We start from the raw sequence: 194,954 nt of genomic DNA, 5'->3' as shown, positions 1-194,954 counted from the left end.
TTGGGGCCGTCCCCGCACCGGGCGCCGCGGGCCCATTCCCGCCCGCGGCCCCCGCCTTTTTTGGCCCCCCTCCCCAATGTAATTGGCGGGGCCGCGGCTCGGGGGCGCCACGCTTTTCCAAAGGGTCAAAATTCCACGTGAATTTTGTTTCGGGCCGTGCCAGATTGGCCCGAAGCGGGAGGAAGACACTCCTGCCTGACGCCGAATGCCTGCCGGAGAACCGGGCCGGCATGCGGTGCATAATGGACAAATAACCGACAGGGGTGTGGATCACATGAAACGTATCGTACTCGGCCTCATGGCCGCAGCTGCAATGGTTCTTCCGGCCTTCGCCGCGGACATTCAACCCGCGCTTCTCTATGATCTCGGCGGCAAGTTCGACAAGTCGTTCAACGAGGCGTCCTTCCACGGCGCCGAAAAGTTCAAGACCGAGACCGGCATCCCCTATGTGGAATTCGAGGTCAGCAACGCCACCCAGCGCGAGCAGGCGCTGCGCCGTTTCGCCGAGGACGGCCGCAATCCGATCGTCATGGCGGGCTTCTCCTGGTCGGATGCGCTTGACAAGATTGCCACGGAATTCCCCGAGACCAAATTCGCCATCATCGACATGGTCGTCGACAAGCCCAATGTCCGCTCCCTCGTCTACAAAGAGCAGGAAGGCTCCTATCTCGTCGGCGTGATGGCGGCGATGGCTTCGAAGTCGAAGAAGGTCGGCTTTATCGGCGGCATGGATATTCCGCTGATCCGCAGATTCGGCTGCGGCTTTGTCGGCGGCGCCAAAGCGGCCGGCGCCACCGACGTCATCCAGAACATGACCGGCGATACGCCCGCAGCCTGGAACGATCCCGCCAAGGGCGGCGAGATCGCCAAGACGCAGATCGACCAGGGCGCCGACGTGATCTATGCTGCGGCTGGCGGCACCGGTGTCGGTGTGCTGCAGGCGGCGGCCGACGCGGGCAAGCTCGGCATCGGTGTCGATTCCAACCAGAACGGCTTGCAGCCCGGCAAGGTGCTGACCTCCATGGTCAAGCGTGTCGACGTTGCCGTCTACAACACCTTCATGGATGCCAAGGACGGCAAGTTCACGGCCGGCATCAACGATCTCGGCCTCAAGGAAGGCGGCGTCGACTACGCCATGGACGACAACAACAAGGCGCTTGTCGACGATGCGATGAAGGCAGCGGTCGAAAAGGCCAAGGCCGACATCATCGCCGGCACCATCAAGGTGCACGACTACATGTCGGACAATGCCTGCCCGTATTGATCGACAGACATTGCTGAGCTGACGAGCCGCCGGGTGAAAGCCCGGCGGTTTTGCATTGTCAGGCCGCTCACCAGTGCGGCGGCTTAGTCACCGGCACGTCGGGTGCGGCCTGTTCCTCCAGCGCCAGGAAGCGCTCGGCCAGCGCGTCGAGCTTGCGCTGCATGCGCTCGATCACCTTCCACTGCTCGGCGATCTGGCCGGACAGTTCCTCGATGGTCTTCTCCTGCTCGGCGGCGCGGATTTCCAGCGTCGTCAGCCGGTCGTCGGGCATGGTCATTTGAAATCCTCGATCAGGCGATTGTGCAGGGTGCGGCCACGTTGGAAATTGACAAGCATGACGGGATTTGTCGAGAGTGAACCGTGCTCCGGCCAATTGGCACAGACCCAATTGGCACAGACTGGGCGTCATGCTAGGCGTTTGACCAAGCGGTAAAAAAATAACAGTGGGAACAGGCTGCATGGCGCAAGCCGCAATCGAGCTGATCGGCATCGACAAGAGCTTTGGCGCCGTGCGCGCCAACCGCGACATCAATCTGGAAATTACGCGCGGCACCATCCATGGCATCGTCGGCGAAAACGGCGCCGGCAAGTCGACGCTGATGTCGATCCTTTACGGCTTCTACCAGGCCGACAGCGGCGAAATCCGTGTCGGCGGCCAGCCGGCATCGATCAAGACACCGAACGATGCGATCGCGCTCGGCATCGGCATGGTGCATCAGCACTTCATGCTGGTCGACAATTTCTCGGTGCTGGAAAATGTCATTCTCGGCGCCGAAAGCGATGCGCTGCTGAAGAAAAGCATCGCCAAGGCGCGTTCCGAGCTGGAGCGGCTCGAGCGCGAATACGGGCTCGAAGTCGATCCGGACGCGATCATCGAGGAGTTGCCGGTCGGCCTGCAGCAGCGCGTCGAAATCCTCAAGGCGCTCTATCGCGGCGCCGAGATCCTGATCCTCGACGAGCCGACCGGCGTGCTGACGCCGGCCGAAGCCGACCATCTGTTCCGCATCCTCAGGCAGTTGAAGGAGCAGGGCAAGACGATCGTGCTGATCACCCACAAGCTGCGCGAGATCATGGCGATCACCGACACGGTCTCGGTGATGCGCCAGGGCACCATGGTGGCGACACGCGAAACCAGGAAGACCACGGTCGAGGAGCTGGCCGAGCTGATGGTCGGCCGGCGCGTGCTGCTGCGCGTCGAGAAAGGCGAGGCGAAGGCCGGCGGCGTCAAGCTCGCGGTCAAGAACCTGACGGTCAAGGATTCCCGCGGCGTCACCATGGTCGACGACGTCTCCTTCGATATCCATGCCGGCGAGATCGTCGGCATTGCCGGCGTCGCCGGCAACGGACAATCCGAACTGCTCGAGGCGATTTCCGGCATCAGGCGCGCCGTTTCGGGTTCGGTCACGTTGGACGGCAAGCCGATCGACCTCACCGGCGCCGCCGATCCCGGTGAACTGCGCGAGCGCGGCCTTGCCCATGTGCCGGAGGACCGCCATCATGTCGGCCTGGTGCTGGCCTTCGAGGAGAACGAGAATTCGATTCTCGGCTACCAGGACGACGAGCGCTATCTGAAGGGGCCGTTTCTCGACATCGATGCCATCCGTAACGATGCCAGGGACAAGATCGTCAAATACGACATCCGACCGGCGGACTGCCGCCTCAAGACCGCCAATTTCTCCGGCGGCAACCAGCAGAAGATCGTGCTGGCGCGGGAAATGGAGCAGGATCCCGGCGTGCTGATCGTCGGCCAGCCGACGCGCGGCGTCGATGTCGGCGCCATCGAATTCATCCACAAGCGCCTAATCGCGATGCGCGACCAGGGCAAGGCGGTGCTGGTGGTTTCGGTCGAGCTCGACGAGATCCGCTCGCTTTCCGACCGCATTCTGGTGATGTTTGCCGGCCGCATCGTCGGCGAGCGCGGCCCCGACGCGACCGAGGGCGAACTCGGCCTGCTGATGGCCGGCGTCGAGCACCGGGAGGCCGCGGAATGAGCACTCCCTATGCCAAGCTGCCGGCCTGGGCCGATTATGTGCTGATCCCGCTGATCAATCTGTTCGTCGCCTTCGTCGTTGCCGGTTTCGTCGTCATATTGGTCGGCGAGAACCCGCTGCGTGCTGCGGTCATCCTGGTCGAGGGTGCCTTCGGTCGCGGCCAAGGCATCGCGTTCACGCTTTTCTATGCCACCACCTTCATCTTCAGCGGGCTGTCGGTGGCGGTTGCGGCGCATTGCGGCCTGTTCAACATCGGTGGCGAGGGCCAAGGCTATATCGCCGGTCTCGGCATCGGCATCGTTTGCCTGGCCTTCGACAGCGTGCTGCCTTGGTGGCTGACCTTCCCGATCGCCATTATCGCCGCCGCGGCGATGGGCGCGCTGTGGGCGCTGATCCCGGCCTATCTGCAGGCCAAGCGCGGCTCGCACATCGTCATCACCACCATCATGTTCAATTTCATCGCCGCCAGCGTCATGGTCTATGCGCTGGTGGGCATGCTGAAGCCGCCCGGCTCGATGGCGCCGCAGACGCGCACCTTCCTCGAAGGCGCACAATTGCCGAAGCTCAACTGGATCATCGAATTGTTCGGCGCCAAAATCCGTTCGGCGCCGTTCAACGTCAGCTCGCTGCTGGCGCTGGCCATGGCCTTTCTGGTGTGGGTCCTGATCTGGCGCACCAAGCTCGGCTACGAGATGCGTACCTACGGCCACAGCCCGAAAGCGGCGCGCTATGCCGGGATTTCGGAAATCCGCATCATCATCATTGCGATGATGATCTCGGGCGCGCTGGCCGGCATGATGGCGCTCAACCCGACGATGGGCGACCAGCACAATGTCGCGCTCGAATTCGTTTCGGGCGCCGGTTTCGTCGGCATCGCGGTGGCGCTGATGGGGCGACTGCACCCGGTCGGCATCGTGCTTGCCGCAATCCTGTTCGGCATGCTCTACCAGGGCGGCGCCGAGCTCGCCTTCGAGATGCCGGCGATCAGCCGCGACATGATCGTCATCATCCAGGGCCTGGTCATCCTGTTCGCCGGCGCGCTCGAGCATATGTTCCGGCCCTATGTCCAGGCGCTGTTCGCCTCGCTCAGCCCGAGATCGGTCGGCATGGAAGCGGTCAAGGGGAAGGGCGCCTGAGATGGATTTCTTCAACGCCATCGTACAGGTCCTGGACTCGACCATCCGTCTGTCGGTCCCCTTGCTGCTCGCCTGCCTCGCCGGCCTCTATTCAGAGCGGGCCGGCGTCTTCGACATCGGGCTCGAAGGCAAGATGCTGGTTGGCGCCTTCGCCGGTGCCGCCGCCGCCTCGGTCTTCCACTCGGCTTATGTCGGCCTCGGCATGGCCATACTCATCTCGGTCGCCTTCGCGCTGATCCATGGCTTTGCCTCGATCACCCATCGTGGCAACCAGATCGTTTCCGGCGTCGCGATCAATTTCATCGCCGCCGGATCGACGATCATGCTCGGCCAGGCCTGGTTCCAGCAAGGCGGGCGCACGCCGGCGCTGGCCGCCGGCGAGCGCTTCGAGACAATCATCTGGCCGGGCGCGGATGCGCTCAGGAGCGTGCCGATCCTCGGGCCGATCTATTCGGAACTCATCTCCGGCCACTCAGTGCTGGTCTATCTCGCCTTCCTGGCCGTGCCGTTCACCTGGTGGGTGCTGTTCCGCACCCGCTTCGGCTTGCGCCTGCGCGCCGTCGGCGAGAACCCGGCCGCGGTCGATACCGCCGGCATATCGGTCGCCTGGCTGCGCTATCGGGCGCTGATCTGCACCGGCGTGCTCACCGGCATTGCAGGTGCCTATCTGTCGATGGTGCAGAATGGCGGCTTCGTGAAGGACATGACCGCCGGCAAGGGCTACATCGCGCTGGCCGCGCTGATCTTCGCCAAATGGAAACCGGTCAACGCCATGTTCGCCTGCCTGCTGTTCGGCTTCCTCGACGCGGCGTCGATCCGCCTGCAAGGCACGCCGCTGCCGCTGATCGGCAAGGTGCCGGTGCAATTCATGCAGGCGCTGCCCTATGTGCTGACCGTCATCCTGCTTGCAGGCTTCATCGGCAAGGCAATCCCGCCGCGTGCCGGCGGCGTGCCTTATGTCAAGGAACGCTGATCTATCATGGCTCATGATCTGTTCGAAGCGGCGAAAGCCGCCATGGCCAACGCCTATGCGCCCTATTCGAAATTTCCGGTCGGCGCGGCGCTGCGCACCGAGGACGGCCGTGTCTTCACCGGCGCCAATGTCGAGATCGCGTCCTATCCGGAGGGCTGGTGCGCCGAAACCACCGCGCTCGGCCACTACATCATGGGTGGCGGCGGCAAGATCACGGAAATCGCCGTGATCGCCGAACGCGTGGCAAAATGCTCGCCCTGCGGTGGCTGCCGGCAGCGGCTGGCCGAATTCTGCCGGCCGGAAACGAAGTTCTATCTCTGCGATGATAGCGGCGTGGTCGAGACCGTGACCATGGGCGAGTTGCTGCCATACGGCTTCCAGGGCGATGTGTTGAAATGAAGGAAGCACTCGATCACCTCGTCGAAAGGCTGGACGGGCTGGCGCCGACCACTGCGCTGGTGCTGGGATCGGGGCTTGGCGGGCTTGTCGACAAGGTCGAGGATGCGGTGCGCATTTCCTATGCCGACTTGCAGGGCTTCCCCAGAAGCGGCGTCAGCGGCCATGCCGGCGAGGTGGTGGCGGGGCTCTTTGCCGGCACGCCGGTGCTGATGCTGTCCGGTCGCGCACACTATTACGAGCACGGCAACGCGGCGGCGATGCGGCCTGCACTCGAGGTGCTCGCCGGCCTCGGCATCTCCAGGCTGATCCTCACCAACGCCGCCGGTTCGGTCGATCCCGGGATGGGCCCGGGCTCGGTGATGCTGATCACCGACCACATCAATTTCTCAGGCTCCAACCCGCTGATCGGCGAGCCGAGCGACCGCCGCTTCGTCGGCCTGACCGAAGCATACGACGCCGGTCTCCGCTCCGCCATCGAGCAAGCCGCGAAGGCCACCGGTACCAGGCTGCACAAGGGCGTCTACATGTGGTTCTCCGGCCCATGCTTCGAGACGCCGGCCGAGATCCGCATGGCTCGCATCATGGGCGCCAACGCGGTCGGCATGTCGACGGTGCCGGAGGTCATTCTCGCCCGCTTCCTCGGGCTGCGCGTCGCAGCCTGTTCGGTCGTCACCAACCTTGCCGCCGGCATGACCGGAGCCGAGCTGTCGCACCAGGAGACCAAGGACATGGCGCCGGTCGGCGGCGCGCGGCTGGCGACCATTCTGCAGCGTGTTTTTCAGGACGGGCTTCCGGAGCACAGGGTAGACGCCTGATGCTTCCCCAGGAAATCATCCGCCGCAAGCGCGACGGTCAAAAACTCTCGGCTGAGGAGATATCGGCTTTCATCGAGGGCCTGACCGCCCGCACCGTTACCGACGCGCAGGTCGGCGCCTTCGCCATGGCGGTGTTCTTCAACGGCATGAGCCGCGACGAGGTGGTGGCGCTGACTATGGCGATGCGCGATTCCGGCGATGTGCTCGACTGGTCGGATCTGCCCGGCCCGGTCACCGACAAGCATTCGACGGGCGGCGTCGGCGACAATGTCTCCTTGATGCTGGCACCGATCGTCGCTGCCTGCGGCGCCTATGTGCCGATGATTTCCGGCAGGGGCCTCGGCCATACCGGCGGCACGCTGGACAAGATGGATGCCATCCCCGGCTACATCAGCCAGCCGGATGTTGCACGCTTCCGCAAGACCGTGCTCGAAACCGGCTGCGCCATCATCGGCCAGACCGCCGACCTCGCACCCGCCGACGCCAGGCTCTACGCCATCCGCGATGTGACGGGAACGGTGGAATCGGTGCCGCTGATCACCGCTTCGATCCTGTCGAAGAAGCTGGCGGCCGGCATCAATTCGCTGGTGCTCGACGTCAAGGTCGGCAACGGCGCTTTCATGGAGAAATCGCGCGATGCAACGGTGCTGGCCAACAGCCTGGTCGACGTCGCCAATGGCGCCGGCCTTAGGGCCTCGGCGCTGGTCACCGGCATGAACGAGCCGCTGGCGTCCGCTGCCGGCAATGCGGTCGAGGTGCGCAACGCCGTCGACTTCCTCACCGGCCGCTTCCGCGACCGGCGGCTGGAGGAAGTGACGCTGGCGCTGGCCGCCGAGATGCTGCAATCGGCAGGCCTGGTGCCGTCCAACCAGGACGGCCTGCGTCGCGCCGCCGAGACGCTGGCCGGCGGTCGCGCCGCTGCCATCTTCGCGCGCATGGTGGCGGCACTTGGCGGTCCCGCCGATTTCATCGAGAATCCGGAAAAATATCTGCCGAAAGCGGCAACGGAATTCGCCGTCAAGGCGAGCGCGAACGGCTTTGTCACCGGCATAGCAACCCGCGAGATCGGGCTTGCCGTGGTCGGGCTTGGCGGCGGGCGGACGCGGCCGGACGACAGGATCGATCACGCCGTCGGCGTCACCAGGCTGCTGCCGGTCGGCGCTGAAGTGCGGACCGGCGAGGCGCTGGCGCTGGTCCATGCCCGCAATGCCGGGGATGCCGAGGCGGCCGCGGCCGCCGTGCTTTCGGCCTATACGATCGGGACTTCCAAACCGGCCGCGGAGAAAACCGTCATCCGGCGGATCCTGCCGCGCTGATAGTCACTGAACCAGCAGCAGCGTGCCGTCTTCGACCTGATATTTTTCGAGCCGCTGCAGAAAGCTCATGCCGATCAGGTTGGTGTGCAGCGCCCTGTCGTCGAGTACGACGGCCTCGACGCCCTCGACGGTGATCCGGCCGATCTGCAGGCGGTCGATCGTCACCACGGCGGCCTTGATCGCACCGTTGGCGGTGTTGACCTGATGGCTGAAGTCGGTCGAATTGAGCGAGATGCCGATCCTGCGCGCGGTCGAGCTGTTGATGGCGACGAGCGTCGCACCGGTATCGATCATGCCTTCGATCTGGCGGCCGTTCAACTTGAAGACCGACATGAAATGCCCGCGCGCGTCCGCGGTGACGACGACCTTGCGGCCGAGCGGCTGCGGCGTCGCCGGCCTGTCCGGGACGGCGGCGAGGTTCAGGTCGGTTTGGGTGTCGGCCGGCTTGGCTCCGATGGCGGATTTCAACAGCCGCTCGATCGTCTGTGGATTCGACTGATAGACGATCGGCAGCGATGCCGACGTTCCGGCAAACACGCCAAGGATGAGAAGCTTGCGCAGCATGGACCGGCCTTTGTGGTTGCCGATCCTTAGTCCGACAAGGTGTTTGCCGCTTTAACGAATGCGGAAACCAGCCGTTTGCGTAAACAATCGGTAAACGGACCTATTTGGTGCCGTACATACGGTCGCCGGCATCGCCGAGGCCGGGCATGATGTAGCCCTTCTCGTTGAGTTGGCGGTCGATGGAAGCGGTGAAGACCGGAACATCGGGATGCGCCTGGGTAAAACGCTCGAGGCCCTCTGGTGCCGCCAACAGGCAGAGGAAGCGGATGTTGGTGGCGCCGCGGCCTTTCAGCTTGTCGATCGCCGCGATCGCCGAATTGGCGGTCGCCAGCATCGGATCGACGACGATCACCAGCCGGTCGGCGAGGTCGCCCGGCGCCTTGAAGAAATATTCGACCGCTTCCAGCGTCTCATGGTCGCGGTAGAGGCCGATATGGGCGACACGCGCCGCCGGCACCAGATCGAGCAGGCCTTCGAGCAAGCCGTTGCCGGCGCGCAGCACAGAGGCGAAGACGAGTTTCTTGCCCTCCAGCGTCGGCGCCTCCATCGTCTCGATCGGCGTCTCGATCGTCGTCGTGGTCAGTTCGAGGTTGCGGGTGACCTCATAGCCGAGCAGTAGCGAGATCTCGCGCAGCAGCCGCCGGAACCCGGCCGTCGAGGTTTCCTTCTTGCGCATGATGGTCAGCTTGTGCTGGACAAGCGGATGGTCGACGACGGTGACGCCCTTCATGGTGTTCTCCGAACTGCGCAGGTGAATAGTGAATGGTGTATGGTGAATAGTGAATAGTGAACTGGTTTGCGAGTCCTTGGTTGCGCGGAAAAACTCGCGGTTGACGGACCGAAGCGCCAGGCTCGCAATTCACCATTCACCTGCCCTTGGCGCCGAGCCTGCCCAGCAGCGCCGCCCTGGTCTTCCTGTCGACGAAAGCTGCCTCGATGGCCGTCCTGGTGACGGCGGTGAGCGCCTTGTCATCCATCGCAAAATGTTCGGCGGCGATGTCGTATTCGCGCTTCAGCGAGGTCCAGAAATAGGGTGGGTCGTCGGAGTTGAGCGTCACCTTGCAGCCCGCCGCCCTCAAAGCAGGAAAGGGATGGTTGGCGAAGCTGTCGAAGATTTTCAGGGCGATGTTGGAGCCGGGGCAGCATTCGAGCACGACGCCTTCGTCGGCGATGCGCCGCACGAGATCGGGGTTCTCGATGGCGCGCACGCCGTGGCCGATGCGAGAGGGGCGGATATGGTCGAGTGCCGCCTCGACGCTCTCCCAGCCCATCAATTCGCCTGCGTGCACGGTGATGCCGAGGCCGGCCTCGCGGGCGATCTCGAAGGCCCTGACATAATCTTCCAAATCGCCAATCCGCTCGTCGCCGGCGACGCCGAAGCCGGTGACCAGCGGATGCCCGCTGCGGGCGGCGAAACGCGCCGCCCGCTCGATCGATTCGACACCGAAATTGCGCACGCCGGTGACGATCATGCGGCCTTCGATGCCGGTCTTCGCCTTGGCGCGGGCCATGCCTTCGCCGAGCGCATCGGTATAGGCCTTCGGCGACAGCCCGGCCTTGCCGGCATGGTCGGGCGAGGTGAAAACCTCGGAATAGATGGCGCCGTCGCGGGCGAGGCTGGTCAGGTAGTGATCGGCCAGCCGCGCATAGTCTTCTTCGGTGCGGAACAGGTCGGAGGAGAAGTCGTAGGCGGCGAGGAAAGAGGTGAAATCGTGCCAGACGAAGGAGCCGTTCTGGATATAGGGCGAGGCATCCCTGCCGTATTTCTCGGCCTGGCGGAGGACGAGTTCAGGCGCCGCTGCCCCTTCGATGTGGCAGTGCAGTTCTGCTTTCAAAGGCATTCAATTATCCCGTCAGGCCTTTTTCTTATGACGCAGGTTCTGGTCGGAAAACCGTGCGACGCTTTTCCGGAACCTGCTTCGAAGCGCGGCCGAACACCGCGCCTTAAACAATAGCGTCCGCACCATCGATCGGCTATGGTCCCGCCGATTTTATGGCGGATCAAAACGATGTCGGTTGAAAGAACCACGGCTGCGGGCGGCATGGAAACCTCCTATGGTTTCAAGCGGGTAGGGCCAGGCGACAAGCAGCCCCTGGTCAATGATGTTTTCCACAAGGTGGCGAACCGGTACGACCTGATGAACGACCTGATGTCGGCCGGGTTGCATCGGTTGTGGAAGGACGCCATGGTCGCCTGGCTCAATCCACCGAAGCGGCCGGGCTGGCGCGTTCTCGACGTTGCCGGCGGCACCGGCGACGTCGCCTTCCGCATCGTCGAGGCGAGCGCCAGGCACGCCCATGCAACGGTTCTCGACATCAACGGCTCGATGCTCGCCGTCGGCCGCGACCGAGCCGAGAAAAAGGGCCTGTCGGCAAATACCGATTTCGTCGAGGCCAATGCCGAGGAACTGCCTTTTGCCGACGCTACTTTCGATGCCTACACCATTGCTTTCGGCATCCGCAACGTGCCGCGCATCGATGTGGCGCTTGCCGAAGCCTATCGCGCGCTGAAGCCTGGCGGGCGCTTTCTCTGCCTTGAATTTTCCGAGGTCGAGATGCCGCTGCTCGACAAGGTCTATGAGGCATGGTCGTTCAACGCCATCCCGCGGATCGGCAAGGCGGTGACCGGCGACGGCGAGCCCTACTCCTATCTGGTCGAATCGATCCGCAAATTTCCCAATCAGCAGAATTTCGCGGCGATGATCTCGCGCGCGGGCTTCGAGCGCGCCTCATTCCGCAACTATTCCGGCGGCATCGCCGCGCTTCATTCGGGCTGGAAGCTTTGAGGCTGGCCCGCATTTTCATAGCCCGACGTGCCTTTCGCCAGTTCAGGAAACCGGCAAGGCAAAGCCAGCCATGAGCAGCATAGGCGCTGGTTTCAGGCTCGTGCGGGCCGGCTGGGTGCTGGTCCGCGAGGGTGTCATCGCGGCGTTGCCCGGCGACGAACTCTTCGGCCTGCCGAAATTCGGCTGGCGCATGGCCCGGCTGTTCACCCGTCGCCGCGCGCTTGCCTACGAGCGCGGCGACCGGCTGGCCAAGGCGGTCGTGCGGCTCGGCCCATCCTACGTCAAGCTCGGCCAGTTCCTGGCGACGCGGCCGGACGTCGTCGGCAACGACATAGCGCTCGATCTCGCCATGCTGCAGGACAAGATGCAGACATTTCCGAAGGCCGAAGCCATAGCGGCAATAGAGGCCTCGCTCGGACGCAAGGTCGGCGAGCTCTATGCCAGTTTTGGCGAGGCCGTCGCCGCCGCCTCGATCGCCCAGGTCCATACCGCCGAAACCCTGCAGGACGGCGTCGTTACCCGGGTGGCGGTGAAGGTCATCCGGCCGGGCGTGCGCCGCCGCTTCTTTCGCGATCTCGAGAGCTATTTCCTCGCCGCCCGGCTGCAGGAAAAATATATCCCGTCGTCGCGCCGGCTGCGGCCGGTCGAGGTGACGGAGACGCTGGCCCAGACCACCAAGATCGAAATGGATTTGAGGCTGGAGGCGGCGGCTTTTTCGGAGCTCGCCGAAAACACCAAGGACGATCCCGGCTTTCGCGTGCCGTCGGTCGACTGGGAGCGCACCGGCCGCGATGTGCTGACCATGGAGTGGGTCGACGGCATCAAGATGAACGATATTGTCGGCCTGACCGCCGCCGGCCACGACCTGAAGGCGATCGCCGCCAATCTGGTCCAGTCGTTCCTGCGCCATACGCTGCGTGACGGTTTTTTCCACGCCGACATGCATCCGGGCAACCTGTTCGTCGAGGCCGACGGCACCATCGTCGCCGTCGACCTCGGCATTGCCGGCCGGCTCGGCAGGAAGGAGCGCCGGTTCCTCGCCGAAATCCTCTACGGCTTCATCACGCGCGATTATCAGCGCGTCGCCGAGGTCCATTTCGAGGCCGGCTACGTGCCGCGCCAGCACAATGTCGCAGCTTTCGCCCAGGCGATCCGGGCGATCGGCGAACCGATCCACGGCCAGCCGGCCGAGACCATCTCGATGGCCAAGCTGCTGACGCTGCTGTTCGAGGTGACCGAGCTCTTCGACATGGCGACGCGATCCGAGCTGGTGCTGCTGCAGAAGACCATGGTCGTTGTCGAGGGCGTCGCCCGCACCCTCGACCCGGCCTTCAACATGTGGAAGACGTCGGAACCTGTGGTCAGCGGCTGGATTGCCCGCAATCTCGGCCCGCGCGCTTTGCTGGCCGATGCGCGCGACGGCGCCAACGCGCTGCTGGCGCTGGCCCGCCAGGCGCCGGACCTCGCCGCCCGCACCGAGCGGCTGTCGCGCGAGATCGACCTGATGGCCGAACACGGCCTGCGCTTCGACGAAAGGACCGCGCACGCGATCGGCAAGGCCGAGGCGCGCTACACCCGCTCCGGCCGGCTGGCGCTGTGGGTAATCGCATTGACGCTGGTGTACATCGCCTGGAAGCTGCTTTAGCGGCTTGTTCCCGATTGATCGCATTGATATCATTGCTTGCAGCGATCTCGGGCAAAGTGCAATCACATGGCCAGCATCACCATCCGCAACCTTGATCACGAGGTCAAGGATATGCTGCGCCGATTGGCTGCGGAGAATGGCCGGTCGATGGAAGACCAGGCGCGGGTCATGATCCGCGCAGCGGTCGAAGGTCAACTCGGTTCGTCCGGCCGCATCGACCAGATCGAGAAAACGTTGCGCGAACTGACAAGCTTGCAGAATCCTGCAGCTCCGGTGGTCGCGGTCCCCAGCCAAGTCGCGCGAGGTGTCCTCTCCGGCAAGCGCATCCTGCTGATCATCGGCGGCGGTATCGCCGCCTACAAGGCGCTCGACCTGATCCGCCGGCTGCGCGAGCGCGGTGCTTCGGTGCGCGTGGTGATGACCGCCGCGGCGCAGCAATTCGTCACCACGCTGTCGGCCGGAGCGTTGTCCGCCCATCATGTCTTCACCGAGCTGTTCGACCGGCAGGACGAGCACGACATCGGCCACATCCGGCTTTCGCGCGAGGCCGACCTTGTGGTCGTGGCGCCGGCCACCGCCGACCTGATGGCAAAGCTCGCCAACGGCCACGCCAACGATCTTGCCTCGACGGTGCTCATCGCAACCGACAAGCAGGTTTTGATGGCGCCGGCTATGAACCCGAAAATGTGGACACACTCGGCGGTCCGGCGCAACCGCTCGACGCTGGGCAAGGACGGCGTCGCATTCGTCGGCCCGGCGAAAGGCGAGATGGCCGAAAGCAACGAAGCGGGCGAGGGCCGCATGGCCGAGCCGCTGGAGATCGTGACCGCGATCGAGGCGCTGCTCGACAGTCGGCCAAAGCCGCTGGCGGGCAGGAAGATCCTTGTCACTTCTGGGCCGACGCATGAACCGATCGACCCGGTCCGCTACATCGCCAACCGTTCGTCGGGCAAGCAGGGCCATGCCATCGCGGCGGCGCTGGCCAGGCTCGGCGCCGACGTGCGTCTCGTCTCCGGTCCGGTCGGCATTGCGGATCCGGCCGGCGTCGCCACGCTGCATGTCGAAACGGCCGTCGAGATGAAGGATGCGGTCGAACAGCTGCTGCCGGCCGACGCGGCAGTGTTCGTCGCGGCTGTCGCCGACTGGCGCACTCAAAGTTCGGCCGGGGAAAAGATCAAGAAGGTGGCGGGCGAGGGGCCGCCGGCGCTGCAGATGGTGGAAAATCCCGATATTCTTGCCGGTGTCGGGCATCACAAAAGGCGGCCGATGCTGGTGGTCGGTTTCGCCGCGGAGACGCAGGACCTGGTCAGGAATGCCGAGGCCAAGCTTGCGAAAAAGGGTGCCGATCTTATCGTCGCCAATGATGTCTCGCATGAAGATGGTTCCCCGGGCGTGATGGGCGGCGACCGCAACAAGGTGCGGATCGTCTCGAAGGCCGGCGTTGAGGAATGGCCGGAGATGAGCAAGGACGAGGTGGCGACGCGGCTCGCGGCACTGATCGCCGACCGGCTGAAGACGGTCGTGGTTTAGCGATCTCCCCTCGGGTGTTTAGCCGATCTCACCTCTCGTGGGGGAGATTGGCAGCTTCGCCGGCCGCGCGTCGTCGCGAGCCCCCGAAATCCGCAAGGCGGCAAGGCATCCCAGGATGCCGAGCGGTATGAAGGCGAGGAACAGCCAGGCGGCGACGTTTGCCGCGGCCTCGCGGTTCAGGCCTTCGGAAAAGCCGCTGGCGTTGGCGACGATGCCGGTCAGTGCCGCACCCACGGCATAGCCGATGCGCTGCATGGTCGGCACGGCGGCCGAGGCGATCGTCTGCTCGCCTTCCTTGGCCGATGCCACGATGACACGCGTGACAAACGGCCAGGCGATGCCGAAACCGCCGCCTTGCAGCAAGGCACAAAGCAGGATCAACGGGATCGAGCCCGCCGGCACCGTGTAGGCGAAACCCGCGACGCCCGTGGCGATCATCAGCGCCCCGCCGACGATGATCAGCCGCTCGCGCTCCGGCGGGGCATTGGCGACGAGGATCGACAGGATCGACCAGGCGATCGATTCGGCGGCGATGATATAGCCGGTGGTGAGGATCGGAATGTCGTGCAGGCTGGTCAGGAGCAGTGGCCCGTAGACCGCAAACGAGCAGGTCGCCACCGAAAACGCCGCGACCATGGTCATGCCCGCGCCGACCGGCGAGCGCCATGAAAACAGCCGCGACGGGAACAGCCGCGAGCGCGGCTTCAGCGCGTCGATATAGACGAACAGCGCCAGGCCGATCATGCCGAGGGTGAGCAGCAGCGACGAGCGCAGCAGGGCGATGTCGACGCCGGCGGTGGCGATCAGCACGACGCTGACGGCAAGACAGCCAAGTGCCGCAAACGGGAAGGGCGGCGCCGACCCGCCGGTCGCCTGCGGCCTTGTTGCTTTAGGTGTATCGAGCACGAGGAAGCTTGCCAGCGCCATGGCCGTGCCGCCGAGGGTGAAGACGCCGAAGGCCCAGCGCCAGGACAGCAATTCGGTCATGACCGCGCCGAGCACCGGCCCGCTGAAGGCGGCGACGCCCCAGATCGCCGACATAACGCCGAAAAGCTGCGGCCAGATCGCGCGGGCAAACAGCCGCTCGACCGAGACGAAGGCCAGCGACACCAGCGCGCCACCGCCAAGCCCTTCGATCAGGCGGCCGGAGAGGAACAGCGGCATCGACGGCGCGGTGGCGCAGACCAGCGCGCCGGCGGCATAGAGCAGGGCGGCGGCCGTCATGTTGGTGCGCAGCGCGACATAGCTCACCAGCCGTCCGGCGGCCGCACCGGCAACGATGGCGCCGAGCTCGTAGATCGCCAGCGACCAGCCGACCAGCTGCACGCCGGCGAGCTCGCCGACCATGGCCGGCATGACCGTTGCCACCATGGTTTCGTTGGTGGCGTGCAACAGGATGCCGAGGCTGATGAAGCAGAAGCGCGCCAGATCGCCGCTCGCCCACAGCGCGCGCCAATCGACCCTGTTTGTGCTTGTTTTGGTCACATCGATCTCCCCGCGCGCTGTCCAAAACGTCAAATTGTCGTCCCGCGTGTCCAAGGACGCGCGGCGCACTGCCTGAAAGGGCTTGTAAAACCTCAACCGCGGTTGAGCTCAAGGGTTCTTTTGAATGTGCTTGCGCGACGCGGGATCGCGGTCGAACGGCCACTCGCCCAATGCGCCAAAAGCGTGCGGCCTTTGCGCGGATTCACGCGATGCGCTTTAAAGTCTTAAGTCTTTGTTTTAGGAAATTATCTCTTGAGCCAAGTGTCGCAATTTAGCCAAGGATACGGCGCACTTGCTCACTCGCCACATGGAGAGTTCTTGTCGTGTCGCAGCGCATGTTTGGAATGGCCTTTCAGAATTGGCAGGTTGAACGCCCGCGCGAGAAGGGTCCCTCGATTTACGATGTTGTCAGCGCCGAGATTGGAAATCGTTTCCAGATGAAACCTTGGCCGCGACCGTGGGAAGACCAGTGTCAGGCGCTTATGCAATTGTGCGAAAAGCATATCGAGGCTAATCATTGGCCACCGGCAATCGAATGCCTCTGGGCAGCTATCAATATCTGCAATGATGCGGGTCGAAAAGGCTTGGTTCCCGGATGGGTTGAGCCGCCGCCTGCCTAAGGACGCCGGTCCCGTCTATCGCCCGACGATCGTTTATCGATTTGATCTCATGTGATGCGGGCCAACGTCTACCCACATGCGGCGGGTCGGCTTTTGTTCGCTGAAACCCCATTCATGCTGGATCAAGGACATCGCTTGCTCAAGCCGCTTTGCCGCCAACACCTCATTGCAGCACAAGCGAATGACGCTCAGCGTGTCGAAGCGATCGCCTTTCGGTGTAACGCCGTATCGCTTTGCGATCTGCTTCATGTCGCCGTCAATGGCGACCAATATTGCTTTATTCTCCAGCGCCGCTGCACATACAGCTTCGTCCGGCGTTCTCTCAGGCAATGCATTGCGATGATAGATGACTTTGCATCCGTGCTTAGCAAAGACTCCGCCAACTGAATCGGGTACTCCCGCATCGAGAAATACCCGAATTTTGGGGGGCGCCGGATTCAAGCGGCGGCGGCGGTGTGAGCTATCGCCGCGCGAATATCGTCTTCAGTGAGGGTCGGGTACTCCTTGGCGATTTTCTCGACGGAGTATCCAGCGTCGGCAAAGGCCTTGACGCTTCTCACCGGAATACGCGTGCCGGCTATAACAAGCTGATTATGTGCCACCCCGCGCCGACGGTCGAACTTCCCGATTGACGATGCATCGCGATGGCTGAGCTGCTTTACGGCCTCCTTCATATCCCCGGTGACCACCTTAAGTGGGATTTGAAGAACGCCCTGTCCCGACACAACTTCCTCTTTCGCCCGCGTCTTTGGGTTGTCAACAACCACGCGCTTCTTGAGAACATAGAGCGTCGTTTTTGCCCACATGTCGTCGCCAAGGTGAGACAGTTTTTCCTTCACCTCGCGGAGGTGATCAAGCGGCACCCTCGACTCATTTCGAAGTTCATTGAGAACCTTAAGCGAAACCACATCCCGGAAAGAGTAGAGGCGGCTGTAGGGGCGGCTGCGATCAGCATAGGCCAGGGTCGGAACGAAAAACTGATCGTTATCCCAATAGCGAAGTTGGCGCTTACTGACTCCAGTAAGACGTTCGACGTGATCTTCGGTGAACGCCGAAACCAGGGTTTTCGAATCAGCCTTGGCCATTGCCACTCCCTCACGTTGCATCGTATTCCTTGTGCTGTAACGCGCAAGGCGGCATTTTAAACCGATGGAATAGTCTCAATTCTCACTTACGGAAGCATTGAAAAGTGGGCGTTTGGAGGAATTTATTGTCCAGCAAGAAGCTAAGGGCGTCGGCCTGTTGACGAGGCCGCCTTCCTGTCTGCGGCCCCCAAAGTCAACAAACCCGAGCAACAATCAGATCAAACATCGCGTTATGCATCACGCGGCGGTTCGACTGGAAAGTGAACTCTGCAAGATAGCGGTCCCTGTACTTGGTCGACACGTGAGACCGTGCCAGCGGTCAGGTAACGTTGCCGCCCGCGCGCAAGCGAAAGCGCGACGGACTATCATGCCGTGGAACGTCGAAAGATTGAGGCACTTCCGGCAAGGTGCGTCATGCCGACGCGACGTCCATGACATGCTGAAGGCACGCATCGTATGTTGGCCGCTCGCTATTTGAACGAATGGATCAAGTCCAGCGAAGTGACGGCGACCGCCAGATTGACGCCGGTCTGCGCCTGGACACTGAGCGGCTGCAGCGAAAAGGCGCTGCCGAGGCCGCCGACCAAAAGGTTGGCGCCGCCACCGGTGACCACGCTCGCCTCGGCATTCACGCCATAGTAGCTGCCGGCAAGATCGCCTTCATCGTGGTTGCGGGTTGCCGCCAGAACCGCCCATGCCAGTTGGCCCTGATGCGTCCGGCCGACGTCGACGCCGAGCTTGGAAATTACCCCGGTATAGACTTCGGGTGGGCCGCCACGATGCGGACGAAAGACACAGGAAACACCCTTGTTGGAGGTGACCAGATAGGCCGTGCCACCGTCGATGGTGCAGTCGAGCACGCCGAGCTGGAGCTTGCCGGCGCTGGCGGGAGCGGCAACGACGGTCGTGGCGAGTGCGGCGGCACAGGCAAGTTGCTTGATCATGGGAGGGTCCTTTCCAAATGGCTTTGAACAACGGCTGACCACGCCGAGCGTTCCGCCGAAAACTTGGCGCCAGCAAGGCAAGGCTAAACGCAGGGTTGTCGGAGTGCGGAAACGGAGGCCCGATAAACCGGCCCGGTCAGCCGGCGCTGGTGCGGGCCAGACCGTCCTTGGCCGGTTGGTAGTTCGGATTGAGGTGCACTGCCTCGCGGTAGGACTTCGCGGCCCTGACCTTGTCGCCGCGCCGCTCGTAGATCAGCGCCTGGTTGGACCAGGCCTCGGCGTTCTTGCCGTCGAGCTTGATGGCCATGTTGAAGTCGGCGAAGGCATTGTCCTCGTCGTTCATGGCAAGGTAGGAGAGGCCGCGTCCGTTGTAAGGCTCGGAAGCATCCGGCGCCAGCGAAATGGCGGTCGAGAAATCCTCGATGGCAAAGGCGTGCTGGCCCTGGCTCTGGTAGATCAGGCCGCGATTGTGATAGGCGCGCGCGTCGGTCGTGTCGAGCTGGATCGCTTTCTGGAAATCGTTGAACGCCTCCTGGACCCGGCCTGCCTTGCGGTAGAGATTGCCGCGGCCGATATAGGCGGCGTCGTAGTTGGAATTGATCTGGATCGAGCGGTTGTAGTCGGCAAGCGCGCTTGCCTGATCACCGAGGAAGCGCTGGATGAGCGCCCGGTTGGAATAGGCCTGGTAGAAATTCGGATTGAGCTGGATGGCGGTGTTGAAGTCCTTCAGCGCCGCCTGGTACTGGCCGCCGCGGCCATAGGCCGAGCCGCGCACATTGTAGGCTTCCGGATCCTGGGGGTTGCGCTGGATCACCGCCGACAGCGAGGAGATGTTCTCGGTCGAGGCTTGCGCCTTGTCGATGTTGTTGAACTCGCCGGTCGGAACGCTCTGGCAGCCGGCAAGCGCCAACCCGGAGAGCAGGGCTGCCGTCAGGGCGAGGCCGCGCCACGCGGTTCTGCGCTTTACGGTGATTGCGTCCATGTCTGCCCTGTCCTTACTGCGCCGTCTGGTCCGTTCCCCCTCCGAACCGGCATCTCTCCCAACCGGTCCTCTCGGACCGGGTCGAAATCACAACAAAAAGGTGGCGGCGATTCCGCATCGCGCCACCTTGGATATCCTTGGAAAAGGACGAAAAATTGACGTCAGAACCGCGGCGGACGCGGAGCACCGGCACCGGCAGCACCGGCTGCGACCGGACGTGGCGTCATCGGCAGCAGGCCTTCGCGCTGGGCGCGCTTGCGGGCCAGCTTGCGGGCGCGGCGCACGGCTTCCGCCTTTTCACGGGCGCGCTTCTCGGAAGGCTTCTCGTAATGTCCGCGCATCTTCATTTCGCGGAAGATGCCTTCGCGCTGCATCTTTTTCTTGAGCGCGCGAAGCGCCTGATCAACATTGTTGTCGCGGACGAGTACCTGCACGTGCAATCCTGTCTTTCGGTTTGAAATCAACAGGCAAGCGGCCATAGCCACAAGCCTCCGCGGCGCGTTACACCACGAATTGGGGCGGCTGATAGCAGAATCAAGGGGCGCTGTCCACAGCCGATTGAGAGGCGGTGCCGATCACGAAACGAAAAACCCGCCTCGGCGGCGGGTCTCTGGTGTGAATCAGCACCATACGCAGTTTAGTAGCATAGCTGCCGGCACAAAGCAAGAACCAAATTCGCCTTGGGCCAGATAGACGCCGCTATGCCGTGGCCAGGGCCGTGGCCAGGTGGAGCTGCTCGAAACCCTCGAAGAACTCGCCGTAGTCGCAGGTTATCTCCTCGCCGGCGGCGATATCGCGGATCGCCGTGGCCCCGCCATATTGCGAAAAATCGGTGTTCGGCTTATCGGCATGGTTCATGAAGCGGCCATTGTCGACCTCATAGACCATGAAGCCCGGCCGGTCCTGGCTGGGATAGGCATATCTGTCGAGCAATTCCTTGAGGTGCGGCGGCGCCGTCTCGTATTTTTCCATCGGGATCAGCCGGTCGAAGTCCGGATCGAGACGCCAGATCTGCGCGCCTTTCCGGACCGGCTCGGCGGCGAACACGCCGACGCCTTCGATTGCGCTTGCAGCGATATAGGTCCTGATCAGCAACATGTTTCCAACCCGTTTTCGAGGAGAAGACGGAATCGTCAAATCGCCGAAAAAATCAAGGGCCGGTTCGCGACATTTCGGCTGGCGGGCATGCGTTGCGCCCTCCGAACCCTCACGTCCGGGTGATCGAGACGCCGCCGTCGGCGAACAGCGCCGCGCCGGTGGTGAAGCTCGATGCGTCGGACGCCAGGTAGAGCGCCGAGCGGGCGATCTCCTCAGGCTCGGCGACGCGCTTCAAGGCATGCAGGTTTTCGACGAAGGCTCGCGATTCAGGTGTCTTGAACGTCGCCGAAGGCGTGTCGGTGCCGCCCGGCAGCAACGCGTTGACTCGAATGCCCTTGGCGCCATATTCGGCGGCCAGCACCTGCGTCAACCCGATCAGTCCGGCCTTGCTTGCGGCATAGCTGGTCATGCCCGGCATGCCGACGGTGTGGCCGACGAAGGTGGAGGTGAAGATCAGCGAGCCGCCGCCGCGATCGATCATCGCCGGCACCTGGTATTTCGCGCCGAGAAAGGCGCTGGTCAGATTGGTATCGAGCGTCTCGCGCCAGCCCTCCAGCGACAGCTCCGAAACCGGCCCCATCCTACCGACCGAGCCGGCATTGTTGAAGGCGATGTCGAGCCCGCCGAATTTCCCGACCGCCAGGTCGACGAGGGCTTTTGCGTAGGCTTCGTCGCGGACATCGCCGGCAAGAGCGACGGCGGTGCCGTCGGGGTCTTCGATTTCGGCAACCAGCGCATCGAGCTCCGCCTGGCGGCGGGCTGCGACGACCACCTTGGCGCCTTCCTCCGCAAACACCTTGGCCGTGGCGCGGCCGATGCCGGAGCTGGCGCCGGTGACGATGGCGACTTTGTCGGTAAGTGCGAACATTTTCTGCATCCTTTTCTTCGCGCCAGCCCTTGCCGGCAATCGGGATGCTTGGTCGCAGATCGAGGCGGCGCGGGCCACCCGATACCCGCGAGGTGCTTCGGATTTGGTTTGATCGCCCGTCACGTCGCATACCTCTTTTTCGTCACGGCGCAAAACGGCAAGCGCCGTCGCAAACAGTGCAAGGCTGGCAGTGCGGTTTCGCTAGTGATACAGCTCGCGCGCCGGGGTTGGCTGATCTGCCCGGCCGCCATTTGCGAGGCCTGCAACGTTGAAGAAATACTCGGTATTCGCTATCGCCCGCGAGGCCATGCGCGGCCACAAGGGCTGGGAGGAACAGTGGTCCTCGCCGGAGCCGAAGAAGGAGTATGACGTCGTCATCGTCGGCGCCGGCGGCCACGGCCTGGCCACAGCCTATTACCTCGCCACCGTGCATGGCATCACCAACGTCGCGGTATTGGAAAAAGGCTGGCTCGGCGGCGGCAATACCGGCCGCAATACCACCATCATCCGCTCGAACTATCTCTATGACGAGAGCGCCGGCATCTACGACCATGCGCTGAAGCTGTGGGACGGGCTCAGCCAGGAGCTCAACTACAACGTCATGTATTCGCCGCGCGGCGTCATGATGCTCGCCCACAACATCCACGACATTCAGGTGCTGAAGCGCCACGTCCATGCTAACCGGCTGAACGGCATCGACAATGAATGGCTGACGCCGGAACAGGCCAAGGAATTCTGCCCGCCGCTCAACATTTCGCGCGATGCCCGTTATCCCGTGATGGGTGCCGCGCTGCAGCGCCGTGGCGGCACGGCGCGGCACGATGCTGTCGCCTGGGGCTATGCGCGCGGCGCCTCGGCGCGCGGCGTCCACATCATCCAGAATTGCGAGGTCACCGGCGTCAAACGGGCGCCGAACGGCGCGGTTACCGGTGTCGAGACGACGCGCGGCTTCATTGGCGCCAGGAAGGTCGGCGTGGTCGCCGCCGGCCACTCCTCGGTGATCATGAACATGGCCGGCGTGCGCATGCCGCTGGAAAGCTATCCGCTGCAGGCGCTGGTGTCGGAGCCGGTCAAGCCGGTGGTGCCTTGCGTGGTGATGTCGAACACGGTGCATGCCTATATCTCGCAATCCGACAAGGGCGAGCTGGTCATCGGCGCCGGCACCGACCAATATGTCTCCTATTCGCAGACCGGCGGGCTGCACATCCTGCAGCACACGCTCGACGCGATCTGCGAGATGTTCCCGATCTTCACCCGCATGAAGATGCTGCGCTCATGGGGCGGCATTGTCGACGTGACGCCGGACCGTTCGCCGATCCTGGCCAAGACGCCGGTGCCCGGCCTCTACGTCAATTGCGGCTGGGGCACGGGCGGCTTCAAGGCGACGCCGGGTTCGGGCCACGTCTTTGCCCATACGATCGCCAGGGACGATCCGCACCCGATCAACGCACCCTTCACCATCGAGCGCTTCCGCACCGGCCGCCTCATCGACGAGGCGGCGGCGGCGGCGGTGGCGCACTGATGATGACCGAGATGGCCGTCGCCATGCCGCTGATGCTCGCCGGCGAGCAAGGCCTGTTTCATTTTCCGTCACCGGACGAGGTGCGCACGCAGCCGATCAGTCGCGCCGGGAACGAGGCCGACTGGCCGTTTTCCATCGATGACGGCATGCTGACCTGCGTCTGGAGCGGCGGGCGAAAGATCGTCTTCTTCTTCGAGGCCCGTCCTTCCGATCTGGATCCGGACGAGCCTTTCCAACCGCGCGGCGTCATCGTCACCACCGATCCAATCCAACTGACCATCGGCAACATGGCCAATCGCGCTCTGTTTCGCCCTGCGGCAAGCATCGAGGAGCGCATCCGGCTCGTCGCGCCTTTCGTCACGATGGGTCAGAGGCTTTGCGACCAACCTGCCGGCGCTCGCGTCGGCCACGGCGAACTGTAGGACCAACCATGCTTCTCATCCGCTGCCCCTATTGCGAGGAAGAGCGTCCCGAGCTCGAATTCCGCAACGCCGGTGAGGCGCATATTGCGCGTTCCCCAAACATCGCCGGCGAGAGCGACGACGACTTCGAAAAGTTCTTCTTCATCCGCTCCAATCCCAAGGGGATCATCTATGAGCGGTGGCGGCACATGCATGGCTGCGCGCGCTTCTTCAACGCCGTGCGCGACACCGTCAGCGACAGGTTCCTGATGACCTACAAGGCCGGCGAGCCAAAGCCGGCGAAGCTGCCGGGAGCCGCCAAATGAGCGCGACGTTCCGCATTGCCGGCGCCGGGCGGCTCAAGCAGGCAAAGATAGCTGGCTTCAGCTTCGACGGCCGCCCCTATACCGGCATCGAGGGCGACACGCTGGCCTCGGCGCTGCTTGCCAATGGCGTCCATCTCGTCGGCCGCTCGTTCAAATACCACCGGCCGCGCGGCTTCCTGTCGGCCGGCGCCGAAGAGCCGAACGCGCTGGTCGAGATCAAGCGCGACGCGGCACGCAAGACGCCGAACGTCCGCGCCACGGTGCAGGAACTCTATGACGGGCTGACGGCACAGTCGCAGAACCGCTGGCCGTCGCTCGCCTTCGACATCGGTGCGGTCAGCAGCATCGCCTCGCCGATGCTTTCGGCCGGCTTCTACTACAAGACCTTCATGTGGCCGAAGGCTGCGTGGAAGAACCTCTACGAGCCTAAGATCCGGGCCGCGGCCGGTCTCGGCGTCGCCCCCGACCAGCCGGATCCCGACCATTATTCGGCGCGCTTCGCCCATTGCGAGGTGCTGGTGCTTGGCGGTGGTGCGGCGGGTATTGCCGCGGCATTGGCTGCCGCCGAAACCGGCGTGCGCGTCATCCTTGCCGACGAGCAGGCGGAATTCGGCGGCAGCCTTCGCTTCGAGAGCGGGGCGAAGATCGAAGGCCAGGACGGCTTTTCCTGGGCGCAATCCGCTCTCGCCAAGTTGAGCGCGATGGACAATGTCCGCGTACTGCCGCGCACCACGGCCTTCGGTTATTACGCGCAGAATTTCGTCGGACTGGTTGAGCGCGTCAGCGACCATCTGCAGAGCCCCGGCCGCGACCTGCCGCGCGAGCGGCAGTGGCAGGTTCGCGCCAAACGCGTGGTGTTGGCGACCGGCGCCATCGAGCGCCACATGGTGTTTGCCGACAACGACCGTCCCGGCGTCATGCTGGCGTCGGCGGCGCGCACCTATCTCAACCATTACGGCGTCGCAGTCGGCAGGAATATCGGCGTCTATACGGCGAACGATTCCGCCTATGCGGCGGCGATCGACCTGAAGAAGGCCGGCATCAACGTGGCGGCGATCGTCGATCTGCGCGACAATCCGACCGGGCCGGCGATCGACGAGGCGAGGGCGCTTGGCATCGAGGTTAATTTCGGTCGCGCGGTGATCCGCGCCGGCGGCAAGCTGCGGGTGTCGTCGATGACTGTGCAGCCGAAGAATGGCGGCGGCGAACGCACCATCCCGGTTGACGCGATTCTGATGTCGGCCGGCTGGACGCCATCGGTGCATCTGTTCTCGCAATCGCGCGGCAAGGTCGCCTTCAACGACGAGACCAAGCGCTTCGTGCCCGGAATTTATGCGCAGGACTGCGTATCGGTCGGCGCCTGCAACGGCACCGACGGGCTGTCGGCGACGATCGACGAGGCTTATGCAGCGGGCGCCAAGGACGCCGGCAGCAAGCCAGCCAAGGGAACCAAGCCGAAAGTCGATGCCAGCGAGAGCTGGTCGCGCGGCATGCTGGGTGCGGCGCCCGGCGCCGGGGCGGATGCGACGGTAAAGGCGTTCGTTGACTTCCAGAACGACGTCACCGCCAAGGACATCCGCCAGGCGGTGCATGAGGGCATGCGCTCGATCGAGCACGTCAAGCGCTTCACCACCAACGGCATGGCGACCGACCAGGGCAAGACCTCCAACATGCACGGCCTGGCGATTGCCGCCGAGACGTTGGGCAAGCCGATCCCGCAGGTAGGGCTGACGACGTTCCGTGCGCCCTATACGCCGGTGACGTTCGGCTCGATCGTCGGGCTCGCGCGGGGTCCCCTGTTCGACCCGACCCGCAAGACGGCGATCCATCCCTGGGCCGAGCGTCAAGGCGCGATGTTCGAGGATGTCGGCCAGTGGAAGCGCGCCTGGTATTTCCCGAAGCCGGGCGAGGACATACATGCGGCCGTCGACCGCGAATGCGTCACGGTGCGCAAGACGGCCGGCCTGTTCGACGCGTCAACGCTGGGCAAGATCGAGGTGGTCGGGCCGGATGCGGCCAAATTCATGGAACTGCTCTACACCAATCCATGGGAGAAGCTCGAGCCCGGCCGCTGCCGCTACGGCATCATGCTGCGCGAGGACGGTTTCATCTATGACGATGGCGTGGTGGGAAGACTCGCTGCGGACCGTTTCCACGTGACGACGACGACCGGCGGCGCGCCGCGCGTCATGAACCATATGGAGGACTATCTCCAAACCGAGTTCCCGCATCTCAACGTCTGGCTGACCTCGATCACCGAGCAGTGGGCGGTCATTGCCGTGCAGGGGCCGAAGTCTCGCGACATCATCGCACCGCTGGTCGAGGGCATCGACATGTCGGATGAGGCGCTGCCGCATATGTCGGTGCGCGAAGGCCGGATCTGCGGCGTACCGACCAGGCTGTTTCGCATGTCGTTCAGCGGCGAGCGCGGCTTCGAGGTCAATGTGCCGGCCGATTACGGCGAGGCGGTCTGGGAAGCGCTATGGGCCGAGGGCCAGAAGCATGGCGCCTGTGCCTACGGCACCGAGTCGATGCATGTGCTGCGCGCCGAAAAGGGCTACATCATCGTCGGCCAGGATACCGACGGCACAGTGACGCCGAACGACGCCGGGCTCGACTGGGCGGTCGGCAAGAAGAAGGCCGACTTCGTCGGCATTCGCGGCATGGCGCGGCCGGATCTGGTCGCCAAGGGCCGCAAGCAGCTTGTCGGCCTGAAGACCAGGGATCCCAAGGTGGTGCTGGAGGAGGGAGCGCAGATCGTCGCGGACCCGAAGCAGGCAATCCCGATGAAGATGATCGGCCATGTCACGTCGAGCTATTGGTCGCAAAATTGCGGCCGCTCGATCGCACTGGGGCTGGTCGCCGGCGGCCGCGATCGCATGGGCGAGACGCTCTATGTACCGATGCCGAACGGGGTGATTGAGGTGGAGGTCACCGGTATGGTGTTCTTCGACGAGAAGGGGGAGCGCCTCAATGGCTAAGGCCGCTGTGAAAACCGCCGTCGCCGGGCCGTCGGTCGAACGCCGTCCGGCTGTCGCCGGCCAGTCGCTTTCCGCCACCGGCGTCACACTTGTCGTGCTGCCGCCGGCCGAACGCATATCGCTGCGCGCGCCGGACGCCTCGATCGCGGCACTTTCGAAAGCACTTGGCATCGCCCTGCCGCTAAGGCCGAAAACCTCGGCGGCAAAGGCTGGACGGACCGCCTTGTGGCTCGGGCCGGACGAATGGCTGGTCATCGATGAAAGCGGCAAAGATCCACTCGCCGATTGCGCCAAGATTTCCGCGCTGCATTCGGCGGTCGGCATCTCGCACCGCAACGTCGCCGTATCGGTCACCGGACCGGCTGCCGCGACGACGATCAATGCCGGCTGCCCGCAGGATTTGTCGCTCGACGCCTTTCCGATCGGGGCGGCATCGCGCACCATTCTCGGCAAGGTCGAAATCGTGCTGTTGCGCACGGCGGCCGACGCGTTCCGCGTCGAATGCTGGCGTTCCTTCTCCGACTATGTCTTTACTTTTCTGTCGGAGGCAGCGCGCGACGCGGCAGCATAGCAATGTTCGCCGCGCCCAGCCGTTCTGCGACAGCGAGCCGAGGGAGAATGCAAATGCCGTCGAACTCCGCGCCGAAGTTGCCGGCCAAGACGCCGGCCGTGCGCTCTTTCGAACACGAGCAGCGCACTGAGGCGGATGTCGAAGAGGAACTCGAGGAAGGCCTCGAGGATACGTTTCCGGCCAGCGATCCGGTGTCGATCACCGGAACGGCCATTCCCGGCGCGCCGGCAAGACCCGGCAAGGCGAAGAGGGTGGCGGGACAGAAGCGTAAGAAGTGATCTGCACGGCGCGATAAAGCAGGGCTGAGGCCGGCAAGATAGGCGGCCGGAAATTGCTGCCGCCCTTTCGGTTCATCGCCGCATATTATCGCCGGTCGGCTCAGAAGCTGCTGGGCACGATCCACGGGTCGATGCCGATGCCGAGCCTCGGGCCCTTGCTGCCGGCCTTGTGGGTCTCGGTATCGGCATTTTCAAGCGATCCGGTCGGCGCGCAATCGAGCTTCACATCGGTCTTGGTGTCGATGCAGGCCGCTTCTTGCTTGCCTGTCTGATTGCTGCCGGCAATTGCGGCGCCAGAGAGCGCCAGCAGGGCGGCGAGCGTGAGAATTGCCTTCTCATGATCGGTCTCCGGTTCCAGCTAGTGAATTCGTACATGTACGGTATTGCGTACAGATACGCCCAAGCTGAGGGAGTTCAAGCAAAAATCGTACACGTACGGAGAAATTAGGCGCAGGAATTGCCGGACGCTCGGCACCGGAGCGCGGATCGTTCGGAGAAAGATTTTACAGATCGGGAGGAGCGCCGCTCCTCAGCAAGTTGACCGGCGGGCCGAGGGGCGCAATCTCGTGCGCGGCGATGGCTTCGAGCATGATGTCGCCGATCCGTGTGATGAACGTCGTCTGGTCGCCGAACGGGTAGAACGGGAAGGTGATCAGCAGCGAGATGGCGCCGTGGCCGACCGCCCACAGCATGGTGGCGATGGCGCGCGGATCGCCCTTGAGCCTGCCGGCGGCAACGCAGGCCTCGACCCTCTCGATCAGCACTTTCATCGCCGGGTTGCCGCTCTGCATTTCGGCGAACGTCTTGCCGGCCGGCGGCCTGACTTTTTCGGTCATGAAGACGGTGCGGTATTCGTTGGGATTCTCGAGCCCGAAGGCGGCATATTCGACCAGCACCGCCTTGAGCGCCTCGATCGGGTCGTCGGCCGTATGATTTTCGATGTGCCTGGCCAGGGTCTCGAAGGCGTTTTCGGCCAACGCGAACAGGATGTCCTGCTTGTCGGCGAAATAGGAATAGACCGACATCGGCGCATAGCCGACGCGCTTGGCGAGCTTGCGGATGGTGAGGCCGTCATAGCCTTCTTCCTGGACAAGCTTGTGCGCGGCGTCGACAAGTTCGGAACGCAGTTCGGCCTTTTGTTTTTCGCGGCGCTCCTGGACGCTTAGCTGCAATTGTTCGACTGCCTTTAATAACTGATGGCTGGATGCAGCATATATACGCTGTACGACGTCGGGCAAGGGTGGCACGAAGCAGAAGCTTGACGTCACAAAACGATGTAACCCGGCAATAAAGCCGGCAACATCGGACTGTTACAGACAAACGCTAATTCGCGGCTCTGCAAGAATTGTGATCTGGGAGGCCAACATGGCCCTGACTGAGCTTTCGTCCGGCGTGCCGGACGTGAACCCGCTTTCCCATCGCGCCAGGATGGCGCTCAGGCGCGTCGTCATGGTCGCATGGCTGGCGATCGCGCTCGGCTTCGCCATGGAGGCTCTCATTCTGACCGTCAGATTTGCGGCAGGTTCCTACCCGGCGACGACGCTGATCCTGATCGAACTGGCGCAAGGCGTGACCTGGTCGTTCTTCGTCTGCGCCGGCGTCAGCCTCGGCACGGCGCTCGCCAAAGTGCGAGCCTCGCTCGGCGGCCTGATCGCCGCGATCTCGGCACCGCTGGCCATGGGCATCGCCAAGGGGACGCAAAAGGTCATGGTCAGCGCGCTCGACGCGGCGGCAAAGCCGGCCATCCTGTCGCTCACGACGCTGGGCGTCCTGCGGGCGATCGAATACGGGCTGCTCGGCTGGATACTGGCGTCGCTGGCATCGAAGGAAGAACCCCGACCGCTTCATTTCGCGCTGGCAGGCGCCCTGATAGGCGCGGTATTCGGTGGCGGCATCACGGTGCTGACGATTGAGACGGCCGCGGCGAACGACGCTGCCCTGGCACTGCCACAGGCTATCGCAACCGGCCTCAACGAGATCGTGTTCCCAATCGGTTGCTCATTGGTCGTCTACATTGCGCTGCAGGTGAGCCGCCACATGAAGTACGTCGCGGCCGAAGCCAAATAGATTTAGGTTCCCAGGCCCGGATGCCAGTCAAACCGCTTCCGGCTGGCGTTCGATCAGCGTCAGCGTCAGCCAGCGCGCGGTCAGCGCCGGTTTTTTCGAGCCCTCGATCTCGATCGTCACGTCGTGCGCAGTCTGCACCCAGCCCGACGGCCTGACCTTGACATCGGCCAGCACGAAGCGGGTGCGGATGCGCGAGCCGGTTTTCACCGGCGCCAGGAAGCGCAGCGAATCGAAGCCGTGATTGACGCCCATCTTGCTGTTTTCCAGCGGCGGCATGGTTTCGAAGGTCATTGCCGACAACAGCGAAAGCGACAGGAAGCCGTGCGCGATGGTGCCGCCGAACGGCGTCTCGCGCCTGGCGCGCTCCGGATCGCAATGGATGAACTGATGGTCGTCGGTGGCATCGGCGAACTGGTCGATCATGCGCTGCGTGACCACCCGCCATGGCGACACGCCGACTTCCTTGCCGACGTTGGCCAGAAGCACATCGAGACTGATCGGTTCCACGCTGATGTCCTCCATCTTCACCCCCGGCATTTCACTCGCCGGATGGCGTGCGTCTCATTCCTTGAACAATGTCAGCCCGTGTTGCACCGACTGCCCGCCATCGATCAGCAGGATGGCGCCGGTGACATAGCTGCCGGCACGGCTGCACAAATAGAGCGTTGCGCCGGCAATGTCATCCGGCGCGCCGATGCGGCCGATCGGAACGTGGTTGCCGACATGTCTTGCCTGGTCTTCGGTGCCGGTGGCGAAGGCCGTCATCCGGCTCTGGAAAGGGCCGGGCGCAAAGGCGTTGACGGTGATGCGTCGGGCGGCCAACTCGATCGCCAGGATGCGTGTCAGGTGGTGAACCGCAGCCTTCGAGGCCGAGTAGGAGTAAGCGTCTTCGGCCAAAGGCTGCGTGCCCATCACCGATCCGAGATTGATCACCCGGGCCGGGTCGGCCTCGCTGGCAGCAGCCTCGAGCAGAGGCAGCAATTCGCGCGTCACATAGAAGACCGCAGTGACGTTGACGCCGAACACCTTGGCCCAGGCATGATAGGGAAAGCTTTCCAGCGGCGCGCCCCAGGAGATGCCGGCATTGTTGACCAGGATATGCAGCCGTTCGGTCCGCGCCCTGACCTCGGCGACAAGCGCTGCAATGCCGGCCTCGCTGGAGACGTCGCCGGCGAAACCCTCGGCCCGGCCGGATGCCCCAAGCCCGTTCAGCTCGTCCGCTACCTTGGCGCAATCCTCGCCCTTGCGCGAGGCAATCATCACCGAGGCGCCGGCCCTGACCAGAGCGGTCGCCGCCATGCGGCCGATGCCGGTGGCGGCGCCGGTGACCAGCGCCGTCTTGCCGGCGACTGAGAACAGCTCGTCCAGATAGCTCATCGAATTCCTCCGCGCAGTTCACCGCTGTTTGATGGTGGGTCAATGAGCGGCTTCGCGTCGCCAAGGCTAGCCGAACTTCGATCACCCTTGCCACGGGTAAAGTAGCTGGAGTGGGGCGATGGCACGCCTTGCGGCTGAAATGGTTAAGCCCCAGCAGCAAGGTGGTCATTCGGCCGTGACATGGGTCGGATGAATGATGCAGCCGTCCCCCTAAGCGAGCACCTTGGCCAGCGGTTCATTTCGCGCGTGAAGCAACTCGTCATTACTCCTCCGCCCAAGCCGCAGGCAGATCTTGAGGACTTGGGACGGTAGCCGAGCGATAGGCAGGACTGACGTTCGTGATCGTGGGGGAGCTATGCCTTCCCGAGGGAGCTGTGGGTAAGAAACAACGCATCGTCCTGTTGGCAGCGGTCTTTGCGTCTGTCTTTGGCGTCTTTTTGCTGATCCTGATCCTGCAGATGGTCAGCCTTTTGGTTGACTAGACCCCAACGAAGACCGTTCGCCCGAAGGGCCGCTCTACCGTAGGCTTTCCAACTCGCGGATGCGTTTGGTGCCGTCGGCCTCGAGCTGCCTTGTGACGGCGCCGATCAGCGTTTCGACGACGACGAAAAGTGCGGCGGATGAGTCCCAGGCCGAAGGCACGGCGGTGCGCCCGGCGATGACGTGGCGGGCGAAGCGGGCGATCGGCGACAGCCACTGGTCGGTAAACAGCACGATCTGCACGCCACGCTGGTTGGCCGTCTCGGCGAAGCGGACAAGGCTGTCCTGGTAGCGCCTGATGTCGAAGATCACCAGCACGTCGCGTTTACCCATGTCGATCAGCCGGTCGCGCCAGACGCTTTCCTGCCCGCCGAGGTGAAAAACGTTGGGCTGGATGATGGCGAGGTGGGCGGCCATGTAGCGCGCCAGCGGGTCGGTGAAGCGGCCACCGATCAGGAATGTCTTGCCGCGCCGGTCGGCCAGCTTGGCGACGATGTCGGCAAGCTGCTTATCCGAAAGGTGCCGGAAGGTCTCGCGCATATTGTCGAGCGTCGCTTCCAGCATCGGCGACACGGCGCTGCTGCCCGGCGATGGCGGATTGAGCGTGCGCGAGGCCGGCGACTGCAATTGCGCCGCCAGTTCGTCCTGCAGCGCCGACTGGAATTCCGGATAGTTCTGGAAGCCGAGCCGGGCGACGAAACGCAGGATCGTCGGCGACGATACGCCGGCGGCAGCCGAGAATTCGGCGACCGTCTTCAGCCCGATCAGCGGATAGCTGGCGATCAGCGTTTGCGCTGCGCGCCGCTCGCCGGCCGGCATGGTGCCGATGCGGTCGGAGATCAGTTCGGCAATGCTGGAAACCATGTTTTTCCCCACCCTGGCCGGGCCGTTACCGCATTATCGAAATCGCGTTTGACAAAGCCGGCCAAACTGTATGAAATCATCCGTAGGGACGCAATGAGGCAAAATACGTAACATACGGTACAGCGCTCCCCGGGGACGGCAGACAATGGAGACAGCACGGCCCGCCAGCCTTGCATCGCCTGAAACCGTAAGGGTGACGAACCCCGGCGGATTGAGCCCTTTCGTGCTAACCTGCGACCACGCCTCCAATTTCCTGCCGCCGGAATTCGGAACGCTCGGACTTGCCGCCGAGGAGCTTTCCCGCCACATCGCCTGGGATCCCGGCGCCTTGCCGGTGGCGCGCCGCATGGCCGAGGCACTCGATGCGACGCTGGTCGAGACCTGCATTTCGCGGCTCGTCATCGACTGCAACCGCCCGCTCGATGCACCGGACCTGATAGTGACGGTCAGCGCCAGCGAAAAAACCGTGGTCCCGGCCAATCAGGGGCTTTCGGCCGATCAGCGGGAGGCGCGCATCGCGCTCGCTTGGCGGCCGTTCCACGACCGGATCGCGACGATCATCGACGAGCGCCTGGCGGCCGGACGGGAGACGCGGCTGGTCTCGGTCCATTCTTTCACCCCGGTCTACAAGGGCAGCAGCCGGCCCTGGCATATCGGCGTTATCCACGACGAGGACCGCCGGCTGGCGGCGCCGCTGATCGCGGCGCTGCAGCGGGTCGCCGGCGTCACCGTCGGCGTCAACGAACCCTATTCGCCGGCCGACCGCGTCTATTTCACGCTGGAACGCCATGCCCGCTCGCGCGGGCTGCCCTGCGCAATGATCGAAATCCGCAACGACGAGATCTCCGGCGCAGCCGGGCAGCGGAAATGGGCGGATCTGCTCACGGGTATTTTTCTCAATCTGGAGCCCGAAGCGGCCAAGGCCTCCAGACCAAGCGCAGTCGGAAAGTCAGTTCAATCGGCCAGCTAAGAAACCAAAAGGGGACTTCAAAATGGTAGCACCGGGTTACAGCGAAGGTGACAAGAAGGAGGACCTGAAAGTTCTCCACGGAATGGGCTATGCTCAGGAACTGTCGCGAAGCATGAGCCGCTTCTCGAATTTCGCGATCTCGTTCTCGATCATCTGCATCCTCTCAGGCGGCATCAATTCCTTCGCGCAGGCGACATCGTCCATCGGTGGCGCCGGCGCTGGTATCGGCTGGATCGTCGGGTGCATGGTTTCGGGATTTTTCGCGCTCGCCATGGCCCAGATCGCCTCGGCATTTCCGACCGCCGGCGGCCTCTATCACTGGGCATCCATTCTGGGGAACCGTTTCACTGGCTGGCTTACCGCATGGCTCAATTTGCTCGGCCTGATCACCGTGCTCGGCGCGATCAACATCGGAACGTCTTTGTTTTTCTACGGGACCTTCGGCGCAGGGCTTACCACCGACGGTGTTGCGTCTCCGGCTCAAGTCGTTGGTTTTGTTGCCATTATCACGGTCCTTCAGGCGCTGTTCAACCATTTCGGCATCAAGCTGACCGCCATGCTGACGGATGCGTCCGGCTTCCTGATTCTCGGAGCGACGGCGGTGCTGATCGTCGCCTGCCTGGTGTTTGCTCCAGCGATCGACATCACCCGGTTGTGGACGTTCACGAACTATTCGGGCGATGCGGGCGGCGGTGTTTTCCCGCAGTCCGATTCCATGACGTATCTCTTCCTGCTCTGCCTGCTGCTGCCGGTTTACACCATTACTGGCTATGATGCGTCGGCGCATACCTCGGAAGAAACGTTGAGGGCGGCGCACTCGGTTCCGCGGGCAATCGTTTCATCCGTGCTCTGGTCGTCGCTGATCGGCTGGGTGATGCTGTGCGCGATCGTGCTGGCAATTCCGGATATGGCGGCAGGCGCCAAGCAAGGGTGGGCCGTGTTCTTCGAAACCATGAACGCGATCTTGCCAGGATGGTTAAAGACACTGCTCTATCTGGCCATCCTGATCTCGCAGTTCCTCTGCGGCCTCGCTACGGTGACCTCGGCCTCGCGCATGCTGTTTGCCTTCTCTCGCGACGGCGGCATGCCGGTCGGTTCGGCCGGGCTCGCCAAAGTCAGCCCAACCTGGCGCACGCCGGTCAATGCCATCTGGACAGCTGCGATCCTCGAGATCATCTATGTCTTTCTTGCCCAGTTCATTTCGATCGGCGGCACCAACATCTACACCATCGTCGTCAATTCGACGCTGGTGTTCCTGTTCCTGTCCTTCACCATTCCGATCGCGCTCGGCATGATGGCTTTCGGAACGGCGAAATGGCCGAATCCCGGCCCATGGAATCTCGGTGCCGGCCTGTTCAAGCTGTTTTGCATCCTGTCGGTCATCGGCATGGCGATCATCTTCTACATCGCCATCCAGCCGCCGAACGACAAAGTGCTCTATATCACCCTGGGCTTCATTGTACTGACTGCGGTGCTTTGGTTCGGTTTCGAGAACCGCCGCTTCCAGGGTCCGCCCATCGGCGACCAGATCGCGAAGCGCCAGGCGGCGATCAAGGCAGCCGAGATAGCTGTCGGCGAAGCCGGCGCCTGACGCTCTCTCATGACCATGGCCGGCATCGCGCCGGCCATGGTTTCATTCCCTTTTCAAAACGACAAGCGCTGGAGTGCCGTAAGAATGGCCGGAAATTTCTCGTTCGATCAGTTGAAGCAAGCGGTTTCCAGCGGTGAGGTCGACACCGTGCTGGCCTGCATCGTCGACATGCAGGGGCGGCTTGTGGGAAAGCGGTTCCTGGCCCGGTACTTCGTCGATTCCGCGCATGACGAGACGCATGGTTGCAACTACCTGCTGGCCGCCGATATCGATATGGAACCGGTGCCCGGCTACAAGGCGGCGAGCTGGTCGAAGGGTTATGGCGATTTCGTCATGAAGCCGGACCTTGCGACGCTGCGGCGCATTCCGTGGCTGGAGAAGACGGCGCTGGTGATCTGCGACGTGCTCGACCACCACACCCATGACGACCTGGCGCATTCGCCGCGCGCCATGCTGAAGAAGCAGGTCAAGCGGCTGCAGGAGCGCGGCTATATCGGCTATTTCGCGTCCGAGCTCGAATTCTACCTGTTCAGCGAGACCTACGATTCCGCCCGCAGGAAGCACTGGCAGGGCCTCGAGACGGCATCGCCCTACATCGGCGACTACCAGATCGGCATCACCACCAAGGAAGAAGGCGTCATGCGCCGGCTGCGCAACGAAATGGAGGCGGCTGGCATTCCGATCGAGAATTCCAAGGGCGAGTGGGGTCCCGGCCAGGAAGAGATCAATGTTCGCTATGCTGAAGCGCTCGACATGGCCGACCGCCACGTCATCCTGAAGAACGGCGCCAAGGAAATCGCCGAGTCCGAAGGCAAGGCGATCTCGTTCATGGCCAAGTACAATTACGGGCTCGCCGGCAATTCCAGCCACATCCACAATTCGCTGTGGAGCGCCGACGGCAAGACGCCGTTGTTCTACGACAAAAATGCCGAGTGGACGCTGTCGACGCTCGGCCAGCAATGGGCAGCCGGCCAGCTCAAATATGCCAAGGAATTCACCTGGTTCCTGGCGCCCTACATCAACTCCTACAAGCGCTTCCAGGCCGGCACCTTTGCGCCGACCAAGATCATGTGGAGCGAGGACAACCGCACCGCCGGTTTCCGTCTTTGCGGCGAGGGCACCAAGGGCATCCGCATGGAATGCCGCATCGGCGGTGCCGATTTGAACCCCTATCTGGCTTTCGCCGCGCTGATCGCGGCCGGGCTTGCCGGCATCGATGAAAAGCTTGAACTGCAGAAGCCCTTCGTCGGCGACGCCTACCAGGCCTCGCAGTTGCCTGAAATTCCAAAGACATTGCGCGACGCTACCGCGACGCTGGTGGAATCGAAGATGCTGAGGCAGGCACTCGGCGACGATGTGCTGGAACACTACGTCCACACGGCACACTGGGAACAGTTCGAATACGACCGCCGGATTACGGACTGGGAACTGCACAGGGGGTTCGAGCGGTATTAAATGACCTGGCAATGTCGGCGCCGCCCGTCCCTCACCTTTACCCGCTCGCTGTGAAGAACGGGGCCAACGCCGGTGTTTCGTCCCTTCCAGAGCGGCGTGACCAACGAGAATTATTGTAGAATGCGAGGACCCAAGGCATGACCGAAACGGTCAAGATAAAATCCCCCATCGACGGTTCGATCTATGCCGAACGGCCTCTGGCCACGGACCAGGCGATCGGTGCCGCGGTCGAGCGCGCCAAGGCGGCGCAGGAGAAGTGGGCGCAGACGCCGGTCGTCGAGCGCGGCAAGTACATGCTTGCCATGCTGGAAGCGCTGGTCGCCATGAGCGACGAGATCGTGCCGGAGATCGCCTGGCAGATGGGCCGGCCGGTGCGCTATGGCGGTGAGTTCGGCGGCGTCAGGGAACGCGTCAGCTACATGGTCGAGATCGCCGAGGCGGCACTGAAGCCGGTCATGGCCTCCAACCCGAAGGACGGCTTTCGCCGCTATGTGAAGAAGGTGCCGCTCGGCGTGGTCATGGTGATCGCGCCGTGGAACTATCCCTATCTCACTGCCGTCAACACGATCGTGCCGGCGCTGATGGCGGGCAGCGCCGTCATCCTCAAGCACGCGGCACAGACATTGTTGGTCGGCGAACGGTTTCAGCAGGCGTTCGACAGAGCCGGCCTGCCCAAGGGCCTGTTCCAGAACCTCGTTCTGAACCATGCGCAGACCGAAAGGCTGCTCGGCTCCGGCAAGATCGACCATGTCAACTTTACCGGCTCGGTCGCCGGCGGCCGCGCCATCGAAAAGGCGGCGGCGGGCACCTTCATGACGCTCGGCCTCGAGCTTGGCGGCAAGGATCCGGCCTATGTGCTGCCGGACGCCAAGATGGACCATGCCGTTGCCAATCTGGTCGACGGCGCCTTCTTCAATTCCGGCCAGTGCTGCTGCGGCATCGAGCGCGTCTATGTCCACGAGAAGGTCTACGACGAATTCGTCGAAGGCTTCATCGCCGAGACCAGGAACTACGTCGTCGGCAATCCACTCGACCAGGCGACCACCATGGGGCCGATGGCGCAGGCGCGCTTCGCCGACCTGATCCGCGAGCAAAAGGCGGAGGCGCTACGCAAGGGCGCCAAGGCGCACATCGACATGAAGGTGGCTAACGACAGGCAAGGCTCGCCCTATCTGGCGCCGGAAGTGCTTACCCAGGTCGACCACCAGATGAGCGTGATGCGCGAGGAAAGCTTTGGCCCGATCGTCGGTATCATGAAGGTGCGCAACGATGAGGAGGCGATCGCGCTGATGAACGACAGCCCCTATGGGCTGACGGCCTCGATCTGGACGCGCGACACGGACCATGCGGCGGCGATCGGCGACCGCGTCGAGACCGGCACCGTGTTCATGAACCGCTGCGACTATCTCGATCCGGCGCTGGTCTGGACCGGCGTCAAGGACACCGGCAAGGGTGCGGCACTGTCGGCCATCGGCTACGACAATCTGACCAGGCCGAAATCATACCATCTGCGCGAGGTGATCTAAGGTGGCGATCGGCAAGCCAACGATCGCTGTTGAGAGGGAGTAATGGCGGATACGCAACAATCGGCGCTGCCGGATCGTGAAGGTCCCGAGGGTATCGGCGGCTGGCTTGTCCTGCCGATGCTCGGGTTGATGCTCACCCCGATACTAGGGTTGGTACAATTGCACAATACCGACTATCTCGGCATGTTACAGAACTGGCAGGCCTTCAGTTTGTCCCAAGGTGTGCTGATTGTTGCCGAATTGGTGATATCCGGCATACTAAACCTTACAGCCCCGGCCCTATTATTGTTCTTCATGTTCAAGCGCTGGCAGATATTCCCCGGCTGGTACATGATTTGGGCATTCGCGATGCCGATATATTCCGTTCTCGATTCATGGGCCGGGTATCTGGCTTTTCCCGACAGCTTTCCATCGCTGGACGATGCGTTCGATAAAGAAACGATGCGCGACATTTACCGTTCGGTCTGGGCCGCAGCCATCTGGATTCCGTATATGATGCGGTCAGACCGTGTGGCCAATACCTTTGTGAATTAACGACATCCGAGAGCATGAAAGCAGTCAGAAGGTCGAAATGACAAAACTCGTTTCTAAATGGAATTACCCTACGACCGTCCGCTTCGGCGCCGGACGCATCAAGGAACTGCCGGAGGTGCTGGCGGCGACCGGCATCAAGCGGCCGCTGTTCGTCACCGACCCGGGACTGGCCAAGCTGCCGGTGGTGGCCTCGACGCTGAAGATCCTCGACGACGCCAAGGTGCCGTATGGCGTGTTTTCCGAGGTCAAGCCGAACCCGGTCGATTCCAACCTGACCGCCGGCATCGCCGTGTTCAAGAAGGGCAAGCATGACGGCGTCATCGCCTTTGGCGGCGGCTCGGCGCTCGACCTCGGCAAGCTGATCGCCTTCCAGGCAGGGCAGACGCGACCGGTCTGGGATTTCGAGGATGTCGGCGACTGGTGGACGCGCGCCGATGCCGATGCGATCGCGCCGATCATCGCCGTGCCGACCACGGCCGGCACCGGTTCGGAGGTCGGCCGCGCCGGCGTCATCACCAATGAAGCGACCCACACCAAGAAGGTCATCTTCCATCCGAAGCTTTTGCCGGCGATCGTCATCGCCGATCCGGAGCTGTCGGTCGGCATGCCGGGCTTCATCACCGCCGGCACCGGCATGGATGCGCTCGCCCACTGCCTCGAAGCCTATTGCGCGCCGGGCTATCACCCGATGGCCGACGGCATCGCCGTGGAAGGCATCAGGCTGGTCTTCGAAAACCTGCCGAAAGCCTATGCCAATGGTAAGGATCTGGTTGCCCGCGCCAATATGATGAGTGCCGCCGCCATGGGGGCCGCCGCCTTCCAGAAAGGGCTTGGCGCCATTCATTCGCTGTCGCATCCGATCGGCGCGCTTTACGACACCCACCACGGCATGACCAACGCCGTGTTCATGCCCTATGTGCTGGCCTTCAACCGCGAGGCGATCGAGCCGCGCATCGCCCGGCTCGCCGCCTATTGCGGCATCAAGGGCGGCTTCAACGGCTTTGCCAAGGCGATCGTCAAGCTGCGCAAGGAGCTCAAGGTGCCGCACGCGCTGCCCGGCCTGATCAAGGGGCTCGACATGGACAAGAAGCGCAAGGGCCTGATCGCCGACATGGCGGTGGTCGATCCGACCGCCGGCGGCAACCCGGTCAAGCTGACCAAGAAGGCGGCGCTGACGCTGCTGGAAAACGCCATCGCCGGCGCCGTCTGAGGCAACTTCAGCATTGCAAATCCAATTGGGAAAAACGAGGCGAAGAAAGGGGGAAAGGATGAAAGGCAAGGCCGAAACTAGTTAGCCGGAAAAATAACGGCGTAGCGATTGCTACAGCCGGTTAAAAAGAGTTTACTTTTTCGTACTGCAGGGCATCGCTTTCACAAAGCTTTCATCTGGCTGTCACACGAAAACGATACCGCATCGCAGGCGTCCAACGGCGTCAGTTCAACGGAGAGAACACATGTTCAAATTCACGGGAAAACTGCTTTCCCTTTCGGCCGTCGCCCTGATGGCGACCTCTGCCATCTCGTCGGCCCAGTCCATGGATGAACTGGTCGCCGCAGCCAAGGCGGAAGGCCAGCTCACCACGATCGCGCTGCCGCACAGCTGGTGCGGCTATGGCGACGTCATCGCCGGCTTCAAGGCAAAATATCCGGGGATCACCGTCAACGAACTCAATCCCGATGCCGGCTCCGGCGACGAGATCGAGGCGATCAAGGCCAACAAGGACAATAAAGGCCCGCAGGCGCCTGATGTCATCGACGTCGGCCTGTCTTTCGGCCCGTCCGCCAAGGCAGATAACCTGATCCAACCCTACAAGGTGTCGACCTGGGATACGATCCCTGACAGCGCCAAGGATGCCGATGGCTTCTGGACCGGCGACTACTACGGCGTGCTCGCCTTCGGCGTGAACAAAGCCGTCGTGCAGAACGCGCCACAGGACTGGGCTGACCTGCAGAAGCCGGAATATGCCAACTCGGTGGCGCTCGCCGGTGACCCGCGCACGTCGAACAACGCCGTCATGTCGGTCTACGCCTCGGGCCTCGCGGCTGGTGGTACCGGCGGCCAGGACGCCGCCGCCAAGGGTCTGCAATTCTTCAAGCAGCTCAACGATGCCGGCAACTTCGTGCCGGTCGACGCTGAAGCGGCAGCTGTCGCCCAGGGCACGACGCCGATCGTGATGAACTGGGACTACAACCTGCTTGCCATGCGCGACAAGATGGCCGGCAATCCGGAAATTGAAATCGTCGTGCCAAAGGGAGCGGTGGTCGCAGGCGTCTACGTTCAGGCGATCAGTGCCTATGCGCCGCACCCGAATGCCGCCAAGTTGTGGATGGAGTATCTCTATTCGGACGAAGGCCAGCTCGGTTGGCTGAAGGGCTACTGCCACCCGATCCGCTTCAACGATCTCGCCAAGAAGGGCGTGATCCCGAAGGAGATGCTGGACAAGCTGCCGGCCGCCGAGAACTATGAAAACGCGGTCTTCCCTACTTTGGACGAACAGAACGCTGCCAAGAAGGAAATCAGCACGAACTGGGATGCCATCGTTGGCGCCGTCGTGAAGTAATTCATAGGGCGCTGGGCGGTTCGCCGCCCGGCGCCCTATGCCAACTTCGGGAACTCCATGGCAGATTCCACAATGTCCCAGACAGCCAGCGTCAGTCCTGGCGCGCCGGAGATCAGCCGCCTTCGGCTGCCACTGCATTGGTTAGGCGTAACTCCGTTCTTCATTTTCGCGCTGCTCTTTCTGATCTTGCCCACGGTAGGGCTGGTCGCGGGCGCGTTCAAAAATGCAGCTGGCGACTATACGCTCGATAACATCATAGCGTTGTCGCAACCCAAGCTCGCGGCGGCCTATTGGGTATCCATTCAGATCAGCTTTGTTTCTGCGATCCTTGGCGCCTTGATCGGCCTGGCAATGGCCGTGGCAGTCGTTCGCGGAGGTTTGCCGTCGTGGTTACGCTCGGCGACCTTGACCTTCTCGGGCGTCGCCTCGAATTTCGCCGGCGTGCCGCTGGCATTCTCGTTCATCGCGACGCTAGGTCGGCTCGGAGTGGCGACAATCCTGTTGCGAGACATTTTCGGCATCAACATCTATTCGCTCGGCTTCAGTATCTTTTCGTTTTGGGGCCTAATCCTCACCTACCTTTATTTCCAGATTCCATTGATGATTGTCATCATCACGCCGGCGGTCGATGGGCTGAAGAAGGAATGGGGTGAAGCTGCCGCCACGCTCGGCGCAAGCAATTGGCAATATTGGCGCATGGTGGTCATCCCGGTCTTATGGCCGAGTTTTCTCGGTACGACGGTCCTCCTCTTTGCCAACGCGTTCGGGGCGGTCGCAACAGCCTATGCACTGACGGGGCCGTCACTCAACATCGTGCCCATCCAGCTGTTCGCGCAGATTCGCGGCGACGTGCTTTACAATCCGAATCTAGGCTACGCGCTTGCATTCGGCATGATAGTCATCACCGGCTTGGCCAACCTCTTCTATATCTTGTTCCAACGGCGAGCCGAGCGGTGGCTGAAATGAAGCAAGGCAGCCGCTTTTGGGCTTGGCTCGTTTTTGGCGTGGGAACCGCCTATTTTGTCCTGCCGCTTTTGGCGACCTTTGAATTCTCCTTGCGTAAGCGGCGCGGGGAATACTCCTTTGACGCCTACCGCTCAGTCTTCGAAGATCCGAATTTCCAGACGACATTTACCTACTCCGTCGTTGTGGCGGTTTTCACCATTCTTTTAGGCGTGCTCCTCGTTGTCCCGACGGCCTACTGGATTCGGCTGCGGCTACCGAATCTGCGGCCGCTCGTAGAGTTCATCACTCTGCTGCCGCTGGTTATTCCCGCTATCGTCATCGTCTTCGGCTACATCAGAATGTTCGGTTCGAATTCAACGCTGCCTTTCCTGGCGACAGCGCGCGGCACCGATGTTCTGCTGGTCATCGGCTATGCAGTGCTGGCGCTGCCTTATATGTACCGGGCGGTCGATACCGGTCTCAGGACCATCGACGTCAGAACGCTCACCGAAGCCGCACAAATCCTCGGCGCCGGCTGGACCACCATCATCGCCCGCATCATCCTGCCGAACGTACTGATCGCCGTCTTATCCGGCGCGTTCCTGAGTTTTGCCATCGTCATCGGCGAGTTCACCATGGCCTCGCTGTTGAATCGCCCAGCCTTCGGCCCCTATTTGCAGAACATCGGCGCCAACAGTGCCTATGAGCCGTCGGCACTGGCGATCATTTCGTTCGCCATCACCTGGGGCTGCATGTCGCTGATCCAGATCCTGTCGCGCTTCGCGCCGAAATCGGCAAACCGCCCGAACTGATCGAAAGAAAAAGTCATGGCCGAGCCATTCCTCTCAATACAGCAGGTGCAAAAATCCTTCGGCGCCACCACCGTGGTGCAGGATTTCAACCTCGACGTCGAGCCGGGCGAATTCGTCTCCTTCCTCGGGCCATCGGGCTGCGGCAAGACGACGGTGCTGCGCATGGTCGCCGGCTTCGAGGAGCCGAGCGCCGGCAAGATCGTGGTGGCCGGCAAGGACATCACAAGGCTCAAGCCCAACCAGCGCAATGTCGGCATGGTGTTCCAGGCTTACGCGCTGTTTCCGAATCTGACCGTGGCGCAGAACATCGGCTTCGGGCTGAAGGTCGCGGGCATGCCCAAGCCCGATGCCGACAGGCGCGTTGCCGAGATGCTCGACCTCATCAAGCTGCCGCAGATGGGCGATCGCTATCCCTATCAGCTCTCCGGTGGCCAGCAGCAGCGTATCGCGCTGGCGCGGGCCATCGCGCCGAAGCCGAAGCTCCTGCTGCTCGACGAGCCGTTGTCGGCGCTCGATGCCAAGGTGCGCGTGTCGCTGCGCGAGGAAATCCGCTCGATCCAGAAGAAGCTCGGCATCACCACCATCTTCGTCACCCACGACCAGGAAGAGGCGCTGTCGATTTCCGACCGCATCGCTGTGATGTATGGCGGCAAGGCCGAGCAAGTCGGCACGCCGTTCGAGATCTACAACCGGCCGGCAACCAAATTCGTCGCCAATTTCGTCGGCACGCTGAACGTGCTGGAAGGCACGGTCACCGACGCGGCTTCGGGCAAGGTGCGCGTCAACTCGCAAGAGGTCTCGCTCAAGGGCAAGCTCAACGGTTCGAAGTCGGGTGACACGCTGTCGTTGGCGCTGCGGCCCGAGGCGATTTCGCTAGGCCGCCATCCCGGCCGCGATTCCAGCCTTTCGGGCGAGATCGCGGAGGTGCATTTCCTCGGCTCGGTCATCCGGGTGCGCGTCGGCATCGGCGGCAGCACGGTCTCGCTCGACACGTTCAACAGCCCGGCCACGCCGCCGCCGGCCGTTGGCGAAAAGGCCGAGATTTCCTTCTCGTCGGGCGACATGCTGGTGCTGCATTAAGGACGGGCGCCTAGCGAGGTCAGCGCGGCCGATTTCCGGGCTGCGCCACAGACGCATAATAGGCGCTGAAAAGCTGTGGGACAGCCTCGATACGGCGCGACTTTGCCACTGCCAATAATCCTGCTTCACCGCTACGATAGGGCATGGCGCTTTTCGAACTGACCCTTGTTCTGCTGTTGATAGCCGTCGCGCTGACGGGGCTGTCGCGACGCTTGCAGGTTCCTTATCCCTCGCTGCTGGCACTGGTCGGGGCGGGGATTGCCTTCCTGCCTGGCGCGCCGACGATCGAGATCGACCCGGAACTGGCGCTTGCCCTGTTCATCGCGCCCGTGCTTCTGGATGCTGCCTATGACACATCGCTGCGCGACCTCAACCGATACAGGCTTCCGCTTGCGTTGCTGGCGCTCGGCGCCGTCGTCTTCACCACCGTGACTGTTGCGCTGGTCGGCTGGAAAATGGCGGGCCTGCCGATCGCTGCGGCCATCGCCCTTGGCGCCATCGTGGCGCCGCCGGACGCGGTCGCGGCGAGTGCCGTGCTCGGGCAGTTCAAGGTGCCGCACCGCATCACCGCCATCCTGGAAGGCGAGAGCCTGCTCAACGACGCCACGGCGCTGTTGATCTACAGGATGTCGGTTTCCGCAGCCGCCGGCTCCATCCTGTTCAGCAGTGCCGTACCAATGATCCTGCTGTCGACGGTTGGCAGCCTTGCCGCAGGCTATGTGCTCGGCCGGTTGTCTCTCGCGATACTCGGCCGCATCGACGACCCGGCGAGCGGCACCGTGGTGCAATTCGCCTCAACGTTCGGCGTCTGGATCCTGGCCGACAGGATAGGGCTTTCCGCCATCATCACGATCGTCGTCTATGCCATGACGATCGCACGTACGTCGCCGCGCCGCATGCCGGCAAGGAATCGTGTCAGTTCCTACTCGGTCTGGGAGACGGCGGTGTTCGTGCTCAATGTCTTGGCCTTCGTTCTGATGGGACTTCAGGCACGGTTGATCGTCGGCCGCCTTGCTGAGCAGGGGCAGGTCGAAGCATTCATCTTCGCCGCAGCCGTGCTGGCTGTCGTCATCGTCTCGCGGCTGGTCTGGGTGCTGGGCTGTGGCGCGATTCTCAGAAGGCTGGCACGTCTGGGCGATGAGGACAGGCGGAGAGACGCTCCGACATTTCGCGGCGGCGTGCTCATCGGCTGGTGCGGCATGCGCGGCCTGGTGACGCTTGCGGCAGCCTTCGCCTTGCCGGCCGATTTTCCCGGCCGCGACCCGATCGTGCTCGCCGCTTTCACTGTCGTGCTCGGCACGCTGGTGCTGCAAGGCGTCAGCCTGAAGCCGTTGCTGCTTCTGCTCAATTTCGACCCCGACCAGACCGTCGACCGGGAGGTCGCGCAGGCGCGCGTCGCCATCATGCAGGCGGCGCTGGACGTGCTGAGCGGCAAGACATCGAGTGCGGCAGGGGCGGTGCGAGAGCAATATGCGGCGCAGCGCGCCATCGCCGAAAACCCGGAGGATGCCCAGGCCGCGACCGAGTATGACAGATTGCGTCTTTATGCCATCAAGAGCCAGCGCGATGCGCTGGAGCGTTTGCGCATCGACGGAACGATCGGCGACGAAGCCTACCACCGCCTTGAGGAAGAAATCGACTGGTCGGAACTGGCAGCATCCCCGCCCGGTCGGTTCCAGCCGCTGACCACTTAAAGCGCGTCGCGTTTGGACAGCCTCTTGCGACGCGCTTTAAGTTTTTGTCTCTATGCATGTCGTTATCCCAAAACCGCTGCGCACTTTTGGGCGACAAGCATTAGCATCTGGCCCAAGCTCCCTCCGCCCGGCTGCACATTGCAAGGCCGTCAGCGAACGGCTACTGCCAGCAGGAAACTGAGCCGGATAAGCAATGAAGCTGGTCAGCTACAACATCCAGTACGGCTTCGGCAGCGATGGCCGCTACGATCTGGCGCGCTGCGCCAAGGTCGTTGCCGGCGCCGACATCATCGCCTTACAGGAAGTGGAGCGGCACTGGTTGCGCAGCAACGAGGACGACCAGCCGGAACTTCTTTCGCAATTGCTGCCCGACTACCATTGGGTCTATGGCCCGGCCTTCGACATGGATGCCAGCCGACGGCGTGAAGGCCGCATCGTCAACCGGCGGCGGCAATTCGGCACCATGCTTCTGTCGAAGCTGCCGATCGCCTGGTCGCGGCTGCACACGCTGCCGCTCAGGCGCACGCTGCGGCCGCTCAACACCCGCAATGCCGCACTCGAGTGCATGATCCGCACCCCTGCCGGCCCGGTGCGGGTGCTGTCGCTGCATCTGGCACATATTGCCGCCGAGGAGCGGCTGGAGCAGATCGAATACCTGCTCGCCGAGCATCACCGGGCGCCGTCCGAGGGCGGGCCATGGAGCGGTGCCGACGATGAGCCGGCGCGCAACTGGAGCAATGGCGAACAGGAGCCGGAAAGCCCGCTGGCGGCGATCTGGATGGGCGACTTCAACATGGAGCCGGGCAGCGCCGAGTACCGCCGCATCGCCGGCAGCGCGCCCTATCATCGCGGTGCCGCCTATCTCGACGGTTTTGTCGATGCCGCCGCCGTCGCCATGGAACCGACAACGGATTTCCATACCCATGTGAAGACCATCGACGGCAGAGTAGCAAAGCGCCGGCTCGACCATTGCTTCGTCGGCGGCATGTTTGCCGGGCGCGTGCGTTCGGTCAGTGCCGATGTCGGCCAAATCGCCTCCGATCATTTTCCGCTCTGGGTCGATATCGACATGGAAGCGCCGGTAGCCACCGGGATCGGCGGCGGATGAGCCGCCGATGAGCCTGTTTGTCTTTTTCGCGGTGCTTGCCGCTGCGGCCATGCATGCGATCTGGAACGCGCTGGTCAAGGTCCATCTCGACCGTTTCCTGTCGATTACGCTGATGACGGCCGGCATGGGTGCCGCCGCGCTGGTGACGTTGCCTTTCGTCGAGGTGCCGAAGCCGGAAGTGTGGCCATACATCCTCGCCTCGGTTGTCTTCCACATGGGCTACAGGACGTTCCTGATCGGTGCCTACAAGGCCGGCGATTTCGCCCAGACCTATCCGCTGGCGCGCGGCACCGCGCCGCTATTGGCTGCTTTGGGGGGCATTGTGGTTGTGGCCGAGATGCCGGCGCCGCTCGCTATCGTCGGCATCGTCTTGTTGTCGGCGGGCACGCTGGTGCTGTCGTTTCGCGGCGGCGCGCATCTGGAGAAGTTGAACCTGCGCGCCGTCGGCTTCGCGCTGGGCACATCGATCTTCATCGCCAGCTATACGCTGTCGGACGGCAGCGGCGCGCGGCTCGCCGCCACCGCGTCGAGTTATGCGGCCTGGCTGTTCGTCTGCGACGCGCTGTGGGCGCTGGTGCTGTGCGTCGTCTTTCGCGGCCCACGGGCGCTGCCGGTGCTGGCGCGCGACTGGAAGGCGGGAATCTATACCGGCGTGCTCAGCGGCGGCGCCTACTGGATCGTGATGTGGGCGATGACCAAGGCGCCGATCGCCTCGGTGGCGTCGCTGCGCGAAACATCGATCCTGTTCGCCATGATGATCTCGGTGTTCGCGCTCGGCGAGAAGATGACGGCATGGCGAGGTGCTGCGGTGCTTAGCATCGTCGCCGGCGTCGTTGCGCTGAGACTGGGATAGTCACGCGATCTCCAGGTCGCACACTATCAGCCCGTCCGTGCCACCTTCGAGCGCCGCGACCAGTCTCGCGCCGGCTCGCTGGTGCGCTTCATGCTCCAGATAGGCATCGCGTGCCGCCGCATCGCGAAAGTCGATGGTGAAGCCGTGCGTGAAGCCGCGGGCGAAGGGTTCTGGGCTGGTGTTGGCGCTGAACTCGACCTTGCCCATGCCGTCGATCACCGGCCGCAACGCTTCGAGATCGCCATGGATTGCCGCGCGCTCGGCGATGGCGACATCGTTGCGGAATCTGACGAAAACACAGTGCCTGATCATTCTTTGTCCCTCATGCCGCTCGGTTGGTGGAAAACACCGCCGGCGGCAGCGGCTCCCGGCCAAGGATCAGATCGGCGCCCTTTTCGCCTACCATGATCGTCGGCGCGTTGGTGTTGGAGGAGGGGATGCGCGGCATCACCGAGGCGTCGCAGACGCGCAGGCCCTCGATGCCGCGCAGCTTGAGATCGGGCGTTACCACGCTCATCGCATCGTGGCCCATGCGGCAGGTGCCGACCGGGTGGTGGTCGGTCTTGGAACTGCGGCAGGCGTAGTCGAACAGTTCGTCGCCGGTCTGCAGGTCGGGTCCCGGTAGTACCTCGCGCAGCACGTAGGGCTGCAGCGCCTTCTGCCGCATGATCTCGCGCGCCAGCCTCAGCCCCTTGATCGACATGTCGCGGTCATAGGGATCGGACCAATAGTTCGGATCGATCAGCGGGCGGTCGGCCGGGTCGGCACTGTTCAGCCGCACCGTGCCGCGCGAGCGCGGTGGCAGGAAGGCCGAGTTCAGTGTCACGCCCGGATTGTTCAGCTTCTCGACGCCGGCCTCGATGCCGGAGCCGAGGCCGAGATGCAGCTGGATATCGGGAGAGGCGGCGGTCGGATCGGCGTACCAGAACCCGCCGGTCTCGAACAGGCTGGAGGCCACGGGGCCCTTCTTCAGGAGAAGATACTGCAGGCCGGCCCACGCCGTCCAGTGCAGCTTGGCGTAGTTGTCATAGGTGTGGTTGCCGGTGCATTCGGCGATGACGAACAGGTCGAGATGATCCTGCAGATTGGAGCCGACGCCGGGCAAATCGTGCACCGGCGTCACGCCGACCGCCTTCAGATGGTCGGCCGGGCCGATGCCCGACTGCATCAGAAGCTTCGGCGAGCCGATGGCGCCGGACGAGACGATCACCTCGCGTTCGGCGTGCAGGATCGTTGGCTGGCCGCCCGGCTTGTCGACGATCTCGACGCCGACAGCGCGGCCTTTGTCGACGACGATGCGTGTCACCAGAACGCCGGTCCTGATGGTGAGATTCTTGCGCTCGCGGATCGGCCTGAGATAGGCGACCGAGGCGGAGGAGCGTTTTGCGTCCTTCTGCGTCAATTGGTAGTAGCCGACGCCCTCCTGGCTGGCGCCGTTGAAGTCGGGATTAAAGGGAATGCCCATCTCTTGTCCGGCACGGAAATAGGCCTCGCAGATCGGCAGCGGCGCGATCGGGTTCGATACGCCGAGCGGGCCCTGGTCGCCGTGAAAATCGTTGGCATAGCGCTGGTTGTTCTCGGCGCGCTTGAAATAGGGCAGCACGTCGCGATAGCCCCAACCGGCAAGGCCTTCTTCCTTCTCCCAGGCATCGTAGTCGCGTGCGTTGCCGCGCGTGTAGATCTGGGCGTTGATCGAAGAGCCGCCGCCGATCACCTTGGCCTGCGTGTACCGGAAGACGCGATCGTTCATGTACTTTTGCGGCACCGTCGACCAGCCCCAGGCGGCGATGCCCTTGGTCATCTTGGCAAAACCGGCCGGCATGTGGATCAAGGGATGCCAGTCCTTGCCGCCGGCTTCGAGCAGCAGCACCTGATGCGACGGATCTTCGCTCAGCCGATTGGCGAGTACGCAGCCGGCCGGGCCGGCGCCGACAATTATGTAGTCAGTCATGGGATGTAGTCGATCATGGCGTCACCTGTTCATAGCCTCGGCACGGACAGCGCGCCGTCGACATTGATGACCGAGCCGGTCGAAAAGCCGAGCTTGCCCCCGGCGAGCGCCGCCACGGCGGCACCGATATCCTTGCTCTCGCCCCAGCGCATTGCCGGCACCAGGCCGCCGTCGATCAATCCGTCATATTTGGCGGTGACACCCGCGGTCATGTCGGTGCGGATGATGCCCGGCCGCACTTCGAACACGGCGATGTTTTCGGCGGCAAGCCGCAGCGCCAGGTTCTTCACCCACATCGAAAGCCCGGCCTTGGAAATGCAGTAATCGGAGCGTTCCGGCGAGGCCATGGCGGCACTGACCGAAGTGATGGTGATGATCGACCTCGCACCATCGCTCGGCAGGTCGAGCATCGCTTTGGCAACGGCCTGGCTGAGGAATACGGTGCCGCGCAGATTGATGCTGAGCACCCGGTCGAAATTTTCCGGCTTGAGTTCAAGCAGGTCGCCGCGCAGGACGGTTCCGATGCCAGCATTGTTGACCAGGCAGTCGATGCGGCCGAAGGCGCTTGTCGCGGCATCGATCAGCGCTGCATGGTCGTCGAGGTCGGCGATGTCGCCGCTGACATAGGCGAACTTCGCGCCGCGCCCGGTGATGTCGGCGGCGAGCCCGTCGGCGGCTTCGTTGGCAAGGTCGGCGACGAGGATGTCGAAGCCGGCGCTGGCCAGCGCCTCGGCGCAGGCAAGGCCGATGCCGCGCGCGCCGCCGGTGACGATCGCTGCCGGGCGGCTCATGTTGCGAGCTCCGTCTTGCGGATGTGGTCGGCGACGCGCAGCGCCTGTGCGGCGATCGACAGCGCCGGATTGACGGCGGCCGAATTCGGCAGGAAGCCGGCATCGACGACGAACAAATTGCTGTGGTCGAAGGAGCGGCAGAATGGGTCGAGCGGCGAGGTCGCCGGGTCATTGCCCATCTTCACCGTGCCGCACTGGTGCGAGGGCGTGCGCTTGTCGAACGGCCGCGACAGGACGATCGGATAGCCGCAGGCGCGGAAATTCTCGCGCATCACCTTGGTCAGCCCGTCGAGCGACTCCATGTTGGAGCGCCGCCACTGCATGACGATGTCCTTGCCGTCGACCATGATGCGGCTCTCGGGATCGGGCAGGTCCTCGCACATCAGATACCAGTCGACGGCGCGGCCGGCCATGAAATCGAGCGCGAATTTGGGCGCGCGCCTGACATTGGCCTTGAGGATGTTGCCGTCGATCTTGCCGAGGAGTTGGACATTGCCGAGCGGCTTGCCGCCCTTGCCGTCGGACAGATAATAGTCGTTCAGCATCAGCGTCTTCTGGTAGACGGATTTGTTCCGGCGGCGCGGATCGATCGCCAGCATGGCGCTCGAATTGTGGTTCATGAAGTTGCGGCCGACCTGGTCGGAGCGGTTGGCCAGGCCTTTGCCGCCGCCTTTGCCGTTGGGGGAAGGCGAACGCAGCAGGATGGCGGCGGAATTGACCGCGCCGGCCGACAGGATGACCAGCTTCGGCGCGACGCTCTTCAGCGTACCGTTCTGTCGATAATGGACGGCGGCGATCGTCCTGGCGTCCGGCGATGCTTCGAGATGTTCGACATGCGCGCCGGTCTCGAGCTTGATGTTCTGGTCGGCAAGGGCCGACGCCAGCGGCCCCGTTTGCGCGTCGACCTTGCCGGCGCCGGTGTTGGGAAACGCATCCCACGGCGTGCTGCCGTCTTTCAGCCAGGCTTCGATGTCGACGCCGAGCGGCAGCGATGCCGGATGCAGGCCCAGGCTCTTCAACTCGGCGCGCGCACGCGCGATAGGCGGCTCGTCGGGTACCGGGCCGAAAGGGTAGGGCGTCGAGTGGAACGGCTCGGTCGGGTCTTCGCCGAGCGCACCACGCACGCGAAAAAGCTGCTCGGCCCTGGAATACCAGGGTTCGAATTCCTCATAGGAAAACGGCCAGGCCGGCGAGATGCCGCCATAGTGCTCCATCTCCGAAAAGTCTTGCCTGCGGTAGCGGATCAGCACCGCGCCGTAGAATTTCGAATTGCCGCCGACATAGTAGTAATTGCCAGGGTTGAACGCGGCACCCCCGGCCTCGAGCCACATCTCCTTCGGCCGGTAGTGGCCATCGACGAAGATGGCGCGGGTGTCGCGTGTATGCGGCGTCGCCGGCAGCGGTTCGCCGCGCTCCAGCATCAGGATCGAGGCGCCACCGCCGGCAAGGCCGGAAGCGATCGTGGCGCCGCCTATGCCGGAGCCGATGATGACGATATCTGGATTTGTCATGGCCGTCAGACGATGCGTCTCTCGGTCGCCGGATCGAAGAACACCGCCTTGGTCAGGTTGAAGGCGAGCGGCGTGACCGTGCCGGGCTGGATGTTGGCGTCGGCGCGCAGCCGCGCCACCACCGCCTTGCCGCCGAGATTGGTGACCGCGAACGTATCCGAGCCGGCCGGCTCGATGACCTCGATGTGACAGTCGGCGCGGGCGATGTTCGAGGCGTTGCGTTCGGCCCCTTCGGGATCGGTCAGTGCTTCCGGGCGGACGCCGAAGATGATCGGTTTTCCCTGGAACGCCGACAGGCCGGCCGGCGCATTGGCCAGCGGCAGCGAGATCGGCTGGCGCGCCTCGCGCTCCATGACGACGGAGAAGCCGCTGCCGTTGCTGCCGATCGTCGCCGGGATCAGGTTCATCGCCGGCGAGCCCATGAAGTCAGCAACAAACAGGTTGACCGGATTGTTATAGATTTCGGCCGGCGTACCGAACTGCTGCACCTCGCCGTCGCGCATCACCGCGATCTTGGTGGCCAGCGTCATCGCCTCGATCTGGTCGTGCGTGACGTAGACGATGGTGGTGCCGGTGGTGGCGTGCAGGCGCTTGATCTCGATGCGCATGTCGACGCGCAGCTTGGCGTCGAGGTTGGACAAAGGCTCGTCGAACAGGAACAGCTTTGGATCGCGCACCAGTGCCCGGCCCATGGCGACGCGCTGGCGCTGGCCGCCGGAAAGCTGGCTTGGCTTGCGCTTCAGCAAATGGCCGATCTGCAGGACCTTCGCCACCTTGTCGATGGCCTTCTGGCGCTCGTCGGCCGGCACGCCGCGCATCTCCATGCCGAAGGCGATATTGCCGGCGACCGTCATGTTCGGATAGAGCGCGTAGCTCTGGAAGACCATCGCGATGTCGCGCTTGGAGGGGTGGAGATCGTTGATCGTGCGTCCGTCGACGCGGATTTCGCCTTCGGTGATGGTCTCCAGGCCGGCAATGGTGTTGAGCAGCGTGGACTTGCCGCAACCGGAGGGCCCGACCAGCACGAGAAAGCCGCCCTTTTCGAGGTCGAGATCGATGCCTTTCAGGATCTCGACCGCTCCGAAACGCTTCTTCAACCCGTCAATTTCCAGAAAAGCCATGCGATTATCCTTTGACGGCGCCGGCCATCAGGCCGCGCACGAAATAGCGGCCGGCGAGCACATAGACGAGGAGCGTCGGCAGCGCGGCGATCATCGCCGCCGCCATGTTGACGTTGTATTCGACGACGCCGGTCGAGGTGTTGACGACGTTGTTCAGCGCCACGGTCATCGGCATCACGTCGCCGGAGCCGGCATAGGCGGAGGCAAAGAGGAAGTCGTTCCAGATATTGGTGAACTGGTAGATCACCGTCACCACGATGATCGGCAGCGAGTTGGGCAGCATGATGCGCCGGAAGATCTGGAAGAAGCTGGCGCCGTCGATCTGCGCCGCCTTCACCAATTCATTCGGAAACGCTTCGTAGTAATTGCGGAAGAACAGGGTGGTGAAGCCGATGCCGTAGACGACGTGGACGAACACCAGGTTCACCGTCGGATTGCCGAAGCCGAAGGTGAGGCCGGTCGCGTTCTGCAGTTTGACGCCGAACCGGCCGAAGCTGCCGAGGATCGTTGCCATCGGCAAGAGAACCGATTGGAACGGGATGAAGCAGGCAAACAGCATCAGCCCGAACACCAGCGTCGCCCCGCGAAAGCGCCACTTCGTCAGCACATAGCCGTTGAGCGCGCCGAGCAGGGTCGAGATGACGACCGCTGGAACCACCATCTTGATCGAGTTCCAGAAATAACCCTTCATGCCGACGCAGGTGAGACCCGAGCAGACCTCGCTCCACGCCCTTATCCAGGGTGCGAAAGTCGGCGCTTGCGGCAGCGCCAGCATGTTGCCGTTCTGGATTTCGTCCATGGTCTTGAACGAGGTCACCAGCATGACGAATAGCGGCATCAGGTAGAACAGCGCGAACAGCGCCAGCAGCCCGTAGATGACGATGCGGTTGACCGTCCTGGCGCGGATACCGCCAGTGTTCTGGCGAGCAGGAGTGGCCACGGCGCTCATCGCGGCTTCTCCCGGAGCTCGGAATAGAGATAGGGAACGATGATCGCGGTGATGGTCATCAGCATGATCACGGCGCTGGCCGAGCCGACGGCCATTTCGTTGCGCTTGAAGGTGTACTCATACATGAAGTTCGACGGCAGCCAAGCCGAGCCGCCCGGCCCGCCGCTGGTCAGCGCGACGACCAGATCGTAGGACTTGATGGCGAGATGCGCGAGCACGATCAACGCCGAAAGGAAGATCGGCCGCAGCAGCGGAATGACGATGCGGCGGTAGAGCTGGAAGGTGGTGGCGCCGTCGATCTGCGCCGCCTTCATGATCTCGCCGTCGATCCCGCGCAGGCCGGCCAGGAACATCGCCATGATAAAGCCCGAAGCCTGCCAGACGCCGGCGATGACCACCGTGTAGATGACGAAATCCTTGTTCTTGATCCAGTCGAAATGGAAGCTCGTCCAGCCCCACTGGTGCAACGTCTGCTCGAGGCCGAGGCCGGGGTCGAGAAACCATTTCCAGGCAACGCCGGTGACGATGAAGGACAGTGCCATGGGGTAGAGATAGATCGGCCGCAACATGCCTTCGCCGCGGATCTTCTGATCAAGCAGGATCGCCAGGAACAGGCCGAGTGCCAAGCAGATGGAAATATAGAGGAAGCCGAAAATCCCCATATTGGTGATCGACGTGTACCAGCTGGACGGCGGATCGCTTTCGAAGGTCCAGCGCCATAGCCGCTGATAGGCGCGTGGCCCGGTGATGGCGTAGGAGGGAAAGGTCTTGGAGTTGGTGAAGGACAGATAGATCGTCCACAGGATGAAGCCGTAGACGAAGACGACGGAGGCGGCAAAGCTTGGCGCTAGCACGAGCTTCGGCAGCGCGTCCTGAAGGCGCGAGCGCACAGAGGCGCCCGGACGGGCATCGTGCTCCGGCGTCAGCGTGATACTGGTTTCAGCAACTGTACTCATCTGTCCATTCCGTATGGCGGGTCCGGAATTCGGCTGTCGCGGGCTCTGCGGCACGAAAGCGTGCCGGTCGGCGCAACCGCAAAACCTCGCCGCAGGGAAATCTCCCCGGCTTGCGCCGGGGAGATCATTCACATCGGCGGTGCCTTACTTGGCGTCTTCGATCGCGCTGACCAGTTGGGTCACGGCCTCGTCCGAGGTCTTGATCTGGCCGTGCACGAACTTCGAGACGACATCCTTGTAGGCGTTGGCAACCGCCGGAGGCGCGCCATAGCCTTGCGCCAGCGAACCGAACAGCGTGCCGCCTTCATTGGCGGCCTTCAAATCGGCCATGCCCTTCTTGCCGCAAGCGTCGAAATCGGTGTCCGGCACGTCGGTGCGGGCCGGAACAGAGCCCTTGACGACGTTGAAGGCCGACTGGAAGCTCTTCGACAGAGTGGCGGTGGCCAAGGCGATCTGGGCGGCCTTGCGGTCCTCCGGAACGTTGAACATGCCGAACATGTCGGAGTTGTAGACGACGCTGCCATCGGTGCCGGGGAAGCGGTAGCACAGGAAGTCGGTGCCGGGGACCTTCTTGGCGGCGTTGAATTCGCCCTTGGCCCAGTCACCCATCACCTGCACCAACGCATCGCCCTTGATGACCATGGCGGTGGCGAGGTTCCAGTCCCGGCCCGAGAAGTTCGGGTCGACATAGGTGACGAGCTTGGCGAGATTGTCGAACGACTTCTTCATCGTGTCGGACTTCAGCGACTCCTCGTCGAGGTCGTTGAAGGCCTTCTTGTAGAACTCGGGCCCGCCGGTCGACAGCACGACCGAGTCGAACATGGTGGCTTCCTGCCAATTCTGGCCGCCCAGCGCGAGCGGGATGACGCCCGCCGCCTTGGCTTTGTCGAGCAGCGCGATGAAGTCGTCGAAGGTCTTGGGCTCGGTGCCGCCGATCTTGTCCATCACCGCCTTGTTGATCCACAGCCAGTTGACCGAGTGGACGTTGACCGGGGCCGCGACCCACTTGCCGTCATAGACCGAGAATTTCTGCAGGGCCGCGGGAACGGACTTGTCCCAGCCTTCCTTTATCGCCGTCTCGGTCAGGTCGCCCATGACGCCGGCTGCGGCGTAGTCGAGCACGGTATAGCCAAGCATCTGCGAGGCGGTCGGGTAGTTGCCGGCCGCCACCATCGCCTTCAGCGCGGTCATGGCGGCGTCGCCGCCGCCGCCGGCCACCGGCACGTCCTTCCAGGCAAAGCCTTCCTTGGCCAGATCCTGCTTGAGCACGTTCAGAGCGGCAGCTTCGCCGCCCGACGTCCACCAATGCAGCATCTGGACTTCCTTGACGTCCTCGGCATGGGCCGCGAACGCAACGCCCGACGCGAGTGCCGTCCCGATAAGCAGTTTGCGCAACATGTACTTCCTCCCTTGTTGAACTTACAACGACCGGCGGATGGCCACCGGGTTCTTCCCAACTCAGCCGACCCACCATCCGGTGCGCTGGCCGCGATGAAACTGGATTGTCTTTTCCTCGGTATAATCCTCGACGGCGCGCTTGCCGAGTTCGCGTCCCAAACCGGACTGCTTGTAGCCGCCGAAAGGCAGTTCGGGGTAACCCTCCATGAACGTGTTCACCCAAACGGTTCCCGAACGCACATTCCGCGCCGCCGACATGCAGGTATCGATGCTGGCGCTCCACACGCCCGCCGACAGACCATAGGGCGTGTTGTTGGCGATGTGCAACGCCCTTTCAATCGATTCAAAAGTCAGCACCGAGAGCACCGGACCGAACACTTCCTCGCGCGCAATGGCCATGTCTTCGGTGACGTCGCGAATGATGGTCGGGTCGAGATACTGGCCGGCGCTGGAAGCAAGTTGCTTGCCGCCAGTATAAATCCGGCTGCCGTCGTTTTCCGCTGCCGTCACGTAGCCGGTGACCTTGGCCACATGGTCGGCGGAGATCATCGCGCCAACCTTGGTGCGGTCGTCGAGCGGGTCGCCGACAACCACCTTGGCGGTGAGGGCTTTGACGGCGCCGAGGAACTCGTCGGCGATCGCCTCATGGACGATCAGCCGGCTGCCGGCATTGCAACATTCGCCGGCATTGAAGAAGCCGCCGAATACCGCCGCGTCGGCGGCGGCCTCGAGGTCGGCGTCGGGAAAGACGATCTGGCCGTTCTTGCCGCCGAGCTCCATCGAGACTTTCTTCAGCGAGTTGGCGGCAGACGCCATGGTCATCTTGCCGACGCGGGTGGAGCCGGTGAACGACACCATTTCGACCAGCGGATGGCTGACCATCGGTGCGCCGACATCGGCGCCCAGCCCGGCAAGGATGTTGACGACGCCATCGGGCAAGCCGGCCTGCATCAGGATCTCGCCGAGCACGAAGGTCGAGGCCGAGGTCATCTCGCTCGGCTTGACCACCGCCGTGCAGCCGGCGGCGAGCGCGAAGGGCAGTTTCTGGCTGACGATAAGGAACGGGAAATTCCACGGCGTGATGATCGAGACGACGCCGATCGGTTCGCGCAGCACGACACCGAGCATGGCATCGCCGAGATTGGCGTAGCTTTCGCCGTGAAGCGTGCGGGCGAGTGCCGCAGCATAGCGCCAGATGTCGATGGCGCCGCCGATCTCGCCGCGCGCCTGGGCAATCGGCTTGCCGGATTCCAGCGCGTCGAGCCGGGCAATCTCGTCCAGTCGCGCCTGGATCAGGCCAGCCGTCTTGAGCAGGATCGCGGCGCGCTCGGCGGCTTTCATGCGCGGCCACGGGCCGGTCTCGAAGGCCTTGTGCGCGGCCTGTACCGCCGCCTCGACGTCCGCCGCGCCGGCTTGCGCATAGCGCGAAACGGTGAAGCCGTGGCCGGGGCTGCTGCGCTCCAGCGTGCGGCCGTCCTGGGCGCCGACGAACTTGCCGTCGATCAGCAGCCGGTAGCTTTTCGGCGCTGCGGCTGCCTCGGCGGGCATGGTGATGTTAAGAGGCGCGTTCATGTGAGTTTCAGGTTCCTATGATCTTGAAAACGCCGGTTTCTGCTTGGCTTTGAAAGCCTCGACGCCGGCCCTGAGATCGCTCGTCAGCGCAACGAAGCCGCTGGCCAGCGCTTCGGTCGCGGCGGCACTCTCTTCGCCTTCGGCGATGGCAATCATCAGCTTGGCGGCTTCGGTTGCCAGCGGCCCGCGCTCGGCGATCTTGCCGGCCCAGGCCTTGGCGTCCGCGAACGCCTTGCCGGTCTCGACCGCCCGGTCGACAATCCCCAACGCCATCGCATCGGTTGCCAGAAACACCTCGCCGCCAAGCGCCATCCGCCGCACCGCCTGTGCACCGAACCGGCGCACGGCGCGCTGTGTGCCGGACCAGCCGGGAACGACGCCGATCGAGGTCTCGGGGAAGCCCAGCTTCACCTGTGTTTCTGCCACGCGAAAGTCGCATGCAGCTGCCAGTTCCAGCCCACCGCCCAGCGCATGGCCGGCAAGCACGGCGATCGTCGGCTGCCGCAGCCGCGCCAGCCGGTCGAAGACGCGGTGGCCGTGGCGCACCCATTGCACCTGGAAGTCGACAGCGCTCATTTCTGCCCATGCTTCGACATCGCCGCCGGCGCAAAAGCCCTTGCCTTCGCCGCAGACCAGCACGACGCGGACGCCATCCGCCGCCTCGGCCTCGTCGAGTGCTGCTTCCAGCGCCCGCAGCATCGGAATGTCGAGCGCGTTGAATTTCTCCGGCCGGCGCAGCGTGACAATGCCGATGGCGCCGTCAGTTTCAAAGGTTACTAGACGCTCAGCCATGTGCGCCCCCAAGCGAGGCGCCGCTATTAAGCAACAGGCCGATCGGTCGGTCGTGGTAGAGCGCGTCCGGCGTCACTTTGAGGTCGTTGGCGACAGCAAGCGGGATCTCGGCCTGCGCCAGCACATCGCGTTCAAGGTCGATGCCCGGCGCCAGCTCGGTGACCATCAGCCCTGCCGGCGTCAGCTTCATCACGCAGCGCTCGGTGATGTAGGTGATGTCCTGCCCTTGGGCGACGGCACGCTTGCCCGAGAAGGAGATGTGCTCGACCTCGCCGACGACTTTCTTGACCTTGCCCTCCTGGTCGATGCGGATGCCGCCATCGGCCAATGAGAGTTTGGCACCGGCATTGAAGAAACCGGAAAAGACGATCTTCTTCGCCCGCGCGGTGATGTCGACGAAGCCGCCGGCGCCGGCGGTGACATGCGGCCGCGCCGAAAGCTTCGAGACATTGACAGAGCCGTGGCGGTCGATCTGCAGGAAGGACAGCAGCGAGGCGTCGAAGCCGCCAGCCTGAAAATAGATGAACTGGTGCGGCGAGGGCATGAAAGCGTCGGCGTTCGACGAGCAGCCGAACTTGAAGTCGAGCAGCGGCACGCCGCCAACCGCGCCCTGTTCGATGACCCAGGTGACCTTGCCGTGCTGGCCTTCCTCGAGCAGGATGCGCGGCACATTGGCCGAGATGCCGAAGCCGATATTGACGACCATGCCGTCGGCAAGCTCCATGGCGACGCGGCGGGCAATGACCTTCTGGACGTTCATTTCAGCGTTGCGAAAGCTCGACAGTGGCCGGAAGATCTCGCCGGAGATGGCCGGATCGTAGGGCGTCAGCGTCGTCTGCAACTGGTCGGGCGCCACCACGATATGATCGACCAGCACGCCGGGCACACGCACATCGTGCGGCTTCAGCGTGCCGTTCTCGACGACGCGCTTGACCTGCGCGATGACGATGCCGCCATTGTTGCGAGCGGCCAGCGCCTGTTCGAGGCCGCCGAGATAGGCGCCTTCATGCTCATAGGTGAGGTTGCCGCGCTCGTCGGCGGTGGTGGCGCGGATGATCGCGACCTGCGGCACGATCGAGCGGAAATAGAGCCACTCCTCGCCATCGAACTGCTGCACGGAAACGATCGGCTCGCTGGCGGCGGCATTCATGGCGCAGCCTTGGTGGCGCGGGTCGGCGAAGGTGTCGAGCCCGACCTTGGTCAGCACCCCGGGGCGCTTGGCGGCGGCCTCGCGATGCATGTCGAACAGGATGCCGGACGGCACGTTATAGGCGGCGACCGAATTGTCGCCGATCATCTTCCAGATCTGCGGCGGTTCGGACGAGGACGGCCCGGATGGATAGGAGCCGCACAAAGTGCGCTTCAACAAGCCGGGCTTGGCGAGATGATCAATGCCCTTGATGCCGTACATGTCGCCGGCGGCGATCGGGTGCAGCGTCGTGATATCCTTGGGATGCCCATCCGCGTCGAAGCGCTCGCCGATGGCGGCCAGCACCGCGTCCGGACAGCCGAGGCCGCTCGACGATGACACGGAAACGACCATACCATCCTTGATCAGGCCGGCAGCCTCAGTCGCGGAGACGAGCTTGCTCACCCAGCACTCCCGAGCTTCGGGTCGATGGCAACGGCCTTGCCGGACCTGGCCGACTGCAATGCCGCTTCGGCCGCGGTCAGCGACCAGACGCCGTCCTCGCCGGTGGCGGAAGGCTGGCCCTCGCCGCGGATCGCCGCGTGGAATTGGCGCAGCGAACGGGCATAGAGGTCTTCGCGATCGAAGCTCAATTCCTCCTCGCCCTGTGCCGTTCGCAGCAACACAGAGCCGACTGGCTTCTGCGTCATCACGTCCCTGCCGATCAGCGAGCCTTCGGTGCCATGCACCTCGAAGCCGGTCCCGGCGAATTTTGTCGTGAAGCCCTCATGCGACTGGGCGATGACGCCCGATGCGAAGCGCCAGAGGCACATGGCGCCGTCTTCCAGCCCGCCGGCGGCCATGCCGGCCGATTGTGTGAAGGCCGAGATCCCGACTGGATCGTCGCCGAGCACGAAGCGCAGCGTATCGGCATCGTGGACGGTGATGTCGAGCACCACGCCGCCGCCGGCGTCCGGCCTGGTGATGCGCCAGCCCTGCAGGTTTTCCGGCAGATAGACAGAGTGGAAGACGCGCGCGGCGATCGGCCTGCCGATGCGGCCGGCAGCGATCGCTGCGCGCATCGCCCGATGCGAGCCGGCATTGCGCAAATGGTGATTGGTGCCGAGCACGACGCCGGCAGCCCTGGCGGCGGCGACCATCTTGCGGGCGTCGGCGCTGGTCAGCGCCAGTGGTTTTTCGCAAAGCACATGCTTTCCCGCCTCGATAGCGGCGAGTGCCTGTTCGAGATGCAATTCGTTGGTGGTCGAGATGTAAACGGCGTCGATGTCGGAGCTGAGCAATTCATCAAGCGCCGAGACCGCCGCCGGAATGCGGTTTTCGCTGGCATAGGTGGCGGCGCGCCCCGGGCTGGAGCTCATCACTGCGGCGATCTCGCCGTCCGGCTGCGCGCGGATGGCGCCGATCATGAACTGTCTTGCGATCGTGCTGGCGCCGATCAGCCCCCAACTGACGGTCATGCCGCGTCTCCCATTCCTGCGCAGCTATGTCCCTTGCGATCGGGGCCGCAGCTTTCCCTGACCACGAGGTTGACGGCGCCGATATGATCCTCGGCGCGCGTGGTGCGCGATTGGATCATCTTCAGCACGACATGGGCGGCGCGCTCGCCGAGACCGGCGGTGTTCACCGCGACGCTGGTCAGCGCCGGCATGTAGTGTTCGGCCTCGGCCACGTCGTCGAAACCGACGACGGCAAAATCCGCGCCGGGTTCCAGGCCGCGCTTGCGCAGGGCCAGCAAGACGCCGAAGGCGACCGCATCGTTGAAGCAAAGCGCCGCGGTCGGCGGCGCGGCCATGGCGAGCGCGGTTTCCAGGCAGGCAATGCCGCCCTTGCGGCTGGTTTCGCCCTCGAAGACCAGCCTGTCGGCCGGTGCGATGCCGAGCGCTTCACAGGCCTCGCGAAAGCCGCCCAGCCGCTCGTGATAGACGACAAGATCGGGCGAGCCGCCGAAGAAGGCCAGCCGGCGATGCCCCTTGCCGATCAGATGGGCGGTGGCAAGATAGGCGCCGCGATGGTTGTCGGGCGCGATCACCGGAATGCGGCTTTCAGGAAGCCGGCGCATGACGAAGACGACCGGAACGCCCGCGGTCTCAAGCCGGCGGAAGGCGCCAGGCGCGGTGCCGCGCGCCGGCGACACGACGAGCCCGGCGACCCCTTGCTCCATCAGCGATTTCAGCACCTCTTCCTGGCGCACCGGGCTCTCCGCCGTGTTGGCGATGAAAGGCACGATGCCAGCCGACTGGAAGACGCGCTCCATGCCGACCGCCATCTCGGCGAAAAACGGATTGGTAAGATCGTTGATGACCATGCCGATGACGTTGGAATGGGCCTTGCGCAGATTGGCGGCGCCGCGGTTGTAGACATAGCCGACATCCTCGATCGCCTTGCGCACCTTGAGCGCAGTTTCAGGCCGGATCAGCCCGCTGCCTTGCAGCACCAGCGAAACCGTCGATTTGGACACGCCCGCCTCACGGGCTATGTCGAGTATCGTTGCCTTGGCCCGGCTGGCCATCCAGATCTATCCTCCCGATGGTTTCTTATGCGATTTATTGGAACGATCTAATCCCTCCTATGGATTTGAGTCAATCGCGTTTTTGCGAATCCGTGAAAATGCGGCTCATGGCGCCCAATTGCGAAGGAGTGTATGGCTTTCTGCTGTTGCGCTGCCGCAATTCGACCGGCGCACGGCGGAGCGGCAAAGCATCTTGATTTACTGGAACGTTCCATTTAATAGGCGCTGGGAAGGGAGAGAGCCATGGACATCACCTTGCCAGGGGAAGGCGGCGGCCGCATCCGCTACCGGCTTGTCGGCCAGCCGGTGCAGCCTGCGGCCGGCGCGCGGTTCTCGCGCATCGCCTATGCCGCCGCCCATGTGGTCGCCGATCCTGTGGCGATGACCGATCCGTGGTCCCGGCCGGCAGTCGACTGGGACAAGACGATGGCGTTTCGCCGTCACCTTTGGCGGCTCGGCTTCCGCGTCGCCGAAGCGATGGACACCTCGCAGCGCGGCATGGGTTTCGACTGGGCAAATGCCAGGGAATTAATCCGCCGCTCGATCGCCGAGGCGCGCAGCGTCGACGGCGCCGATCTCGCGTCGGGCGCCGGCACCGACCATCTGGCGCCGGGCGCCGCGAGCACGCTCGCCGATGTCATCGCGGCCTATGAAGAGCAGCTCGGCTTCATCGAAGGACTTGGCGGCAAGGCGATCATGATGGCCAGCCGTGCACTGGCGGCGGTCGCCAAAGGGCCCGACGATTATGTCAGTGTCTACGACCGCATCCTGTCCCAGTCCTCCGGCAAGGTCATCCTGCACTGGCTGGGCGATATGTTCGACCCGGCGCTGAAAGGCTACTGGGGCAGCAGCGATTTCGAAACTGCGCTCGAGACGGTGATCGCGATCATCGAACGCCATGCCGGCAAGGTCGAAGGCATAAAGATATCGCTGCTCGATGCCGGCAAGGAGATCGCGCTCAGGGACCGGCTGCCCGAGGGCGTGGTGATGTTCACTGGCGACGACTTCAACTACCCCGAGCTGATCGCCGGCGACGGCGACAGGCATTCGCACGCGCTGCTCGGCATTTTCGATGCCATCGCGCCCGTCGCCAATGCGGCGCTGGCAAAGCTGGCCGACGGCGACCGCGCCGGCTATGACGCGCTGATGGTCCCGACAGTGCCGCTGTCGCGCAAGATCTTCGAGGCGCCGACCGAATATTACAAGGCCGGCATCGTTTTCATGGCATGGCTTAACGGCCATCAGGAGCACTTTTCGATGATCGGCGGCATGCAATCGGCGCGCGGCATCCGTCACTATGCCGATGTCTTTCGCCTTGCCGATCAGGCGGGGTTGCTGGCCGAGCCGGAACTCGCCATCGCCAGAATGACAAGCCTCTGCGCAGTAGCGGGTGTCTGATCGCTAGACGTTACAGCGTCTGATCCAAACGCCTGGTTTGGGCGGTTTTGCGATTTGGCTTGTCTGGATAAATCTGTATGCGGTATGCGTCCGGCAACAGAGAAGCCGATCCGGCGCTCCGCCGGCCACTGGCAAAGCTGCCGTTCTGCATTGGGGTGAGTTGATGACCTTCGACCTTCAGGGCAAGCGCGTTTTTGTCGCCGGGCATCGCGGCATGGTCGGCTCGGCCATCCTGCGCAGATTGGCCGACGAGGATTGCGAGGTCCTGACCGCCTCGCGCGCCGAGCTCGATCTTCTCGACCAGGCCGGGGTGCGGCGCTGGATGGCCGACCGCAAGCCGGATGCAGTGGTGATGGCAGCGGCCAAGGTCGGCGGTATCCTGGCCAACGACAGGCTTCCGGTCGATTTTCTGCAGGACAACCTCGTCATGCAGAACAATGTCATCGACAGCGCCTTCCGTAACGAGGTGCAGAAGCTGCTGTTTCTCGGTTCATCCTGCATCTATCCCAAATTCGCGGCGCAGCCGATCTCCGAGGACGCCTTGCTGAGCGGCCCGCTCGAACCCACCAACGAATGGTATGCGATCGCCAAGATCGCCGGACTGAAACTGTGCCAGGCCTACCGGCGCCAATACGGTGTCGACTACATCTCGGCGATGCCGACCAATCTCTACGGCCCGGGCGACAATTTCGACCTCAATTCCAGCCATGTCGTGCCCGCTCTGATGCGCAAGGCGCACGAGGCCAGGCGCGCCGGCCGCAAGAGCCTGGAGGTGTGGGGATCGGGCACGCCGATGCGCGAATTCCTGCATGTCGACGACGCCGCCGACGCCCTGGTCTGGCTGTTGAAGAATTATGCCGGCGACAGCCACATCAATGTCGGCTCTGGGGAAGACATCACCATTGCCGACCTTGCCCGCACCATCGTGTCGGTCGCCGGCGCCGATGCCACGATCACATTCGATCCGACAAAGCCGGACGGCACGCCGCGCAAGCTGATGGACGTATCGCGCCTGTTCGCCACCGGCTGGCGCCCGCGCTACTCGCTGCGCAGCGGATTGGAACAGACCTATGCGTGGTTTCTGGAGCACGTCGAGACTGGCGATCTTCGCCTCGGCGCGGCCTGAGGTCGGTATTGGCGAGCTCGGCGTCAGGATCGGATCAGGCCGAGAACGTCAGCCGATGAAAACACCGACGGCCGATTGAGGGATTGTCTGGATGGTGGGCGTGACAGGGATTGAACCTGTGACCCCTGCAATGTCAATGCAGTGCTCTCCCGCTGAGCTACACGCCCATCCGAAGCCGCGCATACACCATTTTTGGTTCTGCACGTCAATAGCGGGAAAAGGGAAAGAATGGCTGGCTTGCCGGGCCGGTCAGGACGGGACAAAAAGCGCGTCAGGCGGCCTGCAGCATCTTTTCGACTTCGTTGACGAGGTCGCGCAGGTGGAACGGCTTCGACAGCACCTTGGCGTCTTTCGGCGCCTTCGAATCGGGGTTCAGCGCGACGGCGGCAAAGCCGGTTATGAACATCACCTTGAGGTCGGGGTCGATCTCGGTGGCGCGGCGGGCGAGTTCGATGCCATCCATCTCCGGCATGACTATGTCGGTCAAAAGCAGCGAAAAAGGTTCCTCGCGCAACCGCTCATAGGCGCTGGCACCATTGTCGAAATCGCTGACCTGATAGCCGGCGCGCTCCAGCGCCTTGACGAGGAACCGGCGCATGTCGTCGTCGTCTTCCGCCAGCAGAATGCGTGCCATCTTGTCCCGTCCGAATCACCCAACCGACAATGCCGTGCGGCAAGCCCGTTAACCATGCTGTATATGAGGAGGTGACGGTAAACATCAAGTGAACGTTGGGCGCACAATCCTGATTTGGCTAGCGCTTCGGCGGCTGGACATGCGGGCGGCGAGGTGGCACTTTCCTATCATGATGCATTGGTATTTCCGGGTTCGTTCAAATTGAAAACGGCAGCCGAGGATTTTTCGGTCGTTCCACCCTTCGAAATCCGATCGGGCGCCGAACAGCGCGTTCCCTTCCTCTTCAACTCGCCGCATAGCGGCCGCTACTATCCGGACCGGTTCATGGCGATGGCCAAGCTGGACCGCAACGCCATCCGCCGCTCCGAGGACTGCTATGTCGAGGAATTGTTCGGCGGTGCCGTCGCGCTCGGGGCGCCGATGCTGGCGGCAAACTTCCCGCGCGCCTATCTCGACGTCAACCGGGAGCCGTGGGAACTCGACCCGCGCATGTTCGCCGAACCGGTGCCGTCCTTCTGCAACATCCGCTCGGCGCGGGTGGCCGGCGGGCTCGGCACCGTGCCCAAGCTGGTCGGCGAGGGGCTCGACATCTATTCCGGCCGCTTGCCGCTGGCAGAAGCCGTCGCGCGCATCGAAGCGGTCTACAAGCCCTATCACGAGACGCTGAAGCGGCTCTTGACCAGAACGCATGCGCGCTTCGGCTACGCCGTGCTGATAGACTGCCACTCGATGCCGGCAAGCATAAGAGTTGGCGACAGCGGATTGCGGCCGGATTTCATCGTCGGCGACCGTTTCGGCATCTCGGCCGCGGCGGCGTTGACCGAGACGGCGATCGGCCTGCTCACCGGCATGGGCTACAGCGTTGCGCACAACAAGCCCTATGCCGGAGGCTTCATTACCGAGCACTATGGCCGGCCCGTGCGCCATCTGCATGCTCTGCAGATCGAGGTCAATCGCGGGCTCTACATGAATGAGCGGACGTTCCAGAGATCAGCTGGTTTCGACGCGTTGGCCGACGACCTGGCGCGGTTTTCGGCCGAGTTGATGGCAATGCCGGATCATCATTTCGTCGATCTGCCGCTGGCCGCCGAATAGCGGCCGGAATCGCGGCATTCGCCGCTCATGTGGCAGCGTAAAAAGCGTAAAAAAAGACCGCATCGTTTGCACGACACGGTCGAAGTCTAGGGAGGAAACGCCCAAGGAGGGCATGGACAGGAACCCCTGTCCGAGAACAAACGTATTGTGCGCTGCACAAATGTCAAGGCACGTTCCGGCTTTTTTAATTCACTGTGAAGTGGAAATTGCATTTCCATGATGACTGCGTTGCATTCGAGCAACAGTTGGCGTCGTGCGAAAGGCTCCGAATGCCCTTGTTTCGGTACAAAACGCCCTTGTTTCGGCACAAATCCGTAGGCAAACCGGCATCTCAAACATGCTGGAGCGGGAGAATCAGTTGGACATCAGCATCGAGTTCATGCGGCGCATTGCGCGTGCCGCCGCAGCCGAGACCTTGCCGCGCTTCCGCAATCAGGGCGCGGTCACCAACAAGGAGCGCGGCAGCTTCGACCCGGTCACCGAGGCCGACCGCGAGGCCGAGCGCGCCATCCGGGTGCTGATCAGCGAGCAGTACCCCGATCACGGAATTCTCGGCGAGGAACATGGCAGCGAAAACATCTCCAGCCGGCATGTCTGGGTGATCGATCCGATCGATGGCACACGCGCCTTTATTTCCGGCCTGCCGGTATGGGGCACGCTGGTCGGGCTGACGGTCGACGGCGATGCCGTCGCCGGCATGATGTCGCAGCCCTTCACCGGCGAGCTGTTCTACGCCAACGCTTCCGGCTCGCATTATGAAGGTCCTGGTGGCCCGCGAAAACTCACGACGCGCAAGACCACAAATCTCGCCGACGCGACGCTGTTCACCACCACGCCGGCGCTGTTCAAGGGAGACGCGCGCCTGCGCTACGACTTGTTCGAGCAACAGGTCCAGCTCGCCCGCTACGGCACCGACTGCTATGCCTTCGCCATGGTGGCGGCAGGCAGCGTCGATATCGTTGCCGATCCGGGATTGAAGCCCTACGACATCGTTGCGCTTATCCCGATCATCGAGAAGGCAGGCGGCGTCGTCACCACTTTCGAGGGCGGACCGGCGGAAAAGGGCGGCGACATCCTGGCGGCGGCGACGCCGGAGCTGCACGCAGCAGCGATGGCGGCGCTGCGCGGCTGAGGATCCGTATACCCAAGCGTCTGTTTTGCGCAAATCCGACGGAAACCGTGGTACGGTTCTAAAGCGCGTCGGGTTTGAATCGACTCATGGGAGACGCGCTCGTTTGGATGTCGTATCGCAAAACCGCTGCGCACTTTTGCGGGGCATGCATTAGCTATCGGCAGGCCAAGCGTCCGAGAGACGCAGGCCCCACAAAATGAGCACGAAAGAGATGAGGCCGGTCGGCGCAGACGAATACGCCACGCCTTTGATGACGGTTTCCTGAAAGGCACTTCCGTGGAAGGCTCCGGCCGCCAACGGCATTGTCTCGTTGCCGGCCCCCCAGGCGCTGGCGATCACGTAGGCGGCCAGGATCGCCAAAGCCGAATAGATCAGCAGCCAGAACGCAATCCGCGACATCGCCGCGCCGAGATTGAGCCTAGACCATGTGAGGCCTAGCGCCAGCAAAAGAACGCCCTCCAGGGCGCTGAGCGTGTGCGCGGACAGTCCGAGCCGCGGTGCGGCGAGGTAGGGTATTGCAAACCCTTCGAATGACGAAAACAGCAGCAGCGCGACGCCAATCTGCAGTAGCCGATGCCCCTGACGTGACAGCGTGTTCGATGCGTTCATGGTCGTTTTTCTCCCGGTCTCTGCCGAATTGCCGCCAATCTCTTTGGCCGCTACCTAGCGCTCGATGCCTGAACGGGAATAAGGGGCAAGCTGCGCCGGGCAAGCAACCCGCGCAGGCTTTGTTGCCGGGCGCGGGCGAAGCGGTCAAACAGCGTCGCCGGTTCCTGGGATGAAAGCATCGAATGCCGCAAGCAGTTGCTCGCGATAGAGGTCGGCTTCCTGCAGGATCTCGTGGCGAGCGCCGTCGATCATCACTAGCGAGCCGACGCGCAGACGTCTTGCATAGGCTTCGACTGCCCTGGTCGAGACGACCTGGTCGGCGCCGGCGGCGATCATCAGCAATGGCACCTGGACCTTGGCCATGAAATCCCGGTCGCTGACGATCAAGGACGCCTCCGTGGCCGCCTTCAGCCAGCAGATCGTCGGTCCGCCGAGCGCCAGCTGCGGATAGGTTTCGTAGATCAGCGTGTTGCGTCGATAGCGTTCCGGGTCGCTGGTCAGCTTGTTTATGGCGAAGGGCACCGATTCCTTCGGCCGCGGCCCCCATGCGGCATAGAGCCGGCCAAGGCCGAGAAGGCAGAACAGCGAACAGATGCGGCGAACGGTTTTTACCGAAACCGGGAGGTCAGGCACGGTGAAGAACGGTGCGATCAGCACCATGCGACGTACGCGGTTCGCCATTGAGGGTGCGGCGAGCAGCGCAATTACCGCCCCGGCCGAATGGGCCAGTATGTAGTAGGGTCCCCGGCAATCGGGCAGCACGATCTCTTCGAAGAACTGCTCGAGATCGCCGGTATAGTCGAAAAAGCTTCGGACGTAGCCGCGCTGGCGATCGCCGATCATCCGGTCGGAAGCGCCTTGGCCGCGCCAGTCGAGGGTCGCCACGCCAAAACCCCGGTCGGCAAGGTTGCGAATGGTCTCGAAATACTTCTCGATGCACTCGTTGCGGCCGGTCAGGACGACGACGGTGCCCTTCATCGGGCGGGCAACCGCGGCAAACAGCCCATAGCGGATCTTCTTGCCGTCGCGCGTGGTGAAGAAGCCGCCGGCCGCGTTTTCCGGCAGCGGATTGCCTGGAGTTTCGTAGAACAGGGAGGGCTGGGGGAACAGATCGGTCATACGGTGTTTGCTTGGCGTCGGTGACGGCGTGGGCGCAAGTCAGGCATAAACGCCCATGCGCCAAAAGCAAAGGAATTCGGGACGCCGGGGACGTCGACCCAGGCAGCGAACAAGTAAGGCCGGAAGCAGCCTAGGGCGTGCTTCCGGCCTCTGTCGACCCGGGAGGAAGGGACGTTACACCCGGTTCGGCCTCGTCGTGTCGCCTTCTCAGGCGACCTGTTTCTGATCTCGAGAACAGTTTTAATGCCGTCTGGCTGAACGCTCGCCGAAGCCACGGTTCATCTGCCGTTCATCGGCATCGGGACGTGATCAGGGGCCGATGCGGTTCGGACGCGGGCAAATCTTGAAATGCCGTCGCCCGCTTCCCAAATTTGTTATGCGGCCGCCAATGTCGGGGCCGCTGGCCCATCCGGAACGCCGTCACGGGTTTCGCACCGGCCATACGCAAACCTTGTTGCTCAACAGGAGAACACACCATGCGTCACGTTGATTTTTCCCCGCTCTACCGTTCGACCGTCGGTTTTGACCGGCTGTTCACCATGCTCGATTCGCTTGCGCAGCCGGAAGGCCAGACCTATCCGCCTTACAACATCGAGCGCACCGGCGAGGACGCCTATCGCATCTCGATGGCTGTGGCCGGCTTCTCGGAAGATGAGATTTCGATCGAAGCTCACCGCAATGTGCTGACCGTCAAGGGTGAGCGCAAGGAGGAAGGCAATGGCGAAGGCTCCGAACTGCTCTATCGCGGTATCGCCAGCCGAGCCTTCGAGCGCCGCTTCCAGCTTGCCGATCACGTCGAGGTTGTCGGCGCCGCGCTGAAGAACGGCCTGCTTTTTGTCGACCTCAAGCGCAACATCCCCGAAGAGCTGAAGCCGCGCAAGATCGCGATCACCTCGGCTCCGGCCAAGGCCAAGCAGATCGAGGCCAAGACCGCCGCCTAAATCGGGCAGCTAAACTCCCCGGGACGCCAACTCCCCGGGAAAAAGGGGCGGTGCAGCAAATGCGCCGCCCCTTTTTGCTGGTGGTAAGACTTGCTATCCGGCGAGCAGGTAGCCGAAACGGTCGACCTCGTCGGCCGTGGTCGCGAAGCTGGTGACGAAGCGATAGAGAGCTTCGTCCTCGCCGACATGGTTGTCGTAGCCGAGCGGCCTATGCCAGTCGTGGAACACGGCGCCTGCTGCTTGCACTCTTTCGGCCTCGGCCTTTTTCATGACCGCGAAGACCTCGTTCGCCTGCGGTAGCCAGGCCAGCCGGGCTGAAGGGGAATCTTCGATCGCCGCGGCTAGGCGTGCCGCCATCGCATTGGCGTGCCGTGCCGTGTCGAGCCATAGCCCACCCCTGAAATAAGCATCGAATTGCGCGGCGATGAAGCGCGATTTCGAGAACAGTTGGGCGGCGCGCTTGCGCAAAAACGCCAATTCCTTGGCTCGCTCGAGGTCGAACAGCACGATCGCCTCGGCGCACCAGCAGCCATTCTTGGTGCCGCCGAAGGAAAGGATGTCGACGCCGTGCTTCCAGGTCATTTCCGCCGGCGTCGTTCCCAGCGCGACGAGCGCATTGGCAAAGCGGGCCCCGTCCATGTGCAGCGGCAATCCGTGCTGCTTTGCAATCGCCGAAATCCTGGCGATTTCGTTCAGCGTGTACACGGTGCCGACCTCGGTCGATTGGGTGATCGAAACCGCCATCGGCCGCCCGGAATGGACGTTTTCGGGTGCGAAACGGTCCACTGCCCGTTCCAGATCGCCGGCATCGATCTTGCCGAGTGCGCCGTCGATTGTATAAAGCCGCGAACCGCCGGTGAAATATTCCGGTGCACCGCATTCGTCCTCGATGACATGCGATTCGCGATGGCAGAAGGAAATGCCGCCTGGCTTGTTGTAGGTAGTCAGCGACAGCGAATTGGCTGCGGTGCCGGTGGCCACGAAAAACACCGCGACCTCGCATTCGAAGATTTCATTGAAGCGCTGGTAAACGGCCTTATCGAGTATACCGTCGCCATAGGCGGTGGAGAAGCCGTCGGTATGGGCCGACAGGCCGGCAGCGATACGGGGATGGGCGCCTGCCCAATTGTCGGAAGCGAAAATCATGCGTCTGCCTATGCTGGGGAAATTGGTGCGAGCTTGGCCGCTTTCGCATGCCGGCCGCAAATGGCAGATGCCGAAAATCCGCTAAAGCCAGTGAAAGCCGGACCGTAAATGCAGCGACTGAAGGTTACGCTGTCGCCGCGTTCCGCGCAATTTTCTGTCGCCAACGCTCCAATAATTTTGTGAATCGGTCTTGTATGCGCTCAAGATTTCTGTCATAAAAATTTAGGACAGTAGTGCTGTCTTATTTTGTCGCACAAAACTGGCCGCATTGGCATATGATTGCGCCTCTACGGCCATTGCCGCGAGCGACAGCTAGACAGCCTGGCTCTGGCCTGTACGAATACCATATGCGAGCCATGCGGAAAGCCGCACGGTCGGCAAGAATTTCGCCAGACGTGCCGCAAGATTGAAAGGGGAGCCACGCGCTTCCCGACGGAAACCAGCGCCCGAAGGGGACGGAACGGAGGACAGGACGATGACGGACATGACGCCATCTGCGACGAAGGCCGCGCAGACGAAAGCGGCAGCCGTCAAAAATCCGTCCCTGACCAATATTGGGCGAACCAGCACCGGCTATGCCGCGCACGGCCTCTACGATCCGCGCAACGAGCATGATGCCTGCGGCGTCGGCTTCATCGTCAACATGAAGGGCGTGAAGTCGCATCAGATCGTCGAGGACGGCCTTGCCGTGCTCGAAAACCTGACGCATCGCGGGGCCGTCGGCGCCGATCCGCTGGCCGGCGATGGCGCCGGCGTGCTGGTGCAGCTTCCAGACCGTTTCTTCCGCGAAGAGATGGCAGCCCAGGGCATCGAACTGCCGCCGGCCGGTCAGTACGGTGTCGGACACTGGTTCATGCCGCAGGATGCAGCACTTCGTGCTCACATCGAGGACATCATTGCCGAATCGGCGCAGTCCGAGGGGCTTCCGCTCATCGGTTTCCGTGATGTGCCCGTCGACAATTCGTCCTTGTCGACGGCGCCTGATATCGTGGCGTCCGAGCCGTTCCATCGTCAGATATTCATCGGCCGTACAGCCGACATTCTTGACGACGAGGAGTACGAGGCCAGGCTCTATCTGTTGCGCAAGGTGATATCGGGCCGCATCTACGCCGAGAACGACAACAAGGACATCGGTTCCTACTGCGTGTCGCTGTCGGCGCGCACCATCGTCTACAAGGGCATGTTCCTGGCCTACCAGGTCGGCGCCTATTACAAGGACCTCACCGATCCGCGCTTCGAAACCGCGCTGATCCTGGTCCACCAGCGCTTCTCGACCAACACGTTCCCGTCGTGGAAGCTGGCGCATCCCTACCGCATGGTCGCACACAATGGCGAGATCAACACCGTGCGCGGCAACAACAACTGGATGGCGGCGCGACAGGCGTCCGTCGATTCCGAACTGTTCGGCAACAACATCTCGAAGCTTTGGCCAATCTCCTACGACGGCCAGTCAGACACCGCCTGCTTCGACAATGCGCTCGAGTTCCTGTTCCAGGGCGGGTACAGCCTCAGCCACGCCATGATGATGCTGATCCCGGAAGCCTGGGCCGGCAACAAGCTCATGGATGCCGACCGCAAGGCTTTCTATGAATACCATGCCGCGCTGATGGAGCCGTGGGACGGACCGGCGGCGGTGGTCTTTACCGATGGCCGCCAGATCGGCGCCACGCTCGACCGCAACGGTCTGCGCCCGGCACGCTACATCGTCACCGACGATGACCGCGTCATCATGGCCTCGGAAGCCGGCGTGCTGCCGGTGCCGGAGGAGAGGATTGTCAAGAAGTGGCGGCTGCAGCCCGGCCGTATGCTTCTGATCGACCTCGAGAAGGGCCGCATCGTCTCTGACGAGGAGCTCAAGTCGGAGATTGCGACCAGGCATCCGTACAAGAGCTGGCTCGCCAACACGCAGCTCATCCTCGAAGACCTGAAGCCGGTCGAGCCGCGCGAATTGCGCAGGGATGTCAGCCTGCTCGATCGCCAGCAGGCGTTCGGCTACAGCCAGGAAGACACCAAGCTGTTGATGTCGCCGATGGCGACCACCGGCCAGGAAGCCGTGGGATCGATGGGCACCGACACGCCGATCTCGGCGATGTCGGACAAGTCGAAGCTGCTCTACACCTATTTCAAGCAGAACTTTGCTCAGGTCACTAACCCGCCGATCGACCCAATCCGCGAGGAGTTGGTGATGAGCCTGGTGTCCTTCATCGGGCCGCGGCCCAACATCTTCGACCTGGTTGGCAATTCGCGCCGCAAGCGGCTCGAGGTGCGCCAGCCGATCCTGACCAATGGCGATCTCGAAAAGATCCGCTCCATCGGCCACACCGAGGACCGGTTCGACACCAAGACGATCGACATTACCTATGGCTCGAACGAGGGCGCAGCGGGCATGCAGGGTGCCATCGACCGCTTGTGTGAGCGGGCGGAGGCGGCGGTCGCCGGCGGCTACAACATCATCATCCTGTCCGACCGCCAGGTCGGGCCGGACCGGATCGCCATCCCGGCGCTTCTGGCGACAGCCGCGGTGCACCACCACCTGATCCGCAAGGGATTGCGCACTTCGGTCGGGCTGGTCGTGGAATCCGGCGAGCCGCGCGAAGTGCATCATTTCTGCTGCCTTGCCGGCTATGGCGCCGAGGCGATCAACCCTTATCTTGCCTTCGACACGCTGCTCGATATGCACAAGCGTGGCGAACTGCCGAAAGAGGTGGACGCCTACGAAGTGGTCTCCCGCTACATCAAGTCGATCGGCAAGGGCATCCTCAAGGTGATGTCCAAGATGGGCATCTCGACCTACCAGTCCTATTGCGGCGCGCAGATCTTCGACGCCATCGGGCTGAAGACCGATTTCGTGCAGCAATACTTCACCGGCACCGCGACACTGATCGAGGGCGTCGGACTGGACGAGATCGCGGCCGAGACGCTCAGCCGCCATACCGATGGTTTCGGCAACGACCCGGTGCTGCGCAACAGCCTCGAGGTGGGCGGCGAATACGTGTTCCGCATGCGCGGTGAAGCACACATCTGGTCGCCGGATGCGGTGGCCACCTTGCAGCACGCCGTGCGCCAGGGCTCGTGGGAAACGTTCAAGGACTATTCCGCCCAGATCGACAGCGAGACGGCCCGTGCCCAGACCATTCGCGGCCTGTTCAAGATCAGGCTCGCGGAAGAAACTGGGCGCAAGAAGGTTTCGCTCGACGAGGTCATGCCGGCGGCCGACATCGTCAAGCGGTTCTCGACCGGGGCGATGTCCTTCGGCTCGATCTCCAGGGAAGCGCACACGACGCTGGCGCGCGCCATGAACGCCATCGGCGGCAAGTCGAACACCGGCGAGGGCGGCGAAGAGGCCGACCGCTATCTGCCACTGCCGGGCGGCGGCAAGAACCCCGAACGCTCGGCGATCAAGCAGGTCGCCTCGGGACGCTTTGGCGTCACGGCGGAGTATCTTGTCAATTCCGACATGATGCAGATCAAGGTCGCGCAAGGGGCAAAGCCCGGCGAGGGCGGCCAGTTGCCGGGCCACAAGGTCGACGCGACCATCGCCAAAGTCAGGCATTCGACGCCGGGCGTCGGCCTGATCTCGCCGCCGCCGCATCACGATATCTATTCGATCGAGGATCTGGCGCAGCTCATCTACGACCTAAAGAACGTCAATCCGGCGGCGGACGTATCGGTCAAGCTGGTCTCGGAAGTCGGTGTCGGCACGGTTGCGGCCGGCGTCGCCAAGGCGCGTGCCGATCACATCACCATATCAGGCTATGACGGCGGCACTGGCGCTTCACCGCTGACCTCGCTCAAGCATGCCGGCAGTCCGTGGGAAATGGGCCTTGCCGAGACGCACCAGACGCTGGTGCTCAACGGCCTCAGGTCGCGCGTCGCGCTGCAGGTCGATGGCGGCCTGCGCACCGGGCGGGACGTTGTCATCGGCGCGCTGCTCGGCGCCGACGAGTTCGGTTTCTCGACCGCGCCGTTGATCGCGGCCGGCTGCATCATGATGCGCAAGTGCCATCTCAACACCTGCCCGGTCGGCGTCGCGACGCAGGACCCGGTACTGCGCAAGCGCTTCAAGGGCACGCCCGAGCACGTCATCAACTTCTTCTTCTATGTGGCGGAAGAGGTCCGGGCGCTGCTCGCCGAGATGGGCTACACCCATCTCGACCAGATCATCGGCGACACCGACCTTCTGGAAAAGCGCGAGCTGATCCAGCACTGGAAGGCGCGCGGGCTCGACTTCAGCAAGATGTTCTACAAGCCGGATGCGCCGCACGAGGCGGTGCACTGGACCGAGCGGCAGAAGCATCCGATCGACGACGTGCTCGACCGCAAGCTGATCGAACTGGCAAAGCCGGCGCTCGAAGCCAGGCAGCCAGTCAGCATCGAACTGCCGATCCGCAACGTCGACCGTTCGACCGGCGCCATGCTGTCGGGTGAAGTGGCAAAGCGCTTCAAGCACAAGGGCCTGCGCGAGGACACGATCTCGGTCAAGCTCACCGGCACGGCCGGCCAGTCCTTCGCCGCCTTCCTGGCGCGCGGCGTCTCGTTCGAACTGGTAGGCGCGGCCAACGACTATGTCGGCAAGGGCCTGTCGGGCGGCCGCATCGTCATCCGTCCGCCGGAGAACACGAAAATCGTTGCTGCCGAGTCCATTATTGTCGGCAATACCGTGCTCTACGGCGCGACCGAGGGCGAGGCCTATTTCTGCGGCGTCGCCGGCGAGCGTTTTGCCGTGCGCAATTCGGGCGTCGCCGCCGTCGTCGAAGGCGTCGGCGACCATGGCTGCGAATACATGACCGGCGGTATCGTCGTCGTCATCGGCCAGACCGGTCGCAACTTCGCCGCCGGCATGTCGGGCGGCGTCGCCTATGTGCTCGACGAGGCGGGCGATTTCGCCGAACGCTGCAACATGGCGATGGTCGAGCTGGAGCCGGTTCCGGAAGAGGACGACCTGATGGAAAAGCTGCTCCACCATGGCGGCGATCTCGACCACAAGGGCCGTGTCGACGTATCCGGCGATATGACCAGCCATGACGAGGAGCGGCTCTACCAGTTGATCTCCAACCACGTCCACTACACGGGCTCGGTACGAGGTCGCGAAATCCTCGACGATTGGGCGATTTTCCGGCCGAAATTCCGGAAGATCATGCCGGTCGAATACCGCCGCGCGCTGATCGAGATGGAACGTATGCGCATGAACGTGGCGGCGGAATAGATTTGGAAATTGCCGGGAAGCCATGCGTCCCGGCAACCATCTTCATCAACAATCCTGACCTCGGACTGAAGGTTGCCACGGCTGCCTTATGAGGTTAACGGGTGCGTCGCCAGGCGTGCCTTCCGGACAGCAGGGACTGGACTATGGGCAAGGTAACAGGGTTTCTCGAGATCGATCGGCAGGTGCACAAGTACCAGCCGGCTTCCGACCGCATCCGGCATTTCCGCGAGTTCACGCTGCCGATGTCGGATAAGGAGGTCGAGAAACAGGCGGCGCGCTGCATGGATTGCGGCATTCCGTATTGCCATGGACCGACCGGCTGCCCGATCCACAACCAGATCCCGGACTGGAACGACCTCGTCTACAATGGCGACTGGGACAACGCGATCCGCAACCTGCATTCGACCAACAATTTTCCGGAATTCACCGGCCGCATCTGTCCGGCACCTTGCGAGGAAGCCTGCACGCTGAACCTCGAGGACATTCCGGTCGCCATCAAGACGATCGAGCAGGCGATTGCCGACAAAGCCTACGAAACCGGCCATATCCGGCCCTATCCGCCGGAACGGAAGACCGGCAAGCGCGTCGCGATCATCGGCTCGGGGCCGGCCGGCATGGCGGCCGCCCAGCAACTTGGCCGCGCCGGCCATGACGTTCACGTCTATGAGCGCGAGAGCCGGCCGGGCGGGCTGATGCGTTACGGCATCCCCGATTTCAAGATCGAGAAGCATTATATCGACCGGCGCATCGAGCAGATGCAGGGCGAGGGCGTCAGCTTCCATTGTGGCGTCAATGTCGGCGTCGACAAGCCGGTCGCCGAACTGCTCGCCGAATACGACGCGGTGCTCTATTGCGGCGGTTCCGAAACGCCGCGCCCGGCCAACATCCCGGGCGACGATCTCGACGGCGTGCACGACGCGATGCCGTATCTGGTGCAGCAGAACAAGCGCATCGGCGGCGAGCCGATCCAGTCGGTGGCATGGCCGTCGCGCCCGATCGTCGCCGGCGGCCAGCATGTCGTCGTCGTCGGCGGCGGCGACACTGCCTCCGACTGCGTCGGTACCGCCTTCCGCCAGGGCGCGGTGCGCGTCACCCAGCTCGACATCCGGCCGCAGCCGCCGGAAAAGGAAGACAAGCTATCGGTCTGGCCCTACTGGGCGACCAAGATGCGCACCTCGTCCTCGCAGGCCGAAGGCGCTGAGCGCGAATTCCAGGTGGCGACGCTTGAATTCATCGGCGAAGACGGCCAGCTGACCGGGGTCAAATGCTGCGAGGTCGACGAAAAGCGCAAGCCGATCGCCGGCACCGAATTCGTCATCCGCGCCGATCTCGCGTTCATCGCCATCGGCTTTGCCGGGCCAGCCGCTCGAGGGCCGGTGTCGGAACTCGACGGGCAGATGACGATCGTCACCGACAGCCGCCGTTCGAAGAACGTCGAGGCCAATGACCGCGATTACAGAACCAGCGTCGAAAGGCTCTATGCGGCTGGCGACGTGCGGCGCGGCCAGTCGCTGGTCGTCTGGGCAATCCGCGAGGGCCGCCAGGCGGCGCGCGCCATCGATGAGTCTCTGATGGGATCGAGCGTGCTGCCGCGCTGAGTCCGTTCCGAAACTCTACAGAAAGAGTCGCCAGTTTTACTGCCGGATCGCCGTCGTCGTGTCGGATGCAGCAGCCGCAGTCGCAGGTTGTATCTTGGGCGGCCACGAGAAATCGTCGGCGCGGCCGGGCGAGGCGTCGGTCGCCTTGCCCTCGACGATCAGCTTTTCGCCGGGCAAATTCTTGTCCGCCTTTGCCGGCGGGGCGGCGCCGAGAAGTTCCGAGCCGCCGTCCAGCGCCGGATCGCTGAGCAGCATCGGCACAGTGCGATCGGCGGCTATCGGTGCGGCAGCAGGTGCCGGCGCCTCGACGGGAGCGCCGGCCGGGGCAGAAGCTGTGACCACGCTTCCCGGAGCGGCCAGCCCAAGGATCTTCATCAGCGGCTTTTCGGTGTAGAAGGCGAGCTTGCGCTTGCCGGCCTTCGACATGTTGATGCCGTCGTCGGAGCGCAGGCGCACCGATTGGCCGTTTATGTCCGGTCCGCTGGTGATAAAGGCGCCGTTCTCGTCGACGAACCCGTCCCAGACATCGACGAATTCGCCGCCGTGGCTTTCGGCGGACGAGCGGTAGATGTCGTTGAAGGCCAGCATGTCGGAGGTCATTTTCGAGACCCGGAAGGCCGGCATGCCAACCCACAGATACGGCACCTTGGCTGAAGCGATGGCTTTGCCGAGCGCTTCGGTCCGGCGCTCGTACTCCTTGGTCCAGTTTTCGGATCGCGGCTGCTCACGCACATCGCCGACGCGCATCTGCTGACGGTCGTTCGATCCGAGCATGACGACGACGGCTGCCGGTTTTTCGGCAGCGATCAGCGACTTGACCTGTTCGGGCCAGTTGTAGACATCGTCGCGCACGAAGCCGGACGAGCCGTTGGCGCGGACGACAATCCTGACGCCGGTGTTTTCGGCAAAGGCGGCGTCGAGCCCCTCAGCCAGTCCAGACGCCATGAAATCGCCGACCACCAGAACGACGCGCGCATCGGGCGCCTTCTCGGCCACCGGGGTTGTCGGCTCGGCCGGCGCCGGCCGGCGAACGGACCGGGGCTTCCTCAGCTTGGGTCTGGGCTTTGTTCTCTGGAATTCTCTCGGGAATTCGGGCGGCGGCTGCTCAAACCGCTCGCTTCTGCGCGGAAACAACAGGTCGCGCAGCGACCAGCCACGACTTTCCGGCTCCTGCGCCATGGCCGAGGTATGAAAGGCGCTGGCCGCGCCGACTGCCAGAACGACGATCGCCAGAACGAGGATCGGCACGCGACGAACGATCAACCGGATGCGCGCAGCCGAAACCAATCACCCTCTCCATCCCGTAACCGGCTCTAGTTTTGCCTGAGCCATTTGAGCACTTCCTTGCTCGGATACCCGTCCTGGGTCAAGCCGGCCTTTGCCTGGAAGGCCATGATGGCGGTTTTCGATCCGTCACCGATCTTGCCATCGAACTTGCCGTCGTAATAGCCGTGCTCGGAAAGTCGCTTCTGAAGCTCCTGCCTTTCCTCGAAGGAGAGCTTGGTAAACGGTCGCTTCCAGTCCTGCACAAGCCCGCCATAGCCGGCGATTTCGTCGGCAAGAAGGCCCACGGCGAGCGCATATTTGTCGGCATTGTTGTAGCGCTTGATGACCGAGAAATTCTTGATCATCAGGAAAGCCGGCCCGCCCCGGCCACCGGGCAGCTTCAACGTCGCCTTGTCCCCACCGTTCTTGAATGGCTTGCCGTTGGCACGGGTGACGCCAAGCGCCTGCCATTGCGACAGCGACTTCGAGCCCCCGGGCAGCTTCTTGCCGTCCGGAAGGCTGACCTCATAACCCCAGGTCTTGCCTGCCTGCCAGCCGTTCTTCCTCAGCAAATTGGCGGCTGTCGCCAGTGCGTCGGGAATCGAATTCCAGATGTCGCGCTTGCCGTTGCCGTCCATATCGACCGCATAGGACAGGTAGCTGGTGGGGATGAACTGGGTATGACCCATCGCGCCGGCCCAAGAGCCGCTGAGATGGCTTTCGTCGATGTCGCCGGTCTGCAGGATCTTCAGCGCCGCGATCAGCTGGGTGCGGGCAAATTTCGCGCGCTTCGGGTCGGCATAACCAAGCGTCGCCAGCGAGCGCACGACATTGCGCATGATGTCATCGCGCTTGAGGGTTTCGCCGTAGTTCGACTCCATCGACCAGATGGCCAGCAGGATGTAGCGGTCGACGCCGTATCTTGCCTCGATCCTGTCCAGCCACGGCTTCCATTTCCTTGCCATCTGCTGGCCGACGGCGACCGACTGGTCATGGACGCGGTTGTCGAAATAATCCCAGGCGGGTGCGGTGAATTCGGGTTGAGTACGGGCCTTTTCCAGCACCATCGGATCAGCATCGCTGATGCCCTTGAATGCCTGGTCGTAGACGGAGCCGGAAACGCCGCTCGCCACGGCGGTAGCACGGAAGCTGGCGACCCATTGGCGGAAGCCGGCATCGGCAAAAGCCGGCCCGCTGGGCATGAGCAAGGCAAGCGAGAGGCTGGCGGCCGTCAGGACGCTGGTGAAGCGCCTTGCGACGTTGCGAACGGACATCTTTTCCTCCTTCTTTATCTCAGGAAGACTATTCATCGCCGAACCCGGTTAGCATTTGGTTTACCATAGGTGCCGTCCGGGATGAAAAGATGCGTCGACGCTTTACCAGCTGAGATTTCTGTCCCGTCGTTCAGTAATGCTCGATTTCGGCATGAAAATGTCTCGAATCGGGATTGCCGAACCGGCATGCAAATGGATAATTGGCACATGAAGAGAGTTCGCAAGGCAGTATTCCCGGTTGCCGGTCTCGGCACGCGCTTTCTCCCCGCCACCAAGGCCATTCCCAAGGAAATGCTGACGGTCGTCGACAGGCCGGTCATCCAGTATGTGGTCGATGAGGCGCGCGAAGCCGGGATCGAGCATTTCATCTTCGTGACCGGCCGCAATAAGGCGGTCATCGAGGATCACTTCGATGTCCAGTTCGAGCTCTACGACACGCTTGCGCAGCGTGGCAAGGATGATCAGCTCGCCCGCCTGCAGCGGCTGCAGCCGGCGCCGGGGCAGACCAGCTTCACCCGCCAGCAGGTGCCGCTCGGCCTTGGCCACGCCGTCTGGTGCGCGCGCGAGCTTGTCGGCGACGAGCCCTTTGCGCTGCTGTTGCCCGACATGATCATGCAGTCGGAAAAAAGCTGCATGAAGGACATGGTCGAGCTTTACGCCGAGACCGGCAACAACATCGTCGCCGTGCAGGAATGCGATCCCGCCGAGGCGCACAAATACGGCATTGTCGGCCGCGGCGAGGACGCCCATCACGGTTTCAGCATCACCGGCATGGTGGAAAAGCCGAAGACCGGCACCGCGCCGTCGAACCTCTTCATCAACGGGCGCTATATCCTGCAGCCGGAGATATTCAAGATACTCGAAGGCCAGGAAAAAGGCGCCGGCAACGAGATCCAGCTCACCGATGCAATGCTGAAGCTGCAGAAGCAACAGCCCTTCTACGGCTACCACTACCGCGGGCGGACGTTCGACTGCGGCTCGCCCGAAGGCTTCGTCGAGGCCAACGTTGCCTTCGCACTGTGGCGCAGCGACATGAATGCAAGCATGGCCGGTGTCATTCGCACGCTTCTCGACGAACTCGCGCCGTCAGAACGCCGCGGCGTAGCCTTCTAGCTTCAACACCGGTTCGCGCTGACTGGCTAAAGTGCGCCGCATTCGACCAGCCTTATGCGATGCGCTTTAGGTTCTTGTTTTATGCATGTCGTTATCGCAAAACCGCTGCACACTTTTGCGCGACATGCATTAGCGCTGCAACTTCAAGCCGACGAAGATACTGTTGGCCGTGTAGTCGCGTCCAACCAGGTTGCTGGTCAGTTTTTCAGTCCTGACGCGGGTGGTGAGCCCGGCATAGCGGTTCAGCCACCATGTCAGCCCAGCCTCGGCGCTCAGCGTCAAATCATGATCGTCGGAGCCGGTATAGTCGCGCCATTCAACGCCGAGAGCGGCATTTCCGGTCAGGTTGGCGCGGATTTGCCGCTCGCCGGTGAGGCTGCTGGAATAGAGCATGTCGCCGCTTTCGCCCGCGTTCGTCGTGTTCTCGGCGGTCGTCTGTGCGGTGAGGCCGATCGTGGTGCCGCGTTCCGGCGACCATTTGAGATCGGCATTAACCGTCGCGCCCGAAATCGCCGGCAGGGCGTTGTCGTCGATAGCTTCGCGCAGCCAGCCGACCGAGAACTCGCCGGTAAGCTTCTCGCGGAGATCGAGCTCGACGCCGGCCCGTGCGCCAAGCCGCGTCGAGGAGCGCTGGAAGCCGTTTGGATCGACGCGCAAATCATAAGCGCGCCGGCCGACCTCGATTTCGGTGAACGGAGTGATGGCAGGCGAGATCTCGTAGCCGGTGCGCAAAATGGCCGTATAGAGCGTCGAGTCGCGGCCCTTCTGCGACAGCGATCCCCCCGACGAAAGCTTGGCGTCACCAAAGATGTCGTGCTCGACCGCGCCGGTCAGCGCGAAGCGCATCTTTCCCGCATCCTTCTCGACGGCGAGGCTGCCGCTCACGGTCTGGCGCACCGGCTGCCCAACGGCGCCGACGATGGCGTCCGGCGCCGAGGCCGATTCGGGCACGGCCTCGTAGCCAAGTTTGGCGATGGCGCGCAGATCATTGTCGAGATCGATGTTGAGCGTGCCGTCGACGCGGCCTTGCGCCTCGTGAACGTCATAGCCGGACAACGTCTCGCGGAAGATGCCATAGCCCTCAATCGTCGCCGAATTCTCCCGCCAGTCGGAGACGGCGTTGAAGCGCAGCGTCGTTTCCGACAGCAATGCCGGCTTGCCGAGGCTGCTCGAATCGGCGTTTGTTGAATACGTCAGGCCTTGCTCGAGCGTCGGCCGGATCACGAAGGAGCCGAGCTGGATGCCGGTGGCGGCGAACGGGTCGTCCTCGTTCTTCTTGTCCTGGCCTTCGATGGCTTCGGTGCGCTCGGCGCCGGGGTCGAGCTTGAGCCTTTCGGCGGAATCGATGGTCACCGCACGGCGGTTGGCCGTATCCTGCTCGTCTATGGCGGCGGTGTCGGTGTCGTCGGTCGTCGGCGTCGCTGCAGTCGCAGTGGCGCCTCTCTTGCTCTTCTTGTTGTCCACGGCCTCATCTTTGGCCTTGCCTTCTTCGACGGCGCGTTGCGTTGCGCTCGGCCGCCGTCGTGGCGGCGGAGCAGGGTCGGCAAACGGGTCGTCGCTGGCCGCTGGTGGATCGAAAGTGCCGCCGGTTGTGGCCGCCGCCTCGCCCGTGCCGTCGTCAGGCAAGGCCCCCGGGCTGGCCGGACGATAGGTAGGCAGCGGCGTATCGTCGTTGGCGGTTGCAGCAGCCATGCCCAACTGCCTGATCCTGTACTGCTGGTCGTCCAGGATTGTCGATTCCGAAACCTCACCGCGCAGCTCGGTTTCCTGGGCGCAAAGCAGTGCCGGACGCGACAACGCAAGAACACTGGTTGCCAGCAGCAAAGCGCAAACCGCCTTGCCCTTTCGTCCTATTTTGTTTTGAGGCTGAAACCCGGACATCGGCACCACTGCTTGCGCGGCGCACGCGCGCCATACTTACGAAACCGTAAATGGGGATGGTTAACGGAGCGTTGAGGGATCGCCCGCCAAGGTGTTCTGGGCGGCAATTCCGTTGGACAGGCGCGCGCCGAAGCGCTAATCGCATCGTCCATGGACGTGAAATCCCCAGACAGGAAGCCGCTCGACGAGCAGGCCGCGATTGCCTCGGCGCTGAGAACGGTGGCGACAGAGCAGGCCGGCGTCGCGGCACTGGCAGACGCGCTCGAAAACGGGCTGGCCGAGCCGTTCGCACGGGCAGTCGACATGGTGTCGCAGATCGATGGCCGCGTCATCGTCACCGGGGTCGGCAAAAGCGGCCATATCGGCTCGAAGATCGCCGCAACGCTCGCTTCGACCGGCACGCCGGCCTTCTTCGTCCACCCTGCCGAAGCCAATCACGGCGACCTCGGCATGATCGCTCGGAACGACGCCATCATCGCCCTGTCGTGGTCGGGGGAGAGCCTTGAGCTCAAGGGCATCATCGCCTATTCCAGGCGCTTCTCGATCCCGCTGGTCGCGGTCACCGCCGGCGAAAAATCGGCTCTGGCGCGTGCGGCCGACGTGGTGCTTCTGCTGCCGCGAGCCCCGGAAGCCTGTCCGCACGGCCTTGCGCCGACGACCTCGACGCTGCTGCAAATGGTGATGGGCGATGCGCTGGCCATCGCGTTGCTCGAGGCGCGCGGCTTCACCCCGGACCATTTCCGCACGTTCCATCCCGGCGGCCAGCTCGGAGCCAACCTGACGCAGATCCGCGAGATCATGCATGTCGGCGACAGGCTGCCTCTGGTGTCGTCCGGCACCGGCATGCGCGAGGCGATCCTCGAATTGTCGCGCAAGGGGTTTGGCTGCGTGGCGGTCACTTCGGCGGACGGCAAGCTGATCGGCATCATCACCGATGGCGACATCAGGCGCCATATCGGCAGCGATCTTCTGGCCATGAGCGTGGATCAGGTGATGACCAGAGAGCCAAAAATGGCGGCGCCCGACACACTGGTTGCGACGGCGCTGCAGACGATCAACGATTCTGCCATTACCAGCCTGATGGTGGTCGAAGGCAGACGGCCGATCGGGCTCGTCCATCTGCACGACCTGCTGCGCATCGGTGCTGCCTAGCGGGCTTCTAGACTGCCTCGACCGTCAGTTCCAGGTCGGTGTCGGCGGCACCGGTCACGCGCACCTGCGTGCCGGCCGGCAGGTCAGGGCCGGAGACGCGCCACAACGTGTCGCCGAGCTTGATGCGGCCGCGCCCATCCTTGATCGGCTCGGCAAGGGTCGCCGTCCGGCCGACCATCTGCGCGCCGCGCCGGTTGAGCAGCGGCTGGTCGGTTTCCTCATGCCGCCCGCCCACCAGCCGCTTGCCGACATAGGCCGAGACCAGCGACAGCGCGAGGAAGGCGAGGACCTGGACCTGCCAGCTCCAGAAACCGGCGTCCCAGATGAGCAGCGAGACGACGCCGATCAACAGCGCGGCAATGCCGATCCACAGCATGAAAATGCCCGGCGCGACGACCTCCATCACCAGCAGGACGAAGCCGAGGACCATCCAGCTCCACGGACCGAGTTCGGAAATGATGCGATCGAACATGGCCTCAGGTCTCGCTGGGACGAACCACGGGCGGGCGGGCCTGTCGTGCTGGACTGGCGGTGCCTTCGCCCTTGAAAACTTCCCTGGCGATTTCACCAATGCCGCCGAGCGTGCCGATCAGTGAGGAAGCCTCTATCGGCATCAGCACGAGTTTGCTGTTTGTCGCTGCACCGATCCTGGTCAGCGCTTCGGTGTATTTCAGCGCGACAAAGTAGTTGAGCGCCTGCACGTCACCCTTGGAAATCGCCTCCGATACCACCTGCGTGGCGCGTGCTTCAGCCTCGGCCGAGCGCTCGCGCGCCTCGGCATCGCGGAAGGCGGCTTCCTTGCGGCCCTCGGCCTCCAGGATCTGCGATTGCTTGAGGCCTTCGGCGGCGAGGATCTGGGCGCGCTTGTTGCGCTCGGCCATCATCTGGCGGCCCATCGATTCGACGAGATTGGCCGGTGGATTGATGTCCTTGATCTCGACACGGGTGATCTTGATACCCCAGGGGTGCGCGGCCTCATCAACGACGCGCAGCAGGCGCTCGTTGATGGCATCACGGTTTGACAACAGCTCGTCGAGGTCCATCGAGCCCATCACGGTGCGGATGTTGGTCATCGTCAAATTGAGGATAGCGTTCTGCAGGCCGGCGACCTGGTAGGCGGCCTGCGCCGCGTTGAGCACCTGATAGAAGGCAACGCCGTCGACGGCCACGGTGGCGTTGTCGCGGGTGATGATCTCCTGGGTCGGAACGTCGAGCACCTGCTCCATCATGTTCATCTTGGCGCCGATACGGTCGACGAAGGGCACGATGAGGTTGAGGCCCGGGCTCAATGTCTTGGTGTAACGGCCAAAGCGTTCGACGGTATAATTGTAGCCTTGCGGAATTGTCCGGATGCCCTTGAAAAGCACCAGCACGACAAGGGCGACAAGAACAAGAAGCGCAATATCGAAACCACTGAAACCCATTTTGGCTCTCCCCTCAAAGGCCATGTTGGACATTGCCACGCGGCCGATTCCACCAAACACTTAAGTGTGTTCAGCAATGTTACAATCAGGTGATCTCGGATTGCGGGTGCATGGACTGCGGGATCCATTCAGGCCCAGCCGGACAGCTCGCGCCGCACCATTGCCTCGATCACCGCCATGCCCTCTGCACTGTCGTTGAGGCAAGGGATGTGTGCGAACTTTTCGCCGCCGGCATGGTGGAAGGTCTCGGCCGCTTCCCTGCCGATCTCGTCCAGCGTCTCGATGCAGTCGACGGAAAAGCCCGGATTGACGATGGCGATCGATTTCACGCCTTCGCGTCCCAGTCTTTCGACCGTCTTGTCGGTGTAGGGCTGCAGCCATTCCTGCGCGCCGAAGCGCGACTGGAAGGTGGTAATCAGCTTGTTCTCATCCCAGCCGAGCTTTTCGCGCAGCAGCCGCGTCGTCTCCAGGCAATGCGCCTGGTAGGGATCGCCCTTGTCGGAGTAGGATTTCGGAATACCGTGATAGGAGGCGATGACGATTTCCGGATCGAAGTCGAGGCTCGCCAGATGCCCTTCGATCGAACGGGCGAGCCCCTCGATATAGGCCGGCTCGTTGTAATAGGGGGGCACGCTGCGAATGGCCGGGGCGCGGCGCATCTTCATCAGCGCGCGAAACAACTGGTCGTTGGCGGTCGCAGTCGTCGTCGCCGAATATTGCGGATAGAGCGGGAAAGACAGGATGCGGTCGCAGCCTTGCTCGACCAGTCTGTTGGCCACGCTCTCGGTCGAAGGGTTGCCGTAGCGCATCGCCCAATCGACGATCACATGGGATAAATCGCCGAGCGCAAGCCCGAGTTTCTCGGACTGGGCACGGGTATAGGTGCGCAGCGGCGACTCGTTGCGCTCCCGGTTCCATATCCTGGCATAGTTGGCGCCCGACTTCTTCGGCCGGGTGGTGAGGACCAGGCCGTAGAGGATCGGATACCAGACCGCCTTGTTGAGTTGGATGACGCGCGGATCGGACAGGAATTCCCTGAGATAGCGCCACATCGGCTTGAAGTCGGTGCCGTCCGGGGTGCCGAGATTGATCAGCATGACACCGATCTTGCCTGTCCCGACCGGAGGGTGTCCTGCCGGGAGCGCGCCGGCGGTCGTTTCGGCTTTGCTTTCAGCAGGGTTGGCAAGCGTCATGGGGTTCTCCAACACCGCGAAACCAGCGGTGCCGCGGCGAAGGTAGCGATGCCGCGCCGGTTTTCAAATGCAGCGTCTGGCCGCACCTTATCCCAGAAATGCAGCACCCGCCCGGTTTGCCGGGCGGGTGCATTGCGTTCCTGCGGCCGGATTACTTCGAGGCCGCCGGGATAGTCAAGGTTGCGCCGACCGGCAGCCGGCGTGGCTCGTAGGCTTTGTTGGCATCGAAGATCATTTTCCATTTGGTGCCGTCGCCATAGGCCTTCACCGCGAGATCCCAATAGGTATCGCCGGCGACGATTACATGGCTGCTTTCGGCCGGTGCCGGCTCAGCCGGCTTGGCGGGCTCGGCAGGTTTTGCCGGCTCACTTGGGGCCGGTTCACTCGGGGCCGGCTGACTCGGGGCAGGCGCCGTCTCGGCCGGTTTGGCCGGTACAGCCGGAGCAGGGGTGGCCGGAGCCGGTGTGGCCGGAGCCGCAGGTGCCGCCGGCTGGGCCGGCTCGGCGGGTGCGGGGGCCGCCGGCGCGGTTTCAGCCGGGACGGCCGGTGGTGTTTTGGAAATGTCGCCGGAACCGGCCGGCATTTCGGGCATTGCCGGCTCAGCAGGCTTTATCGGCGCTGCCTCAGCAGGTTTTGGCGGTTCGGCCGGGTTGGCTGGTTCCGCGGCCGGGGCTCCGGTCGCGGCGATCTCGGTGATGCGGCCGTCGAGCTTCGGCGTATAGGGCCGGTGCGCGCCGAGGTAATCGGCGACGACCTGTTCCAGCCCCGGGCCGTAATCATAGGCGTTCTTGGCCTTCTCGGCGAATACCTTGTAGCCGTCACCGCCCTGGCGGACATAGTTGTTGGTGGCGACCAGATAGTCCTTGTCCGGTTTGATCGGCGTCCAGGCGCCGCCTTCCATGACCTCGACCGATTTGACGCGTCCATTAGGCGGCGCCGATTTGTCGAACGCATATTTCAGGCCGGCAACCTGCGGGAAGCGCCCGGCGCCGTCCTCGACCTGGCTGAGGCCGCTTTCCAGGCCGGCAACCAGATCCTTGCCGGTGATCTGGAAGGTCGCCAGCGTGTTCTGAAACGGCAGCACAGTGAGAACCTCGCCCATGGTGACGGTGCCTTGGTCGATCGAGGCGCGCAAGCCGCCGCCATTCGAGATGACGATCTCGACACCTTGGCCCTTGACCCGGTCGAGGACGGCGTCGGAGACCAGATTGCCCATCTCGCATTCGCGGGCGCGGCAGTTTTCGCGGCTGCCGTCGATCGCCTTGGTGGTCTCGGCGACTTCCTTGTTCTTCAAAGCCTCGATCGGGGCGCCGAGTTCCTTGATGCGGGCAAGCACGGCGGGGTCGGGCGTGATCGATTTGTCGAGATGAATGGGATCGCCGCTTGCCTCTTCGACGACGCCATTGTCGTCGAAGACGACCTTGAACTCGCCGAGATATTTCGAATAGGACGCCGCCTGCACGACCGGCACTTTGTAGCCGTCCGGATTGTCGACCATCGTCGGATAAGGGCCTTCCGCCTTGGGGTCGGTGTTGGACAGCAGCGAGTGGCTGTGGCCGCCGACCACCACGTCGACGCCCGGGATCTTGGCGATCACGTCGCGTTCTCGCTTGTAGCCGATATGGGTGACCGCGATGATCTTGTTGACGCCCTCTCGCTTCAGTTTCTCGACCTCGGCGGTGATCGACTTGACGTCGTCCTCGATGGCGATGTTCGGGCCAGGCGTGGCAAGCTCCGGCGTGTCGTTGGTGACCGCGCCGACGATGCCGATCTTCTGGCCGCCGACCTCGACCACGATCGACGGCTTGACGCGGTCGCCGAGCTTGGATTGCGCATTGGCCTTCACATTGGCGCCGAGCACCGGAAACTGGATCATGTCGAGGAACGGCGCCAGCGCCGACTCGCCATCGTCGAACTCATGGTTGCCGACCACCTCGGCATCGAATTTCATCTGGTTGAGGAATTCGCCTTCGGTCTTGCCCTTGTAGGTCGTGTAGAAGAGCGAGCCCTGGAAATTGTCGCCGGCGCTGAGCAGCAGCACGTTCTGGCCTTGCAGCTTCTTGCGCTCCTGCGCGATCGCGGTGACCAGGCGGCCGGCGCCGCCGACGCATTCGCCCTTGGTCTCCTCCTCGGCCGAGCAGGTCGATTCATACTTGTTGTTGCTCTCGATGCGGCTGTGCCAGTCGTTGATGTGCAGGATGTTCAGCGTGTAGTCGGCAAAGGATACGCCTGCCGACAGGCCAAGCGCCGATGCCGACAGCGCGGCGATGGCAGCGATCTTCTTCATTCTCGTCTCCCGGATAACTTGAGTACAGCGCCGCGCGTCATTTGGGACGCGCAAAGTACCAATTTTATTTTGCGCATGATCCTTTCCGAAAATCGACTCCGATTTTCGGGGTCATGCGCAGACGCGTTTAAAGCTCTTGTTTGACTGGGATGTAACAGCCCTCTCGGGCCATGTTCACATCGCGTTTCAGTCGATGCAAGCGGAAATCGGCATCAGCTTTGCCGGCGTAAAAAGGCTTTGCCGGCGTAAAAAGCGGCGGCTTCAAGCCGCCGCCCTTTTGCAAAGTCAATTCGGAATCGGATTTCAGGTGCGCCTGGTCAGCACAAAATTCTGCCCGCTCGCGCTGGTGCAATTGAGCTGGCTTGTGGAGACCATCAGGCAGTTGAAGCTGATCGGCGTCTGGCGGATCAGCGAAGTGCCATGGATCTCGACCGAGGTGCCGCCGGTCATGGTGTAGCTGCCATCGGCAAGCTTCTGGCCGGTGTCGGTTGCGACGGTCGCGAAGCTGCCGCCCTTGAAGGTGGACAAGCCCGTGCCCTGCGCGTCGATCCAGGAGCCTTCAACCCCTTTGGCCGTGATCACCGGCGGCTCGCCTGGGCCGGTTGTGGTGCAGGCCGCCAACGCGACCGTAGCGGCCGCGGCAATGCCAGCCGAAAGCAGTCTTTGCGCGATCGTCATCTTCAAAATCCTCTCCTCTCGCATCGGCCCGAAAATCGATCCGATTTTCGGAAAGCACGATGCTCACATTCAAAGTGCTAGAGCGTACTTTGTGCGTCCAAATGGACGCACGTCGCTCTAGGCCGCTCCTCTTCAATCGCCCGATTTCCGGGCGATTGCAAGCTGGCGGAGTGTCGACGCAACGCTGCTATCGAACGAGGATGTTGCGGAATTGCCACGGGTCTTTGGTGTCGAGGTCCTCGGAAAACAGACCAGGTCGATTGTCGAGCGGTGTCCAGTCGGTATAATAGCTCCTGACCGGCCCGAGATATGGGTTCTGCACGTCGAGGCAGCGCTTGTAATCCATCTCGTCGGCTTCGACGATGCCGGCCTCGGGATTTTCCAGCGCCCAAACCATGCCGGCCAGCACCGCCGACGTGACCTGCATGCCGGTGGCGTTCTGGTAGGGCGCCAGCTTGCGCGCCTCGGCCAGCGACAACTGCGAGCCGTACCAGTAGGCGTTCTTGGCGTGACCGTAGAGCAGCACGCCGAGTTCGTCGATGCCATCGACCAGTTCGTTTTCGTCGAGCACGTGATGCACGGGCTGAGCCTCGCCGGCGGCACCGAACATCTCGTGCAGTGACAGCACGGCGTCGTTGCAGGGATGATAGGCGTAATGGCAGGTCGGCCGGTACTGCACCTTGCCCTTCTTGCCGCGCAAGGTGAAGAAATCGGCAATTGAAATCGCCTCATTATGCGTCACCAGGAAGCCGTATTGCTGACCGGGCGTCGGGCACCATGTGCGCACGCGCGTGTTGGCGCCGGGCTGCTCCAGAAAGATCGCGGCCTTCGAGCCGTTCTTGTGTTTTTTGGCGTTCTTCGGCATCCACGTCTCATGCGTGCCCCAACCGAGCTCGGCCGGCTGCAGGCCTTCCGAAATGAAGCCTTCGACCGACCAGGTGTTCCAGAACACGTTCATCGGCTTGGGTTTCTTGGTGCGCTGGGTGTCGCGCTCGGCGATATGGATGCCCTTGACGCCGGCTTTCTTCATCAGCCTGGCCCAGCCTTCGCGATCGTGCTGCGCGGGCTCCGAGAAATCGAGGCCAAGATCTGTGGCGAGGTTGACCAGCGCCTGCTTGACGAACCACGAGACCATGCCCGGATTGGCGCCGCAGCACGAGATCGCCGTGGTGCCGCCTGGGTTCTTCGCGATTTCAGTACGCACCGTCTCGCGCAGCGCATAGTTGGTGCGTGAGGCATTGTCGGCCTTTTCGTCGAAATAAAAGCCGAGCCAGGGCTCGACCACCGTGTCGATATAGAGGACGCCAAGCTTGCGGCAGAGCTTCATGAGTTCGAGCGAGGAAGTGTCGACCGACAGGTTGACGCAAAAGCCCTGGCCGCCGCCATTGGTCAAAAGCGGTGTCAGCAGCTTCTTGTAGTTCTTCTTGGTCACCCCGTCCTGCATGAAGGTGATGCCGCGCTCGTCGAGCAATTTGCGGTCGGTGTTGCGCGGGTCGATGACCGTCATGCGCGACTTGTCGAATTTGAAATGGCGCTCGATCAGCGGCAGCGTTCCCCGTCCGATCGAGCCGAAGCCGATCATCACCACAGGGCCGGTGATCTCACCGTAAACGGGCCAGTTTTCATTCGCCATTTATCGATTACTCCCTCAAAAAACGCTTCGGAACAGCGGCTTGGCCGCGGCGCGACAAACCATAGATCATTGTCACAATAAAGCGAAAATCGGACGGCCGGCGTTACGCCGCGCCATCCCGGCTACGGCTCGACCAGACTTGCAAACTCCGGCTTGAAGAGGGCACGTGCCTCGGAGACCGGCAGTTCCAGCAGATCGTCGGCGCAGGCCTGGATGGCATGCGGCAGGGTCTGGAGCCCGAACACCAGAACCTGCTTGTCGCCCTCGCGCCAGAGGCTGGCAGCCAAATTTTCGTCGATCAGATCGTCGATGCCGCATTCGGCTTCGTGATCAATATCGGTCTGATCGCTCGGTTTCTTGCGCCGCTGCTTGACGAAGGAGGCGAGGGAAGGACCGGGCTTGCCATCTATCGTATCCAAGAAAATGTCCTGAAGGCCGAGCAGGACGCCGCGCCGCACATCCATGATGTAGGCGTCCGAATAGTTGGTCGGATGCGCTCCGCCGCAGAAGATGCTGCCGGACTCCCGCCAGCTCATCAGCCGCGGAGTCAGCGAGGTCACTTCGAATGTGCTGTCCTCATAGCCGCCGAGTGTGCCGCCGTTCACACCGTCAATCGGCCCGCCTTCGTTGAAACCGGCATATTGCGCCGCCACGCAGCCCAGTGCGCCGATGTTGGCGCGCCAGTGCCTGTCTTGCAGCAGAGCGTTCGCGGCCTCGATTGGAACGTCGCCGGACAGTTCGACAATGCGCGGCGTGGCAAATTTGGTGCGGGGGTCGACGACATAGCGGTAGGTTGCGTCCGGCCAACCAGTCGTCTTGCCGTTATCGAGCTGAGTGTCCACCCGTAGATAGTCATAAGGGGACGTTTCCATGGTGAGCGGCGTGTCATTGCCGAAGAACTTCATGAAGCTGAAATCGTAGAGATCGAGCGGGCTGCTGGGCTCGTTCTCGGTCACCTGCCGACTTGCGACCCGTTCCAATCTGAGCGGCAGCGCGCTCTTTCCGTTCCAGCTGCCTTCAAGGGTTTTGCCGTTACTGGATGAGGCCAGGCGCCAGACGGCGGCAATCGGCGCAGCCTTTCCGTCATCGCAATTGTCGGCGCCGCATGCCTCCTCCTCGGCCAGTTCGAACTTGCTGCCCTTTTGAGACCGGGCCTGCAGCGGGATGTCGACGCCCTTCGAGCGGTAGAAATAGCGGCCGGCCAGCGGGCCGCCGGGCGCGGCGGGGTCGCCGGTGAATTCGACGACGATATCGCTCTTTCCAAGCTTGCCGGCATAAGTCACCGGCTCCGCCTCGGCTGCTGTCGACAGTACCAGGATCGCGGCCATTAACGTGACCGGCCTGCTAAGATGCTGGATCATTTTTCCCCCAAGCCGCGAGTTACAGCTGTCTTGCGCCAGCAGTCACGGTCGGCTGTCAGGCCCTTATAGTCAAGTTGTGCCTCGTCCCGCACCTGAGGCTGCTCAGCGAAAAGACGCGGCGAGCGCCGCCCCTGGTGCGGATGGCGCATCCGCCCGTTTCAGCGGGTTTTTGTCCTCGGCGCGGCTGTGGAGGCTCGAACCACCAGTTCTACCGGCAGAACGACTTGGCGGGGGGCTTCATTGTCAAGGACCATTCGGGCGGCAAGCCGGCCTTTTCCGATCACGTCTTGTGCGACAGTGGTCATCGGAGGCGTGGTGCGTGCGGATTCAGCGGTGCCATCGAAGCCGACGACCGACACGTGGCCCGGCACGTCTATGCCGCGACGAACCGCCTCGTCGAGTATCGTGATCGCCTGCCAGTCCGACATGGTCAGGATCGCGGTTGCTTCAGGCGCCCTGTCGAACACCACTGATCCGGCAGATGGCTCGCCTGGGATTGTCTCGATGATCGGGACATCGTCGATCGACAAATTTGCCTCCGCCAAACCCTGTTTGAAACCGTCGAGCCTTTCATCGTCGAGCGGGAAGCCGGCCAGAAGCGGGCGCGTTGCCTTTCCGGGCATGTGGACAATCGGCGGGCCGGGAGACCGGCGCACCGAAAGGATGGCAAAATGCCGGTGCCCCAGCCCGGTCAAGTGCCGGACGGCAGCAACCGCGCCACTCCTGCCGTCGATCTTTATCGAATTGATGTCGGGACCTGCGTCGCTTTCGAGAATGACGAAGGGCAGACGGCGTCTCTGGACCGAAATTATGAGACCAATGTCGGCGCTGTGACCAAGGATAAAGCCGTCAACCAGGGCATCGCGGATGCTGGCGAAGCGCGTGTTGTCGGTGCCGTTTACAAGGCTGAGCGTCGTTCCAGCCTCGTCGCAGGCGAGCGAAACGCCGAGCACCAGCTCGCGGCCGTATGGGCTTCTCATCACTTCGGAGATGGCGTAGGCGCCAGGCGGCATGAACCCGATGGCATTGAACTTGCCGTCCCGCAGCAATCGTCCTTTCGGATCGGGGCCGCCAAACCCGAGCGCTCGCGCGGCCGCTTCGACGCGCTCGCGCAATTCGGGCCTGACCAGCTCCGGCCGGTTGAAGACGTTGGAGACAGTCCCCCGGGAAACTCCGGCAGCCTTGCCGACATCGGCTAGGGTGGGCATTGGCGATTCACTCGTTTTCCCTGAGGTAGACCATTTTTTGGAGCGCTCCAAGAATTTTATTGACTCAAAACCAAAATAGGGGGATCGTGCTCCTTGGAGCGCTCCAAGAGCATATACTGAGGGTGTTTCTGCGACTGAGACACCGAGAATCGTCACATGGCATGGTCGCAGCGGCCAATGCCCAAGGAGAGGATGATGGCAGAAACCGATGCTTTTCCAGCCTCGCTCGTAGGCAAGACTTTCGACTGCGTTTTCGGCCCCTTCGTACCGCGGCTGACGTTTCTTTCGCCGCAGGAATTGCATATCCAGGCGTCGATCGGGACCACTGAAATCGACGAGGTGGTCAAGGTCGGCCTGACCAGCGTGCGTCCGAATCTCGTGCTCGCGAGTTGGACGGAGCAGAGCGGCAACTTCATTGTGCAGTTGCAGGATCACGAGAACCGGATCGTCCATAATTATGCGCGGCTGGCCGATGGGCAGCTCTTCTGTGCTCAGGGCGCCATTCAAGCCGTTCCGGCGTGAGGGGAGGAAAATGCGATGGAACTCGCTTATGACAGTCATCTGCTTGCTCGAATTCTGCTGAGCGTCGCGACCGTGGGTTACGGTGTAGCGACGATCAAAGCCGACTTGAACGCCACCCACGCCACCAATCCACTGTGGACTCCCCATGCCCGGTTTCACGTCGTCTGGCAGGTGCTGAGCTATACCGGGGTGGCGCTGATTGCCCTCGGACTCATCTGGATCAAGGGGCAACTCGAAGCCGAGCGGCTCTATCTCGCCGGCGGATTGGCCGCGGCCATGTATGGGGCATTCTTCGCGGCCATGCTCTCGCGGTCGATCTATGGTGGCGTGCTGTATGACGAGAACGGCTACCCGCCGTTCCGGCCGCCGTTTGGACCGGCGGGCTGGCGGTGGGATGTCAACGTCACCGTCTTTACCGCGATGTCGGCGATCCTGCTGCTGGGCCTGGCTGCGATTTAGGGCAATTCCGGGAAAAGTGTGAGACGGTTTTCCGTCCGGAATTGCGCAAGAACAAAGAGGTGGAGCGGTTCGGCGTTTCCGTGAAACGATGAACTGCTCTAGGACAGCGCCAGCGCCCTAAGCCACGCGACCAGCCGGTCACGATCGGCGGTCATCCCCTTGTAGTCGAGCTGGGCCTCGTCCAGCGCCAGAAGTTGTTCGGCCAAGGACGCTGCGAGCGCCGCACGGTCGCGGTGGCGCTCCAGCACGGCGAGCGGGTCGAGATGGATGCGGATGGTGAAGAGTACGTCGCCCGAAACGGGGAGTTTTCTCAGCGTCTGCCGCTCGACGCGGATAAAGGCATGGGCGTCGATGTCACCGTCCGGGAATCTCGACGGGCGACTGCTGGCGCGGTCGATGCGTTCGACATTGGAGAGCGGATGGTAGAGCGCGTCGCCCGCCTGGATCGACCAGTTGTAGCGCTCGACGGCTTGGCCCTGGAGGCCGTCGAACATGCGGTTGATGAGATCGGCCGGGCGTGTGCCTGGACCGAAACCCGGTACCGGCGCGTGGATCTGCTGCAGCGGCTTGCCGAATTTTTCGGTCAGCGACCATGACGAGGGGAAGCAGAGCGAGCCGGCCGCCAGACGCCAGCCGCTCTCGTCGCGGCGCATCAGGATCAAATCCTCCTGGACGAGCAACGAGGCCGCGACAAGCGGCGCATCGCTGAAAGAAGCTGCGGTGCCTGAGCCTACAAGACTGTCGGTGCCGCCGATCACCACGATCCCGTTGTCGGTACGCCTGTGGGTCCCAGGAAAGTTCGCCGCCAGATGCGCACCGAGCAGATCGAGCACTTCGCGTTGGGCGTCGCGTGTGGCTTGCTCCTCGACAAAAACCTTGTCTGGAATTTCGGCATAAAGCCGGCGTTTCTCGGCAAGATAGGGCAGCAGATATTCGTCGATCTCGATCCATCTATCTAGATCGAGCGGCTTCAGCCCGATGGTGAACAGTTTCGACGAGCCGTCATAGGGTGTGTGGGTCGGTGGGCGGAAACTCATGCTTCTTTGTAGGCTTCCAGTGCGGCGGCGGCCATTCTCGCCGTGAATTCGGTGATTTCGTAATCGGCGGCGCCTGCCTTGGCGAAGGGATCGTCCGCCAGTCTGGCATCGAGCACGTCGCGTGGACCGCGCGCGATGATGATGCCGCCGGTCCTCGGCCGCTTCGGCCCGGAGGCGACAAAAATGCCTTCCGCATAACAGGCCTTCAGCCACTCGACATGCGCTTGCTGCAGGCTGTCGATCTCGGTCAGCGGCACCGTATACTTCAGCGAAACCACGAACATTGTTGTCTCCCGATGCTTCAGCCCAGCCGCGCCGGGATCAATCCGCGCAGCGAGTTGCCGACGAACAGCGCCTTGGCCGATTTCAGTTCGCTCCATGTGTAGATTGCTTCGCGGGCGCGGCCTTGATCCAGCAGTTCGCCGCGCAGGACGCCAGGCAGCAGGCCGCAATCGAGCCGCGGCGTGGCCAGCACGCCGTCGCCGAATTCGGCAAAGACATTGGTGATCGTGCCCTCGCAGATTTCGCCGCGCTCATTGGCGAGCAGCACCTCGTCGGCCCGGCCGGCGAGATATTCGGCGCGGGCGCGCGTATAGATTTGTCGGCGGCTGGTCTTGTGGCGCAGCAGCATATCGCTCGAATCAAGCCGCACGCGCGCCAGCTGCACGGTCCAGACCTTGTCTGCGGCGAGCGGCGCGTAGGGCTGCACCGAAACCGCTACATCGCCCTTGCGCGACAGGACGAGGCGAGTGCGCAACGCAATGTGCTGGCGGCCGACCGCATTCATCAGCGCTTCACCGACCCGTTGCGGGCCGCAGCCGAAGCCGAGTTCGTCTGCCGAGCCGTAAAGCCGCGCGAGATGGCGGTCGAAACGGAGGAAACCCGAGCCGGGTTCCCAGCGCATTGTTTCGATCAGTTCGAGATCGGCAGTGTTCCCGTCGCGAAACGGGCTTTCAGCAGACACTCCTGGTACTCCTCTTCGGCTGTCGAATCGAAGACGACGCCACCGCCGACATTGTAGACTGCCTCGCCATTGGCAAAGAGCGAGATGGTGCGGATCGCCACCGAAAAGCGCATCCGGCCGCCGGGGGCGATCCAGCCTATGGCGCCGCAATAGACATCGCGCGGGCCACCTTCCAGCTCGCGCAGGATCTCCATGGCACGGATCTTCGGCGCGCCGGTGATCGAACCGCAGGGGAACAGCGCGGCGAAAATCTGGCGGATGGCGAGGCCGGGCAAAAGTTTCGCCCGCACGCGGCTCACCATCTGGTGGACCGTCGGGTAGCTCTCGATGCGGAAAAGCTCCGGCACATCGAGCGTGCCAACCTCGCTGATCAGTGAGATATCGTTGCGCAGGAGATCGACGATCATCCGGTTCTCGGCCTGGTTCTTCTCGTCGTTGCGCAAGAACGCTTTCAGGCGATCGTCCTCCGCCTTGGTGGCGCCGCGCGGCGCAGTGCCTTTCATCGGATGCGTCTCGATCATGCCTTCCGCGTCGACCTCGAAGAACAGTTCCGGCGAACGCGACAAGACGATCGGATCGCCAAGCGCGACCAGCGCCCCATACTTCACCGGCTGGCGTTCGGTCAGCGCGTTGAAGGCGTCCAGCGGATCGCCCGACCATTGCGCGTGGACCGGAAAGGTCAGATTGCCCTGGTAGCAGTCGCCCTTGCGGATGTGGTCATGCAGCCTGGCAAAGCGTTTGGCGTAGTCGTCCGAGGACCAGGCTGCCTTGGGGTCGAAGATTGGGCCGTTGCTAGCCGGCAGATCGCCTGGCGCGACGGTCTCTTCGACCGGCGGGTCGAACACGCCGAGGCAGAAAAGCCGGGCGCGGCGGCCGGCTGGCAGCAGCGGAACGAGCTTGGGCTCGAGCAGGTAGCCGGCCTCGTAGGAGAAATAGCCGGCCAGCCATTTGCCGCCATCATGTGCAGCCTGCGCGGCTTCAAGCGCCGGCAGGAAGTCCGCCTCGCCATGCGCCGAGATGATCTCGGCCGGCCGGTCGAAAACGAGCTGACGCGCGGTCTCGTCGTTCCGGAAAATTGCAAAGGGCAGGGGCAGGGACATAAGGCTCGGATGCTGCGGTCACCAGCGATCGATCTATATGGGGGCTCGACCGTGCGCAATCGAGGGAACGGCGTCTCAAGACGCAAAGGCGCGGCGGGGCAAAAACAAAAGCGGCGCCCGAGAGCGCCGCCTTGTTCCAAATGCCGCCTTGCGATGGATCAGGTGTTGCTGGCTTCCCCCGCGGTCGGGAAGCGGCGCGCAAATTCCTTTTCGTCGCCGGCGGCAAGCAGTTTCGCCTGCTCGATCCAGCGTTCACGTTCGATGCGGCCGTCGAAATTCAACGTCGCCTCGATCCGCCTGACATCGTCGGGCGTCCAGGCGGCGATCTGGGCATAGGTCGTGACCCCAAGCCCTTTGAGCAGCCGCTCGTTGGTCGGGCCGATGCCGATCAGGCGACGCAGATCGTTGGCTTTGCCCGCCGCTGCGGTCGTTGCGTTGCCGGTCGCGGCTTTCTTTGCCGCCGGCGCAGCCTTGCTTGCCGCTGGCGCAGTCTTTTTTGCCGCTGGCGCAGTCTTGGTGCGGCGCTCGCTTTCGATGCAGCCGGCTTCGGCGTCGCCGTTTTCGCCGCACTTGCGCGTGGCGCGGTCGCAGCCTTGGCCGTTGCAGATTTCTTCGGCGCCGGTTTGGCCGGCGCGGATGTCGACATCAGGGTTGACGGTGCCTGCATCGCCGCCTTGGTTGCGCCGGCCTTGGCGGCTGGCGCCTTGGCTGTTGCCGCCTTCGCGGTTGGCGCCTTGGCGGCCGGCGCCTCGCCCAGCCGCCGCTCGAGGTCGGCGCGGGCGCGGCCGCATTCATCCAACTCACCGGTCAGGCGGTCGCTATCGGCCCGCAATCTGTCACGTTCGCTGCGCGTGCGGTCGAGATCGCCGCGCAAACTGTCGAGTTCGCCACGCAGGCGTCCCCAAATGAACCAGCCAACCAACACACCTACCAGGAACGCCAGGAGCATGTAGAAAAAAGTGCCCATTGTCTTTCTCTCTCCAGTCCGATCCGTCCGCCCTGGCCTGTGGAGCCATGACCTCGGCGAAGGACCATTCGATGGTGGTTCCGCAATTTGCAGAACAGCCGGCTTCGATCGAGCTGTCGGCGACCGGTTTGCCCCTGGCCAACAACCGTTGTCGCATCCGCCGACGCGCCATGACCGGTCGGGACTTTCCGACCGGATCCATTCGTGCCCGGCTGAGCTTGAGGGCGGACGCTATCATACAGCTTACGGGAATCTAACGGAAAACTTCCATGGAAAGTTATTTAAGAACAAATATCCAAGACAAGAATAGAACCATCGTCAATATGCATTGCAGCTAAACTGTTCTGGAAAACCCGGTCACCCGGTGTTGCGCATCACCCAGTGTTGCGCATCACTTGTCCAGTGCTTCCAGCTCGTCGATCAGTCCGCTGATCACACCAAGCCCGATCTGCCAGAAGGCAGGGTCCGCCGCGTCAAGGCCGAACGGCGCCAGAAGCTCGGAATGATGCTTGGTGCCGCCGGCGCGCAGCATGGCAAAATATTTCTCCTGAAAGCCGCGCTCGGCGTTCTGGTAGACCGCGTAGAGCGAGTTCACCAGGCAATCGCCGAATGCATAGGCATAGACGTAGAAAGGCGAGTGGATGAAGTGCGGGATATAGGTCCAGAAAACCTCGTACCCCTCGCGTAGCTTGATCGCCGGCCCGAGGCTTTCCGCCTGCACTTCCAGCCAGAATTGGCCGAGCTTGTCGGAGGTCAATTCGCCGCTCTTGCGCTCGGCATGCACCTTGCGCTCGAACTCGTAGAAGGCGACCTGGCGCACGACCGTGTTGATCATGTCCTCGACCTTCTGGGCGAGCATGGCCTTGCGTTCGCGCTTGTCGGTGGTCTGCTCGAGCAACGAGCGAAAGGTCAGCATTTCGCCGAACACCGATGCGGTTTCGGCCAGCGTCAGCGGCGTCGACGCCATCAGGGCGCCCTGGCCGCCGGCCAGCACCTGGTGCACGCCGTGGCCGAGCTCGTGCGCCAGCGTCATCACGTCGCGCGGCTTGCCCATGTAGTTGAGCAACACATAAGGATGCGCCGAAGGCACGGTCGGATGGGCGAAGGCACCAGGCGACTTGCCGGGTCTCACCGGTGCATCGATCCAGTTGCGGTCGAAGAAAGTTCTGGCGATCTCCGCCATGTCGGGTGAAAAGCGCTGATAGGCGGAAAGCACGGTGTTCTTGGCCTCGTCCCAGCCGATGACCGCCTGCGGGGTCTCCGGCAGGGGCGCGTTTCGGTCCCAATGGTTCATCACGTCCATGCCGAGCCAGCGCGCCTTCATCGCATAATAGCGATGCGACAGGCGCGGATAGGCGTCGCGAACCGCCGCGGCGAGTGCGTCCACCACGCTGCGTTCGACGCGGTTGGCGAGATGGCGGGAATCGGCAATGTCCTCGAAGCCCCGCCAGCGGTCGGAGATCTCCTTGTCCTTGGCCAGCGTGTTGGTAATCAGCGTGAAGACGCGCAAATTCTTGCGGAAAGTTGCGGCCAGCGCTTCGGACGCCCGGCGGCGCACCTCGCCGTCGGCGTCCTGCAGGCGATTGAGCGCCGGCTCAAGCGTCAACTCCTCGCCGTCGAGGCCGAAGCGCAAATCGGTCATCGTCTCGTCGAACAGGCGGTTCCAGGCCCCGCGCCCGGTGATCGACTTTTCGTGGAAGAGTTGCTCGATGCGGTCTTCGAGCTGATATGGCTTGTCCTTGCGCAGATCGAGCACCCAGGGCCGGTAGTGGGCGAAGGCCGGATCGGCGGCGAGTGCGTTTTCGATCGCGCCATCGTCGATGAGGTTCAGCTCGAGCGCGAAAAACAGCAGGTGCGCGCTGGCATCGGTCATCTTTTCCTGGATGTCGCCATAGAGCTTGGCGCGCTGCGGATCCGACGTGTTGCCGGCATAGACAAGCCCGGCATAGGAGACGATCCGGCCGATCAGCTCCTCCAGCGCTTCATAGGCCTGGAGCGCCTCGCCCAGCCTGCCGGCGCTGCCACGCCCGGCCTCGGCGGCGAGCGTGCCTTTCCAACGGCTCTCGAAGGCGATGGCATCGGCGGCGGCCTTGGCGATGTCGCGCTTCAACTCGGGCGCTTCCATGCCCGAATAGAGATCGGCCAGATTCCATTCCGGCAGGTCGCCAAGCTCCGCCACGCCCTGACTGGACGCCGCCGCCAGCTTTCGAGCAAAAACCATGCGCATTGCCGATCCTTCCAGACACGAAAATTCGAGGAAACGAGAAGCCGGTCAAATCCTAAGGAATTCATTCACCGGGTTTTTTGAAAGCTTATTTAGAACCCTGTGCCAAGATGATCCATAGGGGCGCGTTCTTGGGCGGGCACGGTCGGATCAGTCATGGCAGCTTCCATACTCATAGTCGATGACGATCCGGTGCAGCGCAGGCTGCTCGAGGCGGCGGTGACGAAATTCGGCCACACCGCGATCGTCGCCGATGGCGGCGAGGCCGGTCTCGATGTTGTCGACGGGCCTAATGCGCGCGACGTCTCGGTGGTCATCCTCGACCTGATGATGCCGGGCCTCGATGGCATCGGCGTGCTGAAGGCAATGCGCGAGCGCGGCATCCACATTCCCGTCATCGTGCAGACCGCCCAGGGCGGCATCGAAACCGTCGTTTCGGCAATGCGTCACGGCGCCTTCGACTTCGTCGTCAAGCCGGCCTCTCCCGACAGGCTGCAGGCGTCGATCGGCAATGCCCTCAAGGTCGAAGCGCTCGAAGGCGAAGTGAAGCGCTCGTCACGGCAGCGCGGCGGCCATCTGACGTTCAAGGACATGATCACTCACAGTCCGGCGATGGATCGGGTGATCCGGCTCGGCCGCAAGGCGGCGGCGTCCAACATCCCGATCCTGATCGAGGGTGAATCCGGCGTCGGCAAGGAACTGGTGGCGCGCGCCATCCAGGGCAGCGGCGACCGCCGCTCGAAACCCTTCGTCACCGTCAATTGCGGCGCCATCCCCGACAATCTGGTCGAATCGATCCTGTTCGGTCACGAAAAGGGCTCGTTCACCGGCGCCACCGAAAAACACACCGGCAAGTTCGTCGAAGCGCATTCGGGCACGCTGTTCCTCGACGAAATCGGCGACCTGCCGCTCGACGTGCAGGTCAAGCTGTTGCGCGCCGTACAGGACGGCGAAGTCGATCCGGTTGGCGGGCGCTCGACCGTCAGGGTCGACATCAGGCTGATCTCGGCAACCCATCGCAACCTGCTGCAGCAGGTCAAGGACGGCAAGTTCCGCGAGGATCTGTTCTATCGTCTGAACGTCTATCCGATCTTCGTGCCGCCATTGCGCGACCGTCGCGACGACATTCCCCATCTGGTCGAGCACTTCATGGAGAAGGTGGCGCCCGCCGATCCGCGCCACCGTCTGCGAGGCATCTCGGCTGCGGCGCTCGCCATGCTGCAGGCCTATGACTGGCCGGGCAATATAAGGCAGCTCGAAAATGCCGTCTTCCGGGCTTCGGTGCTCGCCGAGGGCGACATGCTGACCGAAGAAGAGTTCCCGCAGATCCGGGCGCAGGTCGAGGGCACGGTCAATCTCGATGCGGATATCGCCTCGCCAGCTTCAGGGGGGCCAGCTTCAGGGTGGCCAGCTTCCGGATTGGCTTCGGGCAGCCTGCCGCGTGATAACGTCCCGGCCGCCGTCGGCGCCGCCGTGGCCGAGCCCGACGCGCCGGCCAGACACCGCTTCGGCACGCTGCGGGCGCTCGACGAGCGCGGCAATGTGCGTGCGCTGGCCGATGTCGAGCTCGAAATGATCAAGCTCGCCATCGACCACTACAACGGCCAGATGAGCGAGGTCGCCCGCCGCCTCGGCATCGGCCGGTCGACGCTCTACCGCAAGCTCAAGGAATACGGCATCGACCCGGAGACCGGCCGTGTCGAGAGGCTCGCTTCCTGAGTCACAGGGCCAAGCCGGTTCTCATCCGGACATCATTCCAGGCAACTGGGTCTCGTAATGACGTGTTCGCCGCAATGTTCACGTATTAAGGCGGACGGTAACAGATCGTGTTTCGAGCTGGCGCCAAAACATGATCTAAACCAGCGGTTTACCAAGATCTCCTGCGCAATATTTTTGGCGGGATATCGCCACGGTGTTACCGCATTTCGGCTTCAATAAGCGATGATTAACCATTAGGATCGATATTCGGATGCACATCTAACGCATCCGTTTGGTCAAATCCGGGGACAAAACGGCAGCCTGCAAGGCCTTTTGATTTGAACAGAATCGAACGACACAAAAACGGGCGGCATTATCACATGAGCGTCTGGCCGAGATGGCTGGCAGCGGTGATTGTTGCCGTCGGGTTCCTTGCAGCGGCGGCAACCGGCGCCAGCGCCGAGACACGTTCGCTGAAGCTCTATCATCTCCACACGCATGAAAAGGCGGAGATCGTCTACAAGCGCAACGGCCGCTACGATCAAGCGGGCTTGCGAAAGATCAACATCATCCTGCGCGACTGGCGTCGCAACGAGCCGACCAAGATGGATCCGCGCCTGCTGGACCTGGTCTGGGAAGCCTATCGGGAGAGCGGCGCCACCGACTATATCCAGGTCGTCTGCGGTTATCGTTCGCCGTCGACGAATTCGATGCTGCGCAGCCGCAGCAGGGGCGTCGCCGAGAAGAGCCAGCACATGCTCGGCAGGGCGATGGATTTCTACATTCCCGGTGTGCCGCTGAAGAAGCTGCGCGACATCGGCCTCAGGATGCAGGGCGGCGGCGTCGGCTATTATCCCAGCTCCGGCTCGCCCTTCGTGCATATGGATGTCGGCAATGTGCGCCACTGGCCCGGCATCAGCCGCCAGGAACTGGCGCGCGTGTTCCCCAACGGCAAGACGCTGCATGTGCCGAGCGACGGCAAGCCGCTGCCCGGTTATCAACAGGCGCTCGCCTCCTACAAGGCCCGTAAGGGCGCCGGCGCGCCGGCCATCGAACTGGCCAGCGCAAGCGGCGGTGGAAAAAAATCCCGCAGCTTCCTGGCAGCCTTCTTCGGCGGCGGCGACGACGAGGCGGACGACAGCGCCGATGTGGCGATGGCCGAGCCAGCGCCAAAGCCCCGCAACGTGAAGCCGGCGCCGTCGGCCAAGAGCAGCAATCTGCCTGGCATCGCCATCGTGGCGCCTCGGGATGCCAAGCGTGCCGAGATTCCGGAAGTCGCCGATGCTCCGGCGCCTGCGCCTGAACCGGAGAACGACACGCCGGAGACGATCATCGCGGCATTGCCGGCGCGCAGCATTCCGCTGCCGGATTTTGCTCCGCGCCCGAAGGCCGACATCGGTGCCCAGCCGCCTGAAAACGTTCCGTTCGGCGTGGCGGATGCGACTGCATCCACCGAACAGGCGGTGGCAACCGCGCAAGCGCCGGCAAGTGTGGCGTCGGCAAGTGTTCCGTTCGGCATGGCAGACGCGTCGGCTACGGCCGGCCCGGTGCAGGTCGCGACAAACAACATTCCCGTGCCGAGTTGGCGGCCCGATCATTCGCTGCCGGCCGATCTTTCGTCGGCTGGTCTTGCGCCGCAGGACAAGCAAGTATTGCTGGCGCTCGCGAGTGCGGCCGAGCGGAGCAACACCGCCACCGATGCATTCTCGGTATTGCCGTCGGCGCGGCCCGACAGTTCGCAGCCCGACGAGGTCAAGGCCGTTCTGGAACGGGTCAGCGCGACCGACGAATACAAAGTCGCTTCGCTTTCCGAGCAAGCGTCGGTGTTCGAGGAACCGGCGAGTGACGACGCATCGAGCGACGGGGCGTCGCCGCGCAAGGCCATCGTTGCCCGCCCGGCCGGCTCCGACCCGACGGCCGTCATCGGCGCGGGCGTGAAGACCACACGCAAGGAACCCAGGGCCACCGCCCGCGACCTGAAACCAGGCCCCAAGCCGGTGGTGGTCGCTGCCGCGCCGCAGGCTGCCCGTTGGGCGCTGCACAGCGGCGAGTATGTCGCGACCGTTTCAGACGCGACAACGGCGCCGCGCTACGCTTACGACTTCGTCCGTACGGCACCGAGCGAGGTCTATACCGTCGGCTTCCAGCCGGGCAACGAGATGGCCGACGCCAACCGGTTCACCGGCAAGGCCGTCAAGTTCATGTCGGTGGCCCGCTTCCAGACCGAATAACAGCTGGGCAAATATCGTAGAGGCCGCGCTGGCAACCGGCGCGGCTGCCGCCACCGCCGGCACTGGCTTCCTTCGTGCCGGGATGCTAACCAAGGTCAGCATTCTCCCGCTTCGTCTAATGGTAGGACAGCGCCCTTTGAAGGCGTGAATCGTGGTTCGAGCCCATGAGCGGGAACCAGCCGGCGAACCAGATCGGCAGCAGGCCAGATCGGCGGCGATGCTAGCGCCCGAGCTTGCTCGCGGCGCGCGCCAAGGCTTCGATCTCGTCCCATTTGCCGGCCTTGACCAGATCGTCCGGCGCCACCCAGGAACCGCCGACGCAGATGACGTTGGGCAGGCTGAGATAGTCGGCGGCATTCTGGCCGGTGATACCGCCGGTCGGGCAGAATTTCACGTCGGCGAGCGGCGAGGCGAAGGCCTTGAGCGAGGCGATGCCGCCCGACTGTTCGGCCGGGAAGAATTTCAGAAAGCGCAGGCCGGCTTCGCGCGCGGCCATGACCTCTCCCGGCGTGATGGCACCGGGCAGCAACGGCACTTCGCTGTCCTTGGCTGCCGCGAGAAGCTCGCGGGTGATGCCGGGGCTGACGATGAACTTCGAACCGGCGGCCGCCGCCTCGCCGAACTGGCGGGCGTCCAGGATGGTGCCGGCGCCGACGACGGCGTCTTCGACCTCGCCCGCCACCCGGCGGATCGCCTCCAGCGCGTCGGCGGTGCGCAGCGTAATCTCGATCGCCGGCAGGCCGCCGCGGGCCAACGCCCGGGCCAGCGGCACCGCGTCGGCGGGATTGGCGATCTTCAGCACCGGTATGACCGGCTGGCCGTTGAGGAGCGACAGGAGCTTTTCGGTCGTGCTGGGCATTCGTCGTCTCTCCTCTGTTGATCAAGTCGACCGGTTAGCAGAAGGCGGTTTTTCTGTCCACGAAACGCGGCGTGTCGCGATGTCACGCGTGGTGTTCGAAACCCGTCGCGGGCAGACCGCTCCCGGCTCTGCCTTGATCCGGCTGTCGTGAGCGTTTAGTGGCTTGGAGATGACACTGTCCAGCCAAGCCTTCCGTGTTGCCGCGCTTTACCGCTTCGCCCGGCTCGACACCTTCGAGGCGCTGCGCGCGCCGCTCGCCGCCTTCTGCCGCGCATGCGGCATCAAAGGCACGCTGCTTTTGGCGCGTGAGGGCATCAACGGCACGGTCGCCGGCAGTGAAGCGGCAATCGCCGCGCTCATCCATCATCTCGAATCCATCGAAGGTCTCGCCGGCCTCGAGATTAAATACAGCAGCGCCGCAGCGATGCCGTTCCACCGCATGAAGGTGCGGCTGAAGCGCGAGATCGTCACCATGGGGGTGGACAATATCGATCCGGCGGCAGGTGCAGGCAGCTATGTTGCGCCGGCCGACTGGAACGCATTGATCTCGGATGCAGGCACCATCGTCATCGATACGCGCAACGCCTACGAGGTATCGCTCGGCACCTTCAAGGGCGCTGTCGATCCCGCCACTGCCAGCTTTCGCGAATTCCCGGCCTGGGTCGAGCAGCATCGGCATGAGCTCGAGGGGCGCAAGGTCGCCATGTTCTGCACCGGCGGCATACGCTGCGAGAAGGCGACGGCCTATGTGAAGTCGCTTGGCTTCGAGGATGTTTTCCACCTCAAGGGCGGCATTCTGAAGTATCTCGAAGACGTGCCCGCCGAACAGAGCCTCTGGCAAGGCGAATGCTTCGTGTTCGACGAGCGCGTTTCGGTATCGCACGGGTTGGTCGAAGGCGAGGCCGAACTCTGCCGCGCCTGCCGGCATCCGCTAGCCGCAGAAGACCGGCTGTCGCTGGAATATGCAACCGGCGTTTCATGCCCGCATTGCTTCGATGCCCGCTCGGAGGAGGATCGCGCCCGCTATGCCGAGCGCCAGCGCCAGGTCGAGCTGGCGCAAGCGCGCGGCGATCGTCACATCGGAAGTTAGCTTCACGTCAAGCAACTTCACGTTAAGCAACAGAGAAGCGATCGATGACCCACAGCCATGTCCCGTCGTTCTGCCGGCGTGCGACCTCGGTGGTGATCGTGCCGTCGGGAAGCCGGGTCGAGGTGAGCGCGAGGTCGCCATTGATGACAGCCGGACGCTGATCTCCGGACTGAAATTTTCGGCCGGTTGCGGTGATCTCCGCGAACAGCGTTTGGATGGCTTCGCGGCCGAACGTCAGTTGTCCGCCACCGCTGTCGATGACTGCATGCGGCTCAAAAAGCGCGGCCATGCCGTCAATGTCTCCGACCCATTGCCGTGAAATCAGCAGGCGCTCCAGTTCCTGGGGATCGCGTGCCGGCTGGCGGTCAGTCTCATCGGTCATGCCAGGCTCCTCGCAAGCGACATGCCGCGACATTACTCGAAGTCGGGGCTGGTTTCGACACTTCCAAGGTCCACAGCACTGCATGTTTTTAGGGTGCGGAAGGAGGCTGAAGCAGTTTGATTTCCGTGTGAAATCCCAGCAGATGTCGGTGCGAGGTCACGCGTGGCAGCGGGCAAAAGGATGCACCGCGTCATTGTAATGTCAAACTGCGGGACCTAGGTCTTCGACGTGCAAACCTGCCCGCGCACCTTCGGCCGGGCCAATTCTGGAGGCATAGATGTTCGATCCCAAGAAGCTTCTCGACGACCTGCTCGGCTCGCAAGTTCCCGGTACCGGATCGACCGTCCGCGACAAGGCGGGGCAGGCGGTGCAGATGGCCAAGGACAATCCGCTTGCCGCCGGTGCGCTGGCCGCGGTGCTGCTCGGAACCGGCCCAGGCCGTCAGGTCACCGGTGCGGCGGTGAAGCTCGGCGGCCTGGCCGCGATCGGCGGCCTCGCCTACAAGGCCTACCAGAACTACAAGAATGGCAACGCGCCGGCCGAAACGCAAGCCGCCGGCGAACCGGAATTGCTGCCGCCGCCGGCCGATACGGCCTTCCATCCGTCGCAAGCGCCGCAGGGCGAAGACGAATTCACGCTGACGCTGGTCAGGGCGATGATCTCGGCGGCGAAGGCCGACGGTCATGTCGATGACGAAGAGCGGCAGAAGATCGCCGGCAAGCTCAGCCTCGCCGGCGTCGGCGCCGAAGCGGAGAAATTCCTGATGTCGGAACTGGACGCGCCGCTCGATCTGGATGTGCTGATCGCCGGCGCCAAGACCGATGCGCAAAAGCTGGAACTCTACACCGCCTCGCGTCTTGCCATCGATCCGGACACGCGGGCCGAACGCGGCTATCTCGACCTGCTTGCTGGCCGCCTCGGCCTGCCGGACGCGCTGGTCGACCATGTCGAGGCGACGGTGACGGCGGCGAAGGTGCCGGCAGCGGGCAGCACGGCCAAGCCGGTGACCGGTTCGCGCTGGTAGCTTGAAGGGGAGAGCCTCGGAGCGCTCGGCGGCATTGGCGTTAGCTCTCGTTAATCCGGTGAGCGCATGATTTCAGGCAGTCGGATCGGCTTTCCTCCTCCCAAGCCCGGTTCGGATCAGGGGCGGTCGCCAATGGCCGCCCTTTTTGCGAGCACAGGCCTTGGGCCGGCTTGCCATGGTTCCCGGCATTTGCGATGGCTCATCCCTTTCAGGGAGTACAGCCATGAGCGACTATAAAACCGCCATCGTCACCGGCGCCGGTACGGGCATCGGCAAAAGCGTCGCCACGGCGCTGCTCAAGGCCGGCTGGAATACGGTCTTCTGCGGTCGCCGCAAGCCGGTGCTGGAGGATGCGATCGCCGCGGCCGGGCCGACACAGGCCAAGGCATTGGCGGTCGCCTGCGACATCAGCAAGGCCGATCAGGTCGACGATCTGTTCGAGACGGTGGCAGCGGCCTTCGGGCGCGTCGACCTGCTCTTCAACAATGCCGGCACGAGCTACAAATCGACATTGATCGACGATATCCCGGTCGAAGTGTGGAACGACGTTGTCGGGGTCAATCTCACAGGCTCGTTCCTGTGTGCTCGCGGCGCGTTCGGCGCCATGCGCAGGCAGCAGCCGATGGGCGGCCGCATCATCAACAACGGCTCGGTATCGGCCTATGCGCCACGGCCGGGCTCGGTGCCCTATACGGCGACCAAGCACGCCATCACCGGGCTGACCAAGACGCTGGCGCTGGACGGCAGGCCCTTCGACATTGCTTGCGGTCAGATCGACATCGGCAACGCGCTGACCGACATGGCGCAGGCGATGACGGTCGGCGTGCCGCAAGCCAACGGCACCATTGCCGCCGAAGCGGTGATGGATGTCGAGCGCGTCGCCGATGCCGTCCTCCATATGGCCAGCCTGCCGCTCGACGCCAACGTCCTGTTCATGACCGTGATGGCGACCAAGATGCCGTTTGTCGGGCGAGGCTAAATTAGTCTCAACTCGGTCCTAAAAGCGCGTTGCGTTCGACCGGCCTCATGCGACGCGCTTTTAGATTCTTGTTTTTATGCATGTCGTTATCGCAAAACCGCTGCACACTTTTGCGCGACATGCATTAGGGCCGCGTGACCCGAAGCGGCACGCCGGGAAGATACAGCGAAATCGGGCGGATTTCGTAGACGGCGGTCGGATTGACGCGGCGAAGGTCGCGCGCAATGTCGACAGCGGCGTCACGGTTGGCGCAGTCGACAACATAAAGTCCCAGCAATTGTTCTTTGGTCTCGGCGAAGGGGCCGTCAACAACCATTCCGGTGCCTGGCCCGCGCAAGGTGCAGGCGTCTTGTGTCGCGCCGAGCCGCGCCGCCGGTCCGAGGGTGCCTTGCCGGTAAAGCCGATCGTTGATCTGGAGAAGATCGGTCATCAGCGCCGAATCCTGCTCCGGCGTCAGCGCCGTAATCGCTTCTTCCTCGTGATAGGCTAGAATGGCATAGAACATCTGGCGTCTCCTTTCGTCGATCGTGGCCTCACTTCGTCAGAAACGTCTCGATCCGCTCCAGCGCGCGCAGGATGTTCTCTTCGGAATTGGCGTAGGATAGCCTGACATAGCCTTCGCCGAGAATGCCGAAATCGGGGCCGCCGATCAGCGCCACGCCGGCATCCTCGAGCAGCGCCGAGGCGAGCTTCTTGGCCTTCCAGCCGGTCTTGGAAACATTGGGGAAGGCATAGAAGGCGCCTTTCGGCGTAATGCAGGAAACACCGGGCAAGGCATTCAACCCCTCGACCACGACCTTTCTGCGGCGGTCGAAGGCGCGCATCATCGTGTCGACATCGTCCTGCGGGCCGTCGATGGCGGCTATGCCGGCATACTGGCTCGGCGCGTTGACGCAGGACCAGCAATTGACCGCCAGCTTGCGCACCTTATCGTAGAGATGCGCGCCCTTGTCGCCGTTCGGCCAGATCGACCAGCCCATGCGCCAGCCGGTCATTGCCCAGGTCTTCGACCAGCCGTTGAGCACGATCAGCCGGTCGCGGGTTTCGGGGAAAGCGAGCAGCGAACAATGCGTCTCGCCGTCATAGGTCATCACGTCGTAGATCTCGTCGGAAAGGATGGCGACATCCGGGTGCGCTTCCAGGCCCTTGACCAGCTTCTCGATCTCGGCGCGCGGTGTGACGCCGCCGGTCGGATTGGCCGGCGAGTTGAGGATCAGCAGCCTGGTCTTCGGCGTGATCAGCGCCAAGGTCTCCGCGGCCGAAAAGGCAAAGCCGTTCTCCTCGCGCATCGGCACCGGGATGGGGGCGGCACCGGTGAACTCGATCATCGAGCGGTAGATCGGAAAGCCGGGATCGGGATAGAGAATTTCGGCACCCGGCTCGCCAAACATCAGGATCGCCGCGAACATGGTCGGCTTGCCGCCGGGCAGGATCATCACCGCTTCCGGCGAGACTTCGACGCCAGTGGTGGCCAGCGTGCGGCGTACCACCGCTTCGCGCGTCGCCAGCAGGCCGTTGGCCGGCGTATAGCCGTGATGGCCATCGCGTAGCGCCTTGATCGCGGCCTCGACGATATGCTGCGGCGTCTTGAAGTCGGGCTGGCCGATGCCGAGATTGACAATGTCGCGGCCCTGGTGGGCAAGTGCAGTGGCACGCGCCAGCACTGCGAACGCATTTTCCTCGCCGAGGCGGTCGAAGGCCGAAATCGTGTGGAGCATTTTTCCCGTCCGTGTGGTTCTTTCAGAGAGCGTGCGTTTTTGTGAGCGTCCGCCCGCAAAAGTCAAACGGATTGGAGTTTCGGTGTCGGAAAATCTCAAGAATTGGCAACCGCGCCCGCGGCCCGAACGCAAGTTGCTGGAGGGGCGCACTGTCAGGCTGGAGCCGCTCAACGCCGAAAAGCACGGCGACGGCCTGTTCGAGGCCTCGTCAGTGGTCGATGCCGGCGGCCGCTTCGCCTGGCTGTTCGACGACCCGCCGCAGACCCGCGCCGCCTTCCAGCCATGGCTGGACAAGGCCGAAGCCAGCGATGACCCGCTGTTCTTCACGGTCATCGACAAGGCCAGCGGCAAGGTCGCCGGGCGCCAGACGCTGATGCGCATCGATCCGGCCTATGGCGTGATCGAGATCGGCAACATCTATTGGGGACCGCTGATCTCGCGCAAGCCGGCGGCGACGGAAGCGCAGTTCCTGTTCATGAAGTACGTCTTCAACGAGCTTGGCTACCGCCGCTACGAATGGAAATGCAACAATCGCAACGAGCCGTCGAAGCGCGCGGCGGAACGTTTCGGCTTCAAGTTCGAGGGCGTTTTCCGTCAGCATCTTGTGGTCAAGGGCGAAAACCGCGATACCGCGTGGTATTCGATCATCGATAAGGAATGGCCTGATCTGCGCAGAGCCTATGAGGCGTGGCTCGATCCGGCCAATTTCGACAGCGATGGCCAGCAGAAGCGGCGGCTCGAGGATTTCCGCGCCGAGTTTGGCGCGTAGCAGGAGCTCATAGATGGCGCATACCCACGACCATGCCGCGCAGGGCCACGACCACAGTCACGGTGCCGGGCATGTGCATGGCTCGACCGACAAGAAGCGCGTGCTGATCGCGGCTTGCCTGACCGCCGGCTTCATGGTCGTCGAAGCGCTTGGCGGTCTCCTGACGGGATCGCTGGCGCTGCTGGCGGATGCCGGCCACATGCTTGCCGACTGCATTGCGCTCGGCCTTGCCTGGTATGCCTTTCATCTTGCGAGCCGGCCGGGGACCGTGCGCCTCACCTACGGCTTCGGCCGGGTCAAGACACTGGTCGCCTACACCAACGGCATCGCCATCTTCGCCATTGCGCTGTGGATCGTCTATGAGGCCTGGGGGCGTTTGCTGACGCCTGAGCCCGTGCTCGGTGGGCCGATGCTGGTCGTTGCGATCGCCGGCCTTGCGGTCAATATCGGCTCTTTCTTCGTTTTGCATGGCGGCGACCGTGACAGCTTGAACATGCGCGGCGCCATCCTGCACGTGCTCGGCGACCTGCTTGGCTCGGCCGCGGCGATCATCGCGGCGCTGATAATCCTGGCGACGGGCTGGACGCCTATTGATCCGATCCTATCGGTCCTTGTCGCGCTGCTGATCCTGTCCACGGCATGGTCGCTGATGCGCGAGGCTGCCCACGTCCTGCTCGAAGGCGTGCCGGCAAGCCTCGACCGCGACCTGATCGCGAGGGACATCGAAGGCTCGATCAAGGGCGTGCGCGAGGTGCATCACATGCATGTCTGGTCGATCGACGGTTCCAGCAACATGGCGACGTTGCATGCCTGCCTCAATGACGGCGTCGACGCGCATATGGCGGTCAGCGCGATCAAGAAACGGCTTGCGCAGGAGCATGGCATAGCCCATGCCACCGTCGAACCGGAATTCGGCCAATGTGCCGACAGCCATGAGCATGATGGCGAGCACGATCACGCGCATGATGCGGCACCGCACCGTGGCCACTATCACTGATTTCGGGAGTTCCTGGTATTGGCAACGATCGACATGAACGCCCGCTACCCTGGGGCCGCGTGATGGACCGCGACACCCGCAATGCGGCAATCGGCGCCGCCTGGATTTTGCTGCTGTTCGGCATCGCAGCCTATTATCTTCCAACCGTGATGCTGGCGGTCGGCAACGTCTCGACGGTTCTTGCCGGCGTCGTCGCCGCGATCTTCATGGTGGCAATCTTCGTCGTGTTCTGGCTGCGTAGCCGCAGCCAGCGCAAAAAGGGAAAGTGACATGCGCATTCTGATTACCGGCGCGGCAGGCATGGTCGGCCGCAAGCTCATTGCCCGGCTGGCCAAGGACGGGACACTCGGCGGCCGCAAGATCGCCGCGCTCGACCTTCACGACATCGTGCCACCGCAGGCGCCCGCCCTCGAAGGCGTCAGCATCAGCGTCCACACCGGCGACCTTGCCGCGCCGGGCGCGACGACAAATCTGGTCGCGCCGCGGCCCGACGTGATCTTCCATCTCGCCGGCGTGGTGTCGGGTGAAGCGGAGGCCAATTTCGATCTCGGCTACCGCGTCAATCTCGATGGCACAAGGGCGCTATTCGATGCCGTCCGGCTGGCGGCATTTGCGCCGCGCCTCGTCTTCACCTCATCGATCGCCGTGTTCGGCGCGCCGTTTCCCGAAATCATTCCGGACGAGTTCCACCCGACGCCGCTGACCTCTTACGGCACGCAGAAGCTGATGGGCGAGGCGCTGCTTGCCGACTATACCAGGCGTGGCTTCTTCGACGGCATCGGCATCAGGCTGCCGACCATCTGCGTCAGGCCGGGAAAGCCGAACAAGGCGGCCTCGGGTTTCTTCTCCGGCATCATCCGCGAGCCGCTGAGCGGCCATGAAGCCATCCTGCCGGTGCCGCGCTCGGTCGTCCACACACACGCCAGCCCGCGTTCGGCGGTGAATTTTTTGATCCATGCGGCTGGAATTGACGGCGCTGCAGTCGGGCCGCGCCGCAACCTGACGATGCCGGGCGTCGCCGTCAGTGTCGGCGAACAGATCGAAGCGCTGGAACGTGTTGCCGGCGCCAAGGCGGTCAAACTGATCCGCGAGGAGCCTGACGAGACGATCTGGGCGATCGTGAAGGGTTGGCCGACACGCTTCGAGGCGCGGCGCTCGAGGGAGCTTGGCTTCGCTGCCGAAACGAGCTTCGACGAGATCATACGCGTCCATATCGAGGACGAGTTGGGCGGCAGGATCCCTAGTTAAAGCACCCCGATCGGGCGCAACGAGGTCAGGCGCCAGTCAGGCTGGCCGATAGCAGCAGCAGACCGAACAGGAAGACGAAGGCGGCACCGCCGATTTCGACGAAGGAATGGATGCGGTTGCCCATGCGGCCGTCGCCGGCGAAATACACCGCCCAGTTCTTCGCGGTGACCGCAAGCGTCGCCAGAGCCGAGACGGTGATTGCGGTGCCTAACGCCATGGCCAGCACCGACAGGATACCGCCGAACCACAGCCCATTTAGCAAGGCGAAGCTCAGCACGATCAGCGCGCCGGAACAGGGGCGGATACCGACGGCAGCCACCGCCGACCAAGCCGTGCGCCAGTCGAAGCGATCGCCGGAAAGCAGCGCCGGGTCGGGCGCATGCGAGTGCCCGCAGGTCTCGCAGACCTCCCCCGCCGCATGGCTGTGGTGATCGTGCGCAGCATGGGCGTGGTCGTGTGCGCCGTGGTCATGATGGTCATGCGCATGGTCGTGATCGTCATGCGCATGAAGCGCGTGGGAATGTGCCGCATGGGCATGCGCGGAATGTGAATGGCCGGCATGTGAATGGCCGGCATGGGCAGCCGAGAGGCTGTAGCCGGGATTTGCGCCGAACAGGCGCAGGATGGCCGGGCCAGCCTTGCGCCACAGCAGCCAGGCGCCGAACAGGGTGACGAAGACATAGCTCATGATTTCGAGGAACCATGCGGCGTCGGTCATCGATATCGCGGTGCCGCGCAGCACGAAATAGGCGAGCAGCATCACCACGATCGCGGTCAGCGCCTGCAGCAGGGCCGAGACGAAGGACAGCATGATGCCGCGCCGGAGCGCCACTTCATTGGCCACCATGTAGGATGAGATCACCGCCTTGCCGTGACCGGGGCCGGCAGCGTGGAAAATGCCATAGGCAAAGGACAGGCCGATGAGCAGCCACATCTTGCTGCCGTCCTGGCGCATCGCCTTCATCGCGCCGGCAAGCGCATGATAGAATTCCTGCTGGCGCAGATTGATCCACATCAGGATGTGGGCGAACGGGCCGGTGGCGGTTGGAGCCATGCCGTCATTGGTGCCGATGCCGAGCGAGCTCTGGGCGTGGGCGGAGCCGAGGAAGTGCGTCATCACCAGGGTGGCGGCCAGAAGGCCGAATGCCAAACGCAGGGACGGTTTCGTCACTGGATCTATCCTTCCGGCTGACAGGTCAGCTCAAGCTTGGTGGCAAAGATCTTGCTCATGTCGGTGCCCGTCGGATCATTGAAGAAAGCGTCGGTCAGGGTCTTCTGGTTCTCGGCGATCGCCTCGTCCGGGTTTGGGCGGACGACCTTGCTGGTGCAGGTCGAGGGCAAGCCATCGACCTGCAGATTGGCATCCTCGGTGAAATCGATCGCGGTGTAGAAGGTCGGGTCGTAGACGCCGATATCGATCTTGCCGCTGAGCTTGATCGGCGCCTTCGGTTCAGATTCGAACAGGATGATCAACTGGTCGTTGTCGAAATTGGCCATCAGCTGCGGCGGCGGGGTCATTGCCACGTCCTTGCCGTCGACGGTGACGAGCTGGAAGTAGTTGAATTCGGCAAGCGAGGCATGGACGGTGTCGGCAACATCCTTCAGCTCCTTGTCGTCGAGCTTCAGGTCGGAATTCTTGTCGAACTCCATCATCACCGTGCTCGAAAACAAGTCGTCGAAGCGCCAGACATGGCGCAATGCCTTCACAGTTTGGTGATCCGGGCCGAGGACCACTTCGAGCCGTGCCTCGGCGAAGACGTGGGGATGCACCTCGGCCGGTCCGACGGCGGCGATAGTCGCGGTCAAGGCCGAAGCCAGCATGATTGCTTGCTGTTTCAGGTGCATTCTCGGTCGCGATTCAATCGGCTTCGGTGAATTGCCGACAGTTACCAGAAAGGGGGCGAAAATGGGACCGCAAGCCGGCTGAAAGCTCATGCGGTGTCCAGCGCCTTGAACCACTGCACCAGGAAGTCGACGAATACGCGAACTTTTGCAGGCAGATAGCGCCGGTGCGGATAGACGGCGAAGATGCCGCCGCCGGGCAGGATGCGGTCATCCAGCGCAGTCACCAGCTTGCCGCTTTCGATGTCGGGCGCGGCGATGAAATCTGGCAGGATGGAAAATCCCAATCCAGCCACGGCAGCGGCCCTTGCCGCCATCGGGCTGTTGACCTCGATCGGGCCGGAAACCGAAACGCTCACGGTATCGCCGCTGTCGCCCTTGAACGGCCAGTTGGTGAGCCAGCGGCCATTGGTGTCGATGATGCAAGGCACGCGGGCAAGGTCTTGCGCCCTGACCGGCATGCCGTGCTTGGCGATCAGTTCGGGAGACGCGCAAAGCCGTACCGAAAATGGCGCCAGGCGCCTGGCGATCAGCGAGGAATTCTCCAGCCGCGAAATGCGCACCGCCAGATCGAAGCCCTCCTCGACTAGATCGACGAAGCGATCGTCGAGATGAATGTCGAGGACGATGTCGGGATGCTGCTTGGCGAAGTCGATCAGCGATTGGCCGATCGGCGCGTCGGCGAAAGTACGCGGCGCCGACAGCTTGATCCTGCCGCGCACGTCGCCGGAGGATTCGCGCACCGCATCGGCAAGGCTGTCGACCTCGCGCACGATCTCCGAGGCGCGCCGGTAATAGGTGTGGCCGGCCTCGGTCAGGGAGAACTGCCTGGTGGTCCGGTTGAGCAACAGCGCGCCGAGCTCGTCCTCGAGCTCGCGCACGTATTTCGACAACAGCGCCTTGGAGCGGCCGATCTTGCGCGCCGCCGCCGAAAAGCCTTCGGCCTCGACCACGTCGATGAAGGCACGCATGCGGGTCAGCGTATCCATGTCATGCGCCTCCTTGGCGGGCTGAAAGGATGCGGGCGGCCAGCGCAATCAGCTGCCGGTCGCTGTTCTTCGGACCGAGCAGCGAAAGTCCGAACGGCGCGCCTTCGGCTCTGCCGAGCGGCAGCGTGATTTGCGGAAAACCGGACAGGCCGGAAAGGCATAGCAGTCTCAGCGCGCGCTCGCGATAGGTCTGCAAATCGTCGAATGTCGCGGCCTTGAGCGGCGCGGCACCCGGAGCGGTCGGAAGCACAAGAACGCCGTCGTCGCCAAGCAGGCCGGCAAGTTCGAGGCGAAACGAAACGCGACGTTCCGTTTCGTGCTGCGCGGTTGTCGCGCTGATGGTCGCGCCATGCTCGAAGCGCTCCCTGACGCCGGGGCCGAGCATGCGGTCGCCGCCGGCGATCCAGGCGCCGTGGCTTTGCCAGGCTTCATAGCCCTGCAGCTTACGGAAGCACCAATAAAGATCGTCGATTGAATGCGACAGCGGGCCAACGCTGCGCGGCGCTCCCAGCACCGTAGCGACACCGCGGACCATGGCGCGATATTCCTCGGCCTCCAGCGGGCCGAGCACGAGGCTGTCCAGCGCGTCGAGGGCAAGAGGGCTTACCAGTTCGTGGCGATGCGGATCGTCGCCGAGCAGCACCGTGCCGACCTTTTCGTAGGCGACGATATCCCTGGCGAACCAGCCGACCGTGTCCAGCGAAGGCGCCAGCGGCATGGTGCCGTCGAGCGGGATGCGGCCATGCGTCGTCCTGAGGCCGATCAGGCCGCAGAAGCTTGCCGGCGCACGGATCGAGCCGCCGGTGTCGGAGCCGGTGGCGATGTCGGCAAGCCCGCCGGCGACAGCCGCGGCAGAACCGGAGGACGAGCCGCCGGTGACGCGATCGGGTGCCGCCGGATTGACCGGCGACGGGAAATGCGCGTTCAGCCCCAGCAGGGAAAATGCGAGTTCGTCGGTCTGCGTCTTGCCGACGAAACGCGCACCCGAATCAAGCAGCGCCTGGACCGCCGGCGCGGTCGCCATGGCCGGTGAAGCGTCCCGGTATTTCTGAGGATTGCCGCAGCCGGTGCGGTAGCCGGCGACGTCGAAGATGTCCTTGACGGCCAGCCGCAAGCCGGCAAGCGGGCCGGATTTCGCATTGGCTACAGGGGTTTGATCAAGGTCGAGAAAAGCGTTCAGCGGGCCGCGAGTGCCTGTCATGCGTTCGATATCCGGATGTGCTTGCCGCAGCATTGTTCTTCTGGTTGCCGCAGCATTGTTCGATGCCACAAATTTTACAACCTGCCATACGATTTTTATTGATTGTGAAATCTTTCGCTCTTATATCGCGCTTGCCCAAAGTCGCACGTGCCTGTGGGTGTCCGCCGATCCTCGAATGGTGAGGGCAATCGGTAAGGTAACTGGAGCCAACCCCTCCAGTCGGTTTAGCGGCCAACCGCCAACCGAGGACACCTTGAAGCAACGACGGTGCGGGCCTTTCTGGTGTTCTGCCGGTCGTCCAAAGACCGGGGTTACTGAAGAGGCACACCTTCATTGCCGGCAGTGCGGACGGGTCTCCCATCCAAGCCAAGGCAGACAAAGCGAACCGAGGCCGGGCAAGGCCAAGGTTCACCGCCGCGAGACGGCGCTTCATGGTTCCGGGGTCTCCACCGGCTGGTTCCATGGATTTCCGTCCCGCCTTTGTCCACCGCGTGTTCGCGAGGCCGAGAGCCCGCGTCCGCAAGCCTTTGTGCGCGCCGAAAGGCGCTGATGGAGAGACCCCGATGGCTACCCAGCGCATCCTTGATTTCCTCGCTACCCGACGTCCGAACGGCCCGTGCCTCGTCGTCGACCTCGATGTGGTGCGCGACAATTTCCGCGCCTTCGAGAAGGCGCTTCCCGATTCCAAGATCTACTATGCGGTGAAAGCAAACCCGGCGCCGGAAATCCTGCGCCTGCTTGCTGCGATGGGCTCGTCCTTCGACACCGCTTCCGTTGCCGAAGTCGAGATGGCGATGGACGCCGGTGCGCCGGCGGACCGCATCTCCTTCGGCAACACCATCAAGAAGGAGCGCGACATCCAGCGCGCCTACCAGCTCGGCATTAAGCTGTTTGCGGTGGACTGCGTCGAGGAGGTCGAGAAGATCGCCCGTGTCGCTCCCGGCGCTCGCGTGTTCTGCCGCGTCCTGACCGACGGCGAGGGCGCCGAATGGCCGCTGTCGCGCAAGTTCGGCTGTGTGCCGGCGATGGCGGTCGACGTGCTGCGCCATGCCAGGGCGCTCGGTCTCGACGCCCATGGCGTGTCGTTCCATGTCGGCTCGCAGCAGACCGACCTGACCGCCTGGGACCGCGCGCTGGGCGACGCCAAGAAGGTGTTCGCGACGCTCGCCGAAGAGGGCATCGTGCTGAAGATGGTCAATATGGGCGGCGGCTTCCCGACCCGCTATCTCAGGGATGTGCCGGTGGCGCAGGCCTATGGCCAGGCGATCTTCTCGGCGCTCAGGAAGCACTTCGGCAACGCGATCCCCGAGACGATCATCGAGCCGGGCCGCGGCATGGTCGGCAATGCCGGCGTCATCAAGTCGGAGGTCGTGCTGATCTCGAAGAAGGCCGACAACGACAATGTGCGCTGGGTGTTCCTCGACATCGGCAAGTTCGGCGGTCTGGCCGAGACCATGGACGAGGCGATTCGCTACCCGATCGTCACCGCGCATGACGGCACCGAGACCGCGCCTTGCGTGCTCGCCGGCCCGACCTGCGATTCGGCCGACGTGATGTACGAGAAGACGCCGTATCCGCTGCCCTTGTCGCTGACCATCGGCGACGAGGTGCTGATCGAGGGCACCGGTGCCTACACGACGACCTACGCGTCGGTTGCCTTCAACGGCTTCGAACCTCTCCGATCCTACGTGATCTGACGGTTCGAAAGAACCGATCAGATCATCCCGAGGTGGGCGCCTGTCGTCCGCCCGGGCTCGCCTGTGGAACAATCCGCTCGTGAAGGATCGCGGAAATGGACGTTTTGGATTTCATTGTTGAAGGCGCCGCGGGGATGTCCCCCTCGAGGGGGGAGAATGCCGGCGCTTTTGTCATCACTGCCGAAACCGCTGCCGATATCGGTGCGCGCGAGGCTTTGCTCGATCGCGCCATGGGGCCGAAGCGCCGGAAGAAGTCGTCGGAAAAGCTGCGGCGCGGCCGCCGGCCTTCGGAGGGCCTTGCCTTTGTCGCGCGCGATGCGTCGGGCGCTGTTGCCGGCACCGTGCGGCTGTGGGACGTGGTGCTGGGCGAGGGCGGCAAGGCAGCGCTGCTGCTCGGCCCGCTTGCGGTCGACCCGGCGCTGAAAAATGCCGGCATCGGCTCGGCGCTGATGCGCCATGCAGTGACTGAGGCCGAGCGGCTTGGCCATGCGGCGATCCTGCTGGTCGGCGACGCACCCTATTACGAGCGCTTCGGGTTTTCGGCCGCAAAGACCGGCTCGCTGGCCATGCCGGGGCCTTACGAGCGGCACCGCCTGCTGGCGCGGGAACTGGTGGTCGGCGCGCTCGACGGCGCGCAGGGCACGTTGAAGGCGGCCGGGCGCAAGCTGAAGGCGCAGCGGCTGTCGCTCGCTGCCTGATGGTTCGAAGCCGCCGTCGTCGCGCGCGGCGGCTTGTCTCACCTTAAGCGATCAGCCGATCAGCTGGCTGAGCGCCATGGCGACGCTCATGTCGCCTTCGACCTTTATCTTGCCGGACATGAAGGCCATGGTCGGGTTGAGATCGCCTGATATCAGCGAGTCCAAATCGTCGAGCGACAGCTGTATGGTGCAATCTGCCGGTGCATCGGTGGTCGAGACATCGGCGCCGTCGATGACGATGACGCCGTCGCTGCCGGTGTCGAATTTCACGGAGCGATCGAACCCGGCGCTCGCCACGCGCGACCTGATCTTGTCGGCAATCTCCTGAACGCTCATGGCGGTTCTCCTCGTCTGGTTGCGTTTGTCGCGCCTTGGCGCTTCGACCCGGCCGAAGCCGCTTGCCTGGTTTTACAGCCACGGTCGGCGCATATAGCTTCGGGTTGACGTTTACGTCAACGCGGTTCCCCGAGCTGAAGATGGGCTTTATCGCCGCAGCATCACGCGGGCATGACACCTTGGCGGCCGGCATTGTTGCCATGCAAAGCCGCCGGGCGTATCAGGCACCACTCCCCTTTTGATATCGGCGAGCCGCCCCGGTGCTTTCCAGAAACGAACCGCAAGTCTATGCCCGCCGACTGCGCGCGGTGCTGATCCGATCGATCCCGCTGCTCGAGGCGCGCGGCATCGCCGTCGTCATTCTGGCGGCTTTGGTCGGGGTGATAGCGGGTGCGCTGGTCACCGGCATGAGCGAACTGGTGCAGGTCCTGCATGGGCTTATGTTCGGCGTTCAGCCCGGTGGTCGGCTTTCGGCGATGTTTTCGCTGCAAAGGCCGGAGCAAGCGCTGATACCGGCGATCGGCGGCATCCTGCTCGGGCTGACGGTGATCTGGCTGAGAAAGCGGAAGTTCCGCACGCCGGTCGATCCGATCGAAGCCAACGCCCTTTACGGCGGCCGCATGTCGCTGACCGACACTTTCATCATCGCCGGGCAGACGATGATCTCGAGCGGCTTCGGCGCTTCGGTCGGGCTCGAGGCCGGCTACACGCAGGTGGGTTCCGGCCTGGCGTCGCGGCTGGCGCGCTTGTTCAGGCTGCGCCGCAACGATGTCCGCATCCTCGTCGGCTGCGGTGCAGCCGGCGCGATCGCCGCCGCCTTCGATGCGCCGCTGACCGGCGCCTTCTACGGTTTCGAGCTGGTCATCGGCATCTATTCGGTCGCCAATGTCGCGCCGGTGATGGCCGCCGCGATCTCGGCCTCGCTGACCGCCGAAATGTTCGGCGGCGTGCCGTTTCCGCTGGAGCTCGCGGGTCTGCCGGCGCTCACCGTCAGCCAGTATTTGCCGTTCATGCTGCTCGGGCTTTTGGGTGGCGGTGCTTCGATCGCCATCATGCATCTGGTGAGCCTGATCGAGCGCATCTTTGCGCGGCTGTCGATCGACGCCTCGTTGCGCCCAGCCATCGGCGGCGTGATGGTCGGGCTGCTGGGGCTGATCACGCCGCAGGTCCTGTCCAGCGGCCATGGCGCGCTGCACCGCGAATTCGCGATGAATTACGGGCTGGCCGTGGTGGCCAGCGTCTTCGTGCTGAAGCTGTCGGCGTCGGCGATCTCGCTCGGCTCCGGCTTCCGCGGCGGGCTGTTCTTTGCCTCTTTGTTCCTCGGTGCCCTGCTCGGCAAGATGTTCGCCGGCGCGATGGCGTTCGTCTCGCCGGCGACCGGCATCGACCCCGCCGTCGCCGCCGTCGTCGGCATGACCTCGCTCGCCGTCGGCGTCGTCGGTGGCCCGTTGACGATGACCTTCCTGGCGCTGGAATCGACCCGCGACCTGACGCTGACCGGCGTGGTGCTGGCCGCCTCGCTCATGGCGGCGATCCTAGTGCGAGAAACGTTTGGCTATTCCTTCTCGACATGGCGCTTTCACCTGCGCGGCGAAACCATCCGCAGCGCCCATGATGTAGGCTGGATGCGCAGCCTGACGGTCGGCTCGATGATGCGCAAGGATGTCCGCACCATCGACGCCTCAACGACGCTTGCAACATTCCGCAAGCAGGTGCCGCTCGGTGCCTCGCAGCGCGTCATCGCGGTGGATGCCGAACTGCACTATGTCGGCGTGCTGATCGTCGCCGAATTGCACAGCCATTTGTCGGATGACGAGATGCCGGTGCTGTCCTTCGCCAAATTTAGGGATGCGGTGCTGGTGCCGAGCATGAACGTGCAGTCGGCGGCCGAGACCTTCCAGCGCGCCGGCGCCGAGGAATTGGCAGTGGTCGAGGATTTCACCGACCGCAAGGTGGTCGGTTTGCTGACCGAAGGCCACCTGATGCGCCGCTATGCCGAGGAACTCGACAAGGCGCGGCGCGATCTGTCGGGCGAGGGGTAGCCGAGAGGGGATGGCGATCCCGCTGCATTTAGCTGGACACCGCCGGCGAATGACCGCTACCATCGCGGTGGCTTTGAACCAGATTTCATCTGGAGCCAGATTCCGCCTGGAGATGGCGTGCTCGAAGAACCGAACAGAAATCCCGGATCCCATCGCTATGGGAAGCCGAGCTTGTGGTGGCCACCACCGTTGGGTTGACGGCCTGCGGGCCTGATCCAAGCTGAAAATCAAATTCTGTGTTCAGAGAGACATCATCATGAATACCCTGCTTTCCGTGGAAGCCCGGGAGACCGCGCTTGCCGTGACTTTCGTGTCGGGCGAAACAGTCTGCTACCCCTGGCTTTGGCTAAAGGACAATGCACCATCGGCGTTTCACCCGCAGACCGAAGAACGAACTTTCGACCTGACCAGCGTAGACCCCTCGCTCAGACCCATCAGCGTGCGGGACAGGGGCAGCGCTGTGGGCATTGTCTGGCAGAACGACCAGGCTGAGGAGGAATTCCCGAGCCAGTTCTTTGAGTCCTACCGTCCCGGCAGAAAGCGGGACGATCCGGCCGACATCGCTCCGAAACTCTGGGACGCCTCAATCAATCTTGAAACCATGCCGCGTCACGCCGCCGGGGACATCTTGCAAAGCGATGCCGATCTGCTCGCCTGGCTGAAGGCAACGGCTGCATACGGGCTCTCCATCGTCGATGGGCTTGACGATGATCCCGATGCGGGGCGGCGTTCGGCCGAGCGGATTGGTTTCCTGCGCCAGACAAATTTCGGCACGATGTTCGAAGTCGTGTCGATGCCGAACCCGAACAATCTGGCCTATACGCCGGTCGCCTTGCCGCTACACACCGATCTCGCGAACCAGGAGGTGCCGCCCGGCTACCAGTTCCTGCATTGTATCGCCAATGACGCTGAGGGCGGTGGATCGATCTTTGCCGACGGGTTTGCGGTCGTCGCCGCGCTACAGGCGGAAGATCCGGAAGCCTACCGCCTATTGTGCGAGATCGAGATCCCCTATCGTTTTCACGATGAAAACTGCGATCTGCGCGGTCGGTTTCCTGTGATTGTAACGCAACGCGACGGGGAAGTGACGGAGTTGCGGTTCAACGCCCATCTTGTCGATGTCATCGACCTTCCCTCCGACCTATGCGCGCCCTTTTATGCGGCTTATCGCAAGCTGATGATGATGATCCGCGGGCCGCGTTTCCAAATAGCCTACCGCCTGAAGGCCGGCGAAATGGCGGTCTTCGACAATCGCCGGGTGTTGCATGGCCGCCAATCGTTCAACCCGAACACCGGGCGGCGACATCTGCGCGGATGCTATGTCGATCGTGGTGAGTTCCAGAGCCGGATTCGCGTCCTCTCGCGATAGTGATGCGACACACATGTCGGCTGCTGCGTAAGGACGGCTCACGTCAACGGTCCGCTAATCGCCGGCTCAGAAATCCGATTGCGCGAACTGCCTTCTTCCTTGTGGAAGAGTGTCTTGAAGAAAAGAGCGTCGGGAACCGCATTGATTACTTTTGCGATCACGGCGGTCGCGAGCACGGCAAACGCTAGGCGACCGAGAAGCACGCTCGTAGCATCGGCGCCAAGTGCGACAACGACCAACGTGTCCTCAATGAGGCTATGGGCAAAACCCATGAACACGCAGGCGAGGAATATCTGACGCGGCTCCGCGCTAGGCGTGCGCGCGTCGCGGATCAGCAGTCCTGCGCCATAGGAAATCCCGAGAAACAGGCCGACAGCGGCGAGAGGTACCGTCTGCTTTTCGATGCCGGCGAGCCGAAAGAGCGGTGCAAGCCCTCTGTTCATCCACTCCAAAATGCCCGCCATCTTGAGAAGCTCGATAACCCAGCTTAGCGCAAGCAAAACGATGAGCATGATGCCCAGGGTTTTGACTGTGCCCAGGAGAAAGCCGCCCCAGTCGGTGCTTTCATTCGTCGGCATCCACGCCGGCGCCACCGGTCCTGACAGCCATCCGGTCACGGCGAATATCTGATGCAGAAGGACAGCAAAGACCAAACCCCCGCCAATACGAAGCGCCGCGGTGACCAGGAAGCTCGGCCCGGTCCTCTGAATGATCCGTTGCTCGATCGGAATGGCATGTGCAAACAGCAAGAGAGCCGAAAGAACCGTCATGTCGGCAGTGCTGAGCGCCGAAACCGGAACCAAGGTGAATACGATCACAAGCGCGCCCCAGATCCCGACCAGCAATCCCGTCAGCCAGGCAAAGGCGAGTTCAGGTGGCAACCCCACCTGCAACATGAGCGGGGAGAAGAACGGAGAAATTGCCTGGATGACGCGAAGGTCCTGCAGGAGCCGCGTGGCTATCGCAACCGGAACGATCACGCGAACCAGCTCCCAATAGATTTCAAGCGTTTCCAATGTCTTGCGATAGAAGGCGGCGCAAATTGCCATCATGCTGCTCCATCATCCCTGGAGCCATTTGCGTAACCTGAGACGCTTCGCATTTGTGGTCAAGGTTTGCGATTCCGTGCAATAAAATTGCAATACACCGACGATGAGCGCGACCGAGATGGACAAGATCGACAGAAGGCTTCTCAACCTGCTCCAGGATGATGCCTCACGAACGAACGCCAAACTGGCGGGGTTAGTCGGGCTTTCCCCTTCGAGCTGCCTGCGCCGCATACGACGACTGAAGAAAAGCGGCGTCATCAGCCGCGTTGTCGCGCTTCTCGCACCGGCAAAGACTGGCCGGGGCTTGAAGGCGATCGTCACCGTCGAACTGGAGCGTCATGGCGAGCAGTATATGCGGGACTTTCTCGAGTTGGCCGCTCAGGAACCGGCCGTCACTCAGGCCTACAGCGTGAGCGGCGAAACCGACGCCGTCCTTATGCTCCGCCTGACGGATATGGAAGAGTTCGATGCGCTATGCGAGCGACTGTTCCGAGACCGAAGCAACGTCGCGCGATACCAAACGATGTTCGTGATCCGAACGGCCAAAGAAGTGACCGCAATTCCACTGTAGTGTTCGGGTTGCGATAGACCTGCTAGGCCGTGAATTCAGCGGCCCGGCGAAGAAACTCTACGAACATTTCAATATGCCGCAAAGGCGGTAGTGAAGGAACGCGTCGCGCACCTAGGAAATCGCTAGCGCCGAATGTCGGAATTGGGCGCCAGCTCGGCGCATGTCGTGGCGCCTCCCTCACGCCCAGGCATGAAGCTGTCCTTGTTGACTCAAGGGGAATTTGCATGCGTGGTCATTGCTTATGTGGCGCTATTGCTTTTGAAGTCGATGGCCCGGCACGGGCCTGCGTGGTCTGTCATTGTGAAAGTTGTCGGCGGCAATGTTCTGCGCCGATGACCACCTACATTGGCGTGTTGAACGGCCAATGGCGATGGCTGGGCAAGCTACCGAAGGTATTCAACTCTTCTCCCGGTGTGGAAAGAACATTTTGCGATCACTGTGGCACGCCGCTGTCCTTCCGCTCAAAGAACATGTCTGATGTCATGCATTTTTTTGCGGCAGCGATGGAGGAGCCAGAAAAATTTGCACCTACGCTGCATGTCGCCTTTGAGGAGAAGCTCCCTTGGTTGAAACTCGCCGACAACCTGCCGACCCGTTTTGGGCCTGACTATACGAAAGACTAAGATCTGCTCGCATCGAGACAACCGGTGGAAGCTGCGGACAGCACCCGGAAGCAAGATGATGACCCCGTCCGTTCAACGGCGGTCGAACATTATCGATCGCGGCTGCTCTCGACCTGCTTGAGCGGCAGCAGGTAGGCGATGATCTCCTGATCGCCGAGAGCTGGATCAAAGCCAATAATGTCGGATGCGAAAAGGTCGTCGGCGGGGCGTCTCTCGAAGCCAAGGCTCTCATACAGCTTGCATGGAGACGTCATGAACGAGGCGGTGTGAAGCGCAAGGCCGCTCGAGCCCTGCCGACGCGCTTGCAAGACGCACCATTCGCAAAGCGCGCGGCCATATCCGCGGCCCTGTGCCGAGGGAGCAACCGCGAGGGTCCTGAGGCCTGCCAGCCCGGGCGGCCAGCCCATGCCGTCAAAGGCGGCATCGGCGTAGTAGGTGACCGTCCCGACGAGCCGTCCCTCGGCTTCGAGCACCGCGACCTTGGCTTTCGCCCATCGCCCCGCGATATCCCGCGCGTCGTCCACGTAGGGCTCGAAGATGTGTGGCGCCAGAACGGGCCGTAACGATGCGAAGGCGTCGGAGACGAGCCCGCCAATTTCATCCAGTTCCTGACGGCTTGCCAGCCGGACGCGTGGCTTGGATGCGATCTGCATGCATGTTCTCACTGCACCAGCAATTGGACCATATGTAGGGCGTTGTGTGCCCCTCCGGTTGGCTGGACTTCGCCCGGCTTCGGCCGTGTCCCGCAGCGCGATTCACCCGGAGGGCCTCGCCGATCCCTTTTTGGCGATGGGACTGCAGGGTAGCGATGCGCGATATCTACCCTCGATGGCCGTCATACCCGGCCATGATCGATCCGACGACCTGATCGGCCTCTATCGCCACCAAAAGCAGGTTCGGCTGATGCCTCAGCTTCCCGCGAAGCGGGAGCGATCGTAGTTGCGCGACATCTCGAGCCCAGACTATCCGGCTCTATAGTGGAGCGTTACGGCGACCCAGCAGCAGAGCGATGCCCAACGCCGGAAGCGTCGCCATCGCGACGGCGAAGAAGACGAATTGCAGCCCGGCCGATGCGGCGACCAAGCCGAGCGCCGGACTGCCGAAGCCGAGCGCCACGTCGAGGAAGACGGTGTAGAGTCCCATGGCCAGGCCGCGGCTGCGTGGCGGAAGACGGCTCACGGCCTCGGCACCGAGGCCGGGATAGACCAGCGAGTAGCCAAGGCCAGTCAGGCCCGCTCCGATGGCGGCTAGAACGGGCCCGGGCGCAAGCCAGATCAGCATCAGCCCTGCAGCCTCGACAGCCACGAAGATCATGGCGACCCGTGCGCCCCCTAACCTGTCAGGCAGGTGGCCGAAGCATAGCCTTGCCACGATCAGCGACGCGGCATAGGCCGTGAAGGGAAGCCAGACCGGCTGCCAGCCCCGCTCGGCAAAGAGCAGCGCGCCGAAGGCCAGAATCGCACCATAGCCGAGACTGCTGAAAGCTGCTCCCACTCCGGGAAGCCAGACCGCTTGCGCCACGCTCCTCCATGACTGCGGCACGCTGCTCGCGGCGGCGCTGGCGCCGCGCATCGGCAGGATGGCAAGCAGCGTTGCAAGTGGCAGGACGATCGTCGCCAGTGCGATCGCGGTGAAGCCGCTCGCCGCATAAAGCGCAGATCCGATCGGCGCGCCTAGCGCGAGTGCTGCGAACATCGCCGTGCCCACCCAGGCTATGACCTTTCCGGAGTTCTGTCCGCCCGCAAGGGAGAGGCCCCAGGCGACGCCACCGGTGATGATGAAGCTCTCAGACGCGCCCAGTACCGCCCGGCCGGCGAACAGCGCCGATGCGGACGCCACCGGCCGGTCGAGCAATGTCAGTGAGCCGAGGTAAAATAGCCCCGCCACGGCAGCGGCAATGAGGCCGACGACGACGGCCCTCTTGCCGCCGCGCCCATCGGCATAGTTTCCAGCCCCAATGCGCGACAGCATCGAGGCGACGAACTGGCTGCCAGTGACCAGCCCGACCGCGAAGGGGCCGAAGCCGAGCTGCTGGTGAAGATGCAGCGGCAGGACGGGTAGCGCCAAGCCGATCAGGAGGAAGCCGGCGAAGACAGCCGCCATGATTGGCACCAGTTCCGCTATCGCGCCATTTCGGTCTGAAGTCCGCGCCATTGTGGCCACCGATAAAACTTTGACAGTCGGGCTGTTCCGATCAGTAACGTTCGTAGGTCACGCGCCAGCCTTCGGCCGGATTGTCCGGCGTCAGGACCAGTTTGTTGTCCGAGACTTCGAATTTGCGTTTCATGCTCTTCCCGACAAGGTTGCGGACCAGGGAGGACTCGATCGTGATGACGAAGGTCTTGTCCTGGTCGTCGATAGCGACCGGCCCGTAATAGGCTTCGTAGCCATTCTCTGTGTAAGGCGTGTCCGGTGCCTTGGCGTCGGGGTTCTGCGCCTGCACCGACAGGGTGCCGGCCTCGGTGAAGATGACCTGGCCGGAATATGGCACGGGCTTGAGGCTTCCCTCGGCACCGGCCTCGAGCGACCTCATGCGCCATGCGCCGATGATCGGCGACTCTTGCGAGAAAGCCGGCGTGGCGACCGAAAGCGCAAGGGCGGCAATCTTCAATCTCATCGTCATATGTCGTTGTTCCTTTTCTGATTTGTGGGTGCGGACAGGCCGTCCGCCCAATCTTCGCTCACACCGAAAGCATGACCTTGATGGCGCGCCGCTCGTCCATGGCGCGGTAGCCTTCAGCGACCTCGGCCAACGGCAGCTTGAGGTCGAAGACCTTGCCGGGCTTGATCCGACCTTGCAGCACACGGCCCATAAGGTCGGGCAGGAAGCGGCGCACCGGCGCCGGGCCGCCCAGCATGCGCTTCTGGCCGAAGAACAGTTTTTGGCCGTCGAAGTTCACGCCGTGCGGCACGCCGACATAGCCGATGGTGCCGCCGGGGCGAGAGCAGGCCAGCGCCTGGTCGAAGGATTCCGCCGTGCCGACGCATTCCAGCACCGAGTCCGCGCCGACGTCCTTGGTGAGCTCTTTGATCCGGGCCACACCTTCCTCGCCGCGCTCGGCGACGATGTCGGTCGCGCCGAACTCGCGGGCGAGTTTTTGGCGGCTGGCGTGCCGGCTCATGGCGATGATGCGCTCGGCGCCCATCTCCTTGGCCGCAAGCACGCCCATCAGGCCGACCGCACCGTCGCCGACCACCACCACCGTCGATCCTTCTCGGACCTCGGCTGCGTCGGCCGCATACCAGCCGGTGCCGAGCACATCGGACACAGCCAGCAGGTCAGGGATGAGTTCGGCCGGCGGCACCTCGGCGGTGGCGACCAGTGTGCCATCCGCCAACGCGGGCGTAAGGCGCCTGCGCGCCCGACATGAACTCGCGCTGCACACAGGACGACTGGAAGCCGAAGCGGCAATGCGGGCAGGTATTGTCGGAGAGGCAGAACGAGCCGACGACGAACTGGCCGGGGCGCACCGTGCGCACCTCTGCGCCGACCTCGACGACGATGCCACAATATTCGTGGCCCATATGCATCGGGCCGTCGACCCGCTGCAGCCCGCGATAGGGCCACAGATCCGAGCCGCAGATGCAGCTTGCCGAGAGCTTGATGATGGCGTCCGTCGGCCGCATGATTTTCGGATCAGCGATCTCCTCGCAGCGGATGTCGCCCGGTTTGTGAAGAACGGTTGCGAGCATTTTGGTTCCTTTCGAGTGGAGAAGATCAAGCGCGGTAGTCGGCGTCGCTGACATGTTCCAGCCAGTCCACGACCTTGCCGTCCTTGACCTCCTGGAGAGCAATGTGGATCATGGCAATCTGAGCCGACGCGCCGTGCCAGTGCTTTTCGCCGGGCGCGAACCAGACGACGTCGCCGGCACGGATTTCCTCGACCGGGCCAGCCTCGCGCTGCACGCGGCCCAGGCCCGAGACGACGATCAGCGTCTGGCCGAGCGGATGCGTGTGCCAAGCGGTGCGGGCGCCGGGCTCGAAGGTCACCTGTGCGCCTTGAACCCGCCCGGCATCGAAGGGATTGAAGAGCGGATCGATCCGCACCGTTCCGGTGAACCAGTCAGGTGGTCCCTTGCCGGAAGGCCTCGTGCCAGCGCGAAGAATGTCCATGGTGATCTCCTTTGTGTCCTCAAGTGCGTTCGATGCGAAGCGGGAACTCGCCGCGAATGTGCAGGGCCTGCTCGCCCTCGTCGAAGCGGCCGAGCCTGATCAGCCCGGGATGGCGATAGTCGGCGTAGAACATGGCCAGGTTACCCCAGGACGTGAAATAGCAGAGGTCGTAGGGCTGCTCGTTGGCGAACGGACCACTTCCCTTCTCTGTCAGCTTGCGCGGCAGATAGGCGATCTTCTCGTTATGCGCGTAGTCCTCGATCTTGAGATCGAGCGGCAGCATGGAAAAGAAATCGCGCGCCGACGGATTGTCGTAGAGCGTGGCGGTCATGATGCGGCCGTTGAAAATCATCCTGATCTTCATGTTGGTTGACTCATGGCTGACTGGGGCTTCGCCTTCTTGGCTGGCGGCTGCTCGAGGCAGGGCCGCCACCGCGAGCGCGGCGCCGAGCAATGTCCGGCGGTTAAGCGGCGCACGCTCGATGATCATGGCAAAGATCTCCGGGCCATATGCGATGCGGCAAGGGCGGCGAGCGCCGATCCGCAGAGCAGCACTGCACCTAGAGTGAACGCTCCCCACCAGCCGACCGTATCGAAGAGCGTGCCGCCGATCGCGGCGCCGCCGGTGATGGCGAGCTGGATGACTGCCACCTGCAGCCCGCCGCCGGCCTCTGCGTCGTTCGGCAACGTCCGGCTGAGCCACGTGCCCCAGCCAACGGGCGCGGCCGTGCCGAAGAAGCCCCAGGCAACGAGCAGCAGCGCTGTGGGAACGGGGAGGGCACCAAGGGCGATGAGCGCAGCGGCCAAGGCCGCCATGACCAGCGGGATGACGATGAGGATGCTGAACAGACGCGTGGACAAAAGCCGGCCGACGCACCATGTGCCGAGCACCCCCGCCAGCCCCATCGCCAGCAGGATCGCCGAGAGAGCAGCGATGTCGAGCCGGGTGACGCCCTCGAGGAACGGCCGCAGATAGGTGAAGAGCGCGAACTGGCCCATGAACAGCATCATGATCGACGCCATGCCGATGGCGACGGGAAGACGGCCGAGGAGCGCCAGTGGATTGCCTGAACGCTTCCCCCGGCGCGGGGGCAGCGCCGGCAGGCTTGTCCACTGCCAGGCCAGCGCCAGAAGCCCAAACGGCACGACGAGGAAGAAAGCGCCGCGCCAGCCGACATAGGCGCCAAGAAAACTGCCCAGCGGCGCGGCGATGGTGGCCGCAATGGCATTGCCGGCGTTCAGCATGGCGAGACCCTTCGGAACCATGTCTTGCGGCACGAGGCGCATGACGATCGCGGTCGACATCGACCAGAACCCGCCGATCGCGATGCCGAGCAGCGCCCGGCCGACCATGAGGAACGCGTAGTTCGGCGCGAAGGTGACAGCCAAACCGGACACGATGAGGAGGAGGGTGAAGCCGGTCACGACCAGTCGGCGGTCGATATGGCGCGTGAGGCCGGCGACCAGCAGGCTGGTCACGACGGCGAAAACGCCCGAAATCGAGATCGCCTGTCCCGCGCGGCCCTCGGTGATGCCGAGATCGGCCGCTAGCGGCGACAGCAGGCTGACCGGCATGAATTCCGACGCGATGAGCACGAAAACACACAGCGCCATCGCCAAAACCGCGCCCCATGCGGCGCGGTCACCGACAAGCCTTGTGTCGTACGTCGTTTCCATAATTGGCATCCTTGCAGGGCGACCGGGCGGATCAGCCGCCAACGCCGTCGCGATGCCAGAAGATATTGCAGAGGAACCCATTCTATTAGACTAAGTAATTCGCATGGACTTATCTGCTCATGATATAAATATCCGACGGGAGGTACCCTATGCAGCGCGATGGCATGAAGGATCTGCTATGGTTCGTGGCGGTCGCGCGGGAACGGAGCTTCACCAAGGCGGCGGCCAAGCTCGGAACCTCGCAGTCGACCCTGAGTTCGACAATCAAGGAGCTTGAAGCTCGTCTCGGCGTCCGCCTGCTGACACGTACGACGCGGAGCGTCGCACCGACCGAGGCCGGCGAGCGACTTTTCCAATCTCTTGTTCCCCGCTTCGAGGAAATCGAAGCGGACCTCGCAAGCCTGGTGGCCTTTCGCGACAAGCCCTCCGGAATGGTCCGTATCACGCTTTCCGACCATGCGCTCCAGACGACCGTCTGGCCGAAGCTGCAGCCCTTGCTCAGCGACTATCCTGACGTGTGCGTCGAACTCTACAGCGACAACGGCATGAAGAACATTGTGGAGGAGCGCTTCGACGCAGGCGTGCGGCTTGGTGAGAGCATCGACAGGGATATGATCGCAGTGCGCATCGGGCCGGATTGGAGGCTCGTGGCCGTGGCTTCGCCGGAGTACTTTTCCCGCCATCCGGTTCCGACCGCACCGCAGGATCTGGTCGATCATGACTGCATTAATATGCGGCAGGCGACGTTCGGCGGATTATATGCCTGGGAATTCGCCAGGGATGGCCGCGACCTTCGTGTGCGCGTGGAAGGCCAGCTCACCTTCAATTCGTCCATTCCCATGATCGAGGCTGCGATAAGCGGTTTCGGGATCGCCTATGTCCCGGAAAACCTCGTCAGCCACCACATCGCCAAGGGATGCCTTAGGCTCGTGCTTGACGACTGGAGTCCGCCATTTGCGGGCTATCACCTCTACTACCCGAGCAGGCGACAGCTCTCGCCTGCGATGGCGGTGATCATTGAGGCGCTCCGCCATCGCATCTGACTCCCAAGACTGTGCCTATGAATCATGAAGCTGACATTGGTAAATGGTAGGTTCTGATCCAAGCCATTTGACTTCTACGCTGCGGGCGGCTGCTTTCGCCTCAAAGCAGACGTGTAGCTCGCTCGCCTCTATGTCTGTGATTGACACAGAAGCAGTCATCGAAAAGGAGCCAAACTCGCCGGCTGAACTGGCCAAGAATTCTCGTGGATAGCCAAGGTTTTTCTCGAGCCTAGGCCAAGTCTTGGTCGTCGATGGTAGGGACACGGTTGTCCAGTTATCCCCCGGCAAGACGCGGCAGCAGGAATATCTCCGCCCCTTCCGGCAGCTCCTTCGACCAGGTGTCGCGATAGATCGTACCGTCGATAGCGACGGCGATGCCGCGATCGATGTAGGGCTCGAGGCCGGGATACTGCTCAGCCAGCTTCCTGAACAGCTCCCGAATATCCTTCGCCTCGATCTTGACCTTGTTCTTGCCTCCGGCGATCGCGCCGAGCGATCCCCAGAGCGTTACTTCAACCATCAGCCTTCCCGTTCCGCCTCGATCGCCGCCAGGATGCGCGGCGGCGACATCGGTATATGCGCCATGCGCACGCCGACCGCGTTCGAGACTGCATTGGCGATCGCCGCCAGCGGCGGCACGATCGAGGTCTCGCCGACGCCGCGCACCCCGTAGGGATGGTTAGGGTTGGGGATCTCGAGGATCTGTGTGTCGATCATCGGCAGGTCCGAGCAGACCGGGATGCGGTAGTCCAGGAAGCCAGGGTTCTGCAGCCGCCCGTCCTTGCCGTAGATGTACTCTTCGTTGAGCGCCCAGCCGATGCCTTGCGCGGCACCCCCCTGGTACTGCCCCTCGACGTAGGTCGGATGCACCGCCTTGCCGGCGTCCTGAACGACGGTGTAGCGCAGCACCCTGGTGAAGCCGGTCTCCGGATCCACCTCGATATCGCAGATATGGGTGGCGAAGGAGACGCCGGCGCCGTCGGCGACGAGCTCGCTGTGGCCGGCGATCGGTCCGCCCGTCTTTCCGGAAGCGGCCGCGATCTCCTTCAGCGACAGCGCAGCAAGGTTGCCGTACTTCTCGCCCCTAGCGATCGCGTGGCCCTTTTCCCAGACCACGTCGTCGACCGGGATGTCCCACGTCTGCGCGGCGCGATCCCGCAGGATCTTGATGGCGTTGCGAGCGGCGGAGATCGTCGCCATCGAAGACGAGAAGGTGCCGCGGCTGCCGTCCGTCATATCGTTGTAGCCGAGGCTGGAGGTATCGGCGACCACCGCCTTGACCTGCTCATAGGGGATACCGAGCTCCTCTGCCGCCACCAGCGAAAGCGAGGCGCGCGAGCCACCCACGTCAACGGTTCCGACGGCAAGCGAGACCGAACCGTCCATGCCGATGTTGAGGTCGGTGCAGGTCTGGCCACCGAAGTTGAACCAGAAGCCGCAGGCCATGCCGCGGCCCTGGTTCTTGCCGAGCGGCGCCTTCATGTGCGGATGGCTCTTCGCCGCCTCCAGCGTTGGGCCGATGCCGATCGGGCCGTATACCGGGCCGTAGGACGATCTGGTGCCTTCCTGCGCCGCGTTCCTGATCCGGAACTCGACCGGGTCCATGCCGATCTCCTTGGCCAGCTCGTCGACCGCGCTTTCCACCGCAAACGCCGCCATCGGTGCCGACGGCGCGCGATAGGCCGCCGTCTTGGGCCGGTTGACCAGCACTTCGTAGCCGACCGTCCTGACGTTCTCGAGCTTGTAGCAGGCAAAGGCGGTCATGGCGCCGATCTCAGCCCACATGCCGGCATAGGGGCCGCAGGAATAGCGCAGCGTGGCCTCGGCCGCCGTGATCGTGCCGTCCTTACGGGCGCCGATCCTGACGTCGATCGAGGTGGCGCTAGTCGGGCCGGAGGCGCGGAACACCTCGTCGCGCGTCATGACCAGCTTGACCGGCCGGCCGGCTTTGCGCGACAGCGCCAGCGCCACCGGCTCGGCCCAGACATGGGTCTTGCCGCCGAAACCACCGCCGATCTCCGACGAGGTGACGCGCAGCTTCGAGGCCTCCATGCCAAGCAACTGGGCGCAGTGCTGGCGATAGACGAAATGCCCTTGCGTGCAGACCCAAAGATCGGCGGTGCCGTCGGAGCTGACATTGGCCACGCAGGCATGCGGCTCGATATAACCCTGGTGCGTCTGCTCGGTCTTGAAGGAGCGTTCGACGACGAAATCGGCGTGGCCGAAACCTTCATGGATGTCGCCATGGCCGTACTGGGTGCGCTTGGTGACGTTGGAAGGCTTGACGGGCTTTTGCTCAAGGCCCTCGGTGAAGATGGCGTCGTTGAGCACGGGTGAGGAGTGCTTCATCGCCTCGTCGACGTCGGTGACATGCGGCAGCACCTCGTAGTCGACCTCGATCAGCTTCAGTGCCTGCCTCGCCGTGCGGGCATCGACCGCAGCGACCGCGGCCACAGCATGGCCGTCGTAGAGCGCTTTCTTGCGCGCCATGCAGTTGTCGAGGATGTCGTACATGGCGGCATCGCCGTCGGTGAGGTCGGGCAGGTCGGCCGCGGTGATCACCGCCTTGACGCCGGCGAGCTTCTCCGCCTTCGACGTGTCGATCTTCCTGATCGTGGCATGCGCATGGGGGCTTCTGAGAACGCGCCCGACTAGTTGCCCGGCCATGTTGAAGTCGGCGCCATAGCGTGCGCGGCCCGTCACCTTGTCGACGCCGTCGGGACGGATGGGGCGCGTGCCGACAGAGGTGAAATTGCGTCCGGAGTAACGTGGATCGAAATTCATCGTCATGCTCCCTTCATCACGCTCGCGGCGTCCTGAACGGCACGCACGATCTTGTCATAGCCGGTGCAGCGGCAGAGGTTCCCGGCGAGGCCGAAGCGGATCTCCTCCTCGGTCGGATCGGGGTTCTTGGCCAACAGGTCCTTGGCCGCCATGAGGAAGCCCGGCGTGCAGATGCCGCATTGAAGTGCGGCGTGTTCCAGGAATTTCTGCTGCAGCGGATGCAGCTTGTCGCCATGCGCCATGCCCTCGATGGTTTCGATGCGCCGGCCTTCAGCCTCCGCGCCGAGCACCAGGCACGAGCACACCAGCCGGTCGTCGAGAATGATGCTGCAGGCGCCGCAGTCGCCGGTGCCGCAGCCTTCCTTGGCGCCCGTCAGCCCCAGGCGATCGCGCAGGACATCGAGCAGCGTCTCGTCCGGCTGGCAAAGGTACTCGACATTGTCGCCATTGATTGTCGTTGATACTGCCACACCAGCCATTATTTGCCTCCTGCACGTGCATAGGCGGTCGTGGCGGCCCGCTTGGCCAGCACACCCGCAACTTTCCGTCTGAATTCGATAGTGCCTCGCTTGTCGTCGATCGGACGACAGGCCCCCGAGCAGACCTTGGCGAGCCTTTCCAGCGTGGCTTCGTCCAGCTTGGAGCCGATGAGAACCTCGGCGGCCTCCTCGACCAGAATCACCGTCGGCGCCACGGCGCCCAGCGCCAGGCGGGCGAATTTGACGCGACCTTGCTCATCGAGCATCAGGTTCACGCCGGCGCTTACCACGGCGATGTCCATCTCCGTGCGCGGAATGAAACGCAGATAGGCATCGCCCGAACGCGGCAGACGTTTGTCGAGCAGGATTGCCTCGATGATCTCGCCCTTGGTCAGCGACGTCTTGCCCGGCCCAGTCGGTACCGCTTCCACGGCAATCGTGCGCCTGGCTCCCGGGCCGACGACCACCGCCTTGGCGCCAGCGGCTACCAGCGCCGGCACGCTGTCGGCGGCCGGCGAGGCGTTGCACAGATTGCCGACGATGGTGCAGCGTCCCTGCACCTGCTTCGAGCCGATCAGCTTGGCCGCTTCGACGACGCCGGGCCATGCGTTCTTCAGGGCCTTGCTCTCGCCCAGCATGGCGCACGGGACCGCCGCGCCGATGCTGAAGCCCTCGGCTGTTTCCCTGATCTCGCCAAGCCCATCGATCGCCTTGATGTCGACGATCAAGTCGGGTTCGATAAAGCCGCCTTTCATTCTCACCAAGAGGTCGCTGCCTCCGGCAAGGATGGCGGCCGTGCCGGCTGAGCCGGCCAACAGGCCGGCGGCGTCTTCAATTGAAAGCGGACGTATGTAACGCATCGTCTCCCCTTAGTGGTCATAATCACATCAACTGATATAAACCGTCTCTCCACAATGGCCATCCCATTCGTACATTCGCGGATTGGGCCAGGCGCCGCAATTTTCATTTGCTCGTCCAACTGGACGCGCCGCCAACCACTAATGCTCGATCGGTCCCTTCGGCATCACCAGCGCCGTGCCGGCTGTCGTCGGCCGCTCGATCATGCGGCGGACGCGGGGTGGCTCGTTGCCGCTGTGCAGGGCCCTTATACGCTCGCCGATGACCGCGTCGGCGTAGGTGGCGCGCCTGTTGTGGCGGATATATTCGACCCAGGTTGGCGTGTGGTAGTGCTCGATCCATATCGAGGGATTTTCGAGATCGCGCGCCAATGTCCAGTTGCGGGCGCCGTCACGCCGGCGGATGCGGCCCCGTTCGGCCATGGTGGCGAGGAATTCCGGCACGTCCTCGTTGCGGATCACGTATTCGATCATGATGGCGATGGGACCACTGCGCGGCTTGAGATCAAGCGCCAGATGCGGCTCCTGGAAGCGGTTAAGCGGATCGAGGTTGAGCACGGCCTGCTGCGGCAGCGGCAGCAGCAGGCCGATGGCGCCTCCCGCCAGCATCGCGACGCTGGCCGCCATCAGGGCGACTTCGGCGCCATGGGCGTCGGCAACCACGCCCCAGACCCAGCTGCCGAGCGCGATACCGCCGAAGGTTGCGGTCTGGTAGACCGAAAGCACGCGGCCGACCACCCAGCGCGGCGTCGACATCTGCACGGTGACATTGAAGTGCGAAAGCGCTGTCACCCAGCAGGCGCCGCCGACCAGCAAGCCGAGTGACGTCTGCCAGGCATTCTCGCTGACGGCGGCATTGAAGGCGCAGAGCGCGAAACCGGCGAATGCCATGCGCACCATGGTTTCGCTGGACAGCAGCTGCCGCAGCCTGACGCTGGTCAGCGCGCCGCCGACGGCGCCGATGCCGAAGGCGCCGAGCATGATGCCGTAGCTCAAGGCGTCGCCCTTGACGACGTCGCGCGCGACCAGGGGAAGCAGTGCCAGGACCGCGCCGGCGCTGAAGCCGAAGGCCGAGCTCCTGACCAGCACCTTGCCGATATTGGGCGACATCGCGACGTAGCGCAGGCCAGCGCCCATCGCGGCGCCCAGCGTCTCGCGCGGCAAGGTCGATGCCGGCAGTTCCGGCCTCCAGCGGGCCAGCACGACGATGAGGCCGACATAGCTCAGCGTGTTGACGGCAAAGGCCGCGGCGGCGCCTGCGGCGGCAACGATGATGCCGCCGATCGCCGGGCCGACGCTGCGCGTCAGGTTGAAGCCCATCGAGTTGAGCGCGATCGCCGCCGGCACCTTGGGACGAGGCACCATGTCGCCGACCGAAGCCTGCCAGGACGGGCTGTTGAGCGCGGTGCCACTGTCGATCAGGAAGGTGAAGGCGAGCAGCGTCCACGGCGTCATCAGGTCGAGATAGGTGAAGACGGTGAGAAGAGCCGAGACGGCGAGCATGAAGATCTGCGCGATCAGCATGATTTTGCGCCGGTTGAAACTGTCGGCGATGGCGCCGGCCAGCAGCGCGAAGAGCATGATCGGCAAAGTGGTCGAGGCCTGGACCAATGCGACCTGGTAGGACGAGGTAGCGATCGTAGTCATCATCCAGGCGGCACCGACGCCCTGGATGAGGCCGCCGAAATTGGAGACGAGGCTGGCGGACCACACCGCCCGGAAGATGCCGTGCCGGAACGGCGCCAGCGCCGAGGCGCTTTCGCTTTCCGGTGTGTCGTCGTTCATCGATGCTTTCCCGGGCTCAAATGCGTTTGTTCTTGCGATGAATCGGCCCCTCAAGCCATGGATTCAAAAAATAGAACATCACAGCGCAAAGGGCGAACGCATTCTCGAGAAAGATCATGGTCCAACAACAAGATAGCGAGCGCGGAGCCCGTCCGCGCGCGCCATAGCGGGCTCACTGCATGCCGTCCCTGACGATCGCCGCCACTTCGATCAAGCCTTCGAAATTGTCGGTGCGGCCCTGGCGGATGTCTTCGGTTTCGCGCAGCAGCCACAAACCGATCGAGATGAGATTGGCGCGCAGCTCCGTGGGCAGGGCGCTGTCGCCAGAGCGGAGATCTTCGACGAAGGCGGTCCAGACGCGACTGGTGAAATGCAGGGCCTCGGCCGCTTCCAGCGAATCGCGGCCAGCCGCCATCGCCGCCAACAGCATGTGGATCGAACGGCTAAGAAGCTGCCGATGCCTGGCCCCGGCAGCGGTCTGCATTTCGGCTCGGGGGAATTGATACATCGTTGCTGCTCTACCGCTCCGTCGGCGTTGTCAGGTCAGGAAACTCAACAGATCGAGTTGCGAGATTTGATCCAGATGCTGGCATCGCCAGCTGCCGAATACGCATCACTTCACCAGGGACACCACCACGCGACGCCGCGCACAAAATCGCACCTGTTGCAGGGAGCGCGAATCCGGCTCCGGAATGGTTCCGGAACATGAGGTTTTGGTGGTCGCCGCGCCCCCCGAGGAACGGCTGATTCGGCTACAATCTAACCGTAGACGAATCCGACATCAAACGCGATTTGACTGAAACGAATTCCATCGGTCGAGGCGCTCCGAGGGTACATTTTCGAAGCGCCCGTGTGCTTTGCGGCGGTCGGATCCAACTGCAAGTGTGCCGTATCGGCAGTTCGTCGATTGCGATAGGCTCCTGCTGTCGGGACGGATGGGGCGTCTGTCTCGGTTTGGGGTAACGCCGGTTGCATGCCACTGCGCGACAGAGCGCGGATTCGTGAAACTGGCTTTGGGGAATTGGGGGAAACAATGGGCGATTCAATTCAGGAAATAACGTCCGTCTCGTGGTTCGGGCGGATCAAGCGCGCGGTCGGCGGGATCGTTTTCGGCTTGCTCTTGATCGTGCTGATGGTGATCGGCCTGTTCTGGAACGAGGGTCGCGCCGTGCAGACGGCGCGTTCGCTGGCCGAGGGGTCGGGCGCGGTGATCTCGGTTGGCGCCGATAGCATCGATGCTGGCAATGACGGCAAGCTTGTCCATGTCACCGGGGCGGTGACGGCGAGGAGCGGCCTTGCCGATCCGGACTTTGGCATTTCGGCGCAAGGATTGCGGCTGTCGCGCAGCGCCGAGATGTACCAGTGGAAAGAAGAACAGAAATCCGAGACGACGAATAAGCTTGGTGGCGGCGAGGAGACGGTGACGACCTACAGCTATTCGAAAGTGTGGGACGACAGCCAGATCAACTCGTCGGAGTTCAAGAAGCCGGACGGCCATGAGAATCCGCCGATGGAGATCCACAGCACGAGGTTCCAGATCCCGGACGGCAAGCTCGGTGCCTTCACGCTCGACCGGCCGGTGCTGGACCTGATCGGCGGCGACAAGGAGTTTTCACTGTCACCGGACCAGTCGGCTACCATCGATGCCGCCTACACCGGCACCAAGCGGGTCAACATCGTCGACGGAAAGATCTATCTCGGCTTCAACACCACGTCGCCGGCGCTGGGCGACTATCGCATTGGCTACGAGCTGGCGCCGCTCGGCCTGGTCAGCGTCGTCGCGCGCCAGGCAGCGGGCGGGCTCGAACCCTACCAGACAAAGGCCGGCGACCAGTTGCTGATGGTCGACATCGGCAATGTGCCGGCGGAAAAGATGTTCGCCGACGCGGTCAGCCAGAACACGCTTATCACCTGGCTGCTGCGCGCCGCCGGCCTGCTGCTGTTGGCCATCGGCTTTGCCCTGCTGCTCAGCCCGATTGGCGTCGTCCTCGACATTATTCCTTTGCTCGGCAGCGTGGCGCGGATGGGCACCGGCATCATTGCCTTTTTCCTGGCGATCCTGGTCGGCACGACGACGATGGCGATCGCCTGGTTCTGGTACCGGCCGGTGCTGGCGGCAGGCATCCTGGCCGCCGGCGTCATCGCGGCGGCGGCGGTCTATTATCTTGGCCGCTCGCGCGGGCAGGCCGCACCGCTTGCCACGCCGAGCGCCGCTACATGATTGCAGGCACCGGCGGCACTTCTAGCGGTCCTCGAAGCCGGTCAGCACGCCGACGGCGTTGACGCCGATCTCCTCGACGGCGTAGCCGCCTTCCATGACGAACAGCGTCGGCAGGCCGAGCCTGGCGATGCGGCGGCCGATTCTGGGATAGTTTTCCGTTTTCAGCTTGAACTGGCTGATCGGGTCCTTCTCGAAAGTGTCGACGCCGAGTGAAACCACGACGACGTCAGGAGCATAAGCCGAAAGCCTCGTGCAGGCCTCCTCGAGTGAGGCGTTCCACACGTCCCAGCCGGTGCCGAAGGGCATCGGATAATTGTCGTTGAAGCCTTCGCCGTCGCCCTCGCCGCGTTCGTCGGCATGGCCGAGAAAGAACGGATATTCGGTCATCGGATCGCCATGCAGGTTCAGCACCTGCACGTCGCCGCGGCGATAGAATATCTCCTGGGTGCCGTTGCCGTGGTGATAGTCGATGTCGAGGATCGAAACGCGCCCGGCGCCATGGTCGCGAAACCTTTGCGCGACGACGGCGGCGTTGTTGATGAAGCAATAGCCGCCCATGAAGGCCGCCCCTGCATGGTGCCCCGGCGGGCGGCACAGCGCGAAGGCGGAAGGCTCACCGGCCTTGACCAGCGCGGCGGCTGTCAGCGCGACATCATAGGACGACTTGATAGCGTCCCATGTGCCTTTGACAAAAGTCGCGCCGCCGTCGAAGGAGTAGAAGCCGAGCAACGCATCGATGCCTTTCGGGCGCACGTCGCCGCGCAGGCCGCGCGTCGGCCAGGTGAAGGGAATGGCCGAACCGGTGCGGCCCGACGCTTCCCAGAGCGGCCACACGGTCGGCAGGAAATCGATGTAGTCGCTGGCATGAACCTTCTTGGCGGCGGCGAGGTCGTGACTTTCCGGTGACAGGATCGGACCGAGCTTTTCGCTCTCCACCCGCGCCCTGATGAACTCGGCGCGCGAGGGCTTTTCAAAAGCCGGCACGATGGCGCCGGCGATCAGTTCGACATTGCCGGAATGGCCGGCATGGAGAGGCGAAAAAACAGTCTTCATGAAATCTTTCCGTGGTGAGACGCGGCGACCCTAACCGTCCTGCATGGCCCTTCACAAGGCGCTGGGCCAACCAGCCATGGCTTGCTGGCACGGCAGCCGGTCGTCTAGCCTGCCGGCAGCGCAACCAAACCGTGGGAAATCATGAGTTCAAATGCCGACCTGATCGTCACCAATGCCCGCGTGCTGACCATGGATGAAGGCAATCCGACGGCCGAAGCGGTGGCGATAAAGGACGGCAACATCCTGGCGGTTGGCGATCGCCGGACGATCGAGGCGCTGAAAGGGCCGGCCACGAAGGTCATCGATGCGCAAGGCGGGTCGGTGGTGCCGGGCTTTATCGAAGCGCATATGCATCTTTTCGGCGGCGCGGCCGAACTCGACAATCTGCACCTTCAGGGCGTGCATGGCTTCGATGCGCTGAGCGACGCGATCCGCGCCTACGCGGCGGCACGGCCGAACGCCAAATTGCTGCTGGGGGCCGGCGTCGACTACACTATCCTTTCCAAGGAAGAGCCGGTCACCCGCCATCACCTCGATCGCATCATCGCCGACCGGCCGTTCGCGATGTCGGCTTCCGATCACCACACGATGTGGGCCAACACAAAGGCGCTGGAACTGGCTGGCATCCTGCACGGCAAGCAACTCGGTCCCGGCAACGAGATCGTCATGGGAGCGGATGGCCTGGCGGCGGGCGAATTGCGCGAGGGCGAGGCGTTCGGGCCGATCCTCGAGCTTTCCGGGCAGAACCGCGTGCGGCTCGGCCTTGCGACAGGCGGCGAGCCCGAGCCGTACCCTTCCGCCGCCGAAGTCGCTGCCGATCGCGACCTGATGCATCGCGGGTTGGAATGGTGCGCCCGCCACGGCATCACCTCGATCCAGAACATGGACGGCAATTTTTACCAGCTCCAGCTGCTAGCCGGGCTGGAACAGGAAGGGCGGCTGCTCTGCCGCACCAAGATACCTTTTCATTTCAAGAATTTCATGACGCTCGACGTGCTGGAAAAGGCATCGAGCATGGCCAACTCCTACCAATCGGAATGGCTGTCGTCCGGCATGGTCAAGATGTTTTACGACGGCGTGCTGGAAGGCTGGACCGCGGTCATGGTCGACGACTATGCCGACCGGCCGGGCTGGCGCGGTGAGCCGCTGTTTACGCCCGAGCATTTCGCCGAGGTGGCGCTGGAGGCCGACCGGCGCGGCCTGCAGATCGCCGTGCATTCGATCGGCGGCGGCGCGGTGCGCGCGGTTCTCGACGGTTACGAGGCGGCGCAGCGGAAGAACGGCAGGCGCGACAGCCGGCACCGGGTCGAGCACATCGAGGTCACCACTGCCGCCGACGTGCCGCGCTTCGCCGAACTCGGCGTCATCGCCTCGATGCAGCCGCCGCACCCGCCCGGCGCCATGGACTTCCCGCTGGAGCCGACGCTTTCGCGCATCGGCCGCGAAAGATGGCCGCTGAGCTATGCCTGGCGGACACTGAAACAGGCGGGCGCGCATGTCGTCTTCGCTTCCGACTGGCCGGTGTCGCGGGTCGACCCGATCCTGGGCATTCAGGCGGCGGTGCTGCGCAAGCCTTGGGCAGAGGGCGATCCAGACCAGAGCTTCTCGCTGATCGAGGCGCTTGCCGGTTATACGGTCGAAGGTGCCTATGCCGAATTCATGGAGCACCGCAAAGGCCGGCTGAAACCAGGCTATCTGGCCGATCTGGTGGTGCTGTCGGCCGATATCGAGGCAACTGAACCGGGTTTGCTACACAAGGTGCATCCGGTCAGCACCATCTGCGGCGGCAAGATCACTTACCAGGGTTGATGATGACGCTGACGATGGCACGGAGCTTGCATTCTGAACCGAGGTCCAGATGCATGGTTGCCAAGCCGACCGGCATATGCTGACAATCGAATGGGAACTGGATCCGCCATCAAGAGCGGACATGAAAATGGGGTAATGCGTGCCGGATCAACCGGGTAAGAGTGCAATCGAGGTCCGCGGCGTCCGCAAGGTGTTCGGTACCGGGGACGCCCAAGTCGCCGCTCTCGACACGGTTTCGGTGTCGATCCGCGAGAACGAGTTCTTCACGCTGCTGGGGCCGTCGGGCTGCGGAAAGACGACGCTGCTGCGGCTGATCGCCGGCTTCGATTTTCCCAGCGAAGGCGAAATCCTGCTGCACGGGCACGACATCGCGCCGCTACCGCCGTTCAAGCGGCCAGTCAACACCGTGTTCCAGTCCTACGCGCTGTTCCCGCACATGACCGTGGCCGAGAATATCGGCTTCGGCCTGGAGATGCTGGGCAAGCCGAAGACCGAAATCAAGGCGCGCGTCGCCGAGATGCTGAAGCTGGTCAAGATGGAGGCGCTGAGTGCCCGCCGCACCAGCCAGATCTCCGGCGGCCAGCAGCAGCGCGTGGCACTGGCGCGCGCGCTGGCACCGCAGCCAAAAGTGCTGTTGCTCGACGAGCCGTTGTCGGCACTCGACTACAAGCTGCGCAAGGAAATGCAGATCGAACTGAAACGGCTGCAGCACCAGACCGGCATCACCTTCATCTTCGTCACCCACGACCAGGAAGAAGCGCTGACCATGTCGGACCGCATCGCCGTGATGTCGGCCGGCAAGATCCTGCAGGTCGGCACGCCGCGCGATATTTACGACCGGCCGGCCGAGCGCTTCGTTGCCGACTTCATTGGCGAAACCAATTTCCTCAAGGGCACTGTCGTGTCGAAGAAATCCGGTATCGCGATGGTGAAGATCGCCTCCGAAGCGACGGTGGCGGCGGGATTTCCGGAAAACTTCGACCCTTCCGGCGCGGTGACTGTTGTGGTGCGGCCGGAACACGCCGATCTCGTCGCCGATGCCGCCAAGGGCATGGTCTCGGGAACCCTGGCAAATGTCGTCTATTTCGGCACCGACACCCACTATCACGTGAAGCTCGACGGCGGCGACGATTTCATCGTGCGCCACCAGAACAGCCGCTCGGGCGCCGTCTCATTCGAGCCGGGCGCCAAGGTCGGTGTCGTGTTCGAGGACGATGGCGCGCGCATTTTGAGGGATTGATGGCAGTCACGTTTTCCAAGGCGGCGGTATTCGAAGCGGAGGCGGAGAAAGCCACTGCAAGGCGCCACCGCCTGCTTTCGCTACCGGCTTTGGTAATCATCGGCATCTTCGGCGTGCTGCCGCTTCTCATCATCCTCATCTATTCATTTCTCGCCGCAGCACCCTATGGCGGGGTGCAGTGGAAGTTCTCGACAGACGCCTATCTGAACTTCCTGTTCCAGCGCGATATTTTCGACGACACGCTGCAGTTCACGCCGGATTTCCTGATCATCTATTTGCGCTCGTTTCTGTTTGCCGTGGTGACGACGATCATCTGCCTGCTGCTCGGCTTTCCGACCGCCTATTTCATGGCGACGCGACCGCCGGCGCAGCGCAACTGGTGGGTGCTGCTGATGACCATCCCATTCTGGTCGAACCTTCTGGTGCGCACGCTCGCCATCATGTTCATCATCCGCGACGAAGGCCTCATCAACAACGCGCTGATGGCACTGGGGGTGATCGAGAAGCCGATCACCATGCTCTACACCAACTTCGCCATCCAGCTCGGCCTGCTCTATTCGTTCCTGCCGTTCATGGTGCTGCCGCTCTATTCCAGCCTGGAGAAGCTGGATTTCCGGCTGGTCGAGGCCGCCTACGACCTCTACGCGACACGTCGGCAGGTGCTGTGGCGCGTGATCATCCCGCTGTCGCGGCCCGGCATCATCGCCGGCTGCCTGCTGGTCTTCATTCCGGCCCTCGGCGCTTATGTGACGCCGCTGATCCTGGGCGGCGGCATCCATCTGATGATCGGCGATCTCATCGCCCAGCAGTTCGGTTCCGGGCGCAATTGGCCGCTCGGTTGCGCGCAGGCGCTGATCCTGATGGCCGCGGTGCTGGTGGCGCTCTACTTCTATGTCCGCAACACGTCGGGGAAGATGGCGCATGGCTGACCCCCGCAGTGCCGATATCAAGGACCAGCCGGGGTTCCGCTCGATCGCCATCATCTGCCTCTGCGTGCTCTACGCGCCGATCCTGATCCTGATGATCTTTTCGCTGAATACAGGGTCTCTGGTGACGCGTTGGGAGGGCATCGGGTTCGGCTGGTATGGCAGTGCGCTGTTCAACCAGGAATTCCACAACGCCGCCAAGAACACGCTGATCATCTCTGTCACCGCCACGATCGTTTCGACGATCGCCGCGACGCTGGCGGCAATCGGCATGACCCGGGTGAAGCCGTGGCGCGGGCTGTCGGCCGCCTTCATGGTCATCAACCTGCCGCTGATGGTTCCGGAAATCATCACAGCGGTGGCGACGCTCTCTTTCTTTGCGCTGATCGCGGGCACTTTCGGGCTCAATTTCGGCATCGGAAATCTGATCCTCGCCCACACCGTTTTTTGCATTCCATTCGCCTATATGCCGATCCGGGCGCGGCTCGAGGACATGGACCTGACGCTCGAAGCTGCGGCGGCCGACCTCTATGCCACGCCGTGGCATGCTTTCAGGCGCATAACGCTGCCATTGCTGGTTCCCGGCATCCTGTCAGGTGGGGCGCTCGCCTTTATCGTCTCCTTCGACGATTTCACCATCACGCAGCTGGTCGCCGGCCCCGGGCAGACGACGCTGCCCCTCTACATCTGGAACCAGATCAGGCGGCCAATGACGCCGGAGATAAATGCCATCTCCACCATCCTGCTGCTGGTTTCGATCCTGTTCGTCTCAATCTCGTTCCTGATCGCGCGCCGACGCGCCAAGTAAATTATAGGCCAGTGAATCAATGCGAAGGCAAAGGAGAGTGTGATGTCTAGGAAAATGATGGCTGCCGTGTCGACGGCGGCGCTTTTATGGGCGGTGCCTGCGCTCGCCGACGGTGAGCTGCACATCTACAATTGGGGTGACTACACCAACCCGAAGCTGATCGAAAAATTCGAAAAACAGTACAACGTCAAAGTGACGCTGGACGACTACGATTCGAATGAGACGATGCTGTCGAAGGTACGCGCCGGCAATTCCGGCTATGACATCGTCGTCCCTTCCGACTACACCGTGAAGATCATGATCGATGAGGGCCTGCTCGAAAAGACCGAGCCCAATGCGATGCCGAACGGCAAGAACCTCGACCCGCGCTTCGTCGACATCTACTGGGACAATGGCCGTCACTACACCGTCCCGTGGCAATTCGGCACCACTGCGTTCGAAGTCAACACCGACAAATACAAGGGCGACATCGACACGCTGGCGATCCTGTTCGATCCGCCAGACGAGTTGAAGGGCCAGATCAACATGCTCGACGATGTCAACACTGTGATGCATGCGGCCGAGCGCTATGCCGGCGTGCCGCGCTGCGGCGCCGACAAGGCCAATCTGAAGAAGGTCAACGACATACTGATGGCCGCCAAGCCGTCATGGAAGACCTTCAGCTACGACACCATCACCAAGATCACCTCCGGCGACGTGATCGTTACCGAGGCTTGGAATGGCGCAACCTATCGTGCGCGCCAGAAAATCCCGGCGATCAAATATGCCTATCCCAAGGAAGGCATCGAAGGCTGGATGGACAATGTCGCCGTGTTGAAGGGCGCCAAGAATCTCGAAAACGCCAAGCTGTTCCAGGATTTCGTCATGGCTCCGGAAAACGCGGCGCTGATTTCGGAATTCGCCGGCTACGACAACGGCATTGCCGGCAGTCACAAGTTCCTGCCGCCCGATTTCGCCAGCGCGCCGGAAATCAATCCGCCGGCCGATGCACCGGCGGCGGAATTCGTACCGCCTTGCCCACCGGAAGTGGTCGAGATCTACAACAAGATCTGGACCAATTTGCGCAAGTAGCCTTGCTCTAGGATCAGACTGAAGGGAGGCTTCGGCCTCCCTTCCTTGCGCAAGGGGGTTGGATGAAATCTTACCGCAACAGCGAACCGGCGCCGCCGATCATGCAGGGTTCGCCGCCGCAGATGGTTCCGCCGAAGCTCGACTGGGACCGGCCGCCATGGAACCGATGGGCGTTCCAGCATATCCGCGAAATTCTGCCGACCGTCGAAGTCTGGCGCGGCAACGGCCATCGCCACAGGCTGGACCGGGCCGAGGTCGATTTCGATGCGCTGCCGGTGAGCGACAGCACGGGTAAGGCGACGACGCTGCCCGGGCTGCTCGACGAGACCTACACCGACGGGTTCCTCGTGCTCAAGGACGGCAAGGTCGCCTATGAGCGCTACTTCAACGGCATGACCGAGCGCACGCTGCATCTGTCGCAGTCGATGGCGAAGTCGGTCACCGCATCGGTGTTCGGCATACTGGTCGGAGGCGGGCTGATCGATCCGGCTTTGCCGGTGACGACCTATCTGCCGGAGCTGGAGGCGACCGGCTGGGCAGGCGCCAGTGTGCAGCATGCGCTCGACATGACGAGCGGGGTGAGCTTTTCCGAGGAATACACCGATCCCTATTCGGACATCGGCCAGGTCGATGTCGCCACCGGCTGGAAGCCGGTGCCGCCGGACAGCGATCCGGCCTTCCGCTGGCCGTCGCACATGTTCGAGCTGATCCTGGGGCTTAAGGAAAAGAGCCGACCGCACGACGCTGCCTTCGAATACCGCTCGATCGAGACCGACGTGCTTGCCTTCATCATGGAACGGGTGAGCGGCAAGCGCCTGGCGCAGCTGGTCTCGGAAGAGCTCTGGCAAAAGCTCGGCGCGGATGAAAGTGCCTGCTTCACCGTTGACAGCGCCGGTTATGCAGTTGCCGACGGGGGCTTCAACGCCACGCTGCGCGACTATGGCCGCTTCGGCCAGCTGATCCTCGACAATGGCGGCGGCGTCGTGCCGGCCGACTGGATCGAGGCGACGCGCAATGGCAGGCATGGACCGGACTTCAGTCCCAGCCTGCCGGAAGGCAGCTACCGCAACCAGTTCTGGATCGAGGACCCGCGCTCGCGGGCACTGATGTGCCGGGGCGTGTTCGGGCAGCTGATCCATATCGACTGGAACATGAAAATGGTCGTGGTGAAGCTTTCGAGCTATCCGGATTTTACCAACGTCGCCTATTCGGTGGCGACTTTGAAAGCCGTGCACGCGATCGCCGCGGCGCTCGCCTAGAACGCCAAGACCGAAGGAAGCGCCATGACCGGCAAGACCGCGTTCGAAACGAGATATGGCTTTGCCCGAAACCAGGTGCTGCTCGGCAATTGGCGAGAAAGCCCGTTCAGCCGGTGGTCGTTCCAGAATGCCGGCGAGCTGGTGCCGAGCGCTGCCGTGGCGGCAAAGCCGGGCAGCAGCGAGGCGCCGGCGCAGGATTTCGGCGAGCTACTTGGTGAAAAGGTCGCTCTTGCAGGCGGCGCGGAGACTGTCGCAGCTTTTCTCAAGCGCTCCGATACCGACGCGCTGACGATCATGAAAGGCGGCAAATTCGTCGGCGACTGGTTCGCACCGCATATGGAGTTCGGGGCGCGCCACATCGTCTTTTCGATCAGCAAGTCGCTGACCGCGATTGTTGCCGGGATATTGGCAGGCGAGGGGATTTTCGATCCGCAGGCTCCGGTAAGCCGCTATCTGCCCGAAGCTGCCGGCTCGGCCTATGGCGATGCGAGGGTGCGGCACGTGCTCGACATGGGTGTCAGCCTCGACTTCGAAGAGGCCTATCTCGATCCGGAAAGCGCCTTCGCCCGCTATCGCCGCGCCATGCTGTGGAATCCAGGCGGGGGCACCGAGAGCCTGGCCACTTTCCTCATGACGCTGCAGGGCCTGGCCGAGCCGCATGGCCGGACGTTCCGCTACCGTTCGCCCAATTCCGACCTGCTCGGCATCCTGCTCGAACGTGCGTCGGGCCGGCGCTTCGCCGATCTGATGCGCGAGAAATTATGGGCGCCGCTCGGCGCTGTCAGCGAAGCTTCGGTAACCGTGGACATGGAAGGCACGGCGCGTACGGCCGGCGGCATTTCGGTGACGCCGCGCGACCTCGCCCGGGTCGGCGAGATGATGCGGCAAGGCGGCATGGCCAATGGCTGCCGTATCGTGCCGGAGAGCTGGGTGCGCGACACGACCGAAACTGGCGGTGACGCCGAGGCTTGGCAACGCGGCACGATGGCGTTCCTGTTTCCGCGTGGCCGCTATCGCAACAAATGGTACCAGACGGGCGCGGCAAGCGGCGCCTTCTGCGGCATCGGCATCCACGGCCAGTGGCTGTACGTCAGTCCGAAGGCCGAAATGGTAATCGCAAAGATGTCGTCGCAGCCGGTACCGGTCGACGATCCGCTCGATCTGGATATTCTTTCTTTCTTCGAGGCGCTGAGCCGGATGGTCTGATCCGATCCAGACAGCCGCGCCTTTCCTGTGGACCTCTCGCCGGGTTGAAAATGGCGCGGTTGGCGCATCGGTGCTCTGCGCCTATGGTCGCGTCTCTTTTCGACAAACAGCAGGATCGACATGGCATCCGACATCAAGCGCATCGCAACCATCATAGCCGCCGAGATCGGCGCCCGGCCCGAACAGGCCGCGGCGGCGATCGGCTTGCTCGACGACGGTGCGACCGTGCCGTTCGTTGCCCGCTACCGCAAGGAGGTCACCGGCGGCCTCGACGACACGCAGTTGCGCGACCTCGCCGAGCGGCTCGCCTATCTGCGCGAGCTCGACGCGCGCCGCGACACCATCGTTGGTTCGATCCGCGAGCAGGGCAAGCTAACGGAAGAGCTTGAGGCAAAGATCGCTGCGGCCATCACAAAGGCCGAGCTCGAAGACATCTACCTGCCTTACAAGCCGAAGCGCCGGACCAAGGCCGAGATCGCACGCGAGCGCGGACTGGGACCGCTGGCGGAAACTATCCTGGCCGATCGTGCGGCCGTGCCGGCCGAGCTGGCGCTGGCCTACATCAGCGAAGACGTGGTCGATACCAAGGCAGCGCTCGAAGGTGCACGCGATATCCTGTCCGAACAGTTCGCCGAGAACGCCGACCTGGTCGGCAAGCTGCGTGCCTACATGAAGGAACGCGCCTTCCTGCGCTCGCGCGTCATCGACGGCAAGCAGGAGGCCGGCGCGAAATTCTCCGACTATTTCGACCATGTCGAGCGCTGGGCCAACGTGCCGAGCCATCGCGCGCTGGCCATGCTGCGTGGCCGCAACGAGGAGGTGCTGTCGCTCGACATCGAGGTCGATGCCGACGATGCCTCGCCGGTGAAACCGGTCGAGCGGATGATCGCCGACGCCTACGCCATCGGCCGCCAGTTGCCAGGCGACCGGTGGCTGATGGAGGTCGCCGGCTGGACCTGGCGCATAAAGCTGTCGCTGCACCTGACGCTCGATCTGATGCGGGACTTGCGCGAGCGGGCCGAGGAGGAAGCAATCCATGTCTTCGCCCGCAATCTCAAGGATTTGCTGCTTGCCGCGCCCGCCGGCTCACGGCCGACGATGGGCCTCGATCCGGGCATCCGCACCGGGGTCAAAGTGGCGGTGGTGGACGGCACCGGCAAGGTTCTGGCGACGACGACGGTCTATCCGTTCCCGCCGAAGAACGATGTCCGCGGCACGCAGGCCGAACTGGCCAAGCTCATCCGGCTGCACAAGGTCGAGCTGATTTCGATCGGCAACGGCACTGGCAGCCGCGAGACCGAAAGGCTGGTGGCCGACATGCTGGCTGATATGCCGGCCGGGTCCGGGCCGAAGCCGCTCAAGGTGATCGTCAGCGAGGCCGGCGCCTCGGTCTATTCGGCGTCGGCAACGGCGGCGGCGGAATTTCCCGGCCTCGACGTGTCGCTGCGCGGGGCGGTGTCGATCGCGCGGCGCCTGCAGGATCCGCTCGCCGAACTGGTCAAGATCGAGCCGAAGTCGATAGGCGTCGGCCAGTATCAGCACGATGTCGACCAGTACCGGCTCGGCCGCTCGCTGGAAGCGGTGGTCGAGGATGCGGTCAACGCCGTCGGCGTCGATCTCAACACGGCGTCGGCGCCGCTTCTGGCGCGGGTTTCGGGTCTCGGCACATCGCTGGCCGAAGCGATCGTTGCGCATCGCGATGCCTCCGGCCCGTTCGCCAGCCGCCGCGAACTGTTGAAGGTGGCGCGGCTCGGACCCCGCGCGTTCGAGCAATGCGCCGGCTTCCTGCGCATTCCCAACGGTAGCGAACCGCTCGATGCCTCAGCCGTGCATCCGGAGGCCTATGGCGTGGCGAAAAAGATCGTCGCCGCCTGCGGGCGCGACCTCCGCTCGCTGATGGGCGACAGCGCCGCACTCAAGGCACTCGATCCGCGCGTCTTCGTCGACGAGCGCTTCGGCCTGCCGACGGTGCGCGACATCCTGTCGGAGCTGGAAAAGCCCGGCCGCGATCCGCGCCCCGGCTTCAAGACCGCGACCTTTGCCGACGGCATCGACGACATCAAGGATCTGAAGCCCGGCATGCAGCTTGAAGGCACCGTCACCAATGTCGCGGCCTTCGGCGCCTTTGTCGATATCGGCGTGCACCAGGACGGATTGGTGCACGTCTCGCAACTGGCCGACCGTTTCATCAAGGACGCGCACGAGGTGGTCAAGGCCGGCGACGTGGTCAAGGTGCGTGTCGTCGACGTCGATATCAAGCGCAAGCGCATCGGCCTGTCGATGCGCAAGGACGGCGACGGTGGCGCCCCGAAGCCGCGCGACAATGGCAACAGGCCGGTGCCGCGCGCGCCCACGCCCCAACGCCAGCCGGAGCGGCCGGCGCAGCAGGGCGCGTTCGGCGCCGCTTTGGCCGATGCGTTGAAGCGCAAGTAATTCGCGAGCCGGGCTACGCCAGGTCAGAAGGCGGCGCTCGACATGGATCGGCGAAGCTATTTCGTTTGATTTTTTCAGGACGGAAGCCGATAAGCCGCGCGTTTCAAGATTTCTGTTTGATGCATGTCGTTATCCCCAAGCTGCCGAACACCCTCGGGTCAGGCCCGTGGGCAAGCTTTGGGCGACATGCATGAGTTTGGGAGACCGAGAGCCATGGCCGCCGATAAGAATGCATTCGTCTGGGACGATCCTTTCCTGATCGAGGACCAGCTTTCGGAAGACGAGCGCATGGTGCGTGATGGCGCCGCGGCGTTTGCCGCCGACAAGCTCGCTCCGAAGATCGAGGAAGCCTATCTCGAGGAGAAGACCGACGCCGGGATCTTTCGCGAAATGGGCGAGGCCGGTCTGCTCGGCATCACCATCCCCGAGGAATATGGCGGGCTCGGCGCCAACTACGTCACCTACGGGCTGGTGGCGCGCGAGGTCGAACGCGTCGATTCCGGCTATCGCTCGATGATGAGCGTGCAGTCGTCGCTGGTGATGTATCCGATCCATGCCTATGGCTCGGAAGAGCAGCGCAAGAAATACCTGCCGAAGCTGGCGTCGGGCGAATGGATCGGCTGCTTCGGCCTGACCGAGCCGGATGCCGGTTCCGACCCGGGCGGCATGAAGACGCGGGCCGAGAAGACTGCGAGCGGCTACAGGATCTCCGGCTCGAAGATGTGGATTTCCAACGCCCCGATCGCCGACGTGTTCGTCGTCTGGGCAAAATCGGCCGCGCATGACAACGAGATTCGCGGCTTTGTCCTGAAAAAGGGCATGAACGGGCTGTCGGCGCCGAAGATCGGCGGCAAGCTGTCGCTGCGAGCGTCGATCACCGGCGAAGTGGTGATGGAAGGCGTCGAAGTCGGCGAGGACGCGCTGCTGCCCAATGTCTCGGGCTTGAAGGGGCCGTTCGGCTGCCTCAACCGCGCGCGCTACGGCATCTCCTGGGGCGCCATGGGCGCGGCGGAGGATTGCTGGCACCGCGCCCGCCAGTATGGCCTCGACCGCAAGCAGTTCGGCAAGCCGCTGGCCGGCACGCAGCTTTTCCAGAAGAAGCTCGCCGACATGCAGACCGAGATCGCGCTCGGCCTGCAGGGCAGCCTGCGCGTCGGGCGGCTGATGGATGAAGGCAAGATGGCGCCGGAGATGATCTCACTCGTCAAGCGCAACAATTGCGGCAAGGCGCTCGACATCGCCCGCCAGGCCCGCGACATGCATGGCGGCAATGGCATCCAGATCGGCTACCACGTCATGCGCCACGCCCAGAACCTGGAAACGGTCAACACCTATGAGGGCACGCATGATGTGCATGCGCTGATCCTCGGACGGGCGCAGACCGGGTTGCAGGCGTTCTTTTAGGGTTCAGGTGTTCTCCGCTCCAAGGATGCCCGTGCTTCGCATCTTCCCTCGCAAAGCGGCAGATCGGCAATTTTCGCCGACGGTGCCACATTTTGTTCTTGCTTTGTGCCGGCAGCTATGCTACTAATTTGGCTATGGTGCTAATTGGCACCGACGACCCGCCCACCGAGGCGGGTTTTCTTTTCAGCTCTTTTCGACCAAGCGTCGCGCGGGTTGCCGATCATCGATATCGGCGGGACAGTGCCCGGTGCTGACCCACCGGCCTTCGGCTCTGCAGCGTTGCAACGTCTGCCGCCACGCTGCGGAATCCCAGGGTCGGCGCTCCGTTTGTGAGGCTGTGAAGGCTGCTTAATTTAGGTGCAGCGCAACATCTCTGCTTGGAGAATGGTCAGCATTCGTGTCAGGGTTCAGCGAACTCCTTTTGAAACGCCGACTTCAGGGGCACCATGGCAATTCTGGCAGCCGTCTATCACCTGACCCACTACAAATACGACCGGCCGGTCGTATTGGGCCCGCAAGTCATAAGGTTGCAGCCTGCGCCGCATTCCCGCACCAAAGTGCTCAGCCATTCGCTGAAGGTCGGGCCGGCAAACCACTTCGTCAATCTGCAGCAGGACCCCTACGGCAATTTCCTTGCCCGCTTCGTCTTCCCCGAGCCGGTAACGGAATTGAAGATCGAGGTCGATCTCGTTGCCGACATGACGGTCTACAATCCGTTCGATTTCTTCGTCGAACCGTCGGCCGAGACGTTTCCGTTCGAATACCCGGAAGAGATCAGGGACGATCTGACCATCTACCGGACGCCGGAACCGGCAGGGCCACTGTTGCAGGCGTTCCTCAAAACCATCGACCGCAGTGCGACCAATACCGTCAATTTTGTCGTCGACCTCAATGCGCGGCTGCAGCGCGAGATCGCCTATATCGTGCGCATGGAAACCGGCGTCTTCTCGCCCGAGGAAACGCTGGCCGCCGGCAAGGGATCCTGCCGCGATTCGAGCTGGCTCCTGGTGCAGATACTGAGGAACCTCGGCATCGCCGCGCGTTTCGTCTCCGGCTATCTGATCCAGCTCAAACCCGACCTCGTCGCGCTCGACGGACCGCCCGGTACGGCGACCGATTTCACTGACCTCCATGCCTGGTGCGAGGTGTATCTGCCGGGCGCCGGCTGGATCGGCTTCGACCCGACCTCCGGCCTGCTTACCGGCGAAAGCCATGTGCCGCTCGCGGCAACGCCGCATTTCCGCAATGCCGCGCCGATCTCCGGCATGGCGAGCTTCGCCAATGTCGAATTCGGCTTCGACATGCGGGTCGACCGCATCGCCGAACATCCGCGCATCACCAAGCCGTTCTCCGACGAGAGCTGGCAGGCGCTCGACGCGCTGGGCGTCGAGGTCGATGCAGCACTCCAGGCCGGCGACGTGCGGCTGACCATGGGCGGCGAGCCGACCTTCGTCTCAATCGACGATTTCGAGGCGGCCGAGTGGAACACCGCCGCCGTCGGGCCAACAAAACGCGAAAAGGCCGATGCGCTGATCCGCCGGCTGCGCGAACGCTTCGCGCCGGGCGGCTTCCTGCATTACGGACAGGGCAAATGGTACCCCGGCGAAAGCCTGCCGCGCTGGACGTTCTCGCTTTACTGGCGCACCGACGGCGAGCCGGTGTGGAGCGATCCGTCACTGATCGCACATGAAAAGAGCGAGGCGGATGTCGGACCGAAGCAGGCCGAGAGCCTGCTGACCGCGATTGCCGACGAACTCGGCATCGACAAGACGATGGTCAGCGAAGCCTATGAGGATCCGGCCGAATGGCTGCTCAAGGAAGGCAAGCTGCCGGACAATGTCGATCCCTCCAATTCGAAGCTGGAGGACCCGGAGGAGCGCAGCCGCATGGCGCGGGTGTTCGAACGCGGGCTGACCAAGCCGTCGGGCTACGTGCTGCCCGTCCAGCGCTGGAACAGCCAGGCTTCCGGACCGCGCTGGCGCTCGGAGAAGTGGAAGACGCGGCGCGGCAGGCTGTTCCTGGTGCCCGGCGATTCGCCGGTCGGCTACCGCCTGCCGCTCGGCACGCTGCCTTATGTGCCGCCGGCGCAGTTCCCCTATATCGTACCGGTCGATCCATCGCTGCCGCGCGGACCATTGCCGGCGCGTGAGGCGATCTTGCCCGGTGCTGCTTCTTCGCCCGCTCCGGCCGAACTGGAAGGCGCCGACGAAATGGCGCGACGCCAGCAGGCGGTCTCCTTCACGGCCGTTACCGGCCAGCAAGACCGCGTCGAACAGGAGATTACCGAGATCGGCGGCGCCGTGCGCACAGCGCTTTCGGTCGAGCCGCGCGACGGACGGCTTTGTGTGTTCATGCCGCCGGTCGAGGCGCTGGAGGATTATCTCGAACTGGTCGCGGCGGCGGAGAACGCGGCAAGGGCTATCGGCCTGCCGGTGCATATCGAGGGCTACGGCCCGCCGCACGATCCGCGCCTCAATGTCATCCGTGTCGCACCCGATCCCGGCGTCATCGAGGTCAATATCCACCCCGCCGCGAATTGGCAGGATTGCGTGGCGACGACCACGGCGATCTACGAAGAGGCGCGGCAGACGCGGCTTGGCGCCGACAAATTCATGATCGACGGCCGTCACACCGGCACCGGCGGCGGCAACCACGTCGTCGTCGGCGGTGCCACGCCCAATGACAGTCCGTTCCTGCGCCGCCCCGACCTGTTGAAGAGCCTGGTGCTGCAATGGCAGCGGCATCCGTCGCTATCCTATCTGTTCTCCGGCCTGTTCATCGGCCCGACCAGCCAGGCGCCGCGCTTCGACGAGGCACGACACGATTCGCTCTACGAACTCGATATCGCGATGGCGCAGGTGCCACATCCGGACAAGGGCGCGGCACCCCTGCCGTGGCTGGTCGACCGGCTGTTCCGCAACCTCCTGACCGACGTGACGGGCAATACGCATCGCTCCGAAATCTGTATCGACAAGCTGTTTTCGCCGGACGGGCCGACCGGCCGGCTGGGGCTGGTCGAATTCCGCGGCTTCGAGATGCCGCCCAACGCGCGCATGAGCCTGGCGCAGCAATTGCTGGTGCGCGCCATCATCGCCCGGGCCTGGAAGAACCCGCTCGACGGCCGCTTCGTACGCTGGGGCACCTCGCTGCACGACCGTTTCATGCTGCCGCACTATGTCTGGGCGGATTTTCTCGATGTGCTGGACGACCTCAAGCTGAACGGCTTTGCGTTCCGTCCGGAATGGTTCGACGCCCAGCTCGAATTCCGCTTTCCGTTCTGCGGCGAGGTCCAGCATGCCGGCATCAAGCTGGAGCTCAGGCAAGCACTGGAGCCTTGGCATGTGATGGGCGAGCAAGGCGCGATCGGCGGCACGGTGCGCTTTGTCGATTCCTCCGTCGAACGGCTGCAGGTGAAGACCGAGGGGCTCAACCCGGAACGTCACGCCGTCGTCTGCAACGGCCGCCGGGTGCCGATGAAGGTGACCGACAACCGCGAGATCGCGGTGGCCGGCGTTCGCTTCAAGGCCTGGCAGCCGGCGTCGGGCCTGCATCCGGCGCTGCCGGTCAACACGCCGCTGGTCTTCGATATCTATGACCGCTGGTCGGGCCGCGCGGTTGGCGGTTGCGTCTACCATGTGGCACATCCCGGCGGGCGCAGCTACGACACGTTCCCGGTCAACGGCAATGAAGCGGAGGCGCGGCGGCTCGCCCGCTTCGAGCCGCCTGGCCATACTCCGTCCGGCTATGTGCTGCGCAACGAAGAAGCCTCTGAAGATTTCCCGATGACCCTTGACCTTCGGCGGCCGCAAAGACTCTGATCAGCCATGGCGAAGGGGAATCACAAAAAGCTGCGCAGCAAGCCGCAGACCCACAGTCTGCTGGAGCACTATCAACCGATCGACGGCGTCGTCGACGAGATGGTCGATGCGTCGGGCAATCCGCGGCCGGCCTGGCGGCACTTCATCGAGGCACTGGAGGACCTGGGGCCGGAAAAGCTTGCCCAGCGTTTTGCCCGCGCCGACCAGTACCTGCGCGATGCCGGCGTCTACTACCGCGTCTACGACAAGGCCGGCGCCAATGAGCGGGAATGGCCGCTGGCGCATGTGCCGCTGCTGATCGAGGAGGAGGAATGGGCTGACATCAGCGCCGGCCTGGTCCAGCGCGCCGATCTGTTCGAGGAGACCATCGCCGACATTTACGGGCCGAACCGGCTGGTCGAGAAAGGCATTCTGCCGGCTGGATTGATCGCGGCCAGCTCGGAATATTTGCGGCCGGTCGTCGGCACCAGGCCTGCCAGCGGCCATTTCCTGCATTTCTGCGCCTTCGAGCTCGGTCGTGGCCCGGACGGCCGCTGGTGGGTGCTTGGCGACCGCACCCAGGCGCCATCGGGCGCCGGCTTTGCGCTGGAAAACCGCGTCGCCACCACAAGGGCACTGTCCGACATTTACGGCGAGATGCATGTGCACCGCTTGGCCGGTTTCTTCCGCCGTTTTCGCGATGCGCTGATCGGCATGGCCAAGCAAGCCGGCGGCCGTGTCGCCATCCTGACGCCGGGACCGCTGAACGAGACCTATTATGAACATGCCTATATCGCCCGCTATCTCGGCATCATGCTGCTCGAGGGCGAGGACCTGACTGTCTCCGGCGGCAGGCTGATGGTGCGCACAGTTTCGGGGCTGATGCCGGTCAGCGTCTTGTGGCGACGGCTCGACGCTGCCTTTGCCGATCCGCTCGAGTTGCGGTCGGACTCGCAGATCGGCACGCCGGGGCTGGTCGAAGCGGTCCGGCAAGGGGCGGTTTCGGCCGTCAATGCACTGGGTTCCGGCCTGATGGAGACGCGCGCTCTGCTCGCCTTCCTGCCGAAGATTTCGCGCGCCCTGCGCAATGAGGAACTGCTGCTGCCGACCGTCGCGACATGGTGGTGCGGGCAGGATACGGAGCGCGAACATGTGCTCGCCAATATCGATAGCATGGTGATCGGCCCGGCACTGTCGACGCGGCTTGCCTTCGAGGACGACGGCTCGACCAAGCTCGGGTCAGCGCTGTCGGCCGAGGAACGGGCCGAGCTCGTCGCCCGGATCGAACAAGACGGCGGCGACTTTGTCGGCCAGGAAGCGGTGACGCTGTCGACCACTCCTGTCTATGTCAGCGGCTGGCTGGAGCCGCGGCCGGCAAGCCTGCGCGTCTATCTGGCGCGGACGCCGGAAGGCTGGACCGTGATGCCGGGCGGTTTTGCCCGTGTCGGCTTCTCGCTCGACCCGACGGCCATCGCCATGCAGCGCGGCGGCCAGGCGGCGGATGTTTGGGTGGTCAGCGACAGGCCGGTGGAGCGTGAGACGCTGCTGCCGCAGGAGCATGACAGCTTCACCCGAACCTTGCCGGGCAGCCTGCCCAGCCGCGCGGCGGAAAACCTGACATGGCTCGGCCGCTATATCGAGCGATCGGAAGACACGGTGCGCATCCTGCGCGCCTACCACGTGCGGCTGGCCGAGACATCCGATCCCGAGATGCCGCTGCTCGCCGACATCAGGGACTATCTCGCGCCGTTCGGTATCGACGTCGAGACGGCAATCCCGTTGGGGCTCATCGGCACGCTGGACAGCGCCGTGTACAGCGCCGGGCAGATCCGCGACCGCTTCTCGCCCGATGGCTGGCTGGCATTGAAGGACCTGTCGAAGACGATCCATCAATTTGCCGTGACAGTGGCGCCGGGCGACGACGCGACAAGGGCAATGACGGTCATCCTGCGCAAGCTGGCCGGGTTTTCCGGCCTGCTGCACGAGAATATGTACCGTTTCGCCGGCTGGCGTTTCCTGGAAATCGGCCGCAGGCTCGAACGCGGCATCCAGATCGCCCGCACGCTCGCCCGACTGACCAGGGCCGAGGCGCCGGAAGGCGCGCTCGACATGATGCTGGAGATCGGCGACAGCGTTATGACCCACCGCCGGCAATATCCGGTGCAGGCGGGACGGCGTACCGTGGTCGACCTTCTGGCGCTCGATCCGCTCAACCCGCGCTCAATCCTGTTCCAGCTCGAACGGCTGAAGGCCGAAATCGCGCTGCTGCCCTCTGTCGGCGGTGAAGGCCATATGTCGCCGGCGGCCAAGGAAATCCTGCAGCTCAACACGTCGATCGCCATCAGGGAGCCCTCGGACATGACGGCCAAGGCCCTCAGCGATCTCGCCAATGAAATCGGCGGCCTCTACAACAGCCTCTCCAAAGCCTATTTCGGGTAGAGACGGCATGCTCTACGACATCAGGCTTCACCTGCGTTACGACTATGATGCGGCGGCCGGCGGCGGCCGCCATCAGGTGCGTGTGCTGCCGCCGACCATCCCTGGCGTACAGCGCGTCATCGCCGCTTCACTGTCTTTTGTGCCGGCGCCCAGCGAACGCTCCGACTTTTCCGACTTTTTCGGCAACAGTGTCACCTCGATCGCCTTTCGTGACGCACATGATGCGCTCGACATCAGGATGAGCGCGCGTGTTTCAGTGTCGCGGCCGGAGCCCGGGCTCGACGTATCGCCCGACCTACGCCGGCTGAGGGAAGAACTCGGCGCGGTGCACTCGCTGGCGCCGGCTTCGCCGCATCACTTTCTGGCCGCCAGCGATCATGCCGGCATCGACCCGGCAATCACTGCCTATGCGAAAGGCAGTGCCAGCAGTTCGACGGTCGGCACGGCCATGGCTCTGTGCAACCGCATTCACCGCGATTTCACCTATGACGGCGAGGCGACCACGGTGCAGACGCGGGCCAGCGACGCCTTCGGCCTGAAGCGCGGCGTCTGCCAGGATTTTTCCCATATTATGATCGCCGGCCTGCGTGGCCTCGGCATTCCTGCAGGCTATGTCAGCGGATTCCTACGCACCATCCCGCCGCGTGGGAAGCCGCGGCTCGAAGGCGCCGACGCCATGCATGCCTGGGTCAAGGTGTGGTGCGGGCGCGATGCCGGCTGGCAGGAATTCGATCCGACCAACGGCATGCGCGCTAGCAACGATCATATCACGGTCGGCTATGGCCGCGACTACTCCGATGTGGCGCCGATCGTCGGCGTGCTGAAAACCACGGGCGGGCAGGTTGGCGAGCAGGCAGTCGACGTCATACCGGTCGTGCTCGAAAAGGCGTGACGGCACCTCCTCGTTGCACGGCGTCGTCGTTAATCTGTCCTGGCAATCAAAAGGCGGTGGAACCCGCAGCCAGCAGGCGGCTTATCTACGGAAATTCCGTGGAGAGGACATGCTGGACAAATCCGGGTCGTCGTCTGGCCGATCGGCTGTTAGGAAAGCTGCACCAAAGAACGGGGTGCCGCGGAACGGAGCGCTGGAGAACGGCGCGCACGCCTCGGCCGTTCGGGCCTCGCTCAACTATGTCGCCGACACCGAACCCGGTATTCGCCGGCTGCGTTCAGGCAACGGGTTCTCGTACAAAGGGCCCGACGGACGTGCCGTCGACCAGGACGCGCTGGCACGCATCAAGGCGCTCGCCATTCCACCGGCCTGGACGGATGTGTGGATCTCGGCGGATGCCGACGGTCACATTCAGGCAACCGGTCGGGACCAGCGCGGGCGCAAGCAATACCGCTATCATCAGCACTGGGCGGAGGAGCGTGACGGGGTCAAATACTCGAGCCTCATCGCCTTCGCCGAAAGCCTGCCCGAATTGCGACGGCAGATCGATGCCGATCTGCGCCGTCACGGCCTGCCGCTGGAACGCGTCGTTGCGGCCATCGTCTGGCTGCTCGACAACACGATGATCCGCGTCGGCAACGCCGCCTACGCCCGCGATAACAAGAGTTTTGGGCTGACCACGCTGCGCGACCGCCATGTCGACATCAAGGGCTCGAGCCTGCGTTTTGCCTTCATCGGCAAATCCGGCAAGGAATGGAGATTGAAGCTTGTCGATCGCCGGATCGCCAAGATCGTGCGTGGAGCGCAGGACCTGCCGGGCCAGAAACTGTTCCAGTATCTCGACGAGGAAGGAAACAGGCATCCGGTGCGCTCCGACGACGTCAACCGCTATATCAGGGAGAATGCCGGCGTCGAGTTCAGCTCCAAGCATTTCAGAACGTGGGGCGGAACCATCCACGCGGCGTCGCTGTTTGCGCAAACCGAACGCCCGGAAGGCCAGGCACAACAAAAGCGGGCGATGAACGGCGTCATCGACAAGGTTGCCGAGCGGCTCGGCAATACGCGCGCCGTCTGCCGCCGCTGCTACATCCATCCGGAAGTCTTCCGCGCCTGGTCCGAAGGAGGGCTGCTTGGCGAAATGGCGGACGCCAACAGAGGCAAGCGCTCGATCGCCGGGCTCGACGACGAGGAGGCCCTGGTCTTGAGATGGCTGAAGGCGAGGGAATGACGCAGGACCGGGGGCGTATTTTTTTGTCGACGCCATGTCGGGATCGGTCCTAGTGTTTCGTCCTTTGACAGAGAAAAGGACGACCCATGCTCTACGCGATCCTCTGCTATGCCTCTGAAGACGTCGTCTGCTCCTGGAGCAAGGAGCAGGACGATGCCGTCATGGAAAAACTTATCGGCGTACAAGAGAAATATGCCAACGCCGGGCGGCTTGGCCCCGTGGCGCGGCTTTTGCCGACGACGGCGGCGACAACGCTGCGAAAGGTCAAGGGCGAATCGATCGTCATCGACGGCCCGTTTGCCGAAACCAAGGAACAGTTCCTCGGCTTCTACACGCTCGAATGCGCCGACCTCGACGAGGCCGTCGACTTCGCGCGCGAGCTTTCCGAGGTCAACCCGAGCGGCGGCTCCTACGAGATCCGGCCGGTCTCGCTCTTCAACCCCGCCAAGGTTTCCGCATGACCGAACTTGCCTGGATCAGCACGGCAATCAGCACCGCTCGCCCGCAGGCGATGGGGGCATTGCTGCGCTACTTCCGCGACCTCGACGCGGCGGAGGAAGCATTCCAGGACGCCTGCCTGAGGGCACTGAACAACTGGCCGAAAAACGGCCCGCCGCGCGATCCGGCAGCCTGGCTGATCTTCGTCGGCCGCAACAGCGGCATCGATGCGGTGCGCAAGCGCGCCAAGCAGGCGCCGCTGCCGGAGGAGGACCAGATCTCCGATCTGGAAGATGCCGAGAGCGACATCGCCGAGCGGCTGGACGGTGCGCATTACCGCGACGATATTTTGCGGCTGCTGTTCATCTGCTGCCATCCCGATCTGCCGGCCACGCAGCAGATCGCGGTGGCGTTGCGCATCGTCTCCGGCCTGACGGTCAAGCAGATCGCCCGCGCCTTCCTCGTCGGTGAAAGCGCCATGGAGCAGCGTATCACGCGCGCCAAGGCGCGTATCGCCGACGCCGGGGTGCCGTTCGAGACGCCGGGAGCGGTCGAGCGCTCCGAACGGCTCGCCGCCGTCGCCGCCATGGTCTACCTGATCTTCAACGAAGGCTATTCCAGCAACAGCGGCGAGGCGTCGGCGCGTGCGCCGCTTTGCGAAGAGGCGATCCGGCTGGCCCGGCTGCTGCTCAGGCTATTCCAGACCGAGCCGGAGATCATGGGACTGACGGCGCTGTTGCTGCTGCAGCATGCACGCGCGCCGGCTCGCTTCGACGAGAACGGCGAGATCGTGCTGCTCGAAGACCAGGACCGCAGCCTGTGGAGCCGCAAGATGATCGATGAAGGGCTGGCGCTGGTCGATAAGGCGTTGCGCCATCGCAAGCCCGGTCCCTACCAGGTGCAAGCGGCGATCGCCGCGCTGCATGCACGGGCGGAAAAGCCCGAGGATACGGACTGGAACGAGATCGACCTGCTCTACGGCCTGCTCGAGCAGATGCAGCCGTCGCCGGTGGTGACGCTCAACCGCGCCGTCGCCGTCTCCAAGGTGCGTGGGCCGGAAGCCGCACTCGCCATGATCGAGCCGCTGGAGCAAAGGCTTTCCGGCTATTTCCACTTCTTCGGCCTCAAGGGCGGCCTGCTGATGCAGCTTGGCCGCGGCGAGGAGGCGCGTGTCGCTTTCGACCGCGCCATCGCGCTTGCCAATACGGCCGCCGAGGCGGCGCATATCCGCATGCATATCGACCGGCTGATGAAAGAAGGCGCCAAGCAAACGGCGCATTGATCCGACGCCTCCGCCTGGTTCAACGGTCTGACCTTTGCTTAGACCATGCCGGGGTGGCGATTTTTCCCTGAAACGAGTAATGCCACGCCATGACAGTGCCCGATGTGCCGATCGGCACGGAGACGGCGTGGCACAAGGCTTTGACCGACGCCATATGAGCGACGGGATCTGAAAGGGATGAAAATGACGATTGCGAAGGAAACGGCCGGGCTTCTGGCGAAACTGGGCGTTGCCGAGGGCGCGCTTACGGGCGGCGATCTCATCGTGCGCAGCCCGGTGACCGGCGAGCAGATCGCCGCGCTGAAGACCATCTCGCCGGCCGATGCGGCGACGACCATCGACAACGCGCACAGGGCTTTCCTGGCGTGGCGGCAGGTGCCAGCTCCCAAGCGTGGAGAGCTGGTACGGCTGCTCGGCGAGGAATTGCGCACCCACAAGGCCGAGCTTGGCCGGTTGGTATCGATCGAAGTCGGCAAGATTCCATCCGAGGGTCTTGGCGAAGTGCAGGAGATGATCGACATCTGCGATTTCGCCGTCGGTCTCTCCCGGCAATTGTACGGCCTGACCATCGCCACCGAGCGCCCCGGCCACCGCATGATGGAGACCTGGCATCCGCTCGGCGTCGTCGGCGTCATTTCGGCCTTCAATTTCCCGGTGGCGGTCTGGTCGTGGAATGCAGCGCTGGCGCTGGTCTGCGGCGACGCGGTGGTGTGGAAGCCGTCCGAGAAGACACCGCTGACGGCGCTCGCCTGCGAAGCGATCTTCAAGCGCGCGGCAAAGCGTTTCGGCGATGCGCCGGAAGGGCTGGCGCCCGTGCTGATCGGCGATCGCGCCGTCGGCGAGATCCTGGTCGACCATCCGAAGGTGCCGTTGGTCTCCGCCACCGGTTCGACGCGCATGGGCAGGGATGTCGGCCCACGGCTGGCCAAGCGCTTTGCCCGTGCCGTGCTGGAGCTCGGCGGCAACAACGCCGGCATCGTCTGCCCGACGGCCGATCTCGACATGGCGCTCCGCGCCATCGCCTTTGGAGCGATGGGCACGGCCGGCCAGCGCTGCACGACGCTGCGGCGCCTGTTCGTACATGAGAGCGTCTATGACCAGCTCGTTCCGCGCCTGAAGAAGGCCTATGAAAGCGTCTCGGTCGGCAATCCGCTGGAGACAAGCGCTCTCGTCGGCCCGTTGATCGACAAGGCTGCCTACGACAACATGCAGAAGGCGTTGGAGGAGGCGGCTTCGCATGGCGGTAAGATAACCGGCGGAATGCGGGTCGAGAACGGCCAGCCTGAGGCCTACTATGTGCGTCCGGCGCTGGTCGAAATGCCGAAGCAGGTGTCACCGGTGACCGAAGAGACCTTCGCGCCGATCCTCTATGTGATGAAATATTCGGATTTCGACGCCGTGCTCTATGAGCACAATGCGGTCGGCGCGGGGCTGTCGTCGTCCATCTTCACCCGCGACCTGCAGGAATCCGAGCGCTTCCTCGGCGTCGACGGTTCGGACTGCGGCATTGCCAACGTCAATATCGGCACTTCGGGGGCCGAGATCGGCGGGGCCTTCGGTGGCGAGAAGGAAACCGGCGGCGGCCGCGAGTCGGGCTCGGATGCCTGGAAAGCCTATATGCGGCGCGCTACCAATACGGTGAACTATTCCAAGGCGCTGCCGCTCGCCCAGGGCGTTTCGTTCGACATCGATTGAAATGCCAAACCTTCGTCGCGGCGGCGCCAAAGCCGCCACGACGGCGTTCGGCTCGCCGTTCAGCTGGCTTCGGAAGTTACAACACAATTGTCGAAGGCTGCATCGATGATGGCGAGCTTGACCGCCTGGGCGGTCATGTATTCCTGATAGAACTCGCTCGACACCCACATGACCGAGTGACCCCGCTGGCCCAACCAGCCGATGCTGCCGAGTTCCTCGGCATCGCGCAATTTGCGTGACAGGTGGGTCCGGGAAAGCTTGAGCCAGTTCGCGAAATCTCCGATTGAGACGACACCGGTCGGAATTCGGTCCAGGTCAGCATGATCGGGATCGACGCCAGACATCAGCCAATCCATGACGATGCCGCCATTGTCGAGCCAGGTGAACAAGGAAAAGGTCTGTCTCGGCTCCCGCACGGCATGCGACGAAAGCAGGCCGTCGGCCACCAGCGGCTGCAGTTTGGCGAGCAGGTCCGGTTGTGCGACGAATGCAGCCAGTCGAAATCCATTGTCCAGGCTGTCCAGCGTTTTCAGATGCGCCATGACCCAGCCGGCAACCGTCTCCAGAGTGCCCGCGGTCGGCTCAAAGGGGCGGATGCGCCCGTATTTGATCGGCAGATGCCGGATCAAACCGTAATGCAGCATCTCCTTCAGGAAGGCGTCGGCGGTGTTGCGGCTGGCCACCGAATGCCGGCAGATGTCGTCCATGAACCGTGCAGACGTAAGTCCCTTGCGATGATCGTCCGGCTCTCGATTGAAATACAAGCCAAGGCCGATATGGGCCATCAGCCAACGCTGTTGCGTGGCGAATACGGAGGCCAGCCGCGGGTTCGCTTCATAGGTTTGGAGAAGCGTCCGCGACTGAGCCTGGACATGGCGACGCAGTGCCGGATGGCTGGCAATGTCTTCAGAAACCAGCGCCATCCCCGCCGCGCCCAATCAAATTTGCAACTGGAAATGCCGGTAACAATTTCAGCCTTCGCGGGCCGTGTCCAGAGCCGGCGCATCAGGATACGAGCTGAATCCCGCCGGCTAGTGGCTTAATTCCGCGACTTGATCGCCGAGGCCCCTGATCTCGCGAGGCGCTGATCTCGCTGCAGAAGGCTAGCCTGCTTGAACCCACCAATGATGGCTTCGCCTGTCCAGCCCGTGCTCCCGCCGATGGCGACGCGGAACCAACACAAGTTTTGCTCGTTGAAGAACGCTGATTGGACTGAGACAGTGAGGAACTACAAAATGGAGAATGGCCTTTTCGCCACGCCGCCTGCAGCGTTCCGGAAAACAGAGTCGGTTTGGCTACGGGCGCTCAAGTGGCTGTTACGCCGGGTGCGCAGCGCCTCCGACAGCTCGGGAACCATGTTGAAACCAATCCTTTCCGGACCCGAGAATGATAGCGGGCCCACTACGCCTCGACGCGCTTGAGGCCGAAGCGCGCTGCGATCTTGACGCCAAAAATAACCGCTCACATGTCTCTTTATGGCTGCCGCCGCGGCCGAGAGCCATGACCGCTTCGAAGGCCCGCCACCGCGGCGTGTTCGCCTGATGCAGCAGGCGAGAGCGGCGGTGGCACGCAGCGGCGGGAACCATCGGGCATGCTTGGCTATTAGATACAGGCGGCTGCTGGTCTGCCGGGCCAGGAGCCATTTGCTATGATCATCAATCCCCCACCGGAAAGCGCCATCCCGGCATCCGTTCCGTCGGTCGATCCAAAAGCCGCCCCGACGCCTCGCAATGCCGAAGCGGAGGTCTTTTATATCGAAGCGATCCGCGAGCTTGTCGCGACGGGCATCCCCTTTCTCGTCGCCGGCACCTATGCCGTAAGCGCCTATACCGGGATCATCCGCCCGACCAAGGATCTCGACATTTTCTGCAAGGCCGGCGACTGCCCGCGCATCCTCGCCCATTTCAAGCAGATCGGCTATGCGGTCGTGGTCGAGGACGACCGGTGGCTCGGCAAGGTGTTCAGGGGCACGCATTTTTTCGACGTCATCTTCACCTCGATGAACGGCACAATGCCTGTCGACGACCAGTGGCTGGAGCATGCTCGCCAGGCCGAATTGCTGGGCAGCCACGTGCGGATCATCGGCCCAACCGAGCTTATCTGGTCCAAATGCTTCATCCAGGACCGCGGCCGGCATGATGGCGCCGACGTCGCGCACACCATCCTCAAGGCGCACGACCAGATCGACTGGCAAAGGCTGCTTTCCTACATGGAAGTTCATTGGGAAGTCTTGCTGATGCATCTCTTGAACTTCAGATGGATCTATCCGACGGAGCGAGACCGTGTGCCCGCGTGGCTGCTCGACGAGTTGCTCGACCGGCTGGCCAAGCAGCGCGAATTGCCGCCTTCCCGGATGCGGATCTGCCGCGGGCGCATGCTTTCACGAACCGACTATGAGATCGACGTCAAGCAATGGGGCTTTGCCGACGTCGGCGGTGAAGGAGAATATAGCGATGGCTGACGAGCTCGAATCTGCTTCGGCAAAGGCCGAAAACGGCGGCACACTCAAGGTCGCCGCCATCGGCGATCTGCATGTCGGCAAGGAGGACCAGGCGTCGTACCGCGATCTTTTCGGCGAGATGTCGCGCGAAGCCCAGGTTCTCGTGCTGACCGGCGACCTTACCAATCTCGGCAAGCCTCGGGAGGCCGAAATCCTTGCCGAGGAACTGCGTGCCTGCACGATCCCGGTCGTCGCCGTACTTGGCAACCACGACTATGAGTCAGGCGCCGTCGAGCAGGTCACCGACATTTTGCGTCAGGCGGGCGTTCATCTCCTCGACGGCGAGGCGACGGAGATTCACGAGGTCGGGTTCGTTGGGGTCAAGGGTTTCGTTGGCGGTTTTGGATCGCGCATGCTCGGCTCCTTTGGCGAACCGGCGATCAAGTCGATGGTGGCGGAAAGCGTGAACGAAGCGATGCGGCTTGAAAACGCGATGCGGCAGGTCCGCGCCAAACGCACGCTTGTCGTTCTGCACTACGCGCCTGTCGTCGAGACGGTCGAAGGCGAGCCGCTGGAGATTTTCCCGTTTCTCGGTTCGTCACGCCTGGCCGAGACAATAGACCGGTTCCAGGTCAGCGCAGTGGTGCATGGCCATGCGCATCGTGGCGCCTATGAGGGCCGTACGCCGGGCGGAGCGTCGGTCTATAACGTTGCCATGCATGTCGCCAAGCCGACCGGCCGCCCCTACGCCATGCTCGAAATCTGACAGGCGGCGCCGCTGGCGCAAGCAATCGCCAGACAGGCTGCAGAACGATCACGGCAACTGCCGGCTGAAAGACATCCGCTTCGGCGGAATATCGTTTTCATCCGGATTGGGAATGGGGTCCTCGTCGGGGAGCCTGTCGGGGTCCGGCTCACGCACGGGCTTGGGATCGGGGATGGGAGGCGGTGGTACCGGGGTCGGTGTTGGCTCGGGTGTGGGAATAGTGGCCATCGTGATCATCTCCTCTTGGCGCAGAACAACGCAATGGGTCAGCTGGTTCCCGGCTTCCTCGTTTTTGGAACCACACCGTCGCGCCTGCGGGTCAGCCCATCTCCGGATTCTCGTGTCTGCTGCCCGACTTGCCTGACCGCAGCAGCAGGGCAAGCGGAACGAGCAGGGCGGTTGCCACCGCGCAATAGCGGAAGACATCGACGTAGGCGAGCAGCGTGGCCTGGCGGGCGATCAACTGGCCGAGCCAGCCGATCGCCTGCTGCTTCGCCTCGACCAGCGGCGAACCATGAGCGACGAAATGCTCGGTCGCCTGCCTAAGCACCTGCTGATAGGCGGGCGACGATTGTACGGTGTGGCCGACCAGATTCGATTGATGGATCTGGGAGCTTTGCGCAATGACGGTGTTGGACAGCGAGACGCCGATGCTGCCGCCGATATTGCGTGCAACGTTGATCAGCGCCGATGCCTGGTTGGTCTGTTGCGGGGGCAGGCCGACATAGGCCGCGGTCGAGATGGGAATGAACAGGAACGGCAGCCCGACCATCAGGAAGACACGGGCAAAGGCAAAGAAGCGGAAGCTGGCGTCCGGGGTAAGCGAGGTCATGTGCCAAAGCGCGACTGCGACCACCGACATGCCCACCATGATCAGGTATTTGGGCTGCACGATGCTGCCTACAAATCCGGACACCGGCATCAAGATCAGCATGGCGATGCCGCCCGGCATCATCGAAAGGCCCGACAGCGTCGCGGTGTAGGCAAATGTCGTCTGCTGCAGCTGCGGCACGATCTGGGTGGTGCTGAACAGGATAGCACCGACCGCCATCATAACCAGGAAGGCCGTGCCGAACTGGCGCGTGAACAATAGGCGCATGTCGACGACCGGATCGCTGTGACTGATTTCCCATGGGATAAGCAGCAGAAACGCGATCGCGGAAATCACTGCGAAAGTCGTGATGAAATCCGAGGCGAACCAATCGTAGCGCTGGCCCCGGTCGAGGAAGATCTCCAGGCACCCCAATGCGGTGGCCACCAGGACGAACCCGACCCCGTCGATCTTCAGGCCACCTTTCAGCCGTTCCTTGCGTTCGCGTTCGAGTACGTCCGGTTCGACCAACAGCCATTGCACCAGTGCCAGCGAAAGGATGCCGAACGGCACGTTGATGAAGAAGATCCAGTGCCAGGAGAAATGGTCCGTCAGCCAGCCGCCGATCGTCGGCCCGACCGTTGGTGCGACGATGACGGCAATGCCGTAAAGCGCGAAGGCTTGCGAGCGCTTTTCCGGCGGAAAGGTATCGGCCAGGATCGATTGTTCGCTTGGCGCCATGCCGCCGCCGCCGAGGCCCTGAAGGATCCTGAACAGGATGAGCAGTTCCAGGTTGGGCGCCAGTCCGCACAGCAGCGACGCGACGGTGAAGGTCGCCACGCAAAGCATGTAGTAGCGCTTGCGGCCGATGACGCTTGCCAGCCAGCCGCTGACCGGGATGATCACCGAGTTGGCCACAAGATAGGTGGTAATGACCCAGGTGCTTTCGTCCATTCCGGCCGCCAGGCTGCCGGCGATGTTGCGCAGGGCGACATTGGCGATCGAGGTGTCCAGCACCAGCATGAACGTGGCGATGGAAACGACAATGGCGATGAGCCAGGGATTGTGCGTCCCGGCGGCGGATCGGCTTTCGCCCTGATTTCTGGCTGCTTCGCCGTTCATCGCACCTTGACCGTCGGCACCACCGACAGCCCTGGGCCGAGAAGCACATCCGGCGGCTTGTCGAAGACGATCTTGACCGGCACGCGCTGCACCACCTTGACGTAGTTGCCGGTGGCATTTTCAGCCGGCAGGAGGCTGAAGGCGGTGCCGCTGCCGGCCTGGATGCTGTCGACGCGGCCATGGAAGGACTTGTCCGGGTACGCGTCGATATCGATGTCGACCGGTTGTCCCTGCCGCATCAGGTCGAGCTGCGTCTCCTTGAAATTGGCCCTCACCCAGACCTCGTCGGGAACGAACATCATCAATACCTGGCCGGGTTGGGCGTAGGTGCCGTCAGCGGCCGAAATGCTCGTTGCCCGCCCGGCTGCGGGTGCTGTGATGGTCGTGCGCGACAGCGTCGTGCGTGCTTGCTCCTGGCTGGCTTTGGCCTGTTCGAGCTGCGCCTCGGCGCTCCTGGCTTGTGCCTGCAAGACCGAAACCTGGCTTTTTGCTGAGGCGACATTGGCCTCGGCACTGTCCAGCGCGGCCTGATCCTGACGCAGCGTCGATGCCGCTTGCTGCGCCTGCTGCTGCGTTGCCGTGCCCTTGGCCAGGAGTTCGCGATTGCGTTGATCCTCTGCCTTGGCGAAATCCAGCGCTGCCTTGGCCTGTGCAACCTGCCTCTGGGCAGCGTTCACCTTTGCGTTTTGAGCCTCGATCTGAGCGGTGACATTGACGATTTCGGCTTCGGCCGCGGCGACGCCGGCATCGGCCTGCTTCAGATTTGCCTGATAGTCGCTGTCGTCGATGCGCAGGAGGACATCACCTGCCTGCACGTGCTGATTGTCGCTAACCGCCAGCTCGGTAATGCGGCCGGCGATTTGGGCGCCGATCGTCACCGTGCGGGCGTCGATGAAGGCGTCGTCGGTCGATTCGTACTGGCGAGCGTTCAGCCACCAGATCACGACGCCTGCCGCGACGAGCAACAGCGCAAGCGCAACCGCCGCCGTCGCATAGGGATGGCGCTTGGGAAAGCCGAGCAGACCGGCCTTTCGTTGCGAGGCATCCCCGTCGGGCTTTTCCTGCCGCGGCTCTGCCGATCGCTCACGAGATTCTCGAACCCGGGCCGGTTGCTCCCGAGTTTCATTTACAGGCTCGACGTCTTGTTCGACGCTTTGAGGCTTCGTGTCCAACGGAATGGCTTTCAAGACTGATATTGCAGCCGCCGGGGCGGACGCAAAGCCAAACCGCGAGCTTCCGCAAAAGTTCCTGCCCGGAATGGGTTCGGTTAACGGGGCGACGTCGAACCCACTGAGCGGCGCCGGCGCGTTGGAACCGAGCGCCGCTTCACCGGGCAGGTGATCCGTACGCCTCATGTTGCGGTGATCCGGCCTTGTCAGCGCTCCACGGCGCGATAATTGCTCATATAGGCGTGGGCGAATTCACCTGTCGACAGGAGCCGACCATGAAACATCAAACACTCGACCAACTGCATGCCGTCGCGGAAGTTGAGTCCTTCGCGGCGTATCCGGCGATGAGCCGAAACCAGCGGATTGAACGTTGGGCAGAACTTCTCGAGCAAAACCCGACGCGATGCCTTGGGGCGCTTCCAGGCACCGAATATATGAACAGGGAAGCGCGCGACAGATCGCGTGGCGCTGGGACGCCGCTCACTGTCGCTTTCGAGGATCCGGTTCTGCGTGCCATGGGCTTGAACGACGATACCTATGGTGAGGCAAAGCGCTTCTTCGAACTGAGCGACCGGCAGTTGCACCAAATCGTTTGCCATTGCCACGTTGGCGCCACGATGCAAGCGCGATGGGCCGCTGCCAGGGTGCGCGGGATAGTTCGCGGCAACAGATTTGTTGCCTGGATGAAGGGCTTGATCGTGCATTGACGCGATACGAGGAACGGCGGAACACGCGTTCTTTCCGCGCTGTGGAGAGCGCTTCCGAACTTGGAAGGACTCGTGCCCCGTCAGGCCGCGCAGATTGTGAAACTCCTTGACGCTTGGCTGCGCCTTGTCGCGGCCATGCGTCCGTCTTTGATGTGAGAATTTGAGTTGGCCCGCCGCAATTGAGAGCCCTCGTCCGACGGGCGTTCGAGCGCCGTCCAGGCAGGTGAGATCTGGCTAAGGACGAACAATCCCGCGATCGTGGAAGATCCTTCGACCTGGTGAGCGGTCGATCTCTCCAAACACCCTTCGATCCGCTCTAGCGATCGATCTCTCCAAACACCCTTCGATCCGCCCTAGCGGTCGATCTCTCCAAACACAATGTCGAGCGAGCCGATGATCGCGGCAACATCGGCGATCATATGGCCTCGGGACAGGAAATCCATCGCCTGCAGGTGGGCGAAGGAAGGTGCGCGGATCTTGCATCGGTAGGGAATGTTGCCTCCGTCCGATACGAGGTAGACGCCGAACTCGCCCTTCGGCGCCTCGACGGCGGCATAGACTTCACCGCGCGGCACGCGAATGCCTTCTGTATAAAGTTTGAAGTGGTGGATCGTCGCTTCCATCGAGCGCTTCATCGTGGCACGCGGCGGCGGCGTGATCTTGCGGTTCGGGATCGCGACCGGCCCCTGGCCTTCGGGTGAGCGCAACTTTTCCAGACATTGCCGCATGATCCGGACCGACTGGCGCATTTCCTCCATGCGTACGAGATAGCGGTCGTAGCAGTCGCCATGCTTGCCGACCGGGATATCGAAATCCATCTCCGGATAGCATTCGTATGGCTTCGCCTTGCGCAGATCCCAGGAGGCGCCCGATCCGCGCACCATCACGCCGGAGAAGGCCCAGGCCCAGGCATCGTCAAGGCCGATCACGCCGACATCGACATTGCGCTGCTTGAAAATGCGGTTTTCGGTCAACAGCCCTTCGAGATTGTCGCAGACCTTGAGAAACGGATCGCAGAAATTCCAGATGTCGTCGAGGAGCTCCGGCGGCAGATCCTGATGCACGCCGCCGACCCTGAAATAATTCGCGTGCATGCGGGCGCCGGACGCGCGCTCGTAAAAGACCATCAGCTTCTCGCGTTCGGCGAAACCCCAGAGCGGCGGCGTCAGCGCGCCGATGTCCATGGCTTGGGTGGTGACGTTGAGGAGGTGCGACAGAAGCCGGCCTATTTCGCAGAAAAGCACGCGAATGAGTTGCCCACGCTTCGGAACCGATATTTCAAGGAGCTTCTCGGCGGCGAGACAGAATGCGTGCTCCTGGTTCATCGGCGCGACGTAGTCGAGCCGGTCGAAATAGGGCAGGGCCTGCAGGTAGTTCTTGTACTCGATGAGCTTTTCGGTGCCGCGATGCAGCAGGCCGATGTGGGGATCGGCGCGTTCCACGATCTCGCCGTCGAGTTCGAGCACCAGCCGCAGGACGCCGTGAGCGGAGGGATGTTGTGGCCCGAAATTGATGGTGAAGTTGCGAACTGCAGCCTCGGCCATGACAGTCCTCCGCGATCCAGGCGGGCTTCGGTTCCATGCCGGAACCGGCTTGTCCGCTTTCAGCCGCTCACGTCGTCGTCTGGATGATCAGCGTCAGCGTGCCGTCGCCGTCGATATTGGCGGCCACGACCTGCGTGGAATTAAGCCCGTTCGCCGCCAGTGCCGATGCCGCCTGCGGCGATGCGTCGATCGAACTTTGCAGGATACGCAAATCCTCGGCGCTGGTCTGGGTGACGACGGCCTCCGCCTGTGCCTTGATGTCAGGAGGCAGATCCTCCATCGCCACGATTGTCACTGCGGTGAAATTCTGGGCGGAGAAGGCTTGGTCAGGTGTAGCCTGGTCGGGAGTGGCCCCTTCGGGCGTGGCTTGCTCTGGCAGGGTTTGCGGGGCCGTCGGCGGGACAGGGGCAAGCTCTGGTCCCACGGATTGCGCATAGACCGGCGAGGCAAGAGCCAGTGCCGAGAGTGTGGCAATTGTCGTCGATAGCCGCATGGCCTTTCCTTCCGTTTTGCTCAGGGACGATCAATTCGGTGACGACACAACCCTCGTGTCGAAATATGGTTCCGTCACGGAGGTTGCAGTCTTGCCGAAGCCGTGATTGTCGCGGAAGCGAGCGCGAAATCCGGCGTTGCCTGTCTCAGCCAGCGGTGTGGCTGCGATGGGGCTGCGGCCAGCGCTGCAATGCTTCACGGCCCTGAGTGGTCAGTTCGTAGATCCCGCGATCGGTGCGCGCGAACCAGCGATACACGTTGTGCAGCAGGATTTTGGGCGCGTTCGGCAGGTTGGGCTTCAAGTCACGCGGCCGCTTTGGGCCGTCCGCGAGTGCTGCGGCGCATGCCAGGGCCTGCTGGCGATAGGCGGTCATGATCGGCGCACGCGAGCCGCCGCCGGCGACAGGATCGCCCTGCCGACGCCGATGTTCGTCGATTAGTTTCGAGCGGCGCCGGGAATCCCTACGCGGAGCCAATGCCGTCGGGCTGAGCAGCACCTGAACCTCGCCGTTCGTCCGCACGCCAAGCAGGCCAAAGCCGAGGCGACGGCAGAGATTGCGATACCTCACATCGCTCTCACGGCCTTTGCCACGGCCCGACATGCATGCTGCGAGCCAGACCTCGTCGCTCACCGCCATACGGTCGACGCCCTGAAGGACCAGCTCGAGATTGAACTTCAGCTTTAGCTCGCAGATGACGACGATCGGTGGAGAGTCGGCACTCAGCGCCAGCAGATCGCAGCCGCCGATCTCGCCCTTGACCATGAATCCCAGGCCTTCGAGGAAGGTCTTGACCGGGCTGTAGAGTGAAGTCTCGAGCATGGGCCTTTGTTCGCTGCGAATCATCCCGCCCGATTGGCAGTTCAGCGCGATGATCGCTCATTGCCATTGAACAGGAGGTAAACGACGGCCAAACCCAAGCGATTGCTGCGGCTCGCCGGTGGCGCAGAGCCGTGCCACGGCCGCTTGCCAAGTTGGTATGCTGGTATAATATGTACCTGAGGTAGCATTGCCCCGCATAGCTGCGCTGTGCTGGACATCCGAGCGCCCGGGACATCGTCCAGGCATCGTCATTTGAGCGGCGGCTCCCCGCCTTTTCTAATCCGCCAGCCGGCGGCAATGTGCATACAAGTCAATGGGATGACGATCGGCAGGGCGGTCGTTGGAAATCAGGAGTAACGGACAATGACAACGATTGCGCTGTTTGGTGCTGGCGGCAAAATGGGTTACCGCCTGTCGACCAATTTTCGCGGATCTCCCTATACGGTACGCCATGTCGAGGTCGGCGACGCCGGCCGCGAGCGGCTGAAGTCGGGCCTCGGCATCGATGCCGTCAGCGCCGATGAGGCGCTTGATGGCGCTGATGTGGTGATCCTGGCGGTGCCGGATACGCATATCGGCAAGGTCGCGGCGAGCATCGAGAGCAAGCTTCCATCAGGCACGATGGTCGTCGTGCTCGACGCCGCGGCACCTTTCGCCGGGCATTTGCCGCAGCGACCGGACCTGACCTATTTCGTCACCCACCCGTGCCACCCGCCGATCTTCAACGACGAGACCGACATGGCGGCCAAGAAGGACTATTTCGGCGGCGTCAAGGCCAAGCAGCACATGGTCAGCGCCTTGATGCAGGGACCGGAGGAAGATTTCGCCAAGGGTGAGGCGATCGCCAAGATCATCTGGGCCCCGGTCATGCGCTCGCATCGCGTCACTGTCGATCAAATGGCGCTGCTCGAGCCCGGCCTTTCGGAAACGGTATGCGCTTCGCTGCTCGTCGTCATGAAGGAGGCCGTCGACGAGGTGGTGGCGCGCGGGGTCGACAAGCAGGCGGCGCTCGACTTCCTGCTTGGCCATATGAACGTGCTTGGCGCCGTCATCTTCGGCGAGACCAAAGGCGTGTTCTCCGACGCCTGCAACAAGGCGATAGAGTTCGGCAAGCCGGTGCTGATGCGCGATGACTGGAAGCGGGTGTTCGAGCCGGAGGAGATTGCCGCGAGCATTCAGCGCATCACCTGAGGGCGCGACGCGTCTTCCGGAACATATCACCTGAAATTGTCATTGACTCATCATACCAGTTAGCTTAGCTGTTCGATGGCTCGGACCGTCAAGCTTCGCAGCAAGCTCAGGGCCTGGGACGAGTGGAGGATAGCGGGGAGACGATCGATCGAGGTGAAGCCGGCAAAGGGCTTGTGAACCTGACGCGAGCCGCGATCCGCGCTGGCTAACGAATTGAATGCATATAGCCTTGGGATCAAGGCACGGGTTTTCAACGGGAGGAATACATGAAACTGACACGCAGAATGACGCTTGCGGCTTTCGCCGGCATGCTGGCGCTTGGCACGGCCGCACCCGCCTATGCGGCGGATCTGATCGCCATCATCACGCCCTCGCATGACAATCCGTTCTTCAAGGCGGAAGCTGTCGGCGCAGAGGCCAAGGCCAAGGAACTCGGCTACGAGGCGCTGGTGCTCGTCCATGACGACGATGCCAACAAGCAGTCCGAACTTATCGACACGGCGATCGGCCGCGGCGCCAAGGCAATCATCCTCGATAATGCCGGCGCCGACGCCACCGTTGCCGCCGTGCAGAAGGCCAAGGACGCAGGTGTTCCTTCATTCCTGATCGATCGCGAGATCAATGCCACCGGCGTTGCCGTCGCGCAGATCGTCTCCAACAACTATCAGGGCGCCCAGCTCGGCGCGCAGGAATTCGTCAAGCTGATGGGCGAGAAGGGTAATTTCGTCGAGCTCGTCGGCAAGGAATCCGACACCAATGCCGGCATCCGCTCCAAGGGTTACCACGACGTCATCGACGACTATCCGGACCTGAAGATGGTGGCGCAGCAGTCGGCCAATTGGAGCCAGACCGAGGCCTATTCAAAGATGGAATCGATCCTCCAGGCCAATCCCGATATCAAGGGCGTGATCTCCGGCAACGACACGATGGCGATGGGCGCCTATGCGGCACTCGCGGCTGCCGGCCGCAAGGACGTCATCGTCGTCGGCTTCGACGGGTCGAACGACGTGCGCGACTCGATCACCTCCGGCGGCATCAAGGCGACGGTCCTGCAGCCGGCCTTCGCGCAGGCGCAGATGGCGGTCGAGCAGGCCAACGACTTCATCAAGAACAAGAAGTCTCCCGCCGAAGAAAAGCAGCTGATGGACTGCGTCCTGGTCAATGGCGACAATGCCGCCAAGCTCGAGACGTTCGCGCTCACCAACTGAGCCGGCGTAACATCAGGCAGCAAGGGACGAGCCTCCGGTTCGTCCCTTGCTTCCATTTCGCCCTTGCTTCCATTTCTCTGGGTGCTCCTCACCGCCATGCCGAACGAGCCGACATGTTCAACACGCTGACCCGGCCGATCTTTGTCGCGTTGTTCCTCGCAGCAATAGTCAGCCTGACCGCCTGCAAGATCTTGCCGACGCCGTCGGCGGAAAACGGCGGCACTGGCTCCGCGTTCAATCCCGACAAGATGGTCGAGGACATCTGGGCGGCGAAAGTGATACCCTATCTGCAGCAGAAGGCCGGGCCGTTTCCCGAGGTGCATGCCTTGGCCAAGGCCGATCCCGCCGCTGCCGGCGCCAAATACGGCAACCCGAAAAAGCAGGCGAATTCGCCGTGGACCTTCGCCGTTCGGCTCGAGGGCAAGGTCGTTGCAGCCAACACACAGTCACGTGCGGCGACGATGGATGTCGATGCCGACGGCGACGGCAAGGCCGATGCGCGGGTGCAGATCGGCCCCGCCATGCGTGGGACCGCCCTGCGCGACAGCCTCGACTTCATCCAGTTCAACGATTTCACCAATCAGATCGACTTCGCCCAGTTCGGCAAGTCGTTCAACGCCTATGCCGACAAGACCGTACTTTCCAAGCTGCCGCGCGAGGCACTCGAGGGCCGCAGCGTCAAGATCCTCGGCGCCTATACGCCGGGCAGTGGCCAGGACCTGCCGCTGGTGACGCCGGCGGAGGCAGAGATCGGGCCGAAGCCATGAGCGGCGATCAAGATGTCATCCTGAAGCTGGAGGATGTCTCGAAGGTCTATTCCGGCACCGTCGCGGTCAAGCGCGCGAATTTCGAGGTGCGCAAGGGCGCGGTCAACGTGCTGGTCGGCGAAAACGGAGCCGGCAAATCGACGCTGATGAAGATCATCGCGGGCGTCGAGCAGCCGACACTCGGGCGCATTCTGCTGGACGGCGAGGAGGTTTCCTTCTCGTCATCCGGGGATGCGGTGAATCGCGGCATCGGCATGGTGTTCCAGGAGCTGAACCTGTTCGGCAATCTGACTGTCGCCGAAAATATTTTCGCCACCCGCGAGATCACCAACCGCTTCCGCAAGATCGACCGCAAAGAGCAGGAGCGCCGCGCGGCGGAGTTCCTTGAACGCCTGGAAGCCGGCATCCGGCCCGACATGCTGGTCGAGGATCTGCGCATCGGCCAGCAACAACTGGTCGAGATCGCCAAGGCGGTTTCGCTCGATGCGCGCATCCTGATCATGGATGAACCGACCTCGGCGCTCAGCGCGGCGGAAGTCGAGATCCTGTTCAAGGTGATTGCCGACCTCAAGGCGCGCGGCGTGGCAATCGTCTACATCTCGCATCGGCTCGAGGAACTGATCCGCATCGGCGACACCATCACCGTGCTGCGCGATGGGCGCATCACCGGCCAGGCGGAGATGAAAGACGTCGATACCCAGTGGATCGTGCGGCAGATGATCGGCTCCGACGCCAAGGACTTCGCCAAGGCCGACGGCCATGTTCCGGGCGAAGAGATATTCCGTGCCGAGGACATTTGCCTGCCGCGTGTCACCGGCGGGCTCGCGGTCGACCACGTCTCGCTGTCGCTGCGCGCCGGTGAAATCCTCGGCATCTACGGGCTGATGGGAGCCGGACGCAGCGAGCTGTTCGACTGCATCATGGGCCGTCACGGCCATTCGACCGGAACGATATTCATTGCCGGCAAAAAAGTGCACGAGCGGGACACGACGCGACGCATCCGCCGCGGCCTGGCGCTGATCCCCGAAGACCGCCAGCGCGAAGGGCTGGTGTCGACCCTCTCCGTCGCCAGCAATCTGACGCTGGCCAGCCTGTCGCGTTTCGTGCGCCTGTTCCACATTCGTGGTGCCGCCGAACGACAGGCGGTGGCCCAGACCGTGCGCGAATTGGCGATCAAGGTCGCCGATCCGGCGCAGGAAGTCTCGTCGCTATCGGGCGGCAACCAGCAGAAGGTGGTGATCGGCAAGGCGCTGCTCACCGGACCGAAGGTGCTGCTGATGGACGAGCCGAGCCGCGGCATCGACGTCGGCGCCAAGGCCGACGTGTTCCGCACCATGCGCAAGCTGTCGCGCGACGGCCTGGGGATCCTGTTTGCCACCTCGGACCTCGATGAGGTGATGGCGTTGTCAGACCGCATCGCGGTGATGAGCAATGGAAAATTGACTGGTACGTTCGACCGCGCCGAGGCGACAGAGGCCGCAATCGTCGCTGCCTCGGCGCTCGGCCACGGACCGGTCCCGCACGGAGAGCAAGGCGCATGACTGACATTCCAGCCAAGGCGGCGGTCACCTCCCTTTCGAGCGGCTCGGTCCTGCTGACGCTGATGAAGGCGAGGACGTTCATCGCGCTGATCGCCGTGCTGTTGTTCTTCTCGATAGCTGCCCCCAATTTCCTCTCGGCCGCCAATCTTATCCTGATGTCGAAGCACGTGGCGCTGAACGCATTCCTCGCAATGGGCATGACCTTTGTCATCATCACCGGCGGCATCGACCTGTCGGTCGGCTCGATCGTCGGCCTGTGCGGCATGGTGGCCGGCTATCTCGTGCTCAACGGCATCGACCTGCAGGTCGGCTATACCATCTATTTCAACGTCTTCGAGATCGCGCTGATCACGCTTGCCGTCGGCATATTGATCGGCGCCGTCAACGGCTTGCTGATCACCAGGCTTAACGTTGCGCCGTTCATCGCCACGCTCGGCGTGCTCTATGTCGCGCGCGGCCTGGCGCTGCTGTCGTCCGACGGGCGCACCTTCCCCAATCTCGTCGGCAAGCCGGAGCTTGGCACCACCGGATTCGGCTTTCTCGGCGCCGGCCGGTTGCTCGGCCTGCCCGTCGCGCTGTGGATTTTGCTCGTTGTTGCATTAGGGGCCGCCTATCTCGCCAAGTACACCCCGCTCGGCCGCCACATTTTCGCCGTTGGCGGCAACGAGCGGGCGGCGCGGATTTCGGGCGTCCGCGTCAACATGGTGAAGATGTTCGTCTACATGTTCTCCGGTTTCTGCGCGGCGATCGTCGGACTGATCATCTCGTCCGAACTGATGGCCTCGCATCCGGCGACCGGAGAGAGCTTCGAACTCAACGCCATTGCCGCGGCAGTGCTCGGCGGCACCTCGATGTCGGGCGGACGCGGCACCATTGGCGGCACCATTGTCGGCGCCTTCGTCATCGGCATTCTTTCGGACGGGCTGGTGATGATGGGGGTGAGCTCGTTCTGGCAGATGGTGATCAAGGGCCTCGTCATCATCGTCGCCGTCGTCGTCGACCAGGCACAGCGCCGGCTGCAGAGCCGGGTGACGCTGATGCAGATGGCAAAGGCCGGCTGACATGACGGAACTGCGGGGAGCGCTGATCGGCTGCGGCTTCTTCGCCGTCAACCAGATGCATGCCTGGCGCGACATAGAGGGTGCCTCGATCGCTGCCATCTGCGACCGCGATCCGGACCGGTTGAGGATCGTCGGCGACCAGTTCGGGGTCGCGCGGCGCTATACCGACGCGGCAGCACTGTTTGCCGGCGAAAGGTTGGATTTCGTCGACATCGCCACCACCGCGCCGAGCCACCGTCCCCTCGTCGAGATGGCGGCGCAGCACGGCGTCCCGGGAATCTGCCAAAAACCGTTCGCGCCGACGCTTGCCGACGCCAAGGCGATAGTGAAGGCATGCGCCGTCGCCGGTGTGCCGCTGATGGTGCACGAAAATTTTCGTTGGCAGTCGCCGATCCAGGCGGTGCGTACCGTGCTCGACAGCGGCGAAATCGGCACCCCCTTTTTCGGACGGATCTCGTTCCGCTCTGCCTATGACGTGTTTTCCGGCCAGCCCTATCTGGCGACGGGAAAGCGCTTCATTATCGAAGACCTCGGCATCCACATCCTCGACATCGCCCGCTTTCTGCTGGGCGACGTCTCGACGGTCACCGCGCGAACGGCGCGCATCAACCCTGGCATTGCCGGCGAGGACGTTGCGACGATGCTGATGGACCACACGAGCGGCGCCACTTCGGTGGTCGACTGCAGCTATGCGACCAAGCTCGCGACAGAACCGTTCCCCGAGACGCTGATCGAGATCGACGGCAGCGAGGGCACGATCCGGCTGGCGCAGGGCTACCGCCTCACCGTCACCGGCATGAGCGGGACGGCTGTCAGCGACGTCTCGCCACCGCTGCTGCCCTGGGCATCGCGGCCGTGGCACAACATCCAGGAAAGCGTCGTCGCCATTCAAAAGCATTGGGTCGATTGCTTGACCAACGTAACCGAGCCCGCGACCTCGGGCGCGGACAACCTCAAGACATTGGCGCTGGTCGAGGCGGCCTATGCCGGCGCCGCAAGCCGCGAACCGGTGCAACTCGACGCCTTGCTGAAATGACAGCCGACGCCTTCCTCCTCTACGGCACACGTGCAGTTGAAGTCGAACCGGTCAGGCTGCGCGCCGGCGCGCTGACGGCGGACTTCGTCAACGGCAATCTGCGCACCATTCGGCATGGCAGCACCGAAGTTCTGCGCGCCATCGCCTACATCGTCAGGGATCGCGACTGGGGCACTTACGAGCCGGCGCTCACCAACCTTGCCATCGAGCAAGATGCCGAGGCATTTTCGGTCAGCTATTCGGCAAGTTGCCAGGCACCGGACGGCAGCCGACTCGGCTTCGGTGCGACCATCAAGGGCTCCGCCGATGGCCAGTTGGTCTTCGACGTGAGCGCACTTCCCGACAGCGATTTCGAAACAAATCGCTGTGGTTTCTGCATCCTGCATCCGATCGCCGGCCTGGCCGGCCGCCCGGTCACGGTCGAGCATACCGATGGCAGCGTGGTCGCGACGCGGCTTCCAGAGCTGATCGATCCCTGGCAGCCGTTCAAGAATCTGCGGGCGATCACCCATGAGGTCCGGCCGGGCGTCAGCGCCGAATGCCGGATGCAAGGCGATACTTTCGAGATGGAGGACCAGCGCAACTGGTCAGATGCCTCCTACAAGACCTATGTCCGGCCGCTGGCGCTGCCATGGCCCTATGTGCTGCCTGCCGGCAAAACCTTCCGCCAAACCATCAGCTTGCGGATGGAGGGCCGCGGGAAAGTGCCGGCTGCCGCGGCAAGCGCCGAACCGATCCGTGTCACGCTCGACCAAGCCGGACCGGTGTTGCCGGACGTTGGCGTGATCATCTACCCGGATGAGGTCGAGGCGGTGCTGGGCAAGCTGTCGGTGCTGTCCGAGCTTGGTCCGCAACAATTGATGTTCCACTATGACCCGACGCGCGGCCACGAGCTCGATGCCTTGCGATCCTACGCCCGGCTCGCCGCCGCCTATCCGGTCCGGACAACGCTCGAATGTGTCATTGCCGGCGACGGTGATCTCGACGCCGAGCTTTCAGGCGTCGCCGACAGGGTGCGCCAGGCCGGGCTCAAGCTTTCGGCCATTGCCGTCTCGCCCTCGGTCGACCGGCAGTCGACGCCACCGGGCAGCGCGTGGCCGCAATGCCTGCCGCTCGAAGACGTCTATGCCGCGGCGCGGCGTGCCTTTCCCGACATCCGCCTCGGCGGCGGCATGTTCAGCTATTTCACCGAACTCAACCGCAAGCGTGTGCCGGCCGACCCGCTCGATTTCGTCACGCATTGCACTTGCCCCATCGTGCATGCCGCCGACGATCTCAGCGTCATGCAATCGCTGGAGGCGCTGCCTTTCATCGCGGCGTCTGTACGGGCGATCTTCGGAACAAAACCTTATCGGATCGGGCCGTCGACCATTGCCATGCGCCAGAACCCTTATGGCGGCGCGACCAAGGCCAATCCCGACAGTCAGCGCATTGCCATGGCCGACCGCGACCCTCGCCATGCCGGACTGTTCGGGGCTGCGTGGACGATCGGCTATGCCGCACGCCTCGCCCCTGCCGGGCTCGAAATGCTCACGCTCTGCAGCTTCACCGGGCCATTCGGCGTGCTGGCCTCGTCGGACGAACCGGTCGAAGAAGGTACACGCCGGCCGATTTTCCACGCGGTGAAAGGACTTTGCGAACTGGCCGGCCATGCGCACATGGCGGCAGCAACGACCGATGAGACGCGGGTGCTCGGACTGGCCAGCCGCACCCAGACAGGCAAGATCATCGTCTGGCTGACGAACCTTACCCCTGACGACGTTTTAGTCGATGTTTCCGGGCTCGGCTCCGATCAGGGTTTTCTGAAGATCTGGGATGGACGAACGTCACGCCAGATTCAGCGCGACGCGTCGGGCCGAGACCGTCTTGTGATGACGCCTTACGCAATCGTCCGGATCGGCTGAAGTCATATGCCGGGGTTCATGAATCGCCGCAATTCCGCAACGGTTGCCCCTAGCCGCAGCATTTCCGCTGCCGGCTTGTCACCGGATTTGCTTTCGAAACTCGCCTGGCGCCATTCCAGTTGTCTTGGAAAAAAGACGGCTGAACGAGGCGACGTCCTGATATCCCACCCGATAGCAAATTTCTGAAACGCTCAGTTTCGTTTCCTCAAGCATGGATTTTGCCAACTCCAGCCGCCTTTCCTGAATCCATTTTCCCGGCGTTGTCTGGAACTCGTCGAAAAACCTGCGAGACAGGGTTCGCGAAGACATCGCCAATTCGGTTGCGAGAAATTTCAAATCGATTTCCGACATCTTGTCTTTCGAGAGCTCACGCAACTTGTCCTCGAATGGGCTGGCCCCGTTCGAAATTCCATCGAGGGAAAATTCGTAGGGACTCTGGAATGTGCGCGGCGGCGGGAGAACCAGAAGTTTTCGAATGATCCGCTCTTCCTTCGAGAAGCCCAGATCGATCAGCAAAGCCCTGGCGAGTTCGAGTCCGGAAAACCCGCCTCCGCATGTGTAGAGGCGGTCCTGGCGAATGAGGAGGCGGGAAGCGTCCCATCGCACTTGCGGAAACCGGCGGCTTGCCTCGGCTCTCAGCCACCAGGATATCGTCGCGCGTTTACCGTCCAATAATCCCGAATTGGCGAGCAGATAACACGCGCCGCAATGCGCTGCGATGATTGCGTCCTGCTGCTGCGCGAGCGCGATCAGCGGTTTTGAATGTTCACTCTCCTCGTCGAGCGAGCGCAGAAGCTCCGGAATCTCGACACCCGGCATGGCAATGAGAATCAGGACATCCATTTTCCGGGATGGTTGAGCCTTTGTCGGGAAGGAAATTCCGGTGCTTGATGCCGACGGCGCGCTCCTTGAAACGAACTCACAGGAGAGAACCTGCGAACGGCAGACGTCATTCACAAGCTGAAACATTTCCACGAGCGTCGAGACGACGGCTGAATAGAAATTCGACGGCAGCCAGATCACAACGTGGAGGCTCCTGACAGCCATTGCGGTACTCCAGTGTCGTTCTCGTGGATGGCAAGCTTAGCATAGTCTTTGCAAAAATTGCCAATTCCAGAACAAGCGCGAGGGGCTCCAGGAGGGCCTATGCGGGCTTGCTGACGAAAGCGGGCCGCGGAAATCCATGGCTGGGAAGATGCAAATGCTGAAATCGTTGAATGAAAACACGCGGCAAATACATCGGATTCAAAGGGCAACAGAAAACTGCGTCGGTCCGGGCTCAGGCTGATCTGTGGTCAGTCAGTAAGCCGAGAGCAAGCCGGCCGCTAGGCCGGTCGGGACCTTGCTCTTGGTTTTCAGCTGCCGGAGTTCATCACGTAAAGCGCACGCGAGCGTTCGAGGTGCTTGATCATCGCCTTCTCGGCGCCATCCGCATCCTTGGCTTCGATGCGTCCGATGATCTCTTCGTGCTCGGTCAGCGTGAACTTTTCCTTGCCGGTCCAGATCAGCATTTCGGTGTGGTATTCCTTTAGCCAGCCAAGCATTGCCTCGCTGACGGCGACATAGATCGGATTGCCGGATATTGCCGAGATCTGGGTGTGGAATTTCATGTCGGCGGATATGAAGGCTTCCGAGTCGCCACGATGGCTGCGCTGCTCTGCAACCGTTGCGCGCAACCGCTGCACGTCCTCGGCGGTTGCCTTCTCCGCGGCTTCCCTGACCATGCCGCGCTCGAAGAAGATACGCGCGTTCTTGAGGTGCTCCAGCGTGTCCTTCGACGACGACAGGATGATCTTGGCGGCGCCGTCGACCTGTTTGATGATCGACTTGGCGGTCAGCTGCAGCACTTTCGCCCGCTCGCCATGCGAGATCGCGACGAGGCCCATATTGCTCAACGCCTGCATTGCCTCGCGGATCGCCGGCCTGCCGACCTCGAAGCGCTCCATCAATTCGCGCTCCGATGGCATGTCGTCACCCGGCAGCAATTCGCCGCTGGTGATCAGGCGCTTCAGTCTCAAGAATACTTCGTCGGAAAGCTTGCGCCGGACGATCGGCTCCGAACGGTTCATCGTCGCGAATCACTCCTTTGACCGGCCCCTATCTAGCATTTCCGGCGTGAATTCCGGAACGCCTGCTGCCGGCTCGCCCGGCCCTGCCCAGCCGGATAGGGCTTGCAAAGCTTATGTACTCATTATACCAGATTTCAAGGGCCAAGGAACCTTTTTCGAACCACCCCGGCAGGCCGCGCGAATATGATTGTTCTCACCTATTGCATCGAAACGCCCGGCAATATCGAGGCGCTGGCGGCCAAGATCGCAAGCGACCAGTCGACCGGAACCTTCGTCGCGCTGGCCGGCGAGACCGAAGAGCTCAAGGCCAGGGTCGCGGCGCGAGTCCTGGCGATACGGCATCTGCCGGATGCGGATCGGCCGTCTGTTCCCGAAACCGGTCCCGAAGCGCGCAATGGCCCGGTCAAGCGCGCCGACGTCGACATCGCGTTTCCGCTAGACGCCATCGGCACCGACTTGTCGGCGTTGATGACCATCGCCATCGGCGGCACTTTTTCGATCAAGGGCCTGTCCGGTATCCGGGTCGTCGACATGAGGCTACCCGAGGAGTACCGGGGCGCGCATCCGGGCCCGCAATTCGGCGTCACGGGCAGCCGCAGGCTGACCGGTGTCGCGGATCGTCCGATCATCGGGACCATCGTCAAGCCGGCGCTGGGGCTCCGCCCGCCCGAGACGGCCGCAATGGTGCAAGAGCTGATTGCCGCCGGCGTCGATTTCATCAAGGACGACGAGAAGCTGATGAGCCCGGCCTATTCACCACTGTCGGAGCGGGTGAGGGCAATTATGCCGCTGATCCTCGACCACGAGCAGAAGACCGGCAAGAAGGTCATGTATGCCTTTGGCATCTCACATGCCGATCCCGACGAGATGATGCGAAACCACGACCTGGTGGCAAAGGCCGGCGGCAATTGTGCTGTGGTCAACATCAATTCGATCGGTTTTGGCGGCATGGCTTACCTCCGAAAGCGCTCCAGCCTGGTGCTCCATGCCCACCGCAATGGCTGGGACATTCTCACCCGTCATCCTGGCCTCGGCATGGACTTCAAGGTCTGGCAGCAGTTCTGGCGGCTGCTCGGCGTCGACCAATTCCAGATCAATGGCATCGCCTCGAAATACTGGGAACCCGACTGGTCCTTCGTCGAATCCTTCAAGGCGGTGACCACGCCGATCTTTTCGCCGGCCGATTGCGCATTGCCGGTCGCCGGCTCCGGCCAGTGGGGCGGGCAGGCGCCTGAAACCTTCCAGCGAACCGGCCGGACGGTCGATCTTCTCTATCTCTGCGGCGGCGGCATCGTCAGCCACCCGGACGGGCCGGGCGCCGGCGTGCGCGCCGTGCAGCAGGCCTGGAAGGCGGCGGTCCAAGACATCCCGTTGGCGGATTATGCCTTGAGCCATGTCGAGCTGGCGCGGTCGATCGAGAAGTTCGGCGACGGCAAGGCGGCCTGACGCCATGCAAAACCTGCTTCTGAGTTATTATGGCGACGACCTGACCGGCTCGACCGATGTGATGGAGGCGCTCGAGCTCGGCGGCGTGCCGACCGTGCTGTTCATGCGGCAGCCGGACGAGGCGCTGCTTTCGCAATTTGCGCATTGCCGCGCCATCGGGCTGGCCGGCACCAGCAGAAGCGAGACGCCGCAGTGGATGGACACGCATCTGCGAGATGCCTTCGCCTGGCTGAAGACCCTCAACGCCGAGATCTGCCACTACAAGGTCTGCTCGACCTTCGATTCCAGCCCGGCAATCGGCAGCATCGGCCGGGCGATCGAGATCGGCCGCTCGGTTTTCCGGCAAGGCGGCGTGCCGCTGGTGGTCGGCGCGCCGCAGCTGAAGCGCTACACCGCCTTCGGTCATCTCTTCGCGGCCTACCGCGACAAATATTTCCGTATCGATCGCCATCCCGTGATGAGCCGCCATCCGACCACGCCGATGGACGAATCCGACCTGCTGATCCATCTGTCGCGCCAGACAGACCTCAGCTCGGGGCTGGTCGACCTGGCGACGCTGCAATCGGCGTCGCGGTCGGAAGCATTCGACCGGCTTGTGGAGAATGGCACAGACATCGTGCTCTTCGATGCCGACAGCCTGGAAACCCAGGCGCTTGCCGGCAAGGAGATATGGCGCGCTCGCAGGCCGGGCGGTTATTTCGTCGTCGGCTCTTCAGGCATCGAATATGCCTTGCTGGCCGAATGGGCATCGAACCGGATCGTGGATGCCAAACTCGCGTTTTCGCCGCCGGGAGCTGCCGACAGGATCGCCGTGGTCTCGGGGAGCTGCTCGCCGACGACGGAACGGCAGATCCGGCATGCTCTAGCCGATGGCTTCGACGGGATCGAGATCGACCCGGTCGAACTGGTTTCTGAGGCTTCGAACGACGCTATTGCGCGCGCGGTTGCAACCGGCCGCTCCAGCCTGAAGGCCGGGCGCAGCGTCATCCTCTACACCGCGCTCGGACCGGCGGCCGACCGCGGTGCTGAAATCGATCTCCAGGAAGGCGCCCGCCATAAGCTTGGCCGCGGCCTTGGCGAGCTTCTCCGCGAATTGACGCTTCAAGAGAAGCTACTGCGCGTGGTCATCGCCGGCGGCGATACGTCGAGCCACGCACTTGGCCAGATAGGCGTCGATGCGCTGACGGTGCGAATGCCGCTGCCGGCATCGCCGGGCTCGCCGCTTTGTCTCGCGCATTCGCGCATCGAGGCGATTGACGGGCTGGAAATTGCCCTCAAGGGCGGACAGGTCGGAACCGACCGCTATTTCTGCGCCATTCGTGATGGGATCGGCGGTTGAGAGCAGAAATTTAGGTAAGTCGTTGGTGCTCAAATCGAGATCCGGCAGCATCCATTAGCCGGCAAATCAATCAGAGGCGTGTCTGATCCCGGTTACCGCGTGCGACCCATCGCCTTGACTGGATGGCGCTGACGGGCATAGGCGACACAGGCGTCCACCGTGCTGACACAGAGTCCGTCGCGGTTGTTCGGCAGGTTGTTGTCGCCGGCGTAGGCGACCTCGGCAACATGGCCGTCAACCATTCGAATTTGCGTATTGCAATAGCCGCCGGGGGCGACGTTGACGGAACCTCCGAGCGCCGGGACGGGGCCAATGGCCACGGTCGGAACCACAATGTTGAGATTGCCGCGTTGAACGACGCGCTGATAGGTCCAGATCTGGCCGGATCTGCCAACATCGGCGGTGGCTGTCGGAAAGCCGGCACACATTCGAACATCCGCTTCGCTAAGGCCGACCATCTCCTTGCGGGCTGCTGCCGCCGTGGCGTCCTCCTTCGCAGTGCTCGACGTGTCGTCGGGCATGACGCAGGAGGACAGGATGGCGGCGCCTACGGATAGAACGAGAAGGGCAAGCTTTCGTGTGTGGAAAGATGTCATACCAACTTCGGATTGCATGGGAGCCCCGAATGCCAACCTAGGAAGTGAGCCAGTCGAGTCAACCGGCAGAAATTCACGAAGTCGTTTGGTGCGCCACCGCCGCGCATCTGCTGCAAGGGGTTGACGCTGCTGCCATGACCCTCGCACCCTGTCTTCCGCCTGGACGCCGAGTACTGGCGCACGGTGCTGTGACTTTGGTTCGGCCGACGGTGTGCTAGTTTCCAGCCAATTGCTCCGGAGACGTCATGCTTATCAAGCTGCAAGAAATCGCCCTCGCTCTTCTGCTGTTGGTCGCCGGCGCTGGGGCCAGTCATGCGGAGGCGGCCCAGCGGCCGCCGCCCACAGGCGGGGTTCTCTCGCTCCTGCCGCCGCCGCAGACTTCCGATCATTCGATCGTCATCGCCGGACGCACGCTCGATTACGAGGCCAAGGCCGGCACGCTGTCATTGCCGTCCGGCAAAGGCGATATCACCGCCGAGATTTTCTATGTCGCCTATGCACTGCATCCCGGAAAAGAAACGGGACCGGATCCGCGGCGTCCGATCACCTTCGTGTTTAATGGCGGTCCGGGAGCAGCTTCCGCCTATCTGCACCTCGGCGCGCTCGGTCCGCGGGTCCTGGCGACGGCGGCCGATGGAAGTTTCCTGCCGCCGCCACAGAGGCTGTTCGATAACCCCGACACTTGGCTCGACATGACCGACTTGGTCTTTGTGGACCCTGTCGGAACCGGTTACAGCCGTGAAGCGCCCGGCACGGAGGCACACAGCTTCTGGGGCGTCAGTCAGGACGCCGCGTCGATAGGCGCGTTCATCCGGCTCTATCTGGCGCAGACCAACCGCACGGCATCGCCGGTGTTTCTTGCCGGCGAAAGCTATGGCGGGTTTCGGGCGGCATTGCTCGCCAGGAAGCTTCAGGAAGACATCGGCATCAGCCCGAGCGGCGTCGTGCTGATTTCGCCGGCGCTCGAATTCACCCTGGTGCGCCCGGACGAGTTCCAGCCGCTCCACTGGGCGCTGGAACTGCCGTCGCTGGCGGCAGTGCGCCTGCACAGCGAAGGCGTTTCCGGCCCGGCTCTGCAGGAGCGGCTGGCAGAAGTCGAACACTATGCGCTCGGCGATTATCTGGCCGCGCTAGCCGGTGGACTGGAGCAAGGTGGACGGCTGGCGAGCCAGCGTGTCGCCGAAATCACCGGTCTGCCGCTCAACCTTGTCCAGCGGCACTTTGCACGCATTCCCATAGGGCTCTTTGCCAAGGAGTTTGCACGGGCAAAGGGCAATGTTCTCAGCGCCTATGACGGCAACATCGCGACGGCGGACGTGGCGCCAGAGAGCCTGGGAGTCGAGGGTCCCGATCCGGTGCTCGACCGAAGCGTGCCGGCGCTCACCTCTGCTTTCGTCGGCTACGTGCGTGATGAATTGAACTTCCGTACGGATATCAGCTATCGGCTTCTCAACCGCGAAGTTAGCGGCAATTGGGACTATGGAACGAGCCCGACGCGTCAGGGCTATGCGGGTGTCATGGACGACCTTCAGCAGGCACGCACGCTGAACCCCAATCTCGGCGTGCTGATCGTCAACGGCTACAGCGACCTGGTGACGCCGTACATGGGCTCGCGCTACCTGCTTGGTCAAATTCCTTCGCTTGCCGGCGCAAAGCCCATTCGCGCCGAGGTGCTGGAAGGCGGGCACATGATGTATCTGAGGCCGGATGGACGGGCGGCACTGAAGCAGGCCGCGTCCGAGCTTTACCGAACGACGCAATGAGACAGTTGCGCAAAAAAGCGCCGGATGCGCTGTTCGCCCTCTCATCAGGCCCTAGTTCCATCGCAATTGATCGGTTACACACCAAGGATGGCGTCTTTTAGCGACGTTCGACAGCAAATTAGCCGGTTCTCCAGAATCGCGCCACTGATGCGGCGTGTTGCCGAGCGGGCCACTCGGAACACTAGGCCACACTGGGTGACAAGCCTTGTCGGCCGCTGGAACGCGTTGTCGCTGGCCACGCAGTTCCTGCTCGCGGGTGGTCTATTCTCCCTGTCGGCCATGGTGGTGGTGGGGATTTCAGTCACGAGCCACATAGAAGCCGTGGTCACGCAGAATTCGGCATCCGCTACGGCTCTTTACGTGGACAGCGTTATCGCGCCGCTGCTTCCGGATATGCGCAAGAGCGAAGTCCTCGACGAGAGCGTCGCCCACGCGCTCGATGAAACGCTGGGACAAGGGGCACTCGGCACAAGGCTCGAATCCTTCAAGCTCTGGCGTCGCGACGGAACCATCCTGTATTCGACCGACAAGACATTGATCGGCAAGCGCTTTGAACCCAGCGGCAATCTCCGCGCGGCGTTTGCAGGCCAAATGGTTTCGGAGTTCGACAAGCTCGACGATCCGGACAGCGAGGCCGAAAGAGCCAGCGGCTTGCATCTCCTCGAGATCTACAACCCGGTGCTGCAGCCATGGTCGGGGGAAGTGGTGGCCGTTTCGGAATTCTACGAGGTCGCCACTGATTTCGAAAGAAACCTGCATCAGGCACTTATTCGAACCTGGCTGGACGTTGCCGCCGTCACAGCGGCCTTCTTTCTCGGGCTGTCGGCAATCGTGTTCCGTGGCAGCCGCACGATCAGTTCGCAGAGCCGCTCGTTGAAGCAGCGCATTGCTGAACTCTCCGACCTGCTTGCTCAAAACAGACTGTTGAGGCTGAAGGTGCAGCGTGCCTCGCAGCGCGCCACCGCACTCAACGAACGCTATCTCAGGCGCATCGGTGCGGACTTGCACGATGGGCCGGCCCAACTGGTTGCTCTCGCGGCGCTGGGGATCGACAGCCCCCTCATTGCCGATCCCGCTACGCCGCAACCGAAGCGTGCACAGGAATTGCTGGCTGTGAAAGCACATCTGGACGATGCCATGCGCGAGATCAGGAGCATCAGCAAGGGCCTTGTCCTGCCGCATATCGAGCATGCCGAGTTGGCCGAAATTCTCGAGCTTGCCGTGCAAGCGCACGAAGAACGAACCGGCGCCAAAGTGGCGCTATCGATGACCGGCGGCCATGCGACGTTGTCGCCGGCGGCCAAGATCTGCATCTTCCGCTTCGTCCAGGAGGCGCTGAACAATGGATTTCGCCATGCCGGAGGTGAAGGTCAGTCGGTCGAGAAACATTTCGACGGCGAGCGCGTTTGTATCGAAGTGTCCGACGCCGGCCCTGGCTTTGACCCACAAATCGTGCGTCCCGAGAGGCTGGGGCTCGTTGGGCTGCGCGAGCGGGTGGAAAGCCTCGGGGGCCAGTTTACCGTGACTTCCTCACAAAGTGGCACGATCGTGAAAATGGCTCTCAACATCGTTGAAATGGGGCAGACATGACCGCAGCCATCAAGCTTGCCATCGTCGACGACCACCCTCTGTTCAGGGAAGGCGTTGTGCGCACGCTCGATCAGATCGGCGGATTCGAGATAGTCGGTGAAGGAAGCAGCAGAGATGACGCCCTGCGGATAATCGAAGACCAGCGGCCCGACATTCTGCTGATGGACATCTCGGTTCCCGGAGGTGGCCTTGGTGTGATCGGACCGGCCCTGGAGCGGCAGCCGGCATTGAAAATCGTGATGCTGACCGTTTCGGAAGAAAACCAGCACGTGATG

General features: G+C 63.2%; 174 protein-coding genes, 2 tRNA genes and 1 pseudogene (1 of these 177 cut by a window edge). 92 read left to right on the top strand and 85 right to left on the bottom strand.

The window, feature by feature from the left end; all coding sequences use genetic code 11:
- The first annotated feature begins 274 nt into the window (after nt 1–274).
- Nucleotides 275–1,264, top strand: coding sequence for a BMP family lipoprotein (locus NKH71_RS06435; protein ID WP_023719004.1), 990 nt, complete (start codon nt 275–277; stop codon nt 1,262–1,264).
- Between the two features lie 67 nt (nt 1,265–1,331).
- Here NKH71_RS06435 and NKH71_RS06430 read toward each other — a convergent pair whose 3' ends face one another.
- Nucleotides 1,332–1,541, bottom strand: coding sequence for a SlyX family protein (locus NKH71_RS06430; protein ID WP_031194007.1), 210 nt, complete (start codon nt 1,539–1,541; stop codon nt 1,332–1,334).
- A 181-nt stretch (nt 1,542–1,722) separates the two neighbouring features.
- Between NKH71_RS06430 and NKH71_RS06425 the strand changes: the two genes are divergently transcribed.
- Genes NKH71_RS06425 through deoA form a run of 6 tightly spaced genes read left to right on the top strand, consistent with a single transcriptional unit; the run spans nt 1,723 to nt 7,894 of the window.
- A complete protein-coding gene (locus NKH71_RS06425; RefSeq protein WP_023719006.1) occupies nt 1,723–3,255 on the top strand; it encodes an ABC transporter ATP-binding protein in 1,533 nt (510 codons plus the stop codon).
- Nucleotides 3,252–4,391: an ABC transporter permease gene (locus tag NKH71_RS06420; protein ID WP_352484653.1), complete on the top strand. Its 1,140-nt coding sequence runs from the start codon at nt 3,252–3,254 to the stop codon at nt 4,389–4,391. Before NKH71_RS06425 ends, NKH71_RS06420 begins: the two co-directional genes overlap by 4 nt.
- A gap of 1 nt (nt 4,392) precedes the next feature.
- Entirely contained in the window at nt 4,393–5,364 is a 972-nt protein-coding gene (locus NKH71_RS06415; protein WP_023719007.1) for an ABC transporter permease, read from the top strand.
- Between the two features lie 6 nt (nt 5,365–5,370).
- Complete coding sequence (gene cdd / locus NKH71_RS06410; RefSeq protein WP_352642860.1) at nt 5,371–5,763, top strand: cytidine deaminase; 393 nt, start codon at nt 5,371–5,373, stop codon at nt 5,761–5,763.
- Nucleotides 5,760–6,578, top strand: a complete 819-nt coding sequence (locus NKH71_RS06405; RefSeq protein WP_023719009.1) for a purine-nucleoside phosphorylase — start codon at nt 5,760–5,762, stop codon at nt 6,576–6,578. The genes cdd and NKH71_RS06405 overlap by 4 nt, the downstream gene beginning before the upstream one ends.
- Nucleotides 6,578–7,894 carry a thymidine phosphorylase gene (gene deoA, locus NKH71_RS06400; protein WP_023719010.1) on the top strand — a complete coding sequence of 439 codons (1,317 nt, stop codon included), beginning with the start codon at nt 6,578–6,580 and terminating at the stop codon, nt 7,892–7,894. Before NKH71_RS06405 ends, deoA begins: the two co-directional genes overlap by 1 nt.
- Nucleotides 7,895–7,897: 3 nt before the next feature.
- Here the strand turns inward: deoA and NKH71_RS06395 are convergent, their stop codons facing one another.
- The 3 genes from NKH71_RS06395 to NKH71_RS06385 all read right to left on the bottom strand — a co-directional run bounded on the left by NKH71_RS06395 (nt 7,898) and on the right by NKH71_RS06385 (nt 10,299).
- Complete coding sequence (locus tag NKH71_RS06395; protein WP_023719011.1) at nt 7,898–8,458, bottom strand: TIGR02281 family clan AA aspartic protease; 561 nt, start codon at nt 8,456–8,458, stop codon at nt 7,898–7,900.
- A 100-nt stretch (nt 8,459–8,558) separates the two neighbouring features.
- Nucleotides 8,559–9,188, bottom strand: a complete 630-nt coding sequence (gene upp, locus NKH71_RS06390) for a uracil phosphoribosyltransferase (RefSeq protein WP_023675320.1) — start codon at nt 9,186–9,188, stop codon at nt 8,559–8,561.
- A gap of 136 nt (nt 9,189–9,324) precedes the next feature.
- Nucleotides 9,325–10,299 (bottom strand): adenosine deaminase, encoded by a 975-nt coding sequence (locus NKH71_RS06385; protein WP_352484651.1) that lies wholly within the window; start codon nt 10,297–10,299, stop codon nt 9,325–9,327.
- A 168-nt stretch (nt 10,300–10,467) separates the two neighbouring features.
- On the opposite strand from NKH71_RS06385, the gene ubiE reads away from it, so the two are divergent.
- The 3 genes from ubiE to coaBC all read left to right on the top strand — a co-directional run bounded on the left by ubiE (nt 10,468) and on the right by coaBC (nt 14,419).
- Nucleotides 10,468–11,244 carry a bifunctional demethylmenaquinone methyltransferase/2-methoxy-6-polyprenyl-1,4-benzoquinol methylase UbiE gene (gene ubiE / locus NKH71_RS06380; RefSeq protein ID WP_352484649.1) on the top strand — a complete coding sequence of 259 codons (777 nt, stop codon included), beginning with the start codon at nt 10,468–10,470 and terminating at the stop codon, nt 11,242–11,244.
- Between the two features lie 70 nt (nt 11,245–11,314).
- Nucleotides 11,315–12,889, top strand: a complete 1,575-nt coding sequence (gene ubiB, locus NKH71_RS06375; RefSeq protein ID WP_352484647.1) for a 2-polyprenylphenol 6-hydroxylase — start codon at nt 11,315–11,317, stop codon at nt 12,887–12,889.
- Between the two features lie 66 nt (nt 12,890–12,955).
- Nucleotides 12,956–14,419, top strand: a complete 1,464-nt coding sequence (gene coaBC, locus NKH71_RS06370) for a bifunctional phosphopantothenoylcysteine decarboxylase/phosphopantothenate--cysteine ligase CoaBC (RefSeq protein WP_352484645.1) — start codon at nt 12,956–12,958, stop codon at nt 14,417–14,419.
- Nucleotides 14,420–14,437: 18 nt separating this feature from the next.
- Here the strand turns inward: coaBC and NKH71_RS06365 are convergent, their stop codons facing one another.
- Nucleotides 14,438–15,904 carry an MFS transporter gene (locus tag NKH71_RS06365; RefSeq protein WP_352484644.1) on the bottom strand — a complete coding sequence of 489 codons (1,467 nt, stop codon included), beginning with the start codon at nt 15,902–15,904 and terminating at the stop codon, nt 14,438–14,440.
- Between the two features lie 323 nt (nt 15,905–16,227).
- On the opposite strand from NKH71_RS06365, the gene NKH71_RS06360 reads away from it, so the two are divergent.
- The gene (locus tag NKH71_RS06360) at nt 16,228–16,524 is read left to right on the top strand and encodes a hypothetical protein (RefSeq protein WP_352894656.1); all 297 of its coding nucleotides are present in this window, start codon (nt 16,228–16,230) and stop codon (nt 16,522–16,524) included.
- Nucleotides 16,525–16,557: 33 nt separating this feature from the next.
- Here the strand turns inward: NKH71_RS06360 and NKH71_RS06355 are convergent, their stop codons facing one another.
- The 7 genes from NKH71_RS06355 to NKH71_RS06325 form a co-directional block, all read right to left on the bottom strand.
- The gene (locus NKH71_RS06355) at nt 16,558–16,965 is read right to left on the bottom strand and encodes a DUF5615 family PIN-like protein (protein WP_352791342.1); all 408 of its coding nucleotides are present in this window, start codon (nt 16,963–16,965) and stop codon (nt 16,558–16,560) included.
- A complete protein-coding gene (locus NKH71_RS06350; RefSeq protein WP_352791344.1) occupies nt 16,962–17,609 on the bottom strand; it encodes a DUF433 domain-containing protein in 648 nt (215 codons plus the stop codon). The genes NKH71_RS06355 and NKH71_RS06350 overlap by 4 nt, the downstream gene beginning before the upstream one ends.
- A gap of 470 nt (nt 17,610–18,079) precedes the next feature.
- Nucleotides 18,080–18,553: a DUF992 domain-containing protein gene (locus NKH71_RS06345; RefSeq protein ID WP_023719019.1), complete on the bottom strand. Its 474-nt coding sequence runs from the start codon at nt 18,551–18,553 to the stop codon at nt 18,080–18,082.
- 136 nt (nt 18,554–18,689) lie between these two features.
- Nucleotides 18,690–19,535 carry a tetratricopeptide repeat protein gene (locus tag NKH71_RS06340; protein WP_023719020.1) on the bottom strand — a complete coding sequence of 282 codons (846 nt, stop codon included), beginning with the start codon at nt 19,533–19,535 and terminating at the stop codon, nt 18,690–18,692.
- Nucleotides 19,536–19,696: 161 nt separating this feature from the next.
- Complete coding sequence (gene rpsU, locus NKH71_RS06335) at nt 19,697–19,969, bottom strand: 30S ribosomal protein S21 (RefSeq protein WP_023675331.1); 273 nt, start codon at nt 19,967–19,969, stop codon at nt 19,697–19,699.
- Between the two features lie 265 nt (nt 19,970–20,234).
- Nucleotides 20,235–20,633, bottom strand: coding sequence for an SET domain-containing protein (locus NKH71_RS06330; protein WP_023719021.1), 399 nt, complete (start codon nt 20,631–20,633; stop codon nt 20,235–20,237).
- 109 nt (nt 20,634–20,742) lie between these two features.
- Nucleotides 20,743–21,501, bottom strand: coding sequence for an SDR family oxidoreductase (locus NKH71_RS06325; RefSeq protein WP_023719022.1), 759 nt, complete (start codon nt 21,499–21,501; stop codon nt 20,743–20,745).
- A 268-nt stretch (nt 21,502–21,769) separates the two neighbouring features.
- On the opposite strand from NKH71_RS06325, the gene NKH71_RS06320 reads away from it, so the two are divergent.
- Genes NKH71_RS06320 through NKH71_RS06295 form a run of 6 tightly spaced genes read left to right on the top strand, consistent with a single transcriptional unit; the run spans nt 21,770 to nt 27,580 of the window.
- Nucleotides 21,770–23,023, top strand: coding sequence for a sarcosine oxidase subunit beta (locus tag NKH71_RS06320; RefSeq protein WP_352494681.1), 1,254 nt, complete (start codon nt 21,770–21,772; stop codon nt 23,021–23,023).
- On the top strand, nt 23,023–23,445 hold the full coding sequence (locus NKH71_RS06315; RefSeq protein WP_023719024.1) for a hypothetical protein: 423 nt from the start codon (nt 23,023–23,025) through the stop codon (nt 23,443–23,445). The genes NKH71_RS06320 and NKH71_RS06315 overlap by 1 nt, the downstream gene beginning before the upstream one ends.
- Before the next feature lie 8 nt (nt 23,446–23,453).
- Nucleotides 23,454–23,750, top strand: a complete 297-nt coding sequence (locus NKH71_RS06310; RefSeq protein ID WP_023719025.1) for a sarcosine oxidase subunit delta — start codon at nt 23,454–23,456, stop codon at nt 23,748–23,750.
- Nucleotides 23,747–26,731: a sarcosine oxidase subunit alpha gene (locus NKH71_RS06305; RefSeq protein WP_023719026.1), complete on the top strand. Its 2,985-nt coding sequence runs from the start codon at nt 23,747–23,749 to the stop codon at nt 26,729–26,731. The genes NKH71_RS06310 and NKH71_RS06305 overlap by 4 nt, the downstream gene beginning before the upstream one ends.
- Nucleotides 26,724–27,302 (top strand): sarcosine oxidase subunit gamma, encoded by a 579-nt coding sequence (locus NKH71_RS06300; RefSeq protein WP_023719027.1) that lies wholly within the window; start codon nt 26,724–26,726, stop codon nt 27,300–27,302. Before NKH71_RS06305 ends, NKH71_RS06300 begins: the two co-directional genes overlap by 8 nt.
- Nucleotides 27,303–27,355: 53 nt before the next feature.
- On the top strand, nt 27,356–27,580 hold the full coding sequence (locus NKH71_RS06295; protein ID WP_023719028.1) for a hypothetical protein: 225 nt from the start codon (nt 27,356–27,358) through the stop codon (nt 27,578–27,580).
- Between the two features lie 100 nt (nt 27,581–27,680).
- Here NKH71_RS06295 and NKH71_RS06290 read toward each other — a convergent pair whose 3' ends face one another.
- Both NKH71_RS06290 and NKH71_RS06285 read right to left on the bottom strand, forming a co-directional pair.
- Nucleotides 27,681–27,806: a hypothetical protein gene (locus tag NKH71_RS06290; protein WP_023719029.1), complete on the bottom strand. Its 126-nt coding sequence runs from the start codon at nt 27,804–27,806 to the stop codon at nt 27,681–27,683.
- Between the two features lie 277 nt (nt 27,807–28,083).
- Complete coding sequence (locus tag NKH71_RS06285) at nt 28,084–28,752, bottom strand: TetR/AcrR family transcriptional regulator (protein ID WP_023719030.1); 669 nt, start codon at nt 28,750–28,752, stop codon at nt 28,084–28,086.
- Between the two features lie 193 nt (nt 28,753–28,945).
- Between NKH71_RS06285 and NKH71_RS06280 the strand changes: the two genes are divergently transcribed.
- Complete coding sequence (locus NKH71_RS06280; RefSeq protein WP_156948069.1) at nt 28,946–29,647, top strand: hypothetical protein; 702 nt, start codon at nt 28,946–28,948, stop codon at nt 29,645–29,647.
- Between the two features lie 27 nt (nt 29,648–29,674).
- Here NKH71_RS06280 and NKH71_RS06275 read toward each other — a convergent pair whose 3' ends face one another.
- Together NKH71_RS06275 and NKH71_RS06270 are read right to left on the bottom strand one after the other, a co-directional pair.
- Nucleotides 29,675–30,169 (bottom strand): MaoC family dehydratase, encoded by a 495-nt coding sequence (locus tag NKH71_RS06275; protein WP_031194015.1) that lies wholly within the window; start codon nt 30,167–30,169, stop codon nt 29,675–29,677.
- 39 nt (nt 30,170–30,208) lie between these two features.
- Complete coding sequence (locus NKH71_RS06270; protein ID WP_352894654.1) at nt 30,209–31,024, bottom strand: SDR family oxidoreductase; 816 nt, start codon at nt 31,022–31,024, stop codon at nt 30,209–30,211.
- Between the two features lie 338 nt (nt 31,025–31,362).
- Here NKH71_RS06270 and NKH71_RS06265 point away from each other — a divergent pair, with 338 nt between their 5' ends.
- Nucleotides 31,363–31,506, top strand: coding sequence for a hypothetical protein (locus NKH71_RS06265; protein WP_352484631.1), 144 nt, complete (start codon nt 31,363–31,365; stop codon nt 31,504–31,506).
- 34 nt (nt 31,507–31,540) lie between these two features.
- On the opposite strand, the gene NKH71_RS06260 is transcribed toward NKH71_RS06265, so the two are convergent.
- A complete protein-coding gene (locus NKH71_RS06260) occupies nt 31,541–32,368 on the bottom strand; it encodes a MurR/RpiR family transcriptional regulator (RefSeq protein WP_023719035.1) in 828 nt (275 codons plus the stop codon).
- A 145-nt stretch (nt 32,369–32,513) separates the two neighbouring features.
- On the opposite strand from NKH71_RS06260, the gene NKH71_RS06255 reads away from it, so the two are divergent.
- The 13 genes from NKH71_RS06255 (at nt 32,514) to NKH71_RS06195 (ending at nt 47,497) form a co-directional block, all read left to right on the top strand.
- Nucleotides 32,514–33,338, top strand: coding sequence for an N-formylglutamate amidohydrolase (locus NKH71_RS06255; RefSeq protein ID WP_352484629.1), 825 nt, complete (start codon nt 32,514–32,516; stop codon nt 33,336–33,338).
- A 22-nt stretch (nt 33,339–33,360) separates the two neighbouring features.
- Nucleotides 33,361–34,929, top strand: a complete 1,569-nt coding sequence (locus tag NKH71_RS06250; protein ID WP_352484627.1) for an amino acid permease — start codon at nt 33,361–33,363, stop codon at nt 34,927–34,929.
- An 84-nt stretch (nt 34,930–35,013) separates the two neighbouring features.
- Nucleotides 35,014–36,384 carry a glutamine synthetase family protein gene (locus tag NKH71_RS06245; protein ID WP_352815552.1) on the top strand — a complete coding sequence of 457 codons (1,371 nt, stop codon included), beginning with the start codon at nt 35,014–35,016 and terminating at the stop codon, nt 36,382–36,384.
- Between the two features lie 137 nt (nt 36,385–36,521).
- The gene (locus NKH71_RS06240; RefSeq protein WP_352642886.1) at nt 36,522–37,910 is read left to right on the top strand and encodes an aldehyde dehydrogenase family protein; all 1,389 of its coding nucleotides are present in this window, start codon (nt 36,522–36,524) and stop codon (nt 37,908–37,910) included.
- 42 nt (nt 37,911–37,952) lie between these two features.
- Complete coding sequence (locus NKH71_RS06235; RefSeq protein WP_352791363.1) at nt 37,953–38,444, top strand: DUF2569 domain-containing protein; 492 nt, start codon at nt 37,953–37,955, stop codon at nt 38,442–38,444.
- Nucleotides 38,445–38,481: 37 nt separating this feature from the next.
- Nucleotides 38,482–39,654, top strand: a complete 1,173-nt coding sequence (locus NKH71_RS06230) for an iron-containing alcohol dehydrogenase (protein WP_352590548.1) — start codon at nt 38,482–38,484, stop codon at nt 39,652–39,654.
- A 244-nt stretch (nt 39,655–39,898) separates the two neighbouring features.
- Nucleotides 39,899–41,005 carry an ABC transporter substrate-binding protein gene (locus NKH71_RS06225; protein WP_352642888.1) on the top strand — a complete coding sequence of 369 codons (1,107 nt, stop codon included), beginning with the start codon at nt 39,899–39,901 and terminating at the stop codon, nt 41,003–41,005.
- A gap of 72 nt (nt 41,006–41,077) precedes the next feature.
- Entirely contained in the window at nt 41,078–41,971 is an 894-nt protein-coding gene (locus NKH71_RS06220; protein ID WP_352494690.1) for an ABC transporter permease, read from the top strand.
- Nucleotides 41,968–42,762 (top strand): ABC transporter permease, encoded by a 795-nt coding sequence (locus NKH71_RS06215; RefSeq protein ID WP_352484656.1) that lies wholly within the window; start codon nt 41,968–41,970, stop codon nt 42,760–42,762. The genes NKH71_RS06220 and NKH71_RS06215 overlap by 4 nt, the downstream gene beginning before the upstream one ends.
- Before the next feature lie 15 nt (nt 42,763–42,777).
- Entirely contained in the window at nt 42,778–43,842 is a 1,065-nt protein-coding gene (locus tag NKH71_RS06210; RefSeq protein ID WP_023719045.1) for an ABC transporter ATP-binding protein, read from the top strand.
- 143 nt (nt 43,843–43,985) lie between these two features.
- Nucleotides 43,986–45,536: a cation:proton antiporter gene (locus tag NKH71_RS06205; RefSeq protein ID WP_352791364.1), complete on the top strand. Its 1,551-nt coding sequence runs from the start codon at nt 43,986–43,988 to the stop codon at nt 45,534–45,536.
- A gap of 193 nt (nt 45,537–45,729) precedes the next feature.
- Nucleotides 45,730–46,644: an endonuclease/exonuclease/phosphatase family protein gene (locus tag NKH71_RS06200; protein ID WP_352494695.1), complete on the top strand. Its 915-nt coding sequence runs from the start codon at nt 45,730–45,732 to the stop codon at nt 46,642–46,644.
- A gap of 7 nt (nt 46,645–46,651) precedes the next feature.
- Nucleotides 46,652–47,497: an EamA family transporter gene (locus tag NKH71_RS06195; protein WP_023719051.1), complete on the top strand. Its 846-nt coding sequence runs from the start codon at nt 46,652–46,654 to the stop codon at nt 47,495–47,497.
- Here the strand turns inward: NKH71_RS06195 and NKH71_RS06190 are convergent, their stop codons facing one another.
- The 13 genes from NKH71_RS06190 to NKH71_RS06130 form a co-directional block, all read right to left on the bottom strand.
- A complete protein-coding gene (locus NKH71_RS06190) occupies nt 47,498–47,809 on the bottom strand; it encodes a Dabb family protein (RefSeq protein ID WP_023719052.1) in 312 nt (103 codons plus the stop codon).
- A 10-nt stretch (nt 47,810–47,819) separates the two neighbouring features.
- The gene (locus NKH71_RS06185; protein WP_023719053.1) at nt 47,820–49,448 is read right to left on the bottom strand and encodes a GMC family oxidoreductase; all 1,629 of its coding nucleotides are present in this window, start codon (nt 49,446–49,448) and stop codon (nt 47,820–47,822) included.
- A gap of 29 nt (nt 49,449–49,477) precedes the next feature.
- On the bottom strand, nt 49,478–50,239 hold the full coding sequence (locus tag NKH71_RS06180; RefSeq protein WP_023719054.1) for a 3-ketoacyl-ACP reductase: 762 nt from the start codon (nt 50,237–50,239) through the stop codon (nt 49,478–49,480).
- Nucleotides 50,236–51,750 (bottom strand): GMC oxidoreductase, encoded by a 1,515-nt coding sequence (locus NKH71_RS06175; RefSeq protein ID WP_023719055.1) that lies wholly within the window; start codon nt 51,748–51,750, stop codon nt 50,236–50,238. The genes NKH71_RS06180 and NKH71_RS06175 overlap by 4 nt, the downstream gene beginning before the upstream one ends.
- A gap of 5 nt (nt 51,751–51,755) precedes the next feature.
- Nucleotides 51,756–52,871, bottom strand: a complete 1,116-nt coding sequence (locus NKH71_RS06170) for an ABC transporter ATP-binding protein (protein WP_023719056.1) — start codon at nt 52,869–52,871, stop codon at nt 51,756–51,758.
- Nucleotides 52,872–52,875: 4 nt separating this feature from the next.
- Nucleotides 52,876–53,820 carry a carbohydrate ABC transporter permease gene (locus NKH71_RS06165; RefSeq protein ID WP_023719057.1) on the bottom strand — a complete coding sequence of 315 codons (945 nt, stop codon included), beginning with the start codon at nt 53,818–53,820 and terminating at the stop codon, nt 52,876–52,878.
- Nucleotides 53,817–54,776 carry a carbohydrate ABC transporter permease gene (locus NKH71_RS06160; protein WP_023719058.1) on the bottom strand — a complete coding sequence of 320 codons (960 nt, stop codon included), beginning with the start codon at nt 54,774–54,776 and terminating at the stop codon, nt 53,817–53,819. The genes NKH71_RS06165 and NKH71_RS06160 overlap by 4 nt, the downstream gene beginning before the upstream one ends.
- Nucleotides 54,777–54,920: 144 nt before the next feature.
- Nucleotides 54,921–56,174: an ABC transporter substrate-binding protein gene (locus tag NKH71_RS06155; RefSeq protein WP_031194023.1), complete on the bottom strand. Its 1,254-nt coding sequence runs from the start codon at nt 56,172–56,174 to the stop codon at nt 54,921–54,923.
- Nucleotides 56,175–56,234: 60 nt separating this feature from the next.
- A complete protein-coding gene (locus tag NKH71_RS06150) occupies nt 56,235–57,746 on the bottom strand; it encodes an aldehyde dehydrogenase family protein (protein ID WP_352894652.1) in 1,512 nt (503 codons plus the stop codon).
- Between the two features lie 15 nt (nt 57,747–57,761).
- On the bottom strand, nt 57,762–58,538 hold the full coding sequence (locus tag NKH71_RS06145) for an enoyl-CoA hydratase/isomerase family protein (protein ID WP_352481925.1): 777 nt from the start codon (nt 58,536–58,538) through the stop codon (nt 57,762–57,764).
- On the bottom strand, nt 58,531–60,132 hold the full coding sequence (locus tag NKH71_RS06140) for an acyl CoA:acetate/3-ketoacid CoA transferase (RefSeq protein ID WP_352494699.1): 1,602 nt from the start codon (nt 60,130–60,132) through the stop codon (nt 58,531–58,533). Before NKH71_RS06140 ends, NKH71_RS06145 begins: the two co-directional genes overlap by 8 nt.
- A complete protein-coding gene (locus NKH71_RS06135) occupies nt 60,129–61,145 on the bottom strand; it encodes a Gfo/Idh/MocA family protein (protein ID WP_352494700.1) in 1,017 nt (338 codons plus the stop codon). The genes NKH71_RS06140 and NKH71_RS06135 overlap by 4 nt, the downstream gene beginning before the upstream one ends.
- Complete coding sequence (locus tag NKH71_RS06130) at nt 61,142–62,197, bottom strand: LacI family DNA-binding transcriptional regulator (RefSeq protein ID WP_352481928.1); 1,056 nt, start codon at nt 62,195–62,197, stop codon at nt 61,142–61,144. Before NKH71_RS06130 ends, NKH71_RS06135 begins: the two co-directional genes overlap by 4 nt.
- Nucleotides 62,198–62,440: 243 nt before the next feature.
- Between NKH71_RS06130 and NKH71_RS06125 the strand changes: the two genes are divergently transcribed.
- Complete coding sequence (locus tag NKH71_RS06125; protein WP_023719064.1) at nt 62,441–63,595, top strand: dihydrodipicolinate synthase family protein; 1,155 nt, start codon at nt 62,441–62,443, stop codon at nt 63,593–63,595.
- A gap of 163 nt (nt 63,596–63,758) precedes the next feature.
- Nucleotides 63,759–64,721: a GDP-L-fucose synthase gene (gene fcl, locus NKH71_RS06120; protein ID WP_352481930.1), complete on the top strand. Its 963-nt coding sequence runs from the start codon at nt 63,759–63,761 to the stop codon at nt 64,719–64,721.
- Nucleotides 64,722–64,813: 92 nt separating this feature from the next.
- Here the strand turns inward: fcl and NKH71_RS06115 are convergent.
- Nucleotides 64,814–64,888: transfer RNA gene (locus NKH71_RS06115), tRNA-Val, on the bottom strand.
- A 104-nt stretch (nt 64,889–64,992) separates the two neighbouring features.
- Nucleotides 64,993–65,355, bottom strand: coding sequence for a cell cycle two-component system response regulator CpdR (cpdR, locus tag NKH71_RS06110; RefSeq protein ID WP_006199474.1), 363 nt, complete (start codon nt 65,353–65,355; stop codon nt 64,993–64,995).
- A gap of 153 nt (nt 65,356–65,508) precedes the next feature.
- On the opposite strand from cpdR, the gene NKH71_RS06105 reads away from it, so the two are divergent.
- Together NKH71_RS06105 and hisN are read left to right on the top strand one after the other, a co-directional pair.
- Nucleotides 65,509–66,450 carry an N-formylglutamate amidohydrolase gene (locus NKH71_RS06105; protein ID WP_352481931.1) on the top strand — a complete coding sequence of 314 codons (942 nt, stop codon included), beginning with the start codon at nt 65,509–65,511 and terminating at the stop codon, nt 66,448–66,450.
- A gap of 358 nt (nt 66,451–66,808) precedes the next feature.
- On the top strand, nt 66,809–67,582 hold the full coding sequence (gene hisN / locus NKH71_RS06100) for a histidinol-phosphatase (protein WP_023719086.1): 774 nt from the start codon (nt 66,809–66,811) through the stop codon (nt 67,580–67,582).
- A 150-nt stretch (nt 67,583–67,732) separates the two neighbouring features.
- On the opposite strand, the gene NKH71_RS06095 is transcribed toward hisN, so the two are convergent.
- Both NKH71_RS06095 and NKH71_RS06090 read right to left on the bottom strand, forming a co-directional pair.
- Nucleotides 67,733–68,191, bottom strand: a complete 459-nt coding sequence (locus NKH71_RS06095; RefSeq protein WP_023719087.1) for a styrene oxide isomerase — start codon at nt 68,189–68,191, stop codon at nt 67,733–67,735.
- Nucleotides 68,192–68,335: 144 nt separating this feature from the next.
- Nucleotides 68,336–69,310 carry an alpha/beta fold hydrolase gene (locus tag NKH71_RS06090; RefSeq protein ID WP_023719088.1) on the bottom strand — a complete coding sequence of 325 codons (975 nt, stop codon included), beginning with the start codon at nt 69,308–69,310 and terminating at the stop codon, nt 68,336–68,338.
- Between the two features lie 476 nt (nt 69,311–69,786).
- On the opposite strand from NKH71_RS06090, the gene NKH71_RS06085 reads away from it, so the two are divergent.
- Nucleotides 69,787–70,251, top strand: coding sequence for an Hsp20 family protein (locus NKH71_RS06085; RefSeq protein ID WP_023675381.1), 465 nt, complete (start codon nt 69,787–69,789; stop codon nt 70,249–70,251).
- 93 nt (nt 70,252–70,344) lie between these two features.
- Here NKH71_RS06085 and NKH71_RS06080 read toward each other — a convergent pair whose 3' ends face one another.
- Nucleotides 70,345–71,397 carry a threonine aldolase family protein gene (locus tag NKH71_RS06080; protein ID WP_352590566.1) on the bottom strand — a complete coding sequence of 351 codons (1,053 nt, stop codon included), beginning with the start codon at nt 71,395–71,397 and terminating at the stop codon, nt 70,345–70,347.
- A gap of 475 nt (nt 71,398–71,872) precedes the next feature.
- Between NKH71_RS06080 and gltB the strand changes: the two genes are divergently transcribed.
- A complete protein-coding gene (gene gltB / locus NKH71_RS06075) occupies nt 71,873–76,603 on the top strand; it encodes a glutamate synthase large subunit (RefSeq protein WP_023719090.1) in 4,731 nt (1,576 codons plus the stop codon).
- Between the two features lie 143 nt (nt 76,604–76,746).
- Entirely contained in the window at nt 76,747–78,201 is a 1,455-nt protein-coding gene (locus tag NKH71_RS06070) for a glutamate synthase subunit beta (protein ID WP_023719091.1), read from the top strand.
- Nucleotides 78,202–78,237: 36 nt separating this feature from the next.
- Here the strand turns inward: NKH71_RS06070 and NKH71_RS06065 are convergent, their stop codons facing one another.
- Both NKH71_RS06065 and NKH71_RS06060 read right to left on the bottom strand, forming a co-directional pair.
- Nucleotides 78,238–79,488: an SGNH/GDSL hydrolase family protein gene (locus NKH71_RS06065; protein WP_352494705.1), complete on the bottom strand. Its 1,251-nt coding sequence runs from the start codon at nt 79,486–79,488 to the stop codon at nt 78,238–78,240.
- A gap of 26 nt (nt 79,489–79,514) precedes the next feature.
- Nucleotides 79,515–80,741, bottom strand: coding sequence for a lytic murein transglycosylase (locus NKH71_RS06060; RefSeq protein WP_023719093.1), 1,227 nt, complete (start codon nt 80,739–80,741; stop codon nt 79,515–79,517).
- Between the two features lie 207 nt (nt 80,742–80,948).
- Between NKH71_RS06060 and galU the strand changes: the two genes are divergently transcribed.
- Nucleotides 80,949–81,854 (top strand): UTP--glucose-1-phosphate uridylyltransferase GalU, encoded by a 906-nt coding sequence (galU, locus tag NKH71_RS06055; protein WP_023719094.1) that lies wholly within the window; start codon nt 80,949–80,951, stop codon nt 81,852–81,854.
- Between the two features lie 129 nt (nt 81,855–81,983).
- On the opposite strand, the gene NKH71_RS06050 is transcribed toward galU, so the two are convergent.
- Nucleotides 81,984–83,735 carry an outer membrane beta-barrel protein gene (locus NKH71_RS06050; protein WP_352481934.1) on the bottom strand — a complete coding sequence of 584 codons (1,752 nt, stop codon included), beginning with the start codon at nt 83,733–83,735 and terminating at the stop codon, nt 81,984–81,986.
- Between the two features lie 150 nt (nt 83,736–83,885).
- On the opposite strand from NKH71_RS06050, the gene NKH71_RS06045 reads away from it, so the two are divergent.
- The gene (locus NKH71_RS06045) at nt 83,886–84,887 is read left to right on the top strand and encodes a KpsF/GutQ family sugar-phosphate isomerase (protein WP_023719096.1); all 1,002 of its coding nucleotides are present in this window, start codon (nt 83,886–83,888) and stop codon (nt 84,885–84,887) included.
- A 7-nt stretch (nt 84,888–84,894) separates the two neighbouring features.
- Here NKH71_RS06045 and NKH71_RS06040 read toward each other — a convergent pair whose 3' ends face one another.
- The 8 genes from NKH71_RS06040 to NKH71_RS06005 all read right to left on the bottom strand — a co-directional run bounded on the left by NKH71_RS06040 (nt 84,895) and on the right by NKH71_RS06005 (nt 94,671).
- Nucleotides 84,895–85,359, bottom strand: coding sequence for an NfeD family protein (locus NKH71_RS06040; protein WP_023719097.1), 465 nt, complete (start codon nt 85,357–85,359; stop codon nt 84,895–84,897).
- A 4-nt stretch (nt 85,360–85,363) separates the two neighbouring features.
- Nucleotides 85,364–86,311: an SPFH domain-containing protein gene (locus NKH71_RS06035; RefSeq protein WP_023719098.1), complete on the bottom strand. Its 948-nt coding sequence runs from the start codon at nt 86,309–86,311 to the stop codon at nt 85,364–85,366.
- Between the two features lie 128 nt (nt 86,312–86,439).
- Nucleotides 86,440–87,504 (bottom strand): ferrochelatase, encoded by a 1,065-nt coding sequence (gene hemH / locus NKH71_RS06030; protein WP_352481936.1) that lies wholly within the window; start codon nt 87,502–87,504, stop codon nt 86,440–86,442.
- A 151-nt stretch (nt 87,505–87,655) separates the two neighbouring features.
- Nucleotides 87,656–89,791, bottom strand: coding sequence for a 5'-nucleotidase C-terminal domain-containing protein (locus NKH71_RS06025; RefSeq protein WP_352481938.1), 2,136 nt, complete (start codon nt 89,789–89,791; stop codon nt 87,656–87,658).
- A 303-nt stretch (nt 89,792–90,094) separates the two neighbouring features.
- Nucleotides 90,095–90,469 carry an outer membrane lipoprotein Omp10 gene (gene omp10 / locus NKH71_RS06020; RefSeq protein ID WP_023720183.1) on the bottom strand — a complete coding sequence of 125 codons (375 nt, stop codon included), beginning with the start codon at nt 90,467–90,469 and terminating at the stop codon, nt 90,095–90,097.
- Nucleotides 90,470–90,656: 187 nt separating this feature from the next.
- Complete coding sequence (locus NKH71_RS06015) at nt 90,657–92,102, bottom strand: homospermidine synthase (RefSeq protein WP_352857393.1); 1,446 nt, start codon at nt 92,100–92,102, stop codon at nt 90,657–90,659.
- A gap of 122 nt (nt 92,103–92,224) precedes the next feature.
- A complete protein-coding gene (locus tag NKH71_RS06010) occupies nt 92,225–93,463 on the bottom strand; it encodes a hypothetical protein (RefSeq protein WP_352481941.1) in 1,239 nt (412 codons plus the stop codon).
- A 158-nt stretch (nt 93,464–93,621) separates the two neighbouring features.
- Entirely contained in the window at nt 93,622–94,671 is a 1,050-nt protein-coding gene (locus NKH71_RS06005) for a LacI family DNA-binding transcriptional regulator (protein ID WP_352894650.1), read from the bottom strand.
- Between the two features lie 195 nt (nt 94,672–94,866).
- Here NKH71_RS06005 and NKH71_RS06000 point away from each other — a divergent pair, with 195 nt between their 5' ends.
- Together NKH71_RS06000 and NKH71_RS05995 are read left to right on the top strand one after the other, a co-directional pair.
- Entirely contained in the window at nt 94,867–95,193 is a 327-nt protein-coding gene (locus NKH71_RS06000; protein WP_156948115.1) for a MoaF-related domain-containing protein, read from the top strand.
- Nucleotides 95,194–95,208: 15 nt separating this feature from the next.
- Nucleotides 95,209–95,652: a DUF6640 family protein gene (locus NKH71_RS05995; RefSeq protein ID WP_352481944.1), complete on the top strand. Its 444-nt coding sequence runs from the start codon at nt 95,209–95,211 to the stop codon at nt 95,650–95,652.
- A 98-nt stretch (nt 95,653–95,750) separates the two neighbouring features.
- Here NKH71_RS05995 and NKH71_RS05990 read toward each other — a convergent pair whose 3' ends face one another.
- The 6 genes from NKH71_RS05990 to NKH71_RS05965 all read right to left on the bottom strand — a co-directional run bounded on the left by NKH71_RS05990 (nt 95,751) and on the right by NKH71_RS05965 (nt 101,947).
- Nucleotides 95,751–96,689, bottom strand: a complete 939-nt coding sequence (locus tag NKH71_RS05990) for a heme-dependent oxidative N-demethylase family protein (RefSeq protein WP_352894648.1) — start codon at nt 96,687–96,689, stop codon at nt 95,751–95,753.
- A complete protein-coding gene (locus NKH71_RS05985) occupies nt 96,686–96,973 on the bottom strand; it encodes a YciI family protein (RefSeq protein ID WP_023720190.1) in 288 nt (95 codons plus the stop codon). Before NKH71_RS05985 ends, NKH71_RS05990 begins: the two co-directional genes overlap by 4 nt.
- 17 nt (nt 96,974–96,990) lie before the next feature.
- Complete coding sequence (locus NKH71_RS05980) at nt 96,991–97,653, bottom strand: aminotransferase class IV family protein (protein ID WP_352894646.1); 663 nt, start codon at nt 97,651–97,653, stop codon at nt 96,991–96,993.
- The gene (locus NKH71_RS05975; RefSeq protein WP_352894645.1) at nt 97,602–98,753 is read right to left on the bottom strand and encodes an aminodeoxychorismate synthase component I; all 1,152 of its coding nucleotides are present in this window, start codon (nt 98,751–98,753) and stop codon (nt 97,602–97,604) included. The genes NKH71_RS05980 and NKH71_RS05975 overlap by 52 nt, the downstream gene beginning before the upstream one ends.
- 158 nt (nt 98,754–98,911) lie before the next feature.
- A complete protein-coding gene (locus NKH71_RS05970) occupies nt 98,912–99,544 on the bottom strand; it encodes a helix-hairpin-helix domain-containing protein (protein WP_502900339.1) in 633 nt (210 codons plus the stop codon).
- A 567-nt stretch (nt 99,545–100,111) separates the two neighbouring features.
- On the bottom strand, nt 100,112–101,947 hold the full coding sequence (locus NKH71_RS05965) for a M3 family oligoendopeptidase (RefSeq protein ID WP_352481949.1): 1,836 nt from the start codon (nt 101,945–101,947) through the stop codon (nt 100,112–100,114).
- A 153-nt stretch (nt 101,948–102,100) separates the two neighbouring features.
- On the opposite strand from NKH71_RS05965, the gene NKH71_RS05960 reads away from it, so the two are divergent.
- From NKH71_RS05960 to NKH71_RS05950, 3 genes are all read left to right on the top strand, one after another.
- Nucleotides 102,101–103,663, top strand: a complete 1,563-nt coding sequence (locus NKH71_RS05960) for a sigma-54-dependent transcriptional regulator (protein WP_352894643.1) — start codon at nt 102,101–102,103, stop codon at nt 103,661–103,663.
- Between the two features lie 359 nt (nt 103,664–104,022).
- Nucleotides 104,023–105,873, top strand: coding sequence for a peptidoglycan L,D-endopeptidase MepK (gene mepK / locus NKH71_RS05955; RefSeq protein ID WP_352790788.1), 1,851 nt, complete (start codon nt 104,023–104,025; stop codon nt 105,871–105,873).
- A gap of 104 nt (nt 105,874–105,977) precedes the next feature.
- A tRNA-Gln gene (locus NKH71_RS05950) sits at nt 105,978–106,051 on the top strand.
- 42 nt (nt 106,052–106,093) lie between these two features.
- Here NKH71_RS05950 and NKH71_RS05945 read toward each other — a convergent pair.
- Nucleotides 106,094–106,732 carry a 2-dehydro-3-deoxy-phosphogluconate aldolase gene (locus NKH71_RS05945; protein ID WP_352481952.1) on the bottom strand — a complete coding sequence of 213 codons (639 nt, stop codon included), beginning with the start codon at nt 106,730–106,732 and terminating at the stop codon, nt 106,094–106,096.
- A gap of 169 nt (nt 106,733–106,901) precedes the next feature.
- Here NKH71_RS05945 and trhO point away from each other — a divergent pair, with 169 nt between their 5' ends.
- Nucleotides 106,902–107,822 carry an oxygen-dependent tRNA uridine(34) hydroxylase TrhO gene (trhO, locus tag NKH71_RS05940; RefSeq protein ID WP_352790786.1) on the top strand — a complete coding sequence of 307 codons (921 nt, stop codon included), beginning with the start codon at nt 106,902–106,904 and terminating at the stop codon, nt 107,820–107,822.
- 22 nt (nt 107,823–107,844) lie between these two features.
- Here the strand turns inward: trhO and NKH71_RS05935 are convergent, their stop codons facing one another.
- Nucleotides 107,845–108,204, bottom strand: a complete 360-nt coding sequence (locus tag NKH71_RS05935; RefSeq protein WP_023720199.1) for a YybH family protein — start codon at nt 108,202–108,204, stop codon at nt 107,845–107,847.
- Between the two features lie 277 nt (nt 108,205–108,481).
- Between NKH71_RS05935 and NKH71_RS05930 the strand changes: the two genes are divergently transcribed.
- Nucleotides 108,482–109,228: a tellurite resistance TerB family protein gene (locus NKH71_RS05930; RefSeq protein WP_352481956.1), complete on the top strand. Its 747-nt coding sequence runs from the start codon at nt 108,482–108,484 to the stop codon at nt 109,226–109,228.
- Nucleotides 109,229–109,451: 223 nt separating this feature from the next.
- A complete protein-coding gene (locus tag NKH71_RS05925; RefSeq protein WP_352481957.1) occupies nt 109,452–110,207 on the top strand; it encodes an SDR family oxidoreductase in 756 nt (251 codons plus the stop codon).
- 124 nt (nt 110,208–110,331) lie between these two features.
- Here NKH71_RS05925 and NKH71_RS05920 read toward each other — a convergent pair whose 3' ends face one another.
- Nucleotides 110,332–110,712 (bottom strand): YciI family protein, encoded by a 381-nt coding sequence (locus tag NKH71_RS05920; protein WP_352481958.1) that lies wholly within the window; start codon nt 110,710–110,712, stop codon nt 110,332–110,334.
- Nucleotides 110,713–110,740: 28 nt separating this feature from the next.
- Complete coding sequence (locus NKH71_RS05915) at nt 110,741–111,925, bottom strand: pyridoxal phosphate-dependent aminotransferase (protein ID WP_352481960.1); 1,185 nt, start codon at nt 111,923–111,925, stop codon at nt 110,741–110,743.
- An 82-nt stretch (nt 111,926–112,007) separates the two neighbouring features.
- On the opposite strand from NKH71_RS05915, the gene NKH71_RS05910 reads away from it, so the two are divergent.
- The 4 genes from NKH71_RS05910 to denD all read left to right on the top strand — a co-directional run bounded on the left by NKH71_RS05910 (nt 112,008) and on the right by denD (nt 114,939).
- Nucleotides 112,008–112,694: a GNAT family N-acetyltransferase gene (locus tag NKH71_RS05910; protein WP_352790782.1), complete on the top strand. Its 687-nt coding sequence runs from the start codon at nt 112,008–112,010 to the stop codon at nt 112,692–112,694.
- A gap of 13 nt (nt 112,695–112,707) precedes the next feature.
- On the top strand, nt 112,708–113,691 hold the full coding sequence (locus NKH71_RS05905) for a cation diffusion facilitator family transporter (RefSeq protein ID WP_023720205.1): 984 nt from the start codon (nt 112,708–112,710) through the stop codon (nt 113,689–113,691).
- A gap of 62 nt (nt 113,692–113,753) precedes the next feature.
- The gene (locus NKH71_RS05900; RefSeq protein ID WP_031194351.1) at nt 113,754–113,960 is read left to right on the top strand and encodes a hypothetical protein; all 207 of its coding nucleotides are present in this window, start codon (nt 113,754–113,756) and stop codon (nt 113,958–113,960) included.
- A gap of 1 nt (nt 113,961) precedes the next feature.
- Nucleotides 113,962–114,939, top strand: a complete 978-nt coding sequence (gene denD, locus NKH71_RS05895; protein WP_352590598.1) for a D-erythronate dehydrogenase — start codon at nt 113,962–113,964, stop codon at nt 114,937–114,939.
- A gap of 25 nt (nt 114,940–114,964) precedes the next feature.
- Here the strand turns inward: denD and NKH71_RS05890 are convergent, their stop codons facing one another.
- From NKH71_RS05890 to NKH71_RS05875, 4 genes are all read right to left on the bottom strand, one after another.
- Nucleotides 114,965–116,119: a nickel/cobalt transporter gene (locus NKH71_RS05890; RefSeq protein WP_352790812.1), complete on the bottom strand. Its 1,155-nt coding sequence runs from the start codon at nt 116,117–116,119 to the stop codon at nt 114,965–114,967.
- Nucleotides 116,116–116,784 (bottom strand): DUF1007 family protein, encoded by a 669-nt coding sequence (locus tag NKH71_RS05885; RefSeq protein ID WP_352790780.1) that lies wholly within the window; start codon nt 116,782–116,784, stop codon nt 116,116–116,118. Before NKH71_RS05885 ends, NKH71_RS05890 begins: the two co-directional genes overlap by 4 nt.
- 86 nt (nt 116,785–116,870) lie before the next feature.
- Entirely contained in the window at nt 116,871–117,770 is a 900-nt protein-coding gene (locus tag NKH71_RS05880; protein WP_023720210.1) for a LysR family transcriptional regulator, read from the bottom strand.
- 1 nt (nt 117,771) lies between these two features.
- A complete protein-coding gene (locus tag NKH71_RS05875) occupies nt 117,772–118,971 on the bottom strand; it encodes an amidase (protein ID WP_352494724.1) in 1,200 nt (399 codons plus the stop codon).
- A gap of 563 nt (nt 118,972–119,534) precedes the next feature.
- Here NKH71_RS05875 and odc2 point away from each other — a divergent pair.
- Nucleotides 119,535–120,668, top strand: a complete 1,134-nt coding sequence (odc2, locus tag NKH71_RS05870; protein WP_352494725.1) for an ornithine/lysine decarboxylase — start codon at nt 119,535–119,537, stop codon at nt 120,666–120,668.
- A gap of 134 nt (nt 120,669–120,802) precedes the next feature.
- Nucleotides 120,803–121,366, top strand: coding sequence for a GNAT family N-acetyltransferase (locus NKH71_RS05865; RefSeq protein WP_352494790.1), 564 nt, complete (start codon nt 120,803–120,805; stop codon nt 121,364–121,366).
- A gap of 51 nt (nt 121,367–121,417) precedes the next feature.
- On the opposite strand, the gene NKH71_RS05860 is transcribed toward NKH71_RS05865, so the two are convergent.
- A complete protein-coding gene (locus NKH71_RS05860) occupies nt 121,418–121,702 on the bottom strand; it encodes an SCP2 sterol-binding domain-containing protein (protein ID WP_023720213.1) in 285 nt (94 codons plus the stop codon).
- A 260-nt stretch (nt 121,703–121,962) separates the two neighbouring features.
- Between NKH71_RS05860 and NKH71_RS05855 the strand changes: the two genes are divergently transcribed.
- Nucleotides 121,963–123,744 (top strand): chloride channel protein, encoded by a 1,782-nt coding sequence (locus NKH71_RS05855; RefSeq protein WP_352494726.1) that lies wholly within the window; start codon nt 121,963–121,965, stop codon nt 123,742–123,744.
- Between the two features lie 256 nt (nt 123,745–124,000).
- Entirely contained in the window at nt 124,001–125,113 is a 1,113-nt protein-coding gene (locus NKH71_RS05850; RefSeq protein WP_352790778.1) for a TauD/TfdA family dioxygenase, read from the top strand.
- A gap of 38 nt (nt 125,114–125,151) precedes the next feature.
- On the opposite strand, the gene NKH71_RS05845 is transcribed toward NKH71_RS05850, so the two are convergent.
- Entirely contained in the window at nt 125,152–126,162 is a 1,011-nt protein-coding gene (locus NKH71_RS05845) for a nucleoside recognition domain-containing protein (protein WP_352790810.1), read from the bottom strand.
- A gap of 118 nt (nt 126,163–126,280) precedes the next feature.
- On the opposite strand from NKH71_RS05845, the gene NKH71_RS05840 reads away from it, so the two are divergent.
- Together NKH71_RS05840 and NKH71_RS05835 are read left to right on the top strand one after the other, a co-directional pair.
- Nucleotides 126,281–126,733, top strand: a complete 453-nt coding sequence (locus tag NKH71_RS05840; protein WP_352790776.1) for an Lrp/AsnC family transcriptional regulator — start codon at nt 126,281–126,283, stop codon at nt 126,731–126,733.
- Nucleotides 126,734–126,957: 224 nt separating this feature from the next.
- Nucleotides 126,958–127,356, top strand: a complete 399-nt coding sequence (locus NKH71_RS05835) for a GFA family protein (protein ID WP_352590610.1) — start codon at nt 126,958–126,960, stop codon at nt 127,354–127,356.
- A gap of 89 nt (nt 127,357–127,445) precedes the next feature.
- On the opposite strand, the gene NKH71_RS05830 is transcribed toward NKH71_RS05835, so the two are convergent.
- From NKH71_RS05830 to NKH71_RS05800, 7 genes and pseudogenes are all read right to left on the bottom strand, one after another.
- The gene (locus NKH71_RS05830) at nt 127,446–128,009 is read right to left on the bottom strand and encodes a GNAT family N-acetyltransferase (protein WP_352790774.1); all 564 of its coding nucleotides are present in this window, start codon (nt 128,007–128,009) and stop codon (nt 127,446–127,448) included.
- A 319-nt stretch (nt 128,010–128,328) separates the two neighbouring features.
- On the bottom strand, nt 128,329–129,510 hold the full coding sequence (locus tag NKH71_RS05825; RefSeq protein ID WP_031194356.1) for an arabinose transporter: 1,182 nt from the start codon (nt 129,508–129,510) through the stop codon (nt 128,329–128,331).
- Between the two features lie 40 nt (nt 129,511–129,550).
- Nucleotides 129,551–129,979, bottom strand: coding sequence for a lipocalin-like domain-containing protein (locus NKH71_RS05820; RefSeq protein WP_352481972.1), 429 nt, complete (start codon nt 129,977–129,979; stop codon nt 129,551–129,553).
- 58 nt (nt 129,980–130,037) lie between these two features.
- Nucleotides 130,038–131,049, bottom strand: a pseudogene (locus NKH71_RS05815) (zinc-dependent alcohol dehydrogenase family protein).
- A gap of 25 nt (nt 131,050–131,074) precedes the next feature.
- Nucleotides 131,075–131,470 (bottom strand): (R)-mandelonitrile lyase, encoded by a 396-nt coding sequence (locus NKH71_RS05810; protein ID WP_352894637.1) that lies wholly within the window; start codon nt 131,468–131,470, stop codon nt 131,075–131,077.
- Nucleotides 131,471–131,489: 19 nt separating this feature from the next.
- On the bottom strand, nt 131,490–131,960 hold the full coding sequence (locus NKH71_RS05805) for a cyclophilin-like fold protein (RefSeq protein WP_023720225.1): 471 nt from the start codon (nt 131,958–131,960) through the stop codon (nt 131,490–131,492).
- The gene (locus tag NKH71_RS05800; RefSeq protein ID WP_352481976.1) at nt 131,957–133,147 is read right to left on the bottom strand and encodes an MFS transporter; all 1,191 of its coding nucleotides are present in this window, start codon (nt 133,145–133,147) and stop codon (nt 131,957–131,959) included. Before NKH71_RS05800 ends, NKH71_RS05805 begins: the two co-directional genes overlap by 4 nt.
- Before the next feature lie 149 nt (nt 133,148–133,296).
- Here NKH71_RS05800 and NKH71_RS05795 point away from each other — a divergent pair, with 149 nt between their 5' ends.
- The gene (locus tag NKH71_RS05795) at nt 133,297–134,190 is read left to right on the top strand and encodes a LysR family transcriptional regulator (protein ID WP_352790768.1); all 894 of its coding nucleotides are present in this window, start codon (nt 133,297–133,299) and stop codon (nt 134,188–134,190) included.
- A 274-nt stretch (nt 134,191–134,464) separates the two neighbouring features.
- Here the strand turns inward: NKH71_RS05795 and NKH71_RS05790 are convergent, their stop codons facing one another.
- The 6 genes from NKH71_RS05790 to flaF all read right to left on the bottom strand — a co-directional run bounded on the left by NKH71_RS05790 (nt 134,465) and on the right by flaF (nt 140,603).
- A complete protein-coding gene (locus NKH71_RS05790; protein WP_352787873.1) occupies nt 134,465–134,710 on the bottom strand; it encodes a MoaD/ThiS family protein in 246 nt (81 codons plus the stop codon).
- On the bottom strand, nt 134,710–136,974 hold the full coding sequence (locus NKH71_RS05785) for a xanthine dehydrogenase family protein molybdopterin-binding subunit (RefSeq protein ID WP_352787871.1): 2,265 nt from the start codon (nt 136,972–136,974) through the stop codon (nt 134,710–134,712). Before NKH71_RS05785 ends, NKH71_RS05790 begins: the two co-directional genes overlap by 1 nt.
- A gap of 2 nt (nt 136,975–136,976) precedes the next feature.
- Entirely contained in the window at nt 136,977–137,453 is a 477-nt protein-coding gene (locus NKH71_RS05780) for a (2Fe-2S)-binding protein (RefSeq protein WP_023720228.1), read from the bottom strand.
- On the bottom strand, nt 137,453–138,313 hold the full coding sequence (locus tag NKH71_RS05775; RefSeq protein WP_352787870.1) for an FAD binding domain-containing protein: 861 nt from the start codon (nt 138,311–138,313) through the stop codon (nt 137,453–137,455). The genes NKH71_RS05780 and NKH71_RS05775 overlap by 1 nt, the downstream gene beginning before the upstream one ends.
- A 138-nt stretch (nt 138,314–138,451) precedes the next feature.
- Nucleotides 138,452–140,095, bottom strand: a complete 1,644-nt coding sequence (locus NKH71_RS05770) for an MFS transporter (RefSeq protein ID WP_023720230.1) — start codon at nt 140,093–140,095, stop codon at nt 138,452–138,454.
- Nucleotides 140,096–140,267: 172 nt separating this feature from the next.
- The gene (flaF, locus tag NKH71_RS05765; protein ID WP_352481979.1) at nt 140,268–140,603 is read right to left on the bottom strand and encodes a flagellar biosynthesis regulator FlaF; all 336 of its coding nucleotides are present in this window, start codon (nt 140,601–140,603) and stop codon (nt 140,268–140,270) included.
- A gap of 525 nt (nt 140,604–141,128) precedes the next feature.
- Here flaF and NKH71_RS05760 point away from each other — a divergent pair.
- On the top strand, nt 141,129–142,316 hold the full coding sequence (locus NKH71_RS05760) for a TMEM43 family protein (protein WP_352787868.1): 1,188 nt from the start codon (nt 141,129–141,131) through the stop codon (nt 142,314–142,316).
- Nucleotides 142,317–142,337: 21 nt separating this feature from the next.
- Here NKH71_RS05760 and NKH71_RS05755 read toward each other — a convergent pair whose 3' ends face one another.
- Nucleotides 142,338–143,369, bottom strand: a complete 1,032-nt coding sequence (locus NKH71_RS05755) for a histone deacetylase family protein (protein ID WP_352481981.1) — start codon at nt 143,367–143,369, stop codon at nt 142,338–142,340.
- Nucleotides 143,370–143,510: 141 nt separating this feature from the next.
- Here NKH71_RS05755 and NKH71_RS05750 point away from each other — a divergent pair, with 141 nt between their 5' ends.
- The 16 genes from NKH71_RS05750 (at nt 143,511) to amaB (ending at nt 167,296) form a co-directional block, all read left to right on the top strand.
- Nucleotides 143,511–145,178 carry an amidohydrolase gene (locus tag NKH71_RS05750; protein WP_352640215.1) on the top strand — a complete coding sequence of 556 codons (1,668 nt, stop codon included), beginning with the start codon at nt 143,511–143,513 and terminating at the stop codon, nt 145,176–145,178.
- Nucleotides 145,179–145,317: 139 nt separating this feature from the next.
- Nucleotides 145,318–146,418, top strand: coding sequence for an ABC transporter ATP-binding protein (locus NKH71_RS05745; RefSeq protein WP_352590638.1), 1,101 nt, complete (start codon nt 145,318–145,320; stop codon nt 146,416–146,418).
- Complete coding sequence (locus NKH71_RS05740) at nt 146,418–147,347, top strand: ABC transporter permease (protein WP_352590641.1); 930 nt, start codon at nt 146,418–146,420, stop codon at nt 147,345–147,347. Before NKH71_RS05745 ends, NKH71_RS05740 begins: the two co-directional genes overlap by 1 nt.
- On the top strand, nt 147,340–148,152 hold the full coding sequence (locus NKH71_RS05735) for an ABC transporter permease (protein WP_352590644.1): 813 nt from the start codon (nt 147,340–147,342) through the stop codon (nt 148,150–148,152). The genes NKH71_RS05740 and NKH71_RS05735 overlap by 8 nt, the downstream gene beginning before the upstream one ends.
- A 42-nt stretch (nt 148,153–148,194) precedes the next feature.
- The gene (locus tag NKH71_RS05730; protein WP_352590647.1) at nt 148,195–149,223 is read left to right on the top strand and encodes an extracellular solute-binding protein; all 1,029 of its coding nucleotides are present in this window, start codon (nt 148,195–148,197) and stop codon (nt 149,221–149,223) included.
- Nucleotides 149,224–149,285: 62 nt separating this feature from the next.
- Entirely contained in the window at nt 149,286–150,482 is a 1,197-nt protein-coding gene (locus NKH71_RS05725) for a serine hydrolase domain-containing protein (RefSeq protein ID WP_352894634.1), read from the top strand.
- A 24-nt stretch (nt 150,483–150,506) separates the two neighbouring features.
- The gene (locus NKH71_RS05720; protein ID WP_352787860.1) at nt 150,507–151,688 is read left to right on the top strand and encodes a serine hydrolase domain-containing protein; all 1,182 of its coding nucleotides are present in this window, start codon (nt 150,507–150,509) and stop codon (nt 151,686–151,688) included.
- Nucleotides 151,689–151,808: 120 nt separating this feature from the next.
- Nucleotides 151,809–154,121 (top strand): Tex family protein, encoded by a 2,313-nt coding sequence (locus NKH71_RS05715; RefSeq protein ID WP_352787858.1) that lies wholly within the window; start codon nt 151,809–151,811, stop codon nt 154,119–154,121.
- A gap of 213 nt (nt 154,122–154,334) precedes the next feature.
- A complete protein-coding gene (locus tag NKH71_RS05710; protein WP_352787857.1) occupies nt 154,335–155,525 on the top strand; it encodes an acyl-CoA dehydrogenase in 1,191 nt (396 codons plus the stop codon).
- 446 nt (nt 155,526–155,971) lie between these two features.
- A complete protein-coding gene (locus NKH71_RS05705; protein ID WP_352787855.1) occupies nt 155,972–159,343 on the top strand; it encodes a transglutaminase family protein in 3,372 nt (1,123 codons plus the stop codon).
- 6 nt (nt 159,344–159,349) lie between these two features.
- On the top strand, nt 159,350–161,761 hold the full coding sequence (locus NKH71_RS05700) for a circularly permuted type 2 ATP-grasp protein (protein ID WP_023720246.1): 2,412 nt from the start codon (nt 159,350–159,352) through the stop codon (nt 161,759–161,761).
- Between the two features lie 7 nt (nt 161,762–161,768).
- Nucleotides 161,769–162,653, top strand: a complete 885-nt coding sequence (locus tag NKH71_RS05695) for a transglutaminase family protein (protein WP_023720247.1) — start codon at nt 161,769–161,771, stop codon at nt 162,651–162,653.
- Between the two features lie 109 nt (nt 162,654–162,762).
- On the top strand, nt 162,763–163,881 hold the full coding sequence (locus NKH71_RS05690) for a DNA topoisomerase IB (RefSeq protein ID WP_023720248.1): 1,119 nt from the start codon (nt 162,763–162,765) through the stop codon (nt 163,879–163,881).
- Between the two features lie 86 nt (nt 163,882–163,967).
- Nucleotides 163,968–164,342 (top strand): YciI family protein, encoded by a 375-nt coding sequence (locus NKH71_RS05685; RefSeq protein WP_023720249.1) that lies wholly within the window; start codon nt 163,968–163,970, stop codon nt 164,340–164,342.
- Entirely contained in the window at nt 164,339–165,601 is a 1,263-nt protein-coding gene (locus tag NKH71_RS05680; protein WP_352787853.1) for an RNA polymerase sigma factor, read from the top strand. The genes NKH71_RS05685 and NKH71_RS05680 overlap by 4 nt, the downstream gene beginning before the upstream one ends.
- Before the next feature lie 183 nt (nt 165,602–165,784).
- Nucleotides 165,785–167,296, top strand: a complete 1,512-nt coding sequence (gene amaB / locus NKH71_RS05675; RefSeq protein ID WP_352787850.1) for an L-piperidine-6-carboxylate dehydrogenase — start codon at nt 165,785–165,787, stop codon at nt 167,294–167,296.
- 59 nt (nt 167,297–167,355) lie between these two features.
- Here the strand turns inward: amaB and NKH71_RS05670 are convergent, their stop codons facing one another.
- Nucleotides 167,356–168,219 carry a hypothetical protein gene (locus NKH71_RS05670; RefSeq protein ID WP_352787847.1) on the bottom strand — a complete coding sequence of 288 codons (864 nt, stop codon included), beginning with the start codon at nt 168,217–168,219 and terminating at the stop codon, nt 167,356–167,358.
- A gap of 725 nt (nt 168,220–168,944) precedes the next feature.
- Between NKH71_RS05670 and NKH71_RS05665 the strand changes: the two genes are divergently transcribed.
- Together NKH71_RS05665 and NKH71_RS05660 are read left to right on the top strand one after the other, a co-directional pair.
- The gene (locus NKH71_RS05665) at nt 168,945–169,757 is read left to right on the top strand and encodes a nucleotidyltransferase family protein (RefSeq protein ID WP_023720252.1); all 813 of its coding nucleotides are present in this window, start codon (nt 168,945–168,947) and stop codon (nt 169,755–169,757) included.
- A complete protein-coding gene (locus tag NKH71_RS05660) occupies nt 169,750–170,502 on the top strand; it encodes a metallophosphoesterase family protein (RefSeq protein ID WP_254817011.1) in 753 nt (250 codons plus the stop codon). Before NKH71_RS05665 ends, NKH71_RS05660 begins: the two co-directional genes overlap by 8 nt.
- A 319-nt stretch (nt 170,503–170,821) precedes the next feature.
- Here NKH71_RS05660 and NKH71_RS05655 read toward each other — a convergent pair whose 3' ends face one another.
- Both NKH71_RS05655 and NKH71_RS05650 read right to left on the bottom strand, forming a co-directional pair.
- Complete coding sequence (locus tag NKH71_RS05655; RefSeq protein WP_352481992.1) at nt 170,822–172,435, bottom strand: DHA2 family efflux MFS transporter permease subunit; 1,614 nt, start codon at nt 172,433–172,435, stop codon at nt 170,822–170,824.
- Nucleotides 172,432–173,607 (bottom strand): HlyD family secretion protein, encoded by a 1,176-nt coding sequence (locus NKH71_RS05650; RefSeq protein WP_352481994.1) that lies wholly within the window; start codon nt 173,605–173,607, stop codon nt 172,432–172,434. The genes NKH71_RS05655 and NKH71_RS05650 overlap by 4 nt, the downstream gene beginning before the upstream one ends.
- Before the next feature lie 272 nt (nt 173,608–173,879).
- Between NKH71_RS05650 and NKH71_RS05645 the strand changes: the two genes are divergently transcribed.
- A complete protein-coding gene (locus NKH71_RS05645) occupies nt 173,880–174,311 on the top strand; it encodes a hypothetical protein (RefSeq protein ID WP_023720256.1) in 432 nt (143 codons plus the stop codon).
- 353 nt (nt 174,312–174,664) lie between these two features.
- Here NKH71_RS05645 and NKH71_RS05640 read toward each other — a convergent pair whose 3' ends face one another.
- The 3 genes from NKH71_RS05640 to NKH71_RS05630 form a co-directional block, all read right to left on the bottom strand.
- Nucleotides 174,665–175,855 carry an NADH-quinone oxidoreductase subunit D gene (locus NKH71_RS05640; RefSeq protein WP_352894630.1) on the bottom strand — a complete coding sequence of 397 codons (1,191 nt, stop codon included), beginning with the start codon at nt 175,853–175,855 and terminating at the stop codon, nt 174,665–174,667.
- Between the two features lie 67 nt (nt 175,856–175,922).
- Nucleotides 175,923–176,348, bottom strand: coding sequence for a hypothetical protein (locus NKH71_RS05635; RefSeq protein ID WP_023720258.1), 426 nt, complete (start codon nt 176,346–176,348; stop codon nt 175,923–175,925).
- 145 nt (nt 176,349–176,493) lie between these two features.
- Entirely contained in the window at nt 176,494–177,168 is a 675-nt protein-coding gene (locus NKH71_RS05630; protein WP_352494791.1) for a DUF2161 domain-containing phosphodiesterase, read from the bottom strand.
- Nucleotides 177,169–177,531: 363 nt separating this feature from the next.
- On the opposite strand from NKH71_RS05630, the gene NKH71_RS05625 reads away from it, so the two are divergent.
- From NKH71_RS05625 to apnL, 7 genes are all read left to right on the top strand, one after another.
- On the top strand, nt 177,532–178,359 hold the full coding sequence (locus tag NKH71_RS05625; RefSeq protein ID WP_023720261.1) for a phosphogluconate dehydrogenase C-terminal domain-containing protein: 828 nt from the start codon (nt 177,532–177,534) through the stop codon (nt 178,357–178,359).
- A gap of 266 nt (nt 178,360–178,625) precedes the next feature.
- Entirely contained in the window at nt 178,626–179,567 is a 942-nt protein-coding gene (locus NKH71_RS05620; RefSeq protein ID WP_023675475.1) for a D-ribose ABC transporter substrate-binding protein, read from the top strand.
- A gap of 113 nt (nt 179,568–179,680) precedes the next feature.
- Nucleotides 179,681–180,334 carry a DUF2291 family protein gene (locus NKH71_RS05615; RefSeq protein ID WP_023720262.1) on the top strand — a complete coding sequence of 218 codons (654 nt, stop codon included), beginning with the start codon at nt 179,681–179,683 and terminating at the stop codon, nt 180,332–180,334.
- Nucleotides 180,331–181,875 (top strand): sugar ABC transporter ATP-binding protein, encoded by a 1,545-nt coding sequence (locus NKH71_RS05610; protein WP_352494746.1) that lies wholly within the window; start codon nt 180,331–180,333, stop codon nt 181,873–181,875. The genes NKH71_RS05615 and NKH71_RS05610 overlap by 4 nt, the downstream gene beginning before the upstream one ends.
- Nucleotides 181,872–182,936 (top strand): ABC transporter permease, encoded by a 1,065-nt coding sequence (locus NKH71_RS05605; protein WP_023720264.1) that lies wholly within the window; start codon nt 181,872–181,874, stop codon nt 182,934–182,936. The genes NKH71_RS05610 and NKH71_RS05605 overlap by 4 nt, the downstream gene beginning before the upstream one ends.
- 1 nt (nt 182,937) lies before the next feature.
- Entirely contained in the window at nt 182,938–183,972 is a 1,035-nt protein-coding gene (locus NKH71_RS05600) for a Gfo/Idh/MocA family protein (protein WP_352494747.1), read from the top strand.
- Nucleotides 183,969–185,876 (top strand): D-apionate lactonase, encoded by a 1,908-nt coding sequence (gene apnL / locus NKH71_RS05595; RefSeq protein ID WP_352894627.1) that lies wholly within the window; start codon nt 183,969–183,971, stop codon nt 185,874–185,876. The genes NKH71_RS05600 and apnL overlap by 4 nt, the downstream gene beginning before the upstream one ends.
- A gap of 78 nt (nt 185,877–185,954) precedes the next feature.
- On the opposite strand, the gene NKH71_RS05590 is transcribed toward apnL, so the two are convergent.
- The gene (locus tag NKH71_RS05590; protein WP_352787841.1) at nt 185,955–186,923 is read right to left on the bottom strand and encodes a GlxA family transcriptional regulator; all 969 of its coding nucleotides are present in this window, start codon (nt 186,921–186,923) and stop codon (nt 185,955–185,957) included.
- 308 nt (nt 186,924–187,231) lie between these two features.
- Nucleotides 187,232–187,945: a transcriptional regulator NanR gene (locus NKH71_RS05585; protein ID WP_023720267.1), complete on the bottom strand. Its 714-nt coding sequence runs from the start codon at nt 187,943–187,945 to the stop codon at nt 187,232–187,234.
- Between the two features lie 183 nt (nt 187,946–188,128).
- Here NKH71_RS05585 and oiaX point away from each other — a divergent pair, with 183 nt between their 5' ends.
- Entirely contained in the window at nt 188,129–189,391 is a 1,263-nt protein-coding gene (gene oiaX / locus NKH71_RS05580; protein WP_352787838.1) for a 3-oxo-isoapionate-4-phosphate decarboxylase OiaX, read from the top strand.
- A gap of 4 nt (nt 189,392–189,395) precedes the next feature.
- Nucleotides 189,396–190,730, top strand: coding sequence for a four-carbon acid sugar kinase family protein (locus NKH71_RS05575; protein WP_352482002.1), 1,335 nt, complete (start codon nt 189,396–189,398; stop codon nt 190,728–190,730).
- 92 nt (nt 190,731–190,822) lie between these two features.
- Here the strand turns inward: NKH71_RS05575 and NKH71_RS05570 are convergent, their stop codons facing one another.
- Nucleotides 190,823–191,251 carry a hypothetical protein gene (locus NKH71_RS05570; RefSeq protein WP_352482004.1) on the bottom strand — a complete coding sequence of 143 codons (429 nt, stop codon included), beginning with the start codon at nt 191,249–191,251 and terminating at the stop codon, nt 190,823–190,825.
- 320 nt (nt 191,252–191,571) lie between these two features.
- Between NKH71_RS05570 and NKH71_RS05565 the strand changes: the two genes are divergently transcribed.
- The 3 genes from NKH71_RS05565 to NKH71_RS05555 form a co-directional block, all read left to right on the top strand.
- A complete protein-coding gene (locus NKH71_RS05565) occupies nt 191,572–193,089 on the top strand; it encodes a S10 family peptidase (protein ID WP_023720271.1) in 1,518 nt (505 codons plus the stop codon).
- A 147-nt stretch (nt 193,090–193,236) separates the two neighbouring features.
- Nucleotides 193,237–194,679 carry a sensor histidine kinase gene (locus NKH71_RS05560; RefSeq protein ID WP_051409700.1) on the top strand — a complete coding sequence of 481 codons (1,443 nt, stop codon included), beginning with the start codon at nt 193,237–193,239 and terminating at the stop codon, nt 194,677–194,679.
- A protein-coding gene (locus tag NKH71_RS05555) for a LuxR C-terminal-related transcriptional regulator (protein WP_352482007.1) crosses the window boundary here: on the top strand, nt 194,676–194,954 show its beginning. The gene runs 396 nt beyond the window's last position; the window shows 279 of its 675 coding nt (coding positions 1–279); the start codon lies at nt 194,676–194,678; its stop codon lies beyond the right edge, outside the window. Before NKH71_RS05560 ends, NKH71_RS05555 begins: the two co-directional genes overlap by 4 nt.

Source organism: Mesorhizobium sp. M0983 (assembly GCF_040318975.1).
Lineage (GTDB): Bacteria > Pseudomonadota > Alphaproteobacteria > Rhizobiales > Rhizobiaceae > Mesorhizobium.
The sequence above is the reverse complement of the archived record's forward strand: the minus strand, read 5'-3'. Positions and strand labels throughout refer to the sequence as shown.

Bases quoted from the DNA above. Each gene is read 5' to 3' on its own strand.
- NKH71_RS05990 (WP_352894648.1), bottom strand. From the start codon at position 96,689: ATGAGTTTCCGCCCACCGACCCACACACCCTATGACGGCTCGTCGAAA.
- NKH71_RS06325 (WP_023719022.1), bottom strand. From the start codon at position 21,501: ATGTTCGCACTTACCGACAAAGTCGCCATCGTCACCGGCGCCAGCTCC.
- NKH71_RS06070 (WP_023719091.1), top strand. From the start codon at position 76,747: ATGGGCAAGGTAACAGGGTTTCTCGAGATCGATCGGCAGGTGCACAAG.
- NKH71_RS05645 (WP_023720256.1), top strand. From the start codon at position 173,880: ATGAAACATCAAACACTCGACCAACTGCATGCCGTCGCGGAAGTTGAG.
- NKH71_RS06315 (WP_023719024.1), top strand. From the start codon at position 23,023: ATGATGACCGAGATGGCCGTCGCCATGCCGCTGATGCTCGCCGGCGAG.
- NKH71_RS05660 (WP_254817011.1), top strand. From the start codon at position 169,750: ATGGCTGACGAGCTCGAATCTGCTTCGGCAAAGGCCGAAAACGGCGGC.
- NKH71_RS05795 (WP_352790768.1), top strand. From the start codon at position 133,297: ATGCAGCGCGATGGCATGAAGGATCTGCTATGGTTCGTGGCGGTCGCG.
- NKH71_RS05995 (WP_352481944.1), top strand. From the start codon at position 95,209: ATGGAACTCGCTTATGACAGTCATCTGCTTGCTCGAATTCTGCTGAGC.
- NKH71_RS06045 (WP_023719096.1), top strand. From the start codon at position 83,886: ATGGACGTGAAATCCCCAGACAGGAAGCCGCTCGACGAGCAGGCCGCG.
- NKH71_RS05780 (WP_023720228.1), bottom strand. From the start codon at position 137,453: ATGGCTGGTGTGGCAGTATCAACGACAATCAATGGCGACAATGTCGAG.
- NKH71_RS05630 (WP_352494791.1), bottom strand. From the start codon at position 177,168: ATGCTCGAGACTTCACTCTACAGCCCGGTCAAGACCTTCCTCGAAGGC.
- NKH71_RS06255 (WP_352484629.1), top strand. From the start codon at position 32,514: ATGGAGACAGCACGGCCCGCCAGCCTTGCATCGCCTGAAACCGTAAGG.
- NKH71_RS05640 (WP_352894630.1), bottom strand. From the start codon at position 175,855: ATGGCCGAGGCTGCAGTTCGCAACTTCACCATCAATTTCGGGCCACAA.
- NKH71_RS05800 (WP_352481976.1), bottom strand. From the start codon at position 133,147: ATGGAAACGACGTACGACACAAGGCTTGTCGGTGACCGCGCCGCATGG.
- NKH71_RS06010 (WP_352481941.1), bottom strand. From the start codon at position 93,463: ATGATCCAGCATCTTAGCAGGCCGGTCACGTTAATGGCCGCGATCCTG.
- NKH71_RS05770 (WP_023720230.1), bottom strand. From the start codon at position 140,095: ATGAACGACGACACACCGGAAAGCGAAAGCGCCTCGGCGCTGGCGCCG.
- NKH71_RS05835 (WP_352590610.1), top strand. From the start codon at position 126,958: ATGCGTGGTCATTGCTTATGTGGCGCTATTGCTTTTGAAGTCGATGGC.
- NKH71_RS06025 (WP_352481938.1), bottom strand. From the start codon at position 89,791: ATGAAGAAGATCGCTGCCATCGCCGCGCTGTCGGCATCGGCGCTTGGC.
- NKH71_RS05875 (WP_352494724.1), bottom strand. From the start codon at position 118,971: ATGACAGGCACTCGCGGCCCGCTGAACGCTTTTCTCGACCTTGATCAA.
- NKH71_RS06080 (WP_352590566.1), bottom strand. From the start codon at position 71,397: ATGATTTTCGCTTCCGACAATTGGGCAGGCGCCCATCCCCGTATCGCT.
- NKH71_RS06050 (WP_352481934.1), bottom strand. From the start codon at position 83,735: ATGTCCGGGTTTCAGCCTCAAAACAAAATAGGACGAAAGGGCAAGGCG.
- NKH71_RS06090 (WP_023719088.1), bottom strand. From the start codon at position 69,310: ATGACCGATCTGTTCCCCCAGCCCTCCCTGTTCTACGAAACTCCAGGC.
- NKH71_RS06250 (WP_352484627.1), top strand. From the start codon at position 33,361: ATGGTAGCACCGGGTTACAGCGAAGGTGACAAGAAGGAGGACCTGAAA.
- NKH71_RS05615 (WP_023720262.1), top strand. From the start codon at position 179,681: ATGTTCAACACGCTGACCCGGCCGATCTTTGTCGCGTTGTTCCTCGCA.
- NKH71_RS05635 (WP_023720258.1), bottom strand. From the start codon at position 176,348: ATGCGGCTATCGACGACAATTGCCACACTCTCGGCACTGGCTCTTGCC.
- NKH71_RS05590 (WP_352787841.1), bottom strand. From the start codon at position 186,923: ATGGCTGTCAGGAGCCTCCACGTTGTGATCTGGCTGCCGTCGAATTTC.
- NKH71_RS06330 (WP_023719021.1), bottom strand. From the start codon at position 20,633: ATGTTGCTGATCAGGACCTATATCGCTGCAAGCGCAATCGAAGGCGTC.
- NKH71_RS06015 (WP_352857393.1), bottom strand. From the start codon at position 92,102: ATGGCGAATGAAAACTGGCCCGTTTACGGTGAGATCACCGGCCCTGTG.
- NKH71_RS05985 (WP_023720190.1), bottom strand. From the start codon at position 96,973: ATGTTCGTGGTTTCGCTGAAGTATACGGTGCCGCTGACCGAGATCGAC.
- NKH71_RS06270 (WP_352894654.1), bottom strand. From the start codon at position 31,024: ATGAGCTATCTGGACGAGCTGTTCTCAGTCGCCGGCAAGACGGCGCTG.
- NKH71_RS06060 (WP_023719093.1), bottom strand. From the start codon at position 80,741: ATGTCCGTTCGCAACGTCGCAAGGCGCTTCACCAGCGTCCTGACGGCC.
- NKH71_RS05700 (WP_023720246.1), top strand. From the start codon at position 159,350: ATGGCGAAGGGGAATCACAAAAAGCTGCGCAGCAAGCCGCAGACCCAC.
- NKH71_RS05725 (WP_352894634.1), top strand. From the start codon at position 149,286: ATGAAATCTTACCGCAACAGCGAACCGGCGCCGCCGATCATGCAGGGT.
- NKH71_RS05885 (WP_352790780.1), bottom strand. From the start codon at position 116,784: ATGCACCTGAAACAGCAAGCAATCATGCTGGCTTCGGCCTTGACCGCG.
- NKH71_RS05865 (WP_352494790.1), top strand. From the start codon at position 120,803: ATGTCCCCCTCGAGGGGGGAGAATGCCGGCGCTTTTGTCATCACTGCC.
- denD (WP_352590598.1), top strand. From the start codon at position 113,962: ATGCGCATTCTGATTACCGGCGCGGCAGGCATGGTCGGCCGCAAGCTC.
- hemH (WP_352481936.1), bottom strand. From the start codon at position 87,504: ATGACGCTTGCCAACCCTGCTGAAAGCAAAGCCGAAACGACCGCCGGC.
- NKH71_RS06165 (WP_023719057.1), bottom strand. From the start codon at position 53,820: ATGAGCGCCGTGGCCACTCCTGCTCGCCAGAACACTGGCGGTATCCGC.
- NKH71_RS06150 (WP_352894652.1), bottom strand. From the start codon at position 57,746: ATGAACGCGCCTCTTAACATCACCATGCCCGCCGAGGCAGCCGCAGCG.
- apnL (WP_352894627.1), top strand. From the start codon at position 183,969: ATGACAGCCGACGCCTTCCTCCTCTACGGCACACGTGCAGTTGAAGTC.
- NKH71_RS05925 (WP_352481957.1), top strand. From the start codon at position 109,452: ATGAGCGACTATAAAACCGCCATCGTCACCGGCGCCGGTACGGGCATC.
- NKH71_RS05850 (WP_352790778.1), top strand. From the start codon at position 124,001: ATGAATACCCTGCTTTCCGTGGAAGCCCGGGAGACCGCGCTTGCCGTG.
- NKH71_RS05600 (WP_352494747.1), top strand. From the start codon at position 182,938: ATGACGGAACTGCGGGGAGCGCTGATCGGCTGCGGCTTCTTCGCCGTC.
- NKH71_RS06210 (WP_023719045.1), top strand. From the start codon at position 42,778: ATGGCCGAGCCATTCCTCTCAATACAGCAGGTGCAAAAATCCTTCGGC.
- NKH71_RS06280 (WP_156948069.1), top strand. From the start codon at position 28,946: ATGGCCCTGACTGAGCTTTCGTCCGGCGTGCCGGACGTGAACCCGCTT.
- NKH71_RS05860 (WP_023720213.1), bottom strand. From the start codon at position 121,702: ATGAGCGTTCAGGAGATTGCCGACAAGATCAGGTCGCGCGTGGCGAGC.
- NKH71_RS05825 (WP_031194356.1), bottom strand. From the start codon at position 129,510: ATGGCGCGGACTTCAGACCGAAATGGCGCGATAGCGGAACTGGTGCCA.
- NKH71_RS05920 (WP_352481958.1), bottom strand. From the start codon at position 110,712: ATGTTCTATGCCATTCTAGCCTATCACGAGGAAGAAGCGATTACGGCG.
- NKH71_RS05945 (WP_352481952.1), bottom strand. From the start codon at position 106,732: ATGCCCAGCACGACCGAAAAGCTCCTGTCGCTCCTCAACGGCCAGCCG.
- NKH71_RS05845 (WP_352790810.1), bottom strand. From the start codon at position 126,162: ATGGCAATTTGCGCCGCCTTCTATCGCAAGACATTGGAAACGCTTGAA.
- NKH71_RS06235 (WP_352791363.1), top strand. From the start codon at position 37,953: ATGGCGGATACGCAACAATCGGCGCTGCCGGATCGTGAAGGTCCCGAG.
- galU (WP_023719094.1), top strand. From the start codon at position 80,949: ATGAAGAGAGTTCGCAAGGCAGTATTCCCGGTTGCCGGTCTCGGCACG.
- odc2 (WP_352494725.1), top strand. From the start codon at position 119,535: ATGGCTACCCAGCGCATCCTTGATTTCCTCGCTACCCGACGTCCGAAC.
- NKH71_RS05930 (WP_352481956.1), top strand. From the start codon at position 108,482: ATGTTCGATCCCAAGAAGCTTCTCGACGACCTGCTCGGCTCGCAAGTT.
- NKH71_RS06415 (WP_023719007.1), top strand. From the start codon at position 4,393: ATGGATTTCTTCAACGCCATCGTACAGGTCCTGGACTCGACCATCCGT.
- NKH71_RS06345 (WP_023719019.1), bottom strand. From the start codon at position 18,553: ATGATCAAGCAACTTGCCTGTGCCGCCGCACTCGCCACGACCGTCGTT.
- NKH71_RS05610 (WP_352494746.1), top strand. From the start codon at position 180,331: ATGAGCGGCGATCAAGATGTCATCCTGAAGCTGGAGGATGTCTCGAAG.
- NKH71_RS05760 (WP_352787868.1), top strand. From the start codon at position 141,129: ATGGGCGATTCAATTCAGGAAATAACGTCCGTCTCGTGGTTCGGGCGG.
- NKH71_RS06435 (WP_023719004.1), top strand. From the start codon at position 275: ATGAAACGTATCGTACTCGGCCTCATGGCCGCAGCTGCAATGGTTCTT.
- NKH71_RS05620 (WP_023675475.1), top strand. From the start codon at position 178,626: ATGAAACTGACACGCAGAATGACGCTTGCGGCTTTCGCCGGCATGCTG.
- NKH71_RS06000 (WP_156948115.1), top strand. From the start codon at position 94,867: ATGGCAGAAACCGATGCTTTTCCAGCCTCGCTCGTAGGCAAGACTTTC.
- amaB (WP_352787850.1), top strand. From the start codon at position 165,785: ATGACGATTGCGAAGGAAACGGCCGGGCTTCTGGCGAAACTGGGCGTT.
- NKH71_RS06195 (WP_023719051.1), top strand. From the start codon at position 46,652: ATGAGCCTGTTTGTCTTTTTCGCGGTGCTTGCCGCTGCGGCCATGCAT.
- NKH71_RS06170 (WP_023719056.1), bottom strand. From the start codon at position 52,871: ATGGCTTTTCTGGAAATTGACGGGTTGAAGAAGCGTTTCGGAGCGGTC.
- NKH71_RS05915 (WP_352481960.1), bottom strand. From the start codon at position 111,925: ATGCTCCACACGATTTCGGCCTTCGACCGCCTCGGCGAGGAAAATGCG.
- omp10 (WP_023720183.1), bottom strand. From the start codon at position 90,469: ATGACGATCGCGCAAAGACTGCTTTCGGCTGGCATTGCCGCGGCCGCT.
- NKH71_RS05685 (WP_023720249.1), top strand. From the start codon at position 163,968: ATGCTCTACGCGATCCTCTGCTATGCCTCTGAAGACGTCGTCTGCTCC.
- NKH71_RS05715 (WP_352787858.1), top strand. From the start codon at position 151,809: ATGGCATCCGACATCAAGCGCATCGCAACCATCATAGCCGCCGAGATC.
- NKH71_RS06125 (WP_023719064.1), top strand. From the start codon at position 62,441: ATGGACATCACCTTGCCAGGGGAAGGCGGCGGCCGCATCCGCTACCGG.
- NKH71_RS06205 (WP_352791364.1), top strand. From the start codon at position 43,986: ATGGCGCTTTTCGAACTGACCCTTGTTCTGCTGTTGATAGCCGTCGCG.
- NKH71_RS06175 (WP_023719055.1), bottom strand. From the start codon at position 51,750: ATGACAAATCCAGATATCGTCATCATCGGCTCCGGCATAGGCGGCGCC.
- NKH71_RS05785 (WP_352787871.1), bottom strand. From the start codon at position 136,974: ATGAATTTCGATCCACGTTACTCCGGACGCAATTTCACCTCTGTCGGC.
- NKH71_RS06385 (WP_352484651.1), bottom strand. From the start codon at position 10,299: ATGCCTTTGAAAGCAGAACTGCACTGCCACATCGAAGGGGCAGCGGCG.
- NKH71_RS05970 (WP_502900339.1), bottom strand. From the start codon at position 99,544: ATGCGGCCGCGCCCGCGCCGACCTCGAGCGGCGGCTGGGCGAGGCGCC.
- NKH71_RS05695 (WP_023720247.1), top strand. From the start codon at position 161,769: ATGCTCTACGACATCAGGCTTCACCTGCGTTACGACTATGATGCGGCG.
- NKH71_RS05880 (WP_023720210.1), bottom strand. From the start codon at position 117,770: ATGGATACGCTGACCCGCATGCGTGCCTTCATCGACGTGGTCGAGGCC.
- NKH71_RS05750 (WP_352640215.1), top strand. From the start codon at position 143,511: ATGAGTTCAAATGCCGACCTGATCGTCACCAATGCCCGCGTGCTGACC.
- NKH71_RS05905 (WP_023720205.1), top strand. From the start codon at position 112,708: ATGGCGCATACCCACGACCATGCCGCGCAGGGCCACGACCACAGTCAC.
- NKH71_RS05790 (WP_352787873.1), bottom strand. From the start codon at position 134,710: ATGGTTGAAGTAACGCTCTGGGGATCGCTCGGCGCGATCGCCGGAGGC.
- NKH71_RS05935 (WP_023720199.1), bottom strand. From the start codon at position 108,204: ATGACCGATGAGACTGACCGCCAGCCGGCACGCGATCCCCAGGAACTG.
- NKH71_RS05690 (WP_023720248.1), top strand. From the start codon at position 162,763: ATGCTGGACAAATCCGGGTCGTCGTCTGGCCGATCGGCTGTTAGGAAA.
- NKH71_RS05965 (WP_352481949.1), bottom strand. From the start codon at position 101,947: ATGCGCATGGTTTTTGCTCGAAAGCTGGCGGCGGCGTCCAGTCAGGGC.
- NKH71_RS05775 (WP_352787870.1), bottom strand. From the start codon at position 138,313: ATGCGTTACATACGTCCGCTTTCAATTGAAGACGCCGCCGGCCTGTTG.
- fcl (WP_352481930.1), top strand. From the start codon at position 63,759: ATGACCTTCGACCTTCAGGGCAAGCGCGTTTTTGTCGCCGGGCATCGC.
- NKH71_RS06145 (WP_352481925.1), bottom strand. From the start codon at position 58,538: ATGGCTGAGCGTCTAGTAACCTTTGAAACTGACGGCGCCATCGGCATT.
- NKH71_RS06245 (WP_352815552.1), top strand. From the start codon at position 35,014: ATGGCCGGAAATTTCTCGTTCGATCAGTTGAAGCAAGCGGTTTCCAGC.
- NKH71_RS06220 (WP_352494690.1), top strand. From the start codon at position 41,078: ATGTCCCAGACAGCCAGCGTCAGTCCTGGCGCGCCGGAGATCAGCCGC.
- NKH71_RS06295 (WP_023719028.1), top strand. From the start codon at position 27,356: ATGCCGTCGAACTCCGCGCCGAAGTTGCCGGCCAAGACGCCGGCCGTG.
- NKH71_RS06190 (WP_023719052.1), bottom strand. From the start codon at position 47,809: ATGATCAGGCACTGTGTTTTCGTCAGATTCCGCAACGATGTCGCCATC.
- NKH71_RS06350 (WP_352791344.1), bottom strand. From the start codon at position 17,609: ATGGCCAAGGCTGATTCGAAAACCCTGGTTTCGGCGTTCACCGAAGAT.
- trhO (WP_352790786.1), top strand. From the start codon at position 106,902: ATGACACTGTCCAGCCAAGCCTTCCGTGTTGCCGCGCTTTACCGCTTC.
- NKH71_RS05585 (WP_023720267.1), bottom strand. From the start codon at position 187,945: ATGAACCGTTCGGAGCCGATCGTCCGGCGCAAGCTTTCCGACGAAGTA.
- NKH71_RS05755 (WP_352481981.1), bottom strand. From the start codon at position 143,369: ATGAAGACTGTTTTTTCGCCTCTCCATGCCGGCCATTCCGGCAATGTC.
- NKH71_RS06035 (WP_023719098.1), bottom strand. From the start codon at position 86,311: ATGGGTTTCAGTGGTTTCGATATTGCGCTTCTTGTTCTTGTCGCCCTT.
- NKH71_RS06180 (WP_023719054.1), bottom strand. From the start codon at position 50,239: ATGAGCCGCCCGGCAGCGATCGTCACCGGCGGCGCGCGCGGCATCGGC.
- NKH71_RS06340 (WP_023719020.1), bottom strand. From the start codon at position 19,535: ATGGACGCAATCACCGTAAAGCGCAGAACCGCGTGGCGCGGCCTCGCC.
- NKH71_RS06405 (WP_023719009.1), top strand. From the start codon at position 5,760: ATGAAGGAAGCACTCGATCACCTCGTCGAAAGGCTGGACGGGCTGGCG.
- NKH71_RS05830 (WP_352790774.1), bottom strand. From the start codon at position 128,009: ATGCAGATCGCATCCAAGCCACGCGTCCGGCTGGCAAGCCGTCAGGAA.
- NKH71_RS06230 (WP_352590548.1), top strand. From the start codon at position 38,482: ATGACAAAACTCGTTTCTAAATGGAATTACCCTACGACCGTCCGCTTC.
- NKH71_RS06275 (WP_031194015.1), bottom strand. From the start codon at position 30,169: ATGGAGGACATCAGCGTGGAACCGATCAGTCTCGATGTGCTTCTGGCC.
- NKH71_RS06095 (WP_023719087.1), bottom strand. From the start codon at position 68,191: ATGAACGCATCGAACACGCTGTCACGTCAGGGGCATCGGCTACTGCAG.
- NKH71_RS06130 (WP_352481928.1), bottom strand. From the start codon at position 62,197: ATGGCCAGCCGGGCCAAGGCAACGATACTCGACATAGCCCGTGAGGCG.
- NKH71_RS05720 (WP_352787860.1), top strand. From the start codon at position 150,507: ATGACCGGCAAGACCGCGTTCGAAACGAGATATGGCTTTGCCCGAAAC.
- NKH71_RS06310 (WP_023719025.1), top strand. From the start codon at position 23,454: ATGCTTCTCATCCGCTGCCCCTATTGCGAGGAAGAGCGTCCCGAGCTC.
- NKH71_RS05625 (WP_023720261.1), top strand. From the start codon at position 177,532: ATGACAACGATTGCGCTGTTTGGTGCTGGCGGCAAAATGGGTTACCGC.
- NKH71_RS06215 (WP_352484656.1), top strand. From the start codon at position 41,968: ATGAAGCAAGGCAGCCGCTTTTGGGCTTGGCTCGTTTTTGGCGTGGGA.
- NKH71_RS05960 (WP_352894643.1), top strand. From the start codon at position 102,101: ATGGCAGCTTCCATACTCATAGTCGATGACGATCCGGTGCAGCGCAGG.
- NKH71_RS05730 (WP_352590647.1), top strand. From the start codon at position 148,195: ATGTCTAGGAAAATGATGGCTGCCGTGTCGACGGCGGCGCTTTTATGG.
- NKH71_RS06225 (WP_352642888.1), top strand. From the start codon at position 39,899: ATGTTCAAATTCACGGGAAAACTGCTTTCCCTTTCGGCCGTCGCCCTG.
- NKH71_RS06040 (WP_023719097.1), bottom strand. From the start codon at position 85,359: ATGTTCGATCGCATCATTTCCGAACTCGGTCCGTGGAGCTGGATGGTC.
- NKH71_RS06155 (WP_031194023.1), bottom strand. From the start codon at position 56,174: ATGTTGCGCAAACTGCTTATCGGGACGGCACTCGCGTCGGGCGTTGCG.
- ubiE (WP_352484649.1), top strand. From the start codon at position 10,468: ATGTCGGTTGAAAGAACCACGGCTGCGGGCGGCATGGAAACCTCCTAT.
- NKH71_RS05605 (WP_023720264.1), top strand. From the start codon at position 181,872: ATGACTGACATTCCAGCCAAGGCGGCGGTCACCTCCCTTTCGAGCGGC.
- NKH71_RS05560 (WP_051409700.1), top strand. From the start codon at position 193,237: ATGCGGCGTGTTGCCGAGCGGGCCACTCGGAACACTAGGCCACACTGG.
- coaBC (WP_352484645.1), top strand. From the start codon at position 12,956: ATGGCCAGCATCACCATCCGCAACCTTGATCACGAGGTCAAGGATATG.
- NKH71_RS05670 (WP_352787847.1), bottom strand. From the start codon at position 168,219: ATGGCGCTGGTTTCTGAAGACATTGCCAGCCATCCGGCACTGCGTCGC.
- NKH71_RS05810 (WP_352894637.1), bottom strand. From the start codon at position 131,470: ATGGACATTCTTCGCGCTGGCACGAGGCCTTCCGGCAAGGGACCACCT.
- NKH71_RS05975 (WP_352894645.1), bottom strand. From the start codon at position 98,753: ATGTCCCTGCCCCTGCCCTTTGCAATTTTCCGGAACGACGAGACCGCG.
- NKH71_RS06395 (WP_023719011.1), bottom strand. From the start codon at position 8,458: ATGCTGCGCAAGCTTCTCATCCTTGGCGTGTTTGCCGGAACGTCGGCA.
- NKH71_RS06185 (WP_023719053.1), bottom strand. From the start codon at position 49,448: ATGACTGACTACATAATTGTCGGCGCCGGCCCGGCCGGCTGCGTACTC.
- NKH71_RS06005 (WP_352894650.1), bottom strand. From the start codon at position 94,671: ATGCCCACCCTAGCCGATGTCGGCAAGGCTGCCGGAGTTTCCCGGGGG.
- NKH71_RS05565 (WP_023720271.1), top strand. From the start codon at position 191,572: ATGCTTATCAAGCTGCAAGAAATCGCCCTCGCTCTTCTGCTGTTGGTC.
- cdd (WP_352642860.1), top strand. From the start codon at position 5,371: ATGGCTCATGATCTGTTCGAAGCGGCGAAAGCCGCCATGGCCAACGCC.
- ubiB (WP_352484647.1), top strand. From the start codon at position 11,315: ATGAGCAGCATAGGCGCTGGTTTCAGGCTCGTGCGGGCCGGCTGGGTG.
- upp (WP_023675320.1), bottom strand. From the start codon at position 9,188: ATGAAGGGCGTCACCGTCGTCGACCATCCGCTTGTCCAGCACAAGCTG.
- NKH71_RS05840 (WP_352790776.1), top strand. From the start codon at position 126,281: ATGGACAAGATCGACAGAAGGCTTCTCAACCTGCTCCAGGATGATGCC.
- NKH71_RS05805 (WP_023720225.1), bottom strand. From the start codon at position 131,960: ATGATCATCGAGCGTGCGCCGCTTAACCGCCGGACATTGCTCGGCGCC.
- NKH71_RS05705 (WP_352787855.1), top strand. From the start codon at position 155,972: ATGGCAATTCTGGCAGCCGTCTATCACCTGACCCACTACAAATACGAC.
- NKH71_RS06135 (WP_352494700.1), bottom strand. From the start codon at position 61,145: ATGACCGTCAGTTGGGGGCTGATCGGCGCCAGCACGATCGCAAGACAG.
- NKH71_RS05735 (WP_352590644.1), top strand. From the start codon at position 147,340: ATGGCTGACCCCCGCAGTGCCGATATCAAGGACCAGCCGGGGTTCCGC.
- oiaX (WP_352787838.1), top strand. From the start codon at position 188,129: ATGATTGTTCTCACCTATTGCATCGAAACGCCCGGCAATATCGAGGCG.
- NKH71_RS06300 (WP_023719027.1), top strand. From the start codon at position 26,724: ATGGCTAAGGCCGCTGTGAAAACCGCCGTCGCCGGGCCGTCGGTCGAA.
- NKH71_RS06305 (WP_023719026.1), top strand. From the start codon at position 23,747: ATGAGCGCGACGTTCCGCATTGCCGGCGCCGGGCGGCTCAAGCAGGCA.
- mepK (WP_352790788.1), top strand. From the start codon at position 104,023: ATGAGCGTCTGGCCGAGATGGCTGGCAGCGGTGATTGTTGCCGTCGGG.
- NKH71_RS05710 (WP_352787857.1), top strand. From the start codon at position 154,335: ATGGCCGCCGATAAGAATGCATTCGTCTGGGACGATCCTTTCCTGATC.
- NKH71_RS06430 (WP_031194007.1), bottom strand. From the start codon at position 1,541: ATGACCATGCCCGACGACCGGCTGACGACGCTGGAAATCCGCGCCGCC.
- NKH71_RS06085 (WP_023675381.1), top strand. From the start codon at position 69,787: ATGCGTCACGTTGATTTTTCCCCGCTCTACCGTTCGACCGTCGGTTTT.
- gltB (WP_023719090.1), top strand. From the start codon at position 71,873: ATGACGGACATGACGCCATCTGCGACGAAGGCCGCGCAGACGAAAGCG.
- NKH71_RS06160 (WP_023719058.1), bottom strand. From the start codon at position 54,776: ATGAGTACAGTTGCTGAAACCAGTATCACGCTGACGCCGGAGCACGAT.
- NKH71_RS06260 (WP_023719035.1), bottom strand. From the start codon at position 32,368: ATGGTTTCCAGCATTGCCGAACTGATCTCCGACCGCATCGGCACCATG.
- NKH71_RS05680 (WP_352787853.1), top strand. From the start codon at position 164,339: ATGACCGAACTTGCCTGGATCAGCACGGCAATCAGCACCGCTCGCCCG.
- NKH71_RS05820 (WP_352481972.1), bottom strand. From the start codon at position 129,979: ATGACGATGAGATTGAAGATTGCCGCCCTTGCGCTTTCGGTCGCCACG.
- NKH71_RS05665 (WP_023720252.1), top strand. From the start codon at position 168,945: ATGATCATCAATCCCCCACCGGAAAGCGCCATCCCGGCATCCGTTCCG.
- cpdR (WP_006199474.1), bottom strand. From the start codon at position 65,355: ATGGCACGCATTCTGCTGGCGGAAGACGACGACGACATGCGCCGGTTC.
- NKH71_RS05570 (WP_352482004.1), bottom strand. From the start codon at position 191,251: ATGCCCGACGACACGTCGAGCACTGCGAAGGAGGACGCCACGGCGGCA.
- flaF (WP_352481979.1), bottom strand. From the start codon at position 140,603: ATGTATCAATTCCCCCGAGCCGAAATGCAGACCGCTGCCGGGGCCAGG.
- NKH71_RS05655 (WP_352481992.1), bottom strand. From the start codon at position 172,435: ATGAACGGCGAAGCAGCCAGAAATCAGGGCGAAAGCCGATCCGCCGCC.
- NKH71_RS06420 (WP_352484653.1), top strand. From the start codon at position 3,252: ATGAGCACTCCCTATGCCAAGCTGCCGGCCTGGGCCGATTATGTGCTG.
- deoA (WP_023719010.1), top strand. From the start codon at position 6,578: ATGCTTCCCCAGGAAATCATCCGCCGCAAGCGCGACGGTCAAAAACTC.
- NKH71_RS06240 (WP_352642886.1), top strand. From the start codon at position 36,522: ATGACCGAAACGGTCAAGATAAAATCCCCCATCGACGGTTCGATCTAT.
- NKH71_RS05575 (WP_352482002.1), top strand. From the start codon at position 189,396: ATGCAAAACCTGCTTCTGAGTTATTATGGCGACGACCTGACCGGCTCG.
- NKH71_RS05900 (WP_031194351.1), top strand. From the start codon at position 113,754: ATGGACCGCGACACCCGCAATGCGGCAATCGGCGCCGCCTGGATTTTG.
- NKH71_RS06425 (WP_023719006.1), top strand. From the start codon at position 1,723: ATGGCGCAAGCCGCAATCGAGCTGATCGGCATCGACAAGAGCTTTGGC.
- NKH71_RS05740 (WP_352590641.1), top strand. From the start codon at position 146,418: ATGGCAGTCACGTTTTCCAAGGCGGCGGTATTCGAAGCGGAGGCGGAG.
- NKH71_RS06200 (WP_352494695.1), top strand. From the start codon at position 45,730: ATGAAGCTGGTCAGCTACAACATCCAGTACGGCTTCGGCAGCGATGGC.